This window comes from Streptomyces sp. NPDC012769, assembly GCF_042901205.1.
Taxonomy (GTDB): domain Bacteria; phylum Actinomycetota; class Actinomycetes; order Streptomycetales; family Streptomycetaceae; genus Streptomyces.
On record NZ_JBIBCP010000002.1, the window covers coordinates 573,852 to 790,420 of the forward strand.

The following is a 216,569-nucleotide window of genomic DNA, read 5'->3' on the forward strand; positions in this document are numbered from 1 at the left end:
GCCTGGATCGAGCGGGAGACCACGCCGGTCCCATGACGACGCCCCCCGAGCTGCCGTTCTTCGTGTACGGGACGCTGCGCCCCGGCGCGTACAACCACGACCGTCATTTCCTGGGCCGCACCGCCGCCGAGGAGGACGCCGTGCTGCCCGGGGCGGTCCTCCACGAGGGCCCCGGGTATCCGTACGTCGTCCGCGGCGAGGGCCGCGTCACCGGCGCCCTGCTGACGGCCGCCCCCTGCGCGTACGGCGGACTCCTCGACGTACTCGACCGGATGGAGCTGCCCGCCGGCTACGAGCGGACCGGCCTGGACGTGCTGCGGGTACGGGACGGGGTGACCGTGCGCGCCTGGGTGTACGTGGCGGCGCCGGGCGTGCGGCCCGGGCCGGTCATCGCGAGCGGCGACTGGTTCGACGTCAGCCGCGTTCCAGACGCACCGCGCACACCTTGAACTCCGGCATCCGGGAGACCGGGTCCAGCGCCGGGTTGGTCAGCGTGTTGGCCCGGCCCTCGCCCGGCCAGTGGAAGGGCATGAAGACCGTGTCCGGGCGGATCGCGGCCGTGATCCGGGCGGGCGCCACCGCCTTGCCCCGCCGCGAGACGACGGCGACCGGCTGACCCTCCTCGACCCCGACCCGCTCGGCGAGACGGGGGTGGAGCTCCACGAACGGGCCGGGCGCGGCCGCGTTCAGCTCGTCGACCCGCCGGGTCTGGGCGCCCGACTGGTACTGCGCGACCACGCGGCCCGTCGTGAGGACCACCGGATACTCGGCGTCCGTCTCCTCCGCGGCCGCCCGGTGCACCACGGGCACGAACCGGGCCCGCCCGTCGGCGGTCGCGAAGCGGTCCAGGAAGAGGCGCGGGGTGCCGGTGTGCTCCGGCTCGCCCGGCCCGGTCTCGGGGCAGGGCCAGAACACGCCCTGCTCCTGTTCGATCCGGCGGTAGCTGATCCCCGCGTAGTCCGCGGGGCCGCCGGCCGAGGCGCGCCGCAGCTCCTCGAAGACCTCCTCCGGGTCGGTCGGGAAGCCCTTCTCCCAGTCGAGCAGCGCCGCGAGCCCGTGCAGCACCTCCAGGTCGCTGCGGACCCCCGGCGGCGGGGTCAGCGCCCGGCGGCGCAGCAGCACCCTGCCCTCCAGGTTGGTGGTGGTGCCGGTCTCCTCCGCCCACTGGGTCACCGGCAGCACCACGTCGGCGAGTTCGGCGGTCTCGGAGAGCACGACGTCGGCGACGGCGAGGAAGTCCAGGGAGCGGATCCGCTCCTCGATGTGCGCCGCGCGGGGGGCGGAGACGACCGGGTTGGAGCCCATGAGCAGCAGCGCCTTCACCTCGCCGCCGAGGGCGTCGAGGAGTTCGTACGCGCTGCGCCCCGGCCCCGGCAGCGACTCGGGGGCGACGCCCCACACCCCGGCGACGTGCGCGCGGGCGGCCGGGTCGTCGAGCTTGCGGTAGCCGGGCAGCTGGTCGGCCTTCTGGCCGTGCTCGCGGCCGCCCTGCCCGTTGCCCTGGCCGGTGAGGCAGCCGTAGCCGCTGTGGGGGCGGCCGGCCCGGCCGGTGGCCAGGCACAGGTTGATCCAGGCGCCGACGGTGTCGGTGCCCTTGGACTGCTGCTCGGGGCCGCGCGCGGTGAGCACCATGCCGCCGTCGGCCTCGCAGAACATCCGTACCGCCTCGCGCAGCAGCGGCACGGCGACCCCGGTGATCCGCTCCACGTGCTCGGGCCAGTGGGACATCGCACCGGCGCGGGCGGCCGCCCAGCCGTCGGTGCGCTCGGCGACGAACTCCTCGTCGACCCGGCCCTCGGCGACCACGAGGTGCAGCATGCCGAGGGCGAGCGCCAGGTCCGTGCCGGGGCGGGGGGCGAGGTGGAGATCGGCCTGCTCGGCGGTGCGGGTGCGCCGCGGGTCGACGACGATCAGCTTGCCGCCGTTCTCCTTCAGCTCGGTGAGGTAGCGCAGCGCGGGCGGCATGGTCTCGGCGAGGTTGGAGCCGACGAGGATCACGCAGCCGGTCTTCGGGATGTCCTCCAGCGGGAAGGGCAGACCGCGGTCGAGGCCGAAGGCGCGCTGGTGGGCGGCCGCGGCCGAGGACATGCAGAAGCGGCCGTTGTAGTCGATCTGCGAGGTGCCGAGGACCAGCCGGGCGAACTTGCCCAGCGTGTACGCCTTCTCGTTGGTGAGGCCGCCGCCGCCGAAGACCCCCACGGCATCGGCTCCGTGGTCGGCGCGGGTCCGGCGCAGCCCGTCGGCGACGGCGGCGAGTGCCTCCTCCCAGGTGGCGGGCTTCAGCGCCCCCGTGTCAGGGCAGCGGACCAGGGGCTCGGTGAGCCGGACCCGGGAGGAGAGCACGGCCGGGGCGGTGCGGCCCTTGCCGCACAGCGCGCCCCGGTTGACGGGGAAGTCAGGACGGTCGACCACCTCGACGGGCAGCTCCGGCGCGGGACCGGTGGCGGGACGCAGGTTCATCCCGCACTGGAGGGCGCAGTAGGGGCAGTGCGTGGGAACGGTGGTGACCTCTGACATGACCCGAGGATGCGACGGCCGTGTTACGGGCGGGGTCGCGCCGCATTACGGGCAGGGTGCCATGAGCTCAGGTCAGGGGGCTTCGGAGGGTGAGGGGCCAGGTGGTTGGGGGGCAGCGGCCCGTACGGGCGGGTTCGGGGGCCTGTACGGGGGGTTCGGGGGCCTGTACGGGGGGTTCGGCGGCCTGTACGGGCGGGTTCAGCGGCCCGGGCCGGACGCGGCGAGGGCCTTCGCCACGCCGTCCTCGCGCGCGCCGAGGAACCGAGGGTCGGGCCGCAGGGCCGAGTCCAGGGCGGCCTTTCCGGCGGCGGCGATCTCACGGGTGGTGCCGTAGTACCAGGTGGAGTCGTGCGGTTCGCCGACACCGACGCCGTACGACTCCACCCCGGCCGCCCCGCAGAGGGTGACGGCCCGCTCGATGTGGAAGTCCTGGGTGACCAGGACGGCCCGGTCCACGCCGAAGATCTTCTTGGCGCGGACGCAGGAGTCCCAGGTGTCGAAGCCCGCGTAGTCGCTGACGACCCGGTCTTCCGGCACCCCGCGGTCGGCGAGGTAGCGGCGCATGGCACTGGGCTCGTCGTACGCGGTGCGGCTGTTGTCGCCGGTGACGAGGAGGACCTTCACCTTGCCGGTGCGGTAGAGCTCGGCGGCGGTGTCGAGGCGGTGCGCCAGGTAGGGGGTGGGGCGCCCCTTCCACAGCCCGGCACCGAAGACGACGGCGACGTCCTGGGCGGGCACGTCGGCGGTGGTGCGCAGCCGGTCCTGGGCGCTGACGTGCATCCAGGTGACCGGCGTGAGCGCGAGGACGGTGCCGAGCATGAGGGCCTGGACGGCGCGGCGGCGGGCCCGGACGGTCCGGGGGAGCCGGGGACGCCACCGGGTGAGCCGTGCCGTCATGCGGGAACCTCCGTGGGGTGGTGGAGCGGTGTCACACCGTCCGACGCGCGTCGGACGCGTTCGGTTCGTCGCTCGCCCGTTCTGTTCCGTACAGCACACCGGCCAGACCCATCCCGAGCAGCATGCCGAGCAGTTGGGCGGCGGCGAAGGAGGGAACGGAGCCGGGGGCGATGCCGGTGAAGGAGTCGGTGAAGGCGCGTCCGACGGTGGCGGCCGGGTTGGCGAAGGAGCCGGAGGAGGTGAACCAGATCGCCGCGCCGATGTAGCCGGCGACGGCGACCGGGGCGAGCGAGAGGCGCCCGATCCGGCGCAGGCCCTGGACGACGAGGACGAGCCCGGCGGTGGCGACGGCCTCGCCGAGCAGGAGGTGGGGATCCGCGCGCTGTTCGGTGGCGAGCGCGGCGCCGGGGGCGCGGCCGAACATCGCCTCGGCGAGCAGGGCGCCCGCGACGGCGCCGGCGAGCTGGGCGCCGATGTAGGCGAGGGCGTCGCGGCCGCCGCCCTCGGGCCGCCTCGACCACCACTCGGAGAGGGTGACGACGGGGTTGAAGTGGGCGCCGGAGAGCGGGCCGATCAGGGCGATGAGCAGGCCGAGGCCGATCGCGGAGGCGAGGGCGTTGGCGAGCAGCCGGACGCCGATGTCCTGGCTGAGGGCGTCGGCGCGGATGCCGGATCCGACGATGACGGCGACGAGGGCGGCGGTGCCGGTGAACTCGGCGAGGGCACGTCGGGGGAGCGACGCGGGGGACATTCTCATAATGGAAAAGATATTCCGTGATTCGGAACGAAAAAAGAGGGGAGGGAAGGGGTGGGACATCCGTACGATCCGCTGGTGATCACTGATGCCGCCCTGCTCCGGGACGCCGCCGTCCGCAACAACGCCGACTGGTGCGAGACCATGTGCCGCGCCCACGGCCTGCCCGGCGCCTTCGGACCCCGGGCCTGGACCAATCCGCGCCGCACCCCGCTCTACTACCCGGACGCCGTGACCCTGTCCGAGGACGCCGGGGCGGCGGACGTCCTGGCCGGCATCGACCGCGCCGCCCCCGGCGCCTCCGTCAAGGACAGCCACGCCCGCCTCGACCTCGCCGCCGAGGGCTTCCGGCTGCTCTTCGAGGCCCGGTGGATCGCCCGCCCCGCCGGCCTGCCGACCCCGCCGATCACCGCCGGCTGGCGCCCCGTGCGCACCCCGGAGGCCCTCGCCGCCTGGGCCCTCGCCTGGAGCGGCGGCGACGCCGACGAGGCGGCCCTCTTCCGCCCCGAGCTCCTCGACGACCCCGCCACCACGATCGTCGCGGGCCACGCCCCCGACGGCCGGATCCTCGCCGGCGCCGTCCTCACCGACAGCGCCGGTGTCACCGGCGTTTCCAACCTCTTCACCACCCCCGGCATCCCCCTCTCCCACGCCTGGGCCGGCGCCCTCACCACCGCCGCCCCCGACCGTCCGGTCGTCGGCTACGAGTCGGGCGACGAACTCGACGCGGCCCTGGCGGAGGGCTTCGAGACGGTGGGTCCACTGCGGGTGTGGCTGGACGCGTAGGGGGCAGGGCGCCGGGGCCGTGAGCCCGGAGCCGGGGCGCGGCCCCGGCTCCGGGCGGACGGTGAGGCCGGCGGCAAACGCCCGTGACCCGCGCGAAACGGCCAGGCAACGTGCCCCCGGCAGGATCGGCGCATGACGACGCAGGAGCCGGACCCCATGTGCGACAGCAGCGCCGCCGACCTGCTCGGCAGGATCGGGATCCGCGCCGGTGAACGGCTGCGCGTGCTGCATCCGCCGGCCGTGGCCGGCGCGAAGAAGGACGACAGCACCCTCACGCCGGCCGGGAAGAACACACCGATGAACCACCTGGTCCCCCACGGAGCCCCCGCCCCCACCCTCATAGCCGTCGGTCACGGCAGCCGCGACCCCCGGGCCGCCGCCACCCTGCTCGGCCTCCTCGACCGGGTGCGGGAGCTTCGGCCCGGGCTCGACGTACGGCTCGCGCACATCGAGTTGAACGCGCCGCTGCTCACCGACACCCTCGCGGAGATCGCCGACCTCGCCGCCCGGGACGCCGGCAGCGCCGTCCTCGTACCGCTGCTGTTCGCCCGCGGCTATCACGTCAAGCACGACCTGCCCGCCGCGACCGCCGCCGCCCCCGCCGTACGGGCTCGGATCGCCGAACCCCTCGGCCCGCACCCGCTGCTCGTCGAGGCCCTCGCCGACCGGCTCGCCGAAGCCGGCTGGGCCCCCGAGGACGGCACCTCGGCCGCCACCGGCGTCGTCCTCGCCGCCGCCGGATCCCGCGACCCCGAGTCCGGCGCGGACATCCGCCGGATCGCGGCAGGGCTCCGAGAACGGCTCGGCGGCGTGCCCGTCGTCCCCGCCTACGCCTCCGCCGCCGCCCCCACCGTTCCCGAGGCCGTCCGCGCCCTCGCGGCCCGCGGCCGCCACCGCGTCGCCGTGGCCTCCTGCTTCACCGCCCCCGGCCTCTTCGCCACCCGCGCCGCCGCCCACGCGCCCTGGATCGCCTCCGACCCCCTCGGTGCCCACCCGGCCCTCGCCCGGCTGATCCTCCACCGCTACGACCAGGCCCTGACCCGCACCGCCGCCCCGGCCAGGGAGCTCGCCACCAGCCGGTGAGCCCCGCCACGTCTGTCCGAAACCCCCCGCCCGGCCGCCAACGCCTGACTATCGTCGGCCCGTTGGGCCCCATGGGGCAGTCGGGACAGGAGGTGGTGGTCATGCGCGGTGCCGTCCGCGGCGCGTCGCTCGCCGGAACCGCGGCCGCCGTGGCCGTACTGGCCTCGCTCGCGGCCAACGCCGCCACCTCCGACGACCGCTGGCCCGGCGCGCTCGACCGGATCCGCCAGCAGCCGTGGTGGTGGGTCGCCGGACTCGCCGCCGTCGGCATCCTCGTCGCCGTCGTCCTCGCCTGGCGCCAGGAACGCGGCGCCGCCGTGGCCGGCGACCCGCCCCCGCCCGCCCCCCACGCCGTCCCGGACTGGGTGGTCGACCGCGGCGAACGGGCCCGTACGGTCAAGGCGGTGTGCCGCACCGGGCGCCGGGGCCGCGGCCGCGACGGCCGTACGGTGGCCATCACCACGTCTCTGGAGGGAGCCGGCGGCTTCGGCAAGACCGTCCTCGCCCGCGCCGTCGCGGCGAGTCCCCGCGTCCGCAGGCACTTCCGCGGCCGGATCTACACCGTCACCATCGGCCGGGACGTCCGCGGCCGCGCCGCCGTCGCCGCGAAGGTCGCCGAGGCCACCCGCTTCATCACCAACGACACCACCGCCTTCGACGACCCCGCCCTCGCCGGCGACCACCTCGGCCGGCTCCTCGACCGCCGCCCCCGCAGCCTGCTCCTGCTCGACGACGTCTGGGACGCCGAGCAGCTCGAACCGTTCCTGCGCGGCGGCGACCGGTGCGTACGGCTCGTCACCACCCGCGTTCCCGGCGCCCTGCCGCGTGGCACCGAACGCGTCCGCGTCGACGAGATGTCACCCGACCAGGCCCGCGCCGTCCTCGCCTGGGAACTGCCCAGGCTCCCCGAGACCCTCGTCCGGGACCTCCTGGAGGCCACCGGACGCTGGGCCCTCCTGCTCCGCCTCACCAACCGGCTGATCACCCGCCGGATCGCCACCGGCACCGCCCCGGCCGACGCGGCGGCCGAGGCCCTGCGCGGTCTCGTCGCGAACGGCCCCGCCGCGGTCGACTCCGACCCGGCCACGCTCGACCTGGACGACCCGGTCCGCCGCGCCCAGGCCGTACGCGCCACGGTCGAGGCCGCCCGCACCCTGCTCCCGCCCGGCGGCGACCGGCGCCTCGCGGAGCTCGCCGTCTTCGCCGAGGACGAGTCGATTCCCGTACCCCTGATCGCCCGCCTGTGGGAGGCCACCGGCGGCCTGACCGAGCAAGCGACGCGCTCCCTGTGCGGCGAGCTCGACCGGCTGTCCCTGGTGTCGCTCACGCCCGACAACGGCGGCCGGATCACGATGCACGACGTGCTCCGCGACTATCTGCTCAAGGAGTTGGGCGAGGCGGACGTGAGGGCGCTGCACGGCACCGTCGCCGACGCGGCGGGCGCCACTCCCTGGGAGCCGCCGGAGGACTCGCGCGGCTACCTCCTCGATCACGCGATCGAGCACCTGCTCGCCGCCGGGCGGACCGTCGAGCCCGAGCACGTCGCGAGCGACCTGCGCTGGATCGAGACCCGGCTGCACCAGCGCGGCCCCATGGCGGCCTGGGCGGATCTGTCCGAGGTCCCCACCCCCATGGCGGCCCGGCTCGCCGACGACCTCACCCGCACCGCCCACCTCCTCACCCCCACCGACCCGCCGGAACTCCTGACGAACGTCCTGCACAGCCGCCTGGAGTCGCTGCCGCTCTGGCGCGACCGGGTCCTCCACCGGCTGGTCGCGCCCGAGATCGCGTCCCGCCCCCTGCTGCGCAACCGACGCACCCCACCGGACCTCCCCGAACCGGCCCTGCTGCGCACCTTCCTCGGCCACACCGGCCCGGTCCGGTCCGTGGCCGTGGTGCCCGACGCGGAGACGGGCCGCCCGTTCCTCGTGATCATCGGCGCCGACGGCATGGCCCGCGGGCTCGATCCGGACAGCGGCGGCGAGTTCGCCGTGGACGTCCGGGGCCCCGGACGCTTCCAGGCCCTCGCCGTCGCTCCGGACGGCACCTGGCTCGCGACCGGCGGGTCCGGCCGCAACGTCCACCTGTGGACCCCCGACCGGGCCACCCCCTCGACGCGGATCCTCGGCCCGGTCGGGGAGCGCGGCGCGTCACTGCGCGACCTGTCGATCTCCCCCTCGGGGGCTCGGATGGCCACGCTCGCCACGGACAGCACACTCGAGGTCTGGGACGTCAGGACCGGGGCGTGCCTGTTCGGAGCCCTCCCGCGCGGGGCCGAACGGATCGGCCCCCGTCCGCTGAGGGCCGACAGGTTCACCTGTGTGGCGTTCTCGCCCGGCGGCTCATGGCTGGCAGTCGGCGGCAACCGAGGAATCGAGCTGATGTCCCCCGACCTGGCCACTCGGCTGGAGACGCGCGGGGACGGGGCCCACGATGCCGTCGACGCGCTGGCCGTCGCCCCGGACGGCAGCTGGCTGGTCTCCGGCGAGCGGGGCGGTGACGTGCGGGTGTGGGACGAGGCGACGCTCAAGAGCGTCTGGTCGGCCAGGGCGCACGACGGCGGCGTCACCGCGGTGGCGGTCTCCGCGGACGGACGCTGGGCGGCCAGCGGTGGCCGGAAGGGGACCGTCGCGGTCTGGGACGGGCGGACCGGAGAATGCCGCATCCACTGTGCCGGCCACCGAGGGCCGGTCCACGCCGTCGCGTTCACCCCGGACGGCGATCGGCTGATCAGCACGGGGGCGGACGGAACCATACGGGTCTGGGACGCGACCGGAGCCTCACGTTCGCGGCGCCCGGACGCCGGCGAGGGGATGCGCACGGTCACGGTCGTGGACGGCGGGACGCGGCTGGCCGTCGGGCACGCCGACGGCAGAACGCGCCTGCGCGACCTCCGGACGGCCGACGAGGAGGGGACGCCGCTGCGCGCGGATTTCGAGCGGCAGGGAGTTCCGCCGGCCTTCGCCCCGGACGCCGACTGGTACGCCGCCGCCGGCGCCCCGGCCTTTTCGGTCGAGCTCCGCGACCTGGGATCGGGGGCGATTTCGGCCACGCTCGAGCTCGGCGGCACCGCCAAGGTCGAGGCCATGGCGGTCGCGCCCGCCGCCGACTGGCTCGCCGTCGCCGACTCCACGGGCGCGGTGCAGCTGTGGGACCGTGCCACGAGCACGCGGACCGCCTCCCTGCCGGGCGGCGAAGGCCGCGCGGACACCGTGGCGATCGCACCCGACGGGTCCTGGGTCGCCGTGCTGCGACAGCGCCCCCTGCCCCGGCGCGAGGAGGCGCGGCGCGTGCTGCGGAGCTGGCTCGCCGTGCTGCGGCACGGGCGGCTGCCCACCCGCGAGGCGCGCTCCCTGATACGGGTCTGGCTCGACGCGCTGCGGCGGGAGGAGTGGCCGGCCCGCGAGGAGGACTCCCGGGTGCAGGTGTTCCCGCTCGCGCCCGGGCGAGGCGCCGCGGACCCTCACGGCCCCGTCCACCTCGACGTCCACCGGAGCGAGAAGCTCACCGCCCTCGCCGCCACCCCCGACGGCACCCGCCTCCTCACCGCCTCCTCCACCGGCACCGTGACCCTCTGGGACCCCCGCACCGGCACCCCGCGCTCCTCCTTCACCGACCCCGACGGCCCCGTGAACGGCCTCTCCGTCTCCCCCGACGGGAAGTGGATCGCCACCGCCGGCGCCATGCTCCGCGTCTGGGACGCCGCCACCGGCCGTACCGTCGCCGGCGTCCGCGCCGAGACGCCGCTGAGCTCCTGCGCCTGGCTGCCCGACGGCGGCGAACTCGTCGCCGTCGGTGAACGGGGCCTGTACTCCTACGAGTTCCGGCCCTGATCCCGGATCCCCCACGCGTCCCGGTCCCGTTTGTCCGTCCCGCCCGTTACCTTCGGTGCATGGAAGGCATCACGGAACCCACCAGCACAGGCAACGGCACGAACAACGGCTCAGACAACGCCACCACCAGCTTCAACACCCCCGGCTACGACGCCGCCGCCACCGAACGCTGGGCCGCCGAGCCCGACAAACGGCCCGGCCGCACCGCCTTCCAGCGCGACCGGGCGCGCGTCCTGCACTCCGCCGCGCTGCGCAGGCTCGCCGGCAAGACCCAGGTCGTCACCCCCGGCACCCGCAGCCACGCCTGGGACGCCAGCCCCCGCACCCGGCTCACCCACTCCCTCGAATGCGCCCAGGTCGGCCGCGAGCTCGGCGCGGCCCTCGGCTGCGACCCCGACCTCGTCGAAGCGGCCTGCCTCGCCCACGACATGGGCCACCCGCCGTTCGGGCACAACGGCGAGCAGGCCCTCAACGACGTCGCCAAGGACTGCGGCGGCTTCGAGGGCAACGCCCAGTCGCTGCGCCTGCTGACCCGTATCGAACCCAAGCGGTTCATCGCCGACCCGGCCACCGGCGACCCGCTGAGCGTCGGCCTCAACCTCACCCGCGCCGCCCTCGACGCCGCCACCAAATACCCCTGGCCCCGCGGCGCCCACCCCACCGACCCCGGCTCGAACAAATTCGGCGTCTACGAGGACGACCTGCCCGTCTTCGCCTGGATCCGCGAGGGCGCTCCCGCGCACCGCAAGTGCTTCGAGGCCCAGGTCATGGACTGGTCCGACGACGTGGCCTACTCGGTGCACGACTTCGAGGACGGCCTGCACGCCGGGCACATCGACCCCAACATGCTGCTCGCCGAGCCCGAGCGCGCCGACATCTGGACGGTCGCCCTCGGCCGCTACGTACCGGAGGACACCGACCCGCAGGAGCTCGCCGAGGCCCTCGACCGGCTCCTCGACCAGGAGTGGTGGCCGCACGGCTACGACGGCTCGGCCGTCGCCCAGGCCCGGCTCAAGGACGCCACCAGCCAGCTCATCGGCCGCTTCTGCCTCGCCGCCGAGGGCGCCACCCGCCAGGCGTACGGATCGGGCCGCCTCACGCGCTACGGGGCAGAGCTCGTCGTCCCCCGCGAGACCCGCAACGAGTGCGCGGTCCTCAAGGCCGTCGCCGATCGGTACGTGATGCAGCGGGCCGAGCAGGAGGCGCTCCGCGCCGACCAGCGCATCGTCCTCGCCGAGCTCGCCGAGGCGCTGACCGCCCGCGCCCCCGACAGCCTCGAACCCCAGTTCCGCGCCCTGTTCGACAGCGCCCCCGACGACCGTTCCCGCAAGCGGGTGATCGTCGACCAGATCGCCTCCCTCACCGACGCCTCCGCCCGCACCCTCCACGCCCGCCTGCGCAGCCCGCGGGGGTAGCGGGCGCCCCCGGCCCGTTCGCCCCCTTTCGTGATCGCGGCCGGTGCGGGACCCTCGCATGCACGTCCCGAGGCGGTGCGGCCCGGGCCCGGCCCGGGGGCGTAGCGTAGAGAACCGGTCGCAACGAGGAGGAATCAACGTGGTCGACGCAGATCAGACCTTTGTCATCGTCGGCGGTGGCCTGGCCGGGGCCAAGGCGGCGGAGACGCTGCGTGCCGAGGGGTTCAACGGCCGGGTGATCCTCATCGGCGACGAACGCGACCACCCCTACGAGCGCCCACCCCTCTCCAAGGGCTACCTCCTCGGCAAGGACGGGCGGGAATCCGCCTTCGTCCACGACGCCGCCTGGTACGCGCAGCACGACGTCGAGCTCCACCTCGGCCAGCCCGTCACCGCCGTCGACCGCGAGGCCCGCACCGTGCGCCTCGGCGACGGCACCGTCATCCGCTACGACAAGCTGCTCCTCGCCACCGGCGCCGAGCCGCGCCGCCTCGACATCCCCGGCACCGGACTCGCCGGCGTCCACCACCTGCGCCGGCTCGCCCACTCCGAGCGGCTGCGCGACGAGCTCAAGGCCCTCGGCCGCGACAACGGTCACCTGGTGATCGCCGGCGCCGGCTGGATCGGCCTGGAGGTCGCCGCCGCGGCCCGTACGTACGGCGCCGAGGTCACCGTCGTCGAGTACGCCCCCACCCCGCTCCACCAGGTGCTCGGCCCCGAACTCGGCCAGCTCTTCGCGGACCTGCACACCGAGCACGGCGTCCGCTTCCACTTCGGCGTCCGGCTCACCGAGATCACCGGCCAGGACGGCATCGTCCTCGCCGCCCGCACCGACGACGGCGAGGAGCACCCGGCCCACGCCGTCCTGGTCGCCATCGGCGCCGCCCCGCGCACCGCCCTCGCCGAGAACGCGGGCCTCGCCCTCGTCGACCGTGCCGACGGCGGCGGCATCGCCGTCGACGAGTCGCTGCGCACCTCCGACCCCGACGTCTTCGCCGCGGGCGACGTCGCCGCCGCCCACCACCCCTTCCTGCACCAGCGCATCCGGGTCGAGCACTGGGCCAACGCACTCAACGGCGGGCCCGCCGCCGCCCGCGCCATGCTGGGGCAGGACGTCTCGTACGACCGGATCCCGTACTTCTTCTCCGACCAGTACGACCTCGGCATGGAGTACTCCGGCTGGGCGCCGCCCGGCTCGTACGACCAGGTCGTGCTGCGCGGGGACGCCGGAAAGCGCGAGTTCATCGCCTTCTGGCTGAAGGAGGGCCGGGTCCTCGCCGGCATGAACGTGAATGTGTGGGACGTCACAGAGGCCGTCCAGCGGCTCATCCGCTCCCGCCGGTCCGTGGACCCGGACGCCCTGGCGGACCCGTCGGTGCCGCTGGAAAGCCTCGTCGGGTAGCCGGGGCGGCGCCTTCCGCCCCCGCGCGGCACCGGGAAGCGACCCCCGCCCCCGGCTGCGTCTCCCCGGGGGGCGACCCCCGGACCCCCGTACACTTCATGCGTGGCAGGCAGGATCAACGATGACGACGTGAAGGCGGTACGGGACGCGGTCCCGATCGACGCCGTCGTGTCCGAGTACCTCCAGCTGCGCAACGCGGGCGGCGGCAACCTCAAGGGCCTCTGCCCCTTCCACGACGAGAAGTCGCCCTCCTTCCAGGTCAGCCCCAGCAAGGGCCTGTTCCACTGCTTCGGCTGCCAGGAGGGCGGCGACACCATCGCCTTCGTGATGAAGATCGACCACCTCTCCTTCTCGGAGACGGTCGAGCGCCTCGCCGCCAAGGCGGGCATCACCCTGCGCTACGAGGAGGGCGGCTACAACCCCGGCCACCAGCGCGGCGAGCGCACCCGCCTGGTCGAGGCCCACCAGGTCGCCGCCCAGTACTACGCCGAGCAACTCGGCTCCGCCGAGGCCGAGATCGGCCGGAAGTTCCTCGCCGAGCGCGGCTTCGACCAGGCCGCCGCCGAGCACTTCGGCGTCGGCTACTCCCCGGCCGGCTGGGACCACCTCACCCGCTTCCTGCGCGGCAAGGGCTTCTCCGACCGCGAGCTGATCCTCTCCGGCCTCTCCCAGGACGGCCGCCGCGGCCCCATCGACCGCTTCCGCGGCCGGCTCATGTGGCCGATCAAGGACGTCGGCGGCGATGTCGTCGGCTTCGGCGCCCGCAAGCTCCGCGACGACGACAACGGGCCCAAGTACCTCAACACGCCCGAGACGCCGATCTACAAGAAGTCCCAGGTGCTGTACGGCATCGACCTGGCCAAGAAGGACATCGCCAAGGTCAGCCGGGCCGTCGTCGTCGAGGGCTACACCGACGTCATGGCCTGCCACCTGGCCGGCGTCACCACCGCCATCGCCACCTGCGGCACCGCCTTCGGCGGCGAGCACATCAAGATCCTGCGCCGCCTCCTCATGGACAACGGCTCGGCCCGGGTGATCTTCACCTTCGACGGCGACGCCGCCGGCCAGAAGGCCGCCCTGCGCGCCTTCGAGGACGACCAGAAGTTCGCCGCCGAGACCTACATCGCCATCGCCCCCGACGGCATGGACCCCTGCGAGCTCCGCCTCGCCAAGGGCGACGAGGCCGTCGCCGACCTCGTCCAGCCGCGCACCCCGCTCTTCGAGTTCGCCCTGCGCCAGATCGTCAGCCGCTACGACCTGGAGATCCCCTCCGGCCGGGCCGCCGCCCTCGACGAGGCCGCCCCGATCGTCGCCCGCATCAAGAACGTCGCCTCGCAGCACGAGGTCGCCGTCCAGCTCGCCGGCATGCTCGGCATCCTCGACACCCAGTTCGTGGTCCGCCGGGTCGCCCAGATCGCCCGCTGGCAGCGGCAGGGCGGCACCAACGGCCCGGACCGCGCCGCCGCCCCGCGCCGGCGCGGTTACGAGATCCAGGCGCCCACCGCGCCCGCCGGGCCCGCGCTCAACCTGCGCAGCCCCGCCCACCGCACCGAACGCGAGCTCCTCAAGCTCGCCCTCCAGCGCCCCGAACTGGTCTCCCCGGCCTTCGACGCGTACGGCGTGGACGAGTTCACCGCCCCGCCCTACGCGGCCGTCCGCCAGTGCATCCAGGACGCGGGCGGCGCCACCGGCGCCCCCTCCGACTACCTGGACGCGGTCCGCGAGGCCGCGCCCGACGACACCGTCCGCGCCCTCGTCACCGAACTCGCCGTCGAGGCGATCTTCGCCAAGACCGTCGACGAGGCCTATGCGGGCGACCAGCTCGTCACCGTGCGGCTGCGCGCCGTCGACCGCCGCATCCGCGACGTCCAGGGCACCCTGGCCCGGCTCGGCGCCCACGGCGACCCCGAGCGGCTCGCCGCCGTGCAGAACGAGCTGTGGGTCCTCACCCAGTACGGCCAGTCGCTGCGCAACCACGGCGCCGCGGCGCTCTGATCCGGCTGCGGGCCGAGGCCGCCCCGCCCGAGCCACGCTCGGTCACGTAGCGGACTCAAAAAGTCACCGCACGCCCCTCGTGGCGGCGATGTGTCGTACCCCACACTGGGTCACGGTGCCGTCCCGCTGCCCGCCGTCCCCCCGAACCGGCAGCGATCACCCACCCTGGAGGTCGCCCCCCGTGCAGACCCAGACCGTCACCGTGTCCCAGGAACCGTCCGACGCGGAAGCCTCCCCGGCCGAGCTTGTGGCCGCCGAGGAAGAACCCGAAGTGCCCGAGATCCCGCCCCAGCGCCGCCGCGCGGCCGCCGATCTCGGCGGCAACGGGCCCTCCTCCGACCTGTTCCGCCAGTACCTGCGCGAGATAGGCCGCGTCCCGCTGCTCACCGCCGAGGAGGAGGTCGAGCTCGCGCGGCGCGTCGAGGCCGGACTCTTCGCCGAGGAGAAACTCGCCAACACCCCCGACCTGGACTCCCGCCTCGCCCACGACCTCGACCGGCTCGTGGTCCTCGGCCGGATCGCCAAACGCAGGCTCATCGAGGCGAACCTGAGGCTCGTCGTCTCCGTCGCCAAACGGTACGTGGGCCGCGGCCTCACCATGCTCGACCTGGTCCAGGAGGGCAACCTCGGCCTCATCAGGGCCGTGGAGAAGTTCGACTACGCGCGCGGCTACAAGTTCTCGACGTACGCGACCTGGTGGATCCGCCAGGCCATGTCCCGGGCCCTCGCCGACCAGGCCCGGACCATCCGCGTCCCCGTGCACGTCGTCGAGCTCATCAACCGGGTCGTCCGCGTCCAGCGCCGGATGCTCCAGGAACGCGGCTACGAACCCACCGCCGAAGAGGTCGCCGCCCACCTCGACCTCGCCCCCGAACGGGTCGGCGAGGTGCTGCGGCTCGCCCAGGAACCCGTCTCCCTGCACGCCCCCGTCGGCGAGGAGGAGGACGTCGCCCTCGGCGACCTCATCGAGGACGGCGACGCCGCGTCCCCCGTCGAGTCCGCCGCCTTCCTCCTGCTGCGCGAACACCTGGAGGCCGTGCTCTCCACCCTCGGCGAACGCGAACGCAAGGTCGTCCAGCTGCGCTACGGCCTCGACGACGGCAGACCCCGCACCCTGGAGGAGATCGGACAGCTCTTCGGCGTGACCCGCGAACGCATCCGCCAGATCGAGTCCAAGACCCTCGGCAAACTGCGGGACCACGCCTACGCGGACCAGCTGCGCGGCTATCTGGACTAGAGGTCCGGCTCGGCCTCGGGGCGTCAGTCGACCTCGACCACCGCCTGCGCGAACTGCGCCGCGTACAGCCGGGCGTAGGCCCCGCCGGACGCCAACAGCTCCTCATGCGTGCCCTGTTCGACGATGGAGCCGTTCTCCATCACGAGGATGACGTCGGCGTCGCGGATGGTGGAGAGCCGGTGGGCGATGACGAAGCTCGTGCGGCCGTGGGCGAGGCGGGCCATCGCCTTCTGGATGAGCACCTCGGTGCGGGTGTCGACCGAGCTGGTCGCCTCGTCGAGCACCAGGATCACCGGGTCGGAGAGGAACGCCCGCGCGATGGTGATCAGCTGCTTCTCACCCGTACTCACGCCCGACCCCTCGTCGTCGAGGAGGGTGTCGTAGCCGTCGGGGAGGGTGCGGATGAAGCGGTCGGCGTGGGCGGCCCTGGCGGCCTGTTCGATTTCGGCGCGGGTGACCTCGCGGGTGGCGCCGTAGGCGATGTTGTCGGCGATGGTGCCGCCGAACAGCCAGGTGTCCTGCAGGACCATGCCGATCCCGGAGCGCAGGTCCGCGCGGGACATGTTCGCGATGTCGACCCCGTCGAGGGTGATCCGGCCCCCGGTCACCTCGTAGAACCGCATCAGCAGGTTGACCAGGGTGGTCTTGCCCGCCCCGGTCGGGCCGACGATCGCGACCGTCTGTCCCGGCTCCACCGCCAGCGACAGGTCCTCGATCAACGGCTTGTCCGCCTCGTAACGGAAGGACACCCCCTCCAGCCCGACCCGCCCCTTCAGCTCCCGCGGCTTCTCGCTCACCGGCGCGTCCGGCTCCTGCTCCTCCGCGTCGAGCAGCTCGAAGATCCGCTCGGCGGACGCCACGCCCGACTGCACCAGGTTCGCCATCGACGCGACCTGCGTCAGCGGCATCGAGAACTGCCGCGAGTACTGGATGAACGCCTGCACGTCACCGATCGACAGACTGCCGCTCGCCACCCGCAGACCACCGACCACGGCCACCAGGACGTAGTTGATGTTCGAGACGAAGAACATCACCGGCTGCATCACGCCGCTGTTGAACTGGGCCTTGAACCCGGCCTCGTACAGCGCCTCGTTCTGCTCGTGGAAGTCCTTGGCGGACTCCTCCTGCCGCCCGAACACCTTCACCAGCGCGTGCCCGGTGTACATCTCCTCCACATGGGCGTTGAGCCGGCCCGTGGACTTCCACTGCTGTACGAAGTGCGGCTGCGAGCGCTTGCCGATCCTGGTCGCCACGACCACCGACAGCGGCACCGTCACCAGCGCCACCAGCGCCAGCAGCGGCGAGATCCAGAACATCATCGCGAGCACGCCGACGATGGTGAGCAGCGAGTTGATCAGCTGCCCCATCGACTGCTGGAGGGTCTGCGAGATGTTGTCGATGTCGTTGGTCGCCCGGGACAGCACCTCGCCGCGCTTGGCCTTGTCGAAGTACGACAGGGGGAGCCGCGCCAGCTTCGCCTGGACGTCCTCGCGCATCCGGTAGACCGTCCGGTTGATCACCTTGATCGACATGCGGGTGGAGACCAGCATCAGCAGCCCCGCCAGCACGTAGACCGCGAGCACCAGGCCCAGGACCTCGCCGACCGCCGTGAAGTCGATGCCCCGCCCGGGGGTGAAGTCCACCCCGGACAGCATGTCCGCCATCCCGCCGTCGCCCTCGGCGCGCAGCGCCGCCAGCGCCTGCTCCTTCGTGGTGCCCTCGGGCATCCGCCGCCCGACCACGCCCGCGAAGACCAGGTCGGTCGCCCGGCCGAGGATCTTCGGCCCGATCACCGAGGCCGCCACCGACAGCACGCCGGCGACCAGCATCACCCACAGGGTCTTCCGCTCCGGCGCCAGCTGCCTCAGCAGCCGCTTGCCGGAGCCCTTGAAGTCCATCGACCGCTCGCCCGGGCCGCCCCCGGCCATGGGCATACGTGGTCCGGCCATCAGGCTGCCTCCGCCTCGGTCAGCTGGGAGAGCACGATCTCCCGGTACGTCTCGTTCTCCGCCATCAGCTCGTGGTGCCGTCCGGTCCCCACGACCCGGCCCTCGTCGAGGACCACGATCCGGTCGGCGTCCCGGATGGTCGACACCCGCTGGGCGACGATGACCACCGTCGAGTCGGCCGTCTCCGCGGCGAGCGCGGCCCGCAGAGCCGCGTCCGTCTCGTAGTCGAGGGCGGAGAAGGAGTCGTCGAAGAGATAGATCTCCGGCCGCTGCACCAGCGTCCGGGCGATCGCGAGACGCTGCCGCTGACCGCCGGAGACATTGGTGCCGCCCTGCGCGATCGGGGCGTTCAGACCGCCCTCCAGCTTCGTGACGAAGTCCCTGGCCTGGGCCACCTCCAGGGCGTGCCACAGCTCCTCGTCGGTGGCGTCCGGCTTGCCGTACCGCAGGTTGGTCGCGACCGTCCCCGAGAAGAGATACGGCTTCTGCGGGACGAGCCCGACCGTCCGCGCCATCAGCGCGGGATCGAGCCTCCGTACGTCGACGCCGTCGACCAGGACCTCTCCGTCCGTCACGTCGAACAGCCGGGGCACAAGGCCGAGCAGCGTCGACTTGCCGCTGCCGGTCGAGCCGATGATCGCGGTGGTCTCGCCCGGCCGGGCGACCAGCTCGACGTCCTTGAGGACCGACTCCTCCGCGCCCGGGTACCGGAAGTCCGCGCTCCTGACCTCCAGATGCCCCCGTCGGCCGAGATCGCGCACCGGCTCGGCCGGCGGCACCACGCTGGAGTCGGTCGCCAGGACCTCCTGGACCCGCTCGGCGCACACCTCGGCCCGCGGCACCATCATGAACATGAAGGTGGCCATCATCACGGCCATCACGATCTGCATCAGATAGGCGAGGAAGGCGGTCAGCGCGCCGATCTCCATCCCACCGCTGTCGATGCGGTGCGCGCCGAACCACACGACGGCGATCGACGACACGTTCACGACCGTCATCACGGTCGGGAACATCAGCGCCATCAGCCGGCCGGTGGCCATCGACACGTCCGTCAGCTCGGCGTTGGACCCCTTGAACCGCTCGCGCTCGTAGTCGTCCCGGACGAAGGCACGGATGACCCGGTTGCCGGTGATCTGCTCGCGCAGCACCCGGTTCACCGTGTCGAGGCGCTCCTGCATGGTCCGGAACAGCGGCCGCATCCGCCGCACGATCAGCGAGACGGCGATGCCGAGCACCGGCACCACCGCGATCAGCACCGCCGACAGCGGCACGTCCAGGCCGAGCGCCATGACGATGCCGCCGACACACATGATCGGCGCGGAGACCATCAGGGTGAAGGCCATCAGGACCAGCATCTGGATCTGCTGCACGTCGTTGGTCGTCCGGGTGATCAGCGACGGCGCGCCGAAGTGCCCGACCTCCCGGGCGGAGAACGACTGCACCCGCTCGAAGACGGCCGCCCGGACGTCCCGCCCGAGCGCGGCCGCGGTCCGCGCCCCGTAGAACACCGCCCCGATGTTGCAGGCGACCTGGAGCACGGACACGCCGATCATCAGCGCGCCGAACCGCAGGATGTAGCCGGTGTCCCCGTTCACGACACCGTTGTCGATGATGTCGGCGTTCAGGGTCGGCAGGTAGAGGGTGGCGCTGGTCTGCAGCAGCTGCAGCAGCACCAGCAGGCCGATGGGTTTTCCGTACGGGCGGAGGAAGGTTCGGAGGAGTCTTATGAGCACGGGTTCTACTATCGCCCGCACTCCCGAGACGTTACGACTCGTTTTGTGGCGCGCTGACGAGCCCTGGCGAAGACTTTACGAACCGGGCCCCGGGGCCCTCGGGAGCTGAACGCCCCGGGAGGTGGGGGACGCCCCCGGGAGGTCAGAGGGCGCACCCAGGCGGATCAGGAGCTGAACGCCCCGGGGTGGATCTGCTCCCGGGTGGCGGTGTACTGCTGCCGCACGGCCTGGCCGACGGCCAGCTCCTCTCCCGGCTCGAAGACCTGGGCCGCGGCGCCCTGCCAGGCCGGGGGAGCGGACGGGGAGAGCGTGCCCTGGGACACCCCGAGCGCCCAGGCGGCCTGCCGGGCGGCGCCGAGCGCCGCGTAGTCGGCCGGCTGGGGTACGACGACCTGGGCGCCGAACAGCATCGGTGCCATGGCCTGGACGGCGGGCAGCCCGGCGGCCGCGCCGAGGAGGAAGACCCGGCGCACCTCGACGCCCCGCCCGCGCAGCACGTCCATGGCGTCGGCGAGCGAGCAGAGCATGCCCTCGAAGGACGCCCGGGCGAGGTGCTCCGGCTTCATCGACTCGCGGCGCAGCCCGGCGAGGGTGCCGGCGGTGTGCGGGAGCTGGGGGGTCCGCTCGCCCTCCAGGTAGGGCAGCAGGACGAGCCCGGAGGCGCCGGGCGTGGACTTGAGGGCGAGGTCGGAGAGCTCCTCGAGTCCGTCGAGGCCGAGCATCTCCGCGGTCCCGCGCAGCGCCCGTACGGCATTGGAGGTGTGCACGACCGGCAGGTGCATGCCGGCGGCGTCGGCGAAGGCGGTGATCATGCCGTTCGGGTCGGCCGGGGTCTCGTGGTGGACGGCCATCACGGATCCGGAGGCGCCGAGGGAGACCACCGCGTCACCGGTGCCGAGCCCGAGCCCGAGGGCGGCCGCCATCGTCTCGCCCGTGCCGGCGGAGATCAGCAGCCCTTCCGGGGTGGTGCCGGCGGCCTCGGCGGGGCCGAGGACCTCGGGCAGCACGGCCTGGTGGCCGAGGGCCAGTTCCACCAGATCGGGGCGGTAGGACCCGCTCCGCGCGGACCAGTAGCCGGTGGCGGAGGCGGCGCCGCGGTCGGTGGTGCGGCGTGCGGGCCGGCCGAGGAGCTGCCAGACCAGCCAGTCGTGCGGCTGGAGGACCATGGCGACCCGCTGGGCGTGCTCGGGCTCGCTGCGGGCGAGCCAGCGCAGCTTGGCGACGGGCAGCCCGGACTGCGGCACGGTGCCGACGGCGTCGGCCCAGGCCTGCCGCCCGCCGAACGCCTCGACGAGATCGGCGGCGGCGACCTGGGCCCGCTTGTCGTTGCCGACGAGCGCGGGCCGCACCAGGCCGCCCTGCGCGTCGAGCGGCACGAGCCCGTGCTGCTGCGCGGAGACACCGATCGCCTGCACCCCTTCGAGCAGCCCGCCGGTGGCGGCCTCCCCGAGGGAGAGCAGCCAGGCCTGCGGGTCGACGTCGGTGGCCTTGGGATCCACGGGGTGCGGGGCATGCCCCTGCCGCAGTACGGCACCCGTGTCCGTGTCACAGACGACGATGCGCGTGGAGTCCGAAGAGCTGTCCAGGCCGGCGACTATCCCCATGGCACATGATTCTGCCGTACTTCGGGGGCCGGCGAGGTCAGGCGCGGATGTGACCCCGGTCCCGCGCGGTCAGGTGTTGGTGGGGCCCCAGTTCTCCTCCTCGTAGGAGGCGACCTGCCCGTTGTGATGGCGCCGGGACTTGATCCGCTGCGCCTGGTCACCGACCACGTGCATCGCCTTCCCGGCCGCCTGCCGCCCGGTCTGCGCGGCGGACTCGGCCGCGTTGCGCACGGCGGGATTGTCTGCGACCTGCTTGGCGGACGTCTTCATCCGCTCGTACACCTCACGCCCGGCTCGCGTCCCGATGACGAAACCGAGGCCCAGTCCGGCGACGAAGACCAGCTTGTACCGCACGCTGTGATCCTTCCCTGGAGCCCCTGGGGATACCGATTGGCGGAGCACCCCCCTGCTTGCGCTAATGTATGTGTCGCAGCGAGCGAGCGCCGCCCGGGAAGGCCCGAGGTGGACCGTTCGGTGCAACCGCAGCAATCCCCTGTAGCTCAATTGGCAGAGCAGCCGGCTGTTAACCGGCAGGTTACTGGTTCGAGTCCAGTCGGGGGAGCGCGATCCCCTGTAGCTCAATTGGCAGAGCATTCGGCTGTTAACCGGAGGGTTGCTGGTTCGAGTCCAGCCGGGGGAGCCAAGCGGAAGAGGACCCTTCGGGGTCCTTTTTCGTTTCCCCGGGAACCACGGGCCCCGCCCGGGAGTCTTCTGGATCGAGCATGGCCGACCATCCGGAGCAGGAGATCGTATGAGCGGCTATGCTGCGGCAGACGGCGCGCACACTTGTACGCGCCGTGGTGTTCGGGGCGGTAGCTCAGCCGGTTAGAGCAGCGGACTCATAATCCGTCGGCCGTGGGTTCGAGTCCCACCCGCCCCACCACTGCCCGCGCCCGCAGGAAGGTTTTCCCTCCCCGGGCCGCGGGCTTTCGCGTTCCACGGTGCCCTCCGAGTGACCTCTGTCACGGCAGCGACACGCCGTGAATCACTCGAATGGGCACGGGCCATGAGCCCTGCCCGGCCTCGCGCCAGTAGCTCTCCCGGACCACGGGGAGCGCGGGATGCCGCGCGCCCTCCTAGCGTGAAAGCTCCCCCTGGGCGCGCGGGGAGGACCGGGCGGGTTGACGTGTTCATGGAGTGGCTATGGAGGAGGACGCGGAAACGCCCGCCGGCGAGGGCGGCGCGGGTGAACGCTTCGGGGTCTTCGTCAAACGGAACATCGTGCTGGCCGCCGTCTTCTTCCTGTCCAACCTCATCACGGCGGTCAGCACCCTCGTCACGGCTGTCGCCGTCCTGCGCGAGACACAGACGGACTGGCGGGCTGTGGAGTACCGCAAGCTCAGGGAGCTGCGGGCGGGCTACACATTGGAGAAGTTCCAGAAGGAGCTGGGCCCTCCGGCCTTCCGTACGCCCCTGGCGACCGGTGGCCCGTTCGTGCGGAACGTGTACCGGCCCAGGGAGGAGTACTGGGTCGAGGTGATCTCGAACAAGAGCAACGCCGCCGTGACCTACGCCGTGACGAGCTGCGACCCCGCCTTCCGCCCCGAGTTCCGCTTCGGCGGCGAGCCAGGGCTCAAGGTTGTCCTGAACCGGAACGTCCTGTCGGACGTCCTGTCGGCCGAGGTGCAGCGCGACGAGGCGTTGAAGATCTTCCTCGGCAGCACCGCGAGCGCGCCCAGCCTGGTGTTCCAGGTGTACGGAGGCGCGGCCCCGAGCGGATATCGCCAGGCCGCCTGGGGGCTCAACGACGTCTGCCCCGAATGGCGCTCGACGAGCCCCGGCCACGACCCGCTGAAGTCCTGGCAGAACTGGTTCTGGGGTGCCCGGGAAGCCGAGGATCCCCCGGCCCACACCTACATCGCCGAGCGCTTGGACACGAAAGCGCGGGCCATCGCGGCCGAGTCGATCGTCAACACCTACGCGGAGACGGCGTTCGGCGAGGACATGCTCACCTACTACCCTCGGCAGATCGGCGTGGACCGGCTCGTCGTCCGGTAGGCCGCCCCCCGACGCGCGGCCGCCCTTTCCTCACGGCGTGTCGAGGAGGCCGGCGAAGACCATCCCCGCGAGCACGATGGCCAGCGGCGCGGCGAAGGCGAAGCCCACGCGGCGGGCGGAGTGGCGGACGCGCCAGGGGAGGGCCCAGCTGATGATCAGCAGGGCGAGGGACACGAGGAGCCCCGTCACGAAGACGGGAAAGGCCACGGCGAAGCTCGCGTCGAATCGGTCGGCCTCCGCCTCGTTGCAGGAGTCGCAGGCCATCGGCGACAGCCCGGCGAAGAAGAGCGCCACAAGGCCCAGGGGCACGGTCACGAGAGTGGAGACGAGAGGGGCGATCCACGCCCCGGTGGCGCGCGCGTCGGCATCGTTCATCGGCATGGGCCCAGCCAACCCCGTGGGAGGCGGCGGCACATGAGTGCCCGTACTCAAAAGCCGGTCAGCATACCGAATGTTGATCACTCTCTGTAATGAAATGCTCCGGCCGGTCAGAACCGTGATCGCGGAGGTGGGGTTCTTCGGTGGTCAAAGCCACTCCGTTGGAAGGACCTTCGTATGGTCATCTCGTACGCGTCCCGACTTCTCGCCGCACTCTCCGTGGCCACGGCCGTCGCCATGACCGGCTCCTCGCCGGCTCAGGCGTCCGCGGTCGGTACGACCCCGGTGCGCACCTTCGAGTACAGCGTCGGCGGGGTGACGATGAAGGTGCCGACCGGGTGCATGTTCACGCACGTCGTCCGGGGTGAGGGCAAGAAGATCACCTACCAGAACGCCGGCGTGGACTGTGGCTTCGTCGCGGCGCTGGGCAGCGGGTTCTGCAACTGGCGGATCGACTTCACGTACGCCGACACCAACAACAAGACGTACCGGACGTCGCGGGGCAAGACGCACTCGGAGTGCAAGATCGATCCCATGCGGAACAACTCCCCGCAGACCCTGCCTCGTTATGGCAAGGCGTGTGCGCACCTCTACGTCAACGGGGTGCGTCGGGTCAGTCAGTGCCATCACATCACGAAGTGAGTCGTTCATGATCGACAGCGAACAGGGGCAGGACGAGGCCGCCGTGGGGCGGCGGCGGAGGAACGGGATCGCCGGGTTCGCCGGGGGCTTCGTTGTCTCGATCGCCTTCTTCGCCTTCTTTCCCGGGCTTCCGCATGTCATCGACTGGGGGGCGATCATCGTCTCGCTCGCCGTCGGCGTCGGGGCGCGGTGGGCCGTGCAGAAGTGGCTGAGTGGCTGAGTGGCTGAGTGAGTGGAGCGGACGGGCCCGGCGCCTGTTCGGCGCCGGGCCGTCGGTGGGTCAGTACGTCAGGATGCCCGGGTCCGTCACGCCCGGTGCGCCGGTTTCGACGTGGCCGGCCAGGCGGCGGAGGTAGTCGGGGGAGGACGGGGTCGTGATGGTGACGTCGTACCAGCGGGCGGAGGTGGAGAGGTTGACGGTGTGGGTGACCGTGGCGCCCTTGGGGACGGAGAGGGTCTGGGGGGTGCCGGCGTAGGTGTTGGTGAGGGTCACCGTCGTGGAGCTGCCCGGGTTGGTGAAGGTCAGGGTCAGGTTGCCGGTGGTGGCGTCGTGGCGGGCCTGGACCTCCGGGACCGCCGTCTTGCCGGGGGAGCGGAAGCGGCGGAGGAAGCCGTTGGGGCCGTGGACCGTGAGGTCGGTGAGGCCCTTGGAGTACTTGGTGTTCCAGGTGTCGGAGAGGGACTTGCCCGCGTCGGTCGTGTACGTCCAGGGGGCGTCCGTGCGGTTCGCGGACGTCACGTAGAACTGGGCGCCCGCCGACGGGCCGCCGCTGAAGGTGAGGCGGTAGGTGCCCGCCGTCACGTCCGCCGCGCCGTCGACGTACGGCGCGTACTTCAGCGGCCGGGTGGGCTTGGAGCCCCGTTCCTGGCGGGGCATGGTGCCGACGGCCGGGGCGGTGGCCAGGAAGTCGGGGTGGCGTTCGCGGTCCGGCGGGTAGTAGCCGTCGGTCGGGGGCAGGGCGGCCGCCTGGGTGTCCGTACGCGTGAAGTCGAAGGCCGAGGTCAGGTCACCGCACACGGCCCGGCGCCAGGGGGAGATCTGCGGCTCGCGGACGCCGAAGCGGCGCTCCATGAAGCGGATGATCGACGTGTGGTCGAACGTCTCGGAGCAGGTGTAACCGCCCTTCGACCAGGGCGATACGACGATCATGGGGACGCGCGGCCCGAGGCCGTACGGGCCGGCGACGTAACCCGTCTTGCCGGGGAAGTAGTCCAGCGCGGTGGGGACGGTCGAGAGGCCCTGCGCCGAGGAGGCCGGGACGTACGGCGGGACCACGTGGTCGAAGAAGCCGTCGTTCTCGTCGTACGTGATGAACAGGGCGGTACGGGCCCACACGTCCGGGTTGGAGGTCAGCGCGTCCAGCGCCTGCGCGATGTACCAGGCGCCGTAGTTCGAGGGCCAGTTGGAGTGCTCCGAGAAGGCCTCGGGCGCGGCGATGTAGGAGACCTGGGGGAGGGTGCCCGCCTGGACGTCGGCGCGGAGCTTGTCGAAGAAGCCCTCGCCCGCCTTGGCGTTCGTGCCCGTGCGGGCCTTGTCGTAGAGCGGGTTGCCGGGCTGGGCGTTTCGGTAGGTGTTGAAGTACAGCAGCGAGTTGTCGCCGTAGTTGCCGCGGTAGGCGTCGTTGATCCAGCCCCAGTGGCCGGCGGCGTCGAGGCCGTCGCCTATGTCCTGGTAGACCTTCCAGGAGATGCCGGCCGCCTCCAGGCGCTCGGGGTAGGTGGTCCAGCCGTACCCCGCCTCGGCGTTGTTGAGGACGGGGCCGCCGCCGGTGCCGTCGTTGCCGGTGTGGCCGGTCCACATGTAGTAGCGGTTGGGGTCGGTCGAGCCGATGAACGAGCAGTGGTACGCGTCGCAGATGGTGAAGGCGTCGGCGAGCGCGTAGTGGAAGGGGATGTCCTCGCGGGTGAGGTAGGCCATGGTGGCCTTGGTCTTGGCGGGCACCCACTGGTCGTACCGGCCCTTGTTGTACGCCTTCTGGCCGCCCGCCCAGTCGTGGTTGAGGCCCTGGAGGAACTCCATGCCGAGCTCGTCGCTGCTCGGCCGGAAGGGCAGGGTGTCGCTCCTGCCGTCGGACTGGTGCCAGACCGTCTTGCCGCTGGGAAGCGTGACCGGGCGCGGGTCGCCGAAGCCGCGTACGCCCTTCATCGCCCCGAAATAGTGGTCGAAGGAACGATTCTCCTGCATCAGGACCACGATGTGCTCGATGTCCTGGATCGTGCCCGTCGAGCCCTGCGCCGGGATGGCGGCGGCGCGGGCGATGCTGTCGGACAGCATCGTGAAGGCGGCGGTGCCGCCTGCCAGTTGAAGGAAGCGGCGGCGATTGAGTTCGGCCATGGGGGAGTGGTCCTCCGGGCGAGAGTACGGACGGTGGGGTGCGGGTGCGGTACGGCAGCCGGGCGACCGGCTGACGGGCGCCCCAAGAAGAGCGCCCCTGAACCACCGCCCGGCGGCCGTCCCATGACTGCCCGTCGTACGGCAGACGAATCCCCCGTGCCCGAACGTGAAAACTCACAAGCGAACGCCCCCGGTGGATGAACTCCACCGGGGGCGTGCACGGATGAACAGAAAACCACTCGACAGCTGTCGAGGGCTGCTCGGCGACTACCCGACGAGTGCTCGGCGACTACTCGACGACGAGCTCGACCTTGATGTTGCCGCGGGTCGCCTTCGAGTACGGGCAGAAGGCGTGGGTCTTCTCCAGGAGCGCGGCGCCCGCCTCGCCCTGCAGGTGGTCGGGGAACTCGGCGCGCATGACGACCGCGAGGCCGAAGCCGCCGTCGGCCGGGTCCTTGCCGATGGAGACCTCGGCGGTGATGGACGCGTCCGAGATGTCGATCTTCTCCTGGCGGGCCACCACGCCCATGGCGCTGGCGAAGCAGGCGGCGTAGCCGGCGGCGAAGAGCTGCTCGGGGTTCGTGCCCTGGCCGTTGCCGCCGAGGGCCGCGGGGTGGGCGAGGGGGAGGTCGATGTGGCCGTCGGAGCTGACGGCGCGGCCCTCGCGGCCGTTGGCGGTGGCGACTGCGGTGTAGATCGCGTCCATGGGTTCTTCCGTTCCTGTCCGTCGTTCGTCCGGGGTGCTGCCTGCGCTGTCCTGTGCTGCCCTTCATTTGTAGCGCGCAATTGAGTTGTGCACAACTTAATGGCGTGTGATGCACCTCTCCCGTACCCTGGAGCCATGGACGGACCCACCGAAGAGGACTTCCTCCGGCTCGACAGCCAGATCTGCTTCTCCCTGCACGCCGCCACGCGCGCCTTCAACGGCGTCTACCGGGGCGCGCTCAAGGAGCTCGGCCTCACCTACCCGCAGTACCTGGTGATGCTGGTCCTCTGGGAGCACGGCGAGCTGCCCGTCAAGGGCATCGGTGAGCGGCTCCGGCTCGACTCCGGAACCCTGTCTCCGCTGCTCAAGCGCCTTGAGGCGGTCGGTTACGTCGAGCGCCGGCGCAGCGCCGAGGACGAGCGGTCCGTCACCGTGCGGGTCACCGGCGAAGGCGCCGCCCTCCGTGAGAAGGCCCTCGGGGTGCCGCGCGGGATCGCCGCCGCGACCGGCCTCGACCTGGAGGAGATCGTCGAGCTGCGCGACCGGTTGAACGCGCTTGCCGCCCGGCTCGACGCCGTCGACCCGGACGACGTCGCCCGGTGCGTCGTCGGGTGACGACCCCCCTGGCGCCGCCCGGTGACGACGCCCTCTGACGCAGCCCGGTGACGGAAAGTGGCCGGAACCCGCCCTCGGGTGATGGGCGCCGCTCTGCCGCCACCGGTGGCCGCGCACCCGCTAGGACGCGACCAGGGCCTCCAGGGCCGGGACCGTCTCCGCCGGGGAGGGCAGGGCCGCGTTCTCCGCCCGCAGGCGGGCGGCGGCCTCGCCCAGGGCCCGGTCGGTCAGGAGGCGGGTGAGGAGCGGGGCGTCGACCTCGTCGGCGGTGGAGCGCAGGGCGGCGCCGGTCGCGGTGAGGGCGTCGGCGTTGATGAAGTGGTCGGCCCCCTGCGGAAGCAGCAGCTGGGGCAGTCCGGCCCCCAGCGCGGTGAGCATCGTGCCGGAGCCGCCGTGGTGGATCAGCGCGTCGGAGGCCGTCAGCAGCTCGGCGAGCGGCACCCAGGGCAGCGGGCGGACATTGTCCGGAAGGGTGCCCAACGGGGTGAGGTCGGCGTCGCCGACGGCGAGCAGGAACTCGGCGTCCACCGCCGCGGCGGCCTCCATCAGGCGGACGATGGCGCCGACGCCGTCCATCTCGGTGAGCACGGTGCCCAGGGTGACGACGACCCGCGGCCGGGCGCCGCGGCGGAGCAGCTCGGCGGTGACGGTGCCGCCGCCGTTGTACGGGAGGTAGCGCATCCGCAGGCTGTCCCGGTCGCCGCCGAGCGAGGCCGGGATGATGTCCAGGGCCGTGGCCTCGGCCGGACCGGCCACGCCGTACGTCTCGTAGGCCTCCGCGAAGTGGCCCGCGAGCCGGCGGACCATGTCGAGGCCCGAGGTGACGCCGAAGTTCTGGATCACCGACGGGATCTTGAGCTTGGCCGCGACCAGCGGGGCGGCGGCCTGGAAGGAGTCGTGGACCAGCAGGTCGGCGCCCCAGCCGTCGGCGGTCTCCAGCAGGTCGTCGACCGTCGGGCGGGAGACCAGCGCGAAGGCGCGGGCCGCCCGGTCGAGGATCTGGTCCGAGGTCAGCTCCGGCGCCACATAGCGTGCCTCCTCGCCGGTGGCCTGCCGGAACACCTCCCGGATGTCGCGTCCGTCCCCGACCTCGACGATCGGGAAACCGGCCTCGCGGAGTCGGTCCAGCGGCCGCGAGCTCGCGAACAGCACCTCGTGGCCGGCGGCGCGCAGCGCCTGGGCGGTCGGGATCATCGGGAAGAGGTGGCCGGCCGCGGCCGGTCCGGTGAAGAGTACGCGCACGGTTTCTCCTTGCCGTCGTCTGCCGGGCGAGGACGAGTCGTGCCGGATCGCCCCGCTCGTCAGGCGAACCCTCGCGAGGCCGCCGCGTGTTCCAGGGGGGATCGATAATCGGACGCGAGGGGTGGACGCGACGAACAGGAGCTCACGCATCGAAAATTGTAAGGAGCCAGACCGTGAAGCACTCCTATACTCGGACCATGCCCGACATCACCCTTCGGCGCGCCACCGCCGACGACTCCAAGCGGCTCACCCGGCTCGTGCGGACGTCCTCCGCCTACGCCGGCGCGTACGCCTCCATGGTCGCCGGGTACCAGGTGGGCGGCTCGTACATCGAGCACCACCCCGTCTACGTCGCCGTCGGCGCCGACGGCCGGGTCCTCGGCTTCTACGCCCTCCTCCTCGACGAGGCCGAGCTCGACCTCGCCTTCGTCGCCGACGAGGCCCAGGGCCTGGGGATCGGCCGGATGCTCGTCGAGCACATGATCGACCAGGGCCGCGCCGCCGGACTGGAGTCCATACGCGTCGTCGCCCACCCGCCCGCCGAGGAGTTCTACCTGCGGACCGGCGCCCGCCGCACCGGCACCGTCCCGCCCACCGGACGGATCCACTGGGAACGCCCCGAGCTGCACTACGACCTGCGCCACGACCCGAGCCACGACTTGCGCCACGACCTCACCGCCGGCACGCCGGCCGACGCCGCGTGAGCGCCCCGGCCCCCGCTCCCGCCGCCACTCCGAGGCGGAAGCTCTTCGCCGACCTCACCCCGCTCCGTAGCTCGGCCGACTACCGGCGCCTCTGGTTCGGCAACACCGTCACCTGGGTCGGCCAGGGCATGACCACCCTCGCCATCTCCCTCCAGGTCTACGACATCACCCGCTCGCCGTTCTCCGTCGGCCTCGTCGGGCTCTTCACCCTCGTCCCGCTCGTCGTCTTCGGCCTCTACGGCGGCGCCATCGCCGACACCGTCGACCGCCGCAAGCTCGGCCTGGTCAGCGCCACCGGCCTCGCCGTGCTCTCCGCCGCCCTCGCCACCGCCGCGCTCGTCGGCTTCCACCGGGTCTGGTTCCTCTACGGGATCGTCTCCCTCCAGGCGGTCTGCGCCGCGCTCAACGCGCCCGCCCGCAGTGCGATGATCCCCCGGCTGCTGCCCGCCGAGCAGTTGCACGCCGCCAACGCGCTCAACTCGATGACCACGACCTTCGGCACCCTCGTCGGGCCCAGCCTCGGCGGCCTCATCGTCGGCCTGGCCGGCTATCAGACCGCGTACCTCATCGACGCCGTCGCCTTCTCGGCCTCCCTCTACGCGATGTGGCGCCTGCCGTCGATGCTGCCCGACCGCACCGGCGGCAAGCGCGCCTCCGTCCTCGACGGACTGCGCTTCCTCACCACCCGCCCCAATCTGCGGATGACGTTCTTCTCCGACTTCTGCGCGATGATCCTCGCCCACCCCCGGGCGCTGTTCCCGGCCGTCGCCGTCCTCTGGTACGGCGGCGACGCCCGCACCGCCGGGCTCCTCGTCGCCGCACCGGCGTTCGGCGCGCTGCTCGGCGGCGTGCTCTCCGGGTGGCAGGGCCGGATCCGCCACCACGGGCAGGCGATCCTCCTCGCCGTCGCCTCCTGGGGCACCGCGATCGCCGTCTTCGGGCTCACCCGCAACCTCTGGCTCGGGCTGCTGCTGCTCGCGGTCGCCGGCTACTCCGACACCGTCTCGATGATCTTCCGCAACACGATGATGCAGGTCGCGGCCCCGGACGAGATGCGCGGCCGGCTCCAGGGCGTCTTCATCGTGGTCGTCGCCGGCGGCCCCAGGCTCGGCGACTTCCTCGCGGGCTCGGTCGCCGACCTCACCTCCCCGACCGTGGCCATCACCGGGGGCGGGCTCGCCTGCGTCCTCGCGATCGGCCTGCTCGCCCTCTACGGCAAGGGCTTCCGGCGGTACGACGCCCGCAACCCCACCGCGTGAACCCGACGGCGGTGGGGCGGGGGACGGACCCGGCCCCGCCCTGCCGCACCCGACCGGCCGACAACGAGGCCCCGCCGGTTCGGTCACGCGGGAGGTCATCCGTGCGGTGGGCGTGAAGCGCCGATGCGCCGCCCATACGGGTCATCCCGGACCCCGGCCACCGCGCGGGCACTTGCCGCTGTCCCGTGCCCGGGTCAGGCTCCGACCTGAGCAACCCCGCTCGTCAGGAGGTTTTCATGCGTAAGCTCATCGCCACGGTCACCCTGGCCGCAGCCGCTGTCCTCGTGGGCTCCGGGACGGCCCTCGCCCACAACGGCGGCGCCGAGTTCCTCGAGGGACCCGACGTGGTCGTCGTCGACCACACGGTCGTCGTCTGCGGCGACTTCAGCCTGTGCCAGGGCGACGCCTGAGCCTTCCCCGTGCAACGGCCGGAAGCCCCCTCACTCCGAGGGGGCTTCCCCCTGTCCGGGCCCGGGACCGGCACCGGACCCTTACCGCTCGCTTCCCTCTCCGACGATGCCGCGGACGACGCCGAGCTCCAGCAGGTCCTCGGGGCGCAGCCGCAGCTGGTCGGCCGTGTCCGGGACCCGGTCCCGCGGGCGCTTGAGGATGGCGGCGGCGAGCTCGGGGGCGATGACCGAGAAGTAGCCGTCCGGTGTGGTCCAGGTGCGGTCCGGCGCGGCCAGGGCGAGCGCGCCGCCGGAGCCGCCCTCTCCGATGAGGAGGGAGGTGACGGGCGTGCGGGCCTCGGCGATCGCCGTGAACGCCTCCGCGATGGCCGGGCCGGCGCCGGCCCGCTCCGCCTCGGCGTCGTTGGCGGCGCCCGGTGTGTCGATCAGGGTGAGCACCGGCACCCCCAGCCGGTCCGCGAGCCGCACCAGCCGGGCCGCGGTCCTGAAGCCCGCGGGCCGGGTCGCCCCGCCGCCTTGCGCCGCGTACGCCACGACCCTGCCGTCGTGGACGCCGAAGCCGCACTCGACGCCCGGGTCGACACCACCGGCCCGGTCGCCGCGGATGGCCGCCCGCACCTCGAAGTAGGCGTCCAGATACGCCGCGGCCCGGGGCCGCCCCGCCGCCCGCGCCCGGCGGACGGCGTCCCAGCCGCTGTCGGCCGGCGCGAGCTCACCGAGGGCGTGCGGCGGGGGAGCGGGCCGGGAAGGAGCGGACTCCGGTTCGGTGGCCGTCGGCGAGGCGGCCGTCACCGGTGAGGCGGCCGTCACCGGTGAGGCGGTCGGCGCCGGGGAGAGCAGCCTCAGCCACAGTGCCAGCGTCTCCCGGAGGCGGTCCGGCGGGACGATCGCGTCCACGTGCCCGTGCGCGTACTGGCTTTCCGCCGTGTACGCGGCGGGGTCGGCGTCCGGCGGGCGGACCCGGGAGCCGGCGAAGGCGACCTGGGCGGCGGGGAGGGCCAGGACGACGTCGGCGCCCGCGCCCACGGTGGCCCAGCCGCCGCCGGTGGTGGGGTCGCGCAGGACGGCGACATGGGCGAGGCCCGCGGCCCGGAGGCGGACGGTCTCGGCGGCGACGCGCTGGAGCTGGGTGAGGGCGATCATGCCCTCCTGCATGCGGCTGCCGCCCGTCGCGACGAGCGAGACCAGCGGGAGGCGGTGCTCGACGGCCGTACGGTACGCGGCGACGAGCCGGTCACCGGCGGCCCGGCCGAGCGAGCCGCCGAGGAAGCCGAACTCGAACGCCACCAGGACACAGGGCCGTCCGCCGATCGTCGCCCTGCCGTGGAGCACGGACTCGTCCTCGCCGGTCCGCTCGGCGGCGCGGGCGCGGGAGTCCGCGTAACCGGACCAGCCGATGGGCCCGTCCCCGGCGTGCGCCGCGCCCGCGCTCGGCGCGGCCCCGGCTGACGCGGCCCCGGTCGGCGCGGCCCCGGCGGGCGCCGCGGTCACGGGAGCCGGGTGCGACAGGCACGCCGCATGCGCCGCCGGTACGAAGTCGTCCGTCACCAGCGCGATCGCCTCGCGGGCGGAGAGACGGTCAGGCATGGAGGGCCTTCTTCAGGATCTTGCCCATGTCGTTGCGGGGCAGCGCCTCCAGGTAGCGGACCTCCCGCGGGCGCTTGTGGGGGGCCAGCAGCGCGGTCACGTGGTCGGCGAGGGTCCCGGGCGCGGGCGGGTCCGCGGGGTCCGCCGGGACCACCCACGCCACGATCCGCTCGCCCAGGTCCGGGTCCGGCTCGCCCGTGACCGCCGCCTCCCGGACGCCGGGATGGTCGAGCAGCGCGTTCTCTATCTCACCCGCGCCTATCTTGTAGCCGCCGCTCTTGATGAGGTCCGTCGCCTTGCGGCCGACGATCCGGACATAGCCGTCGGCCTCGCGCACGGCCATGTCCCCGGTGCGGAACCAGCCGTCGTCGGTGAAGGCCGCCGCCGTCGCGTCGGGGCGGTCGAGGTACGCGGTGAACAGGTTCGGCCCCTTCACCTGGATCTCGCCGACCGTCTCGCCGTCGTACGCCGCCGGGCCGAGCACGGTGCCGTCCTCCTCCACCAGCCGCAGTTCGACGCCCCGCAGCGGCAGCCCCACCGAACCGGGGCGCGGGCCCGAACCGCCGGGCACGGAGGTGTTCATGAGCGTCTCCGTCATCCCGTACCGCTCGATGACCGTCCGCCCCGTCGCCGCCGTGATCCGCTCGTGGTCGTGCACCGGCAGCGCCGCGCTTCCCGAGACCAGCAGCCGCGCACCCGCCAGCGCCCGGACGAGCGCCGGGTCGTGGGGGAGCGCCTCCGCGAGCCGGTGGTACATCGTCGGCACCCCGAACAGCACCGTCCCGCCGCCGGACCCGGTCCCCTCCCCGGACCCGAGCTCCTTCGCCACGCCCTCCACCGAGAAGGACCCCAGGTGCCGCAGCTCGCCGCCGCGCCGCAGCGGGCCGAGGACGCCCAGGACGAGACCGTGCACGTGGAACAGCGGCAGTCCGTGGACGAGGACGTCCTCGTCCGTCCACGACCAGGCGTCCGCGAGGGCGTCCAGGGAGGCGGCGATCGCGCGCCGGGAGAGGACGACGCCCTTGGGCGGGCCGGTGGTGCCGGAGGTGTAGACGACCAGGGCGGCGGCCTCGGGGTCCGCCGGCTCCTGCGCGAGAGGGCCGGACGCCCTGACGTCCACGTCGATCCGGGGCAGCCCGGCGAGCCCGGTCGGCAGTGCGTCCCCGGCGCCCGCGAGCACCGCGCCCGGCGTGCTGTCGCCGACGATGTGCGCCAGCTCGCGCTCGCCGGTCCGCGGGTTGAGCGGTATTGCCGGCACGCCGGCGAGCAGCGCGGCCACCACCGCGACCGCCGTCTCCGCCGTGGGCGTGGCCCACACCGCGACGCGAGCCGCGCCCGCGATCCGTACCGCCAGGGCTCCGGCGGCCCGCGCCAGCTCCCCGTACGTCAGTGTGTCCGCGCCGAAACGCAGGGCCGGCCGGTCCGAGCCGGCCGCCAGGGCCGGGAAGAGGGCGCTCATGGGGGCATTCTGCCCAGCCGTCAGGGGCGGCGCGCTGCGACCTTGGTCACCTCGGGGACGGGATCGCCGCCGCCCTCGGGCCGGACGGTCCGCATCCGCCCGTACGCGTAGACGCAGCCGGCCAGCGCCAGGTCGGACAGCAGCATGAAGCCGATCGAGTACGTGTCCTTGGCGCTGTAGATCGCGCCCATCACCAGCGGCGGCACGAAGCCGCCGAGGCCGCCCATCGCGCCGACGATGCCGGTCACGGAGCCGACCCGCGCCTGCGGGGTGACCTGGGAGACGAGGGCGAAGACGGAGCCGCTCGCGGTGCCGAGGCCGGCGGCCATGATCAGCAGGGCGAGGGTGCCGCCCGGGTTCAGCGGCGGGTCGAAGGCCTGGACGACGGCGAGGAGCGCGACGACGCCGAGCGCGACGGCCGTCACCAGGGCGGGGTGGACCCGGTCCGAGAGCCAGCCGCCGATCGGCCGGAAGACGACGGTCACGAGCGCGAACCCGGCGGCCTTGGTGCCCGCGTCGGTCGGGTCGAGCGCGTACCAGGTCTTCAGATACGTCGGCAGATAGACGCCGAAGGCGACGATGCCGCCGAAGCCGATCGCGTACAGCGCCGACAGCTCCCAGGTGACCCGCAGCCGGCCCGCGCCGCCGAGACGGCTCCCGAGGGAGGCGGACGGGACGGGCCGGTCGGGGCGGTCGGTGATGAGGACGGCACCGAGCACCGCGAAGGCGGCGAGGGCGACCGCGACCACGACGAACGGCAGGTTCTCGCCGTGCTCGGCGATCCGCGGGGTGAAGTAGCCGGAGAGCGCCACGCCGCCCATGCCCATGCCGAACACACCGAGCGCGAAGCCCCGTTTGACCGGCGGGAACCAGGAGTTGACCAGCGGGACGCCGATGGCGAACGTCGTGCCGCCGAGGCCGAGGAGGAAGGCCACCACCAGCATCAGGCCGTAGGAGTCCTTGACGACGGTCAGCAGCAGGACCGGCACGATCGTGAGCGCCGACACGAGCGGGAACATCACCTTGGCGCCGTACCGGTCGGTGAGCGCACCGGCCGGGATCCGGCCGAGCGAGCCGACCAGGACGGGGACCGCGACGAGCAGCGACTGCTGGAAGGAGCTGAGCGAGAGCCGGTCGCCGTACCAGCTGCCGAGCGGGGCGATCAGGGCCCAGGCCCAGAAGGTGAGCGTGAAGCCGATCGTGGCCATGATGAGGTTGCGGTAGGCGGCCGCGGGGATCTTCGCCGGGGCGAGCTGCGCTTCGGTGTCCACCCCTTCAGTCAAGATCCGGTACGGGGGCGAGGCGCGCGGGACTACTCCGTACGGGGCGGCTTTCCCCGGAACCCCGGCGGCAGGACGTTCCTACGGCTCCGGGGGCCAGGTGACCGTCGTCGGCGGGTCCCCGTCGTCCTCGACCCGCAGGCGCAGCCCGGCGTCGTCGGCGGTGACCTCGACCGTGACGGAGCCGACGCCCGGCCGGCGGTGGGCGGCGGCGAGCGCGCCGCGGAGCGCGCCGAGCAGCCGGTCGGCGGAGGGCGCGTCGGCGAGGGTGTCGACGGCGCCGGAGAAGTGCACGGAGGGCTGGAAGCCGAGCAGGGCCGCGGCGCCGCCGGTCTCGCGCAGCACGCGGCCGCGGAAGGAGGTCGGCGCGTCGGCGGGCGGCTGCTGCAGGGCGAAGATGGTGGTGCGGACCTCCTGGATCGTCGAGTCCAGCTCGTCGACCGCCCGCCCGAGCAGGGTGTCCACCTCGTGCACGGCCGCCCGGCGCCGGGTGGACTCCAGCATCATCTCGGTGGCGAACAGCCGTTGGACGACGAGGTCGTGCAGGTCACGCGCGATCCGGTCACGGTCCTCGTAGACGGCCAGCTGCTCGCGGTTGTGCTGGGCGTCGGCGAGGACCAGGGCGAGGGCCGCCTGTGAGGCGAACTGGGAGGCGAGCAGCCGGTCGACCGCCGTGTACGGGCGCCCGCCGCGCCGCCGGGGCAGGGCGAGGGTGCCGATGAGCTTTCCCCCGCTCTGCAGCGGCAGCATCATCGAGGGCCCGAACCGGCTGCGTACGTGGGTGGTCATCCGGGGGTCGGTCGCCGAGTCCTCGACGAAGACGGGCTCGCCGCCGAGGAGTTGGACCAGGACGGGGGAGCCGGGCGCGATCGTCGTGCCGACCAGGTCGCCGGGGTCGCCGGGCGTGGAGGCGGCGACGATCTCCATGCCGCCCTCCTCGGTCGGCTGGAGCACCACGCCGGCCGAGGCGTCGGCGAGCAGCCTGGCCCGTTCGGCGACGGTCGTCAGGGCGTCCTCGGCGGGCTCGCCGGCGAGCAGCGCGGTGGTGACGGCGGCGGCGCCCTCGATCCAGCGTTCGCGCTGCCGGGCGGTCTCGTACAGCCGGGCGTTGCCGATGGCGATGCCGGCCTGGGAGGCGAGGACGCGCAGCAGGGCGAGGTCCTCCTCGGTGAAGGGGCCGGTGCGCTTGTCGGTGAGGTAGAGGTTGCCGAAGACCTCGGTGTGGACGCGGATGGGCACCCCGAGGAAGGAGCGCACCTCCGGGTGGCCCTCGGGCACGCCGGAGGAGCGGGGGTCGGCGGTCAGGTCGTCGAGCCGCAGCGGCCGTGGGTCCCGGACGAGGGCGCCGAGGAGGCCGGTGTGGCCGTCGGGGAGGCGGCCGATGCGCTGCCGCTCCTCGTCGGTCAGGCCGGAGGTGAACAGCTCGGTGAGGCGCAGGCGCTCGGGGTCGACGACCCCGAGCGCCCCGTAGCGGGCGTCGGTCAGCGCGGTGGCGGTCTCCACGAGGTGCTGGAGGGTGGCACGCAGTTCGAGCTCGCTGCCGACGCCGAGGACGGCCTCGAGGAGCATCGGCAGGCGGGGCTCCGAGGCGTCGTCGTCCTGCGGTGCGCCGCCGAGCCGGTCGCCGGGCGTGTCACCGGGGATGACGCCGGGCGCGCCGCCGGGCGTGTCGTCCGCGCCGTCTTCATCCATGATCGACATGGTGCCATTGTCGTACAAAACGGCCGGATCGCAGGTCAGTCCACCTCGGACCGCTCGCCCTCGGACCGCTCGCTCTCCGACCGCCCGCTCACGGACAACGGGCCGAGGGCGAGCGGCTGGACGCGGCCCTCCAGCATCGCGCCGAGTCCGAGCACGGCGCACACGTCGGGCCGCTCGGCGATGTGCACGGGCATTCCGGTCGCCTCGCGCAGCATCTGGTCGAGACCGGGCAGCAGGGCGCTGCCGCCGACCATCATGATGCCCCGGTCGGCGAGGTCCGCCACCAGGTCGGGCGGGCAGTCGCGCAGCACCTTCCCGATGCCGTCGAGGACGGCGGTGAGCGGGGTCTGGATGGCCTCGCGCACGGCGGCGGTGTCGACGGTCACCGAGCGGGCGAGGCCGGTGGCCACGTCACGGCCGTGGATCTCGGTGAAGGTGGGGCCCTGGAGCGTCAGGCCGTTGCCGTGCAGGGCGACCTGCAGCGGGCGGACGGACTGGCTCGGCAGCATCAGTTCGTGCTGGTGACGCAGGTGCTGGATGACCGCGTGGTCGATGGCGTCGCCGCCGACGGGCATGCGCTCGGCGGTGACGATCGCGCCGAGCGAGAGCACCGCGACCTGGGTGGTGGCCGCCCCGCACACCAGGATCATGGTCGCGGTCGGCTGCTCGACCGGGAGTCCGCAGCCGACGGCCGCGGCGATCAGGGTGTCGACCAGTTCGACCCGGCGGGCGCCGAGGCCGACCAGGGTCTCCACGGCGGCGCGCTGGGCGAGCGGGTCGCTGTCGTGCGGGGTGCAGGCGGCGGCCCGCAGCCGGGGCTTGCGGCGCAGCTGGCGGCGGAGCTTGTCGCCGAGGAGGTGACGGAGCATCCGCTGGGCCATCTCGATGTCCACGACGGTGCCGCCGGAGACCGGGCGGACCACGCGGATGTAGTCGGGGGTGCGGCCGGTCATCTTCTCGGCGAGGGCGCCGACGGCGATGAGCGCGCCGGTGCGGGTGTTCACGGCGGCGACGGACGGCTCGTCGACGACGAGTCCGGCGCCCTTGACGAAGACCCGGGTGCGGGCGGCGCCCAGGTCTACGGCGACATGGCAGCGGCGCAGCTGCTCAAGGCTGACGGTCACGGCGGTCCTCCGGAGTGCGGTGCTGGCACGGGCGAGGCGGCGCGCGGGGCGCGGTCCTCTTCGCATCGTGCTGCCGCCCCGCCCGGGGCGCGCGCTGGGCTGAGCCGCCCGGGGGTGCGGAGGTGCTGACGGCCGGTCAGCTCCGGGGCGAGGCGCCGCGCCGCCGCCGGGCCGCCGGACCGCGACGGCGCGCGGGGTGGCGGCGGGCGCCTCCGGGCCGCGAAGGGCTCCCGTCCGGGCCGCCTGCCTTCGGTCCGCGGCTGCTTCGGTCCGCGGCGCTTCGGTCCGCGGCGCTCCGGTCCACCGCACACCATGGCCGGCCGTCAGGTGAGCGGGGGCAGGACGCGCTGGAGCAGGCCCCAGGCGAACTCGGCGGCGCATCGCGTGTCGTCGGGGAGGGTGAAGTCGAGGCGGACGAGGGCGGGCCCGACGCCCTCGTGGGGGCGGGGGTCGCGGCAGCCGCGCCAGACCTCGTCGGCGGTGAGCCGCCAGGGGCGCAGGTCGGCCGCGGTGCGCAGCTCCGGGACGGCGGCGCCGGGGGCACGGGTCAGGGAGCGGGACCAGACCGCGCGCCGGGGGCCGACGAGGACGATGAAGCGCAGGTCGGGCCAGAGCGGCACCGGCCAGACCCCGGCCTCGCTGTCGGGCAGGCCGGGCAGGCCGGCGACCGGCCTGCGGGTCTCCGGTTCGCCGAGTGCCCGGCGACAGCGGTCGAACTCGCCCGGGCCGCGGCCGGCGTGCGCCCACGCCTGCCAGCGCTTGTTCGCCTCGCGCATCTCGGTGTGGGTGGCGCCCAGTTCGCGCAGGGCCTCGTCGACCAGACCGGCCTGGTGGTCGGCCATCCGGCGGAGCAGGACGAGTTGGAACTCGTACGGCCCAAAGGGGGCGGCAGGGGTCATGCGCCCATCCTGCCCGAAGGGGGAGAATCGCGACGGCGCGCCGACGACCTGCGCTTTCCTCACAGGATCCTCACTTTCACGCCTATCAGCCGTGTCCTCGGGCCGCATAGCCTGCGGGCGCCATGGATTACTGCAACCAGTGCCGACGGCATCTCAACGGCGCCCTCGCCTGCGCTGGCTGCGGGACCCCCGCCGAGGAGCTGCGGTACTTCACGCCTCCGGCTCCTCCGAGCCCCCCTGTGCTCGCGGAACCGGCCGAGACCCTGCCGCCCGTCGCGCCGGAGTTCAGCTATGAACTGGACCCGCTCGAGCCGCCCCGGCCGGCCGAGGGGCGCGCCGCGGCGCGCCGCCGCCAGAAGGGCGGCGGAAACGGCAGGAGCGGCAGGAGCGGCCGGGCCGACAGGAGCGCCGGAAGCGGTCGTCGGGCGCGCTCGCGGCGCGGACGCACGGTCCTGCTCGGCACGCTCGGCTTCGCGCTCGCGGCCGGTTCGATGAGCATGGCCAAGCTGGCCCTGGAGCGCTCGGACGGCGGCGGCGCGGCCACCGCCGTGGAGCAGGAGGACGTGGTCGAGGCCACCCTCGACCCGGATCCGCCGGCGCCTTCGGAGAGCGCCGGGCAGCCGGACGGCCCCGGTCCGGTCGAGTCGGACGGGCCGAGCCCGACGAGCAGCGGTCAGCCCGCGCCCGAGCCCTCCCGTGGCAGCGGCTGGAGCGGCGGCTCCGGCGACGGCACGGGCACGGGTACGGGCACCGGTGAGGGGTCGGGTGGCGGTACGGGCTCGGGTTCCGGGGACGGGTCGGGCGCCTCGCCCGGCGCGACCGAGAGCGGGCCCGCGACACCGTCCGGCACGCCCTCGGCCACCCGCACCCCGTCGGGCAGCCCCTCGGCCACGAGGAGCGGCGGCCCCGCCCCGACCACGGGCGCCCCGTCGCCGAGCGCCAGCCCGAGTCCGACGCCGACCTGCACCCGCTTCCTGTGGTGGTGCGTGTAGACGGCCTTCGCCCTGTCGTCAGGCCTTCGGCTCCTCGCCCAGCATCCGTCTCAGCAGGTCGCGCAGCAGCGTGCGCTCGACCTCGGTGAGCTCGCCCAGCGGTTCGCGGGCGAAGTGCAGCGCGTCGCGCAGCCGGCGGGCGGTGTCGCGGCCCTCCTCGGTGGGGGCGGCCACCTTGACGCGGCGGTCGGCGGGGTCCGGGCGGCGCTCCACCAGGCCGCGGGACTCCAGGCGGTCGATGATCCCGGTGACGTTCGACGGCTCGCACTTCAGCTTGTCGGCGATCTTCCGCATCGGCGTGGGCTCCAGGGCGAGCAGCCCGAGGACCCGGGCCTGGGCGCCGGTGAGGGCGTGGGCGGCGGCGGCCTGCTCGTACTCCTCGTGGTAGCGGGCCACGACCGTACCGATGAGTTCCACGACTTCCAGCGTCAGGGGGTCCTTCGGTGAGATGGGCATGCTTCATCCTACCCCGATACTTGACAACCTGAAATATCCAGGCGCATGGTTGTTTCAGTTCATGAAGCATTTCTGTGTGAAGCAGTGAAGCACTTCCAGGAGGCTCCGCCGATGTCCGTTCTCCCCGCGTCCAGCCGTGAATGGCACCTCGTCGCCCGTCCGCACGGCTGGCCCGTGCCCTCGGACTTCGCCCTCCGCGAGGTCCCGGTCGCCGAGCCCGCCGAGGGCCGGATCCTCGTGCGCAACGTGCACTTCTCCGTCGATCCGTACATGCGCGGCCGGATGAACGACGTGAAGTCCTACATCCCGCCCTTCAAGCTGGACCACCCCATGGACGGCGGCGCCGTCGGCGAGGTCGTCGCCTCCAACGCCGAGGGATTCGCCGTCGGCGACCACGTGCTGCACGGCCTCGGCTGGCGGGAGTACGCCGACGTGCCCGCCCAGCACGCCACCAAGGTCGACCCGGAGCTCGCCCCCCTCTCCGCCTACCTCGGCGTGCTCGGCATGACCGGCCTCACGGCCTACGCCGGCCTCTTCGACGTGGCCTCCTTCAAGGAGGGCGACGCCGTCTTCGTCTCCGGCGCCGCCGGTGCCGTGGGCAGCCAGGTCGGCCAGATGGCGCGGCTCAAGGGCGCCTCCCGGGTCATCGGCTCGGCCGGTTCCGACGAGAAGGTCAAGTGGCTCGTCGAGGAGCTCGGCTTCGACGCCGCCTTCAACTACAAGAACGGCCCGGTCAAGGACCAGCTGCGCGAGGCCGCCCCGAACGGCATCGACGTCTACTTCGACAACGTCGGCGGCGACCACCTCGAAGCCGCGATCTCCTCGCTCAACGTGCACGGCCGGGCCACCATCTGCGGCATGATCGCGCAGTACAACGACACCGAGCCGGTCCCCGGCCCGCGCAACATGGCCATGATCATCGGCAAGCGGCTGCGCCTCCAGGGCGTCCTCGTCGGCGACCACTATGGGCTGCAGCAGCAGTTCGTCCAGGAGGTCGGCGGCTGGCTTCGCTCCGGCGAGCTGAAGTACGGCGAGACCTTCGTCGAGGGCATGGAGAACGGCGTGGACGCCTTCCTCGGCATGCTCCGCGGCGACAACACCGGAAAGATGATCGTATCGGCGACCCGTTAGTCTTCCCTCAGCCGTCGCGATCGTGGGCGCGAGTCGCGGCGAACCGAAGAAGGAAGACAACAGCATGTCGATTCAGCAGTCCGACGTCCTGTACACCGCCGTCGCCACCGCCGAGAACGGTCGCGACGGCCGGGTCGCCACCGACGACGGCCGCCTCGAGGTCGTCGTCAACCCGCCCAAGGCCATGGGCGGCTCCGGCGAGGGCACCAACCCGGAGCAGCTCTTCGCCGCCGGGTACAGCGCCTGCTTCCAGGGCGCCCTGGGCGTCGTGGCCCGCAACGAGAACGCCGACATCTCCGGCTCGACGGTCACCGCCGAGGTCGGCATCGGCAAGAACGACGACGGCTTCGGCATCATCGTGAAGATCTCGGCGACCATCCCCAACGTGGACGCCGAGACCGCCAAGGGTCTGATCGAGAAGGCCCACCAGGTCTGCCCGTACTCCAAGGCGACCCGGGGCAACATCACGGTCGAGCTCGCCGTCTGAGTTCGACGTACGGGCGTTCGACCCGCACACTGAAGGAGGGCCGCACCCTGACCGACCAGGGTGCGGCCCTCCTTCGCCGGGTCAGCGGGCCAGCAGCGCCCGTCCCACCAGGGCGAACGAACCCTTCGGGTGGGCACGGAACAGCGGCTCCGTGCCGATCAGCACCACCGGGGCGCCGGACGCCGCCCGGCCGCTCACCACCGCGGCCCGCCCGGCCGCGTCCGCCGGACCGCCGCCGCCCGCCGCGGCGGGCCGCCAGTGCCCCGAGACCAGCGGCGCGCCCGGCGCGTACGACAGCTCCGTGCGCACCCCCGCCCCGAGCCCGGTGAACCACAGCGGCGAATAGACGAAGGTGTGCGCCGGGGCGCCCGCGGCCAGCGGCCCGCCGGCGGCACGCACCGCCACCACCCCGTTCGCGTCCCCGTTGCCCTCCACGGCCGTCACCGGCAGCAGCCCCGCCGCCGCGTTGAACGCGGCACCGGCCGGACCCGAGCCGACCACGCCCACCCCGCTCCGACGCAGCGCCTCGCGCGCCTCCGGGGTCAGCTCCGCCCAGTCCAGACCCTGCGACACGTACAGGACCCTTGCCCCGGACGTCCCGGTCCAGTCGAAGCCCGCGTTCAGGACCTTCGCCGACACCGGCACCACGTCGAAGCCCATCTCGCGCAGCGCGAACAGCTCGCCCGCCGTCGCCGACGCCGCCACCCGGGTGCGCTCCAGCGGCACCGTGCCCCGCTCCTTCGTGGCCCGGAACACCACCCCGTAGCGCTCCGCGAGCTCCCGGGCCACCGCCCGCGCCGCACCCGGCACGACCGCCGCCCCGTCCGCCGTACGGCGCACCGCGACGCCCCGAGCGAGCAGCGCGTTCACCGCCACCAGCTCCTTCGGGTCGTCGAGCCGCAGCAGCAGATCACCGAACGGCGCGACCGAGCCGGTCGGCGCCGCCGCGTGGACCGTGCGCACCACGGCCGGCACCGGGCCGCGCTCCACCTTCCGCACGGTGGCGCCCCACAGCAGCCCGAGGCTCCACCCCGAGATGTCGTACATCGCGGACACGTCCCCGCTGATGTCCCGGCCCTCCGCCAGGATCACGTTCGCCAGGCCCCGCTTCGGCTGGCGCATGTCGACCACGTACGAGCCGTCCTTCGCCCGCCCGACCCGCACGTCGTTGGCGACCAGATGGTCCACCAGCCGTGCCGCCGCGACCGCCGACCTCTGACTCCGGCCCGCCGGGATCACGTACGCGCGCGGGAAGGTGGTCGTGTAGACGTCCTCCGGTCCGATGCCGGGCACCCCGGGCACCGTCTCCTCCGACACCGGCCGCTGCGGCTCGCCGGCCGCGGCCCGCCGGAAGGTCTCGATCTGGTCGGCGAGCACCGCGGCCCGGTGCGTGTCGGCGTAGTCGAGCGCGGCCCGCATCGCCGCGCCCGCGATCGCCGTGTTGATCGCGGCCCGGCGCCGCAGCTCGGCCACCGGCAGCGTGTCGTACGCCCGGTTGTTGACCTGCATCGGGAACTCGATGGTGTGTGCCGCGACCGCGCCCTGGAACGGCATGTACTGCGGGGTGAAGATCGGCGGCCAGTCGTCCCAGCCCTCCTGCTGGTCGCGGAAGGGGATGACCGCCGGCTCGACGCCGTCCTTCGCCGGTGTGTAGCCGAGCCCGTTGACCGCCCGCTCCATGCCGAGCGCGTTGGCGTAGGAGTGCTTCAGGAAGAGGTCGTACTCGTAGTTCTCGCCGTGCGGCGGGGTGGTGGGCTCGATCAGGGTGCCGTTGACGTAGCCGTGCAGATCCAGCATCACGGCCGGCTGTTTGTCGATGGCGATCCGCCGGATGGCGCGGGACTCCGGCTGGGAGGCGGTGATGAAGTCCCGGTTGAGGTCGAAGCCGGCCGCGTTGGCGCGGGTGCCCGCGATCCGGCCGTCCGGATTGGCCGTCACATTGAGGTGGATCCGGGTCCTCGCGAGCAGACCGGCCGTCTTGCGGTCGGTGGCGGTGGCCAGCTCCTCGACGAGCCGCAGCGCCGCGTCCGTGCCCTCCCACTCGTTGCCGTGGATGTTGTTGTTGATGAACACCGGCGTCTTGTACGCGGCCTTGATCCGCGGATCCCGGGCCGCCGCGGCCGGCGCGTTCTCGATGCGCTCGCGCATCCGCTCCTGCGCGCGGGCCTCGGCGGGGGACTCCGGCGCGGTGACCGTCACCAGATACAGCTCGCGTCCGCCGGCCGAGCGCCCGGCGACCTCGACGCTCACCCGGTCGCCCAGTTTCTGCAGGGCGTTGAGGCGCGGCGCGAGCGAGTGGTACGGCGCGAGACCCAGCCTGAGGGACGTGTCGGCCGGGTTCTCGGGCGGCACGGCCAGGTCCGTACGGCGCGGATAGCCGCCGTCCGCGGGGCGCGCGGCGGGCGACTCGACGAGGGAGCCGGGCAGGGCGGCGGCCGCGCCGCGGGGCAGGAGGGCCGCGGCCGGCTCCGATCCGCCCCTCTCCCGTACGGGGTGGGGGCCCGGATCCGGCGGCGGCGCGGCGCTCGCGGGCAGCGCGGTCAGGAGCAGCGCGCCGAGGACCGTACCGGCGGTGGCGATCGGAAGGGAACGGGGTCGTGCCATGCGTGCGAACCTCCGTGGATGATCCGATGATCATTACGGAGGGGTCTACCGTCTCAACTCGGGAACAACAAGAGGGCCTCGCCCGGACCCGCGACTAGGGTGATCGTCATGCGTGATTTCGGGGCGGGATTCGGTTACCTGCTGCAAGGTCAGAAGTGGGTCGGCAGGAACGGACGGTGGTTCGGCTTCGGGCTGCTGCCCGGGCTCGTCACCTTCGTGCTCTACGTCGGGGCGCTCGTCGGACTTTCCTACGGCGCCGACGACCTGACGGCCTGGGCGACACCGTTCGCCGACGACTGGGGTTCGCCCTGGCAGGGCCTGCTGCGGAACACCCTGACCTTCCTGGTCTTCGCGCTCGGCCTGTTCCTCTCCGTGGTCACCTTCACCGCCGTGACCCTGCTGGTCGGCCAGCCCTTCTACGAGTCGCTGTCCGAGGCGGTCGACCGCGGCGAGGGCGGCGAGGTGCCCGAGTCGGGCCTCCCGCTGTGGCGCGAGCTGTGGATCTCCGCCCGGGACAGCGTCCGCGTCCTGGTGCGGGTCGTGTTCTTCGGCATCCTGCTGTTCGCGGCCGGCTTCATTCCGGTCGTCGGCCAGACGGTCGTGCCCGTGCTCGGCTTCTGCGTCTCCGGTTTCTTCCTCACCCAGGAGCTCACCTCGGTCGCCCTCCAGCGGCGCGGCGTCGAGTTCAAGGAGCGCCTCGCGATGCTGCGCGGCCGCCGGATGGCCGCCCTCGGCTTCGGCGTCCCCCTCACCCTCTCCTTCCTGATCCCCTTCGTCGCCGTGCTGCTCATGCCGGGCGCGGTCGCCGGAGCGACCCTGATGGCCCGTGAGCTGAACGGCGAGACGGCGGCGGACGACGACGAGCAGGCCCCTTCCCCGCACGGCCCGGTGACGTTCCGCAAGAACTGACGGCCCGGCGGCAACCTTTCTCCTTCCGGCGGCGACCAGGGGACGCACACTCCCCACGGAAGGAACCACCGCCCATGGCTCGACGAGCTCTCCGGCCCACCCGCCACCGACGGAAGGTCGCCCCGCGTCGCGCGGTGATCGCCGGCCTGGCCGCGTTCGGCCTCACCGGATCGGCCGTCGTCGTCTCCGGCCTGCTCGCCCCGGCGGGCGCGGCCACCGCCGCCTGGCCCGAGGTGAAGGGCTCGGTGCCGGTCGGCAGGACCCTCCCGGTCTCGGGCACGTACGACGGTGGGCTCAAGCGGCACTACGGCACCGGGGCCCTCGGCTCCGGCGGCCAGGACGAGGGCCAGGACCCGCTCTTCGTCCTTCAGGACGGCGCCGTCCTGAAGAACGTGGTGATCGGCTCCCCGGCCGCCGACGGCGTCCACTGCCTGGGCAGCTGCACCCTGCAGAACGTCTGGTGGGAGGACGTCGGCGAGGACGCCGCGACCTTCAAGGGCACCTCGGCCGGCGCCGTCCACACGGTGTACGGCGGCGGCGCCCGCAAGGCCTCCGACAAGGTCTTCCAGTTCAACGGCGCGGGCAAGCTGGTCGTGACGAAGTTCCAGGCCGCCGACTTCGGCAAGCTGATCCGCACCTGCGGCAACTGCGCGAAGCAGTACCGGCGGACGGTCATCGTCAACGACGTGGACATCACCGGGCCCGGCAAGGCGATCGTCGGCGTCAACGCCAACTACGGCGACACCGCGGCCCTGCGCGACGTCCGCGTCCACGGCGACGCCAAGAAGAAGATCAAGCCGTGTGTCCGCTACCAGGGCAACAGCACGGGCAAGGAGCCGACCGAGCTCGGCAGCGGCCCCGACGGCACCACCTGCCGTTACACGGCCTCGGACCTCTCGTACGAGTAGGTCGAGCAGGCCGAGGAGGCGGGGGTACGCCCGCGTCGGGCCCGTGAGGGAAGCGGGCGCACCCGCTTCCTTACGGCCCTTACGGCCCTTGCGGGCGGCTCAGCCGACGTCGGCGAGCACGAAGCCCGGCTTGTCCGGGCCCGCGTCCGCGATCCGCCCGCCGTCCGGGCCCCAGGCCCCGGCCATGCCGCCGCCCACGCCGTCCTCGTTGGGCCCGAGCACGTTGCCCAGGACCACGTACAGACCGAAGTCGCGCGCCCGCACCGGATAGACCCGCTCGAAGGAGTCGTTGTCGGCGGCGAGCACCGAACTCGCCAGGTACACGGCGCAGCCGTCGGCGGCCGCCCGCTCGGCGAGCTCCGGGAAGCGGTTGTCGTAGCAGGTGGCGAGCGCGAAGCGGAGCCCGTCGAGCGCGAACCGCCCGTCGGCGGCGCCCGGTTCGAACACCTCCGCCTCCACCCCGTACAGATGCCGCTTGTCGTAGCGGGTGAGCAGGCCGCCGTCCGGGCCGAGGACGAGGCTGGTGATGCCGGGGCGGCCGGCGGGATTGCGGACCGGCCCGTTGACCACGGCCGCCGCCGAGACCTCCCGGCACGCCTCCCGTACGGGATCGAGCCGGGGGTCGTCCTCGGTGAGGACCAGCTCCGGGGTGGCGCGGACCAGGCTCGGCTCGTAGCCGGTGAGGGACAGCTCCGAGAAGACCACGAGGCGGGCGCCCTCGGCGCCGGCGGCGCGGACCAGAGCGGCGATGCGGCGGACGTTGGCGGCGATGTCCCCGGCGACCGGGGCGAACTGCGTGGCGGCGACGATCATGGCCCGCATCATCGCACCCCCTGCTCCTCCAGTGACCGGGCCGTCTCGCGCAGCAGCCGCAGGAACGAGGTCGCCGCCACCGTCGCGACGGGCGGGGTCGCGGCGCAGATCCGGCGGTACGGGACGTCGTCCGGGTGGATCGTCACCAGGGCCACGTCCGGCCGCACGGACGCCGCCGCCAGCGCCGGTACGAGGGTGACGCCGAGCCCCGCCGCGACCGCGCCCAGCTTGGCGATCCAGTCGTGCGCGACCAGGCCCGTGCGCGGCCGGAACCCGGCGGCGACGGCCGGGCGGAACAGGGTGTCCTCCAGGCGCTCGTTGCCGACGATCCACTCCTCGCCGGCGAGCTCCCCGAGCCGCACGTCCCGCCGCCCCGCCGACGGATGCCCGCGTTCCAGGGCCACCAGCATCGGCTCGTCCAGGAGGTGATGCAGCGTCACCCCGTCCGGTGCGGGCGCCCCGGCGGCCGGGCTGACCACGGCGAGGTCCTCCTCACCGGCCGCGACGAGCCCCAGGTGCTTCACCGAGGGCCCCTCGACGCGGGTCACCGTCACCCCCGGGTGCCGCTCCCGGAACACGGCCTGGGCGCGCGGGACGAGCGCGGCGCCCGCGCTGGCGAAGGCCCCGAGCCGCAGCAGCCCGCCGTCCAGGGTGCGGAGCGCCGCCAGCTCCGCGCGGGCCGCGGCGAGGCGGTCCCGCACCGCCTCCGCGTGCGGCAGCAGCACCCGGCCCGCCTCGCTGAGCCGCACCCCGCGCGGCAGCCGCTCGAACAGCGCCGCGCCCGTCTCGTCCTCCAGAGCCTGGATCTGCCGGGAGACCGCGGACTGGGTGTAGCCGAGGGCACGGGCGGCGGCGGTGAAGGAGCCCGCGCGGGCGACGGCCAGGAACACCTCGTACAAGCTCTGCGAGCCATGCGGAGTGGGCATGGAAGCCATGCTAGACATTCGCTTGTCGCATGGAGAGTCCCCGCCTAGCGTCGCATGCATGCAGAACGAGACCGCTCAGACGAACGCTCAGAAGACCGCTCCGACGACCGCTCGGAAGATCGCCTTCCTCGGGCTCGGCACCATGGGCCTGCCCATGGCCCGCCGTCTCCTCGACGCCGGCCACCCGCTCACCGTCTGGAACCGCACGCCCGGCAAGGCCGACGAACTCGTCGCGGCCGGCGCCGTGCGCGCCGCCACGCCCGCCGAGGCCGTCGCCGACGCCGATGTCGTCCTCACCATGCTCGCCGACCCGGCCGCCGCGCTCGCCGTCGCCGACACCATGATCCCGGCGCTGCGCCCCGGCACCCACTGGATCGACACCTCGACCGTCGGCCCCGACACCGTGCGCGAGCTCACCGGCCGGCTCCCCGGGGGCGTCACCCTGATCGACGCGCCCGTCATGGGCAGCGTCGACCGGGCCGCCACCGGCGACCTGCTGGTCTTCGCGGGCGGCGACACCACGCCCGTCGCCGACGTCCTCGACCGGCTCGGCACCGTCACCCCCTGCGGCGGCCCCGGCACCGGCGCCGCCCTCAAGCTCGTCCTCATCAACGCCGTCATCGGCGGCGTCGCCCTGATCGGCGAGGCCCTCACCCTGGCGGACTCCCTCGGCCTGCCCCGCGACCTGGCGCTGCGCACCCTCGGCGCGGGCCCCCTCGCCGGCGCCGTCGGCCGCGCCACCGCGACCGGCGTCCACTTCCCCGTCGCCCTCGCCGCGAAGGACGTGGCCCTGGCGACCGGTGCCACCACGGCGAAGCTGCCCGTCATGGAAGCCGTCCACGCGGCCCTGACCGCCGACCCGGCCCTGCTCGGCGAGGACCTGGCGGCCGTGGCGCGCTGAGCGGTGGAGGGGGCGGTGGAGAGGGCGGCGCGGGGAGGCGTGGGGAGGCGGCGCCGAACGAGTGGACTCGCCGGGGCGGGGACCGGCGGCTGTGCGGTCCCCGCCGGGACCGGTGTTGATGTGGCGGTCCGAGTCCGAGCCCGTGACTGGAAGAGGCGCCCCCGACCATGCGACGCATCCCCCGCCGCCGGCTGCTCGCCGCGACGCTCCTCGTGGCGTCCGTGCTGGCCCCGATGACGGCGACCCACGCCACACCCGTCCACGCCGCCGCCCCCGTCACGGCCGCCGGCCCGCAGCACGGCGACGACTGCCCTCCCGGCGGCCTCGGCACCGAGCTGACCGCCCGGCTGGACAGGACCGTCGAGGACGTCCGCAGGCAGGCCGGCGTGCCCGGACTCGTCGTCGGCCTGTGGATGCCGGGCAAGGGCTGCTACGTCCGGGCCACCGGCGTCGCCGACAAGACCACCGGCCGGCCGATGTTCGCCGACACCCACGTCCGCATCGGCAGCGAGACCAAGACCTTCACGGTCACCGCGCTGCTCCAGCTCGTCGACGACGGCAAGGTCAGGCTCGACGACCCGATCGACGACTACGTCCGGGGCGTCCCGAACGGCGACAGGATCACCCTGCGCCACCTCGCCGAGATGCGCAGCGGCCTGTTCCCGTACACCGCCGACCCCGACTTCATCCACGACCTGCTGAGCGACCCGAAGCGCGCCTTCAACCCCTGGGAGGTGCTCTCCTACGGCTACCGCCACCCGAACACCTTCGAGCCGGGCGCGACCTTCCAGTACTCCAACTCCAACCTGGTCCTGCTCGGCCTGGTGGTCGAGAAGGTGACCGGACGGCGGCTCGCCGACGTCATCCACGACCGGGTGGTCCGTCCGGCCGGCCTGCGCCACACCTTCCTGCCCAAGGGCGCCGAGTTCCCCGAACCCCACGCGCGCGGCTACACCGACCAGACGCTGAGCGGCGCCGTCGAGGACGCCACGGACTGGAACCCCAGCTGGGCCTGGGCGGCCGGCGGGATGATCTCCACCCTGGAGGACCTGCGCCGCTGGGCGCCGGTCCTCGCCACCGGCAAGCTGCTGAAGCCCGAGACCCAGGCCCAGCGGCTCAGGATGCTGCCGACCGGCTTCCCCGGCACCGACTACGGCCTCGGCATCCTGCGGACCAACGGCTGGATCGGGCACAACGGATCCCTGCCCGGCTACGAGACCGTGACCGTCTACCTGCCCTCGCAGAAGGCCACCCTGGTCCTCATCCTGAACACCGACGCCCTCGTCGACGGCCAGGAGCCGTCGACCCTCGTCGCCCGCGCCGTCACCTCCGTCGTCACGCCGGACAACGTGTACGCCGGCGGGATCACCCCGCGCGACCGGACCCCCGGCCGCTAGGAGCCCGGGGAAGCCGCCGCCACCGCCACGATCGCCCGCACCTGGGCGATGATGTCGAGCCGGTTGCGCACGAACTCGGCGTCGGTGACCGTGCCCGTCGCCGGGTCCGTGTTGCCGGCGCCGAACCGCAGGACCGGGGTGTGCACATGGCCGCCCGGCAGGCCGGTCAGGCCGAGGCGGTCACGCAGCAGGGTGGCGCGGTAGGCGATCTCGTTGGAGAGGTAGTCGCCGCCGCCGCCCGCACGGGCGAGGGAGCCGGGCGTCGGCCCGTCGGGCCGGACCACCGGAGTGCCGGAGCCGGCCGGCACCTCGGTCACCGAGGTGTTGTCGTACACCGGGAAGCGCCCGGTCGGAGCGGCCGTGATCGCCGCGTACGGGAGGGTCGTCGACGTCCACTGCGGCTGCGTCGCCGGGTCGTCCACCGGCACCGTCTCCGTACGGGGGACGTTCGCGTTGTCCGGGAAGCCACCGCGCCAGGCGCCGTTGGTCCGCTCGATGTCGAAGCGGTCGGGCCGGCCCTGGCTCACCGTGGTGAAGAGGTCCACCTCCGGCAGGTGCGGGCGCAGGGTGCGCTCGACCGTGCCGTCGGCGAAGTCCTGCCAGCGGACCGGGAAGACGGCCGTCTCGATCCGGGCCAGGGAGCCGTCGGCGGTGCGCAGCCAGGTGCCGTCGAGGGCGAGGGCGGTGGCCCCGGAGGGGTTGCTGATCCGCGTGTCGCGGTCGAGCGTGAACGGGTCGAAGCCGGTCAGCAGGATCCGCTTGACGCCCTTGCCGGCCGGATGACGGATCGAGTCCTGGCCGCGCGAGGAGCGTTCGAGCCGGTCGAGCAGCCGGGCCCGGCCCTCCTCCGTCATCCCGAACGCGGGCTGCCAGAGCCGGAGTTCGCGGGTCATGGCGAGGCGCGCCCAGTACAGCGGACGGTCGTCGTCCCGGCTCAGGTCACCGCCCGCCGGCCCCCGGCCCTGCGCCCGGTCCACCGCCCGCCGCCAGAGCGCCGAGCCGTGCCGTACGACGGTCCGCTCGGCCTCGGCGAAGGAGCCGGCCTTCGCGAGCGAGCGGGCGAACTCCGGTGCCGCCGCGTCGAATCCGCCGCGCCGCAGGATCTCCCGGGGCGCCGCCCCGTCGAGCCGGGCCTCCTCGACGGTGGCGGGCGGCGCTTCCGCTGCGACGGCCGGGCCCGCGGGCGCCACGGCGGCCACGGCTGCGAAGGTAAGGGCGAGGGCGAGCGGCTTGCGTATCGGGGGCACGGGGGTCCTTCCGTACGGCGGTGACGGGCCGCCGGAAGTATCCCCTCACCCGGGCGACTCCCGCTACGGCGCCCTCACCTGACCGTCCTTCAGCAGCGCCAGGAAGTCCCGGAAGGACGCCGGCATGTCCACCGCGTCCGGGTCGAGCAGCCACTGGAACTGCAGGCCGTCCATCACCGCCGTCAGCAGCGGCGCGGCCCGCTCCGGAGTGAGGCCGCCGGGCAGCTCGTCGCCGAACTCGGCGCGCAGCACCTCCGTCATGTTCGCCCGCACATGGGTGTAGCGCTCGGTGAAGAAGGCGCGGGCCGGGTGGTCCTCCGTGACGCTCTCACCGAGCAGGGCGGAGAAGGTCTGCACGATTCCCGGGCGCATCGCGTTGTACTCGACCAGCGACTCCATGAGGTCGAGACGCCAGCGCTCGCGGTCCCTGCCGCCGCTGGTGTCCCAGCGGTCGCGCTCCTCCAGGACGGCGACCAGCAGCGCCTCCTTGGTCGGGAAGTAGTGCAGCAGGCCCTGCTGGGTCAGTCCGACCCGCTCGGCCACGGCGCCGAGCGAGGCGCCCCGGTAGCCGCGCTCGGCGATCACCTCGAGGGCGGCGCGGACGATCTCCGCCCGCCGCTCCTCGCTCCTGGCCCGTGCCATCGCCCCGTCCCGCCTTCCGAAGGTCCTGTGAGGAGGACCGTACCGCCATCCGTATATAACGAAACGCTAACGTAACCTACCGATCTACAGGTAGGCGAGTCACCATGGGCCGCACCAGCAGACTTCAACGAGGAGGTACGGCCGTGCCGGAGACGAACGCGGACACCGACGCCGACACCGCGCGCCAGGGAGCCGTCGAGGCCGCCCTGGCCACGCTCGACCTGGACACGAAGGCCCGGCTGCTCGCCGGCCAGGACATGTGGTCGCTGCCGGCCCTGCCCGAGATCGGCCTGGCCTCCGTCGTCATGTCCGACGGGCCGATCGGTGTCCGAGGCGTCCGCTGGACCGCCGACGACCCCTCCGTGGCCCTGCCGTCCCCGACCGCCCTCGCCGCCACCTGGGACCCGGCCCTCGCCCGCCGCGCCGGCCGGCTGCTCGCCCAGGAGGCCCGTCGCAAGGGCGTCCACGTCCTCCTCGCCCCCACCGTCAACCTGCACCGCACGCCCCTCGGCGGCCGTCACTTCGAGGCCTACAGCGAGGACCCCCACCTCACCGGCGCCATCGGCACCGGCTATGTCCAGGGCGTCCAGGACGGCGGCGTCGGCACCACCGTCAAGCACTTCGTCGCCAACGACGCCGAGACCGACCGCTTCACCGTCGACAACAGGATCGCCCCGCGCCCGCTGCGCGAGCTCTACCTCGCCCCCTTCGAGGCCATCGTCGCCAACGCCCACCCCTGGGGCATCATGACCGCCTACAACCAGGTCAACGGTGCGACGATGACCGAACACCGGTACCTGGTGAACGAGGTCCTGCGCGGCGAGTGGGGATTCGACGGCTTCAACGTCTCCGACTGGATGGCCGCCCGCTCCACCCACGGCGACATCGAGGGCGGCCTCGACGTCGCCATGCCGGGTCCCCGGACCGTGTACGGCGAGGCCCTCGCCGCCGCCGTCCGGGCCGGCGAGGTCGACGAGAGCGCCGTCGACGCCGCCGTACGCAACGTCCTGCGGCTCGCCGCCCGCGTCGGCGCCCTCGAAGGCGCCCCGCCGGTCGTCGCCGAACCCCCCGCCGGCATCGACGGCGACGCCCTCGCCCGCGAGATCGCCCGCCGCGGCTTCGTCCTCGTCCGCAACGAGGACGACGCACTGCCGCTGGCCGCCGGGACCTCCGTCGCCCTGTCCGGCGCCGCCGCCCGCGACGCCCGCGTCCTCGGCGGCGGCTCCGCCCAGGTCTTCCCCGACCACATCGTCTCCCCGCTCGACGGTCTGACCGCCGCCCTGCCCGACGGCACCCTCACCTTCTCCGTCGGCGCCGACCCCAGCGACGAACTCAGCCCCGCCGACCAGGGCTTCACCCTCCGCGCCGTCTGCCGCGACGCCGACGGTACGGTCCTCGGCGAGGGCACCCTCCCGGGCGGCCAGGTCCAGTGGATCGGCGACGACCTCCCGGCCGGCGTCACCCACGACACCCTCGCCTCCATCGAGGTCACCGGCACCTTCACCCCGCGCGAGAGCGGCGAACACTCCTTCGGCACCCGGGGCCTCGGCGCCTTCACCCTCACCGTCGCCGGGCAGACCCTCTTCGACGGCGTCCAGGCCATGGGGCCCGAGACCGACCCCTTCGAGGCGTTCTTCGGCTCGCCCGTCGAGCGCGGAAAGGTCGCCCTCACGGCCGGCGAGACCGTCGAGGTCTCCCTGCGGCACACCCTCTCCAAGGAGTTCGCGGCCCCGCTGCCGGCCGTCATGTTCTCCTTCGTCCACCTCGGTCCGCGCCGGGACCCCGACGAACTGATCGCCGAAGCCGTCGAGGCCGCCCGCTCCGCCGACACCGCCGTCGTGGTCGTCGCCACCACCGAGCGCGTCGAGTCCGAGGGCTTCGACCGCAAGGACCTCGCCCTGCCCGGCCGCCAGGACGACCTCGTCCGCGCCGTCGCCGCCGCCAACCCGAACACCGTGGTCGTCGTCAACGCCGGTTCCCCCGTGGAGATGCCCTGGCGCGACGAGGTCGCCGCGATCCTGCTCACCTGGTTCCCCGGCCAGGAGGGCGGCGCCGCCCTCGCCGACGTCCTCACCGGCGCCGAGGAGCCCGGCGGACGGCTCCCCACCACCTGGCCGGCCGCCCTCGCCGACGCGCCCGTCACCGAGGTCACCCCCACCGACGGCGAACTCCACTACGACGAGGGCGTGTTCATCGGCTACCGCGCCTGGGACCGGGCCGGAGCCGTCCCCGCGTACCCCTTCGGCCACGGCCTCGGCTACACCACCTGGTCGTACGACTCCCTGGTCGCCACCCCGGAGACCGACGGCCGGGCGTCCGCCACCGTCCGCCTCACCAACACCGGCGAGCGCACCGGCCGCGAGGTCGTCCAGATCTACCTCGCCCCCGCCGAGGACCGGGTCGAGCGCCCGGCCCGCTGGCTGGCCGGCTTCGCGGGCGTCGAGGCCGGACCCGGCGAGACCGTCGAGGTCACGGTCGAACTCCCGCGCCGCGCCTTCGAGATCTGGGACGAGGACACGAACGACTGGACCCTGGTCGGCGGGGCATACGAGGTCCTGGCCGCCCATTCCCTGGCCGACGCCCGCCTGACGGCGCCGCTGGAGATCTGACGGGCCGCCTCCGCCGAGACCGGCCCCGGAGCGGAACCTGACACCGCTCCGGGGCCCCGGCCCCAGCCCGCGTCACCGTCAGGGCAGCTAGCCGCGGGTGATCTGCCGGTACGCGATCTCCGCGAGCCGCGCCTGGCCGTCCCGGCTCGGATGGAACCAGTCCCAGGGGCTCAGCTGCGTACCGTCGAAGGCGAAACCGAAGACCGCCCCGCCGTCGTCACGGCAACGCGTGTCCTTCGCGCACTCCTCCCGGAGGACCCTGTTGTACGCCACCACCCGGTCCCGCACCTTCGTCCGGCGCGCCTCGGCCGCCGGGCCGAGATCCTCGGCGTCCGCCAGCATCGAGGCGCAGACGCCGAGGCGCCACACCCGAAGTCCCGCCGGACTGACCCGGCCGGTCGACCACAGCCGCTGCAGGTCCGGCACGCTCGCCACGTACACCTGCGCCTTCGGCGCCCCCGCCCGCAGCCGGGCCAGCGCCGCCCTGAAGGAGGCGCGGAACTCCTCGACCGGCGTCATCTCCGCCACACCGGCCCGGCAGGCGTCGTTCGCGCCCATCATCACCGTCACCAACTCCGGCCGCCGGGCCGCCGCCGCGGCCATCTGCTCCGGCAGCTGCGCCATCCGCGCCCCGCTGCGCGCCAGGTTCCAGCTCCTCGCGGCCACCCGCTCCGGGCCGAGCAGCCGCAGCGCGAGACTGTTGACCGTGGCGTCCGTGCCCGTCGCCCAGGACACCTCCGGGCAGTCCGCCAGGACCGTACAGGCGTCGAAGGCGCGGGTGATGGAGTCGCCGACGGCGGCGACCGAACCGGGGGAGGCGTTCCACACCGGTGCCGGCGTCGCTGTCGGTGTCGGTGCGGGTTTCGCGGTCCGCCCGGCGGTCTGCCCGGCGGCCTGCTTCGTGGAGGGCGCCGGTGACGGGTCCGCGGCGCAGCCGCCGGCGAGCGTCGCCGCGCACAGCAGCGCCACCGCCGCGGCGGTGGTACGGAAACGTCGTCGCCCACGCATCCCGGGGCCCCTCCTCGGCGTCCTGGCGAGTGAAAGCTTGGTGTCCACCCGCCCCTGACCGACCGTACGTCACCCCGACGCGGGCGCGGCACGGTAGCTTTTCCCCCGTCGAACCAGAGGCGCCTCTGCCGATCGGCTCCGGTAAATTACATCACGTCACATGCTGTCCCCTTTTTGGGGGTTTGCGAAGTCCCTTCTTCGTGATGTTGTTTACTGAGGCCGCTGGGAAAAGGCGAACCTCGTCCCACACTGGAGGTCCCGGTGACGACACGTGGAGTCCTGTACGTACACTCCGCACCGCGCGCGCTCTGCCCGCACGTCGAATGGGCGGTCGCGGGCGTCCTCGGTGCGAGGGTCCAGCTCGACTGGATCCGACAGCCGGCGTCCCCCGGGACCTGGAGAGCGGAGTTCTCCTGGCAGGGCCAGACCGGCACCGCCTCCAGACTCGCCTCCGCCCTGCGCGGCTGGCAGATGCTCCGCTTCGAGGTCACCGCCGAGCCCTGCCCCACCGCGGAGGGCGAGCGCTACAGCGCCACCCCCGAACTCGGCATCTTCCATGCCGTCACCGGCATCCACGGCGACATCCTCGTCCCCGAGGACCGGCTCCGCGCCGCCCTCGCCCGGGCGGCCCAGGGCGAGACGGTCCTGGAGGCCGAGATCGCCCGGCTCCTCGGCAAGCCCTGGGACGACGAGCTGGAGCCCTTCCGCTACGCGGGCGAGGGCGCTCCGGTGCGGTGGCTCCACCAGGTGGTCTAGATTCCCCGCCGGGGCCCACAGGGGGTGGGCCCGGGTGGGGGTGGGTGATGCGTGTACGCACGGCGGCCGGGACGGCCGCCGTTCTGCTGTCCGGGGCCGCGTTCGGCGCGGCGGCGGTGATGCTCGGCGGCTTCGCGGTGCGCGGCCTCGGCGAGATGCGGTACGAGTGCACCGGCAGCCCGCCGGACGGCACCGTGTGGTGGTGGCTCCTCGTCGGTGCGGGCCTGCTGACGGTGGGTCGGCTGGCGTAGGCGCACGGCACGGCCGCGAGGCGGGCCGGGATCGGTGCGGCGAGCGGCCCCGAGGACGCGGTTCCGGTCGCGGGCGAGGCACCGGGGCGGGGTGGCGCCGAACCTCGGGTACGGGTCACGGCGCCGAAGGACCCCAAGCAGGACGGCGCGGGGCAGGGCGGTGCGGGGCAGAGCGACGGTGCCGATCAGGGCGACCGGGCGGTGGCGGGCCGCGGCGGCCACCGCCTCGGCGCCGTCGAGCGGGCCGCCGTCGTCCTCGCGGTGTGCCTCGGCCTGGTCGCCGGGGCCTGGGGCGTGGGCTGGTGGCCGGGCGATGAGGAGGACCGGGCCGCCGGAGGCGCCGGCGACACCGGAGGCAAGGCACCCGCCGCCCGGCCCTCCGTCGCCTGGAAGACGCCGGCGGCCGGTGACGACGAGGGCCCCGGCGCCTGGGGCCTGGGCGACGCCGTGGTCCACGGCCGGCTCGACGGCCTCCACGCCTACGACGCCCGCGACGGCGGACCGCGCTGGAACCTCCCCGCGCCCACCCGCCAGGCCGTCTGCGCGATGAGCCCGCGCGCCGAGGGGAGCGTCGGCCTCATCGCGTACGGACGCCACCACCAGCCCTGCGCCACCCTCGTCGCCGTCCACACCGCCACCGGCAAGGTCCTGTGGCAGCGGCCCGTCGGCGGGGACGGCATCACCGGGAAGGCGGTCGCCGTCGGCGGCACCGTCGCGGTCGCCGTCGAGGACCGCGCCGTCCGCGGCCGCTCCGCCGAGAGCGGCGAACAGCGCTGGCAGCGCGCACTCGGCGAGGACTGCGAGATCCTCGCGGCCGACGCGACCGCGGCCCGCACCCTGCTCGTCGAGCAGTGCGGCACGGGCGCCCGGCTGATCGCCCTCGACACCGCCACCGGCAGGGAACACTGGGTCCGGGTGCTTTCCGTCGAGTCCGACGCCACCGCCCGGGTGGTGTCCGTGGCGCCCGCCGTCGTGGCCCTCCACGAGGCGGACGAACGCGGCACCTCGGCCCTGCTCGGCTTCGACGACTCCGGCACGCTCACGGCGACCGTGCCCCTGACGGGCCCCGACGGCACCGTCGTCGCCTTCGACCGCGACCGCCCCCTCGTCCTCGGCGGCCTGCTGGTCGCCCGTGCGGAGCACAGCTCGTCCGTGGCGAAGACGGTCGTCGCGTACTCCCTGAAGGGTGGCCGGAAGGTGTGGACGCACAAGACCGAGCGGATCCGGATCGCAGCGCTCACCCGTGAGCCCGACGGCACGATCGGCGCCCTCGAAGAGGGCGGGGGCTCGGACATCGTCCTGCTCGACCCCGCCACCGGCGCCGTACGCGGCGAGATCACGCCCCTGGGGGGCGCGGAGCACGTGTCGATCTATCCCGAGCTCCTGCCGGTGAGCGGTGGCCACGTCGTCGTCAACCACATCTCGACGGGAGGCGAGCCGGGCGTCTTCGCGATCCGCTGACCTCTGCCGCAAACCCCGAAGGCCCCCTGCCGAGACGTTCCGGCAGGGGGCCTTCGGGGACGGACGCGACGGCGTCACACGGTGCGGAACGCGAGCACCACGTTGTGGCCGCCGAAGCCGAAGCTGTTGTTGATCGCGGCGATCGTGCCCTGCGGCAGCTCGCGCGGCGCCTCGCGGACGATGTCGGCGTCCACCTCGGGGTCCAGGTCGTCGACGTTGATGGTCGGCGGGGCCAGCCGGTGGTGCAGGGCCAGGACCGTCGCGACGGTCTCGATGCCGCCCGCGCCGCCCAGGAGGTGACCCGTCATCGACTTCGTCGCGGAGACCGCCACGTGGTCCAGGTCGTCGCCCAGGACCTTGCGCAGCGCCTTGATCTCGGCGACGTCGCCCTGCGGGGTCGACGTGGCGTGGGCGTTGAGGTGGACGACCTCGGACGGCTTGAGGTCCGTCGCGTCCAGGAGGTTCTGCAGCGCCGCGGCGATGCCCCGGCCGGTCGGCTCGGGCTGCGCGATGTGGTGGCTGTCGGCCGACAGGCCCTGGCCCAGCACCTCGCAGTAGATCCGCGCGCCGCGCGCCTTCGCGTGCTCCTCGGACTCGATCACGATCACGCCCGCGCCCTCGCCCAGGACGAAGCCGTCACGGGCCTTGTCGTAGGGGCGCGAGGCCTTCTCGGGCTCGTCGTTGCTCTTGGACATCGCCATCATGTTGGCGAAGGCCGCGATCGGCAGCGGGTGGATCGCCGCCTCGGTGCCGCCCGCGACGACCACGTCGGCACGGCCGGTACGGATCATCTCGACGGCGTAGCCGATCGCCTCGGCACCCGACGCGCAGGCGGAGACCGGGGTGTGCACGCCCGCCCGGGCGTTCACCTCCAGACCCACGTTGGCGGAGGGGCTGTTGGGCATCAGCATCGGCACGGTGTGCGGGGAGACCCGGCGGACGCCGGAGTCCTTCAGCACGTCGTACTGGTCGAGCAGGGTGGTGACACCGCCGATGCCGGAGGCGATGACGGAGCCGAGCCGCTCGGGCACGACCTCGCCGCCCTCCTCGGCCGGGGCGGTGAAGCCCGCGTCGGCCCACGCCTCACGGGCCGCGATCAGCGCGAACTGCGCCGAGCGGTCCAGCTTGCGGGCCAGCGGGCGGGGCAGAACCTCGGAGGGGTCCACCGCGGCGCGCGCGGCGATCCGGACGGGCAGCTCCTCGAAGCGCTCGCCCTCCAGGGGCTTGACGCCGGAGCGTCCCGCGATCAGACCCTCCCAGGTCGATGCGGAGTCGCCACCCAGCGGAGTGGTTGCGCCGATACCGGTGACGACCACGGTGCGATTGGTCGAGCTCACAGGAATTCTTTCTCCATGTGTGTGATGGTCGAAAAACGGCGCCACCGCTGGGTGGCTCACCGAGTCAGCAGGGACCGGGTCAGTCCTGGTGCTTCAGGATGTAGTCGGTCGCGTCGCCGACGGTCTTGAGGTTCTTGACGTCCTCGTCGGGGATCTTGACGTCGAAGCGCTCTTCGGCGGCCACGACGACCTCGACCATGGACAGGGAGTCGACGTCCAGGTCGTCGGTGAAGGACTTGTCCAGCTGGACGTCCTCGACCGGAATGCCGGCGATCTCGTTCACGATCTCGGCGAGACCCTCGACGATCTCATCCTGGGTGAAGGCCATGGTGGCGCTCCTTCTTGTGTGTGCTGAGGAAAAAGGGCTTCCGGAAGATCCGGCGTGCCTAGGGGAGAGTAACGACCGTCGCGGCGAAGACGAGACCCGCCCCGAAGCCGATGATGAGCGCCGTGTCGCCGCTCTTCGCCTTGCCGGTCGCCAGGAGCCGCTCCATCGCGAGCGGGATCGAGGCGGCCGAGGTGTTGCCGGTGGTCTCCACGTCACGGGCGACCGTGACGTGCTCCGGCAGCTTCAGTGTCTTCACCATCGAGTCGATGATCCGCATGTTCGCCTGGTGCGGAATGAAGACGTCCAGGTCGTCCGCCGAGATTCCGGCGGCGTCCAGCGCCTGCTGGGCGACCTTCGCCATCTCGAAGACGGCCCAGCGGAACACCGCCTGGCCCTCCTGCGTGATGGCCGGGAACTTGATCTCGCCCTGCTCGTTGAGGGGCAGCTTCGACACGTCGCCGACGTGGAACTCGTTCCACGGCACGGTCTGCTTGATGGTCTCGGACTTGTCGCCCTCCGAACCCCACACCGTGGGGCCGATGTGCGGCTCGTCCGAGGGGCCGACGACCACGGCGCCGGCGCCGTCGCCGAACAGGAAGGCCGTCGCGCGGTCCTCCAGGTCCGTCAGGTCGCTCAGCCGCTCCACGCCGATGACCAGGACGTAGTCGGCCGAACCCTCGACGATCAGGCCCTTGGCGAGGGTCAGACCGTAGCCGAAGCCCGCGCAGCCGGCGGAGATGTCGAACGCGGCGGGCTTGCCGGCGCCGATCTTGTCGGCGATCTCGGTGGCCACGGCCGGGGTCTGCTTGAAGTGCGAGACCGTGGAGACGATGACCGCGCCGATCTGCTCGGGGGCGATCCCGGCGTCGGCGATGGCCTTGCCCGAGGCCTCCACCGACATCGCGGTGACGGTCTCCTCGGGGGACGCCCAGTGACGGGTCGAGATCCCGGAGCGCGAACGGATCCACTCGTCGGACGAGTCGATCTTCTCGAGGATCACCTCGTTGGGCACCACACGCGTCGGGCGGTAGCCGCCGACGCCGAGGATGCGCGCGTACGGGGCACCCTTACTGGGCTTGATCTTCGCCATGCTTCTCGACACTCCTTGTCAGGCCGTGGTCGTCTCAGCGACGAGCGTGCGGGCCGCGTCGAGGTCGTCCGGGGTCTTCAGGGCCACGGTGCGGACACCGGGCAGGGCGCGCTTGGCGAGGCCGGTCAGGGTGCCGCCGGGGCACACCTCGACCAGGCCGGTCACGCCGAGCTCCTTGAAGGTCTCCATGCACAGGTCCCAGCGGACCGGGTTGGCGACCTGGCCGACCAGGCGGGCGATGACCTCCGCGCCGCCGGTGACCACCTGGCCGTCCTTGTTGGACACGTAACGCACGGCCGGGTCCGCCGGGGACAGCTCCTTTGCCGCCGCCTCCAGCGTCGCGACCGCCGGGGCCATGTGGTGCGTGTGGAACGCGCCGGCGACCTTCAGCGGGACGACCCGGCGGACGCCTTCGGGCTTGTCCTCGGCCAGGGCGGCCAGCTGCTCCAGCGTGCCGGCGGCCACGATCTGGCCGGCGCCGTTGACGTTCGCGGGGGTGAGGCCCAGCTTCTCGAGGTGGGGGACGACCACCTCGGGTTCGCCGCCGAGCAGCGCCGACATGCCGGTCGCGGTGATCGCGGCGGCCTCGGCCATCGCCAGACCACGCGTCCGTACGAGACGCAGCGCGGCGGTGTCGTCGAGGACGCCCGCGAACGCGGCCGCGGTGATCTCGCCGACGCTGTGGCCGGCGACGGCGCCGGGGGACAGCTCACCGAGGGCGGTGGCGGACAGCAGACCCGCGGCGACGAGCAGCGGCTGGGCCACGGCGGTGTCGCGGATCTCGTCCGCGTCCGCCTTCGTGCCGTAGTGGGCAAGGTCGAGCCCGATGGCGTCGGACCAGGCCGCGACGCGGTCGGCGGCACCGGGGAGTTCGAGCCAGGGAGTCAGGAAGCCGGGCGTCTGGGCGCCTTGGCCGGGAGCGACGAGTACGAGCACCCTCACACTCTCTCTTGTGGACGGTCCTGGGCGCCCGTGGGGACAAGGACGAAGAACCGTCGGTCGAATTGTTGGTGTTCGACAAAAGTCTAGGACTGCGTCTCCGCCTCGGCCAAGCGCCCGAGGATCAGCGCGATCCGCAGGGTGAAGGCGGAACGCACATCGGAGGGTGACCAGCCGGTGACATCGGTCACACGTCGAAGCCGGTAGCGCACGGTGTTGGGATGCACGAACAGCATGCGTGCCGCGCCCTCCAGGCTGCTCGCCTGCTCCAGGTAGACGCTCAGCGTCTCCAGCAGGGCCGAGCCCGCCTCCTCCAGCGGTCTGTAGATCTCCTCCACCAACTGCTCACGGGCCGAAGGGTCGGAGGCGATCGCGCGCTCCGGAAGGAGATCGTCCGCGAGGACCGGACGCGGGGCGTCCTGCCAGGCCGTACAGGCCTTGAGGCCGGCCGCCGCGGCCTGCGCGGACCGCGTCGCCGCCAGCAGGTCGGGGACCACCGGACCGGCGACGACCGGCCCGGCCGCGTACGGCCCGATCAGGGCCTTGGCGACGGCCAGCGGATTGTCGTTGCCGCCCGCGATGACGACCAGCCGGTCGCCGAGGACACCGGTGAGGACCTGGAGCTTGGCGTGCCGGGCGGCCCGCCGGATCGCCTCCACGGTCAGCTCGCTGTCACCGTCGGGTGCCGTGCCGAGCACCACGCACACGTTCTCCGGCGAGTTCCAGCCGAGGGCGGCGGCCCGGGACACCGCGCCCTCGTCGGCCTCGCCCGACAGCACCGCGTTGACGACGAGCGACTCCAGCCGGGCGTCCCACGCGCCGCGGGCCTCGGCGGCCTGCGCGTACACCTGGGCGGTGGCGAACGCGATCTCCCGGGCGTAGACGAGCAGCGCCTCCCGCAGCACGCTCTCGTCACCCGGCGCCGCGACCTCCTCGATCGCCGACTCCATGACCTCGATCGTCGTGCGGACCATCTCCACGGTCTGGCGCAGCGTGATCGCCCGGGTCAGCTCGCGCGGAGCCGTCCCGAAGACATCGGTGGAGATCGCCTGCGGCGTCTCCGGGTGCCGGAACCACTCGGTGAACGCGGCGATGCCGGCCTGCGCGACCAGACCGATCCACGACCGGTTCTCGGGCGGCATCGCCCGGTACCACGGCAGCGTCTCGTCCATGCGGGCAATGGCATTGGCGGCGAGCCGCCCGGAGGACTGTTCGAGGCGCTTCAGGGTCGCGGAATGGGGGTGAGCGGCGTTCACGGGTTCAGACACGGGGACAAGACTGCCTTATCGGGACGGCCGTGTGCGGGGTCGGGGCGGTTTCGCCCCGGTCGTGACCTACCGTGAAACCCGTGATACGCATCCAGCGCGGCGGGGAGCGATACCCCGGAGGCGACCCGGACGCCGGGATCGACACCCGGCACGCCTTCTCCTTCGGCCGGTTCTACGACCCCGACAACCTCCGCTTCGGCGCGCTGCTCGCCTGCAACGAGGAGCGCCTCGCGCCGGGCGCCGGCTTCGACGAGCACCCGCACAGCCACACCGAGATCGTCACCTGGGTCGTCGAGGGCGAGCTCACCCACCGCGACTCGACGGGCCGTGCCACCCTCGTCCGCCCCGGCGACCTCCAGCACCTGAGCGCCGCGGCCGGCGTCCGCCACGTCGAGCGCAACGACGGCCCCGACCCGCTCGTCTTCGTCCAGATGTGGCTCGCCCCGCTGGACCCGGGCGGCGATCCGTCGTACGACGTGGTGCGCGGCATCGCCGACGCCACCCCGTACGCGCTGCCGGCCTCCGGCGCACTGCTCCACGTCCGCCGCCTGCACCTCGGCGACCGGTCCGCCCTCCCCGACGCGGACCTCCTCTACGTCCACGTGACCCGGGGCACGGTCCGCCTCGCGGGCGAGGAACTGTCGACGGGCGACGCGGCCCGGGTGACGGGGGAGCGGGACCTGGCGGTGCTGGCGACGGGGGACGCGGAGGTCCTGGTGTGGGAGATGCGGGTCAGCCACCCTGCTGCCTGAGGGGTCAGGACCTCGGCAAGAGAGCGAGGGAAAGGGGCCTCAGACCCCCGTCCGGCCGTCCAGCAGCTCCCGCAGGATGTCCAGGTGCCCGTTGTGGCGGGCGGTCTCCTCGATGAGGTGGAGGAGGATCCAGCGCAGGTCCACCTGGAGGCCGTCGCGGACGGGCCGCTTGGCCTTGGTGTCCAGGTCGTGGTCGGCGACCAGGCGGCGGAAGCGCTCGCTCTGCTCCTCGTAGTCGGCGAGGAGCCGGGCCAGCGGGATGTCCACGGCCGTCCGCATCTCGGGGTCGGGATCCTCGTCGGTGGCCTCCGCGAGCGGGCCCTGGAGTTCGCCGTCGAGGAAGACCACGTCCAGCCACCAGTGCTCCACCCACCGCAGATGGCTGATCAGGCCGCAGATCGTCATCAGCGGCGAGCCCGGGAGAGGGGCCTTGCGGGCGTCCTCCGCGGACACGCCCTCGCACTTGGCGAGCGCCGTGCCGCGGGCGTAGTCGAGGAAGGTGGTCAGCTGCGTGCGCTCGTCCCAGGCGGGAGGCGTGTCGTTTCGTCGAGTCATCGCCGCAAGTCTGCCCCCGCCACGACGGGCTGTCGAAGGGTTATCGCAGCGCGCTCTTCGCCTGCCAGTCCGTCCACGACACGTTCCACGCCCCGTAGCCGTTGCCCTCCGCCACCGTGCCCTTGGTGTCGGCGCCCTTGATCTCGAAGGGGTCGCCCGGGCGGACCAGGGCGTAGAAGGACGAGGCGTCGGCGGTGCTCATGCCGATGCAGCCGGAGCTCTTGTTCGCGCGGCCGAAGTACGCGGCGTTCCAGGGGGCGGCGTGGGCGTACATGCCCGACCAGGTCAGGCGCATCGAGTAGTCGACCATCTTGTCGTAGGCGTCGCCGAGCCCGACCGTCTCGGAGTTCATGCGGATCGTGCCCTCCTTCGCCATCAGGACGGCCGTGCCCCGCCAGGAGCGCTTGTCGGCGCCGGGGGTGCCACCGGAGACCGGGATCGTGCGGACGGTGCGGCCGTCGTGCAGGACGGACAGCTTCTTGCGGTCCAGGTCGACCTTCACCACCTGGGCCTGGGCGGAGACCGTGAAGCCGGTGCGGTAGTCGCGGACGAACCAGCCGCCGCTGCCGCCCGAGTCCGTACCGTTCAGCGTCGCGTCGAGGGTGACCTTGGTGCCGGGCTTCCAGTATTCCTTCGGCCGCCAGTCCACCCGGTCCCGGCCCGAGTAGTCCGTCAGCCAGCCCCACGAGCCCTCGGTGGGCTGGGAGGTGGTGACCTTCAACCGGCGTTCCACCTCCGCCTTGTTCCTCACCGGCCGGTCGAACACGATCGACAGCGGCTGCGCGATCCCCACCGTCGTGTTCTTGCCGGGCGCGAGCGTCAGCTTGTTGACCCGGTCCGCCTCGGGGAGGGAGTGGGAGGTCCGGGCGGTGGACTCCTTGCCGCCGCTGCCGCGCGAGGTCACCTCCACCGTGTACGTCGCGCCGGGCGCCGCCGAGCGGTCCGACACCCACGAGGCGCCCCCCGGAGCCGTACGGCCCGCCAGCTCGCCGCCGTCCTCGTCGACGACCTTCACCCGGGCGAGGGTGCCGCCGCTCGCCGTCACCGTGAGCGGCCGGCCGGCCACCGGCGGGGCCACCGCCACCTTCGCGGGCACGTCCGGCGAGGCCGCGGCCCGTGGCGGCGCGTCGTCCGCCGTCGCCGCCGAACAGGCGGTCAGCGACGCCGCGGTGAGGAGGAACAGGGGAATGCGTATGCGCGTCCGCAGCACGGGACAGACCTCCGCGGTGGAGCCGGTCGAGCCGGAGAAGGTGGGATGGATCGGACTGTAGGCCGCCCGCGGCAGCCCGCGCCCGGACCGGCGCCCATGTGACGACCGCTGATGAGAAACGGTCATCGTCCGGTCACATTCCTCGCGCGGAGCGGTCAATACCGGCTGTGAGCCTGCTGTGCGCCCCACCACCGACCGGGGCGGAACAAGGAGGCTCCCGTTGTGTCAGCGATGCTCGTGACGCCCGCGCCCGCGCCCGCACCCACGCCCGCCCCGGCCCCCGCCCTCCGCCTCGGGCCCGTGACGCCCGAGGCGTACCGCGCGTTCCTCGCCGCCCGCTCCACCGGCCCCGACGGGCCGAGCTTCCTCCAACTCCCCGCCTGGGCGCGGGTGAAGGAGGGCTGGACCCACCAACTCCTCGGCTGGGGGCGTGGGGACGGCGAGCTGAGCGGTGTCGCGCTGGTGCTGCTGCGGGCCTTCCCCGGCACCCGCAAGTACTTCGCCTACCTCCCCGAAGGCCCCGTCGCCGACTGGGCCGACCCCGACCTCGACGGCTGGCTCCAGCCCCTCCTCGCGCACCTGCGGGGCGCCGGCGTCTTCGCCGTACGCATCGGGCCCGGGCCCGCGTACCGCCGCTGGAGCGCCGCCACGCTCAAGGCGCACACGGGCCCCGGCCGACGCCTCTCCGACGTCCTCGCCAGCGAGGTCGACCCGCTGGGCTCCGCCGTCGCCGAACGGCTGCGGGCCCGCGGCTGGCGCAAGTGCGGCGGAGACTCCGACGACGGCGCCGACGCCCAGCCCCGCCACGTCTACCAGGTGCCCCTCACCGGCCGTACGACCGACGAGCTGTGGTCCGGCCTCAACCAGGAGTGGCGGCGCAACATACGCAAGGCCCGCAAGTCCGGCGTCGAGGTCGTGGTGGGCTCCGCCGCCGACCTGCCCGAGTTCCACCGGCTGCTCGGCGTCACCGAGCGGCGCGACGGCTTCCGGCTCGGCCGCTCCCTCGCGTACTACGAGCGCCAGTACGCCGTCCTCAACGCCGAACACCCCGGCCGGATGAAGCTCTACCTCGCCCGCCACGAGGGCGAGATCCTCGCCGCCCACACCATGATCACCGTCGGCCGTCGGGTCTGGTACCAGACCGGCGCCTCCGCCGACCACCGCCGCGAGGTCCGCCCCTCCAACGCCCTGCAGTGGCGCATGATGCTCGACGCGCACGCCCTCGGAGCCGACGTCTACGACCTGCGCGGGGTACCCTCCACCCTCGACCCGGACGACCGCGCCCACGGGCTGCTGCGCTGGAAGCTCGGCACCGGCGGACAGGTCGTCGAAACCCTGGGGGAGTGGGAGACACCGTTGCCCGGCACGACCAACCACACGCTGTACCGCGCCTTCCAGGCGTATCTGGCCCGCCGATGACGACGCCGGGCGCGGCGACGACCGGGGCGACGGCCGGGGCGACGACGGGGGCCGATACGGGGGCGAAGGCGGCCACCGCCGAGGGCGCGACCGCGGAGGCCGCGCCCCGCGCCTCCGTGCTGCGCAGCGGCGCGCTCATGGCCGCCGGCTCGCTCGTCTCGCGCGCCACCGGCTTCGCGCGCTCCGCCGTCGTCGCCGCGGCGATCGGGACCGGCCTCGTCGCCGACGGCTACGCGCTCGGCAACTCCATCCCCACCATCGTCTACATGCTCCTGCTCGGCGGCGCGCTCAACGCCGTCTTCGTGCCCGAGCTCGTCAAGGCCGCCAAGGAGCACGAGGACGGCGGCGTCGCCTACACCGACCGGCTGCTCACCCTCTGCGTGCTCGCCCTCACCGCCTTGACGGCCCTCGCCGTGCTCGCCGCGCCCGCGATCGTCGACGCCTACGCCGACTACACCGGCGCCCAGCGCGAGATGACGGTCGCCTTCGCCCGCTCCTGCCTGCCGCAGATCTTCTTCCTCGGCCTGTTCACCCTGCTCGGGCAGGTGCTCAACGCCCGCGGCCGCTTCGGCGCCATGATGTGGACTCCGGTCCTCAACAACCTCGTCGTCATCGCCGTCTTCGCGCTGTTCCTCGCCTTCTCCGACGGCGGCGCCCTCACTCCCGGCGAGACCGCGCTCCTCGGCTGGGGCACCACCGCCGGCATCACCCTCCAGGCCCTCGCCCTCCTGCCCTCGCTGAAGGCGGCCGGCTTCCGCTGGCGCCCGCGCCTCGACTGGCGCGGCAGCGGGCTCACCGCGCCGCTGAAGGCGGCCGGCTGGCTGGTCCTCCTCGTCCTCACCAACCAGGCCGCCTACTGGGTCACGACGAAGATCGCCACCGCGGCCGGCCAGCGCGCCGAGGGCGCCGGCCTCAGCGCGTACAACAACGCCTACCTGCTCTGGGCCGTCCCCCACGGCATCGTCACCGTCGCCCTCGTCACCGCCCTGATGCCCCGGATGAGCGGCGCCGCGGCGGAGGACGACCTCACGGCCGTCCGGAAGGACGTCGCCTACGCCCAGCGCACCAGCGCCGCCGCGATCGTCCCCGCCGCCTGCGCCCTGTTCGCGCTCGCCGTCCCGCTGATGACCACCGTCTTCCAGTACGGCCGGACCGACGCCGACGCGGTCCGCTCCATGGCCTGGATCCTCATGGCCCTCGCGCCCGGCCTCGTCGCCCTCTCCGGCCAGTACGTGTGCACCCGCGCCTTCTACGCCCTGCGCGACACCCGCACCCCCTTCCTCCTCAACCTGGTCATCGCCGGCCTCAACGCCCTGCTCGCCGTCAGCGCGTACGCCCTCCTGCCCGCCCGCTGGGCCGTGGCCGGCATGGCCGCGGGCTACTCGCTCGCCCTGTGGACGGGCTGGGCGCTGACCGCCTACGTGCTCGGCCGCCGGCTGCGTGCGGGCGCCGCGCCCCAGGGGCCGGGGGCCGGGGCGGCCCTCCTCCGGCTCCTCGTGGCCGCCGTCCCCGCGACCGGCCTCGGCCTGCTCACCGCCGACCTGACCCTCCCCGCGGGACCGGTGCCCTCGGGCCTCGCCGGCGCGCTCGCGATCGTCACCGTCTTCGCCCTCCTCGCCGGCCCCCTGCGCCTCACCGAGGTGCGGAACCTGCTCACGGGCGCCGCGGGCCGTCTCGTACGGCGGCGGGGATGACGGCCGGTACGCCGCCCACGGACCCGGCCCGCCCGGCCCCGACGATCCCGGTCCGCCCGTCCTCGACGAACCCGGCCCGCCCCCACGCTCTCGACCTTGGGATACTCCACAGATGCCACGCGTGCTGCTGATCGAAGACGACCCCGCCGTCCGCGAAGGCGTCGAGCTCGGACTCCGGCGCCGGGGACACGAGGTGCGGACCGCCGCGACCGGAGAGGCGGGGCTCGCCGCGCTCGGCGAATTCCGGCCCGACCTGGTGCTGCTCGACCTGATGCTGCCGGGCATGAACGGCGTCCAGGTCTGCCGCCGGGTCCGCGAGACCAGCCAGCTGCCCATCATCATGCTCACCGCCCGCGGCGACGACTTCGACGTCGTCATCGGCCTGGAGGCCGGCGCCGACGACTACATCGTCAAACCCGCCCGCACCGAGGTCATCGAGGCCCGCATCCGCGCCGTGCTCCGCCGCATCGAGGAGCCCGGCGGCGGCCGCCCCGCCGTCGAGTTCCACGGCGAACTGGCCGTCGACCGGGCCGGACTCACCGTCGCCAAGAACGGCGAGCGGATCGCCCTCGCCCCCTCCGAGCTCAAGCTGCTGCTCCACCTCACCGCCGCCCCCGAACAGGTCTTCAGCCGCCAACAGCTCCTCGAACACGTCTGGGAGCACAGCTTCCACGGCGACGCCCGCCTCGTCGACGCCTGCGTCCGCCGCCTCCGCAACAAGATCGAGGACACCCCCGGCGACCCCCGGTACATCCAGACCCTGCGCGGCTTCGGCTACCGCTTCGGTCCGCTGTGAGAGCCCACGTCCCCGGCGACGACCGGCCCCCCGGACGGCTCCGCCGCCCCCGCCCCTTCGGCCTGCGCACCCGACTCGTCCTCGCCTTCCTCCTCGTCGCCGCCGTCGGCTGCGGCACCACCGCCGCCCTCACCTACCGCGCCGCCCGCAACGCGATCCTGGAACAGACCCAGGACACCGCCGTCACCGCCTTCCGCCAGCAGGTCGAGACCCTCAACGTCCAGCTGCCCGTCGACCACGACGGGCTGCAGAACGAGCTGCGGCGCATCGCCCGGCAGGGCAAGCCGCGGCCCTGGCGGGTCTACGCCGAGTACGGCGACGTCCGCGTCTCCTCCACCGACCGGCCCGGGTCGACCGTCCTCACCCCCGAACTGCGCCGCCGGGCCACCGCGCCCGGCGCCACCCACGGCAGCTTCCAGCGGGTGGTCAAGAACGGCACCCCGTACCTCACCGTCGCCGTCCCCACCGTCTTCGGCAACTTCCGCGGCCTCCCCGAGGACCACCCCACCGGTCTCGTCCTCTACGCGGTCATGGACCTCGGCGAGGAAGAGGCCAACATCGAGGCCATGGTCGTCGCCGCCCGCGACGGCGCCCTGCCCGCCCTGCTCGTCGCCCTCGTCCCGGCCCTCCTCGCCGCCCGGGGGGTGCTGCGCCCGGTCCGCGAGCTGCGGCACGCCGCCCACAGCATGGGACGGGGCCGCCTGGACACCCGTATCCACGCCAAGGGCAGCGACGAACTCGCCGACCTCGCCCGCACCTTCAACGAGTCCGCCGCCGCGCTGGAACGATCCGTCGCCGAACTGCGCCGGGCCGAGGCACGCGCCCGCCGCTTCGCCTCCGACGTCTCCCACGAACTGCGCACCCCGCTCGCCGGCATGCTCGCCGTGACCGAGGTCCTCGACGAGGACGCCGGCGCGCTCGACTCCGACACCGCCCGCGCGGTGCGGCTGATCAGCTCCGAGACCGGCAAACTGGCCGTCCTCGTCGAGGACCTGATGGAGATCTCCCGCTTCGACGCGCGCGCCGCCGAGCTCCACACGGACGAGGTGGACGCGGCGGAGACGGTCCGCAGGACCCTGCAGAGCCGGCACTGGACCGGCCACGGGCCGGCCTCCGCCCAGGTCGAAACCGACCTCACCGACGGCATCCGCGCCCGGCTCGACCCGCGCCGCTTCGACGTCGTCGTCGCGAACCTCGTCGGCAACGCGCTGCGGCACGGCGGCCCGCCGGTGACCGTCCGGCTGTACGAGGAGGGGGGCCGGCTCGTCACGGAGGTCGCCGACCGGGGCCCGGGCATCCCGGAGGACGTGCTGCCGCACGTCTTCGACCGCTTCTACAAGGGCGACCCGGCCCGCGCCCGCTCGGCGGGCAGCGGCCTCGGCCTCGCCATCACCCTGGAGAACGTCCGGCTGCACGGCGGCACCGTCGTCGCCGCCAACCGCCCCGACGGCGGCGCCGTCTTCACCGTGCGGATCCCGCTGTGATCGGGGGCGGCGGCGGGGGCGGAGCTCGGGGATGGGGCCTGGGGCTGGCCGCGCTGCTGTGCCTGCCGTCGCTCGCGGCCTGCGGCATACAGAAGAGCGACGTCGTGGAGGCCGGAGGCCCCGCGCCGGTCACCGTGCACCCGACCGGCGGCGTCCGGATGCTGCTGTTCTTCACCGACCGGGACGGACGGCTCATGCCCGTCGCCCGGGACATCGGCCTCGGCGGCGGAATCGGCCCCGGCACGGAAACCGAGGACGGCCGGATCGAGCCGACGACTCCCGTCGACGTCAACTACCGTGTCGCCTCCGACAAGCTGCTCAGCGTCCTCCTCGAAGGCCCCGACGACAAGGAGCGCGCCGCGGGGCTCACCACCCGGCTCGCCCCGCACGGCGCCTACGAGGTCCATGTGACGCCCTCCAAGAGCGCCGGCGCGCCGGTCGTCCTGGTCCGGGTCGCGACCCGGGTGAAGGACCTCGACCCCGTCGCCGTACGCCAGCTGGTGTGCACCGCCGCGTACGCCGAACACCCCACGGGCGCGGTGCCGGTCGCCATCCACGGGCTCGACGGGGAGCTGGCCGCGACCAGCTGTCGGATGGACTAGGGCACGCGTAAGGACGTGCGGTCTTGTGGCCGCGTCAGGCGCGCAGGTCCGCCAGCACCGCGTCCGTGAACGGCGGCCACGCCTCGATCGCCCACGGCCCGAAGGGCCGGTCGGTCAGCGCCACGCACGCGGCACGCGCGTCCGGGTCGATCCACAGGAAGGTGCCGGACTGGCCGAAGTGCCCGAAGGTGCGCGGCGAGGACAGGGACCCCGTCCAGTGCGGCGACTTCGCGTCGCGGATCTCGAAACCGAGACCCCAGTCGTTGGGCCTCTGGTGCCCGTAGCCGGGCAGGATGCCGGTCAGGCCCGGGTACGTGACGGTCATCGCGTCCAGGACCGTGCGCGCGTCGAGGAGCCGCGGCGCCTGGACCTCGGCGGCGAAGCGCACCAGGTCGTCGACGGTCGAGACGCCGTCCTTCGCGGGCGAGCCCTCCAGGGTGGTGTCCGCCATGCCGAGCGGCTCCAGGACGGCCTGGTGCAGATAGTCGGCGAAGGGGATGTCGGTGGCCTTGGCGACATGGTCGCCGAGCGCCTCGAAGCCGGTGTTGGAGTAGATCCGGCGGGTGCCGGGCGCGGCCATCACCCGGTTCTCGTCGAAGGCGAGCCCCGAGGTGTGGGCGAGCAGGTGGCGCACGGTCGCACCCTCGGGACCGGCCGGCTCGTCGAGGTCGATCGCCCCCTCCTCGTAGGCGACGAGGACCGCGTACGCCGCGAGCGGCTTGGTGACGGAGGCGAGCGGGAACCGCCGCCCGGTGGGGCCGTGGCTTCCGGCCAGGGTGCCGTCCGCGCGGACCACGGCGGCGGCCGCGGTGGGGACGGGCCAGTTCTCGATCGACGCCAGGCTGGGCAAGCTGCTCTGCATGCTGCCGAGCCTACTTGCTTGGAGTGCACTCCAACGTTTTAGCGTGGTGGCCATGAGCGTGATCGAGAGCACGAGCGCGGCGAGCGTGTCCCAGGAGCGGTTCACGATCAGCGAGGTCGCGGCCCTGACCGGACTGTCGGCGCACACCCTGCGCTGGTACGAGCGGATCGGGCTGATGCCGCACGTGGACCGCTCGCACACCGGCCAGCGCCGCTTCACCCGGCGCGACCTGGACTGGCTCGGCTTCGTCGGCAAGCTGCGGCTCACCGGCATGTCCGTGGCGGACATGGTCCGCTACGCGGAGCTGGTGCGGGCCGGCGACCACACCCACGACGAGCGGCGGGAGCTCCTGGAGACCACCCGGCGCGACGTCCTCGCCCGGATCACCGAGCTCCAGGACACCCTCGCCGTGCTCGACCTCAAGATCGGCTACTACGGCAACCAGACGCCCACCTGCGGAGAGACCCCCTCATGAGCACCACCACCAGCGGCAGGATCGACACCGTACGCCTCGGCGGCCCGGACGGGCCGGAGACCGGCGTCCAGGGCTTCGGCGCGATGGGCATCAGCGAGTTCTACGGCGACACCGACGAGGCCGCCGCCCGCGACACCCTCGAAGCGGCCCTGGAGGCCGGAGTCACCCTCATCGACACGGCCGACGTCTACGGGCAGGGCGCCAACGAGGAGTTCCTGGCCCCGTTCGTCGCCGCGCACCGCGACGAGATCGTCCTCGCCACCAAGTTCGGCATCGAGCGGCGCGACGACGACCCCCGATACCGGGGCGTCAACAACGACCGGGCCTACATCCGGCGCGCGGTCGAGGCCAGCCTGCGCCGGCTCGGCGTGGAGACCATCGACCTCTACTACATGCACCGCAGGGACCCGGCCGTGCCGTTCGCCGAGTCGGTGGGCGCCATGGCGGAGCTGGTCGAGGAGGGCAAGGTCCGGCAGCTGGGTCTGAGCGAGGTGACGGGACCGGAGCTGCGCGAGGCGCACGCGGTGCACCCGATCGCGGCCCTGCAGTCGGAGTGGTCGCTGTTCTCCCGGGACGTGGAGCGCAGCGCGGTCGGCGCGGCGGCCGAGCTCGGCGTGACCTTCGTGCCGTACTCGCCGCTGGGCCGGGGCTTCCTCACCGGAGCGTTCGCCGACGCCGCGAAGGAACTTGCGGACCACGACTTCCGCCGCCACCAGCCGCGCTTCACCGGCGAGAACGCGGAGCGGAACGCGGCCCTGCTCGCCCCGCTCCGTACCGTCGCGGCGGAGCACGGGGCGACCCCCGCGCAGATCGCCCTGGCCTGGGTCCAGCAGCGCGCGGCCGTGCACGGCCTGACGGTCGTCCCCATCCCCGGCACCCGCCGGCGGTCCCGCCTGGAGGAGAACGCGGCGGCCACCCGGATCACGCTGACGGACGCGCAGCTCGCCGCCCTGGAGCCGATCGCCGCCCGGGTGACGGGCGACCGCTACCCGGACATGACGTTCACGTCGGCGGCGCGGGAGGTGTAGCCGCCGGGGCGTCCACGGGGCCCCCGCTGCGGCCCCGGCCCCCTTCCGCCCGTGGTGCCTCAGGCCAGCCCCAGGGCGAAGACCGCGAAGCCCGCCGCCAGAAGGCCCGCGGCCGCCCGGCGGGTCGTGCCGGTCCGGGTCCACGGGGACTCGAAGCCCCGCGCGTACCGGCCGATGAGGAGGAGGAGTCCGGCGAAGAGCGGCATCCAGGCCACCCGGGCCAGGATCCAGCCGACGGAGTCGGGCGCGCCGATCAGGCCGGGGACCTCCCCGGCGTACGAGGCGGGGATGGCGGCGGCCAGCATGGCCGTCTGGTGCCAGCACAGGACGGTCATCGCGGACAGGTTGATCACCACCACCGGGGCCCACAGGGCGGGCCGCTTCAGAAGGCGGCCGAACCGCTCGCGCAGCAGGATCGCCGCGCCGCTCTGCGCGGCGGCGAGGGCGAGGACGAGCAGCGACGGCGGGTGCGAGTTGGTGCGGGCCTCGCCCGGGACGCCGACCATCGAGGCGGGGTAGCCGAACCACAGCAGCAGAGCGGCGAAGAGCGCGGCGCCGCCGAGAAGGAGCCCCCAGGCGTGGCGGCGGGTGACCCGGCCCTCGCCCCAGGAGACACCGAGCTGGTAGGCGAACAGCCAGCCGGGCAGGATGTTGAGGACGCTCAGCCAGGACGGGACGGCCTCGGCGTACGGCCCGTAGCGCAGCAGGTCGACGACGGCGACCGAGCCGAGCAGCGGGGCCGCCGCCCACACGCCCAGCCGGCGGGCGGCGCGGACGCAGTAGGGGGTGAGGGCGGTCACGACGGTGTAGACGCCGACGAACCACAGTGGCTGGATCACCAGCGTCGATGCCGTCCGCAGCGTGGCGGTGGGCACCCCGAAGCCGTGGTGCAGCAGGGGCAGCAGCGCCGCCCACACGGCGGTGACCCCGAGCACGGGCCGCCCGAGCCGGGCCAGCCGGCCCTTGAGCCACGCGCCGGTGGAGCCCTCGTGGCGGCGGAAGGAGAGGACGGAGGCGTAGCCGCCGACCAGGAAGAAGATCCCCAGCATCTGGAGGATCCAGCTGACCGGGGCGAGGCCGCCGAAGGCGGACAGCGGGCTGGCGTTGTGGATCGCGCCGTCGGAGGAGAGCGTGAAACCGCCGAGCAGCCAGTGGCCGGTGGGCACGGCGAGCAGGGCGAGGGCGCGCAGTCCGTCGATCGCGCGGTCGCGGTGGGCGGGCGTGTGACGTTCGATCCGCTCGACGGTCCGCTTGATCGTGTGGTGCACGGACTTCATCGGACGTCTCCGTTCGCGATCGCGGCGAAGGTGCGGAGCGAGGTGGTGCCGGGCGCGAAGTAGCCGTCGTGGCCCTGGGCGTCGGCGGCGGGCACGGGGCGGGCGCCGAACTCGGGGGCGGTGGGGTCGTTGCCGTGGCCCAGTCCGGCGAACTCCACGTTCGGGATCCGGTCGATCCAGTCGGTGGGATCCTTCGCGGCCCAGACCCGGGCGGTGGTGTTCAGGGCGGTCACGTCGTCCGCGCGCATGCCGGGGGAGGCGACGGCGACCAGGTCCTTCGCCTTGAGCCGGTGCGCGGCGAGCCCGCAGACGACCGATCCGTAGCTGTGGCAGAACAGGGACGGCTCGGCGGTGCCGACGGCGGCGAGCCCCTCCGTGAACCGGACGAGCCGCTGGGCGCCGGCCTCGGCGAGGTCCCCGGAGGCGGCGTCGAGGCCGACGCCCACGGGCGTGGTGTAGCCGGCCCAGGCGACCACGGCGGTCCGGCCGCCGGTCGCCGCGCGCAGGGCGGTGGCCTTGCGGGTGAGGGAGGCCAGGTTCCCGGCGTCGACGTCGGAGCCGGGCACGATCACCGCCACGTGCTCCGCCCGGGCCAGGTCCCCGTACGCGAGCACGGCCTGGCCGCGGCCCCGGGGGTCGTAGGCGAGGACCTGCTGTCCGGGGAACCGGTCCCCGGCGGTGCGGGCGTTGGCGGCGTAGCGCAGGGCGAGCGGGGCACCGTCGAGGTTGCCGACGACGCCCGGGTGGGCGGCCGTCAGCGCCCGCTGCCGCAGCGGGGTCAGTGCGCCGAGGTATGCCGTGACCTGACCCGGTGCCATGCGCTGGGTGTCGGGGAGTCCGTCGGCCAGCCAGGCCGCCGTTCCCACCGGAGCACCGGTGACGGGCCGCTGGCTGTTCCCGGACGCCCAGCCGGCCGTTCCCGCCACCATGGTGGCGGTCAGCGCGGCGGCGACCAGGGTCCTCGTGAACCGGCGCATGTGCGTCTCCCCTTCCGTTCCTGTCGTGAGCGAGAGGAAGGTAGGAAGAGGAGGGGTGCAGGGGCGTCACACCGGGGCGCCAACCGCTAACCCCTACCGGGGTAGGGGTCGGACGAGCAGGGGGCCCCAGGGCAGGGGTGGGGAAATCCCCCGGGGGCTACCTCCCCTGACCGGGCGTCACCAGGCCCGACTCGTACGCGAAGACGACCGCCTGCGCCCGGTCCCGCAGGTCCAGCTTGGCGAGCACGCGGCCGATGTGGGTCTTCACCGTCTGCTCGGCGAGGACCAGGTGGTCGGCGATCTCCTGGTTCGACAGGCCCTTGGCGATCAGCTCCAGGACCTCCGTCTCGCGCGGGGTGAGGCCGTTGAGGCGCAGGGCCGCGCGGTCGGCGCGCGGGGCGGGCCGGGAGGCGGCGAAGTCGGCGATGAGGCGGCGGGTCACCGACGGCGCGAGCAGCGCGTCGCCGGCCGCGACGACCCGTACGGCGGCGATCAGGTCCGCCGGCGGCGCGTCCTTCAGGAGGAAACCGGAGGCCCCGGCGCGCAGCGCCTCGTACACGTAGTCGTCCACGTCGAAGGTGGTCAGCATCAGCACCTTGGGGCGGTGGACCACACCGGGCGGAGGGTTCAGGATCTCCCGCGCCGCCGACAGTCCGTCCAGCTCCGGCATCCGCACGTCCATGAGGACCACGTCGGGGTGCGTGGAGCGGGCCACCTCCACGCCCTGCCGGCCGTCCGGTGCCTCGCCCACCACGTCGATGTCGGGCTGCGCGGCGAGGAGGGCGGCGAAGCCCGCCCGCACCATGGCCTGGTCGTCGACGATGATCACGCGGATGGTCACAGGGCGCCCTTCGGGGGTGTCAGCGGCAGTCGGGCGGCGACCCGGAAGCCCCCGTCCGGCAGCGGCCCGGTGTCGAGCGAGCCGCCCGTCAACCGTACGCGCTCGCGCATGCCGACGAGCCCGTGGCCGGTGCCCGTGCCGCCCTCCAGCGGGGAGGTGCGCTCCTCGGCGGGGCCGTTGACGACGAGGACGTTCAACCAGCCGTCCGCGTCGGTCCGTACGGACACCCGGGTGGCCGCGCCCGGTGCGTGCCGCACGACGTTGGCCAGCGCCTCCTGCACGATCCGGTACCCCGACAGGTCCACGGCCGGCGGCAGTTCGCCCAGGTCCGCCGCCATCGACAGCTCCGCCGGCACCCCGGCCCGTACCGTCGCCTCGACCAGCTGCTGCACCCGGTCGAGGCCCGGCTGCGGCGCCCGCTCGCCCTCCGTGCCCTCGCTGCGCAGCACCGCGAGCAGCCGCCGCATCTCGGCGAGCGACTCCCGCGCCCCGGCGGCGATCGAGGCGAACTCGTCGCGGGCGGCGTCGGTGAGTTCCGGGATGCGGTACGGGGCGGAGTCGGCCTGCACGGTGATCACCGACATGTGGTGGGCGACCACGTCGTGCAGCTCCCGGGCGATCCGGGTGCGCTCCTCCAGGAGGGTGCGGCGGGACCGTTCGGCCTCGCTGATGGTCTCCTGCTCGACCAGCCGCCGCTCGGCCTCGCCGCGTCCGCGCAGGGTCGCGGTGAGCAGCAGCACGATCCCGCTGAGCACGAAGAGGAGGACGACGATGCCGGTGCCCGGCCGCTGCGGCGACACGAGCTCGAAGACGGCTCCGGCGGCCCCGGTCATCAGCCACACGCCGAGGAGGGCACGCCGGGACTCGCGCAGGCCGAGCGCCAGCATCAGGAAGAGGTAGCCGACGACGATCATGGGCGTCCACGGCCAGGGCAGGTCGTCGGGGAGGTCGGCGGCGAGCAGCACGAAGCCGCCGACGACGTCCGCGGCGAAGATCACCCACCAGGCCTGGAGCGGCCGGCTCACCGCGAGCAGCAACGGCGCGGTCTGCGCGGTGCCGAGCGCACCGGCGAGAGCGCCGTTCACCTGGTACTCCTGCGCCAGCACGGTGATGGTGACCGGCAGCAGCGTCGCGACGAGCACGAAGGCGACCCCGTACGGCAGCCACCGCAGCCACGGCGACGCCGCCCGCGCCAACAGCGCCTCACCGCGCCCCGCCGGCGTCGCGAGCGCCACCCCGAGGCCGCGGACCAGCTCTGACATGTGCGGCCGACGCCGCTGTTCATCCTTCATGACGGCCCCAGACTAGGCAGCGCCCGGCCGCCGCACGTCATACCGGGGAGCGGTCCACCGGGTCATACCCGGGTACGAAGGGGCGCGGGGTCGGGGGTGGGGGTCGGGCGGCGGGGCGGGTTCCGGGGACAGCGGCCCTACAGCTCCGCCAGCAGTTCCGCCTTCTTCGCCGAGAACTCCTCGTCGGTCACCAGGCCCGCCCGGTGCAGTTCGCCGAGGTGGCGAATCCTTTCGGCAACGCCGGCGGGGTCGTGCGGGCGGGCCGCCGCGCCCGGGAGGGCGGGGACGCGGGCGGTGGAGCCGCGGATCGCGGACAGGACCGCCGCGGCGAAGGGCAGGGACTCGTGGACCGGGCCGTAACCGAGGCCGAAGACGACGGAGGCGGGGTCGTGGTCCGGCTGTACGGGCCGCTCGTCCTGCCCTTCGCGCGGCACGAGCCGCAGATAACCGTCCAGGACCTCGGGCGAGCGCCACTCGACACCGCTCAGCTCGCCCACCCGGAAGGTCTGGTCGCCCGCCTTCCACTTCTCCGAGGACGCCCCCGACCAGGACCAGCGGAAGGTCACCTCCGCCTTCCCGTCGAAGCTCGCCTTCCCGTCGTACGCCTTGAAGGACCGCGGTCCTTCCGGCGCCGCCACCAGGAAGCCGTCCGCGGGCCACTCGGCGTCGTACGGACTGAGGACGGAGCGCAGCTCGTCGCGGTAGTACTCGGCGAGCGTCTCCCGGTCGGCGGGCAGCGCCAGACGGTACGGATCGCACTCGTCCTTCAGCTGTCCCGCCGCCGCCTCCATCAGGGGATCGGCGCCCGCCCTCGGCACGGCGTGCAGCACGACGGTGCCCCGCTTGCCCGGGGCGAGCGTCACGGCTTCCAGCGCCTCGTACGGCACGCGCCGCTCGCGCAGTGCCTGGAAGAGCTTCGGAATGCGGTTGGTGCGGTTCCCCCGATCGAAGCGGATGACGACGGCGTCGCTCTCGAACTCCCAGGTGGCATGAATTCCGGCCAGCACATCACCCATACGCCTCATCGTATGCGGCGTATGCCCCGACGTCGCCCCTCCGCAACCATCGTAAATTCGCCGTGATCTACGCGCGTCAGGACACCCTCGCGCCGGAGATTCCCCGGAGACAAGCGCTGTCATCGCCGGAGGCACTGCCTCCGGCGCCCTCCGCGGGCCCGTCCGCCGCGGCGTCCCGGTCCCCCGACCCGGCCACGGCGCAGGTCACCCGGCCGTACGCGCCGACCCCTACGGCCGCGAGGTTCTCCAGGCTGCCCGTGCCCGGTTCGAAGTAACCCGTGTGCCCCTTGGCCCCGGCCGCCGAGAGCAGCCTTGCCCCGAACTCGGGCGCCACCGGGTCGGCCCCGTGCCCGACCCCGCCGAGCTCCATGTGGGGCACGTCCGCGATCCAGTCGTCGGCGTCCCGCATGGCCCAGACCCGGGCCGGGGTGCCGAGCTCGGCGGCGTGCTCGACGCGCATGCCGGGGCTGCCGGCGACGACCACGTCGGTGACCCGCGCGGGCAGCCGGGGCGCGGCCACCCCGCACAGCACGGAGCCGTAACTGTGGCAGAAGAGGGTGACCCGCGCGTCGCCGGGCAGCGCGGCGGTGAGGTCGAGCAGTCGGACGGCGCCGCTCTCGGCGAGCCGCCCGATGGCGGCCTCGATACCGACGCCGACGGGGGCGGTGTAGTCGGCCCAGGCGATGACGGCCGTACGGGTGCCGGGGGCGGCACGCCGTTCGGCGGCGTAGAGGGAGTCGGCCATGCCGACGGGCGCGGAGTAGCGGCGCGCGGTGCGCTGGAAGGTGAGGAGGTTGGTGTCGACGCCGGGCACGATCACCGAGACCCGCCGGGCCCGTTCCAGGTCGCCCAGGACCTCCGCGACCCGTCCCGTACCCGTGGGGTCGAAGGCGAGGATCTGGCGTTCCGGGCGCATGAGGGAGGCGAAGCGGTGGGCCAGGCGCCGTGCCTGGAGGCGGCCGTCGGCGCTGAGCCGGGGGTCGTCGACACGGTCACGCTCGGTGGCGAGGGCGCGCGACAGGGACAGCCGGTTGGCGCGGTAGCGCAGGTGCACGGGCGCGCCGTTGAGGTTGCCGACCACGAGGGGGTGGGCGTCGGCGAGCCGGGCGGCCTGGGCGGGCCCGATGGCGGCGAAGAACGCGGCGACCGTACGGGCCGGGGCCGCCGGATCGGGCAGTGCGCGATGCCCGATCCGGTCGTGCGCCCAGGCGGTGAGGGCCTGGTCCCGGGTCTGCCCCGGCGTGCGGTGGCTGCGGAGCGTCGTCCACCCGGTGGTCGCGAGGAGCACGAACACGACGGCGAGTGCGAGGAGCATGCGCCAGACGGAGAGGGTGGGGGAGGTGTCGAAGGAAGGCATTGGCCGACACCCTAGGGGGCGCCGGGACCCGCCCGCGCGCACGGGTGACGTGGATCACCCAGGGCGGCGGCTCGCGGTGACGGGGCGTACGCGCGGTCGTACGCGTAGCTCGTAGCTCGTAGCTCGTAGCTCGTAGCTCGGAGCTCGGAGCTCGGGCCGGGACGCGGTACGGGGTCGGTGCGGCGCCCGTCCCGCCTCGGCGGCGACCCGGTCAGTCGCGCCAGCGGGGCGCGAGCGCCGGTCCGAGGTGGTCCAGATAGCGCTCGGTGAGGGCGCGGATCGCCTCCAGGGTCGGGTCGTCGCTCCGGCCCCACAGCTGCCCGGTCACCCGCATGACGCCGCTGAACGCGGCGACCGCGATCCGGGGGCGCGGGTCCTCGTCGACGTCGAGCCCCTCGCGTTCGGCGATCAGACGGGAGATGGTCTCCTCCATCTCCGTGGAGCGGCGCAGGTGCACGGCGAGGAGGGCGGGCGTCGACTCGATGAGCTGGAAGGTGCGGAGGTACAACTCGACCGGGACGACCTCGGCGATCGCCTCGCCGATGGTGTCCCAGGCACTGAGGACGGCGTTGCGCAGGGCGTCGAACGGGCCCTCCTCGGCGGGCCGTTCGGCGAGCGCGCCGATGAACCGCTCCTCCACCATCTGCTGGACGGCGAAGGCCACGTCCTCCTTGGTGGCGAAGTAGCGGAAGAAGGTGCGCTGGGAGACGTCGACGGCGTCGGCGATCTCGTCGACGGTGGTCCGCTCGTACCCCTGCGTGGTGAAGAGCTCCAGGGCGACCCGGATCAGCGCGTCACGGGTGCGCTGCTTCTTGCGCTCGCGCAGACCGGGGACAACGGTCACGTCGGCGGTCCTCATTCCGGTCCTCTTTTGGTCACTTCGTCCGGCTCAGCGTACCTGTGAGCTACGTGACAGTTACCGGCGCGTGAATCGCTTTGTCAATTGTCAGTCGCTGACACTAGCCTCGTATGCATGACTAGTCAGACCACCGTGGAAAAGGCCCCGCAGGGTCAGGGGGGTGACCGGGCGCCGCTCGCGGCCCCGGCGAAGGGACTGCGCGGCCACCCGTGGCTGACGCTCTTCGGCGTCGGTAATACGCCTTAGCTACGTAAGTCGGCTGAGGTGCGACGAAGCCCCGAGCCGGATTCTGCCCGGCGCGGGGCTGTCGTGTTGCGTCAGAGCTGACCCTCGTAGAGGCGCAGCATGATGTCCTGAAGCTGGGCCAGCGCAACGGCCAGGTTCCCGGGCGGGGCGGCGTGCAGTGCGGCATGCTCCGTGCAGGCGTACACGTCTTCACTGCCGGCCAGCGCAACGATCATCGTCGGGATGCCTTCGGCTGACTTGGTGGAGCCGCAGGTTTTGCATCTGGTGTCGCGCATGTTGCTCCAGTCGGTCCGCTGCGGGCGGGCCGCGAGCCTCTGACCTGCGCCTGATGGCGCGTCTCGGGGTGGTTCCCTAGCCAGTTCAAGATCAAACGTTTTACCTCGTCAGGTAAAGACAATTGATCTTGGGCGGCGGACGTTGGGGGGATGCCCACTGCACAGCCCGCCTGGGTGCTCGTCCGTCGCCAGGCGATCGGGCTACGCATCCGCAGCGCACGAGAGCACGCAAACCTGTCCCAGGAGGCGCTAGGCCAGCGCGTCGGGGTCGACAACAAGACCATCCACCGCATCGAGCACGGCACGTCAGACCCAAGCCTCGGTCTGCTCATCCAGATCGCCGACGCGCTCAACGTGCCCTTCTCCAAGCTCGTGGAGTAGCCCCGACCGGAGGCGACGGCCGGGGCTACGTCGGAGCCTTCAGGTCACCAGCAGATCCGCTGCCCCTCAGGCCCGACTGTGACGATGAACGAGGCCAGAGCAGGCTGGCCGGCGCGCGTCCAGCGCAGCAGGTCGTCCTCGATCCGGTCCCACAGAGCGTCGCCGCCTCCCTGCCGGACGGCCCACGTGTCGCCGTCAGGGCGTACCGCGGCCCACGCGCCGCTCTCGACGTCGAGGAACACGTGCTCGTCGCCGAGCATCAGCCGCTGTGCTCGAGGAGCTGCGGCCTGGGTGATCAACCGGGCCGTCCAGTAGTCGATCACGCCTGGGTGAACAAGGACCTCGCGTTCGGTGCCGTCCATCTCGGGCAGCATCCCGATCGGTGGAGGCAGGTGCGGGCGGGCGAGCATGAACGACACCTGGTCGCCGAGGAACCGACCGATCGCCGTGCCGTCCTCGTTGACGGTGAGTCGGACCATTTCCGAGGCGTGGAGCCAGCCGACGATGGTGGCCACGATGTGCCCGCGGGGGCGGACCTGTTCGAGCCAGTCCGGGGGGATCTCGCGGACGCCGACGGTCGCGACGAGCCGGTCGTACGGGGCGTTCTCCTTGAAGCCGTGCAGGCCGTCCCCGTGCGCGAGGTCGGGGTGCATGCCGCATGCGGCGAGCGCCTGGCGGGCGCGGGTCGCTACGTCCTGGTCGTATTCGATGGCGGTCACCAGGTCGTCGCCGAGCCGGTGGCAGGCGAGGGCCGTGGATGCGCCGGTGCCCGCACCGACCAGGAGTAGGCGGTCGCCATCCCGGATCCGCGCTGTCTCCATGATCTGGACGACGAGGCCGGGCAGGGTGCTGCTGCTCGTCGGCTCCCGGTAGATACGGCCCTCGATGTCGCCTGGGACGACGGTGCCGGCGATCTGCGTCACGAGGGACTCGTTCGTGTAGCAGGCGGACAGCCATGCGGGATCGTCCGGCATGACGGGCTCCCAGGCGGTGGGCCTGCCCTTGGCGTCTACCCGGCGGAAGAACCCGCCGCGCAGGAACTCGTGGCGGGGCACCTGGAGAACGGCTCGTCGCCATTCGGGTGACCGGAGGATGCCAGCTTCGGTGAGCTCGTCCGCGAGCCGGGCCCGCAGCTCCTTGTCATCGGTCATCGCTTCCGCTCCAGAAGGTCGGCCATGGCCGCGACCATGGGCAGGCCGGTGTGGGGCTCCATCCACGCCCACTGGCCGCTGGGGTTGCACTCCAGGAACCACCATGTCCCGTCGGCGCCGATGGCGAAGTCGAAGGCGCCGAAGACCAAGCCGAAGTGGTTCATGTACCGGCGCAGTCCGTCGGCGACGCCAGCTGGCGGCGCGACGACGGAGTAGGTGAGCCGCTCGTAGTCGGTGCGCCAGTCGAGCAGGCCGGAGTCGATCCGGATGTAGAACGCCCGGTGTCCGATGACCGTCACCCGGACGTCGGCGACCTTGTCGACGCGCCGCTGGAAGAGGTGGGCGGTGCCCCTGATGCGGTCGTCGACCTGATCGGGGGTCACCTCGTCGACCTTGACCGAGCACGGGACGTCGTCTATCCGGTAGACCGGGTTCGACAGCGGCTTGTAGATCGTCGGGCCGTGCGTCTTGATGAAGTCGCGGACGGCGTCCGGCTCGGAAGTGATCAGGGTCGGCGGGACCCTCAGGCCGGCCGCGACGGCGGTGGTGAGGCCGGCGGGCTTGAACTCGGCGTCGCCGATGCGGTGCGGGTGGTTGACGTACAGGCAGCTGGGCAGCGCGGCGAGGACGCCGCCCAGGCCGTACCGGGCCTGCGTGAGCGCGAACCGGGCGTCCTGCTCGTCGAGGTGGGTGAATGCGAACCCGGACGGTCGGCGGTAGTACAACGACCGCACGGCGGACAGGTCCGCGGAACGGGTCGGCGTCGTGACCGTGCCCGCGATGCCTCGCGGCGACGTGATGGTGGCCGCGACCGACAAGGTGGCGGGGAAGTCCCCGGAGTCGAGCCGCACGACCGGGACGTTCCGGTCGTGCAGTTCGCTGATCACCAGGTCGGCCGTGGGGTCGTCGACCATGGTGACGACCAGCACCGGACCAGTATTCGTCACTGGTCGCCGTCGCTGCCCGAGTCGGTGTCAGTGCTCGTCGCGGTGCCGTCGGGCGAGGTTCCGGTGGACGGCTGTGTGCCGGTGCTCGTGCCGTGCGCCGGCATCTCCATGACGGCCCCGGACGCGTCCCTGTAGATCGCGGTCTGCGTGACCGGGTCGATCGATGCGGACGCGTACGACGGTGCCATCGAGGGGTACGGCGCCATGCGGTCGACGCCCCAGGGGGTGGGCGTCGCGGTGCCCGTCGGCAGGGGGGTGCTCGTGGGGAACCTGTCGTTGTGCTGGAACACGGTGCCTCCGGTAGGTGAGTGTGTGGATGGCTCGATCGCCGCGAGCGCGCCGACCTTGTGAAAACCCGCCTGCCGGCAGGCTGTAGGCCGGACTGCTACGGCGGCCGTGTCGGTGGGGAGCGTGCGTAAGGGGCCCCGGCCGACGGCCTGTCGTGGACGGGACCGGTGCGGCGGCCGGGGCGGTTGTGCCCTGCCCGTGACGGTCGGCGCTTTCGCCACGGGCAGGGGATCAGGGGGCGCGGCGTCCGGCGGCCCGTCGGGGGTTCTGGCGCAGGCCGCCGACGTGGGGCTCGGCGAGCTCGGGCGCGAGCGGTCGGTGGCGGACGCACTCGGGGTCGCCGAGCTTGTGCCAGTACATGAGGGCATGAGTGCCGCGCTCGCCGTCGTCCGGAATCATGACCGCGTCCCGGGTGATCGGCTTCTCGCAGTACCCGCAGTACCGAAGACTCATCCCACCCTCCGTGGCGCTGCAACGCGGGTCGTCGTGATGCCGCTCCAGAGCCGACCGCTGTCTCTTGCAGCAGCCAGGACCGTGGGGGAATCGGTCCCCTCGTCGAGACGTGCGTCCAAGGCCACGGAGAGACGGATGTACCCACTGGCAGCGGCCAGGGTGTACCAGGCTCCGTCCACCTGCCCCTGGAGCACCAGGTGCTCGTGCCCGTAGTCGAGGAACACACGGCCCTCGGCGAGGTAAGCGCGGCGCACGAAGTGGCGGGACGACTGCCACGACGGGGTGAGGCCGAGGCCGGCGGCGATGCCGAGCATGTCCCGGGAAACGGTGGGATGGTCTTCCCTCCACTCCAGGGGGTCATGGGCAAGGAACAGGTGGCAGGAGCGACCAGACGCCGACACAGCGATGCCGGGTACGACTCGGATGCGGCCGAGGCGGTCGGCGCCAGGCGGCGGCGCGTACGTGGGCATGTCGGTCTGGATCACGAGGCACCGGCCTTCGCGTGCCGCAGCAGATGCCGGCCGCGCTCGACGAACTCCGCCACCGCCCCGGGGTCGCACAGGGATCCGGGACCCTTCATGGGCACCGTCCAGTAGACGAGTGCGCCGTGCGGGCTGTTCCGGCTCGGGTCGGGCACGCCCACGTACGTGCCGCTGCCAAGGCATTCCGCGTACGGAGCGTCCAACTTGTCAGCCCACTCTCGCCGCAGGGGCACGCTGGGGGGCACGAGCGCGTAGTACCGGGCGCTGCCCTGGTCGACGAACACGGGGCCGCCGAAGAGCATCACCTCGAGGAAGTCGCTCACCTTGGTGACCTCCGCCGAACCGACCGCAGCGTGCACGAGCTCGGCTTCCATCCGGACGGCGGAGAACAGCACCCCGCACTTCAGTAGCGCAATGCCGGTGCGCTGCCACTCCTTGCGGGCGTCGCCCACGCTGGCAGTCGAGAGCAGCAACCATGCCCGCGCCGCCGCCTCGCGCTCCTGCCGGGAGACAACCCGCAGGGCCGCGTCCGCCGTCGGGTCCTGCCTCCTGTACGCGCGAGGCGGTCGCGCGAGGGTTTCCTCATGCATGTGGGGCCTCTCGATTTCGGTAGGCCCCAGGTCCGTGGAGGGAGATCCCTGTTTCCGTACTCGGTCGGGGCCGCGTGGTCACACCTTCACGCTGGCGCGCTGCTCGCCGCCATGGCGGCCGCGCCATGAAAATGACGCTGCGTCATCTCGTGGCTGTGAACTCCACACGGAGTTCACAGCGGACATGTGAAAACGACTCAGCAGGCGGGAGACTCCCCAGTACCTTGGCGTGCAGGAGGTGCCGATGCCGCGCAGCGACGGGAAGCGAGCGGTGGCTCGGTCGATCGTGGCCGAGGCGAACGCTGCGAGTTGGACGGCCTGGCAGACAGCGGCCGCCATCGCAGAACGGACAGAGTGCAGCCTGCTCCAGGCGCACCGACTGGCCCGCGACTGGACCCTCGCGGAAGCGCGCCAGCAGCTGGCAGCGGCAGGTGCCCGTGTCACTGTGCAGCAGCTCTCCGGCTGGGAGAACGGGAAGGGCCGCCCGGCCGACGACAACCTCGACCGACTGTGCCGCATCTACGCCACCCGGCCTGACCGGCTCGGGTACGGGCACGACTACACCCCAGCCGGAGAGGCTGCGGTGGCGCCAGCGAGTGCACCGTTCCGGCCCGACCGTAGTTCAGCGTCCTCGTCGCCAGGCGCCAGCCAGCCGACATCCCTGGCGGCACTGCGGGCCAGTGCCACCGCGCTGCTCACGGGCGGCGTGCCGGAGACTACCCTCGACCAGCTGGATCGACGTGCGACCGAGCATGGGCTCGAGTACCAGATCCTCCCGCCTGCGGAGTTGCTTGCCGGCTCGGTTGCCGACTTCCAGACGGTGAAGGGACTGCTCGTGGGGCGCCAGTCTGCTGACGTCCGCGCCCGCCTGTGTCGGATCGCCGCGCAGCTCGCGGGCACGACCGGCATAGCGCTTGTCGCGCTCGGCGATCACCGCGAGGCGCGTGCCTGGTACCACCTCGGTCAGCTGCTCGCTGAGGAGACCGGCGACCGGGCACTGCGCGCGTGGCTGCTCGCGCGCGAGGCGGTGATCCCCTTCTACTTCGGGGCGCCGGCAGCGGCGCTCGCGCTGGCTGAACGGGCCCGGCTCGTCGCGGGCTCGGCGGTGTGCGCGACGGCCGCTTGGGCCCCCGCCCTGGAGGCCAGGGCCCTTGCGCGTATGGGCCGCTCGCGGGAAGCGCAGGATGCGCTCAAGCTCGCGCAGACGGCGTTCGCGCGGCTCAGCGCGGCCGACACCTCGGACACGGCGTACGGCTACACCGAACGGCAGCTCGTGTGGCACAGCGGCAGCATGTGGACCACGCTCGGCGACACCCGCCGAGCCCAAGCGGCGCTCCAACAGGCCCGAGAGATGTACGCACCCAGCGAGCATCTTGACCGGGCACTCATCGCGATGGACGAGGCGCAGAGCCTCGTGGCGGTCGGCGAGGTCTCGGTCGCATGCCGGGCGACCGAAAGCCTGCTCCTCGGGCTGCCACGGGAGCACCTCACCGGCATTGTGGTCTCGCGGGCGCGGGAAGTGCTCGCAGCAATCCCAGGCCGGGCGTCCGACACTCCGCCGGCGCGGGACCTGCGCGAGCTCGTGAACTCGGTGCCGGCGCTTACCGCGGGCGGCGCGCCAGCAGTTGAAGCAGGCCCGTGACAGCCACACCCGCCACGATCTGCCGTGCGTCGATGAGGCCCTGGACGTCGTCAAGCGGATGCCACTCGATTCGGTCGGCCTCGTGGGTGTCGACTGGTTCGGCGATCTTCCGTGCACCGCGGGCGAGGTACACGTGGTGCTTCGCGTCGCACATGCCGCCGATCGGCTCGTTGTAGGCGAGCGGTGACAGGTTCTCCGGCTTGATCTCATAGCCGGTTTCCTCGAGCACTTCCCGTACGGCGGCGGCCTCTGGCGTCTCGCCGTCCTCGACGATGCCGCTCGGGATCTCCCACGACCATGAGCCGGTGGCGAACCGGTGGCGCCACATCAGCAGCACGCGGTCAGACTGGTCGAGCAACACGACGGCCGCGACCGGGGCCAGCTTGATCAGGTGGTGCTCGTAGCGGTCGCGCCCTGGCGGCTCGACGTCGACGAGGTCGAGACTTACCCAGGGGCTGGTGTAGACGGAGCGCGCCCCGTGCACTGTCCATTCGCTCATGGTGATCACCCTTGCACAGCCCATGATCGTGGAGAAGGGGTGCGGACCTGAGGCCAACTGGAACGACAAAGGCGCCCCCTCCGCGACGGCGGAGGGGGCGCGGTGCTCGGTGTTACGGGGCGACGACGTAGTGGACGACCTGCTCGGAGCAGGGGCCGCCGGCGTAGACGCCGATGGCATCGATCTCTGCCTGGTCTGCGGTCAGGCCCCAGCGGAGCTTCGTGGCGACCCACTCGCCGAGGTAGCGGCAGGTGGCGCTCGGGGCGGGCGGCATCCACTCGGATGGGTCTTGGTCGGCCTTGGAGCGGTTCGTGCGTGCGGTGACCGCGACCAGCGACGTGGCGGCGTCCTGGTCGTTGGCGTACGCCTCCCGGCGCTTCGCGTCCCATGCCGAGGCGCCGGAGTCCCAGGCTTCGGCGAGCGGGACCATGTGGTCGATGTCGAGCGCGGCGGGGTCGGTGACTTCCTGCTCGTCGTAGTACGACAGCCACTCGCCGCCAGACAGCTTGCAGCCGACCACGACGGTCGGCGCTTCGGTCGCCTCGGTCAGGAGGACCTCATTGCGGGTGTGGCAGCCGTCTCCCCGGTCCAACCCGGCGTTCCAGTGCTTGAACTTCGTGCGCTCGTAGCCTGTGCGGGACTCGTCGGCGACGGGAATCTCGTTGACGGCGTAGGTGAGGGGGAAGGTGTGGGCATCGCCGGGGCTGGCCGCAGCTGCCTGCGCGGCGGCTGGGACAGCGAGCGAGGCCAGAGCAAGGGTGAGCGCGGTGAAGCCGTGAGCTAGGTGCTTGATCATGGCCGCAGGACTACCGGCTGGCTGGCCTCGGGCCGGACGAGACGGGCGGCGAGTCAGTCTCCAGGGGGAACGGCGTCACCCGGAGAAACGATCAACCGCCCCTGGAGCTAGAATCGAACATGTGTCCGCACTGCCGCCTGATCTCCCACGCCTTCGGACCCTGAGGGTCTGGCTGAGCTACGTCCTCTCCGAGGTCGACATGAAGATCGCGCGCTTGGAGAGGGAGCAGAGGGCCGCAGCACCGATCCGGGCCCGGCGTGAGCCTCCTGAGTGGGTGCTCTCCTACCGCCGGCAAGGCGGCCGGCCCGTGCCCGATTCCGTGCACCGAGGTGATTGCCGCATGACCAGCAGCCACACCCAACCTCTCACTCGCGAGCAGGCTCTGCGTGCGCTGAGCGACGGCCGGATCCGGGCGTGCGAAATCTGCCGGGCGGATACGGAGCTGGGCCTCCTTGAGTGATCGGGATGGCGGCCGGATGTTGTCGGTGGCAGGTCGTACGATCCGGTCGTGGCAATCGAACTGTCTGCCGAGCTGATTCAGCTTGAGCAAGAAGCGTGGGCGGAGATTCAGGCTGGCAGCCTGACGACGGAGACCGCAGAGGCGGTACAGGCAGCGATCACGACGCACGCCAAGAACATCAAGATGAACCGGTACGAGGTGGAGATGGAACTGAAGCGTCGCGTCCGTAGCCGGCAGCCGATCGGCAGCTGACCGACGGCGGTACACGCCGAAGCCGCCCCCTCCCGCCACGAGCGAGAGGGGGCGGTGTTCTACCTGCTGAGCCCGTGAGGTGCCGCGTAGCCGCTCGCCTTCAGCGCCCAGGAGTACTCCTCTGAGGCCGTTTTCAAGGCATTCCAGGCGGCCGTGAAGGTGAGTAGGTCACCTTCCTGCGCCGCCTTGTCAAGCCTCTCGTGAAGGCGTACGTACTGCCGCACGAGCTGTGCTGGGACCTCGGGCATGGTGGTGCTCCTTCCCTCCGCCGTCCGGCGGGGCGGCGGCACAAAGTACATCCACACCACGAATTCCGCGCGCCCGGCGGAAGCTCCCCGCCCGCCAGAGCGTCTACGCCGACTTCCGGCGGCCCGACGTGGTCTTCGCCGCCGTCTTCTTGGCGGGGGCCTTCTTCGCTGCGGCAGGCTTCTTCGCCGCGGCCTTCTTCTTCGGCTTCGGCATCTCGTGCACCGTGCCGGGCGCACCGCCCTCGCCGCGCGACTCCCGCGCCTTCGCCACACTGGCCTCCAGCGCCGCCATCAGGTCGACGACCGGCGCGGTCGGCGCCTCTTCGCCCGCCACGGCCTTCGGTTCGCGGTGCTCCGCCTTCGCCTCGATCACCTCATGCAGGGCCTCGGTGTAGTGGTCCTTCAGCGCGTCCCCGAGGTCGGCCAGGTGCTCCAGGCTCATCGTCTCCAGCAGCGCGAGCGCGCCCTCGATCTCCTGATCAGTGATCTCGGTGTCGGGCGGGGCGATCGAGGCGGGAGAGCGGATCTCGTCGCCCCAGTGCAGGCCCTGGATCACCAGCGCCTCGCCGAGCGGCCGCATCAGCCCGAGGCGCTCGCGGCCGCGGAGCGCGTACTTCGCGACGGCCACCTTCTCCGTGCGGTCCAAGGCCTTGCGGAGGAGGGTGTAGGGCTTGGCCGCGACCGGGCCGCTGGGCCGGGCGTAGTAGTCGCCGGCGCCGTAGGAGACGGGGTCGATGGAGTCGGCGTCGACGAAGGCGACGATCTCGATGGCCTTGGCGGTCGGCAGCGGCATGGTCGCCAGGTCCTCGTCCGTGATCGGGATCAAGGTCTCCTTGTCGACCTCGTAGGCCTTGCCGATCTGGTCCTCGGTGAGGACTTCGCCGTCGATGTCGCACCGCTTCTGGTAGCGGATCCGGCCGCCGTCCTCCAGGTGGATCTGCCGGAAGTGGACGTCGTGCGACTCGGTCGCCGGCTCCAGGCTGATCGGCACGGTGACGAGACCGAAGCTGATCGCGCCGGTCCACATCGGACGGGGCATCGCTACTCCTCTAGGACGCCCCCCTGGGGTCTGGCCTCAGGCTATGCGGACTCGCGTCGTGATCGCACCCCTCGGTGGACCTGAGGGTGAAGCGCGCCTTCAGCGCCGAGAGCAACGGCCAGGCCCACAGTGGTCCCGCATGGCGGAAGTCGCCCCTTCGCCCGGGGGTGGAGGGGGAGCCGGGGGGGGGCGAGCTGATTCCCGAGCGGGGGCGCCGGATGGACTTGACAGACTCTGTCACGCACCGTGTCTAATCGAATACGGAGCGCTACCATTCGACCCTTACTGGCGCCCGCCGTGTGTGATCGCAGGCACAGCGGGCGCGCCTTCGAGAAGGGACATGTTGATGGCTGATGGTGTGACGCTGTACAGCGAACCGGACTTCAAGGGCGAGAGCTGCTTCGTACCGTGGGACGAGAAGACGTACTCGCTCGCGGCGACGGGCCTGGACAAGATCGCCTCCGTGAAGGTCAACCAGGCCCAGCGACTCTTCGGCCACATCCACGTGCGTCTGTACCTGGACAAGCCGGAGCGCCTTTACGACCTCGCTGACGGCAGTCACGCCGACTTCCCGGATGGCACTGCGGACACCGGGAAGCATGCCTCGGCCGGGTGGCTGCAGGTGGTGAACTACCGCTCCGGGCTTGCGTTCGCCGGCAGGCCCAACGATCCCAAGCTCTCGCCGACGGCCGTACGGGAGATTCACGAGACGCTCCCGGCCTGACCCCGCCTCGACCGGATGAGGAGTCCCGGCCGGCCTCTGCGGGTCGGCCGGGACTCCCGTCTGCCGGTCACGCAGCGCGCCCACAGCGTGCCGGTGACGCTCGGCCGTCACCCGGGCGGGTGACCGGGCCCTCGCGGGCGCATGGGTGGTGTGCGCACGGAGATGATCCAATCCGCGCCGGGGCGACCGCCTCGGGCTTACGGAAGGTTGTGGAGATGGTCCATCAGGGCATTGTGAAATGGTTCAACGCGGAGAAGGGCTTCGGCTTCATCGCCCCCGATGATGGAGGGCCGGACGCGTTCGTCCCGGCTTCAGCCCTCCCGGGAGGAAGCGGCAGCCTGGAGGACAATCAGCGGGTCGAGTACGAACTCGCCGAAGGCACCAAGGGTCCCCAGGTGGAGAAGGTGACCGTCATCCGCTGACGCCCCCCGGCGCATGAGGGCCCCAGCACAGGCGTGCAAGGGAGGGCTCGCTGGTGGGCTGTGCCTATGCCTCAGCCGCTGGGCTCCGGCGGTCGACGAGCTGCTCGGTCCTCACCAGACGAGGCAGGGTAGGCCCCGAGGAACGACGAAGCTGCCCCCTCCGCCGTGGCGGAGGGGGCGCGGTGGTTCAGCGGGCTGCGAGCTCGTACAGGGCGATCCCGAGGCCGGCCAGGCCGCACACGGCGGCGATCGATGGGAGCGGCCAGCGACCGCGCTCCAGGGCGTCGAGGCGGGTCTCGTGGTCGGCGAGCTGCTTGTCGGTCTGGTCACCACGCTGGACGAGGAGAGCGAGCGAGCCGTCGACCCGAGCGAAGCCGGCCTCCATCGTGCCGCGGAGCCGCTCCAGTTCGACGGCCACCGCGACGGGCTCGGCGGGCGAGGGTGTGGTCATGAGGCCGGGCCTCCCTTGTCGACGAGGCCGAGGCCGACGCGGTCGAGCAGCTGCTCGACCCCGGGCAGGGCCATGACGCGGGCGAGGCCGCCCGCGACGGCCAGGGCGCCGACAACCCACGGCAGGGACGCGGGGATGCCGGAGGCGTCGACGATCGCGGGCAGCACGACGGCGATGCCGACGGCGCCCTGGAGGATGGTGCGGACGGTGCGCTTGGTGGCGGTGCTCATGTGGGGGTGCTCCTTCACTTGATCTTGGGGACCTTGAGAGCGGTCCAGGAGGTCTTGCCGGGCCAGCCGTCGGCGTCGTCGCCCCGGTATCCGAGCTTGCGCTGCCAGGCGGCGTAGGACTGGCGGTCGGCCTCCGACCAGCGCGGGCCGGGCCCGACCTTGTACCGGCCGCAGCCCTCGGCGACGAGGCGCCGGCCCATGGCGGTCACGATCGGCGAGTCCGGGTTGGCCTTGAAGAACGACGTGCCGGGGAACGGCTCGTACTGCGGCCTGGGCGTGGGCTTGGCGGCCGGGGGCTTGGGCTTGCCCGGGGCGGTGGCGAGGCGCTTCTCGACCCGGCCGCGCATGCCCGGCATGCTGACGCCGCGCGGGTCGGTCTTCCAGTCGGACCACTCGGCGTGGCCGATCACGGAGCGGGCGCCCCATCCGTGGGCCCGGCACAGCGCGGCCGAGACGCGCTCGATCGCGAGCAGCTGCTCGGCCGGCCACGGGTCGGTGCCGTTGCCGAGGTTGATGCACTCGAAGCCGTAGAACCGGCTGTTGCCGTCGACGGCGCCGTCGCTGCCCTGGTGCTTGCGGGGGGCGGGAGGCCGGTCGCGGTAGGTCTCGGTGATGACGGCCTGGAGGACGGACGGGTCGCCGCCGCCTGCGTGGTTGGCGCGGCCGTTGCCGACGAGGTGGACGGTGCCGTCCTTGGCGATGACGCCGTGGCACAGCGGGCCGGGCAGGCCCTCGTAGCCGTTGTAGCAGAGCTCGACCGAGGACCTGGTGCCGGAGCTCACGGTGTGGTGGATCATCACGCCGACCACCGGCCCCCAGGCGCCGGCCTGGTTGCGGTGGTGGGTGCGCCAGCCGTCGTGCTCGACGACGGTCACGCCTTCGGCGCGGAGCGCGGCGAGCAGCCGGTCCGCGGTCAGGGGAGTGGCCATCAGGCGGTGTCCTTCCTCGTCGGGAGCGCGGCCCGGACGGCGGCGTCCTTGGACTCCAGGAGCTTGCGGAGCGCGACGGTGAGTTCCGGGCCGTCGAGATTGGGCAAGTCGGCCAGACCGTGGGCGAGCTCCGCGTAGAGCTGGCTCATCTCGCGAAGTGGCGTGCGCAGGTGGTCGTAGGCGAAGTACCGCAGCACGTTGGCGACGGCAGGGTGGCGCTCGGGCACGGGGCCTCCAGAGATCACGAAAGCCCCGGCCGGATCGGCGCGGGGCGGGTAGTGGTGGGCGGGTCAGGCGACGCGGCGCAGGCGGATCCAGGAGTCGGCGTGTACGTAGGTGGGCACGGCGTTGGTGGCGACCTGGGCCCACCGCAACGCGAAGGTGCCGGACGCGCCGGCCGTGATGAGCGTGCCGACGGGGATGATCGCCATGCGGGTGATCCCGTTGGCGGGCTGGCCGCGGACGGAGGAGAGATTGCCTGCGGTGACGTCCTGGGTCGTCAAGTTCGCGGGCCCCGATGTGCCGCCGCTCGTCCACTGGAGGGTGGCGCCTGCAGGCCCGGACCAGCCGAAGTTGGCGCCGGTCGTCGCGCTCGCGCCGGCGTTCTGGCTGTAGATCACGTAGCCGGTGAGTTCGTACCGCGCGTTCGCCGCTACGGACAGGGCGAGTTCGGAGTCAGCTGCCATGGTCGCGTTGGTCCGCTGCTCGTCGGCCAGCTTGGTGACTTCCAGCGGCATGAGCGACGAGAGCAGTTCGGGCGTGAGAATCTGCCCGGCATACAGGGACGGGTAGGGCACGGGAAGCTCCTCAGAGAGCGAGGGGAACAGGCTGGGCCAGCGAGACCTTCGTCCCGGCCGGGTGAGACTTCACGACGCCGTTGACCGAGCGGACGACGGTCGCGGTCTGCGTGGTCGTGGTGCCGGTGATCGCGGTGACAGTCACCTCCTCGCCGCCGACGACCACGTTGAACGGGAACTGGCTGCCGAAGGCGGCGGAGTCAATCCAGCGCTGCAGCCCAGGCGCGGTGACGAGGGTCAGGGTCGTAGCCGTCGTCGTCGCCCCAGCGCCGCCGAGCGTGCAGCCGCTGCTGTCCAGGCGCCCGCGCTCGGGGTCGCTGGTGACCGCCACGGTCCACGGCCCGGCCGGGACACAGGTCAGAGTCACGTACCACGTACGGACGCCCGGTGTCTCGGTGATGCCCTGCACCAGGAGGTCGATCGGGCCGGGCGGCAGCCACGGGGGCAGGCCCGTGATCTGGACGCGGTCGCCCAACTCCAACGCCAGGAAGTCCCGAATCAGGTGAGGCCGCTTATGCAGCGCCAGCCGGATCGTCGGGTAGCGGGCCTCGTCCCACGTGCCCAGGTGCAGAAGCCACCACGCGATCGGCTCGATCTGGTCGTCTGAGGCGAGGGACAGGTCGACCGAGTCGTCGTACACGCCGACACCGTCGGGCGGGGCCTGCACGGACATCGGCCCTGTCTCCAGCACCGCTCGGGCTGAGGAGCCGCGGATGCGGTTGACGGTGCGGTCGTTGCGGGTGCCCTGATCGTCCTCCACAGGGTCGAGGTCGGGTTCGACATCTCCGTACGCCAAGATCAGCTTCGGGGTCTGGTTGTAGAGGGTGGCCCGTTCGCGGTACACGAGCGAGGCGTCCTCCCGGGCCTCCGCAAGCAGGCCGCCGTCGCTGTCGGCGCACTCCCGCAGCAGGTCCAGCAGCGTGGCCGGCGGTTGTGGCCCCATGGCCTGACTGAGCAACTCCCGGTCCTGGTAGACCGCCACACGCACGGTCCCAGACTCCTCGGTGCTGAGCCGGACGAGGCGGTCGGAAGCGGCCTCTCCCACGAAGCCGTGGTCCGCGAAGGCGTACGCGGGACCGATGACGAACGCCTGGGACCAAACGGTGATGTGGCCGACGCGGATGTCCGGCAGTCCGGCGCCGAACCGGGTGTCAACCTGAGTGACCTGGCCGACGCTGCCCGCGTACACGTTACTGATTCCCGTGGTGCCGCCGTTCACCTGTGTCCACGCGACCTGCCAGCTGACGTTGCTGCCGCTCTGCTGGGCGTTGAACTCCAGGCGCCACCATCCGTCGAAGAACTCGGCGTCGCTGCCGATACCCACATCGACGATGAGATCGCCGGCAGCGTCGTACCCGAACACGTGGCTCCCGGTGGCGCCCATGGTCAGTCGCCACCGGCGGACCGTGCCCGTGGTCTGCCACGAGAGCATCTCCTGCTCGGCAGCCGGTGGGGTGCCGTCCACGTGGTACGGCATGCACAGCGACCATGCGGTCGATGCTGGCGTGGGCGGGGGGACGGCTCCGCGCATGGTGCCGCCGGGCGCGATCGCCGGGAGGGGGGCCGAGCCGCCGAGGGTGTCGTCCTGGCCGAAGTCCCACCCGGACACGCGCAGGGGGCGGTTGTTGGCGAGCGGCGAGTAGGCGTGGGTGGCACCTGCGGCGTCCTCGCATGGCCAGTACGCGAGCAGCGACGCCCGGCTGGGCAGGCGGCGGCGCAGTGTGCTGCCGAGTGCCTTGCGGCCCTGGCTGAGTCGCCGCAGCGTACCGGACGCGTCGAGAGTGACCCAGACGTCCTGTCCGGACGGCGCCCAGCGGGGCGGCCATGAGGACACCTCGCCGACGAATCGATGCTGCCTGTCTCTGATGCTGGCCCCATTGGCGATGCTCCAGGTCTTGCCCGTCCCGTCGGCGAAGCTGGTGGTGCCCGGCGCCTGGTCACTGAAGGACGGGTTCGCGACGATGAGGCCGTCGATGCCGGACCGGATCTCGACGCCGTAGATGCGGCGCTCGTGGTTCGTGTAGCCGAGCGCCGCGATGTCTCCGACCTCAAGCGCCGACCCGGAGTTGAAGAGGGCGGTGGGCGCGCTGGTGGTGACCGTCTGGCCGATGAGATGCCAGGGGCCGGCGAGGGTGTCGGCGAGGTAGTACGAGACGGTGTATCCACCGAGACCGTTGGAGACGTCGAGGGTGGCGCGGACGGCCTGGCGCTGTGCGAGGGGCCGGATCTTCGGTGAGCGGTGCTCCAGGCTGTTCGTGCCGTCGGGCGACCAGGTGAGCATGAGCTGGCCTTCGCCGGTGACCATCAGCCGCCACGACCGGCCGCCGGCGGAGGCGTACTTTCCGACGAGCTCGTATCCGATACCGGCGCCCGCCCACAGGACCGGCGCGACGTCGACGCGGATGTCGAGGTCGCTGGTGATCCCGAGGGAGGCGTGATGCGGCGTCGTGGCCCGGCCGGCGACGCCCTCGGGTACGTGCAGGTACGGCTCGGCCCCGGGGACGGACACCCGGATTGGCGTGTTGCGGCCGATCTTCCCGTAGTACGGGGAGCGCGGGTTGCGCGGGCTGTACTTGCCGTCCTTGTTGTTGAGGGTCAGCGAGCAGCGCGCCGGGTCGGTCACCGACGCGCCGTCCGGGCGCCCGCGGGTGATGGTGATCGGGGCGCGGGTGTAGGTGTCGGACGTGATGTCCGTCCACACGCCTCCGATCGCCATCTCCACGCGCGCCCCGAGGGGCGTGTCCGGGAACGCCATGAAACCTCCTACTTGCGTTGTCCGAGGACGAGTTGGACGTCGCCGCCTCGGTGTGAGATCGACTGGCGCAGTACGTCGACGAGGAGGTCGCCGAAGCGGGTGCCGTCCGAGCGGAGCTCGATGACGGTCGGCGCGGTTCGGCGTGCTCCGTAGGCCCCGTTCATGGCACTGCCTGAGACGTTGGCGGTCGTCGTGGGGCGGGCCGGGGTGACGAGGTTGGCCATGGTGCGGTCGACGGCGGGTGCACCGGCCTCGATGCCCTGGACGATGCCGGCGGGGATCCAGCGGCCGACCTCGCGTGCCATGACCTTGCTCGGGCTGGCGATGCCGAGGGCCTTGGCGATCGGGCCCGGGATCAAGTTGCGGGCCCAGCCCATGAGGGTGGAGCGCAGCCATCCGCCCATGGCCTGGATGCCTCGCCACAGGCCGTTGACGATGTCCCGGCCCTTGTCGTAGAGCAGGGAGTTGAGGGAGCCGATGGCGCGGACGAGACGGCCGGGCAGGCCCTTGACCCATGTCAGGAGCTGTGAGGCCTTGGTGGCGACGCCCGTCTTGATCCGGTCCCAGTGCGAGAGGAAGTAGGAGACGATCTTCCAGCCCAGGATGTAGTTGAGGATGAAGGACCCGATCGATTTGATCTTGGTCCAGAGCCAGTCCCAGACCTTCCCCGAGTACTCCTTGATCTTGTCCCAGTTGGCGATGATCAGGACCGTCAGGCCGATGATGGCCGCGATCACCCAGCCGATCGGACCCATGGCGATGAGCCACTGTGCGGCCATGACCGCGGCCCAGATCACGGCGCGGGCCGCCATGAGCACGAACTGGCCGACGGCGACGGCGGCCGTCCGGAGGAGCTGCGCGGCGAAGGTGACCATGCCGCGCAGCGCGGCGCCCATCCACGCCGCAGCGGTCCGGGCGGCCGCCACCGTGGCCGCTGCCGCGAGCCGGGCGTACGCCACCAGGCCGACGGCCAGCATGCGCGTCCAACCCGCGATCGCGGCCCACGCCGACGAGGCCATGAGCGCGTTCGCCGCCGCCGCGACCCGGGCGCCGGCGGCGTACGCGATCGAGGCGACCTTCGCCGCCACGAGCACCGTGGCGATCGCCGTGAGGACTGGAGTCGGAGTGTTGCTGATGACGGTGGCCAGTGCGTTGGCGACCTGGGTGAGCGCGCCCATCAGCGGGGCTGCGGCTACCAGGAGCGCGCCGAGCGCCTTGGCCAGGTTCATCACCAGGCCGCCACCCTGACGCGCCATCTCCAGGAAGCGGCCGAATCCCTCGCTGTCCTTCAGGCCGGTGCCCCACTTCGCGAAGGCGCCGGTCATGGCCACCATGCCGCCGGTCACGGTGGTAGACGTCGGCAGGAAGGCCTGCATCAGCCCGGCGAAGCCCTTGGCGAGGTTGCCAATCGAGGTGATGAAGTTCTTCAGCGCCCCGCCGGACGCGGCGGCCATGTCGGCCGTCCACTGCTTGAACCGGGCGCCCTTCACGCCCTTCTCGACCTTGCCGAGCATCTCGCCCAGCGCGCTCGCGGCGGCCTTCACGAACGGCGTCAAGGTCGGGAGCAGCGACCGCAGGAGGTTCAGGCCGCGCGTGTACAGAGGCATCGTCGTACCTGACATCGACGCCGACCACTCCTCGGTGGCCGCCTTCAGCTGCGCCTGCGCCAGCGCCGCATCCCGCGTGGCCTTCGGCATGCCGGCCGTCTGCCGCTGAAACGCCAGCTCGGCGTCCTTGGTCTTGAGCCGGGCCGCCTGATAGGCCTTCTCGGCCTTCGTTGCGAGGTCGGAGCCCTGGGACTTCAGCTTCGCGGCGAGCTGCGCCTTACGGGCCTCGTCCTCCTGCGCCGCCGCGAGCTTGTCCGCGGCCTCGGCCGCCTCCTGCATCAGTGCAACCTGCGGCTTCACCGCCACCTTGAACGCTACGACGGCCAGGCCGGCCGCCGTGGCACCTGCGGCGAGACCGCCCAGGGCTGCGGCGAGAGCGGCGACGGACGGCAGCCCGGCTCCCACGCTCGCGGCGGCCGGACCGATCTTCTTCAGCACCGTGACCGCGACGCCGGAGTAGTGCCGGATGCCGTCCGCCAACCCGCGGCCGGCGGCCTCGCCTTCGGAGATGAACCGGCCTCGGAGGTCGCGGAGTTGACCCTCGGTGTCGACCGTGAGACCGCGCATGCGCAGGCGTGCGGAGGCGAGGCCCGCGCGCCATCCGGAGTCGTCTGCGCGGAGCACGCCGACGAGTTCACCGACGGTGAGTGCCATCTACCGCACCCCCTTCGTCGGGTTCTTGGGTTCGGGCGGCGCGAAGTGCCGCGAGACGCGGGTCTCGGAGGAGAGCAGGCCGAGGATCCGGACCCGGAGCCAGCGCCACGAGCGGGCCCGCAGCAGCTCCCGGTCGCCGACGTCGATGCCGTAGGTCTCGTGGAGGTCCGCCTCGATCAGCGCCCACTGCTCCAGGAGCGCCGCCCACGTCAGGTCTGGGCGGCCTTGCGGGACCGGCCGGTAGCCCGCGGGGTGCTCGTACCACTCCGCGAGGCCCGTGACGGGGTCGATTTCGCCGCACGGGATGAGGCCCGGCGCTCCGCTCGGTTCGCCGGGCCGGCCTGAGAAGGGTCGCCGCCGGAGTTCCAGAAGCTCTCGGCGGCGTCGAGACCCTGGCTGATCCAGATGACGGCCGTGAGGGCGACATGCCGGAAACGAGGCCAGTCGAGGTGGGCGCGCAGCTCCCCGAAGGTGTCGCCGAGGGCGGCCTCGTACAGGTTCAGCTCGGCGAGGTCGTCGAGCGCGGCAGTGTCCGGCTCGGCGTCCGGGGCGGCGGCCATCTTCAGGCCGGCCTCCATCAGCTTCTCGACCTTCAGGCCGTCCTCGGCGGACGGGCCCGGGATGTGGAAGGTGCGGACCTTGCCGTCTCGGCACTTCACGGGCAGGTCGAGGGAGTCGCCGAGGAACTCCTCCAGAACCTTGAACCCGCCGGCCATCAGGGGGCCACCGGGTTCGCGATGAGGTTGAGGACGCCGGTTCCGGTGAGGGTGGCCTGCACCTGGTCGAGGGCCGTGTACTCGCCGCCCTGCGGCTCCCAGGTCACCAGTGCCTTGCCCTGGTAGGCCTCGGGCAGCCCCTGGCGGTCGTAGAACCGGACGCCGACCTCGCTGGCGGAGCCGTACGAGAAGCTGGCGATGCGCAGCTTCTCGTGGACCGGGCTGTAGGTGGTCGAGTCCGGGCTCTTCTTCCGGTTGAACGTGGCCTCCACGGACCACTCCTGCGCAGTCTTCGTGTTCTCGGCCCAACCGTCGGTGTCGTACGAGCTGGAGTTCTCGATGTTCGGGGGGAACTGGGGCTGGAACTCGGTGATCCCGGGGCACAGCTGCCAGTCCGGGGAGGCGTCGGTGCCCATGTTGATGTCCATGCGCCACCTGCGGGCGAGCGCGGTCTCAGTCGGCGTCGACATGACGCTGTCCTCCTCAGTCGATCAAGTGGGAGCCGGGCCGCTGGGCCCGGAGGTAGTAGTTCGCGGTCATCTCCTGCCGGCCGTGCGGGTCCTGGCCGAGAAGGGCCTGCGACTGGCGCCACACCAGCTGGACCTGGGTGCCGCCGAGTGCGAAGCCCTGCCGGTTGTGGAGCACGTCGAAGACGGCGTCGGCGATGTCGGTGGCATCGAGCGGGTCGGGGCCGGTGCGGATCCAGATCTGGATGCCGGTGGTGACGTCGGTCAGGTCGGAGTCCTCGACGGGGTACGGACTGAGCCACAGGATTCGGTCCGGCGCCTCGGGCCGGGTGCCGTAGCCGATCGCGGTGATGTCTTCGTCGGGCTCGTAGATGCCGCCGGGCCGGTAGACGCCGAGGCTGGCGGCGGCCAGCAGGACGGCGAGGCCGTCCAAGAGATCCCGGGTGTAGGCCACCGAGTCACCTCCTGGAGGTCAACGAAAGCGGTGACAGGGGGCTGACCCGAGCCGTACGGTGCAGAGATGCCAGAAGGAAGATCGGCGATCCCCGCCGCGATGAAGCGCGCCGTGCTCGAAGAGGCCGGCTACGCGTGTGCCGTGCCGACATGCCGGGCGACGACGACCGAGCTCGCACACATCGAGCCGTACGCGAAGGTGCAGGAGCACACCTTCGACAATCTGATCGCGCTGTGCCCGAACTGCCACACGCGGTTCGATCAGAAGAAGGAGATCCCGAAGGCGTCCATCCTCCGGTACAAGGACAACCTTGCGGTCCTCAACGGCCGCTACAGCGACCTTGAACGGCGCCTACTGGAGGAGGCCGTCAAGCTTCCACCGGACGCGGCGTTTCCGATCCACCGCAGCATCACACTGCTCCTGCGCAACCTCGTGGCTGACGGCGTCATCGGGCGGGTCCCCGGCGAGCGCTTCGGGCAGATCTCGTTCGGCGGTCAGCAGGTGGAGTTGTACTTCGCCTTCACGCCTAAAGGGCGGGAATTCGTCAGGCGCTGGCAGGAAGCCGACCCTCTGCTCGACTAGCCGCGCAGCCAGTCCCGCAGCGAGACGGCCATGAGCCGGAGCATCACGTCACGCGAGTCGTTCATCGCCGACTCCAGGTACTTCGCCTGGCGCCCAGGTAGATGGCGCCAGGTCAGCTCTTCGTGCTGCCGGACGGCGTATGGGGTGTCGTAGGTGATCACGCCGTCGAGTCCGTTGACGTCGACGCGGCCCGACCGCTCCAGGGTTCCCTCCTCCAGCGGCACGCGGGAGTTCGAGACGCCCAGCGTGTACTCCAGCGCCCGCTCCAGGCCACGGGACGCCGCACGTCGGCCGCGGCTGGTCCACAGCCGGTCGCCCTGCCAGGACATGCGTGCATGCTGCGGACTCATACGAGCTGTACCTCCAGATGGTCAGGAGTGGGCAAGCCGCCGCCGTCGTGCCGCAGGCTGGCGATGACGGCCGTACGGCGGCCCGACGGCAACCGAACGCGGCTCTTGGCCGGGCAGACCGTCTCCAGCCGGGCGTAGAAGGTCGCGGATGAGATGACCTCGTCGCCCTCGGGGGAGCGGACGAGGCGGGTTTTCTCCTCGACGAAGGCCCGCACTCCGACCGGGGGCCCGTACTGGGGGCCGGACGGGCCGACCCCCAAGTACGGCTCCACTGTGACCTCGTGCCGCAGCCAGATCCCTGGCAGCTTCACGAGGCCACCGCCCCGAGCACGAAGATGTCCGGGGTGAGGTCCGGCGCGATGAGGCTGTCCCAGACTTTGTCTGCCACCTGTCGGCCGGGAGCGTCCGCTCCGGACACGGCGGTCACGGATCGGCTCAGCTCGGCCGAGCCGAGTTTCACCGAGCCCCACCCGGCGCCGGCCGCGCCGGTGGTGTCGCCGATCTCGTCGCCCCACTCCGCCTGCGCGCACACTGCCTCGGCGAACGCCTGCGCCACCACTGCGTTCGAGGGCATGCCCGTGACGCTGTCGACGTCGTACGAGCAGAAGCGGAACACGTGCCGGTCGAGCATCCGGGAGGCCCCGGCAAGCAGCGTCTCGATACCCTCCGGGGCCGGTTGTCCGGTGTATGCGGTGTACTGGGCGGCGGTCGCGTAGACGCGGGCCATGGCGACCACCTCTCTACGCGGACGCGCCGATCAGGACGATGTCGTACGTGACCGTTGTGCCCCCGCCACTGTTCGCGACCTTGAGGATGTCGCCGGTCCCGGCGGTGACGGCGTAGCCGGTGGCGTCGGCCGGGCCGGTGTTCAGGCCGAGCGAGGCGCCCGGCCGGAGGGTGAGCGTGCCGGTGGCGCCGAGGAGCGCCGCCCACGCGTTGGACGTGGCATTGCCGAGGATCACGTTGTTGGTGTTCGCGGCGTCGGCCCGGATGATCAGGCCCTTGATGCGGGCGAAGGTGATGGCCTGCCCGAAGGCGTCGAGGAGGACCCCGGCGAGGTCCAGGTCCTCGGTGGCCGAAGCCGCGAGCTGACGTCGGTCGGAGAACACCTTGTCGGCCTTGCCCGCGCCGGTGCCGGTCGCCCAGCTCGTCGCCGAGCGGACCGACAGCGGCGCGGACGCCGTCGTCAGGTCCAGTGAGCTGGTGAGGGTGGCGTCTGCCGCGATGGACAGGGACGAGGTCAGGGGCATGGATCAGCCCTCCTCGGCCAGGGCGAGGACGGTCTTGCGGGCCTTGCTCGCACGCTCGGAGGCGATGACGCGCGCGAACTCAGCCTCCGCGTCGACCTCGGGGTCCTCGTCCAGGGTGTTGAGGTAGTCGATCACCTCGGCGGCGTCGTGCGCCGCCGGGTCGAACGGCTCATCGTCGCCCGCCGTGTCCCGTCCGGCGGACGAGTTGGCGTCGGGAGCGGCGTCCAGGACGTATCCGCGGCGGCGGAAGTACTCGATCGCCGCCCGGCCCTCCTTGGTGTCGTCGGAGACGACCGCGGCGCCGTCGGTGAAGGCGACGCCGCAGAACTCCCCGCTGAAGCCCGGGTCGGGCGCAGTGACGTGGTACCGGTTCATGAGGTGCCCTCCTACTGGACCTTGATGTTCCGCAGGACGCCACACGCCTTGGTGTTGCGGAGCACCATGGCGACCGGACCCATCTCGATCTCGCCCGACTTGACGGCGCCCGAGGTGGTGAAGTCCGGCATCCACGTTTCGACCAGCGGCTTCCCGGCGACGCTCGCGCCGTGCAGCGCGTCCAGGCCGAAGGACGCGGCGTACAGGTCGGTGAGGCCGGTGATGTTGCCGCCGGCGCCGCCGCCGTCCGCGTCGCGGGTCTCGATCGGGATGATCGGCGCGGTGCCGAGGGCGTTGTCGCCGAGGTCGATGAGCCGCCACGGGCCGTAGGACTCGATCTCGCGGCCGAGGTCGTCCTTGGTCTGGGTGTAGATGCCGGCCCAGCGGCCGAGCGCCCGCATGCGGGTGATGGACTTGGTGTTGCCGAGGATCGCCTTCACACCCGGGGGCAGCGCGCCAGGCTCGCCCTGGTCGCCGCCGCCGGTGTGCGAGGGGATGATCCGGCTGAGGAAGTCGTCGACGAGGTCGAGCTGGGCCATGGCCTCGGCCTGGGTGTCGATGGTGCCGCGGGTCCAGTCGAGGTAGCCGGTGGAGACGCCCTCGGAGGCCGGAAGGTACTCGGTGCTCGTACCGGTCAGTGCCTTGTCCAGGCCATCGAAGCCGTTGACGTCGACTGCCACGTCGCCGTTGATGAGCTCGTCCTGGAACTTCGTCCGGGTGGCCGTGAGCAGCTGCTGCATCTGGAACGTGATCTCGTTGGTCTGCGCGGCGCCGAGGCGGGCGAGAACGCGGTCGATGTCGAACCGGCCGCCGAGCGGCTTGAGCTCGACGGACGAGCGGGCCCGGGTGGCCTGCCCGGCCGTGTACTCGCTGTTGAGGGCGCGGAACGCAGCCTGCCGGGCGGCCGTGAGCCGGGTGTACCCGTAGGTGAGGGTGCCGCCGCCGGTGCCCGGGTTGACCGTGTCGTCGAAGACGATCTGGTCGAGCAGCCAGCTGTACCGGCGGAGGTTGTCGATGACGGCGTAGTCGACGTCGGTCTGCGTGTTCACCTGCGCCTGGGCAAGGGTGATGGGCATGAGGTGCTCCTCAGGTGGGGTCAGGTCTGGTAGTGGTGCGAGACGGCGCCGGACAGAGAGCCCGAGCGCTTCGCGCGGCTCTCGCCGGTGCCGCCGGACAGGTCGCCGCCGGAGCGGCTGGCCTGCTGGGCCGCGAAGCCGGGGTTGTCCTTGACGGCGGTCTTGATGGCCTCGTCGAGGGCGGACGTGAAGTCCTTGTCCGTCGGGTCGAGCCCGCTGATCGCCCGCAGGAACGAGCGGGAGTCGAGCAGGGCAGCCGCCTTCGCGCCGGCCTTGTCCGCGCGGGTCCAGACGGCGAGTTCGATGTCCTTGGCGCGGAGCTGGGCGGCGTGCTCGGTGAGCGCGGCGTCCTTCTGCTCGATGGCCTTGGCGAGCGCGGCGGGGTCCGGCGGGGTGTCCTCCTTGACGAGCCCGAGGGCCTTGCCGAGCTTCTCGGTGAGCTGCTTCACGGCGTCGTCGGCGGCCTGCTGCTTGGCGGTGGTGCGGTCCTTCGCGGCTTCCTTACGGGCGTCCGCGAGGTCCTTCTTCAGCCGCTCGATCTCTGCGGCCGGGTCGCCGGCGCTGCCCTTGCCGGACTGCTGTCCGGCCCCCTGTCCGGTGCCGGATCCGGTGCTGTCCGTCTGCCCGGACTGGGATCCGCCCTGCTCAGTGGACTGCTGTCCGGTCGCGTCCGCCTCGGATCCGGATTCGGATCCGCCTGTGTTCCCGCCGTCCGCGTACAGGTACGGGGACCACGGGGTGGTGGCGTAGGGGTGTGCCCAGCCGCTGCCGTCGAGACGGTGGTGACGGGCGAGGGTGCGCTTCGGCATGGTCGTGCCCTCCTGGGGCGCGTCGGGGGCCGGCGCCTGGCCGACCTGAGGAAGGGGGTGGTTCGTGGCCCGCACCAGGCGGGCCGAGTGCTCCCTCCGCACCAGGCGGAGAGAAGAGCGGGGGGATCAATGTCGGTGGCCGGGGTTACCGTCGAGCCATGACCGACACCAGCAGCGAGCAGAAGCTCGCCAACGACGCCAAGGCCGCACTTCTCACCGCCGTGAAGGAGGCGGCGAACAAGGGGCTCGGGGAGCGCGCTCTCCAGCTCGCGCAGGCGTACGCCACGATTGCCGTCGTGGACATCGCTCCGGACGACTCCGGTTCGATCCGGACGATCGGCGGCCAGTTGGGCGGCCGCCGGTAGCTCAGTGCGCCTGCCCGATCTGTTCTCGGGCGGACTTGCGGCGGAGGTCCGGGTGCGCGGCCACATGTACGCGCGCCTGGGCCTGCCACCGCCGCACGAACACCCCCGCGCGCTTCCGGTCCGCGTCGGTCGTCGCCGCGGCCTGACGACGCTTCCACGCCCGGATGTGCCGCTCGATCGCCCGCTGCCGCTGCGTGTCCGCGTACGTCGTCCCCGGCGTTGCATGGTGCGGCGGCCGGGTCGTCACCCCGGGAAAGAAGGCGCTCAGGCTGTGTCGGCAGTTCGGATGGAACAACCCCGACGCGCGCGCCTCGGTGAGGCTGCCGGCCACGTGCACGGCCACCGTCTCCGGCGGCCGGAGCGCCGCGCGCAGCCCGGTCGGCTGGACCGCCTTCTCCGCCCGCACCGTCCGCGGCCCCGACTCCGGTCCCAAGGAGAGGACTTCGCCCTCCCACGGCGCGCACAGCGGGCACTCCAGCGGTGCGTCCGACACAATCACCAGCCCCACGCCGATTTCGGTCAGCGCGTCGATGTGCCCCTCGACCGCGGCCCGTGCGGTGACGGAGCGGACAGCCATCTCTGCGTACGCGGCCAGCTCCCACGACCGGCCCGCAGAGTCCACGAAGCCGGTGACCCCCCGCTGCGCGAAGGTGTCGAGCGCCCGCTGGGTCGCCTGCCGGCGGGTGAGACCGCCGAGCAGCGCGGACGTGGAGGCGCGGGCGACGGTCGACCGGTACACGTCGAGGACGACGCGGGTGATCCGCACGTACAGCGGCCGGGTGTCTTGCGCGTACGACGCCGCGAGCCGGTCCACGGCCGGCGCCCCGGGGAGCACCGCGCGGGCCTGGAGCTCGCGGCCGATGTCGAGCGCGCCCAGCTCAGCGACTGCGGCCTGTCGACCGCGGCCGTACGCCTCGGCGAGCGCGCGGCCTACGGCCCCGGTCGCGTCCTGCTGGAGCGTGGTGGTGACTTCCTCGACGGCGGCCCGGAGGTCCCCGATGCTGCGGAGCTTGATCTCCGCCCACAGTGGGCTGTCGATACCCTGCATCAAGGCGTCGCGGAGCTTCTCCAGGAGCGCGAACTCAGCGTCCGCGTACAGCTTGGCGACTGCGGCCGCGAGGTCTTCCGCCATGGCGGGGGAGACGGGCATCAGGCCTCCTCCCCACCGCCCTGGTTGAAGCCGGGCGCGCCAATGCCTTCGGATCCGGTCAGTGCGGGGTCGGCGGTGTCCCTGCCCGTCTCGCCCAGGATCCGCCGGACCTCCTTGGCCTGCTCCTCGGCCGGCATGCCCGGGTTCACCAGACGGACAAGGGTCTCCGTGGACGCGGCCTGCGCGCGGGCGAGGAGCTCCGCTGTCTCGGCCAGGTACTTCACGTCGTCCTGGACGGAGTCCGCGAACCGCACCTCGGGTCGCTCGACTTCGACCGACGGCAGGCCGGGGAACATCGTCGAGTTCTCCAGGATGAGGATGGTCTCGGCGAGTTCGGCGATGCCGACGGCCTCCAGCTCGCTCTTGCGGGCGCGGGTGGACATGCTCCGAGCGCTGCGGGCCTTGACCTCGGTGGCGGTCACGGCGGCGCCGTCGCCGTCGTCGCCGAAGGTGCCGCCGGAGTAGCCGGCGTTCCGGATGACCTTGCCCACCCAGTCCTCGATCGTGGCCCGGTGCTCCTCGAACCGAATCTTGAACTGGTTGAGGGTGATCTGGTGATCGCTCGTAGGTGGGATGTTCATCTCGGCAAAGACCTCGCGGTCCTCCCAGGCAACGCCTTGGCCGGGCCCGACGGACTGGAGGTAGCCGGACGGCACGAGGATGCGCGACTTGGCGAGCCGGATGTCGCGCATCCAGCTCGTGTACGCCTCATCGACACCGGACAGGAAGGTCTCCGCGCCTTGGAAGTCGGAGGTGCCGAGGCCGGCCGCGCCGGGCACGTCGTGCCAGTCTGGTGCTGTCACGGTGTTCGGGATGTAGACGCAGGCGAGGCGCTTCCCGATCGGCAGCTCGATGACCGGCTTCAGGGAGCGGGTCTCCGGGAAGGCGCCGAGGTCGACGGGGCTGCCGAGGTTGTCCTCGGTGCCCTCGTACACCCCGTGCAGGATGACACCGGGCTCGTGGCGCTCGAGGTGGCGGATGACCTTGGAGCCGTCGACCCCGATGACCTTCCAGAAGGTGACCCCGCGCAGCCGGTCGCCGAAGAACTCTGGTGCGGCGTCATCGCCGCGGACCATCGTGGTCCAGGGGCGATCGCTGATGTCGGTGTCCCACATGATCCGCAGATAGGCGCCGCCGAGCGCGGCGGTGGCTTCGGCCTGGGCGATCAGAGTCCGGCGCAGCCCGCCCACCATGAGCTCCTCCAGCCGCTGCCGGGTGGTCGTCGACGAGGTGATCAGGGTGGGCGGCTCGGAGAACAGCAGATCGGCCGATGTCCGGGCGATGTCGCGGGCGAGCGGCATGTGCAGGTTCGCGCGCCGATCGCCGAGCGGTGTCGGCTCGCCCCAGAACCAGCGGGACACCGCGCCGACGACGCCACCGCGGTACTGCGACGGCCGGTTCTCAGGCCGGCCGTACGGACGGCCGAGACTGCGCCGGTTGCGGTAGTGGGCGGTGAGCCGCTCGGGGTTGGCGGAGTACCAGGCGGCCCAGTCAGCCATGTCTGAGGAGATCACAGGGTTGACGGGAGGCCAGGCGGCGCCCTTGTCAGGCAGCGGCATCGTTCACCTCCTGGTCGTCCTGGGGCGGGTGGTCGAGCGCGTCTGCGACCGCGCGGTGAAACGCGGCCAACTCGGTCCGCAGTTCGTGAGAGTGGACGGTGTGGCCCGCCGCACCCAGGGTGATGGTGCCGAGCTGGAGCTCTGGGCCAGCACCGACCCGGACGTGCACGGGGAGGGAAATCTCCGCCGTCATGCGGCCACCTCCAGCTTCGAGCGGATGAGGGAGCGCCACTCGTGCGCCGTGGAGTGCAGGGCGTACCTGAGGGCGTCCACGCTGTGGTCGTCGACCTTCAGCGGGGCGTCCTCGCCGGCCGCCGCGGCCTTCTCGTCCCAGGCGTATGCCGGAAGTTCTCCGAGCAGGCCCTTGCATGAGCGGTGGACCGACAGCACGTTCTGCCCGAGGGCGACCGATACCGAGCGGATGCCGTCCTTCACGGTGTTGTCGGCCTTCGCCACGCCGGGGACGCCGTCGGCCCACAGCTGCGTCATGAAGCTCGCGGCGCTCGGATCGACGAACACCCACTGCGGCTGCACGCCCTTGGTGCCGCGGTGCTCGTACGAGGCGAGCCAGCCGCGCAGGCCCTCGCTGTACTCCGCGTCGGTCAACTGGCGGCGCGCGGTGCGGGAGTCGTGCCGGTACTCGCTTGCGACGTACAGCCGGTTGTCAGCGCCGACCCCGACAAGCAGCGCGGCGAAGGGGTTGATCGTGCCGTAGTCCAGGCCGACGCACATCCAGCGGCTGATGTCGGGGAGCAGGTCGACGACGTGCTTCTTCTCGTCGAACATGTCGTAGACGACGCCCTCGGCCAGGCACCATTCGCCGAGGATGTACCGCCGGTAGAACAGGCCGGTGTACTCGATCTTCAGGGCCTCGACGTATGGAGCGGGCAGGAACGGGTTGTCGTCCAGGCTGAAGCTGAAGCGGTGCAGGTCGATCGCGGCTGGGTCCTGGGACTCGGCGATCGTGCCGTCCCGGCGCAGGTGCAGCCGGGCGCGGTCGAGGTACTTCTTCTTCAGCCAGTGGTTCGGGCCTTCGGGGTTTGTCGTTCCGTACCACTGCGCGTTCGGTACGGACAGGCGGGTGCCGAGCATCGCGAAGAAGCTCTCGGGGAAGGTGGTCACCTCGTCGAGGTAGGCGCCGGCGAGGGTGAGGCCCTTGATCTTCTCGGCGGCCCTCTCGTCGTTGGCGCCCGCCACGTAGATCGTTCGGCCGAAGAGGACCAGCTCGCCGACGCCGGACTTGTACACGCAGCGGTGGCTGCCGACCATCTCGATGATCGGGTCGATGATGTTGCGCTTCAGGGTCCGCTCGGTCTTCCCGGCCATGAGCAGCGGTCCGGCCGGCCCGGTACGGACGTACCTCAGCCACACCAGGATCGAGCTGATCGTCTTCGACGACCGGACTGCGCCCTCCCAGAGATTGCCGCGCGCGGTCGCGAGCATGGTGGAGCGGAGCTGCTTCCCGGCGAGGGCTGAGTACACGGCGTACCCCCTTCCGGTCGGCTACTCCGCCGGGGCCCCGCCTCCGCCCATCATGTCTCGGAGCCAGGCGTCGACGGCCGCGAGGCCCTGCTGGTCGGTCTCCGGCGGGACCAGGCGCAGCGACTGCGCGGCGGCGGCCGTCGCCGCGGCCATGAGCGCGCGCTTGTCGGCCGGCGGCGGCTCGGGTACGCGGTGCTCCTCGTAGACGTTGTCCTTGCCGCCGAAGCTGTAGACGAAGGTCGGCTGCCACAACTGCTCGGTCAGGCGCAGCGCGTCGTCGGCGAGGGCATCGGCCAGGATCGCCCGTTTCTCGGCGAGGTCGGCCTTCCGGGCTGCGGTCGCGGCCTCGGTGGCTGCGCGGTCGAAGACGAGGTTCATGGCCGCGGCCTCGACGCTGATGGTGCGCGTACCGCGACCGAGCTCGCGGGCGATGGCGTTGCGGCCGAGGCCCTGGGCGTGGAGCTCGCGGATCCGGGTGCGTTCCTCGTCGGTGACGGGGCGCGTGTGCTGGTTGTTGGCTCCCACGGTTCACCTCCGCGCGGGCAGGGTGGACGGATACGATCCGGTCCACGAGAAAGGGGTGGGGATGGGCAAGTTCAACGTGCGCCCGGACATCGATGAGGCGGCGGAGAAGGCCGGCCCGGCGATCGGGTCCAAGCGGGAGATCGAGCAGCTGCCGAGCGTGCTGTGGGAGGGCGAGACTGTCGACATGCTCGCCACGGGTACCTACGACGGCGGGGCTGGCCTGGTGGCGCTGACGAACATGCGGCTGATCTTCTACAAGAACGGGATCATGTCGCAGACGTTGGAGGACTTCCCGCTCGGCAACATCTCGTCCGTGCAGTGGACCGGCAGGATGCTCATGGGCACGCTGACGGTGTACGCGTCGGGCAATCGCGCGGACATCCGGCATGTGCCGAAGCAGCATGGTGAGGCTGTGTCGAGTCGTCTGCGCATGGTTCTCGCGACGGCGAAGGCCCCGGCTCCTGCTGCTGCGGTGCCGGCTCCGGCGGGGGCGCAGGATGTGGCATCGCGGCTGGCGACGCTGGACCAGCTGAAGGCTGTGGGCGCGATCACCAACGAGGAGTACCAGGACCGCCGGGCGGCGATCCTGGCGAGTATCTGACATCCGTCACGACGAAGGCCCCGACATACGAGTGGTCGGGGCCTTCCGCGTCTTCAAGTTCCGGGCACGCCGAAGACGCCCCCATGATGCGACATCACTGCCCAGAACGCAACTACACCCGTAGTTCAGCCGGTGATCGCCGGGCGATGTCGGAGGCGGGGCCTACCGTGGCGGCGTGAACATAGGTGACATCGACTGGGGAGACGCCCCGACCTGGGTAGCCGGCGCCTTCGCCGCCGCCGCGGCGTACTACACGCGCGGCATGTTGCGTAGCCAGCGTGAGCAGATCGCTGAGCAGCGGGACTTCATCGCCGAACAGTCCGCGAACCTGTCTCTCGAACGGCAGGCCTTGTTGGCGCAGGCCGAAGAGCGGCTGTACGCCCAAGCCCGGTGCATCGAGGTGAGAAGGGAGCGCAACTCCTTGCGAGTGTTCAACCACAGCGATGCACCGATTCACGGGGTGTCGGTCGCATTCGGAGAGGACGGTAGGCGAGCGGTGCGCGCCTACCGAGTGACCAGCTCTGAGACGGGCACTCGTGAGCTGCTCACTGGCGACTATCCGACCCCCGTCGAAGTGATCGGCGTGGGCAGCCACTTCTCCTTCCTCGATCCCTTTGAGGGCTGGGACGACGTGGCGGTGCTCTACTTCACTGACGCAGATGGGGCGCAGTGGCAGCTGACTCAGCATGGTCGATTGGAGCTCGATCAGAGCGATGAAGGCACCGACGAGCGGCCCAGCTAGCGGCACGTTTGCGATTTGGGCGACCGTCGAAAGTGGCCGGGGCGCAGCTCTCCGGGGCGCGGGGCCGGTGGGCGGCTGCGGGGGGCCGCCCTGCGCCGCAAGCGGCTCCGGGTGAGTCCCGGGCGCCTTCGGCGCGTTCACCGGGACTCAGTCCGCGCGGGGCGCGGACCGCTCCTGGCCTGCGCCTCCGGCGCGCACCGGCCAGGAGTTCAGGCCCCTGCGCCTTCGGCGCGCTCCGGGGCCTTCAGCCCGCCGTTCCGACCCACCGGCCCCGCGCCCCGGTAGAGGGAACTCAATCCTCCTGGAGGGAACTTGAGGGCTTAAGTGTTGCAAAACAGTGGAGGTAGGTGGCATAATAGAGGACGTGAGGGCGAGAACGGGGCCGCAAACCCCAAACCCTCACCAACCAGAAAACTCAACAGAGAGTGAGGACTACATGTCCGACGACCACGAGCGCAAGATCGAGGAACTCACCCACAACCTCGTCCGGGCGTACGAGCTCATCCGGCGGGTCTGCCGCAGGCTGCCCCTCCCGATCCTGCTCCCGGGCGGCCCCGTGTACGAGGCCGACACCACGATGCCCGCCGTCGCTCGCGCGGCAGTGATCATCCAGGATCTGCCGATGGACGAGGGGATCCGCAGCGACCTGTTCGCCGCCTGCCTCTCCTGGCTGTCCGCCTCCAAGGTCGTGATGTGGCTCATCAGCCACGAGGATGACCCCACCGCCGCTGCGGAGGCGATGATCCTGATGATCGCCGCGAACGACGCGGCCATCGAAGCGGGTGCCGCGCTCTTGGAGGGCGGCGGCCTCGACGAGTAGTACTGATGCCCCCCGGTAGCCAGCCGGGGGGCATCCCCGTTTTCGGGCGCGGGAAATGGACGGCCCGTTGGGCCGGGGGCCGCCCCCTGAGTGGCCTTCGGCCACGGGCGGCCTGGAACAAGGAAGCGGCCCCTGAAGTGCCCTACGGGCACGGGCCGCAAGAACCCGCCCTGACGGGCGGCGCGCTGTCGCGCAGGGCCCCTTCAAGGCGCTTCGCGCCGGGCCCTCCCCTGCGGGGCCAAGGAGCGCGCTCCGCGCGCAGTGCGCTGCCGAGCATCACTCTCCGGCGTTCGTCGTCCTGCGGTACGCCCGACGCTCGGCCACGGCCTCCAGGACCGTTGCCCCGCGCCAGACATTCGCGCGCCCACGCTGGCCGTCTGGGGCCGGCCACCGCCCCTTCGACACCTCCGCGCGGATCGTGCCCCCGCTGATGCCGGTGGCGGCCTCGATCTCGGCAGCGGTGTACTCGCGTTGTGGATCGAGCTCGACGGCTGGGCGTGTTAGGTGCGCGGCCACAAAGCGGTCGACGGCGGCCGAGTCATAGACGTGGGCCTGCCCGCGCTTCCCGATCGGGGTGGGCCACTCAGGATGGCGGGCCCACTGGTTCGCAACGGTCGTCTCTGCCCGGTCGTGGCGGGCCGCGATTTCTCGCAGGGTCTCGCCCTCAGGTGGGGTGGCTACCATGGTGGTGTCGGTCTCTCTGTTGAGGCTGGTTGGCGACCGGTGGGGTTTTGCGACGGGCGTTCGCGCCTGTGGGCTTCGGCCCGGCCCTGCCGGTCGTTTTGCTGTCCGGGGGAGAGTGAGGGGTGCCCCCCGGCTGGGTGCCGGGGGGCGTGGTGGCTACTTGGTGTCGGCCTGCTCCTCTCCGTCGAGGTAGGCGATCAGTGCGTCGCCCGCGTGCTGGATGAGGAGCTCGATCTCCATTCGGGAGACCGGATCGGCGCTGAGGTTCAGGTATCGGCTGATCAGCTTGTTGGCCGAGAGCCACTGGAGGGAGGCCCCCCAGATCATGGCCTTCTCGAACTCGCTGATCGGCTGGTCCTCGATGATCTCCACCAGTCGGGACACGGCCTGGATGGTCGTTGCCCCGTCGAACTCGACCTCCTGCTTCGGCAGGACGACCGGGATCGGGAATGCGGTGCAGATCAGCCGGAGCGTCTCGTAGACCTCGATGAGGGCTCCGATCAGCGCGCGGCTGTTGCGCTCGATCTCGTCGGACATGTAGTCCTCACTCTCTGTTGAGTTTTTCTGGTTCGAGGTGGTTTGGGGTTTGCGGCCCCTGTCGCCCCCTCGTGTCTCTATTATGGACCATAACTCCACTGTTTTGCAACGCTTGGTGGCGAAAGAAAGGCCCCAACCCGCAAAGAGGCAGGAGCCATTCCTCAGCTGGCTACGCTCGACGCCAGTCGTACAGCCGGTCCCGGTCGTCCACGCGCGCGGTCAGCCGCATCCCCGGCAGCTCCTCCCACGGCGCGTCCACGGCCGCCGCGATCTCGACGGCCGGGTATCGCTCCGGCGCGGTGGCGTCCGGGGCGTCGGCCACGATCTCTGCCTCGTCGCCGACCAGCAGCAGGACCTTCACGTTCACACGTTCGCTCATCTTGATCTGTTCCTCTCGGTTGTGGCCGCCGGGTGGCGGCCTTCGGGCGGGGTGTGCAGGGTGCGCAGCAGGACGGCGGGATTCATCCTCGCGGACCGGAGGGGGCGCGCCACGCGGCCCTCAGGGACGCGGCGGCGAGCAGCCACATGAGCCACGGCGCGGCCCGCAGCGGTGAGGGCCAGCAGCCGGACAGCGGGGCCGAGCGCGGGCCGCGCCAGCCTCGGCGCTCGTCGGGGTCCTGGCTGCCCATCAGGCACCGACCTTCAGCGCGCGCAGGTACCGGTCGACGGTTTCAGGAGACGCGGCGCGGCCCATGGCGCGGCTCACGTACCGCGTCGCGGCGGCCTTCTCGCGGATTCCACTGTCCCACGCGGTCTTGACGGCGTCCTTCACGGTCATCCCGCTGGGGTTGAGAGGCAGGATGTCGGCGTCCTCGCTGTCCGTGTCGTCGCCCAGCTGGTCCGGCCCCGCGGCCACGGTGGTCCGGAGCGCGGCCTCCTCGGCAGCGGCCCGGCTGTTTGCCCGCGTGAGCTGGCGCCGGACAGCAGCGAGGGCGAGCCGGCCCCCGGCCTCGTTGCGCTTGACGGTGACCCACTGCTGGGTGCGGGTGTCGAGCGGGGCCGCCTGGTGGTCGAGGGCGAGCGTCCACAGCCACTTCGCGCCGCCGGACAGGACGGCACCGATGACGCCGACCTTCAGCGAGTCCGCGACGTAGCCATGCACGCAGACGGCGGCCATGTCGGAGGCGAGGAAAGCGTGGCCGGCGCGCCGGGGGCGGCGGACGCGGAGGGGGTCATACCGGGCGAGCCACTCGAACGCCATGCAGACGATCCAACCGAGGACGAAGCCGCTCGCGGCAGCGTAGGCGATGACGGGTTCGTCGATGGCCCGCGTCAGGAGCGCGCCGATGGACGCCGTGGACCAGACGATGACGACACCGAGCCCGAGGACGATCACCCCGAGGGCGCTGGTGAGGACGATGTGGTCCCAGTCCCGGGGCGGGAGGGGGACCCGGCGGGTGTGCTCCTCGTCAATGAGGAGGGTCTCGCCGTCGACGGTGTGCGGGACCCGACGGGTCTCGACGATCGTGCGGGTGCGCATCAGGTTTCCTGCTGGTGGTCGTGGGCGTTGACGAGGCTGCGCAGGGCGTGATCCAGGTCGACGGCGGCGAAGTACATGGCGACGCGGCTGTGGATGTTCGCGTTCTGGTGCCGGTCAAGGGCCTTGCGGGCGATCTGAAGGGCGACGTCGAGCGGAAGCGCGCCGTGGGGGAGGTCGGCCGCCGGGTTGTGGAGCGGGACGGCGGCAGCGGCCGGGCGGGGCGTCTCGGACTGCCGGGTGAAGACGCGGGGCAGGCGGATTCGCATCAGGCGTCACCCCGGCCGGCGGCTCGGAACAGGCTCTGCGCGTAATCCGCGCGCGTGACGGGACCGTCGACGTGCGGCATGCGCAGCAGCAGCGCGTGCTCGAGGTCGGCGGCCGCGGCCTCGTCCTTCGGGAAGGTCTCGGTGGCCGCGGTGAGAGCGATCGCCTCGCGGCCGGCGGGGCTCATGAAGGCGTGCGGCCGAAGGTCGTTGAGGCGGTTGGCGATCCAGCGGAGTGCTTCGCGGATGGGCTGGTCGGTACGGGCACGGCGGAGGGCGTCGTCCTCCTGGGTGAGGTGGATGCGGTCAGCCACGGGGGGCCTCCGTGGTGAGCCAGGCGGCGGCGGTGCCGTGCCAGCCGACGGGCTGTCCGACGGTCCAGGTCTGGCCGTCGGTCATCACGAGCTGGCGGCGGTCGCGGGTCATGCGGGCGGTGTAGGAGTCCGCGGGGATGACGCGGAAGACGAGGCCGTTCGGGTGGGTGACGGTGGGCTGGGTGTGCTGGGTAGGCTCCATGGCGGGCCTGCTCCTTCGTCGCTGTTGCGGGTGGGTCCGGCCCCGGCCATGTGGAGCTGCGAACTCCGGCCGGGGCCTTCGTTGTTGCCGGTTCGACCGTAGCGAGAAGTGTGGACAATGTCCACACCTCGCGAGAGGATGTGCCCATGTCCGTGACCCCGGAGAGTGAGGAGCCGCGGGAGACCATGACCATTCCGAAGCTCGCCGAGCGGGTGGGGCGCAGCCGCACGCTGATCCACCGGCTCGCGACCAACCCGGCCGAGGGCTGGCCGGCGCCCACGTTCCGCCCGGGGAGCAGCCGGCCCGAGTACCCCGTGGCGTGGTTCGACGAGTACTGGGCGGCCCGTCAGGCCGGGATGACGCAGGGGCGCAGGACCGACTTGGACAAGCCGAAGGAGTGAGCAGGTGGATCTGGTGGAGTTCCTGACGGCCCGCCTCGACGAGGACGAGCGTGTGGCCCGCGATGCGCGACCCGCACAGGAGGATCCCTCCTCGGGAACGTGGATTGCCTACACGCACGATCCGGGCCCGGCGGACCCGCAGGAGGGGCCTGTCGCGCTTGTAGGCGCCGTACCGGATGACCCATCAAGCACCGGTGGCATGGACTGGGCGGTCTGCGAGACAGGGCAGGGGGCGCGGGCAGGGGCCATTTCGGCTCACATCGCTCGCCACGATCCGGCTCGCGTCCTCGCCGAGGTCGACGCCAAGTGTCGGACCTTGGCCCGGCACGCGCTCAGTCCCGCCGAGGGCGACCCCGAGCGCCCCTGGGACAACGTGGATGACTGCCAGTACGACGGCGACCCGTGGCCATGCGACGACTTGCGGGATCTCGCCCTGCCGTACGCGGACCATCCCGACTACGAGGAGGCGTGGCGCCCGTAGCCGGACAGCCGTGAGCCCCCGCTCAGCCGACGTGCATGAGCGGGGGCTCTGCCATGTCTACACCCGGACGGCCCAGTCCGGATGCATCCGGGCCTGTCCGGAACGAGCGTGGACGCTATGAGCGACGAGGAGCAGCCAGTCGTGGTCGTGATGCCGCCGGCCCCAGCGGACGGTGGCCGGACGGTCCGGATCGACGGCACCTCTGTCGGGCACGCCTTCCGATTCGAGGACCTCATCGAGTTCCTGCGGCGGGCCGGCTGGCTGGAGGAGGCCGGCTGGCCGCCCATCGAGTGGCGGGGCGGCGGCCCCGAGGACTGGCCAGGCGAGTCGTCGGGGCCGACGAGGCGGTAGATCCCCGGGGCCTCACTCCGTGTCCCCGTGCGGCGCCCGCCGTTGACCGAGCATGACGACCTTCGAGCCGGTCACCGGCGATTACGCCGACGAAGAGCGGCTGCCGCTGCTCAACCTGTCCGAGGCCCGACAAGCCGTAGTGCTCCTGCTGCACCTTGCTGACGACACCGTCGAGGGTCAGGAGGCCGAGCGCCTTGCGCGCGACCTGGGAGCCCGGTTGCCGGCGCCGGAGTAGTGGCGGTCTTGAGGGTCCGGACGTGTCCGGGTGCGGTCCGGACGGTCCGGATCCAAAGTGGACGGTATGGACGAGCTGCCGAAGGTCCTCGTGCGTCGAGTTGAGGGTGACAGCGGCCGTACGGACCGGATCGACGGCTCGATTGGCGGTCCCGCGTTCGGCCCCGAGGATGTGATCTCCGGCGCCGGGCAGGGTGGCGGGGACCTGAGGTGTGGAAGGTCGGCCCTGTCGATGAAAGCTGAGGCGATGGGCCATGCAGTACCCGGATGACACCCTCCGCGACGAATTGCACCGCGGGCAGTACGAGAGCGAAGAGGACTGCGCACAAGGGCTCAACCTCGTCTGGAGCCAGTTGCAGAAACGAGCCCATGTCGACGAGGGCGAAGACCCCACCGAGGTGCTGCTCGCCGTTCAAGGTTGGGCCTCCCTCGCTTCGTATGTGGTGGCCCAGACCTATGCGCCGCAGTCACCAATGCGGTACGCAGGCTGGGCCCGGAACATTCCCTACCTCCTGCAACGCATTGCAGCGCTCCTCAGGCTCCCGCTGCTGACAGCCGCCCGCGCACTGGGCGCTTCAGCAGCCAGCGTGAGCGGCTCCTTCCCGTGGGGCATCAGCGTGACGTTGGAGTGGTCTGTGTAGAAGCTGCACCCTCGGCAACGGGCGACCGGCTGCGCGCTGGCTGCGCCGCGGACCTCGATCGTCCTGCCGCACTGGAACATGTGTGTACTCGTGACCTGGCAGCGGGGGCGGCTGCGCCAGCTCCCTTCGGAGGGCGAGGAGGAGGGGGGCCGGGCGGCGCGGCAGTCGCTCGGCGAGCACGCCGCACGGCTGCCAGCGGAGTAGACCCGCATGGCTGAGTCCGGATGCGTCTGGACATGGTGGGGGGCAGGGTGGACGCATGGATGCTGAGCCACCAGAGGAGACGCGGGGGAGCAGGCTGCGGGGCCATATTGGCTGGTGGTTGGGTGCGGTGTCGGCCGGGGTCGGCATCCTGGCGTTCTTCTTGACCCGCTGCGAGAGCGACGCTCCTAGTTTCAGCGATTGGAAAGTTAAGGTAAACGCGATTTGTGAGCAACAAGCCCCCCAAATCACTAACAAGATTTTTGAGGCGACCGCTGCTACCAAGGTATTCAACGACAATCCCAATCCGGGGCAGCCCGAGCTCGATGCAATCGCGGCAAAGCAAAGAATTGTTGCCGCCGCGTTTTCGCATCTCGTCGGCAGCTGGAGAGCGCTGGAACAGCCTGACGGGCGCAAGGGTGACATCGAGAAGATGTACAGCGCTGGGCAGGACGTGACTAGCACCACCTACAGCATGGCGGAAGCTATCGAGGCCAACGAGCACGACTTTTCCCATTACCAGGCTCAAGCGGACGCGGGTAAACAACTCGCAACCGAGGTGCGAGCTCTAGATCTGGATCAATGTGAAGAAATGCTCGGCGCCCCGGAAGACTGGGAGTTGGACGCTCCCTAGGCTGCGATGACGCCCGCCTCGGTCCACATCGCCCAGCAGCCCAGGCAGCGGGCGACGGGCTGCGTGCCAGCACCGCCATACACCTCGATCGTCCCGCCGCACGCGCAGGGGTGGGTGCTCGCCAGCACTCGCCGGGCGTCCGCAAGGTCGAGCGCGGCCTCGACCCGGCCGAGCGCGCCGGCCGCGACCCGGGCGACCTGCTGCTGTTCGACGTCGGACAGCGGACGGAACGGTCCGGACGATCCGGCTGCGCGCCCGGACAGCCACAAAGCGGCCCGGACCGCAGTCCGGCCACCACCGGTCTCGCGCCACCGCCGCAGGTCGGCCGCGTCCTGCCGAGCCTGCTCGATCCACCGGGCTCGGTCCGCCCATGCGAGCCGCTCCGCCCGCGTCCGGGCGACCGCCGCGCGCGCGGGGGCCGGCGGCTGCATCGGCGCGCGCTGCACGGCGCGGGCGATCTGGTCGGCGGTGTCCACCAGCGCGGCCTCGACGGCGCGCATGGTGTCGTGCACGGTCAGGCTGATCGGCACGGGCCGGGCGCCGAGCTGGTCGGGGGAGCGCTCCAGGGCGCGGAGCGCGGCCGCGCGGTGGCGGCGGGCCTCCTGCTCTTCGGCGTCGAGCTGCTCCATGGCCTGGAGGTAGCCGCGAAGCTCGACCGGCGGCCACGAGTGCTGAGTGGGGGCGGCGAGCGCGTCCTCGAGGTCGGGCCAGAGGCGGGCGATGGTCTGGAGCTGCTGGACGGTGGTGAGGGTGGTGTTCATGGTGCGCTCCGTGGGGTTCGTGCGGCGGTACGGTGGTCGCACCGTGTGGGGCGCGCCCGCAGGTGTCTTGGCGGACTGGGCGCGCTCCATCGCTGTGTGTGGGTCAGTCGTCGGCGATGAGCAGGGTGGCGAGGCCGCACCAGGTGAGGACAGCGGCGATGACGCCGACGAGGAGCGCGGCGCCGCCGTCGGTCGTGAGGCCGTAGGTGACGCCTCCGGAGAGGCCGCCGAGGATGAGGCCGAGGGCGAAGATCACGGCTGGAGCTCCTGGAGGTCGAGGGCGGCGTGGAGTTGGCGGTCGGCAGCGGCGAGTCCGAGTCGGTAGCCGAGTGCCTCGGGGGCGCCGTTGCCCGGGTGGCGGCCGACTTCGAGGCGGATGGCGTGAAGGGCCTTGCGGACGCGTTCGATGGCGGCCTCGGCCTGGTCCCGGTCGTGTTCGATCTCGACGATGGCGGCCTCCGCGGCGACGAGCTGCTCGCTGCGCTGTTGGAGGGCGCGCTCGACGCCGACGAGGGAGGAGCGCAGCGCGTCGGACGCGGCCAGCTCGGCTCGGGTGTAGTCGACGAGGAGCGCGGTCTCGGCCGGGGTGAGGCGGTGGAGGCGGTCGAGGAGGTCGAGGAGGAGGGTGCGGCGGGCGGTGCGGTCGCGGGCGCGTGTGTGGCGGCCGGCGCCGGTGCGGGCGGTGGTGGTCACTTCTTGTTCCTGGTCCAGGTGCCGAGGAGGAGGCCGGCGGTGATGACGCTGAGGGTGACGAACGCGGCCGTGCCGGTCATCGCCAGTCCTTCCAGGCGCGGTAGAGGGCGTAGCAGGCGCTGAGGATGGCGAGGGCGAGCCAGGCGGCGCCGAGCCAGAGGATGAGGGTGAGGGCGGCGGTCACGACTCGGCCCCGGCGGTCTGACGGGCGGCGAGGAGGTCGAGGAAGCTGACGGCGTCGTCGTCGTACCCGGCGCCCTCCATACGGCGCGCGGCCTCGTGGAGAACGGCGGAGATGAGTGCGTCGACGCGCTTCTCGAACTCTTGGTCGTGCTCGCCGGGTTCGTAGCCGACGAGGGCGGCCAGCCGGGCGCGGGCCGAGGTTGTGGGCTGGGTGGCGTCCTGCACCCCGACAGCGGGGGTTGTCAGGTCGGCAGGGGCCACCTTGCAGCAGCTGCCGTTGGGCGGGCACGGGCACTCGCGCGCGTAGCTCTCGGGGTGGCAGACGGCGGCCGGCTGCTGTGCGGCGGCCTGGCGGGCGGCGTTCCCGACCCCGGCGGCGAGCATGAATTGCACCAGCAGCGGGCCGAGCGTCTCGCCGAGGTGCCCCTCCTTCGCGAGCCAGCAGTCGGTGTAGCGCCGCATCTTGTAGTCGCCGCCCTTCCAGCCTTGGAAGGTCTCGCCGAGAGCGTTACGTGCGTCGTCGAGCATGTCGGCGACGAGGACGTCGGTGGCGGGCTCGAACGCCAGGTCCTCGTAGAAGCCGCGGTAGGAGTGCGGGTTGGTGAAGCCGTGCGGCAGGACGAGGGTCGGGTCGGCGGCTTCGAGGGCGGTGATGAGCTCTTCGAGGGTCATGGTGTGGGCTCCTGGGGGTCGTAGGCTGGATGGCGGGCCGCCCCGCGCAGCATGCGGGGCGGGCTGCTGCATGCTCAGGTGGAGCGGTGCTCGTCGAGCTGACCGTCCGCGGGCGGCTGCTCGATCGTGGTGATCGCGGTCCGCCGTACGACGCGGGCGCGCCAGCCGGTGTTCTCCTCGGCATTCGCGCACCACTCCAGGGCGGCGGCCCGCGGGCACCCGGGGGAGAACGTCACCCAGTCCCCGGGGCGGCGCTCGACCTCGACGTCCCACTCGACCGTCGGCGGCCGGGCCTCGTCGAGGGCTCCGGGCGGGAGGACCTCGCGGCCGATGTACACGGCGACCGCGGCCGTGAGGGCGCCGACGAGGTCGGGCAGAAGGCCGGCGTCGCCGAGCCGGACCGGGGTGTCCCGGAGCGCGCCGGCGATGACGGAGGCGAGCGGCGCGAGTTCGGCGAGGTCCGGATCCGTCCGGACGCGGTCCGGGCCGGTCACGACCCGTCGCCCTGACCATGCCGGACGGCCGGATCCGCGCTCCGGACCGCCGTCCGGGCCCGGTACGCCTCCGCCTGCTCGTCGCACGCCCGGTCCGACGCGGCGCGGCACTCGGGCCGGTCGATGTGGAACCGCGGCGCCGCGCACTTCGGGGTCCCCGGCTGCTTCAGCGGCCCGACCCACGTGTTCTGGATCTCGTTGGTCTCGATCTGCTCGCCGCAATGCGCGCACACCATCGGGTGCGGCCGGCTGTCGATGTCCTGCGCCCACGCGGCGCAGACTGCGGCGGTGCGTACGAGCAGGGTGCGGAGCTCCGCCGGGTCGGTCTCGGCCGCCACGGCCGCAGTCATCATTTCCAGCGCGTGGCGCCACGTGACGGTGCCCTCCTGGAGCGCCGCCTGGGCCTCCTGGAAGAGACCGTCGGCGAGGAGGTCGCGGTCAAGGCCGCCGGTGCCGTCGGGGTGCTGCTGCTCGCCGTACTCGGCGATCTGTCCCCGGCGCTCGTCGTCGATGTTGCGGGCGAACCGGGCGAGCCCCGGGGTGGTGAGGAACGTCGGTTGCATCGGGATTCTCCTGCGTGCGAGAGGGGCGGGAACCGGGTGTGCGGCGGTCAGGCGGCGTCGGTGTCGTGTTGGAGGCAGGTGGTGTAGCCGCGGTCGAGTCGGTAGCCGTGGAGGGGTTCGTGGCAGACGGTGCAGTGGGGGGTTTCTGGGGTGTCTGTTCCGGGCGTTCCCTCCCCGTCCCCCTCCCTAGAGGGGGGTGACGGGGGAACGGGGGGCGTTCCTGGCGTTCCCTCGGTGTTACCGGGGAACGTTTGACCTGTGGCTTTACCGTCCCTTGACCCGTTCCGGGGAACGTTCCCCGGGAACGTCTCTTGGAGGGGCTCGGGGGAACGTCTCGGGGGAACGTCTGCGGCGCGCTTCTGGCGGGCCTTGACGATGCGGGAGACCTTGTCGGATCCGGCCTTGATCTGAAGGTCGGCGAGCGCGGCCTTGACGACCCTGTTGCCCGCGTCCAGGGGGACGCCGGCGCGGTCGAGGCGGGCGATGATCTCCTCGTCGGAGCCGGGGACGAGGACGGCTTCGGGGGTGTCCCACTCCATGACGATGTGACGGGTGCCGCCGTGGGCCCAGTTGTCGCCGTCGCGTCGGGCCTGGCGGACGAGGTTGAAGACGTCGGGGCCGATGCCGGTGCGGGTGTGGGTGCGCTTGAGGGTGAGGGCGCCGCCGCCGTGGGCGGACAGCTCCCACACGTGGTCGACGTCCTGGGTCTTGGCGGAGGAGCCGCGGGCGCCGCGCTCGGAGTCCTTGCCGCGGTGGTCGAGGCGGACGGAGCTGATGCGGTCGCGCTTGAGCGGCAGGAGGGTGTGGCGGTAGAGCGAGAGCCAGGTGTCGGCGTCGTTCTCGGGGCCGGAGATGAAGCGACTGACGGTGTCGATGACGACAAGCTCGGCGGCGGTGGCCTTGACGAGGGCGATGAGGTCGGCGCCGCCGCCCGGGGTGTCGAGGGGGCGGACGGGCGGGAAGGAGGCGTACCGCAGCTCGCCCATGTTGCGGGGCCCGGCGCCGAAGGAGAGGAATCGTTCCTGGACTTGCTCCTGGCCGTTCTCGGCGTCGAGGTAGAGGATCCGGACGGGCGGCTGGGGCTTGTCACCGAGGAAGGACTGGCCGGTGGCCATCCGCCACATCCAGTCCTGCGTGAAAAGGGACTTACCGGCCTTGCCATCGCCGACGATGGTGATCTGCTGGCCGGGGGCCATGAGCCGGCCGGGCAGAAGCTGGATGCTGCCGAAGTCGGTCGCGAAGAAGGTGCCCCAGTCGAGCAGCGTCGAGACGAGGTGTGCCGGGCCGTGGCCGGTGGCGGCGCGGAGTTGCTCAGCCTGCTGGAACTCGGCTACGAGCGCTTCAAGTTCGTCGCCGGTGGCGCCGCGGCCGATGGCGGTCTTGAGCTCGTTGGCGTGCTCGTCGAACCGGCGCTCGCGGGCCTTGTCGGCCACCTGCTGGGCGAAGTGGGGGGTGCTGGCCGGGGGGAGGATCTCGGCGCCGAGGCGGTAGATGAGGTTGCCGCCGTCCACGACGTGCAGGAGCCCAGCGCGCTCGATCTCGGCGCGGACGAGCGCGGGGTGAGGCGGGGTGCCGGCGGCGACGAGACCGGCGACGGTGTCCCAGATCAGCAGGTGGGCTGGCCGGTAGAAGTCTTCCCGGTCGAGGAGTTCGGCGGCGAGCCGGTAGGCCTCGGCGTCGTGCATCACGGCGCACAGGACCATGGCCTCAGCCTCGGCGTCGTGGGGGGCGCGCATGTTGAGGCCGTCGTGGTCCGCCTGCTGGTGCGGGAAGTGGCGGACGTTCTCCACGGGCTCTCCTAGAACAAGGTGGTCGGCTCGGCGGGTGGGCAGCGGTGCTCGGTGACGTGCGGGTGGGGGCAGCCGGGCGGGTGCCAGCGGGAGATCCAGCGCAGCCGGGGCGCGGTGTGCGCGCGGCTCGCGAGGCACCAGATCAGCCGGTTCGGTTCCCGGACGGTGGCCTGCTGGCCGGGGGTGAGCGGCCTGAGGTCAGCGGTGATCCGGAGGGCGGCCCGGTCCCCGACCCACTGCGTGAGGACGGGGGCCGCGCACGACGGGCACCGGGAGTCGGCGGCGCCCGTCGCGCGCGGCCGGCTCATCACGCCGCCGGGGTGCCGTTCATGATCGGCTGCTCGATCTCGGTGCCGATGGCGGTGACGACGTCCGCGAACGCAGTGCGCAGGATGTCGCCGGGGCGCTCCAGCTTGTAGCCGAGGGCGAGGCCGCCGTCCCGGCCGAGGCGGTACCGGAAGCGGGCGGTGAGCCGGTAGCCCTCGCTGCCCTCAAACGGCACCAGGCCGATCGTGAACTGCTCGGGGACGGTCAGCTGCCCCTTCTGCCCGGCCTTGGCCTGGACGGTCTCGACGAACGTGAACTGCCGCTGACCGGATGACAGTCGGGTGGAGTTCTGCCACTCGACCTTCGTGGCGCCCTGGATGGACTGGGCGATCTCCAACATGTCGGCGGCGGACGGCTCCAGGAGCTCGGCGAGGTGGTCCTCGAGGAACTCGGCGAACTGCTCCTGCTGCATCAGCCGGCCGTCATGCTCGATCCACTGGGCCCACGACTCGGTCTTGCGGAGGTGGAGCGCGACGCGGTGGCCGGACCAGCGGGCCGAGGTGGCGGTGTGGGCGTCGAGGACAGCAGTGACGGTGAGCCGGTCGGCATCGGCGTAGACCTCGGTGTCCGGGTCGGCGTGCTTGGCGAAGTACGCGGCGAAGCTGGTGGCGTCGCGGACGGTGGTGATGCCCTGCTTCCGGGCCGGGACGCCGGTGTGCTCGGGCGTGGTGAGGTCGACGGGGCGGAAGCCGTCGGCGGTGCGGACGACGTGGTACTTGCCGACCTCCAGGGCGACCGGGGCGGCGGCCTGCTGGGCGATGGTGATGATCTGCTGCACGTCGTTGGGCGTGGTGGTCATGATCAGGCCTCCTTGAAGGTCGTGGTGGTCGGGGCGGAGCGGAAGTCCATGGCGAGCTGGCGCGGGTCCTCGCGGACCGGCTGGCCGTCGTCGTCGAGGAAGTACAGGCTCTTGACCGGGGTGGGCTTGGGGGCCTTGACGGTGGACTCGACGCCGATCGGCATCGGCGCGCTGTCGACGCCGTTGGCCGGCGGGTCGACGACGATGGTGATCGTCATCTGGCCCTTCTTGCCGTGGGCGCGGACGGCGTCGAGCAGCTGGTGGAACTCCCTGCTGAGCTCCTCGTCGGTGCGGCCGTTGAGGTGGCTGGCGAGGAACGCGGCGACGGGCGCGGACAGCTGCTGCTCGTCGGTGCCGTGCTCGGGCTGGATGGCGGTCATGCGGCGTGTGCTCCCTGCTGGTTGTGGTGGTGCTTGCTGCGGATGGTCTGGACGAACGCGGTGACGGCGGCGGCGCCGACGACGGGGCCTTCGATGCGGCGGCAGATCAGGCACTCGTACTTCGCGCGGGGCGGCCGGACCCAGGTGCCGTTCTGGAGCTGCTGGCCGCAGTCGACGAAGAGGGCTCCGGTGATCTGCTGGCCGGTCATGCAGCTGCTGTCAGGTGACTTCGGCGCCAGCGCATGGCCCCGTCCGAGAGGTGCTCGGGCGCGAGACAGAACGGCTGACCGCAGGTCGCCTTCACGTGCCCCTGAGGCTCACGTCCGTAGCCGACCTCGAACGCGATCTGCCCGGGGGTGAGGACGCGGCCCGCGACGGTGTACGCGCTCTTCTTGCCGCGCCACCACACGTGCCCGTTGTCACCCTGGATCGTGCGGCGGAGGTAGGCGTCGACGAGCGGGCCGAGGGCGTCCTTCGTCCACGTGGTGCGGATCTCCTTGGCGATCTCCTCGTCGGTGAACTGGCGCTCGGCAGAGCGGCGGTTGATGATGCGCCGCTGGTCGACGTCGAGGCCGCCGAAGATGCCGTCCGTGGGGCGCTGCTGGAGCGCCCAGGTGGCGCACTGCATGGCGACGGGGCACTCACGGCAGATCGCCTTGGCTTCGGCGGCCTGGGCGCGGTCTTTGCCAGTGGTGGCGCCCGTGGGGAACCAGTGGTCGGTCCCGAAGTAGCCGGGGCGGCGGCAGTCGGCCTGCTCTCGCCAGTCGGGGGCGTGGTCGGTGCTGATGGCACGGGTCTCGCTCATGCGGCGCTCCCGAAGATCGAGGTGAGCTGGGTAGTGAGGGCTTCGCGCAGGAGCCGGTCCTCGACGTGGCCGGGGTGGACACACCGCGGGATGCCGCAGCCAGGGCGCACGTTGCCGACTGGCCGACGGCCGTACTTCTGCTGGAAGGCAAACCTTGCGGCAGACATCGAGCCGCCCTCGACGGTCCTGATGTGGTAGTCCGAGGTGGGCCACAACAGATGGCCGTCCTCGGTGGGAATGGCGCGGCGCCGGAAGGTGTCGTCGATGCTCTCGGCCTTCGCGCCGGGAGGGTGCGGCAGGATGCCGAGCGCGTCACGGACAGTGCGGACCTGGTCGAAGCAGACGGGATACCTGCGCGTCACGGCGGACACCGAGTGCCCGGCAGTCAGCATGTCCGCGATGAGCTGGTCGCGGCCGGGCCGGTCCTGCATGTGCGCCGGTGCTACGCACCCGGCCCGGCCGCACATGGGCAGCGCCTTTCCGACCGCCGGCCGACCGTGGCCGATCTCGAACGCGGCCTGGCTGGCGGTCCAGGTCCGGTTCTGCCAGCGGAAGATCCTGGAGCCGTCAGCTTGGACGTGACTCGTCCACTTCATGTGGCCGCCGCCGGACTTCTTGGCGTGACGGAGGAAGGCAGCTTCCAGTGACTCGGCGGGCTTCTTGCCGGGCCTGGCCTTGGGCAGGCCCAGGGCGGCGCGGGCGGCGGCGGCCGTCTTGGCGTCCACGTGGAGCCGGGCGGCGATCTCGCGGTCGGAGTGCCCGGCGTGGAGCAGGTCGGCGATGTCGGCGCGGATGTTCACCGGGCCGCCTCCATCTCCGGCCAGCGGACTCCGCCGAGGGCGGCACGGTGGCCGTCGGGGACGGAAGCGAGGGCTTGACCGAGCCAGTCGAGGCCCATGGCGCGCAGGATCAGTGCGTCGGCCTCGTCGTCGGTCGGGAGGATCGCGCCGTACCGCTGCTGCGCCGCTTCGAGCACGGCGGTCTTACGGGCCCCTCCGCGGCCGGTGGCGTACTTGGCCCGGGAAGTCGGAGGGATGACAGCGACGGGAATCTCACGACCGATGAAGGAGGACACGATGCGCCACCAGAGGCCAGCGCGGTCCCAGGTGGATCCGCCGGGCTGCTGGTAGCTGACGGGGCCTTCGACACAGACGAGGTCGACGGCGCCGACCTCGTCCAGCACGCGGCTGGTGATGTGCTTCAGGCGTGCGTCCCGCTCGACGAGAGAGTCGGCACGGCGGCCAGCGGTGGGGACGCGGGTCGTGCCGCCGATGGTGGAGATGCCGGTCCCGGTGAGGCTGATGTCGACGCCGGCGACGCGGTAGAGGCGGCGGATGGCCCCGGCCGCGGCTGGGAGGCGGGTCATCCCGGCCGCGGGGGTCTGTGTGAGCGTCACAGTGCGACCTCGGCCTTCTCGCGGGCCTGGCGGCACAGCTCCTCGTTCGACGCCTGGACCGCGAGGAGCTGCTGCTCCAAGTCGGCGTACGCGCGCTTGAGCCGGGCGTGCTCGGCCGCCACGACGGCGCTGCCACCCTTCCTCGCGAGGAGCTTGCGCAGGTGCGCGTTCTCCTCGGCGTAGCCCGCGGCGATCGTCCGGGAGATCGCCAGGCTGTTGCGGGCGTCGTCGCGCTGTTCGAGGACGAGCTCGTAGCGGGCCTGGAGGCTGTTGTAGGTGCGGCGAAGGACGGGCATGTCAGGCTCCGTTCTGCTGGCGGGGGATGACCGGCCACTGGGGCGGGCAGTACGCGGCCGGGTCGGACTTGCGCAGGTACTCCTGGAGGGAGGCGGCCTGCTCGGCGGCCCAGCCGACCTGTGCGGTGTGCAGCTCGTCGAGCGGCATGGCGGCGATGTCCGGGCGGGTCTGGCCGATGCGCCAGGCGACGCGGCATGCGGCGATCGCGTCGGCGTCGGAGGTGTGGGCGGCGCCGAGCTCGACCTGGTAGTGCTCGCAAAGGGCGGTGAGGGTGCGCTTTCCTCGCCGGTGGCGGTCCACCTGCTTGTCGAGGACGAGCGGGTCGACGACGGGCCCGGCCTGGAGCGGCTGGAGTCCGTATCGGGCGGCCTCGCGGTCGAGCATCGTGAGGTCGAAGCGCGCGTTCATCGCCACGATCGGGATGCCAGCGGCGATGACCTGGCCGAGCGCGGCGAGGATGTCAGCGACGACCTCCGCCGCGGGCTTGCCCTCGGCGCGGGCCTTCTCGGTGGTGATGCCGTGGACCTGCGCGGCGCCCTCCGGGATCTCGACGCCCGGGTCGGCGAGCCACCCGGCCGGGACGGTGGGCTGGCCGCCACCGCACTGGACGACCGTGGCGGTGACGATTCGGTCCGTTTCGACGTCGACGCCGGTGGTCTCCAGGTCGAAGCCGCACATGCGGCCCAGGTGCCAGTTCATCGGCGGGCCCCCGCTCCGGGCGCCGCGACGGCCGGCCACGCGGCAGACTCGGCGTCGTCCTCGACGACCTCAACCTCGTAGGCGCCGTCCTCGTCCGGCCCCTCGTCCTCGGCCTGCTGCTGCTCGTCCTTCAGTTCGTCCGCCCGCTCCTTCAGCGCGGCGACGAGCTCGTCGGTGAGGTGACCGGCGGCGTGCGCCGTGCGGTACACGTCCTGGACGTCGTCCACGGTGAGCGCGGCCTGCGCGTCGGCGAGGTAGTCCGGCCGCGGCGCCTCGATCGCGGCCACCGCCCGGGCCCCCGTCGGATCCAGCGCCGCCGCCGCCGTCAGCGGCCCGGCCAGGGCCTGCCGCGGGGTCACCCCGCGCAGCTCCACCACGACCACGGGGAACTTCTTCGTCTTGCCCTCGCGGACCACCTGCCGCGGCTCGATCCGCAGGTTCACCGGCACGAAGCCCTGCCCGTTCGTCCCGGCGAGGACCATGTCGACCATGCCGCCCCACTCCGACGCGGCGTAGAACGAGTGCGTCTCGGCCCGCCACATGCCCATCCCGGACAGGTCCGGCAGCATTACGTTCAGCCGGGAGGTGGCCGAGCAGACGCGGCCCTTGGGCTGGGTGTGCCAGTCGTCGCCGAACTGCGCTGCGCACAGGCAGGGCTGGCGGGTCAGGAGCTCGGTCTGGCCGTCGCAGCGACGCTGGCAGCCGCCTGCGGACCACATCTCGTTGTACTGGTTCAGCGGGTCGCCGGGCGTGATCAGCGCCTCGATGGACGCGGCCTTCGTGATGACCCGCCACTGCTCGATGGTCGAGTTGAGCGGCTTCCACGACTCCGGGGTGCCGCCCCACAGTTCGGCGGCGGTGCGGACGTGCTCCTCGGAGTGGGAGGTGATGACCCAGGTGGCGGAGCGGACGGGCCGGTTGCCCTGGGTGTAGCCGGTGCGCAGCCGGCCGTGTTCGGCGGCGCGGCGCTGGATGTTGAGGAGGCGCGATCCCATGTCAGGCCGCCTTTCGGATCTGTGGCACGGCCGGGGCCGTGAGCGCGGGGTACGTGGAGGGGGCGGCGTGCAGCCAGCGGGTGCCTTCGAGGAGGCCACGGAACGCGCGGTGCGCGGCCCGGTCGGCCGGCATCGGCACGAGAGCGTGGCTGCGGGCGCGGAGGTTGAGGACACCGGTCCGCTCGATGGGAGGCATCGGGGCGTCGGTGTCGTCGGGGAGGAGGACCGTCTCGCAGAAGCGGAGTGCGGCCAGCTGGAGCGTGTTCTCCGGGTACACCGACTTCGCGGGGCGGGTGGCGGACGACTTGTAGTCGATGAGCCACAGCTCCAGGCGCCCGCCCGGGCCGGTCGGCAGCCAGATCAGCAGATCGGCGGTGCCGGCGTATCCGAGGCGGCGGTGCAGGCAGGTGATCTCGGTGGCTTCGACGTGCTTGTTGAGGTCGACACCCCACGACGCCAGCCACAGCTTCAGCTGGTGCAGGTACGGCGCCACCTCGGGGTCGTCCGCGACGGGTGCGCCGAGGACGTGGGCTTCGGCGGCGGCGTGGACGCGGTCGCCGAGGTTGGCGGCGCGGTCCTTGGCGTCGCGGTGCACGGCCTTGATCTCCCTGGCGACCTCGGTGTGGTCGGTGACCAGCCGCAGGGTGATCGACGGCAGGTGGGTGAGGACGTGCTCGACGGTCAGCTTCACGGCCCACGGGACCAGGGCCTTCTTCGCGACGGCGGTGTCGAGGACGTTGGTGACGGACACGAGGTCGGGGCCCCCGGCGGGGTCGCTGTAGTAGCGGCCCCGCTCGGTGTCCCGCGCGTGGCGGGGCTGGGTCACAGTGCGCTCCTGATGGCGGTGATGGTGAGGGCGATCAGCGCCCACAGGACGGCGGAGAGCAGCAGGCCGTAGACGCAGCCACGGGCGAGACCGGGGCTCATCGGGCACCCCCGGTGCAGGTGCAGTCCTCGAAGAGGAGGCGGCAGATCGGGCAGCGGCTGGTCACGCGGCCTCACCGCCCCGGCGGGGGCCCGGCACCTGCCGCAGACGCGCGGCCCGCAGCAGCTGGTCGGCGAGCTCCAGCGCCCGCGTGCCGTACAGCGGAACTCGCGATGACGCGCGCTCCGTCAGCTCCTGCTCCAGCTGTTCGCGGTCGAACTTCGCGTGCACCGGAGCGGTCTTCTCGTCGGCGACCTCGTGCAGCAGGTCCCACAGGTCCGTGGACTGGCCGTCGAGGAGGGCGTCGAGGACGTCGCCGACGACGAGGCGGGTGAGCGCCTCCAGGTCGAGGACGACCCCGGCGGGGATGGTGCGGACGTAGAGGGGGATGGGCCCGGTGACGGGCTGGTCGTTGCTCACAGGGCGCTCCCGGCGGTCGTCTTACGGGCGTTGCGGCGCGCGATCATGCGGGCCTTGATCTGGGCCTGCGTCGGCTGCTCCCACGAGTGCCAGCCGACGGGCGGCTTCCACTGCCGGGAGTGCGAGCGCTCCTCGATGCCGCACCAGCGGCAGGCGGACGGCGTCACGACCGCACCTCCGGCAGGTCGCGGCCGAGCGCGTAGTCGTGGTGCAGCGGCGAGTCGTGCGGGTCCTCCGCCTGGCGCTGCAGCGGCTCCGGCGCGGCGGTGGTCAGCGCCTGCAGCACGTGCATCTGCGTGTCGAGGTGGAGGTCCCAACGGGGCTCCAGCGCCGCAGTGACTGCGGCCCGCTCGGCCTCAAGCTCAGCCACCCGGACCCGCAACGCCGCGAGCTCCTGCCCGACCTCGGCGCGCACCTCGTCCCGGTACGCGTCGAGCTCGGCGACCGCCCGGTCCTGCGGGACCTGCGCGCCCGTGAGCCGGGCCAGCATCCACGTCCGCGCGCTCATGCGGCACGCTCCGGGGCCGTCGCCAGCTGCTCCAGCAGAGCCACGGCCTCGTCCACCGTCCGACCGGGCTCGTCGCCCCAGGCGTCGACGTGCCGCTCCAGGGACAGCAGGTTCGGGTCGTACGGGCCGCCGTCGATGCTCAGCGCCACGAACCCGATGGCGGTGTCGGCGAGCTGAGACGTGCGGTGCGGGTCGCCGGTGGCGGCGCACCGGATCGCAGCGACCATGCTCATCGGGCGGGAGGCGTGCGGCGTCTTCAGCGTCCGGTCGAAGGGGTCCGGCAGGTAGTCGTGCTGCCAGAACCCGTTCATCTGGAGGAGCCGGGCGGCGGCGAGGAGGACGTTGGGTACGGTCGTCGGCTGCGGCGGGGGCAGCAGGACGAGGAGGGGGCGGCGGTCGCCGGTGGGGACGTTGGTGGGGTCGGTGATCACGCCGCGACCTCCACAACGGCGACGTTGACCAGTGCCCAGAAGCGCACGGCCACGCCGTCGCACTGGACATGCGCCTCGGTGCAGACGAGGTTCGGGTCGTCGGCGTAGTTCGGGGTCAGCACCGGCTCGACGCCGTACTTCTCAGCGGCCGCGAGCACGTGCTCCGGCATCTGGTGGAAGTACACGTCCACCTCGGAGGTGATGCCCAGGCACTGACGAACGCTGACAGAGGTCGGCGGCTCGTCCAGCGAGGCGGTGACCATCTCGGCTACCGCGAACGCCCGCATCAGGGCGTCGTGGGAGCGGATAGAGTGCGTGTTCACGGGTTCCTCGATTCCATGGGTCGGGGTTTCCGGAGGGGCTGCACACGGACCGGGCTGGGTCCGGAGCGGCCCCGCTCTTCTTTCAGGCCGCTCGGGCGGCGGGCGCCGGCGCGGCTACGGAGATCTCGCCGGCGGGCCGGGTGAAGATCCGACGCAGCGCGTCGATCACCTCCGGGCTCGGGGGCGGGGCGGCAGCGACTTCGGCACGGATGTGCTCGATGACGGCGTCGCCGAGGAGCTGGCGGTACTGCTCGCGGATCTCGTGAGCGCGGCTCATGCGGCGTCGGCCTCCTCACCGCTCGGGACCAGCTGCACAGCGGCGGCCCGCTCGACGGGGATCCACAGCACGAGCACATCGACACCGATGGCCGCGGCAATCGCGTAGGCCGTCTCGCCGGCCACCGATTCCTGATCTCCGGCGAGCAAGTTGCCGATGGTGGTGTGGGGGATCCCGATGGCGGCGGCCAGCTCACGGATGCTGAGCTGGGCACCAGTGCCGGTGCGCTGCATCAGCAGGCGCAACAGCTGAGGACTGACCAGCCGGTGCATCGGCAGCGGAGGGCGCACATTCACCTCATCACGTTGACTCTCAGGTGGGTCAGGCTGCCCCATCTGTGGGGCAAGATGAGCATGGCACACCCTGGACGATCTGTCCATCACGTGGGGCAGAGTGTCCCAGTCATGGGTCAGGGGGAAGTAAGGCTTGATTTACCTACGCGTACTGGCGGGAGTGCCCCATTCCGTGGACACTCTGTCCAGCAAGCAAAACGACCGGCGGGGCAGACCTCGGCATATGCCACAGGTGTCCCGCCGAACTCATGGACACCCGAAGAAGCACCACCACACGTGGGAGTGGCAGGATGATCGACATGGCTGAACAGGAGCAGTCGCTCAGGACCCTGTCCGAAGTCCTACGCGAGCGCCACCAGGAACTCGGGATCAGCTACCGAGCCCTGGAGGAGCGGTGCGTGTTCCCTCCGGATGTCGCTCTGAAGAGGAGCACGCTGGAGCGGCTCGAGAAGGACGCCCCCAATCTCACCCCGCCGAAGCTCCCTGAACTTCAGGCGCTTGCCGCCGGCTATGACCTGCCGCTGCCCTTGCTTCAGGACGCCGCGGGCTATCAGTTCCACGGCGTCACAACGCAGTGGAGCGCCTCGGGTAAGGCCCGCGCCTTCGTCGCCCGGTTCGACCAGCTCGATCCAGCCGACCAGGATCGCGTTCTGGCCATGTTGGAGGCCTTCGCCTCGGCCAAGCCGAAGACTCAGAAGTAGCTGACCGTCAGCCCTCCGGCTGCTGCTTTCCGTACCAAACCGCGAGCTGGAAGGTCGTCGATAGGCCCAGCTCCGCACGCATCGCTGCGATGTCCTTGGCCACCGTCCGCTCGCTGACGCTCAGCCGCGTCGCGATCTGCCCCTGCTCGAAGCCGGCTGCCAGCAGCCGCAGTACCTCCTGCTGCCGCTTCGCCAGGCGGCCCGTGGACTTCTTGACCTCCTCGTCCTCCCAGGCCTCCGCCCGCACCCAGTCATGCAGGTACGAGTCCCGCATGTAGGTGACTGCGGCCAGGTCCCGGACGTGCCACCCCGACATGTCGGTCTCGTCGCCGCTCGCGACGTTGCGGATGAAGGCCTCGCGCGAGTCGATGATGATGATCTGCGAGAACGGGCCGTGGAGGACGCGGATCTCGGCCCCGTGGGCGAGCATCTCGTGGGTGTAGTCCTTCACGGCCGGGTTCACTCGCGTGCTCGCGTGATACAGGATCCGCATTTGCACGCCGCGCAGCAGTAGCTCGATGTCCCGTTCCATGACGCTGTCGATGATCGCGCGTTTCCGGAAGCCGGGCTGTGCCGTCAGAACCTCGGTGGTGGCCCTGTTCGTTGCCTCGGCGATCCGCGCGGACACGAGCTCCGGCGTAGGCAGGTATTCCGCGCTGGGGCCGCTCCAGAAGCGTGCCTCGCTGTGACGGGCGGCGAGGCGGTCGAGCGCGGCGATGCTGGCCATGCGCTGGGCTGTGCGGTGGAGGGCGGTCTGCTCCGCGGCCATGAGGCGCCTGATCGCGAGCTGGGCATCGAGCGCGACGTATCGCCCGGGCCTGACAGGGTTCGGCGCGACCAGCCCGAGCGCCTGGAGCTCCTGCAGGCCGGGGGCGTCGTCTGGCACCAAGCGCTCTTCGATGATGAGTTCGTAAGTCTCGTCCGCGCCGGACGGAAGGTCGAGCTCGGAGCCGTGCATGCGCTGCCTCCCCTGTGGTCCCTTGCGCCACATGATTGCAGATACCCGCAACTGCAGAAATCGGAAGTGGCATATGACTTGAACATTGCACTAAGGATCGGCGAGCGTACAGTCAGTAAGCCGCGTTCGTACAATCAATCGATTATGGCTAGCCTCACTTGAAGGAAGTGACCATGCGACCCAAGACGCTCGCCGCCCTCGCAGCCGCCGCCCTCACAGTCGCCGGCCTCGCCGGAACCGCTGCTGCCACCAGCCCCGAGCCGACGACCATCGTCGCTGACACCGGGTGGGGCCGCCCTGCCCCCGAGCCCACCCCGAGCGAGCCCACGGCCACCCCTGTCGCCAACAACGACACCGGCTGGGGCTAACCAGCACCAGATCGCCGCCGAGCCCCACACCCGCGCGGCCCCAGCACCACCCGCACCACCACTACCAAAACGACAGAGCGACACAGGGGGGCCGAGTGGACGGCGTCATGGCCGCGCGGCAGGCGAGCGTACGGATTGAGCTTGAGAAGCTGCCTGGGGGACTCACAGTGCTGCCCGTAGAACGAGAAGGCGAGCTCATCTGGCTCGTCGACCCGGACCACATGACCGAGCAACTCTGCGCCGACATCAACGAGGCCCTCGGGCACATCGTCGACAACGGCCTGTGGCAGCAGCGCTGGGACGACGGCTCCCAGCCGGGCATCCCCTGAGATCCCCAAGGGGGGCAGCAAGAAGCGCAGCACGCGCAGCGTGCTGCGCTTCCTCACGTCCTCAGCCCAGCTTGGCCGCGCGCCGGCTCCTCGCTTCCTCCAGCTCCTTCACCGCAGCCTCCTGCTGCGCCTGCGCATGCTCCTTCGCGGTGATCGGCCGCTTGATGAACCCCGGCTGCCCGACGAACGAAAGCTTGATCCGCCCGGGCTCCAGCGACCGCACCCCCTTCCGCGACGCCTTGTAGAGCCGCACCGTGACCACCTTGCGCAGCACGTCCCGCTTCTGATCCAGCGACAGCCCCGGCCGGCCGTTCTCCTCGTCGCCGAACCAGACCACCCAGGGGTCAGTCGCCAGAATGAGCTCCTGCAACGTCTTCGGGACCCCCGCCGTCATCTCGGAGACCTTCTCCTCCGCCGCCTTGATCTTCGGGCCAAGAGACCGTTCCAGAACGGACAAGGCTTGAGCCGACAGCCGAAACGCTCCGAGCTCCTCGTCGAACTCAGTTGCCAGCGCCTGCGCTTCCTCCAGCTGCTCCGTCAGTGCCTTCAGCTGGGCCCGGACCTTCTCCAGCTTCTTGTCCCGCTCGTCGTCCTGGGGAAAGAACGCCTCGCGCGCGACCGGAGAGGCCAGCCACTCCAGGACCGCCGTCTCGACGAACGCGTCCAGCCAGTCCTCGCGCAGCGCCGTGTCGTACGCTTCCATGCAGTTCAGGTACTGCACGCCGCTGTTGCGCTTTCCCGCGGTCAGCAGCGCGTGGTCACCACACTCGCCGCACAGCGCGATCCGCGAGAGCAGATGGGCCGCACGCGACTCCCGCTGGGTCCGCCGGGCCGGGTCCTCCAGCTTCTCCTTGACCCGGTGGAACATGGCCACCTCCTCCTCGCTCTCCAGGAGCGCCGGCCACGCAGCGTCCCCAATGATCTCGCCCCGATGGACCTTCTTCCCGATGTAGGCCGGGTTCAGGAGCATGGCGCGGACGTGGTCGGGGGTCCACGGGATGCCGTTGGGGCGCTCAGCTTGCTTCCCGAGTCCGCGGAGCCACTTCGCGATGCGGTAGGTGGAGATGCCGGAATCGGCGTCGATCCAGCACTGCTTGGCGACGTCGACCTTGTCGTCCTCGAGGAACTGGCCGAGCAGCTCCCCCGTGGACGAGTCGTAGAGGCGCCTGTACGCGAAGATGAGCGGCCCCCAAGGCTTGCCGTCCTGCGCATGCGCAGCAGCCGTCCTGGAATTGGTGATGTGGATGCTGTCCGCTTCCCCTTCGGCCGCGAGGGCGTCCTGGGCGGTGATCCGGCGGTCTTCCGGCTTGGACAGGTCGTAGACGTTGCCGCCGTAGCTGAGAAGGGTGTCGGCCTCCATGCACGCGTTCCGCAGGGTGACGTACTCGGCGATGTCGCGGTAGAGGCGGTTCGGCAGGAAGGCCATGATGAGGTCGAGCTTGCCTGCCCTGATCGTGTCGACCATGGCAATGAAGTCGTCGCGCTTCCTGGTGGTCGCGCGGCGAGGGTTGGTCGGACTGCGGTTGCCGTACCGGCTGGCGGATACGCCCGGGTCCCCGAATTCGGCGACGACTTCGATACCGAACCTGTCGCACAACGCATGGTCGTGCTCGAACTGTTCGGCAACCGAGGACGCCTTCCCTGTCCGGTCGTCGCTCTGGCGGCCGTACAGACCGGCGCGCAGCGGCCAGCGCTTGGCGTAGACCAGGTGGGCGTATTCCAGTGCTACAGGCATACCGGCACTGTAGAGATGACCTACCCACCTAAGGAAGATTTGGGGTGGCCGTCGGCGTGATGATGGTCGCGCTCGACGGCACGATCGTCGCCATCGCCAATCCCGCCATCAAGGAAGACCTTCAGGCCTCGCTGGCCGAGGTCCAGTGGATCACCAACGGCTACCTCCTGGCCCTCGCCGTCGCCCTGATCACCGCCGGCAAGCTCGGCGACCGCTTCGGGCACCGCCAGACCTTCCTCATAGGCATCGCGGGCTTCGCCCTCGCCTCCGGCGCGATCGGCATGTCGAGCTCGATCGGGCTCGTGATCGCCTTCCGCGTCCTGCAGGGCCTCTTCGGCGCCCTGCTCATGCCGGCCGCGCTCGGCCTGCTGCGGGCCACCTTCCCCGCCGAGAAGCTGAACATGGCCATCGGCATCTGGGGCATGGTCATCGGCGCCTCCACCGCCGGCGGCCCGATCCTCGGCGGCTTCCTCGTCGAGAACGTCAGCTGGCAGTCCGTCTTCTTCATCAACGTCCCCGTCGGCGTCCTGGCCCTCGTCCTCGGCCTGGTGATCCTCAAGGACCACCGCGCGGAGAACGCCCCGCGTTCCTTCGACGTCTTCGGGATCGTGCTGCTCTCCGCCGCCATGGGCTCCCTCATCTGGGGCATCATCAAGGCCGGCGAGTCCTGGGGCTGGGGCAGCGCCAACACCTGGGGCTGCCTGATCGGCGCCGTCGTGCTCTTCGCGGTCTTCGCCGCCTGGGAGACCAAGGTCAAGGAGCCGCTCATCCCGCTGGCGATGTTCCGCTCCGTGCCGCTCTCGGCCGGCGTGGTGCTGATGGTCCTGATGGCCTTCGCCTTCATGGGCGGCCTGTTCTTCGTGACCTTCTACCTCCAGGGAGTGAAGGGGCTCGGCCCGATCGACGCCGGACTGCGCCTGCTGCCGCTGACCGCGATGATGATCGTCTCCTCGCCGCTGGCCGGCGCGCTGATCACCAAGTTCGGACCGCGGGTCCCGCTGGTCGGCGGCATGGTCTGCACGGCCGCCGCGATGTTCGGCATGATCACCCTCGGCTCCGGCACCGGCACGCTCACCATGTCCCTGTGGTTCGCCCTGCTCGGCCTGGGCCTCGCCCCGGTCATGGTCGGCGCCACGGAGGTCATCGTCGGCAACGCGCCGCTGGAGCTGTCCGGTGTGGCCGGCGGTCTCCAGCAGGCCGCCATGCAGGTCGGCGGCGCGCTCGGCACGGCGGTGCTCGGTGCGGTCATGTCCTCGAAGGTGTCCGACGCCTTCGCCGAGAACTGGAAGGACGCCGGCATCCCCGGGCCCGCCGACCCGCGCCTGGAGCAGGCGGCCGAATTCGGCATGGTGCCGCCGGAGCTGGCCAAGGCGCCGGGCATGACGCCGGACATGGTCTCGGTCATCGGCAAGGTCATCCACGACACCTTCCTGCAGGGCATGGGCCTCGCCTTCACCGTCGCCGGCGTGGTGGCCGTCGTCGCCGCGCTCGTCGCCACGCTCACCAAGCGGGGCGCCAACGCGGAGGCGGGCGCCGGCGCCGCCCACATCTGACGTCCTCGGGGTTCCCTTAGGGGGCCGTCACCCGTTCGAAGGAACGGGGGCGGCCCCTCTTCCGTCCCCGGGGTGCGGTGCTCCATCCTCGTGACTACGGAGAGTTACGAAACGGGGGTTCACCTGCATGTACACGAAGACCTTCCTCGCCGCGGCGGTCGCCCTGACCGCCCTCCTCGCGGCCCCGGCGGCGGCCGCACCGGCAGCCGCGCCCGCGACTGTCACCGGCACCGCCGCCCGCACCACCGCCACGGCCCTCGGGGCGTGCGGTCCTGGCCAGCTGTGCCTGTGGCCCAAGGCGGACTTCAAGGGCCGGGCACTGACCCATGAGCTGGCCTCGGTGGACATCGAGAGCTGCACGGCCTTACCTGCGGGCGCGAGCGCCCAGGCGCTCGCCAACCGCACCGGGCGGCCGGTCACCACCTACCAGTCCGCCGAGTGCGCGGAGACCGGCGAGTTCGAGACCTACCCGGGGCGCGGGACCTGGGTGCCACAGACGCCCTACAAGGTCAGGGCGTTCAAGATCTGGGAACGATAGGGGAGGGAATCTGGGGGGCGGCCTGAGCCGGCGGGGCCGAGAGGCGCGCGACCTCGGCCCGCAGCTCCCGCACCTCCAGGGTCAGCGCCTCCAGCAGCTGCGTCTGCCGGCGCTCGACCGCGTCGTCCCGCTCGAAGCGGGAGATGAACCAGGCCGCGATGTTCGCGGTCACCACACCGAGCAGGGCGATCCCGGACAGCATCAGACCGACCGCGAGCACCCGGCCGAGGCCCGTGGTCGGGGCGTGGTCGCCGTAGCCGACGGTCGTCATCGTGGTGAAGGACCACCAGACGGCGTCACCGAGCGTCTTGATGTTGCCGTCGGGGGCGTCCCGCTCCACATGGAGCACGGCCAGCGAGCCGAACATCATCAGCCCGACCACCGCGCCCGCCACATAGGTGGTGAGCGTGATCTGCGGAGCCATCCGGGCCCGCCGACCCACCAGGAGGAGTGTGGAGACCACCCTGAGCAGCCGCAGCGGCTGCACCAGCGGCAGCAGCACCGCGAGCAGGTCGAGCGGGTGCTTGCGCACGAAGGCCCAGCGGGCCGGCGCGAGCACGAGCCGGATCACGTAGTCCAGGGCGAACGCGGCCCACACCGCCCACTCCACCCAGCCGCACAGCCGGTGCACCCAGGGGTCGGCGTCCGGTGCCACGATCGGCACGGCGTAGGCGATGCCGAACGCCACCGCCAGCACCAGCAGCGGCATCCGGGTCCGCTCTTCCCAGTGTTCCTTCATGCCCGGCATCGTAAGGAACGCCGAAGGGCGGCGGGACCACGGTCCCACCGCCCCTCAGCAGGTGCTATGTGCTACCGGCTGCCGGCTACCGCGCCGGTTCGTCACGGCGTCACGGCGTCACGCGTCGCCGCCCGCCGGGCCCGGGTCGGCCGCGGCGACGTCGAGCAGCTGGTAGCGGTCGACGGCCTGCTTGAGGACCGAGCGGTCGACCTTGCCGTCGCGGGCCAGCTCCGTGAGCACCGCCAGCACGATGGACTGGGCGTCGATGTGGAAGTAGCGGCGGGCGGCGCCCCGGGTGTCCGCGAAGCCGAAGCCGTCGGCGCCGAGGGAGGTGTAGCTGCCCGGCACCCAGCGCGAGATCTGGTCCGGCACCGAGCGCATCCAGTCCGAGACGGCCACGAACGGGCCCTGGGCGTTCTGGAGCTTCCGCGTCACGTACGGGACGCGCTGCTCCTCGTCCGGGTGGAGCAGGTTGTGCTCCTCGACGGCCACGGCCTCGCGGCGCAGCTCGTTCCAGGACGTGGCGGACCAGACGTCGGCGCGGACGTTCCACTCCTCGGCGAGGATCCGCTGCGCCTCCACCGCCCACGGCACGGCGACACCGGAGGCCATGATCTGGGCCGGGATCGCGCCGGCCTCGCCGGCCCGGTAGCGGTAGATGCCCTTGAGGATGCCGTCGGCGTCCACGTCGGCGGGCTCGGCCGGGTGCTGGATCGGCTCGTTGTAGACCGTCAGGTAGTAGAAGACGTCCTCGGCATCGGGTCCGTACATGCGCCGCAGACCGTCCTGGACGATGTGCGCGATCTCGAAGCCGAAGGCGGGGTCGTAGGCGACACAGGCCGGGTTGGTCGAGGCGAGCAGGTGCGAGTGGCCGTCCGCGTGTTGGAGACCCTCGCCGGTCAGCGTGGTGCGGCCGGCGGTGGCGCCGAGCACGAAGCCGCGGGCGAGCTGGTCCGCCATCTGCCAGAACTGGTCGCCGGTGCGCTGGAAGCCGAACATCGAGTAGAAGACGTAGACCGGGATGAGCGGTTCGCCGTGCGTGGCGTACGCCGAGCCGGCGGCGATCAGCGAGGCGGTGCAGCCCGCCTCGGAGATGCCGTCGTGCAGCATCTGACCGGTCGGGGACTCCTTGTAGGCGAGGAGCAGCTCGCGGTCCACGGCCTCGTACTGCTGGCCGAGCGGGTTGTAGATCTTGGCGCTCGGGAAGAACGAGTCCATGCCGAAGGTGCGGTACTCGTCCGGCGCGATCAGCACGAAGCGCTTGCCGATCTCCTTGTCCCGCATCAGGTCCTTCAGCAGCCGGACGAAGGCCATCGTGGTGGCGATCGACTGCTGGCCGGAGCCCTTCTTCACCGCCGCGTAGGTCTTGTCCTCGGGCAGCACCAGCGGCTTGGCGCGGACCACGCGGGTGGGCACGTACCCGCCGAGCGCCTTGCGGCGGTCGTGCATGTACTGGATCTCCTCGGAGTTCCGGCCCGGGTGGTAGTACGGCGGCAGGCCGCCCTCCAGCTGCTTGTCCGTGATCGGGATGTGCAGCCGGTCGCGGAAGCGCTTGAGGTCGTCGACCGTCAGCTTCTTCATCTGGTGGGTGGCGTTGCGGCCCTCGAAGTTGGGGCCCAGCGTCCAGCCCTTGACGGTCTTGGCGAGGATCACCGTCGGCTGGCCCTTGTGGGCCTTGGCCGCCGAGAACGCCGCGAAGATCTTCCGGTGGTCGTGACCGCCGCGGCCCAGGTGCAGGATCTGGTCGTCGGTCATGTTCTCGACCATGGCCCGCAGCCGCTGGTCGTCGCCGAAGAAGTGGTCGCGGATGTAGGCGCCGGTCTCCGTCGCGTACGTCTGGAACTGGCCGTCCGGCGTGGTGTTCATCCGGTTGACGAGCACGCCGTCGCGGTCCTGGGCGAGCAGCGGGTCCCAGGAGCGGTCCCAGACCAGCTTGATGACGTTCCAGCCGGCGCCGCGGAAGACGGACTCCAGCTCCTGGATGACCTTGCCGTTGCCGCGCACCGGGCCGTCGAGCCGCTGGAGGTTGCAGTTGACGACGAAGGTGAGGTTGTCGAGGCCCTCCCGGGCCGCGATGGTCAGCTGACCGAGCGACTCCGGCTCGTCCATCTCGCCGTCGCCGAGGAAGGCCCACACATGCGACTTGGAGGTGTCGGCGATGCCGCGCGCCTCCATGTAGCGGTTCATCCGGGCCTGGTAGATCGCGCCGAGCGGGCCGAGGCCCATCGACACGGTGGGGAACTCCCAGAAGTCCGGCATCAGGCGCGGATGCGGGTAGGAGGACAGGCCGTCGGGGAACTTCGACTTCTCCTGGCGGAAGGCGTCGAGCTGCGTCTCGTTCAGCCGGTCCAGCAGGAAGGCGCGGGCGTAGATGCCGGGGGAGGCGTGGCCCTGGAAGAAGATCTGGTCGCCGCCGTCGCCCTCGTCCTTGCCGCGGAAGAAGTGGTTGAAGCCGACGTCGTACAGCGAGGCGGAGGAGGCGAAGGTCGCGATGTGACCGCCGACCCCGATGCCGGGGCGCTGGGCGCGCGAGACCATCACGGCGGCGTTCCAGCGGGTGGCGTTGAGGACCTTGCGCTCGATCTCCTCGTTGCCGGGGAAGAAGGGCTCGTCCTTGGTGGCGATGGTGTTGACGTAGTCCGTGCTGCGCATCTCGGGGACGGCGACCCGCTTCTCACGGGCTCGCTCGATCAGCCGCAGCATGAGGTAGCGGGCCCGCTCCCGGCCTCGCTCGTCGACGGCGGCGTCCAGGGAGTCGAGCCATTCCTGGGTCTCTTCGGGATCAAAATCCGGGACCTGGCTGGGAAGACCGCCAATGATGATCGGGTTGCGATCGGATGCGGAAGCCACGCTGTTCCTTCGCTGGTCGTGGAGCCCCCGGGGAAGGGGAGCCCCGCTGAGGCCGGGATGTTCATCGTGTACCCCGGCGGTGGCAAACGTCATCTTTACCGAGAGGTAACCCTCCCGGGGTGCCCTGTTCGGTCAAATCGCAACCTTACGCCCATCCCGCGCATGCGTTTCGTCAGCATGTTCGGCAGACTGAAGCCGCAGAGCCCCACAATGCGGGGCGAAGAGTGCGTGACTCGTCACGGAGCGCGACGGGCCCTCGCCGGAGGTTGCGGCGAGACGGCCCCAAACGTCACCGTTTCGGCGGTCTCATCGGCCGGGTACTTGCGCGATCAGCCCCGGCACGTGTGGACTACGGCCAGCGCCGCGCGCCCGCGCGCGGTCGAAGCATTTTCCGATACATGATCAGGAGGCAAGCCGTGAGCGCGACCGCGGACCACGCGGAGGAGCGGACCAACCCGGCAGCGAGGCTGGGGTTCGAGCCCGGACAGGTGGTCCAGGAGATCGGCTACGACGACGACGTCGACTTCGATCTCCGCGAAGGCATCGAGTCCACCATCGGCCAGGAACTCGTGGACGAGGACTACGACGACGTCGCCGACGTCGTGCTGCTGTGGTTCCGTGACGAGGACGGTGACCTCACCGACGCCCTGGTGGACGCCATCGGTCTCCTGGAGGAGGGCGGCTCCATCTGGCTGCTCTCGCCGAAGACGGGCCGCGACGGCTACATCGAGCCGAGCGACATCAACGATGCCGCGCAGACCGCTGGTCTCTCCCAGACCAAGAGCATCAGCGTCGCCAAGGACTGGGTCGGCACCCGACTCGGCACCCCGAAGCGCTGATCCTTCCCCACATACGCTGCACGGAGCCCCCGCCGGTCACACCGGCGGGGGCTCTGCGCATCCCCGGCCGCCCCTTAGGGTGGGTTTCACCGATTCGGCCCAAGCAGCCGGGCCGCCGGGCGAAGGGACGCGTACGCGATGGCGATCGAGATCGGGGCCGAGGCTCCGGACTTCGAGCTGAAGGACAACCACGGCCGCACCGTGCGGCTCTCCGACTTCTTCGCGGATCCCGCGACCAGCAAGAACGTCGTGCTGTTCTTCTACCCCTTCGCCTTCACCGGCGTGTGCACCGGTGAGCTGCGCGAGCTGCGCGACAACCTGGACCGCTTCGTCAACGACGACACCCAGCTGCTCGCCGTCTCCAACGACTCCATCCACACCCTGCGCGTCTTCGGCGAGCAGGAGGGCCTGGAGTTCCCGCTGCTGTCCGACTTCTGGAAGCACGGCGAGGCCTCCCGCGCCTACGGCGTCTTCGACGAGGACAAGGGGTGCGCCGTGCGCGGCACCTTCGTCATCGACAGGACGGGCACGGTCCGCTGGTCGGTGGTCAACGCCCTCCCGGACGCCCGTGACCTGGACGCCTGCCTCGACGCCCTCGCCGCCCTCTGAGCGCACCGCCGACCGGCCCTTGGGGGAGTCCGGCTCCAACACTCGGGCGAAACGTCTGTTTCCACGGGGAACCCGTCACTAGGATCCAGACGTTGATCCGATGCCAACGCACGACTGGGGGCGCTGCCCCTGGAAACCAATGGAGGGACTCGTGGGAGTCAGCCTCAGCAAGGGCGGCAACGTCTCGCTGACCAAGGAGGCCCCTGGCCTGACCGCCGTCACCGTCGGTCTGGGCTGGGACGTCCGCACCACCACCGGTACGGACTTCGACCTCGACGCCAGCGCCATCCTGGTGAACGCGGAGGGCAAGGTCCGCAACGACCAGGACTTCGTCTTCTTCAACAACCTCAAGAGCGCGGACGGCTCCGTCGAGCACACCGGTGACAACCTCACCGGTGAGGGCGAGGGCGACGACGAGCAGGTCAAGGTCAACCTGGCCGGCGTCCCCGCCGACGTCGCCAAGATCGTCTTCCCTGTCTCGATCTACGACGCCGACAACCGGCAGCAGTCCTTCGGCCAGGTCCGCAACGCGTTCATCCGCGTCGTGAACCAGGCCGGCGGTGCCGAGATCGCGCGCTACGACCTGTCCGAGGACGCCTCGACCGAGACGGCCATGGTCTTCGGCGAGCTCTACCGCAACGGGGCGGAGTGGAAGTTCCGCGCCGTCGGCCAGGGCTACGCCTCGGGCCTGCGCGGCATCGCGCAGGACTTCGGCGTCAACGTCTGAGCCGACGCACCGCATCCGTCCGGCGCCGCACCTCCCGTGCGGCGCCGGACGTGCCTCGGGCGCGCCCGCGCGCCCCGCGCACCGCAGAGGGCCGCGCCCGCACAGGGCCAAGCCGCACAGGGCCCGCGCCGTCCGGGGCCCGCACTCGCAGCAACCACCGGGGAGGAACCACGTCATGGGCGTCACGCTCGCCAAGGGAGGCAATGTCTCCCTCTCCAAGGCCGCACCCAACCTCGCCCAGGTGCTCGTGGGCCTCGGCTGGGACGCGCGGTCCACCACCGGAGCCCCCTTCGACCTCGACGCCAGCGCCCTGCTGTGCCAGTCGGGGCGCGTGCTCGGCGACGAGTACTTCGTCTTCTACAACAACCTCACGAGCCCCGAGGGCTCCGTCGAGCACACCGGTGACAACCTCACCGGCGAGGGCGACGGCGACGACGAGTCGCTCATCGTGGACCTCACCAAGGTCCCGGCCCACTGCGACAAGATCATCTTTCCGGTCTCGATCCACGAGGCCGACAACCGCGGCCAGACCTTCGGCCAGGTCAGCAATGCCTTCATCCGCGTGGTCAACCAGGCGGACGGCCAGGAGCTCGCCCGCTACGACCTCTCCGAGGACGCCTCCGGCGAAACGGCGATGATCTTCGGCGAGCTGTACCGCTACAACGGCGAATGGAAGTTCCGGGCGGTGGGGCAGGGGTACGCGTCCGGGCTCCGGGGCATCGCTCTAGACTTCGGGGTCAACGTTTCGTAAAGCCGCGTTCTTACACGATGGGGTAGACAGTGGTTCTGAAAACCTTCGGGTGGTCGTTCGCCATCACGGCGCTCGGCCTCGCTTTCGCCGCTTGGCAGTGGGGGTGGGAGGCGTTCGGGGTCGTTCTGATCCTGTCGATCCTCGAGATCTCGCTGTCCTTCGACAACGCGGTCGTCAACGCCGGAATCCTGAAGAAGATGAATGCCTTCTGGCAGAAGATCTTCCTCACGATCGGCATTCTGGTCGCGGTCTTCGGTATGCGGCTGGTCTTCCCCGTCGCGATCGTCGCCATCAGCGCCAAGGTCGGCCCGATCGAGGCCGTCCAGCTCGCGATGGACAAGCCGGAGCAGTACGAGGCGCTGGTCACCGACGCCCACCCGGCGATCGCCGCCTTCGGTGGCATGTTCCTGCTCATGATCTTCCTCGACTTCATCTTCGAGGAGCGCGACATCAAGTGGCTCGGCTGGCTCGAGCGCCCGCTGGCGAAGCTCGGCAAGGTCGACATGCTGTCGGTCTGCGTCGCCCTCGTCGCCCTGCTGGTCTCCGCGATGACCTTCGCCACCCACGCGCACACCAGCGTCGGTCACGTGGACAAGTCCGCGACCGTGCTGCTCTCCGGCGTCGCCGGCCTCATCACGTACCTCATCGTCGGCGGTCTCTCCGGCTTCTTCGAGAACAAGCTCGAGGAAGAGGAGGAGCGCGAGCACGAGGAGGAGGAGAAGGCCAAGGCCCAGGGCAAGCAGGTCTCCGCGGTCGGCCTGGCCGGCAAGGCGGCGTTCTTCCTCTTCCTGTACCTGGAAGTCCTCGACGCCTCCTTCTCCTTCGACGGTGTCATCGGCGCCTTCGCCATCACCAACCACATCTTCTGGATGGCGCTCGGCCTCGGCATCGGCGCGATGTACGTCCGTTCGCTCACGGTCTACCTGGTCCGCCAGGGCACCCTCGACGACTACGTCTACCTGGAGCACGGCGCCCACTACGCCATCGGCGCGCTCGCGGTCATCCTGCTCATCACCATCCAGCACGAGATCAGCGAGCTCATCACCGGCACGATCGGCGTCATCCTCATCGCGGCGTCCTTCCTGTCCTCCGTCCGCCGCAACCGGGCCCTCGCGGCGGCCGAGGGAAAAGCTGACCCCTCGGACAAGACAGAGGTGAAGTCGGGGGTGTGACACCCCCGTCCATGAGGAACGCTTCTCTGCGGGGCGGCCGGTGCACCCGGCCGCCCCGCGGCGCGTGAGGCGCCGGGCGGGGGTACGGACGACGTGGGAACGAGCGTGGGGGGTGCGGAGCCATGGGCTTCCTGGACAATCTCTTTCCGGCCAGGGGAGAGCCGTTCGACTCGGGTGGGTCCGCGTCGAACTCGATCGACCTGACCAGACGCCGTCCCAGCGTCTCCCTCACCAAGCAGGGCGCCGCCACCGGCAACCTCCGGGTCAACCTCTCCTGGCGGATGCGGAGCTCCGACATCGAGCGCCGCCCCCGCCAGTCGAGCAGCCTGCTGCGCCACCCCCTGAAGCTCTTCAAGCCCGAGGAGGTCCAGGCCCACACCCAGGGCGTCGTCAACGTCGACCTCGACCTCGGCTGCCTCTACGAGCTGGCCGACGGCAGCAAGGGCGTGGTGCAGCCGCTCGGCGGCTTCTTCGGCGAGCTGAACGAGCCGCCGTACGTGAAGCTCAGCGGCGACGACCGGTTCGGGGCGCCGTCCGGCGAGACGATCTTCGTCAACCTCGACCACCGGGACGCGATCAAACGCCTGCTGTTCTTCGTCTACATCTACGACCAGACCCCGGCCTTCGACCGCACCCACGCGACGGTCACGCTCTACCCCAGCAACGGCCCGCGGATCGAGATCGAGCTGGACGAGGACGCGCCGCAGGCCCGCTCCTGCGCCGTGTTCACCGTCGAGAACGTCAAGAACGAGCTCGTCGTCCGCCGCGAGGTGAGGTTCGTGTACGGCTTCCAGGCCGAGCTGGACCGGCTGTACGGATGGGGCCTGCAGTGGGGCCGCGGCTACAAGTCGAAGACCTGAGCACGGCCGGCCGGCAGCCGTTCGGCCGGAGCGGCCGGAAGTCGTTCGGTCGGCAGCCGGCCGGTCGGCAGCTGTCCGGCCGGCAGCGGGCGGCCACCTCGGTGTCGCCGGGGCCGGAGACGTCAGCGCCCGACGAACTGCGGCCCCATCGGCGGCATGCGGAACTCCGCGGCCGCGTGCGGATAGCCGTACGCGGGAACGGGGCCCGGTGCCGGTGCACCGGCCGGCTGCGGATAGCCGTACGCCGGTGCCGGGGGAGCGGTGGGCTGCGGGGGTACGGGCCCCGGAGGCGGCGGCACCGCGGCCCCGGCCGGGGTGTGGACCATCGTCGCGTCCGGGTCGTGCCCCGGGGCCGGGGCGGGTGCCGAGGAGGCGTCGGGGGCGACTGTGTCGCCCTCCGGCTCCGTGTCGCCGCCGCCCTCCGCCGCGTCGTCCACCGAGACCCCGAAGTCCGTGGCGAGTCCGACCAGGCCGGTCGGATAGCCCTGGCCCACCGCGCGGAACTTCCAGCCCTCGCCGCGCCGGTACAGCTCGCCGCAGATGATCGCCGTCTCCTCGCCGGTCTCCGCCGACACGTCGAAGACCGCGAGCGGCTCCCCGTCCGCCGTCCCGGCGGCTCCCGGCGCCGCGTCGAACAGCATGATCCGCAGGTCGGAGACGCGACGGAAGGTGTCACCGTCGGAGGAGGCGGCGATCACCACCTGGTCGACCGAGGCGTCGAGCGCGCCCAGATCGGCCTCCACGGTGTCCGTGAGCCCCTCGGGCCCACGCTTCTTCGCCAGCCGGCGCACCAGTCCCGAGGGATGGCGCGGCTGGTTGTAGAAGACGAAGTCCTCGTCGGACCGCACGCGTCCGTCCGGGCCGAGCAGCAGGGCCGAGGCGTCCACGTCGGGCACCCCGGGTCCCGGAGTCCAGCGGAGCACGGCCCGTACGGCCGCGGTGTCGAGAGGGACGTTGGAGCCCTTCAGCATCGCGTGCGTCATGCCCGTCATCTTCCCTGCCCGCCCACCTTCCGGACAACGTGGGGGGCCGGATGCGGACGAGTTACCTGAACTTCACGTACGCGGGGAACTACGGACACCCTCACCTACGTACTATTACCGGCCACATGTCGTCAGGGCCTTGAGGGGCCAGTCGGGGGAGAACATGCGTCATTTCGGGCACATCCCGGCCGCCACGCGGAGCGGGCTGTTCCACCAGGAGCCCGCCGAGTTCTCGGCCGGCTCCCCGGCGCGCACGCTCGCCGTGGCCCTCGGTGCCACGCTCTACAGCCCGGCCACCAGGCCGCGGCTCGCCGACGACGTGCGCAAACAGGCCGCGCGGGGCGTGGCCTCGATGGTGCTGTGCCTGGAGGACTCCATCAGTGACGCCGACGTCGAGGCGGGCGAGGACAACCTGGTCGGCCAGTTCGCCGCCCTCGCGGCGGCGGCCGGCGACACGGCGGGCGGTCGCGAGGGCGCGGGCGGCGCGGGGAGCGGTCGCGAGGGCGCGGGCGGCGCGGATGCCGGCGGCGGTAGCGGTGGGGTGGAGGACCTGCCCCTGCTCTTCATCCGGGTCCGCGAGCCGCGCCAGATCACCGAGCTCGTCTCCCGGCTCGGCGAAACGGTTCGGCTGCTGTCCGGATTCGTACTCCCCAAGTTCACCGAGACCCGCGGCCGGCCCTTCCTCGAAGCGCTCACCGCCGCCGAGCAGGCCTCGGGCCACCGGCTCTTCGCCATGCCCGTCCTGGAGTCCCCCGAGCTGCTCCACCTGGAGACCCGGGCCGAGACCCTGGCCGGCATCGCCGCCCTCACCGGCAAGTACCGCGAGCGGATCCTCGCCCTCCGCCTCGGCGTCACCGACTTCTGCTCCAACTACGGGCTGCGCCGCTCGCCCGACATGACCGCCTACGACGTCCAGATCGTCGCCCACGTCATCGGCGACGTCGTCAACGTCCTCGGCCGCTCCGACGGCACGGGATTCACCATCACCGGCCCCGTCTGGGAGTACTTCCGCCCCGGCGAGCGCATGTTCAAGCCACAGCTGCGCCGCAGCCCCTTCCTGGAGGGCCGCGCAGAGGACCTGCGCACCGCGCTCATCGAGCACGACCTCGACGGACTGCTGCGCGAGATCGAACTCGACCGCGCCAACGGCCTCCTCGGCAAGACCTGCATCCACCCCACCCATGTGCTGCCGGTGCACGCGCTGTCCGTCGTCAGTCACGAGGAGTTCAGCGACGCCCAGGACATCCTGCGGCCGGAACGCGGCGGTGGCGGCGTGCTCCGATCCGCCTATACGAACAAGATGAACGAGGTGAAGCCGCACCGCGCGTGGGCCGAACGGACCCTGCGGCGCGCCGAGGTCTTCGGCGTCGCCCGCGAGGACATCGGCTTCGTGGAGCTGCTCACCGCCGGACTCGCCGGCTGACGGCCGGCCGACGGCTGACGAAGGGACAACGACGACGTGGTGTGGACCGGAACCTGGGTCGCGGAGCGACTGGGCGTCGAACTGATCGGCGACGAGGAGCTACCGGGCCTGCTGGGCCTCGCACTGCGCCGTAACCCCAAGCGCGCCCATCTGCTGGTCTCCAACGTGCTCGGCAAGCACGTGCCGCAGCGCCCCTCGGTGGTGCGGGACGCGGGCTACGACCTGGGCGTACGGGTCCGGGCGCTGCTCGGCGACGAGGAGGCGGCGCGGGCCGTCGTCCTCGGCTACGCGGAGACCGCGACCGGCCTCGGCCACAGCGTCGCCGACGGCCTGGCCCTCGCCCCGTACCTCCACTCCACCCGGCGGCCGGTCCCCGGCGTCGCCCAGGCCGGCGGCTTCGAGGAGTCCCACTCGCACGCCACCTCCCACCTGCTGCTCCCCGAGGACCCGAAGCTGCTCGCGGGCGACGGGCCGCTGGTGCTGGTGGACGACGAGTTCTCCACCGGCAACACGGTCCTCAACACCATTCGTGACCTGCACGAACGCCACCCGCGCGAGCGCTATGTGGTGGTCGCCCTCGTCGACATGCGCGGCCCCGCCGACCGCGACCGCCTCACCGCCTTCGCCGCCGAGCTCGGCGCCCGCGTCGACCTGATCACCCTCGCGGCGGGCACGGTGGGCCTCCCGGACGGCGTCCTGGAGAAGGGCCAGGAGCTGGTGGCCGCGCAGGAGGCGGCGGCGGCCGCGCACGAGGTGGCGGCTGGGCCCGAGGCTGCGGCGGGCGGGCACGAGGTGGCGGCGGGCGCGCACGAGGCCGGGACTGGGCTGGAGGCTGTGGCGGGGCGCGAGGCGGTGGGCGGGACCGGGAGCGCCGCTGCCGGAGCGCCCGAGCCGTCCGCGGCCGTGCCCGCACCGAGGACCGCCCACCAGGCCCCGCACCCGGCCCCGCACCCGGCGCCGGAGCCCGCCCCGCACCCCGCCCCGGTCCGGGTCGACCTCGCCTGGCCGGCCGGTGTCCCCGACGGCGGGCGCCACGGCTTCACCCCGGAACACCGGACCCGCCTGGAGGCGGCCCTCCCGGCGATGGCGGCCCGCCTCGGCGAGGCCCTCCGCCCCCGGACGGCGGTCGGAGACCGGGGCGACGGCGGCGTGCCCCGGCCCCGCGTGCTCGTCCTCGGCTTCGAGGAGCTCATGTACGCGCCGCTGCGGCTCGCCGAGGAGCTGGAGCGGGGAGGGGCGGACGTCCGCTACTCCACCACCACCCGCTCGCCCGTCCTCGCCGTCGACGACCCCGGCTACGCCATAAGGACCCGGCTCGTCTTCCCCGCGCACGACGCGCCCGCCGACGGGCCCGGCGAGCGGTACGCGTACAACGTCGCCGGCGGCGGCTTCGACGCGGTGGTCGCCGTCGTCGACTCCGTGGCCGACACCCCCGAACTCCATGCCCCGGGCGGGCTCCTCGCCCGTCTCGCCGCGCACATACCGCACGTGGTGCTGGCCGTCGTCCCCTCGTACGTACCACCGGGGACCCCCGCATCGCCTCCATCTGACGAAGCTCCCGAAAGGAGCTCCATGCTGCCCGAGCCCCTCCGCGGCCCCGCCTTCTCCTCGTACGCGCCCGAGGAGGTCGGCTGGCTGCTCCAGGACCTCTCGGACGTCGAACTCGAGGCCCCGACCGAGGAGCGCGAGGAGGCCATACAGAGCGGCGGCGCGCACTACGCCGAGTCGCTGCCCGTCGAGTACCAGCCCAGCGAGCGCTACCAGGAGCTGTTCCACAGCGCCCTGGAGGCCTCCGCCGCCCGGATCGCCCGCGCGGTCGGCACCGTCACCGAGACGGTGCTGGCGGAGCGGAGCGCCCGACGGCCCGACGGCCGCCCCGTCCTGGTGTCCCTGGCCCGAGCCGGTACGCCCGTCGGCGTGCTGATGCGGCGCTGGGCGCGGCACCGGCACGGCCTGGAACTCCCCCACTACGCCGTCTCCATCGTGCGCGGCCGCGGCATCGATGCCAACGCGCTGCGCTGGCTCGCGCGCCATCACGACCCGGCCGACGTGGTCTTCGTCGACGGCTGGACCGGCAAGGGCGCCATCACCCGCGAACTCGCCCAGGCGATCAGGGAGTTCGAGGAGAGCGGGCAGGCCGGGGAGTCAGGGGCGGCCGGAGCGCCGGGGGCCCGCGAGGGCTTCGACCCGGAGGTCGTGGTCCTGGCCGATCCCGGCTCCTGCGTGCGCACCTACGGCACCCGCGAGGACTTCCTCATCCCCTCCGCCTGCCTCAACTCCACCGTCTCCGGCCTGATCTCGCGCACCGTCCTGCGCTCCGACCTGGTCGGCCCGCACGACTTCCACGGCGCCAAGTTCTACCGGGAACTGGCCGGCTCCGATGTCTCCGGCGTGTTCCTCGACGCCGTCGCCGCCCGCTTCGACGAGGTCGCCGACACCGTCGACGCCGACGTCAAGGAGCTTCTCGCCGCCGACCGGACGCCCACCTGGGAGGGCTGGGCGGCCGTCGAGCGGATCAGCGAGGAGTACGGCATCCACGACGTGAACCTGGTCAAGCCGGGCGTCGGCGAGACCACCCGGGTCCTGCTGCGCCGCGTCCCCTGGAAGATCCTGGCCCAGCGGGGCGCCGGCGCCGACCTGGCCCACGTACGGCTGCTCGCCGAGCAGCGCGGCGTACCGGTCGAGGAGGTCGACGGACTGCCGTACACCTGCGTCGGATTGATCCACCCCCAGTACACAAGGGGTGCGACAGGCGCCGACGGCAAGGCGGTGGTGTCCCGATGAGTTCCACGCACACATCCGCCACCGCCACCGACACCGCCCCCGTCCTCGTCGCCAGCGACCTCGACCGCACCCTGATCTACTCGACCGCCGCCCTCGCCCTCGGCATGCCCGACGCCGAGGCGCCCCGGCTGCTCTGCGTCGAGGTCCACGAGTCCAAGCCGCTCTCCTACATGACCGAGGAGGCCGCGGAGCAGCTGCGGGCGCTGACGGAGGAGACCGTCTTCGTCCCGACGACCACGCGCACCCGCAAGCAGTACCAGCGCATCAGCCTCCCGGGCGGCAGTGGCAGTGGCGACGAGGTGGACGTACGCGGTGCCGCGTCCGTGCCCACGCCCACGTACGCGATCTGTGCCAACGGCGGCCACCTGCTGGTCGACGGCGTCACCGACCACGACTGGCACGCCGACGTGCTCCGCCGGATCGCCGACGCGTGCGCCCCGCTCTCCGAGATCCGCGCCTACTTCACCGCCACCACCGACCTCTCCTGGGTGCGCAAGCACCGGGTGGCCGAGGACCTGTTCGCCTACCTCGTCGTCGAGCGGGAACGGATGCCGGCGGACTGGCTCGCGCGGTTCACCGAGTGGGCGGGCGAGCGCGGCTGGACGGTCTCGCTCCAGGGCCGCAAGGTGTACGCGGTGCCGAAGCCGCTCACCAAGAGCGCCGCCGTCCGCGAGGTCGCCCGCCGCACCGGCGCCCGCCTCACCCTGGCCGCCGGCGACTCGCTGCTCGACGCCGATCTGCTGCTCGTCGCGGACCGGGCCTGGCGTCCCGGCCACGGCGAGCTCGCCGACGCCGACTGGACCGCCCCCCACGTGGAGGCGCTGGCCGAGCGGGGCGTGGCGGCGGGCGAGGAGATCCTGCGCCGCTTCCGGGCGACGGCGAGGGGCGAGGAGATCCCCTGGTTCAGCGAGACCGCTCTGCCGGCGCCTGGCCTGTCCGGCCTGCCCGGCCTGTCCGGTGCGCCCGGTCTGTCCGGTGCACGCGGTCTGTCCGAGCCCGCCGTGCCGTCGCCCGCTCTGTCTCCGCCCGCTCTGCCGGATCGGCCTGATCTGCCCGGGCGGCCCGCGCCCGGCGTGCTCCCGGACCCGGCCTGAGCGCCCGTACGACCCGCAGCGCGACGAAGCACACCGCCGCGGCCGACGCCGTGACGAGCACCGCCTTCGAGTAGACCGAGACGTAGTCGGTGACCTGCTCCCAGTTCTCGCCGAGCACGTACCCGGCGAGGACGAAGGCGGTGTTCCACAGCGCGCTGCCGAGGGCCGTGAGGGCCAGGAAGACCGGCAGCGGCATGCGTTCGCCCCCGGCCGGCACCGAGATCAGGCTGCGGAAGATCGGCACCATCCGGCCGAACAGCACGGCCTTGGTGCCGTGCCGGGCGAACCACGCCTCCGTCCGCTCGATGTCCGCCACCTTCACCAGCGGCAGCCGGGCGGCGATGGCGAGCACCCGCTCACGGCCGAGCAGCGCTCCCACGCCGTAGAGCGCGAGCGCGCCGACCACCGAACCGGCGGTGGTCCACAGCAGCGCGGCGAGCAGGCCCATCCGGCCGGCGGATGCGGCGAAACCGGCGAGCGGCAGGATCACCTCGCTGGGGAGGGGCGGGAAGAGGTTCTCGAGGGCGACGGCGAGGCCCGCACCGGGTGCGCCGAGGGTTTCCATGAGGCTGTTGATCCAGGTCTCCATGTCCTCGACGCTAGGAAGCCGGGCGGCGGGGCGGACTGCTGCGGGCCGTAGGGGCCGGTGCGGTTTTCCGCAGGGTGCGGGGGAGCGGGGCGCGCTAGCGTGGACGATCATGAGTGAGCGCGGGGTGGACGGGCGGCGGACGACCAGGCGGGAGCAGCCGGCGGCCAAGGCCGAGGCGCAGGCGCAGGACCAGGCGCAAGCCTTGGACCAGGTCCCGGCCCAGGTCCAGGCCAAGGCGGCTGCTGCGTCTGCGTCTGCCGCTGCGTCTACGGCTGCGAGCGGGGCCGGCGGGCAGCGCACGGTGACCGCGCCCGCCACCACCGTCGCGACCGGGCTGCGCACGGCGGCCGGCCTCGCGCTCGGCGCCGCCGCCGCGCTGCTCGAAGCGGTGGCCGCGCTCGCCGCCCTCCCCGTGCTCCCGTTCACGGCGTGGCCGCGCGGCCGGCGGGCGGTGGCGGCGGTGGCCGGACGGCTCGTCGGGATGGAGCGGTGGCGGCTGGAGCGGTTCCTCGGCGTCCGCGTCCCGCCGTACGGACAGCCGCGGACGGTCCCGTACCTCGTCGCACGCTGGCCGATCGCCCTGCTCGGCGGGGTCGTCCTCGGCTGCGCGGTGATCGGCCTGGCGTATCTCGTCTTCGCGCTCGTCGGCTGGCTCTTCGTCGACCTGCGGGAGCCGGTCATGGTCGTCCTCGGCGGTCTCGGCGGGCTGCTCCTCCTGTTCCTCGCCACGCAGGGGATCGGCCAAGTGGCCCGCAGGGAAGGGGAATTGGCGCTTCGGATGCTCGGTCCCCGGCAGGCCGACGCGCTGGAGGCCCGGATCGCCGAACTCGCCGCGAGCCGGGCCGAGATCATGGACGTCGTCCACGAGGAACGCCGCCGCATCGAGCGCGACCTCCACGACGGCGTGCAGCAGCGGCTCGTCGCCCTCGGCATGCTCATCGGCCGCGCGCGCCGCAGCCAGGACCCCGACCGCGCCGCCGAACTGCTGCTCCAGGCCCACGAGGAGAGCCGGCGGGCCCTCGCCGAACTCCGCGAGGTCGCCTGGCGCGTGCACCCCGCGATCCTGGACCAGGCGGGCCTGCGCACGGCCCTGGAGGCGGTCGCCGAACGCGGCCCGCTGCCGGTGCGGCTCGGCTACGCCGTCGCCCGGGACCTGCCGAAGGCGGTGGAGACGGCGGCGTACTTCGTCGTCTCGGAGGCCGTGACGAACGTGGTCAAGCACGCCGGTGCGAGCGGAGTGGACGTGGAAGTGCTCTGGAGGGAGGGAGAGTTGGACGTGCGGGTACGGGACGACGGGCGCGGCGGCGCGGACCCCGGGGGCAGCGGCCTGGCCGGCCTCGCGAGCCGGGTCGCCGCGCTGGACGGGCGGTTCGCGGTGGACAGCCCGTCGGGCGGGCCGACGGAGATCCGGGCGGTGCTGCCGTGCGCGTGATGCTGGCCGAGGACTCGACCCTGCTGCGCGAAGGGCTCGTACGGCTGCTCGCCGAGGAGGGCCACGAGGTGCGGGCCGCTGTCGGCACCGCCGTCGAGCTGCTCGCGGCCGTCGACGCGGACCCGCCGGACGTGGTCGTCGCCGACGTCCGCATGCCGCCCACCCACACCGACGAGGGGCTGCGGGCCGCGCTGGAGATCCGCTCCCGGCTGCCGGAGGTGGGGGTGCTGGTGCTGTCGCAGTACGTGGAGAAGCGGTACGCGACCGAGCTGCTGACCGGCGGCACGGAGAGCGGGCCGGGCGGGGCCGGTGTCGGCTATCTGCTGAAGGACCGGGTGGCGCAGGTGGACGAGTTCCTGGACGCCCTGGAACGGGTGGGTGCGGGGCGTACGGCCTTCGATCCGGAGGTCGTACGCCGGCTCCTCGTCCGCTCCTCCCACACCGACCCACTGGCCCGGCTGACGCCGAGGGAGACCGAGGTGCTCGCGGCGATGGCGCAGGGCCACACGAACGCGTCGGTGGCGGCCCGGCTCCATGTGTCGCGGAGCGCGGTGGAGAAACACATCAACGCGATCTTCGACAAACTGGAGCTGACCGGCCGGAGCGACGGCTACAGCAGGCGCGTGCTCGCGGTGCTGCGCTACCTGGACAGCTAGGGAGCGGAGGTGCCTGGTGAGGCCCTGCCCCCCGGCCGGGGCTCAGCCGCAGCAGCCCCCGCCGCAGCAGCCTCCGCCACCGGAGGGGCCGCTCTGCGCGGCAGCCGTGCCGCCCACGGCGACGGCGGAGAGCAGCTTGACGGTGTCGTCGTGCCCGGCGGGGCAGGCGGCGGGGGCGGAGGACTCGGCCATCGGACGGCTGAGCTCGAAGGTGTCGCCGCAGGTGCGGCAGCGGTACTCGTAACGGGGCATGGCCCCAGGTTACGGCTTCGCCCGCTCCTCCCGGATGCGTTCGACGACTTCGTGGGCGGCGGCGCGGATCGCCGCCAGCTCGGTGAGGAAGGCCCAGTAGTCGGGGTGGCGGCCGGTGTCGAGGGAGGCGACCGCGCGGTCGAGCCGGGCCACGGCCGCGTCGAGCGGCTGGGCGTGCCGGGGGTCGGGGGTGTTCCGCCCGGCCATGGCGAGCCGCTGGGCGTCCCGCAGGGCGAAACGCGCCCGGTCGATCTCCGCCTGCGGGTCCTTGGCGACGGCATTGAGGCGTCGCAGCCGCTCGCCGGCCGCGGAGACGGCCTCGTCGGCCGTGTTCAGCAGGGCGCGGGCGGTGGCCAGGAGCGCGGTGGCGTCGGGCCAGCGCTGCTCCTCGCGGGCCTTCGCCGCCTCGGCGAGCCGGTCCTCGGCCTGCCGGGCGGCGGTGACGGCCTGCTCCGGCACGTGCTGGAGATCCTGCCAGCACGCGGCCGAGAAGCGGCGGCGCAGCTCGGACAGGATCGGTTCGACCCCCTCGGCCCGGGTGGTGAGCGCCTGGGCGCGGGTACGGAGCGACACGAGCCGCTTGTCGATCTCCGCGGCCCGCTCCGGCACGCGCTCGGCCTCAGCCCGTACCGCCTCGGCCTCACGCAGCACCGTGTCCGCGCGCTGCAGCGTCGCGGTGACGCCGTGCCGCCCCGCGCCTTCGTTGAGCCGGGTCAGCTCGGGCCCGAGGCGGGCGAGCCGGAGCGCGAGGTCCTCGGCACGGAAGCCCTGCTCCCTGACCGTGTCGAGAGCGGTGCTCGCACTTCGGAGCGCCTGTCGCGCCCGCTCGACGGCGGGTGCCAGCTGTGCCAGCTGGGTCTCCGCCCGGTCGAGCAGCGGCGCGAGCCCCTGCTCGAACCGGTCCAGCTCCCCCTTGACCCGTACGAGCTCGTCCCTGGCCCGCTCCAGCTCCGTCCGGGCCCGCCCGGCGGTCGCCGCGTCCAGCTCGTCCCGGTCCAGGTCGTGCGCGTCGACGGCGGTGATGTAGCCGTGACTGACCTCGTCGATCCGCCGCCCGAGCGCCGCGAACCCCTCCACCGCCCGGCGGGCGTCCGCCGAGTCGTCCACGGCGGTGATCGTCTCCACGGAGATCCTGAGCCCCCGCTGGGCGGTGTCCAGCTCGTAGAACGCGGCCGCGGCGGCATCCTTCGCCGCCTGCGCCTCGGCCCGCCGGCTCTCGTCCCGCCCCCCGAACCACCGCCGGGTCCTCTCGGTCGCCACGTTCCCTCTCCCCGTGCTGTGTCCGCCGCCCTGCCGGGTCCGGTTCATTCTCCCACCTGGTGAGGACGACGACACGGCCCGATCAGTTCACCCGCCCTATCGGTTTGCGGCACCCACCCACCGGCCATGTACGCTGTTGCCTCATTCCAGGGTGCGTAGCTCAGGGGTAGAGCGCTGCTCTTACAAAGCAGATGTCGGCGGTTCGAAACCGTCCGCGCCCACCGGCACGAAGGCCTCCAGTCGATCATGACTGGGGGCCTTTGGCATCCACTTCTGACATCAACGGGTGCGGTCGAACACGCCCGGGGACGGCTTCTGGGCAGCCGATCCATGTGACACAGGACGAGGCCGGTCCGGGTAGGCCGCAGCCGCAGGATGCGCGGGGCGCGCGGTTCGGGTTCGGGCCGACACCTGGGAGCTCCCCGCCGGCGTCCTCGAACTTCACCGAGGGCCCCGAAGAGGGCGTAGCCCGGAAGGCATCGAAGGAGACCGCTATCAGGGTCGAGGCCGAGCGCATGACCGTGGTCTACGCGACGACAAGGGCCCCGCACGTCCGCAGCCACGACGGCCGGCCCTACTGCGTAGGTCGGCATGACAACCCTCATAGCTCTCGACTTCGAGCTCCTGGCGGAGCAGAGGTCCCACGACAATCTCTGCCTGAGGCTCGGGCCGTACCGCCACATCTGAGACTCGTACTACCTCGACATCGACGACACCGCCACAGCGTCACCGGATCTCAGCGGGAGCCCACCTGGAGCAGTGGAGGAACCAAGTCGATGGGGGGACAGGAGGCATGGCATCAAAGTCCGCGATCTCGGCAGCAGTTGCGAGGTAGTCGGCGGGCGTGATGTTCCAGCCTGCAACGGAAGAGACGCGGAGGAGACCTTCACGGCCCCGAGTCCTTTGGTGGCACTGGGCCGACCGCCAGGACGAGCCCCTGGAACTCTGCCCCTTCCCTGGCTTGGTCCGCTGATTTCCACAGCCTTGGGTATCGTCCAACCGGTCGATCAGTCGGTAGCGGGGGTGGCATGCACAACGAGCGGCTCGACGAGCAACTGTCTGATGAGGAAATGGCGCTGTTCGTCCAGTACCTGCATCGGTTTGCGAACCACGATGTAGACGTTTTCCTGAACCTGGAAGCCGGGGACCCCGAGCACCCCGTCTACGTGATGTTCGGCAGGGACTATCCGCCGGTTGGGGACGCTGCGGACTATCGACGGCCCTTCGCGGACCGGCGACAGGTGACAGCCAAATCTGACATCAACGACGGTGGATGACAGCAGTCCTGTACGGCCCTTCGTGGTGTCCGCGAGCTGGAGCGCACCCTCAGCAGCCGTGATCCGCACGAGCTTGCAAAGCAGATGTCGGCGGTCCGAAACCGTCCGCGCCCACCGGCACGAAGGCCTCCAGTCGATCATGACTGGGGGCCTTCGGCGTGTTCATGGACGGCCGCGCCACCGCCCGAGCGGTCCTGGACGAGGCGCGCTGAGGTGCGATAGGGGGTGGGGGATGGCAGGCGAGAGCGATTGGCGAAACAATCCGCATTGGTACCTCATGATGCTGGTGCCGCTGCTGGTCATCCTGATCATTGAGGACGACACCATCACCCGAAGCCTTCTGGTTTTGGGGCTCTTCTCGGGTGCTGTGGTGTACGGGCGCGCGTGGGTGAAGCAGAGCAGCCGCAGGGCCACCGCTGATCGGCTGAGCCGATGAGCGTGGACCCCGGCGAGTCCCCGGGGGTTGTCCATGCAGCGGCATCAAAGGCTTCTGTGACTGCCGGAACCGGCTCGGCGCCGATCGAGAGTACCCACGTCACCGTCTCCGCAGAGGGCACGGGGCTCCGCTTCACATGGGATGCCGATGCCCGGATCGAGGTGCGGAACCTTGGAGGCGAGGTCGTCATCGAGGCGAACGCCGCCGGTCTCAGGACGCTTGCCGGGCATCTTCTGGTGCTGGCCGGCGAAGGAGTTCCGGATGGGGCCCATCTGCACCTCGATGACGGCAACGGTCTGGAAGACGGATCCGTCGGTCTGGTCCTGGAGCGCAGCGAAGAGGAGTGACCGCCCTTGCGTGACGGCGGATGACGGCGGCTCGGAAGCGTCCGAGCCTGCCGGTACGAAGACCGGCAGGCCGTCGTCGGGGTGCCGCGGGCGACCTCGTTCCTTACGCCTTGGGGAGGGTCCACTCCACGGGGTCGTCGGAGAGGGCCTCGGGGGCGTACATGACGCGTTCGGGGCGGGTGTTGCTCATGACGGGGAACGGGATCTTGCCCTTGACGCAGCGGCCGGCCTTGACGGGGAGGTCCATGGGGAACTCGGGCTTGGGCAGGTCGCCGCCAGTGCTGCCGGTGACCTTGACGACCGTGCCGTCGGCGTAGGCCAGGGACCAGGGGAACTGGCTGACGGAGAACGTATTGCCCTCGATGTTGCAGACCTTCGCCTCGACGGTGGCCCAGACGTCGCCGCCCTGCGTGTCGCGATCCGGGGGCTGCGGGCCCTTCGCGGGCTGGGTGTACGCGAGGACGGTGGCGGTGAACCGAACGCCGTTCTCCGTGTCGTCGACCTCGGCGGACTCGCCGAGCGAGTAGGTGGACGGCGTCGGGGCGGCGGCGGGAGTCGTGACGGCGGAGCTGGTGATCGGCTCCGGTGCGGTGCTGGTCTTGGTGACGGTCGGCTTGCCGTCGTCGCCGCTGCCGCACGCGCTGAGGGTGAGGAGCAGGGTGGCCGTGATGACGGTGGTGGTGCGGGTGCGCATGGTCCCCCCAGGACGTCGCGTGATGAGGAAGATCATCATGAGCCGAAAACAGGTGTGGCGGGGGAGGGTTGGCCAAGCCGTGACGGTGCCCTGTGAAGCGATCCCGGTCCGCCGGCCCGGCCCTCGCCCCCGCTGAGGGGCGTCAGCAGCTTTCGCCGAACTTGACGGCGGTCAGGGTGACCGGCCGGCCGTCGAGGCTTGTTCCGGGGGCCGGGTCCTGGGTGCATACCTGCCAGTTGGACTCGATGAGCACCTTGCGGCCCTGCGGGGAGGCGTCGGTGACGGTCAGGCTCGTGGAGGTGTCCAGGGACTGGCGGGCGATCTTGACGGACTTGCCCGTGAAGTCGGGCATCGTCGAGGCGGTCGTCGGGTCGGCGCTGCCCTGGTCGACGGCCGGGCAGTCCTCTTCGAGCTTGACGGTGGCGAAGTCGACCTTCGTGTCGGTCGGGTGCCGGCCGGCGGCCGGGGTCTGGCCGCAGACCTTCCAGTTACGGTCGAGGGCCTGCAGGCGGCCCCGGCCGAGCGCGTCGTGGGAGCTCAGACGGTAGAAGCCGGCGGCCTGCGCCTGGTCCTGCGCGGACTGCAGGCCCTTGCCGGTCATGTCGGGCAGCGTCGCCGACTTCCCGTCCGCGTCGGTCGGCGCGTCGGTCGGTGCCTCGGCGGTCCGGGTGGCGCGGGGCTTGTCGCCGGATGTCCTGTCACCGTCCTCGCAGGCGGTGGCGGTCAGGGCGAGAACGGCGGCGGCGGCGAGGCCGGCGGGCAGGTTCTTCATGCGCATGCCGCCAGACTGACGGACGGGGCGCCGGCCGTGGAGGAAGTGACCGTGTCGTGACACGACGAAGGCCGGCCCTGCTTGACGTGTTCAGAGCGGGGGCGGTGTACTCCGGCGCATGGAAGACATGGGGGACGCGCCCGAAGGACAGGCGTGGAGCGGGGTCATGACGCCGCAGCGGTACGTGGACGAGCGGCTGGCGCAGTACCAGGAGTGGTACGACAGCAAAGCGACCAAGATGAAGGCGATGCATCTGCGGATGCGGACCGTGTCGGTGGTCGGGGGCGCGCTCGTGCCCGTGCTCGTGAATCTGGACGTGGGGTTCGCGCGGATCACCGCGACCGTGCTCAGTCTGGTCGTGGTCGCCTCGGTGTCGCTGGAGAGCGTCTACCGCTACCGCGAGCAGTGGAAGAACTATCGGTCGACCGAGCAGTTGCTCGGGCACGAGCGGGTCTACTTCGCCGCCCGGGTCGGGCCGTACCACGGGATGTCCGACCGGAACGCGTTCACCACCCTGGTCGCCCGCGTGGAGAAGGCGATCGCCAGCGAGAACTCGGCGACGCTCAACGTCATGACCCTCGGCGGCCAGGTCAGCGCCGAGCTCCAGCAGTACGGGCTGCCCGCGCAGCGGCAGGGCGAGGCGGCGGGCGCGTGACGGGCCTGCGCCTGACCGTGCTCGGTTCCGCCACCCCGTACCCCGCCGCCGGCAACCCCTGCTCCGGGTACCTCCTGGAGGGCGGCGGCGTCCGCGTGTGGGTCGACGCGGGCAGCGGGACGCTCGGGGAGCTGCGGCGGTACGTGGGGCTCGGGGAGCTGGACGCCGTGTGGATCTCGCATCTGCACGCCGACCACTGCGCCGATCTCCTCACCGCCTACTACGGCCTGCTCCACGCCGATGTCCACCGGGCCGCGCCGCTGCCGCTGTTCGGGCCGCCCGGCATCGCCGACCGGCTGGCCGGCTTCCTCACCAACGGCCCGGACCGCAGTCCGGTCGAACGGGCCTTCGCCGTCACCGAGTCGTACGACGGTCAGCGCATCCGTCTCGGAGGTCTCACGCTGCTCGTCCGCGCCGTCGAGCACGGTGGGCCGCCCGCCTTCGGGCTGCGGGTGGAGGACGCCGAGGGAGCCGTGCTCGCGTACTCCGGCGACAGCGAGCCCTGCCCCGCCCTCACCGAACTCGCCCGCGACAGCGACCTGTTCCTCTGCGAGGCGGACGGGGAGGGGCCCGGGCACCTCGCGCCCGAGGAAGCCGGGCGGACCGCCGCCGAGGCGCGGGCCGGGCGGCTGCTCGTGACCCATGTGGGGCCGGCGATCCCGCCGGAGGAGGCGGTGCGGCGGGCGGCCGGCGAGTTCGGCGGTCCGGTCGAACACGCCGGGCCCGGACGGACGTTCACCGTCACGCGTCGAAGTCGTACTCCAGGACGTACGAGGCCGAGTCCAGCGTCATCTCGTTGAGTTCGACCGCGATGCCCGCCTCCGTCAGGGCCGTTCGGCTGACGAGGATGACCGGGGTGCCGAAACCGAGGGCCAGTCGGGCGGACTCCTCCGCCGTCGGCATCCGGCAGCGGATCTCCTCGCGGAAACGGGCCGGGCGGTGGCCCAGTTCGGCGAGCCGGGCATAGGTGCCGCCGGGGCCGGTGTCCGGCTCGGTGATGGCGGTGCCCCGGGTGAGGTCCGCCGGCAGGTACGAGACCGAGAGCAGCACCGGCTTGTCGTCGAGCACGAAGCGCCGGCTGCGGACGCAGACCGGGTCGTCGGGCGAGCCGAGCCCCAGCACCCGGGCCACCCGCGCCCCGGCGGGGGCGGCGGGGCTCACCTCGATCTGGTCCACGACGAGGGCCCGCTCCTCGATGTCGGCCGACCAGACCGATCGGCCGTTGCCCCACTGGTCGTGGGCGAGCCGGGGGATGCCCCGGCGGCGCAGCGGACGGAAGGTGCGGACGAAGACGCCGGCGCCCTTGCGGGCCTCGGCGAGGCCCTCGTTGCGCAGGACGGACAGGGCTTGGCGGGCGGTCATCCGCGCCACGTCGTAGGTGGCCATCAGATCGTTCTCACCGGGGAGCCGGTCGCCCGGCGCGAAGGTGCCCGACTGGATCGCGGTTCTCAACTCGTCGGCGATGCGCTGGTACTTGGGCCGACGGCCGCTTTCCTGGTCAGTCATGGGTGGACCACTCCCTTCCGTCTGCGGGACACCCTACGGCGCGCCTCCGGGGGCCGGTGCACACGTGTGCGCCGGGCCGCGCGGCCGATCCGTCCTTCGGGGGACATCTCTAGAGATGCGTTGACAGTGGGGGATCGCGGGGCTTCTCTGGGGGTGTCCGTCTGATCTCCACAGCGTGATCTCCACAGCCGATGGCCCAGCAGCCGGAACGGAGGGAAACGTGCAGCCCGTGCCCGAGGTGGGAGACCTCGTCCGTGACACGGCCACCGGACAGGTCGGCTTCTACGTCGACAGCGTCGCCGGCCGTTTCCTGATCCGGCCCGTCCACGGTGGGCGGGCGTGGGAGGCCGAGCCCGCCGACGTGCAGCTCGCCACGCCCATACGGGAGCTGCGCGCCCGCGCCGCCGAGATCAACGCCCGCAGCCGGCGGAGCCTGGGCACCTGACCCGCTCGCCCGCGGCGGCTGCGGGGCGCTGCGCCTCCGGGGGCGCCGGGGGCCCGCGGCTCCGTGTCGTCGCGGCGCCGGGTCCGCTGCTCCCGGACGCATTGTCGGTGGGGCGCGTCACACTGGAGGCATGTGCCGCAGCATCAAGACCCTCCGACCGCCCGCCCTGCCCCACGAGGCCACCGAGGACGACGTCCGCGCCGCCGCGCTGCAGTTCGTCCGCAAGGTCTCCGGCTTCCGCGCGCCCGCCGCGCACAACCGGGAGGTGTTCGACCGGGCCGTGGACGAGATCGCCGAGGCCACCGCACGCCTCCTCGACGACCTGGAGATCCGCGGCGCGCACTCAGCGCATACGGCCCGCCCGGAACCCCAGCCGGCGCCCTAGCCGGTCCTGCCGCGCCGGAGCTCCGCTCCGGGTCAGGCCGCCGGAGCGGGAGCCACGGCCGGACGCCGTATGACCCACGCTGCCAGCGTGCCCGCCAGGAAGAGCGCCAGGACCGGTACGCAGGCGCCGAGCCAGGTCGCGCCCAGCCAGCGGCCGCTGAGCCAGCCGAGGCCCACGCCATAGGTCGCCCACACCGCGGCCGCCAGGGCCGACCAGGGGAGGAAGTCGCCCAGCCGGCGCCCGGTCGCGCCCGCGCCGAGGGAGACCACCGAGCGGCCGGCGGGGGCGAAGCGGGCCAGGACGACGAGCAGCCCGCCGCCGCGGGCCAGGGTCTCGCCGAGACGTTCCTGCGCCGTGGCCAGGCGGCGCGAACGGGTGACGGCGCGGCCGATGCGGGTCCCGCCGCGCCGGGCGATGCGGTACGCGGCGAGGTCGCCGAGCACGGAGGCGGTGGCCGCGCAGAAGAGGAGGGGGAGCAGGTCGGGGGCGTACGGAACGTCCGCGACGGTCCCGGCCGTCGTCGCCGTGGCGGCGGAGGCGGCCGTGGCGGCGGTGACCACGAGGATGCCGCTCGGCAGCACCGGCAGGAAGACGTCGAGCAGGATCGACGTCGTCACCGCCGCGTAGATCCACGGGCCCGCGGTCAGCGACTGCAGTGACCACCCCGTGCCGTCGAGCACGTTCACAGCGCCAGAGCCTACGCGTCGACCGCCGCCCCGCCTCCGCCCGGGGGCCGGGAACCGGCCTGAGGGACCTGGGGGGGGGCGGGTTGGGGCCGGGGCGGGCCGTCTCGCCGCGCCGGTCGATGGCTGGGACCTCGGCCCCGGGCCCGGTACCTGAGCCGGCCCCGAGTTGGCCGGGAGCCGGCCCTGAGGCGGCCGGGGTGGGGAGGCGGCCCAGATACGAGCCGGACGTGCGCGGGGCCCCGGCGCGGGCCAGACCTTGCCCGCGCCAGCGGCTCGCCGGACGCGCACCAGGCCCCGAGCAGGGCCCTCGTTCGGCCGAAGCCCGGCCGTGGCCCGGATGCGAGCCGGGCCAGCGGCTGGCCGGGTCGGACTCGCGCGGGGCCCTGGCCCGCGTGACCTGCGGGACGCGCCCCGACGTGCGCCAGGTCCGCACCCCGCCCCGAGCAGGGCCCTCGTCCGGCCGAAGCCGAAGCCGAAGCCGGAGGCGGAGGCGGGCTCGGGCCTGGCCGGGTCGGAGCCGCGTGGGCCCCGGCTGGGCCATGCCTGGAGCGCGCAAGCAGCCCGCCGGACGCGCCCGGCCCGCACCCGGCCCCGAGTTGCTGGGGGAGTGGGCCCCGCGTCCAGCCGGGCCGGACCCGTGTGTCCCGGTCTGGGCGCGGCCCGCGGCTGCAGCCCGCCGAACGCACTCAGGCCCCGCCCAGACGCGCCCGGGCGCGGCCGGGCGCGGACTCGGTCCGCAGCCCCCGGGACGGGGCTCTACGCCGCGGCCGCAGCCGCGGTCTTCTTCTCCTCCGGGCGCTCAGCGTCGCCGCTCGTGCCGCGGGTGCGGAACAGGCGGTCGAGGCCGAGGGCGCCCGAGCCGGTGAAGACGAGGAGCAGGAAGGCCCAGCAGAAGAGGGCCGCGGCCTCGCCGGAGTTCTGGAGGGGGAAGAGGGCCTGGGGCTGGTGGACGTCGAAGTAGGCGTACGCCATGGAGCCGGACGCTATGAAGGCCGCGCCGCGCGTGCCCAGGCCCAGCAGGACGAGGCCGCCCGCGACGAGCTGGATGACGGCCGCGTACCAGCCGGGCCAGGCGCCGGTCGGCAGGGTGCCGCCGCTGCCGCCGGCGCCGCCGAGGACACCGAAGAGGGAGGCGGCGCCGTGGCAGGCGAAGAGCAGGCCGATGACGATCCGGAAGAGGCCGAGCGCGTAGGGCTGGGCCTGATTCAGGCGACTCGCGAGCGAATTCATGGGGGGAAGGACTCCTTCGGTCTGGCCCGGGCGAGCGCCCGGGCCGTGGGGACGGCACACCGATGAGGCCCCTAGGTTAGGCACCCCTCACTATTACTTGCAAGTTCAACAACCAGCTCTTCGTGATCCGCGTTCCCCGCCGGGGCTCAGCAGCCGTTGAGGACCGACTGCAGCGCGCTCTTCTCCGCCGAGTCGACGCTGAGGTTCCAGTGGTACTTGACGTGCACCCACATCCGCGCGTACGTGCAGCGGTACGAGGTGCGCGGCGGCAGCCACTCCGCAGGGTCCTGGTCGCCCTTCGACTGGTTGACGTTGTCGGTGACCGCGATGAGCTGCGGGCGGGTCAGGTCGTTGGCGAAGGACTGCCGCTGGCTGGTCGTCCAGGAGTTGGCGCCCGAGCGCCAGGCCTCGGCGAGCGGGATGACGTGGTCGATGTCGATGTCGGAGGCGAGGGTCCAGGTGGCCCCGTCGTACTCGGAGAACCAGCTCCCGCTCACCGCCGCGCAGTTGGAGTCCGTGACGACGTTGACGCCGTCCCGCTTGAGGACCACCTCGCGGGTGTTGCAGGCGCCGGACTGGGTGATCCAGTGCGGGAAGAGGTCCCGGCTGTAGCCGGTGGAGGAACCTTCCGCCTTCACGGTGAGCGAGCTCAGGTACGTACGGGCCGTGGCGGCGCTGACCGGGGTCGGCGGGGCGGCCTGGGCGGCCGGGGCGGTGGCGAGCAGGCCGGTGGCGGTGACGGCGGCGGAGGCGGCGAGGACGGCTATTCGACGCGCGTAGACGCGGACGGCGGACATGCGAACTCCCTGGATGTGGGGGGACCTTGCCGGGCGGCTCGGTCATCGTGGCGGCGCCGGGTTTCCGTGGGGGGTGCGCCAGGTAACAGAGTGGCGACATGCTCACGTCACATCAAGGGTGCGGGGGGTGCTGCGAGGGGGAGGGAGGGTGAGGGTGATGGGGAGACAGGTCCCCGTCCGCACGCGGGAGTCGGGACGGGGCACCCCCTAGGGTTGAGCCGTGCTTCTGGACGTGAACGTCACCTTCGGGGCGGTTCTGGCCGTTCTGCTCGCGGTGGCCGCCGGTGTCGTCGCCCTCGCCCGGCTCGGCCGCGCCCGCGACACCCTGGTCGCCGGAGCGCGGGCGGCCGTCCAGCTCGTCGCCGTCTCCCTCGTGATCGGCTGGGTCGTCCGCTCGCTGCCGCTGCTGCTCTGCTTCCTGCTGCTGATGTACGCGGTGGCGGTACGGACCGCGGGCCGGCGGGTCGTCCCGGCGCCCGGTCGCGCCTGGTGGTGGGCCGCGGTCCCGATCGCCGCGGGTGTCGCCCCGGTCGTCGTGGCGCTCCTGCTCACCGGTCTCGTCCCGCCGAAGGGCATCACCCTCATCCCCGTCACCGGCATCCTCATCGGCGGCGCGCTCACCGCCACCGTCCTCGGCGGGCGGCGCGCGCTCGACGAACTGGCCGGCCGCAAGGGCGAGGTGGAGGCGGGGCTCGCCATCGGGCTCCTGGAGCGGGACGCCCGGCTGGAGGTGGCGCGCGAGGCGGCGTCGGACGCCCTGCTGCCGGGCATGGACCAGACCCGGACGGTCGGGCTCGTCACCCTTCCGGGCGCGTTCGTGGGCATGCTCCTCGGCGGCGCCTCACCGCTGCGCGCGGGCGCGGTGCAGCTCTTCGTGCTCGTCGCGCTGCTGCTGGTCCAGGCGGTGGCGGTCGCCGTCACCCTGGAGCTGGTCGCCCGAGGCCGGATCGTCCGCCCGGGCGGGGGCGGCGGGCCGCCCGGGCCGGAAACGGAAGCCGCGTCCGCCGTGGGAGGGGGGCGGCGGGCGTGGGTGCCGTCCTGGATCTCGCGGGCGCGAGGCTCCCGTGCGGCCGCTCGCCCTGCGAGCCCTCCCCGTCCCCCGAGCCCTCCGCGTCCTACGAGGCGAAAGTCAGGGTGATCGTCCCGTCGGCGCCCGGCTCGACCCGTACGCCGGTCAGATCCCCTACGTGGACGTCGGGGGCGAAGGCGCCGGCCCGCGGGCCCACGCCGACCACCCGCATGCCGGCCGCGCGGCCTGCCTGGATGCCCGCCTCGGAGTCCTCGAAGACGACGCAGTCCTCCGGGGCGAAGCCCAGAGCGGCCGCGCCCTTCAGGAAGCCCTCCGGGTCCGGCTTGCTCGCGCCCACGCCCTCGGCGGTCACCCGGGTCTCCGGCATCGCCAGACCCGCCGCGCCCATCCTGGCCTGGGCCAGCGCCTCGTCGGCGGAGGTCACCAGGGCGTGCGGCAGCGCCGCCAGCGCGGCCATGAACGCCGGCGCGCCCTGCACCGGCACGACCCCGTCGAGGTCGGCGGTCTCCTCGGCGAGCATGACCCGGTTGTCCGCCAGGTTCCGCTCCATCGGGCGGTCCGGGAGCAGGACGGCCATCGTGGCGTAACCCTGACGGCCGTGCACCACCTTCAGCACCTCGGCGGGATCGAGGCCCTCCCGCTCCGCCCAGCGCCGCCAGCAGCGCTCCACGACGGCGTCGGAGTTGACGAGGGTGCCGTCCATGTCGAGCAGGAGAGCACCTGCGGTGAGCGACCGTGCGGTGAGCGACGCCGGGGTGGTGGCAGTCATCAGGGATCTCCAGGAGGGGTGGGCGGAGACGAGTACAGAGCGGTCCCGCTCGCCGGTCAGGGAGTGCGAGCGGGGCCACTTTGTTCCTCCACGATACAAAACGAGGCCCGTACCGCCAAGCCCGTCCGCATCGCGGGACCACAGACGGTCAGCGACCCGTCGTCTCCGCCTCCAGTGCGCGACGCGTGTGCGGGCCGTAGACGCCCCGCGGGTCCTCCTCGATGTACTGGTACGACTGGTAGTTGGCGACCGCCTGCTCGACCTTCCTGGAGTACGAGCCGTTCACCGGCCCGCTGTAGAGCCACAGCTCCCGCAGTCGCCGCTGGAGCTCCTCCACCTCGGGGCCCGAGGAGCCGAGGCTCAGGGTCGGCTCCTCCGGCGTCCGGGTCGGGGTCGCCGCGCTCGGGCTCGGCGGTGCGGCGGTGCGCGTGGTCGTGGTCGCGGGGGCGGCGGCGGACGCCGACGTAGGGGCGGCAGCGGAGGAGGGTGAGGCGGACGCGGAGGCGGAGGTCCGCTCGGGGGTCGCGGTCGTCGAGGCGGACGCCGAAGGGGAGCGGGTGGTCGTCGGCGCCTCGGAGACTGCCACGTTCTCGGACGCACTGGTGGTGACCTCGGGGACGGCCGCCCGGTCGTCGGTCGCGCTGTCGTCGCCGCCGATCAGCGCGGTGGCGAGGACGGCGGTGCCGACGACCGCCGCCGCGACCACGCCCGCGATCAGGACCGCCCGACCCCGACCTCGGCCCCGACCGCGCTCGGCGTCGCCCTCAGGGGCGTACGCCAGCGTGAGCGCGGGCTCGTACCCGCCGCCATCCCCGTCCCCCGACCCACCGCCATCCCCGGACCCGGACCCGGACCCGGACCCGGACCCGCCCGCGTACGGCGACGGCAGCACCGCCGTCTCCGGTATCGGGGCCGATGTCGGGGCCGGTATCGAGGCCGGCACCGCCGTCTGCACCTGCGTCGGTGCCTCCGCGCCCACCACCCCCGCCGGAGGCACCGGAGGCACCGGAGGCACCGGCGGCGCCAGAGGGAGGACCCCCGGCAGCACCTCCGTCGCGTCGTCCGGCGTGCCCAGCGTCACGTACGGCCGGATGCGCAGGGGGTCGAAGTCCTCCGCCGCCGCGAGCTCGGCGGCCGCCGCGGCGGCGCGCTCGCAGGCGCAGCCAGGTCTGTGTACACCGCATTCAGGACAGACGTGTCCGGACATCGCTGGGTCCCTCCCCGGGTCAACTCCGAGCGATTATGCAGTCCGGCCGCCGTCGTGAGGTGAACAGATGTGCCCCGCGCATGCCCCCCTCGCCCCCCTCCGCAGGCCATAACGGGACAAACCATCCAGGATGGAGGTCGGAGTCCAGCGGCCCGGACCGGAGGAGACGCCCATGGCCCAGGAAGTACGCGCGCCGCGCGCCGGCGGCGGCCCCGTGCCGGGAGCGGGACAGAGCCACCGCACCGTCGTCGTCGCGATCGGCGCGCTGCTGCTCGGCATGCTCCTGGCCGCACTCGACCAGACCATCGTGTCCACCGCCCTGCCGACCATCGTCAGCGAGCTCGGCGGCATGGAGCACCTGTCCTGGGTCGTCACCGCCTACATGCTGGCCTCCACCGCGGCCACGCCCCTCTGGGGCAAGCTCGGCGACCAGTACGGCCGCAAGAAGCTCTTCCAGAGCGCCATCGTCCTCTTCCTCATCGGCTCGGCGCTCTGCGGCATCGCCCAGAACATGCCGCAGCTCATCGCCTTCCGCGCCGTCCAGGGCCTCGGCGGCGGCGGGCTCATGGTGCTGTCGATGGCGATCGTCGGCGACCTCGTCTCGCCCCGTGAACGCGGCCGCTACCAGGGGCTCTTCGGAGCGGTCTTCGGCGCCACCAGCGTCCTCGGGCCCCTCCTCGGCGGCCTGTTCACCGAGCACCTCTCCTGGCGCTGGGTCTTCTACATCAACCTGCCGATCGGCGTCGTCGCCCTCTTCGTCATCGCCGCCGTCCTGCACATCCCGGTCCGCGACACCCGTCACCGCATCGACTACCTCGGCACCTTCCTGATCGCCTCCGTCGCCACCTGTCTGGTCCTGGTCGCCTCGCTCGGCGGCACCACCTGGGCCTGGGACTCGGCGCAGATCATCGGCCTCGCCGTCCTCGGAGCCGTACTCCTCGTCTGGTTCGTGTACGTCGAACGGCGGGCCGCCGAGCCCGTCCTGCCGCTCAAGCTGTTCCGGATCAGGACCTTCACCCTGGTCTCGGTCATCAGCTTCGTCGTCGGATTCGCCATGTTCGGCGCGATGACCTACCTGCCGACCTTCCTCCAGGTCGTGCAGGGCGTCAGCCCCACCATGTCCGGCGTGCACATGCTGCCCATGGTCCTCGGCATGCTGATCACCTCGACCGCCTCCGGGCAGATCGTCTCCCGCACCGGCCGCTGGAAGGTCTTCCCGCTCGCCGGCACGGCCATCACCGCACTCGGCCTGGTCCTGCTCAACGAGCTCACGGAGACCACCTCGACCTGGGCGATGAGCGTGTTCTTCTTCGTCTTCGGCGCCGGACTCGGCCTGGTCATGCAGGTGCTCGTCCTCGTCGTACAGAACGCCGTCTCCTACGAGGACCTCGGCGTCGCCACCTCCGGCGCCACCTTCTTCCGCTCCATCGGGGCTTCGTTCGGCGTCGCGATCTTCGGCACCGTCTTCACCAACCGGCTCACCCACAAGCTCGACGACGCCCTCGCCGGACAGCCGCTCCCGCCCGGCGTCGACGCCGGCACGGTGGCCGCCGACCCGCGCGCCATCGCCGCGCTCCCGCCGCCGCTCCGGCCGCCCGTGGTGCACGCCTACGCCACGTCCATCACCGACGTCTTCCTGTACGCCGCGCCCGTCGTCCTGGTCGCCTTCGCCATCGCCTGGTTCCTGAAGGAGGACCGGCTGCGCGGCTCCGTCACCGCGCCCGACACCAGCCAGACCCTCGCCTCCAACCCCGTCGAGCGCTCCTCCTACGACGAGTGCGCCCGCGCCCTGTCCGTGCTCGGCTCCCGCGAGGGACGCAAGGCGATCTACGAGAAGATCACCGCCCGCGCCGGGCTCGATCTGCTGCCCGCCGCGAGCTGGCTGCTGCTGCGGGTGCGCCGCCACGGCACCGTCGAGCCCGGACTGCTCGCCGACACCACCCCCGTACCGCTGCGAGTGATCACCGAGGCCGCGCGGCAGCTGGAGGAACGCCGGCTGGTGGCGCGCGAGGGAATCCAGCTGATCCTCACCGAGGAGGGGGCGCGGACGGCTGTACGGCTCGCCAAGGCGCGCGAGGACTCGCTGGCCGAGCTCCTCGGCGACTGGTGGGGGCCGGACCGGCCCACCGACCTCGTCCGCCTGGTGGAGGAGCTGACCGCCGAGCTCGGCGGCTCGGACGCGGAGCGGCCCCGCGCGCCCGGACCGCCCCGCGACCACCACGCGTAGCGCCGGTCCCGGCACGGACGAGCCGGGCTCAGAGCTCCTTGCCGTACCAGATCTCCATGTAGGGACCGGTGCAGTACGCGGGTATCTCCGCGTACCCGCTCCGCGTGTACAGGGCCCGCGCCTCGACGAGGTCCAGGCGGGTGTTGAGGACCGTCCGGCGCGCGCCGAGCGCGCGGGCCGCGTCCTCCAGGCCGCTCAGGAGGAGGCCCGCGCCACCGGTGCCGCGAAAGGCCGGGCGGATGAACACCCGGGTCAGCTCGGCCCGTTCGGCGTCGAGCAGGACCACGCCGCCGCAGGCGGCCGGCTTCCCCTCGTGACGGCCCACGAGGAACGCGCCGGTGGGCGGGGCGAGCTGGTCGAGCCCCTCGTCGATCATCTCCTCGTCGTACTCGTCCTCGGTCAGGACGCGTCCGTAGTAGCGGCCGGCGACATCACCGAAGTAGTCGCGGCGCAGGGCGGTGGCGTCCGGGGTGTCGACGCGCTCGGGGGAGAAGATCCAGGTCATGCGCGCCATTGTGCGGCGCTCACGACCTGCCGCGCAGCCGAGTTCTTCTCGGCCCGGTTCTTCTCGACCCAGTTCTTCTCGGCCCGGTTCTTCGCGGCTTGATCCCGGCCTCCGGGGGGTCAGTTCTTGGGGGACGCCTGCTGCACCACCTCGAAGGACCACAGCGTCGACCCGGTCGCCGCCGGCTTCGGCCGGTCCGCGCCGCCCTCGTGGGCGGTCTTCATGGAACCGTTCATCCAGTTCTGGAAGTCCTCCTCGCTGCGCCAGCGGGTGTACACCAGGTACTGGTCGGTGCCCTCGAGCGGGCGCAGCAGCTCGAACCACTCGAAGCCGTCCGAGCCCTCGACGGCGCCGGCGCGGGAGGCGAAGCGCTGCTCCAGGACCTCGCGCTGCTCGGCCGGGACGGTCAGTACGTTGATCTTCACGATGCTCATGGAAGGCAGGATATGACCGCGGGCGAACACATCCGGGCACTGGCCGGGCGGTGGCTTCCGCTGCTCGGCGACGACGACTTCGTCTGCTCGCCGGCCGGGCTGTGGCTGGCGCTGGCCGCCGTCGCCTCCGGCGCGGGCGGCGAGACCGCCGAGGAGCTGCGCGAGGCGCTCGGGGTCGCGGGACCGGAGGCGGCCGGGGCGGTGACCGCGACGGCCGCGATGAGCCGGTCCGGCGGGCTCGCGCTCGCCACGGGTGCGTGGAGCCGGGTGCCGCTGCGCCCGGAGTTCCAGGGCCGGCTGCCCGACGTCGGCTTCGGGACGCTCGGCGGCCGGGCGCAGGGGGAGATCGACGCCTGGGTGCGCAAGGCCACCGGCGACCGCATCGAGCGGCTGCCGCTCACCCTGAACGGCGGCGAGGACCTGGTCCTCGCGGGCGCCCTCGCCCTGAAGGCCGCCTGGCAGAAACGGTTCCCGGCGCAGCTGACCCGGGACGAGCCCTTCACCGACGGCTACGGCGACACCACCGCCGTGCCGACCATGCACCAGCTGATCCCGGCACGCTGGGCCTGGCGGACCGGCGGGGCCACGGTGGTCGAGCTGCCCTGCGAAGGGGGCGCGGTCCGGGTGCGGTTCGTGCTCGGCGAGGAGGGCGGGGGCCCGGCCGAGGTGCTGCCCCTCGCCTGGGCCGGGCCCGCCGCCCGTACGCCGCTGCGGGCCGAGGCCGTCGACCTCGCGCTGCCCCGCTTCAGCCTCCGTACCCGGACCGACGTGTACGAGCGGCTGCCCGCGCTCGGCATGGGCCTGGCCGTCCGGCCGGACGCCGACTTCTCCGGCATGTCGCCGGTCCCGCTGTACGTCTCCGCGGCCGTCCAGGAGGCCCTGGTCGAGATCGCGGAGGAGGGTGTGGAGGCGGCCGCGGTCACCGCCGTCGCGATGACCCGCGGAGCCGCCCCGCCCCGCCATCCCCGGATCGAACGGATCGCCTTCGACCGGCCGTTCGGCTTCGTGGTGCTTGACGGTACGGGCGGGCTGCCGCTCTTCGCCGGGTGGCGCACCCGTACGGATCAGCCCGCGGATCAGCCCACGGATTGACTCGTGGATCAGCTCACGACACGGGCGAGCAGCAGTCCGTCGTAGCCCTTGGTGCCGACCGTCTGGACGGCGGTGGCGTCCAGACGGGGCTCACGGGCGACCAGTTCGAACATCTCGCGAGTGCCGGTGATCGCCGCGTCGTCCGGGTCCGCGGTGGCGACCCGGCCGTTGCGCACGACGTTGTCGACGACGATGAGGGTGCCGGGCCGGGACAGCTTCAGCGCCCAGGAGACGTAGTGCGGGTTGTTGACCTTGTCGGCGTCGATGAAGACGAAGTCGAACGGGCCCGCCTCCTCCTGCTCCAGGAGCGGGAGGGTGTCCAGGGCCGCGCCGGTGCGCACCTCGACGATCTTCTCGAGTCCGGCGCGGGCGATGTTGGCGCGGGCCACGTCGGCGTGCTCGGGGGAGTACTCCAGGGTGATCAGCCGCCCGTCGGCGGGCAGCGCCCGGGCCAGCCAGATGGTGCTGTAGCCGCCGAGGGTGCCGATCTCCAGGACGTTCCTCGCGCCCTGGGCGGCGACGAGCAGGTGGAGCAGCTTGCCCTGGTTGGGGGCGACGGCGATCTCGGGCAGTCCGGCGGCCGTGGAGTCGGCGAGCGCGGCGGTCAGTGCCTCGTCGGCGGGGGCGAGCAGGTCGGTGAGGTAGCGGTCGACGGTGGTCCAGCGTTCCTGATCGTTGCTCTGGCTCATGCTCATGCGGCCGAACGTACACCGGCCTCCGCCCGCCGCGCCCGCCTGTTCCCGGCCGCGTACCGCGCCCGGGCGGCGGCGAATCCGCCGGCCGTGCCGAGCAGCAGAACGCCGCCGACGGTGAGCAGCCAGACCGGGATGCCGCCGGCGACCGTCCACAGCCGGTCCTTCCAGATCACCTCGCGGTACGGGGTGTCGGCGGCCGCGCGGACGAGTTCGTGGTCGCCGTCGATCCGGGCGGGCTCGGGGAAGGACTGGTCGACGGCGGTGAGGTAGACCCGGCCGGGGCCGGCGAACCGGGCGACGGCGCCCTCGGGTTCGTCGACGGCGCCGGCGAACACCACCTCGGGCCGGTCGCCGCCGATGCTGCCCCTGGGCTCCATGCGGTGGTCGGCGAGCACGTACAGCCCGAGGGACTGCGGGGTGGCGGCCAGCCGGGAGAGCCGCATCGGATAGACGGGGGTGTCGTTGCGGAAGGTGATGGCGAGCGGGTCGAGGGCGCCGTACAGCGGCTCGCCGGCCTTCTCGGGGGCGAGGCGGACGGCGACGTACTCCCACTTCCGCTCGACGTACGGGCGCAGTTCGGCGGCGAGCCGGTCGGAGAGCTCGAAGCCGTTGCGGTGCAGCCAGTCGCTCAGCGCGGTCGGGTCGGTGGCGGTCAGCCGGGCCACGTCGAAGGGGCCGAGCCGCTCGCGGCCGACGACGCCGACGCCGGGGTCGCCCGCCTTGCCGGGCGCGGCGCCCGCGCCGTCCACGTCCCCGACGGAGAAGGGCCAGTCGCGGCCGCGCGGCCAGAGGTAGTGGCGGACCTTGCGCTCGGGTGCGGTGAGCCGTTCGAGTTCCTCGAAGAGCTTCGGGTCGCCGAGGGTCACGTCGGCCCGGTGCGGCACGGGCATGATCCAGGCGGCCCGCTCGGCGTCGCCGTGCACGGTGAAGCGCATGACGATCCGCTCGGTGCCGGTCCGCGCGTCCCAGCGCACGGCCGAGGTCTCCCGGTCGACGCCGATCCGGGCCATCCTGTCGGTGACCATGGCGCCGCAGCCGCACGCGTACGCCGGCGCGACGAGCGAGCCGAGCTGGAGCGCGAGCAGTGCGACGACCAGAGCCAGGATCCGGTGCGTTCGGCGTGCTGTGCGTGTTCGTGGTGTCCCCCGCATGCTGGCTGTGACGCGCGAACGGATCATCTGGTTCCGATCCCGGGGCCCGGCCGGCATGCCCGGCCTAGTCCACCCTGACCTGGAGCTCCTTGATGCCGTTGAGCCAGGCCGCCCGCAGCCGGCGGGGGTCGCCCGCGAGGGTCAGGTCGGGCAGTTCGTCGGCGAGCGCCTCGAAGATCAGCTCGATCTCCTTGATGGCGAGGGACTTGCCGAGACAGAAGTGCGGTCCGCCGCCGCCGAAGCCGAGGTGCGGGTTCGGGTCGCGGGTGATGTCGAAGGCCTCGGGGTTCTCGAAGACCTCGGGGTCGTTGTTGGCGGAGGAGTAGAACAGGCCGATCCGGTCGCCCTTGCGGATCTTCTGGCCGCCGAGCTCGGTGTCCTGGGTGGCGGTCCGCTGGAAGGAGACCACCGGGGTCGCCCAGCGCACGATCTCCTCGGCGGCGGTCGCGGGCCGCTCGCGCTTGTAGAGCTCCCACTGCTCGGGGTGGGTGAGGAAGGCGTGCATGCCGTGGCTGATGGCGTTGCGGGTGGTCTCGTTGCCGGCGACGGCGAGCAGCAGCACGAAGAAGCCGAACTCGTCGGAGGAGAGGTTGCCCTGGCCCTCGGCGGCGACGAGGGCGCTCACGATGTCCTGGGCGGGGCACTCCTTGCGGGCGGCGGCGAGGTTCATCGCGTAGCCGATGAGCTCCATCGCGGCCTCGGCGCCGATCTCCTCCGTGATGGCGTACTCGGGGTCGTCGTACGCGACCATCTTGTTCGACCAGTCGAAGATCCTGGCCCGGTCCTCCTGCGGTACGCCGATGAGTTCGGCGATGGCCTGCAGCGGCAGCTCGACGGCGACCTTGGTGACGAAGTCGAAGGCGCCGTCCGGTCCGGCGGCGGCCCGCGCCTCCTCGACGATCGCGCGGGCCCGGGTGCGCAGGGCGTGCTCCAGGCTGCGGATGGCGCGCGGGGTGAAGCCGCGCTGGACGATCTGGCGGACCCGGGTGTGCTCGGGCGGGTCCATGTTGAGCATGATCAGCTTCTGGACCTCGATCTGGTCCCGGGTGATGTGCTCGTTGAAGCGGATGACGGCGGTGTTCTCGTTCGACGAGAACAGCTCGGGATGGGTGGAGACGTACTTGACGTCGGCGTGGCGGGTCACGGCCCAGTAGCCCTCGTCGGCGAACCCGGTGACGCCGGGGGGCTGGGCGCACCACCAGACGGGAGCGGTCTGCCGCAGTCGCGCGAACTCCGGGTGGGGGACGCGGCTCTGGAGCAGATCGGGGTCGGTGGCGTCGAACCCTTCGGAGAGGTGGGGACAGGACATCGGCAACACACTCCCATATCTGATGGCCCATCAGAATCCTGGCTCGGAAAGGTAGTAACGAGTTCTACAGGTGGCAAGGCGCACGGCGGGAACTGTTGCGTCCCGGACCCTTGCGTACCGGCGGTAGCAGTCATAAGACTGCACGGAGAACTAGAACGCGTACTAGTTCCACGTGACGTCGACCGGCGCGGGTGCCGGGACACCCCGCCGGGCGAGGAGAGGACGAGCTCATGGCCGCGGAACCCGTCATCGTCGAAGCCGTACGCACCCCCATCGGCAGGCGCGGAGGCGCGCTCGCCAACCTCCACCCCGCCTACCTCCTCGGCGAGACCTACCGCGAACTCCTCGGACGCACCGGCATCCACGCCGACTGCGTCGAGCAGATCGTCGGCGGCACCGTCACCCACGCCGGCGAACAGTCCATGAACCCCGCCCGCACCGCCTGGCTCACCATGGGCCTGCCCTACGAGACGGCCGCCACCACCGTCGACGCCCAGTGCGGCTCCTCGCAGCAGGCCAGCCACATGGTCGCCAACATGGTCGCCGCCGGCGTCATCGACATCGGCATCTCCTGCGGCGTCGAGGCGATGAGCCGGGTGCCGCTCGGCTCCGGCTCCAAGCACGGGCCCGGCAAGCCCTGGCCCGACGAGTGGAACGTCGACCTGCCCAACCAGTTCGAGGCCGCCGAGCGCATCGCCCGCCGCCGCGGCCTCACCCGCGAACGCGTCGACGCGCTCGGCCTGCTCTCCCAGGAGCGGGCCGCCGTCGCCTGGTCCGAGGAACGCTTCAAGCGCGAGACCTTCGCCGTCCAGGTCCCCACCACGGAGGAGGAACAGGCCGCCGGGCAGGGCATGTGGCGGCTCGTCGACCGCGACGAGGGCCTGCGCGACACCAGCATGGAGGCGCTGGCCCGGCTGAAGCCGGTCATGCCGACCGCCGTCCACACCGCCGGAAACTCCTCCCAGATCTCCGACGGCGCCGCCGCCCTCATGTGGGCCTCCAAGCGCATGGCCCGCGCCCTCAAACTGCGCCCCCGCGCCCGGATCGTCGCCCAGGCCCTCGTCGGCGCCGACCCGCACTACCACCTCGACGGACCCATCGACGCGACCCGGGCCGTCCTGGGCAAGGCGGGGATGTCCCTCAGGGACATCGACCTCGTCGAGATCAACGAGGCCTTCGCGTCGGTGGTGCTGAGCTGGGCACAGGAATTCGAGCGGGACCTCGACGGCCTGGAGAAGGTCAACGTCAACGGCGGCGCGATCGCCCTCGGCCACCCGGTGGGCGCGACCGGGGCGCGGCTCATCGCCACGGCCCTGCACGAGCTGGAGCGCACGGACAAGGAGTTCGCCCTGATCACCATGTGCGCGGGCGGCGCGCTGGCGACGGGCACGATCATCCAGCGGCTGTAGGCGCACAGGGCCCGGAAAACGCCGCGGGCCCCGCGCCTCCCGGGGGGAGGGGCGGGGCCGTGCGGTATGCGTCGCGCGCTCGGCGCCGGCGGCGTGGCTGCCTGGCCGCGTGGTGAGGCTTAGTACCAGCCGTGGGTCTGCCAGAAGTTCCAGGCGGCGTTCGGGGAGCCGTAGCGGTCGTTCATGTAGTCGAGACCCCACTTGATCTGGGTGGCGGGGTTCGTCTTCCAGTCGGAGCCGGCCGAGGCCATCTTCGAGGCCGGGAGGGCCTGGACCAGGCCGTAGGCGCCGCTGGAGGAGTTGGTGGCGGTGTGGTTCCAGCCGGACTCGTGCTCGACGATCTTGCTGAAGGACGCGTACTGCGACGGCGGCACGATCTTTCGGGCGATCTCCTGCGGGGTGGCGGCCGAGGCCGTACCCGTGTTGCCGAGCACCGCACCCGAGGCGCCGATGAGGACGGCGGCGGAGACGGCGAAGGTCTTCTTGCGGGAGACGGCGCGAGTGGCGATCGAGCGGAACAAAACGTCATACCTAACGTCGGGGACATGGGGTGCGCCGGGCGTTTCCGGCATGCCGGAACCAGGGCCCGGAAGACCCGGGAACTGGGGGGAACCGGCCTGCCGTGGTGCTGCGGTGAGCACCGGCTGCCTGGCGACGTCCACCAGAGAAGCAGGCCCACCGGGGGCGCTGCAACGACCCCCTGTACGAGGAGGAATCGGACTCGGGGGCCGGACGGCCCGCCCGGGCTGTGTGCGGTTTCCGCAGGTCAAGTCCACCTATGGGGTGATTTGGGCGGGTCGTGCCGTCTACTATTCCGGCCCGTACGTGACCTGGGTCCTATGAGGGGCCTCACCCCGCAGGGCCTCTCCGGGGGCCTCGAATGTGACCTGGGCCTCGAAGTTCGCCCGCCGTGTGGCCCGCCGCAGCGCCCGCAGCAGCGGTCCGCCGACGGTCAGGGTGAGGACGACGGTGAGGACGGCGCGGCCGAGGTCCCAGCCGAGGGAGGTGGCGAGCACGTACGCGAGGAAGCGGACCAGGTTCTCGTGCGCCGGCTCCCCCGCCTGGAACGAGATCCCCTGACCGATCCCGCCGACCGTCACCCAGCCGTACAGATTGGTGACCGTGCCGTACGCGAACGCCGCCACGAACCCGTACGCGGACAGCATCAGCAGCTCCCGCCGGCCCCCGGGCGCGGAGGGGCCGGGCAGCAGCCCCGCGCCCATCGAGAACCAGCCCATCGCCAGCATCTGGGTCGGCATCCACGGCCCGACCCCGCCCGTGAGCAGCGCCGACGCGAACATCGTCACCGCGCCGAGCACGAAGCCGAAGCCCGGGCCCAGGACCCGGCCGCTCAGCACCATCAGGAAGAACATCGGCTCCAGGCCGGCCGTCCCCGCCCCCAGCGGCCGCAGCGCCGCCCCCACGGCGGCGAGCACCCCCAGCATCGCCACCGCCTTCGCGTCCATCCCGCAGTCGGCGATCGTCGCGACGACGACCGCGATGAGCAGCGGCAGGAGGAGGGCGAAGAACCAGGGCGCGTCGGCGGCGTGGTCGGTGACGGCGGAACGGGCGTCGGCGAAGAGCGGCCAGCCGATGGCGATCAGGCCGACGACCGACACCAGGACGAGGGCGGCGACCGAGCGCGGGCCCAGCCGGATCGGCCGCGCGCCGCGCGGACTCGCGTGTGTGCTCATGGACGCAGGGCCTCCTCGACCTGCTCCACCGTGAGCCAGGGCTCCGGCGCGAGGATCTTGGCGACCTGCGGCGAGAAGGCGGGCGAGGACACCACGACCTCGGCCGTCGGACCGTCCGCGACGACCTCACCGCCCGCGACGATCACCACACGGTGCGCGAGTTCCGCTGCCAGCTCCACGTCGTGCGTGGCCAGCACGATCGCGTGCCCCTCGGCGGCGAGCGCCCGCAGCCGCGCGACCAGCCGGGCCTTCGCCGCGTAGTCCAGGCCCCGGGTCGGCTCGTCCAGGAGCAGCAGGGGCGGCCGCGCGGTCAGCACCACGGCGAGCGCGAGCGCGAGCCGCTGCCCCTCGGACAGGTCCCGGGGGTGCGCCTCGTCCGCCACCCCCGGCAGCAGCTCCGACACCAGCGCCCGGCAGCTCCCGGGCGCCGCGCCCGCGTCCGCGTCGGCGGCGGCGCACTCCGCCGCCACCGTGTCCGCGTACAGCAGATCGCGCGGCTCCTGCGGCACGAGCCCCACCTGCCGGATCAGGGCGCGCGGGTCCGTCGCGTGGGGGGTGAGCCCCGCGACCCGCACACTGCCGGACGTGGGCGTGATCATCCCGACGAGCGTCCCCAGCAGCGTCGACTTCCCGGCCCCGTTGCGCCCCATCAGCGCCACGGTCTCCCCGGCCTCCACCACCAGCTCCACCCGCCGCAACGCCTCCACCCGCCCCCGCCGCACGCCCAGGGCGCGAACCTCGACGAGGGGGTGCCCGGCAGACGCGGTCGCGGAAGCGGACGCGGCCCGGCCACGCCACCACATCAGCCCCGCCGGCGTTTGAGGCGCCGGGGTCCGGGGGCGGAGCCCCCGGTTACGGGAAGGGGCGGGGTGGGGGAGGAGGCCCGCCGCAGGCGGCCCGCCCACCGGGGCCTCCGCGCGGGCACCCGCCCCGCGCCCCGCAAGCCGCTCCTTCAGCGGGCCCGCCGCCCGCCGGGCGTCACGGACGGACAGGGGGAGCGGGTCCCAGCCCGCAAGGCGGCCCAGGGAGACCACCGGCGGCCGGACCGGGGAGACGGCCATGATCTCGGAGGGCGGCCCCATGACCGCCTCCGGCAGCAGGAGGACCCGGTCCGCGTACTGCACCACCCGCTCCAGGCGGTGCTCCGCCATCAGGACCGTCGTGCCCAGGTCGTGGACCAGGCGCTGGAGCACGGCCAGGACGTCCTCCGCCGCCGAGGGGTCGAGCGCCGAGGTCGGCTCGTCGAGGACGAGGACCTTGGGGTGCGGGGTGAGCACCGAGCCGATCGCGACCCGCTGCTGCTGCCCGCCGGAGAGCGTGGCGATCGGACGGTCCCGCAGCTCCGCCAGCCCGAGCAGGTCCAGCGTCTCCTCGACGCGCCGCCGCATCACGCCCGGCGCGAGCCCGAGGGACTCCATGCCGTACGCGAGCTCGTCCTCGACGGTGTCCGTGACGAAGTGGGCGAGCGGGTCCTGCCCCACCGTGCCCACCAGGTCCGCCAGCTCACGCGGCGGATGCGTGCGCGTGTCGCGCCCGTCCACGGTCACCCGCCCCCGCAGCGTGCCGCCGGTGAAGTGCGGCACCAGCCCGGACACCGCTCCCAGGAGCGTCGACTTGCCGACCCCCGACGGCCCGACGAGCAGCACCAGCTCACCCTCGGGCACGGTCAGGTCCACGCCCTTCAGCGTGGGCGACGCCTCGCCGTCGTACGTCACCGAGACGTTCTCGAAGCGGATCACCGGGTCGACTCCTTCGGCACGGGGGCCACGAACGCGGGCAGCAGCCCGATCAGCACGGACGCCGCCGGCCACAACGGCAGTCCGGGCGCCTCCAGCGGTACGACCCCGGGCCGCAGCGCCCCCGGCGCCACCGTCGCCGCCCAGATCATCGCGACCGCGACGGCGATGCCCGACCCGGCGACCAGCCAGGCCCGGACGCCCCACCGGTCGGGCCGGTAGCGGGTGCGCACCGCCCGCCGCCCGCCCAGCCGCAGCCCGGCGACGGCCGCGAGCAGCCCGGCCGCCAGCAGCGGAAGCCCGTATCCGGCGCCCTGCGCGGCGAGCAGCCCGTACGAACCGGCGCACACCCCGAGCAGCCCGCCGAGGGTCAGCACGTTGGTGGTGCGCCGCACCGAGGGCGGCACCTGGGCCGTACGGCCGTAGCCGCGCGCGTCCATGGAGGCGGCCACCGCCACCGACCGCTCCAGCGCGCCCTCCAGGACCGGCAGGCCGATCTGGAGCAGGGCCCGCACCCCGCCGGTGGGCCGGCCGCGCAGCCGGCGGGCGGTCCGCAGCCGGACGACGTCGGCGACGAGGTTCGGGGCGAAGGTCATCGCGACGACCACGGCGACGCCCGCCTCGTACAGGGCGCCCGGCAGCGACTTGAGCAGCCGCGCCGGACTGGCGAGCGCGTTGGCGGCGCCCACGCAGATCAGCAGGGTCGCCAGCTTCAGCCCGTCGTAGAGCGCGAACACCACCTGCTCGGCGGTGACCCGGCCGCCGATCCGCACGCCCTGCGCCCACGCGGGAAGCGGCACCTCGGGCAGCGTGAACAGCTCGTACGATCCGGGGATCGGCGAGCCCAGCACCACCGAGAACACCACCCGCAGGGCGACGACGAACAGACCGAGCTTCACGAACGCGCCGTACGAGCGGGCCCAGGGCGCGTCGGTGCGGCGCGCGGCGACGACATAGCCGGCGACGCCGACGAGCAGGCCGAGCAGCAGCGGGTTGGTGGTGCGGGAGGCGGCCACGGCGAGGCCGAGCGCCCAGAGCCACCAGGCTCCGGGGTGCAGGGCGTTGGACCGGCTCGCTTCGGGCGCGCGCAGCCGTGCGAGCGGGGTCGGCGGGGTCATCCGCGGCGGCGGCGGGCCTGCCAGACGCCGGCGGCGCCGAGGAGGAGCACGGCGGCGCCGCCCGCGACGAGCCCGACGGACGGTCCGCCGTCGGAGCCGGACGAGGCCGATGACGAGGTGGTGGGGGTGGCCGGGGCGGTCGGGGCGGCGGAGTTCGTCGGCCCGGGCTCCGGCCCGGTGTCCGACACCTGCTCGCCGCAGCCCTTGGCCGGATACCCGGCGATCCCGCACAGCAGCGCGTTCGTGTCGTACCGCAGCGGCTTGGCGACCGCCGCCAGCACCTCCGCGGCGGTGGCGTCCTCGCGCACCTGCGGGCAGCCGGTCCTCAGCGCCGGGCGCGGCGGCGTCTCACCGGCCGGGGCGTCCTCGGGGCGGCCGAAGTCGATGACGACCGCGACCCGCTTGCTGCCGCCCTTCTCCGCCACGCCGGAGCAGACGCGCGCGAAGTCGGGGGCGGCGGAGGGCCGGGTGGCGTCGGCGGAGTCCCGGCTGACCGCGAAGCGGAAGCCGATGGTGTCGCCGTCCGCGGGCCGGGCGGTCGCCGGGCCCTGCGTGGCGTAGCCCCACTTCCCGCCCTGGTCCTCCCAGAAGGACCAGTAGCGGTAGCCGGCCGCCTCGGCCGGCGGGGCCATGACGCCGAGCGCCAAGGCCGCACCGCCGAGGCCCGCGCCGAGCCTGGACCCGAACCCCGAGAGGGTCCTCGACCTCACTTCTTGCGACCGCTCAGGAGGAAGCCGATGCCGACGCCGACGACCATGCCGATGCCGATGATCCACCACACGTCGAAGCCGGACTCGTCCTCCTCCGCGCCCGCGGAGGCCTGGGAGTTGTCGGGCGCCTTGGGGGCGGGGCCGGTGGCGTTCAGCTGCTCCAGCAGGTCGACGGTGCCGAAGCTGCGCGGGTCGGTGTCCATGGCGTGCGCGGCGAAGACCAGCTGGGCGTAGGCGGCCGGTCCGCCGGTCTTCGCCCAGGCGGCGGAGTTCTTCTCCAGCCAGGTCAGGGCGCCGGTGGCCTCCTTCTTCGCCCCGGCGGCGGCGAGCGCGACGACGGCGTCGGCGGTGTTGCCGTAGTCGGGCTGCGCGGCGGTCTCGGTGGCGCCAGGCATCGGCGGGGTGGTGAGGTGGCCGGACGAGGCGAGCAGGCCGGCGAGGTGGGAGGCGCCGTTGAGGGCGGCGCGCTGAGCCGTCGGCTTGGGCAGGTCGGTGCAGGTCGGGGACTGCTGGGGCTGCGCGCCGCGGGCGGTGATGCCCTTGCCGAGGCCGGCGAGGGTGGCGGCCGCGGTGGCGTCGGCGTTCGCGAGGAGCTTGCCCGTCTTGTCGGGCTGGTAGGCGAAGGCACCACCGCCGCCGGAACGGCCGTCGGCACGGGAGGCCCCCGCGGCCGCGCCGTCCTTCACCGCGGGATCCGCGCAGGGCATGGCGAAGGTGAGCAGGGCGTCGTACGGGGTCTTGCCGCCGGCCGACTTCAGGTCACCGGACCGGACGCCGGCGGCCGCGAAGGCGCTCATGACGATCGAGGTGGAGTTGGCGTCGCTCGGGCCGCCGGGGCTGTAGCTCCAGCCGCCGTCCTTGTTCTGCACGCTCTTCAGCCAGTCGGCGCCGGCCTTGGCGGCCTTCTCGGTCTTCGCCGGGTCGGCGGACTGGCGCTTCACGGCGGTCAGCGCCTGCACGGCGACGGCGGTGGCGTTGCTGTCGAGCATCGTCCGGGCGTCGCAGGGCTTGGCCGGCTCGGGGCGGTACGAGGCGAAGGCGCCGTTCGCGCACTGCTGGCCGAGCAGCCAGTCCACGGCCTGGTCGGCGGGCTGGATGCCGGAGGTGCGCTGGGCGAGGAAGGCGAGCGACTGGCGCCAGACGCCGTCGTAGGTGGGGTCCGACGTGCCGTAGAGACCGGCCGGGACCTTGGCGGGGGACGGGGTCGGCGAGGGCGCGGCGGCGGCCGTTCCGGCGGCGGTGGTGCTGAGCACGGCACCGGCCGCGAGTGCGGCGGCGGCGCGGCGAACGCTGATCATGGGTCCCTCTCCTGCGGGCACCGGACACCGGCGCCCCGACGGGCCCAGCCTCCGGCGCCGTATTCCTCGACGGTGCCGGCGCTCACGTCCCGTACCGGGCATTCCGACTCACCGTCCGGACGGGCGGCTCACGGTTGCGGGTCAGTGCCGGAATTCCACCGGCTTCCCCCTGTACGGGCATGACGACGAGCGCCCACTCTACCGGCCGGGTCCGCGCCGCCCCCGGAGCCGTACGTCACACCGTCACCTTCGCCCGCCCGTACGTCACACCGTCACCCTCGCCCGCCCGTACGTCACACCGCCACGTACGCCACCGGGTCCGTGCCCGGCACCGGTTCCGCCCGGCCCCGCTTCACCAGGTGGCGGACGTGGGCCTCGGCCTCGCTGACGGCGATGTTGCGGGAGCCGTGCGGGATGCGGTCCCAGGGGCGGTTCCACTCCATCCGTTCGGCGAGCTGCCAGGGGGTGAGCGGGGCGGCGAGCAGGGCGAGGAGGCCGGTGAGGCGCTCCTCGTGGTGGGCGAGGAGCGCGCGGACCCGACCGACGGCGTCGGGGAAGGCGTGCTGGTGGGCGGGGAGCACCTCGGCGACGCCGAGGCGGCCGACGCGTTCGAGGGAGTCGAGGTAGTCGCCGAGGGGGTCGGTGACGGTGGCGTCGTCGGGGTCCTCGTACAGCCCGATGTGCGGGCTGATGCCGGGCAGCAGGTGGTCGCCGGAGAACAGCCGGCCGTGGCCGGGGAGGCCGGCCGGGTGGGTCTCCTCCAGGTGGAGACAGACGTGGCCGGGGGTGTGACCGGGCGTCCACACGGCCCGCAGCCTGCGGCCGGCCAGGTCGAGGAGCTCGCCGGGGACGATCTCCCGGTCGGGCAGGGCGGAGCGCAGTCCGGGCAGGGTCCGCATCCGGCCGCCGGCGGCGCGGGCGGCGAGCAGCGGGGCGGTGTGCTCCTCGGGGGCGCCGACGGCGGCGAGCTTGCGGGCTAGGTAGTCGAGCCAGCTGCCGGGTGCGGAGTCGCGGGTGCGGCGGACGACGGCGATGTCGGCGGCGTGCATGGCGATCCAGGCGCCGGACTCCTCCCGCACCCGGCCGGACAGGCCGTGGTGGTCGGGGTGGTGGTGGGTGACGACGATCCCGTGGACGTCCGCGACGCCGATCCCGAGGGCCGTGAGCCCGGCGGTGAGCTCGGCCCAGGAGTCGGGGTCGTCCCAGCCGGTGTCGACGAGCACGGGCCCGCGGTCGGTGTCGAGGACGTGGACGAGGGTGTGCCCGAGGGGGTTGTCCGGGATGGGGACCCGCAGCGACCAGACGCCTCCGCCGTGCTCGGTCACCGTGTCGGTCACCTGACTCATGAGCGCCCTCGTCTCCCCGGTCCGGTACGGCCATTGCCCACTATAACTAGAACTGACAGGGCGTCAGGGTGGCCTGGGGTGCTTAGACTTCACCCCCGGCCGACCTGCGTTGCGGCCGCCGTGGTTGGTCGTTGTCGGCCGTCGCCGGGCCCTCTCGCACGGCCCAGAGGCGGCCCGAGGTAGGGATGCTGGGTTCCACTCGCGTGGCCCGCAGACGGCCAGTCCGTTGCCATCTTCGGGTGCCAGTAGCTCCGGCGTGAGCGCTATTACCGGCCGTGAATCGACGCTCAGTCCTGACGGGTGAGGGATTCTCCCTCCATCACAGCGGCGGCTGGCGGGAGGCGGTCGGCATCTGCGCGGCCCACGATCGGCTTAATGGCGGAGTCTTCAGTCGGGGCGATGATGCAATCGATCTCAAATGGCGGTCGCATAGTTAATCGGTGATTGATGGCAGGCCCCAGTAGAGAATGGGAAAGTCGCGACGTGGATGTGGACGAATATGCTTTGCAGGTAGATGAGCAGGCCGACTCTCTCGTTGACCTCAAGCAAAAGTGGGTCTACTTCCTCATTACTGCGGCGACGGCTATCGTCGCTTTCTCGACCAAATTTGCCCTGAGCTACGCTAAGGACTTCAATCCAGAGGCGCTAACTCCGGGGGGCGTCGTAAGGTGGCTCGTCGGTTCCGCCTTCTTCGCCTTGCTGGCCGTCGGGTTTGCCCTCTTGAGTATCCACCTCGGGCATAAGTCATTCGAGCAGCACATTCGGTTCCGTTATAAGAAGACGACCCCTGATCCCTGTGAACTCTCCAGGTGGGACGATCTGACGAAGCGGCAGCACAGCATTCTGAACGCTTCATGCATCTGTCTGTTCATCTCTACGGTACTTTCTCTCGTCTACTTCGGCCTTATTCTCTGGTGACTTACGTGAAGGAGTGCAATGCATCACTTCCTCTCTGCTAGCCCGTCCATCAAATTCGGCGAGGGTAAGTTTGAGATTGGCCTGACTAATAGCGTCACTGGTGAGGTGGTAACCGTCTTCGGGTCCGAGCGTGCGCTGTTCGACCGCGACAAGGAAGACCTGTCCTATGACGATGTCGAAGCCCTCGGGCGTTATCTTGCCGAATGCTTGAGTTATTGGGAGGGGAAAGGTGGCTCTGGCAATTCTCGCTGACTGATCCGCCCACCTTTCTCGCGTTCCGCTCCGGCCCCCGGCTGCCGTCGACTCAAATGTTTGACGGGCTCCGTGAGTGCTGGGGCCGTGGAGAAGGCGCCCATTCATCGATGGGCGACGCTGCTGCGGTCCAGGGCGCCGCCGTGCGCCCCGCGCCGACGGGCGTCTGCTTCAGTCGGGTGACTGGCGGCACCGTGAGCTACTGCGCCTACTGAGGCGTCTGGGAACTGAACGCCCCGCCCTTTCGAAGGTTGACGTAGACAGCCGTGGCGTCGTCATGCACCTTGCTGCGCGGCCATCGGCTGGACGCGAGGTCGCTCAGCTCCGCCTCTCGTACACGTCTGACCCAGGCTCTCTGGGCCTTGATCCGCAAGCATCGTCAGGCACTCTGTCAGTCAGCCAAAGCGAACAGAGTCGCCAATCGCGCCGCACCATCGGTAAGCAGGGCGGCCCCCCTGACTTCCTCTCGTGGGTGGGTGCCGTGCAGCGCCGCGCCCGCGGCGAACGGGTGTGCCGCAGCCACCCAGTAGCCCCCCGGACGATTACGCAGAGCCCGCTCTGCCTGGACGAGACGTTCGTGGAGTGAGCGGCGCTCTTCAGAGTAGGGGGGTGCAGCGCGCATCGCCGCCCGCTCATCCTGGGCCACTGACGCGAGACGGTCGTCCGAGATCACTTCCAGCGCTCCCTCGCGGTCAAGGACGAGTGTGCAGTCCCCCAACACCAGCCAGTCCACGGAGTCCTCGCGCACACGGAGCGCTGCCAGTGTCGCCGAGGGAGACAGCGGGTCGTCGACTGGCGGCCCCCACCAGCGGTAAAGCCGCTGGTGGGGGCCGGTTTCGTCCTGAGTATGGCCAAGTATAACTAGAACTGGTATCAGTTCTGATGCACAGTCAGACAGAGGGCAGTGGGACACACAGTCGGATAGTGCGGGCTTTCGGGAGGCAGGCGGCCATGACCGAGCTTGTGGAGCACGGAGAACTGTTCATCGGCGGCGCGTTGGCCGATCCGCTCGGCAGCGAGGTCATCGAGGTGATCTCCCCGCACACCGAGGAGGTCATCGGCCGCGTGCCGCACGCCTCGAAGGCCGACGTCGACCGGGCCGTCGCCGCCGCCCGGCGGGCCTTCGACGAGGGGCCGTGGCCGCGGATGACGCTGGAGGAGCGGATCGAGGTCGTCGGGCGGATCAAGGACGCGATCGCCGTGCGGCACGAGGAGATCGCCCGCTCCATCAGCTCCCAGAACGGCTCCCCGTACTCCTGGTCCGTCCTCGCCCAGGCGCTCGGCGCGATGATGGTGTGGGACTCGGCGATCACCGTGGCCCGCGACTACGCCTACGAGGAGCGGCGCGCCGGAGTCCTCGGCCCGCTGCTCGTGCGCCGGGAGCCGGTCGGGGTCGTCGCGGCCGTCATCCCGTGGAACGTCCCGCAGTTCACCGCCGCCGCCAAACTCGGGCCCGCGCTGCTCGCCGGCTGCACCGTCGTCCTCAAGCCCTCCCCGGAGGCGCCCCTCGACTCGTACATCCTCGGCGAGATCGCGGCCGAGGCCGGGCTGCCGGAGGGCGTCCTGTCGATCCTGCCCGCCGACCGGGAGGTCAGCGAGTACCTGGTGGGCCACCCGGGCGTCGACAAGGTCTCCTTCACCGGGTCGGTCGCGGCCGGCAAGCGGGTGATGGAGGTCGCCTCCCGCAACCTCACCCGCGTCACCCTGGAGCTCGGCGGCAAGTCCGCCGCCGTGATCCTGCCCGACGCCGACCTGGCGGCGGCCGTCGCCGGGATCGTCCCGGCCGCCTGGATGAACAACGGGCAGGCGTGCGTGGCCCAGACCCGCATCCTCGCCCCGCGCTCCCGCTACGACGAGATCGCCGAGGCCTTCGCCGCTGCGGCCGGCGCGCTGGTGGTCGGCGACCCGCTCGACCCCGCCACCCAGGTCGGCCCGCTCGTCGCCCGCCGTCAGCAGCAGCGCTCCCTCGACTACATCGGCATCGGCCAGGCCGAGGGCGCCAAGGTCCTGACCGGCGGCGGCCGTCCGGCCGGCCTGGAACGCGGCTGGTACGTCGAGCCGACCCTCTTCGGCGACGTCGACAACTCGATGCGGGTCGCCCGCGAGGAGATCTTCGGCCCGGTCATCTGCCTCCTGCCGTACGGGGACGAGGACGAGGCCCTGCGGATCGCCGACGACTCCGACTACGGCCTCAGCGGCAGCGTCTGGACCGCCGACGTCGAGCACGGCGTCGACTTCGCCCGCAAGGTCCGCACCGGCACCTTCAACGTCAACACCTTCAGCCTCGACATGCTCGGCCCCTTCGGCGGCTACAAGAACTCCGGCCTGGGCCGCGAGTTCGGCCCCGAGGGTCTGGCCGCCTACCTGGAGCACAAGATGATCCACCTCCCGGCCGGCTACGAGGGGCCGGGTGGCGCGTGATGGGCGACCGCTGGCACGTGGAGGTGGACCGGAGCGTCTGCATCGGCTCCGGCATGTGCGTCAACCACGCCCCGGACGGCTTCCGCCTCGACGCGGCCCGCCAGTCCCACCCCCGCGAGCCGGAGGCGGACGCCGACGAACGCGTCCTCGCGGCGGCGGAGGGCTGCCCGGTGGAGGCGATCTCGCTCACGCTGGTGGACGGCGGGGAGCCGGTGTTTCCGCCGGAGGAGTAGGGCTCCGTGCGACACTCCTGCGGCGACGGCCGGACAGGGGTGGGGAGCGAACATGCGCAGGACGCCGAGGGCGCGGGGCGCCGTGACCGCCGTGCTCGCCGCGGTCACGGCGGTCGTCCTGACGGCCGGTGGCTGCGGCGCGACCGGCACCGGCACGGGCAGCGGCCCCGGCATCCCCGACGACCCCGGTACCGGGCCGTTCACGAAGGTGCGGGTGCGGGCGGACCTCGACGCGTCGGCCGTGGACGCCGGAGCTCCGCCCAACGACCCGCGCTGGGTCGCGATGGAGAAGAGCGCCGAGGCGGCCGGGTCCCCGGCGGCCTGCGCGGTGCAGTACCGGAGCTTCGGCACGCCGGGCGAGCGGCTCGACGTCCGGCGGTACGAGGCGGTGCTGGGCGAACTCGGCGAGCGCGGCTGGCGGCGGTCCGGCGAGCGGCAGCAACGCACGGCCCCCGACGGGACGGTCGGCGAGGCCTCGCAGACGTTCACGAAGCGCGGCTGGAGCCTGGTGGCCCAGTACTGGGGCGTTCCGGAGACCGGGCACATCGGCCTGGTGGCCACCGAGGACGCCTGCGTCAGGCGGTCGGGCCCCGGTCAGGCACTCGGCGCTCCGCGCACGATCGGCGAGAGGTTCCCGTATGCAAAACTACTCCCTTGATCACGGGGGCAAGAGGCCCTTGTGCGCGCGGAATTGGGAGTGTTGTGCGCAAGGCGAACTGGGTGGCCGCGGCCGCCGGTGTGGTGCTGTTGGTCGCGGGCTGTGGGAGCGGCGGCGGTTCGGACAAGGGTGGTTCGTCGTCCACGGGCGGTGGTTCGGCGGCGGCCGGTACGACCGGCGGCGGCTCGGAGGCCGGTGGCGGCGAGGACCTGACGGCCGAGGCCGTGAGCAAGGAGATCGAGACCGCGGCGACCGGCGCGGGCTTCGTCCAGGACGCCTCCGGCGAGCAGATCCCGCCCGGCCTGGAGAAGTGCATGGTCTCCTGGACCGCCGACGCCGACAAGGCCGCCGACCCGAAGAAGTCCTACGCGGACACGGTCGCGACCCTCGGCAAGGGCGGCTGGAAGACCGGCCAGTCCCTCTCCCAGAACGGCTCGACGATCAAGACCTTCACCAAGGGCACCTGGCAGCTGAAGGCCAGCGACCACAGCGTGGGCCCGGTCAAGATGGTGATGTTCATCGCCAGCGACACCACGCCCACCTGCGAGGCGGCGTTCAAGGCCGACCTGGAGAAGAGCAAGCAGTCCTGAGCTCAGCCGCGCCCGGCCCCCGCGCCGGGCGCGGTGCCGTTCCCCGCCGCCCCCGCCGCGCCGGGCGCGGTCAGGTCGATCAGCCGGCAGACCGTCTCGATGTCGATCTTCACCTGTGCGATCGAGGCCCGCCCCGACAGCCAGGTGATCAGCGCCGAGTGCCAGGTGTGCTCGATGACCCGCACCGCCGACAACTGCTCCGGCGTCGGGTGCTCCGCCCCCATCGCGTCCAGGATGATCGCGGTGGTCAGCCGTGACACCGTGTCCACCTCGGGGCTCACGCTGCGGTCCGCGAAGGTCAGCGCCCGCACCATCGCGTCCGCGAGCTGCGGCTCCCGCTGGAGCGCCCGGAACGCGCGCATCAGCGTCTCGGCCACCCGCTGCGCCGGGTCCTCGCCCGCCGGCGGACGCTTCCGCAGCGTCGTGTGCAGGTGCTGCAACTGGTCCTGCATCGTGGCGACCAGCAGATGGATCTTGGACGGGAAATAGCGGTAGAGCGTCCCGAGCGCCACCCCGGCCGCCTCGGCGACCTCCCGCATCTGCACGGCGTCGAAACCGCCCCGCCCCGCGAGTTGCGCGCTGGCGTGCAGGATGCGCCGGCGGCGCGCCTCCTGGCGCTCTGTCAGGGGCGGCGAGGCGGGTCTGTCTTCCGCGGTCATGGGTCCCGTTCCGTGGGGTCGGCTCGCGACAGTATGGCGGGGTGACCGTCGTGGCGCGAATCACCTGATCCGGCTCTTACGGCGGCGCTACCTGCCGGTAGATTCAGTGCTCCTCGAAGGTTCGAGAACGCCCAGGTCTGAAACTTGTTCTACATTAGCGCGAGCGGTTACGCTCCCGCGAAACGCACGCTCGAAGGGGGCAGCGAGTGACCGCTGAGGCCGTGGAAGCAGGCCCCCGAACGGGCATGACCGACGGCGGTGACCGTCCGTTGCGGATCGCTCTCCTCACGTACAAGGGGAACCCGTTCTGCGGGGGCCAGGGCGTCTACGTCCGCCATCTCTCCCGCGAGCTCGCCCGCCTCGGCCACAGCGTCGAGGTCATCGGCTCCCAGCCGTACCCGACCCTCGACGAGGGCGTGCCGCTCACCGAGATCGCCAGCCTCGACCTCTACCGCCAGCCCGACCCCTTCCGCACCCCGGGCCGCGACGAGTACCGGGACTGGATCGACGCCCTCGAGGTCGCCACCATGTGGACCGGCGGCTTCCCCGAGCCGCTCACCTTCTCCCTGCGGGCCCGCCGCATGCTCGCCGCCCGCCGCGGCGACTTCGACGTCGTCCACGACAACCAGACCCTCGGCTACGGACTCCTCGGCGGCCCCCGCGCCCTCGGCGCCCCGCTCGTCACCACGATCCACCACCCCATCACCGTCGACCGGCAGCTCGAACTCGACGCCGCCGCCGACTGGAAGCGCCGCGCCTCCGTACGCCGCTGGTACGCCTTCACCCGCATGCAGAAGCGGGTCGCCCGCCGGCTGACCGACGTCCTCACCGTCTCCGGCACCTCGCGCCAGGAGATCGTCGAGCACCTCGGCGTCCGCGCGGACCGCGTCAAGGTCGTCCACATCGGCGCCGACACCGACCTGTGGTCCCCGGGCCCGTCCGTCGCCGAGGTCCCCGGCCGGATCGTCACCACCTCCAGCGCCGACGTCCCCCTCAAGGGCCTGATCCACCTCATCGAGGCCCTCGCCAAGCTCCGCACCGAGAACCCCGACGCGCACCTCGTCGTCGTCGGCAAGCGCGCCGAGGACGGGCCGGTCGCCCAGGCCATCGAGCGGTACGGGCTCGCCGGCTCCGTCGAGTTCGTCAAGGGCGTCACCGACGTCGAGCTCGTCGACCTCTACCGCTCTGCCCAGGTCGCCTGCGTCCCCTCCCTCTACGAGGGCTTCTCGCTGCCCGCCGCCGAAGGCATGGCCACCGGCACCCCGCTGGTCGCCACCACCGGCGGCGCCATCCCCGAGGTCGCCGGACCCGACGGCGAGACCTGCCTGGCCGTCCCCCCGGGCGACGCGGGCGCCCTCGCCGCCGCGCTCGGCCGGGTCCTCGGCGACGCGGAACTGCGCTCCCGGCTCGGCGCCGCGGGCCGGGAGCGGGTGCTCGCCCGCTTCACCTGGGCCAGGGCGGCCCAGGGCACGGCCGAGCTGTACCGCGAGGCCCTCGCCCGCCACGGCCGCGTCGCGGCCCCCCGCTCCTGACACCGCGGCCACCCCCCTCCGCGCAGCCACTGAAAGGCAGACCCCCGTGCTGACCGTCGACTTCACCCGCTTCCCGCTCGCCCCTGGCGACCGCGTGCTCGACCTGGGCTGCGGAGGGGGCCGGCACGCCTTCGAGTGCTACCGGCGCGGCGCCCAGGTCGTCGCCCTCGACCAGAACGCCGAGGAGATCCGCGAGGTCGCCAAGTGGTTCGCCGCCATGAAGGAGGCGGGCGAGGCCCCGGCCGGCGCCACCGCCACCGCCATGGAGGGCGACGCGCTCAACCTGCCCTTCCCCGACGAGTCCTTCGACGTCGTCATCATCTCCGAGGTCATGGAGCACATCCCCGACGACAAGGGCGTGCTCGCCGAGATGGTCCGGGTCCTGAAGCCCGGCGGCCGGATCGCCGTCACCGTCCCGCGCTACGGCCCGGAGAAGGTCTGCTGGGCGCTCTCCGACGAGTACCACGAGGTCGAGGGCGGCCACATCCGCATCTACAAGGCCGACGAGCTGCTCGCCAAGATGCGCCAGGCCGGCCTCCGCCCGTACGGCACCCACCACGCCCACGCCCTGCACGCGCCCTACTGGTGGCTCAAGTGCGCCTTCGGCGTGGACAACGACAAGGCGCTGCCGGTCCGCGCGTACCACAAGCTGCTGGTCTGGGACATCATGAAGAAGCCCGCCCTGACCCGGGTCGCCGAGCAGCTGCTCAACCCGGTCGTCGGCAAGAGCTTCGTGGCGTACGCGACCAAGCCCCACCTCCCGAAGGCCGACGCGTGACCTCTCCCGAGCGGATCGCGGAACACCTCGTCCTGCCCGGGGTCCTGACCGCCGAGCAGGCCGCCGAGACCGTGGCCGGCATCCTCGCCGTCCAGCGCGAGGACGGCGCCATACCCTGGTTCCGCGGCCACCACCTGGACCCCTGGGACCACATCGAGGCCGCCATGGCCCTCGACACCGCCGGCGAGCACGAAGCCGCCCGGCGCGCCTACGAGTGGCTGGCCCGGCACCAGAACACCGACGGCTCCTGGTACGCCGCCTACCACGACGGCGACCCCGAGGACGTCACCGACCACGGGCGCGAGTCCAACTTCGTCGCGTACGTCGCCGTCGGCGTCTGGCACCACTACCTGTCCACCGGCGACGACGTCTTCCTCGACCGGATGTGGCCCGTCGTCTACGCCGCCGTCGAGTTCGTCCTGGCCCTCCAGCAGCCCGGCGGCCAGATCGGCTGGAAGCGCGAGCCCGACCGCACGCCCGTCACCGACGCGCTGCTCACCGGCAGTTCCTCCATCCACCAGGCGCTGCGCTGCGCCCTCGCCATCGCCGAGGAGCGCGAGGAGCCGCAGCCCGACTGGGAGCTGGCCGCCGGCGCCCTGCGCCACGCGATACGCCGCCACCCCGAGCGCTTCCTCGACAAGTCCCGCTACTCGATGGACTGGTACTACCCGGTCCTCGGCGGCGCGGTCAGCGGCCCCGAGGCCAACGCCCGGATCGACGCCCGGTGGGACGACTTCGTCGTGCCGGGGCTCGGCGTGCGCTGCGTGCTGCCCAACCCCTGGGTCACCGGCGGCGAGAGCTGCGAACTCGCCCTCACCCTGTGGGCGATGGGCGAGTCGGACCGTGCCCTGGAGATCCTCACCTCCATCGGGCACCTGCGGGCCGCGAACGGCAACTACTGGACCGGTTACGTCTTCGAGGGCGAGCGGGCCGTCTGGCCCGAGGAGCAGACCACCTGGACCGCCGGTTCGCTGCTGCTCGCGGTGGCGGCGCTCGGCGGCGAGGAGGCGACGGTCGCCGTCTTCGGCGGCGAGCGGCTGCCGCGCGGCCTGGAACCCGACTGCTGCGACTGACCGTACGGGGCCGTCCTACCCCCACAGGAGGACGGCCCCGCACGGGCGGTGACGGTCCGCCGGTCGGTGACGGCGGCCCGAAGGGATCAGTGGCGGCGCAGCAGCCGCCCCGCCACCAGGTGGCCGACGACCAGGTACACCACGGCGGCGAGGCCGTAGCCCGCGACGACCCGTGCCCATGCCTCGTCGAAGGTGAACAGGTCGTGCGACCAGCCCGCCAGCCAGCTGGCCACGCTGCGGACGAACTCCACCAGGCCGTTGGCCCGGTTCGCGTCCAGCAGGTACATCAGGATCCACAGGCCGATGATCGCGGCCATGACGTCGGCGAGGACGACGATCACCCTCGCCGCTTGCGTGGTGTTACTCCGTCCGGAAGTCATACCCCTCGGGTTGCCGCGCATCGCCCGTCGAAACCCGTTCGGGGGCGACCGGGTGGCGCGGTCCGGGGGCGGGGGAGAGGCTGACGCCACAGTCCCCGGGGGCCCAGGGAGGTCTCACCGTGCCCACCTTCGTACGAGCGCGCCGCGCCGTCGTCGCCCTCTTCCTGTCCGGCGCGCTCCTGGCCACGACCGCGGCCTGCGGCGGCGACAGCGACCAGAGCATGACCACGGACACCCGGGCCACCCCGGCGGCGACGGCCTCGGCGACCTTCGAGCAGCAGAGGCTGGCCAAGACCCGGTTCGTCGCCAACGCGGGCCTGGCGGCGGGCGCCACGTACCAGTGGATCGTCAAGCCGTACCGCGCCGGCAAGTTCAAGAAGGGCGCCGACGGCCGCACCCTCGCCCTGGTGAAGGCGGGCCTCGCGGGCGCCTTCACGTACAACCGTCTCAAGGCGGCCGTGAACAACGCCAAGGGCGACGCCCTGCTCTCCAAGGCGGTCGCGCCGCTGAGCGCCGGGATCGAGTCCCTGAAGGACCTCGGCACCAAGTTGCGCAAGGGCGAGGCCACCGACGGCGACATCGGCGCCTTCGAGAACATCATCACCGGCGTGAAGGACGCGGGGAGGAGCGCGGGCGCCGAGGTCGTCGACAAGGTCCCGAGCGCCTCCCAGCTCAGCGGCGGCTGAGCGGCGGCCACGCCGGCCTCCGCCGTAGGGGAGACAAGACGGGGACTCAGGCGGCCCGCCGTCTACGATCCATGGCGTGACGGACGGAATATGGGGGACGCTCACCGGAATGTTCCGGGGGCGCCGCGACGGGGGCGAACTCGTCCGCGACGAGGCCGGACTCGCCCGCGTGGACGCGGAGATCACCGCGTTCGGCGAGGCGCTCGCCGCGCACGGCTTCAACCCCGGCGCCCACCCCGACGACCCGGTGCTCCTCGCCGACTGGCAAGAGGCCCTGGACTTCTACGAACAGGCCAAGCGCGAGTTCGTGGGCGACCGGAACCCGAGGGACGCCGCCGACGTGTTGAGGACCCTGGACACCGGCCGTCACGCGCTGGCCCGCGTGGACGCCGTACTGGCCGGCCGGCCGCGACCGGCCCGCACGCCACCGTGCTTCTTCGACCCCCGGCACGGGCCGTCCACCGACGAGGTCGTGTGGGCGCCGCCGGAGGGTGCGCCCCGGACCGTCGCCGTGTGCGCGGCCGACGCCGTGCGCCTCGCCGAGGGCCTGCCGCCGATCGCCACCGGGCCCGCCACGCGCCCCGCCGCACGCCCACGTGTCGCCCGCCCTGCCGCCTCGGTCCCGCCCGCCGCCACGCCCTCCGGCCCTTACGCGACCTGGCCGGAGCACACCGGCGCCCGCAGCCGCTGGGAGAGCCGCGGGACCAAGGGCGTGCAGCTGCACCGCCCCGACCCCCGTCAGCCGGTGCTGCTCGTGGTGCACCTGGAGCGGGCGGCGGACTCGTGGGTCGAGGTGGAGGAGCCGGTGCGGGAACGCGGCCGGCCGTGGCAGATCCTCACCCACGCCTCGACCCTGACCCGGGCGGTCGTACCGGTGCCGGCGGACGGCGCCCCGACGGTGCGCGTCCACTTCGTCACGAGGAAGGGCTGGCGGGCGTGGCTGCACCCGCTGGAGGACGTCCCGCTCCTGGAGGGGCCGCTGAGCGGCGAGGGTTCGTACGTGGTGCGGCACCCCGGAGGCCGCTCACCCCTGCGGATCACCCAGGACGAGGGCTCGGCCTTCGCGCTGAGCGTTCTGGGCCGGGACCTCAGGACCGCGGAGACGCTGTGCCGGGGCGAGGGGGCGTTCACGGCGACCGTCACCGCGCCGAAGAAGGAGTGCCTGCTGTACGTGGAGTCGCGCGGCTCCTGGCGCGTCGAGCCGTCCTGGGGCTGAGGCGAGCCTCCTTGGGAGCGGCCCGCGCCCTGCTCAGCCGACGAGCTCCGCGAGGACGCGCAGCGTCGCGGGGTCCGGGGCGGTGACCAGGAGGTCGGTGACCGGGCCCTTGCGCCATTGCGCGAGGCGTTCGGCGATCCGTTCCCGCGGGCCGACGAGGGAGATCTCGTCGGCGAAGGCGTCCGGGACGGCGAGCACCGCCTCCTCACGGCGTCCCGCCGCGAACAGCTCCTGGATGTGCCGGGCCTCCGTCTCGTATCCCATGCGGGCCATCAGGTCGGCGTGGAAGTTGCGGGCCGCGTGCCCCATGCCGCCGATGTAGAAGCCGAGCATGGCCTTGACGGGCAGCAGCCCCTCGGTGACGTCGGCGCAGACCTGGGCGCGGACCATCGGGGCGACCAGGAAGCCGTCCGGCAGCCGGTCGGGCAGGGCGTACACCTCGGCCCAGCGGTTGGGCGACCAGTAGAGCGGCAGCCAGCCGTCGGCGATGCGCAGGGTCTGCGCGATGTTCTTGGGCCCCTCGGCGCCCAGCAGGACGGGCAGTTCGGCCCGGAGGGGGTGGGTGATCGGCTTGAGCGGCTTGCCGAGCCCGGTGCCGTCGGGACCGTCGTACGGGAGCGGGTGGTAGCGCCCGTCCAGCCTGACGGGCCCCTCGCGGCGCAGCACCTGCCGCACCACGTCCACGTACTCGCGGGTCGCGGTGAGCGGCGAGCGCGGGAAGGGCCGCCCGTACCAGCCCTCGACGACCTGCGGCCCGGACAGCCCGAGTCCGAGCGTCATCCGGCCGCCGGAGAGGTGGTCGAGGGTGAGGGCGTGCATGGCGGTGGCGGTCGGCGTGCGGGCGGCCATCTGGGCGACGGCCGTGCCGAGCCGGACGCGAGAGGTGTGGGCGGCGATCCAGGTGAGCGCGGTGAAGGCGTCGGAGCCCCAGGCCTCCGCGGTCCACACGGAGTCGTAGCCGAGCCGCTCGGCCTCGCGGGCGAGGTCGAGGTGGGCGGGGGAGGGGCCGCGGCCCCAGTAGCCGAGGGCGAGTCCGAGTCGCATGCCGTCCACCAGCCTTCCGACGCGTTCTGACACTTCGTCAGGTCCGACCGCTCGGCGGGCACTGTACGGCAACGGCCCCCCGCCCGGAAGGGATCCGGGCGAGGGGCCGTGAGCCGACTGCGGAGGTGCTAGCCGCGCTGGATGCCGGTGGTGTCCTGGAGGACACCACGGCGGCCGTCCTGCGTCTGCGCGACCAGGGCCTGGCCGCGCTGCTCGACCGCCAGGTACCAGGTTCCGGGGGCCAGTTCGGCGATCGGCGCCGAGGAGCCGTCCTCGCCGTACAGCGGGCGGGCCACCGGGACCGCGAACCAGAACGGCTGGAAGTCCGAGGCCGGCGCCTGGGCGGCCTGGGGCTGCGGCTGGGCGTCGTGCGGGGCGTGCGGCTGCGGCTGCTGCGCGGCCTGCGGCTGCGCGCCGTAGGGCTGGCCGCCGAGCGACGGGTCGGGCTGCGCGCCGTACGGCTGCGGCTGCTGCTGGGCGCCCGGGTAGCCGTAGCCACCGGGGACGCCCGGCTGACCCGGCTGGCCGGGCTGCATGCCGTAGGGCTGCGGGGTCTGCGGCCGCGGGGCGCCCAGGAGCGGGCCCTGCAGGGCCGGGATCAGCGGGCCGGCGATCGCGGCGGCGGCCAGGATCAGAGCGGCGATGAGGCCGAGGATCAGGCCCGCGCCGGCGTTGCCGGACTCGAAGACCCACATCAGCAGGGTCCAGGCCGAGGCGACGGTGAACGCCGTGCCCACCTGGCCGAGTTCCAGGCCGGCCACCTTCCGCTGCTGCGGCAGCGCGCGCGAGATGACCACGAGGGCGGCTCCGGCGATGCCCAGGAAGAAGGAGCCCCAGCCGAGCGGCGACATCTCCCAGGAGAACGGGGCTTCGTACGAGTCACAGAGGTTGCCCGGGGCGTCACAGCCGGCGATGCCGAGGAACGAGGCGATGAACAGCACCACCGCTGCACCGATCAGCACGCCATCGCCTCGGGTGAGGGAGCGGATATTCACGTAAGGAGTCCTTCGTCGGGTCGTCTCGTCGGGGTGGCGCGAAGCACGGGGGCGGCCCCATCGTACGGAGCGAATCTATCGTTCGCCCGAACGCTCCTCGGTCCTACCCCTCCAGGTAGGCCCCGATGCCGTCCGCGATCCCCTGTGCCGCCTTCTGGCGCCACGCGGGGTCGGTCAGGAGCGCGGCGTCCTTCGGATCACGCATATTGCCGCATTCGAGGAAGACCTTGGGCACGGTTGAGAGATTGAGTCCACCGAGATCGTCGCGGACGTCCAACCCCGTACCGCCACCGAGGTAGTTGGCGGGCCGTGAACCGGTCGCGCGGGCGAACGCGTCGGCCAGTTTCCCGCCGAGGGTACGGGACGGCTCCACGATCTTCGCGGTGTCGGCGCCGCCGCCGCGCACCCGTGCGGGCAGGATCACATGGAAGCCCCGGTTCCCGACCGCCGAGCCGTCCGCGTGGACGGAGACGACGGCATCGGCCCCGGCGGTGTTGCCGATCCGGGCGCGTTCGTCGATGCAGGGCCCGTAGGGGCGGTCGGCGTCGTGGACGAGGACCACCTTCGCGCCCCGCTTCTCGAGGAGATCGCGAAGACGGTGCGAGACGTCGAGGGTGAAGGCGGCCTCGGTGTATCCGGCGTTCGTGGAGGTCCCGGTGGTGTCGCACTCCTTGCGGTTCGTACCGATGTCGACCTTTTTGTTGATTTCCTTCGTATGGCGGAAATTGCCCGGGTTGTGACCGGGGTCGACGACGACCGTCCGCCCGGCGAGCGGGAGCGAGGGCCGTGCGGCGCTCGCGGTCGTGGCGGCCGTGGCCGTGGGCTTCGCGTCGGCGGTACGGGACGACTGCGGGGCCTTTGCCGCGCAGGCGGTCAGTGCCAGCGGCAGGGTGAACGGCAGGGCGAGGGCGAGGAGCTTCCGGTGGTCGTACGGCACCCCGCGACTGTAGGGGGTCCGGGCGCGGAATGCCCGCAGCGGGCCGCGTGTGTGAGGAGTCCGTGAAGGGTAAGTGGGGAGAACCATCGCAACGACCACAGAGGGGGACCTGTGGCGGGGGAAGAACCGAACGACGCGCGCCCGCAGCCGGCGCCGTGGGAATGGACCGGGCGGACCGCGGGGCGGGAGGGGCCCGGGCAGGGGCCGGGGGAGGGGCCCCGAGGGGCCGTGCCGCCCCCGCCTCCGGCCCCACCCGCACATCCGCCCGTGTACGACGCGGGGTGGTCGACCGAGCCCCAGCCGGGGCCCGGGCCGCAGCCCGCGTACGCACCGGCACCCGAGCCCGCGCTCCCGCCCCAGCCCTGGCCCAACGCCGTGGCCGCCGGGCTCCTGAACCTCTCCGGGCTCGGCCTCGGCCACGTGCTGCTCAAGCAGTGGATCGGCGCCGTCGTGTGCTGGGCGGCCACCGCCGCCCTGCTCCTGACCGCCCTGCCCGCCGAGCCCGAGGGCGTCCCGACCGGTGTCCTCGCCGCCTACGGCGCCTTCCTGCTCCTCGCGTGCGCGGACGCCGCCCGGCGCGGCCGGCGCGTCCCGCTGCCCTCCTGGGCCTCCGCCCGCCGCGCCCTCGTCGTCCCGGTCGCGCTGCTCCTGCTCGCCGTGCCCGTGGGCGGCGCGTTCGCGTACGGCGCGGCCCGCGACGAGGCCAGGGAGCAGCGGCTCCTGGACCTCCTCGCCTCCGCCGACAAGCTCGTCAAGGACTCCCAGGGGCAGAGCTTCACCAGCGTCGAGTCGACCTACCGCACCGCCCTCACCGCCTACCAGCAGCTCGGCACCGAGCACGCCGGCTCCCGGGCCGGCAAGCTCGTCCCGGACCGCCTCCAGGCCTACTACAAGGCGGTCTCCGCGCCGTACGACAAGAAGGACCACTGCCAGGCCGTCCCCGCCCTCACGCACCTGCGCGCCCTGCCCGAGACCGTCGACCGGGCGCTCCTCGGCAACCTCGTCGGCAAGGCCGACGAGCCGCTGGCCGAGTCCTGGTTCGAGTGCGGTACGCGAACGGCCGGCGAGGCGGGCCAGGAAGCCACGGCGGGCGAGCACCTCAACGCCCTGTTCGACACCTTCCCGCAGTCGCCCTACGCCCAGAAGGTCGAGCCGGCGCTCCGCGAGTCCCTGCGCACCCGCGACAAGTCCATGGGGATCGCGCCCTGCGACACCGCCACCGAGCTGCGCCGCTTCGACACCACCGTCGACCTGCTGCCCCGCGCGACCTTCGCGGCGCTCGGCAAGGACACCGACCGGGCCATCCAGCGCGGCGACTTCGCGTGCGGCCTCGACCACTTCAAGAAGAAGGAGTTCGACCAGGCGGCCTCGGCGATGAACGACTACGTCAAGGCCTACCCCTCCAGCCCGCAGACCGCCCAGGCCCGGAACGTCGCCATCGCCGCCGAGATCGCCGAGGAGGAACCCGCCGCCGGAGCCAGGGTCCCCTCCGGTGCCGGTCCGGACGGCTCAGGCCAGGTCATGGTCGTCAGCAACGACGGCCCCGGCGAGGTCGAACTCCTCTACACGGGCCCGGTGACCGGCCGGATCACCCTCCCCGCCTGCGCGAACTGCAAGACCTATCCGGCCATCCTGCCGGTGGGCGGCAAGAACAAGCCGTGCTCCGGCTCGTCGTCCGCCTACCCGAAGCGCACCCTGATGCTGCCCCCGGGCACGTACCACTTCCTCCAGAAGCGGGACGGCACGGGCACGTCGACGGACGTCCGGAAGGCCAGCAAGGACAAGATCGAGTCGGGCTACAGCTACACGAACTGCCTGTACGTGACCTCGCTGCTGTCCTCCTGAACGGCGGGCCGGAAAGGGAGTTGACAGGTCCGCGGCGGTGGCGCCAGAGTCCCGGCAGGTGGACACGAATGATCTTTCACCCGCCGAGCTGAGGGTGTGGCACGCCTTCCCCAAGGGCGCCGCCGTCGACTTCCGCACGGCCGAGGACGAGGACGCCGCGGACGGCGCCGGCTGGGGCCCGGAGCGGACCGTCCGCGCCGAGGTGCTGCGAGCCCTGCTCCTGGGCGGCCCGCTGGAGGACGGGGAGATAGCCGCGCTCCGGCTGAGCGGCGCCCGCATCACCGGCGCGCTCGACCTGTCGTACGGAGTCATCGACCACGCTTTACGCCTGAGCGACTGCCACTTCGAGCAGGCACCTGTGCTGTACGCAGCCCGGCTCCGCACGCTCAAACTCGACGGTTCCGTCCTGCCGGGCCTGGCCGCCGCCACCGTCCAGGTCGAGGGCATGGTGTACCTGAGCGGCTGCCGCTTCCACGGCCTCGTCCGGCTCGGCGGCGCACGGATCGACGGCGCGCTGTTCATGGACGGCTGCCGGATCACCCCGGATCCGGAGTACACCGAGAAGTGGCCCGCGCTCCGCCTGGGCCACGCCACCATCGGCGACAACCTCTGGGCACCCGACATGCGGGTCGACGGCGAAGTGCGGCTCAGCGGCGCCTCGGTCGCCGGATCGATCACCCTCGACCGCGCCCGGCTCACCCGCCCCGGCCACGTCGCCCTCGACGCCCAGACCGTCACCGTCGGCGCCGACTTCCACATGCGGTCCGCGCACGTCCAGGGCTGGATCGGACTGCGCGGCGCCCGCGTCCCCGGCCGGCTCGACCTGTCGTACGCCGAGCTGTCCAGCCCCGGCGACATGGCGCTGCGCGCCTCCAGCGCCGTCGTCGGCGAACTCTGGCTCCGCAAGAGCCCGCCCATGGAGGGCACCCTCAACCTGCGCCGGGCCCAGATCGACGTCCTGTTCCTCGAACCGGACGTGCTGCCCGACGAGGTGCTGCTCAACGGCCTCGTCTACGCCACCCTCACCCCGCACGAGCCGGCCGAGCGCCGCCTGCCCATGCTGGACCGGGACGGCGAGGGCTATCTCACCCACGGCTACGAGCAGCTGACCGCCGCCTACCTCCGCACCGGTGACGACGAGGCCGCCCGCGCCGTCCAGCTCGCCAAACTCCGCCGCCACCGCCGCACCCTGCCCTGGCCCGGCCGCGTCTGGGGCCACCTCCAGGAGGTCACGGTCGGCTACGGCTTCCGCCCGCTGCTCGCCTGCGTCTGGCTGCTGTCCCTGCTCGCCGTCGGCTCGGTCGTCTACGGACTGCACCACCCGCGCCCGCTGAAGGCGGACGAGGCCCCGGAGTTCGACCCGGTGTTCTTCACCCTCGACCTGCTGCTGCCGGTGATCTCCTTCGGCCAGGAGGGGGCCTTCGCCCCCGAGGGCTGGTACCAGACCCTGTCCTACGCCCTCGTCGTCGCCGGCTGGATCCTCGCCACCACGGTCTTCGCCGGCGTGACCCGCACCATCAGCCGCGGCGCAGGACCCGGAGGGAGTCCGTGACCGAGATCTCCTCGAAGTCGCCCGACTCCAGCGCCCGCAGATAGACGCGGTACGGGGCCTGCCCGCCGTCCTCCGGGTTCGGGAAGACGTCGTGGATGACCAGCAGGCCCCCGGGGGCGACCTTGGGGGCCCAGCCCTCGTAGTCGGCGGTCGCGTGCTCGTCGGTGTGCCCGCCGTCGACGAACACGAAGCCCAGCGCACCCGACCAGACCCGCGCCACCTGCGGGGAGCGGCCGACGACCGCGATGGCGTGGTCCTCCAGGCCGGCCTTCCGCAGCGTCCGGCGGAAGGTCGGCAGCGTGTCCATGACGCCGACCTCCGGGTCGACGACGGTCGGGTCGTGGTACTCCCACCCCGGCTGCTGCTCCTCGCTGCCCCGGTGGTGGTCCACGGTCACCGCGACCGTCCCCGCCTGCCGCGCCACGTCCGCCAGCAGGATCGTCGAGCGCCCGCAGTACGTGCCGACCTCCAGGAGCGGCAGCCCCAGCTTCGCCGCCTCGGCGGCCGCCTCGTACAGCGCGAGCCCTTCCTTGACCGGCATGAAGCCCTTCGCCGCCTCGAAGGCGGCGAGGATCTCGGGACCGGGCTCGGGGGTGATCGCGGGGGCGGACTCGGAGGCGGGGGCGGACATGTCGGGCTCCTACTGGCGGGTACGCGGTCGTGGGCGCCCATCGTGCCCTATGCGTCGCACTCGAACCACACCGTCTTCCCGTCGGCCGTCTCCTCGCACCCCCACCGGTCCGTCACGGCCTCCACTAGCGCCAGTCCCCTCCCGCCCTCGGCGAGCGGCTCCGGCACCTTCGCGGCGAGCGCCCCCGGCACCCCGTCCGCCACCTCCACCCGCAGCCCGTGCGGCTCGCGCAGGATCAGCACGGTGCACCGCCGGCCCGGGACATGCCGGACGACGTTCGCGACGAGCTCGGTGAGCGCGAGCGCGGAGGCGTCGTACGCATGGTCGAGCGCCCAACGGGAGAGGAACATGCGGAGGATGCGACGCATGTGACCGGCGGAGTGCTCACCCACGGTGAAGCCCATCCGGTAGATCGTGCCAAGTTCTGCCGGGTAGAGGTCAGTTGCCTGATTCATGCCTCCAGATTGGAGCGCTCCCGTTACGCTCGGCTACTGCACGGAACCAACGCGTGAAAGTGTGACTTTGGGGGTGGCCCTCTCGGTGGTCAACATCCGCAGCCTCGACCCCAGTGCCTCGCCGCTGGACTACTACGGTTACGAATTACGCCGGTTGAGGGAGGAGGCGGGGCTCAAGCAGGACCAGTTGGGCTCGATCCTCTTCTGTACGGGCTCGCTTGTCGGCCAGATCGAGACGGCGAAGAAGGTCCCCACGAGACCGTTCTCGGAGCGGCTGGACGCGGCGCTGATGACGGACGGGCACTTCTCGCGGCTGGTGGGGCTGGTGCTGAAGAGCCAGCTGCCGACGTGGTTCCAGCCGTACGCGGAGATGGAGGCGAAGGCGACCTACATCTCGACGTACCAGTCGCAACTCGTCTACGGCCTGCTCCAGACGAAGGAGTACGCCTACGCGCTGCTGAGCTTCGACAAGCCGGACACGGCTGACGAGATGGTGGCAGCTCGGATGGAGCGCCAGCGCATCCTGGAGCGCGAGCACCCACCCGTGCTGTGCGTGGTCCTGGACGAGGCGGTGCTGTACCGGGAGATCGGCGGTCCCGACGTGATGCGAGAGCAACTCGCACACCTGTTGACCTTCCGCGATCACCCGTGGATCCACGTCCAGGTGCTGCCATTCTCGGCAGGCCAACATGCCGGGTTGTTGGGATCGTTCAATCTTCTGCGCTTCGAAGACGACCCGGACATCCTCTACACGGAGAGCTACGACTCGGGGCACATGACCGCCAATTCGCAAGTGATCAGGGAACGGGCCGTCGGCTACGCTCGGCTGCAGGCCGCGGCTCTCTCCCGGGAGGACTCGGCGGCGCTGATCGCACGCGTGATGGAGGAGCGGTATGGACACCAACCAGGGCCTGAGGTGGCGTAAGTCCTCCTACAGCGGCCCTAACGGCGGCGACTGCGTCGAGTGCGCACCGGTCGGCACCGCCGCTTGGCGTAAGTCCTCGTACAGCAGCGACACCGGCGGGCAGTGCGTCGAGGTCGCCGACCTCGCCGCTCACGTCGCCGTACGCGACTCCAAGAACCCCACCGGCCCCCACTTCCTCGCCTCCCCGGCGGCCTTCACGGCGTTCGTGACGGCCGCTGCCGAAGGGCAGTTGCGCTGACGTGAGCGGCGGCGGGGGATGGTGGGTCCTGGTGGAGTGCACCGAATGGGCCGGAGACCGGTGGAAGCTGGCCCGTACGGTTCCGGTGGACGGCGGCAGGGAAGCGGCCGTCGAGCAGGCGGCCGAGCTCGCTCGCCGGTGTGACCTGCGGGGCAACGACGCACGGGAGCCCCAGGCGTACGGCCGGCGGGTGTTCCGGACGTCGGAGACGAGCTGGCTCGTGGAGGTCAGCCACTCGGCCTGGAACGACGTCTACAAGCGAGTCCACACGGACACACAGCACGTCCGCATCTCCGTCGCTGAACTGGAGCACGAGGACGAGACCCCGCCCGGCGAGGCGCCCGCCAAGAAGGGCGTCCTCCGGTCATGGCGCTCCTAGGGATGCTGGTCCTCGCCGTGGTGCTGTCGGCGTGGGCGGGGATCGCGGTCGCCGAGTGGGTGCGGCGGCGCAGGGGTGACGGGCCGCGCCCGACGCGTACGGCGCCGTCGCCCGCCAAGTGGGCCGCGTGGGTCGCGGGGTTCGCCCTGCTCGCGGGCGGGGTGGTCCACGCGCACGCGCTGCTGCGGTACATGCCGTTCCTCTTCGCCGAGGACACGTGCTGGTTCACGGTGGGGCGGAAGGTCTATCCGGACTCCTCGGACGCGCTGCCCGTCAGTCTGGTGTGCGACGGCATGGAGGCGGTTCCGTCATGGATCAATCCGACCCTGCTCGGCCTCGCGGTCACGACGGTCGTGGCGACGGCGGTGGCCGTGGTCCTCGCGCGGCGGGCGTGGCTCGCGCGGCGGGCGGCCGGGTGAGCGGGCCGACGCCGTTCGATCCGGAGGTCGGCGCGGTGGTCGACGCCGTGGACGGCAAGTGGCGGGAGCCGATCACGCCGGAGAACCTGGCCGCCCGGCGGGAGCGGGACGCGGCGAGCCGGCCGAGGCCGACCGTCGAGGAGCTGAGCGCGGGCGGCGCGTACGCGGTGGAGGAACTGCGGGTGCCGGGGCCGCCCGGCGGGCCGGACGTGACGCTGGTGAGCGCGCGGCCGGCCGGGCTCGACGGGCCGTTGCCGCTGCTCTATTACATGCACGGCGGCGCGATGACGATGGGCAACGCCCGCTCCGTCCTGCCGACCGTGCTGCGGGAGTGGGCCCGGCCGCTGGGGTTCGCGGTGCTGTCCGTGGAGTACCGGCTGGCGCCCGAGGCGCGCTACCCGGAGCCGTTGGAGGACTGTTACGCGGGCCTTGCCTGGGCGGCCGGGCACGCGGCCGAACTGGGCGTGGACCCCGGCCGTATCGTCATCGGCGGCAAGAGCGCGGGCGGCGGGCTCGCCGCGGCCCTGGCGCTGCTCGCACGGGACCGCGGGGGACCGGGCGTGCTGGGGCAGTTGCTGCTGTCGCCGATGCTGGACGACGGGTGCGACACCTTCTCCGCCCGGCAGATGTCGGGCGTCGACGTGTCGGACCTCGTCTCGTACGAGACGGCGTGGCAGGCGTACCACGGCGAGCTGCGCCGTTCGCCGGACCTGCCGCCGTACGCGGCCCCGGCCCGCGCCACGGATCTGGCCGGGCTGCCTCCGGCGTACGTGGAGGTCGGGTCGGCGGAGATGTTCCGCGACGAGGGCGTGGCGTACGCGAACGGCATCTGGCGGGCGGGCGGCCAGGCCGAACTGCACGTGTGGGCCGGTGCCTGCCACGGCTTCGACGGCCTCGCCCGCCACGCCGCCGTCACCCAGGACGCCCGCGACGCCCGGACCCGCTGGCTCCGCCGCCTCCTCACGCAGGCGCGCGGCGGCTAGCGGTCCGGTGGTGGTGCACACTCTCCGCCGTGGAGATCATGGAGGGTGAGCTGCGGCGTCTTCGGTCCGGACCGACGGCCGAGGACGACCGGCAGCAGCCGTTTCTCGTACGGGTCCGGTTCACCGCCAAGGACCCCGACCGGGTCGTCGCCGACGCCCGTACGGTGCTGACGCGGGTGGTCGAGCGGACGGGCGACTGGCCCCCGTTCGAGCGGTGGCCGCGGCTGCTGCCGGAGTGCTTCGTCCAGCGGTGCGCGCCCGAGCCCGGGGAGCCCGAGCCCGAGCCGCCGGTCGTCGGCGCGGGGCCGTGGATGCTGTCGGACTGGCTGCACTGCTTCGACCCGACGGAGGAAGGGGCCGGTGAGGATCGCAGCTGGTGGTGGTGGGACGCGGGAACCGATGAGTCGGGAGACGGCGGCTGGGTTCAGGTGGCCACCGACGGCTGGCCGTTCGGCAGTGGTTCGCTGTCCTGGATGATCAAGGCCTGCGGCGGCACGGATCTCGCCTACGGCCCCTGAGCGCGGGCGTGAACGGCGCGCGGGGGAGGTGAGGGGGCGCGCGGGGGCCTGGGGCGGTGGCGGGCACTCGCCGCGAGCGGCGCGAACCCGGCGGGGCGTGGTGACGGAACGCTATCGTCCGGTGACTATGAGGACGAACACCTTGGGGTGGGCGGTCGCCTCGGCGGCCGTCGTACTGCTGGCGGTCCCGACCCCGGCCCCCGCGCGGGCGGCCCCCGCCGCCGCCAGGCCGCACCAGTGCGAGGGAGGCCAGTCCGACTCGCGAGGCCGCTCCTCCGTGGACGGCACCGAGCTCGCCTGGGACGACGCCTCACGCTTCGACGACGCGCGCAGGCACGCCGTCAAGGTCTGGACGGCGGGCACGCTCAAGCAGGTGACGATCAAGGCCGACGGGGCGACGAGCTACGCCGATCTGGAGTGGCGGGACGCCGACAACTCCACCGGCCAGTGGAAGAACGTCTACGGGCGGTGGGACCCGAACACCGGAACCGACCACCTCTGGCTGAACAGGGCCTACCTGGACCCCGGGAAGTCGCTGGGCAGGGACGAGCACCGCAGACGGGTCGCCGCCCACGAGCTGGGCCACGCGCTCGGCTTCTGCCACAAGGACTACGGGACCGGGACGTACCCCTCGGTGATGTGGGCGGAGTACGGCCACATCGAGGGCAAGCGGATCAACGGGCCGACCTCCGACGACGTCAAGGCGTATCACGCACTGTGGGGATGAACATGAGCAGCAAGTCGCTCGCCCTGGCCGTGGGGGCCGTGACCGCCGGAGCGCTGGCCGTGGGCGGCTGGCTCGGCTACCAGCACAGGGAGCGGCAGGTCGCCTCGGGGGAGGTCCTGCGCGGCTACGACGCGCACGCGCCCGCGAGCACCGCCCCGCACACCGAGAACATCTTCACCGGGCGCGTGACCGCCTTCGAGGGCCAACGCGACATCGAGGGCTGGACGCAGGACGTCTACCGGGTCGAGGTCGCCTCCGTCCTGCGGGGCAACCTGCGCGGGACGGTCCGCGTCACCTACGGCCTCGACGAGGGCACTGCCGAGCGACTGGCGGACGGCACCACCTACCTCTTCGCCACCCACGCCTGGGCGGACCCCGCGAAGGACGGCCACGCACAGCTCTACCAGGGCCCGATGAAGCCCGTCGACACGGCGCAACTGACCGCCTGGAAGGAGGCGGCCACGCTCCCCGTGGCACCGGACCGGTGACGTGGCCGGGGATGCGGCGATCTTCCCTTCACCGGCCTGCCGCCTCACATTTCGCGGCCCCGCGGTGTCGTAACGGTTGTCGGCCCGTACGGGCGACGACAGGACGGAGAGGGGACTTCGATGAACGATTTCCAGGCCACCGCGGACCGCGTCGAGATCGAGGCACTGCGCGGCGAGTTCACCGACGCGGTGATGATGCGCGACCGGCCCCGCCTGGCGTCGCTGTTCACGCCGGACGGCGTCCTGCGCATGCCCGACATCCCCGTCGAACAGATCGGCCGCGAGGAGATCCTCGCCGGGGGCGAGCGACTGCAGAGCCAGTGGGACTTCTTCGTGCAGAACACGCACCCGGGCACGATCCTCCTCGACGGCGACACCGCGACCGGCCGCGCCTACGTCCAGGAACTCGCGCGCACCCTCGACGGGCGCGAGGGCCTGAACTACGCCGTCTACCACGACCGTTACCAGCGCACCGACGAGGGCTGGAAGTTCGCCGAGCGGGTGTACGAGGTCAGGTACCTCGACACCTCGCCGCTGGCGGGCACGGCGCCCCGCACGGCGCGGGACTCCGGGACCGACCAGGTAGACGCCGCGGCCGCCCCGGCCCCGGCCGCGTCCTTCACCGAACCGGCATCGGCCGGACGCCTGAAGCGGGTGGCCGCCGCGCTGCGCGCCAACGGCTTCGCCGCCGAGATCCTCGACGACGCCGCGGCGGCGCGCGCCCGCGTCGAGGAACTCATACCCGAGGGCGCCACCGTGCTCACCGGAGCCAGCGAGACCCTCCGGCTGTCCGGCATCGACGAGGACATCAACGCCGGTGGCCGCTACGAGGCCATCAGGCCGCGCATCCTGGGCATCGACCGCGCCACCGGCGCCGACGAGATCCGCCGGCTGGTCGCCTGCCCCGACGTCGTCGTCAACAGCGTCGCCGCGGTCACCGAGACCGGCTCGCTCGTCCTCGCCTCGGGCAGCGGCAGCCAGCTCCCCGCCAACGCGGGCGGCGCCGCCCACGCGGTCTGGGTCGTCGGCGCGCAGAAGGTGGTGCCCGACCTGAGCACGGCGCTGCGCCGCGTCGAGGAACACGCCCTCCCGCTGGAGACCGTCCGCGCCCAGGCCGTCTACGGGATGCCCAGCGCCGTCAACCGCCTGCTCATCCTCAACGCGGAACCCCGCCCCGGGCGCGGCACCGTGCTACTCCTGCGCGAGGCCATCGGCTACTGACCTCACGGCCCCGTAACCCCTACCGGGGCCCCGGCACCGGCCCCGGCACCCCCGGCGTCCGTGCCCGCACCGCCCGCCAGCACCGCCCGCAGGCGCTCCACACCCGCCTGCCACGGGCCCGCCTCGCCGCCCTCGGACCACAGCTCCAGGAGCTCGGAATCCTTGCCGAGCACCCGGTCGAGGGCGGCTATGGCCGCCGGGCGCAGGGACGGCGGCAGGGCGGGGAGGGGCTCGTCCGGGCCGTACGCGGTCGTGACCGGCTCCCCGCCCGGGCACTGCGCGGCCACCAGCGCCGCCGCGGCGACCGCCTCCGCCCCCAGGTCGGCGTCGAGGTAGTCGGCGCCGGTCTCCGTCACCGCGCGGAACGCGGCAAGGAGCACCTCAGCCCGCCGCTCCGCCGGGGCCTCGTCGACCGTGTACGAGAAGTCGGCGGCCGTGTCGTTGTCGAAGGGGCCGATGTCCCAGGTGCCCATGGCGTGCTCGCTCTCTCTGCTCCGTACCGTCCGCTGCTCACGGTCTCCGCTCCGCATCGTGACAGGCCCCACTGACAACGCCGGTGGCGAACCCGGCGTGCGGGCGGCGGTGGGGTCAGGCCTTGGTGGGCCAGTGCGGGTCGTCCCAGCGGGCTGGGCCGGTCAGGCCCATGAGGCGTATGACGTGGAGGAGTTCCTCGTGGCCGTCCCGGGTGCGAAGCCGCGCGGGGGCGTGACGGACCAGCCAGGCGGCGAGCTCGGTGCGGAGGGCTACCGCGTCGCGGTCCCACGGTTCCCAGGGCAGTTCGTCCCGCAGCAGGTCGAACTGCCAGTGCGCGAGGGCCGACGCCAGGTGCCGGTCGGCCGCGTCCTCGTCCAGCGACTCCCAGACGGCGAGCCACGGGCCGAGCGTGCCGGAGGCTTCGCAGCACAGGACGAGGAGCTCGTGCACGGGCACGCCGGGGTCGGGGGTGACGAGGCTCCACGCCCACCAGGCGTCGAGGAACTCTCCCACCGCCGCGGCCTGCTCCACCGGCCACCGCCGCCACCCACCGCGGGCCAGCGAGCGCCCCGCCTCGTCCAGGCCGCGCACGGACTCACCGCCGTCGACCAGCGCCCTGGCCCACTGGGGCAGCACGCGGCGCAGCACCGCGCCGTGGTCGCCCCAGTCGGGCGCACTCCACGTGCGCCGCAGGAGCCCCGGGCTGAGCACGACGTCCGGCACCTTCAGCCGCGCGAGCTCCTGCGCGCTGCCCCAGTGGCACGCGCACTGCGTCTCGTCCTCGCGTGCGGTCATCCCGCGAAAGGTGACGCCCACACCCTCCAGAGCACGGTCGAGCCGGACCCGCGCGGCGGCGGATGCGGGTGTGGGCGCGGGCGCGGGTGTGGGCGCGGCACCTTCGTCGAGGTTCGTCATGGCGGATACGGCCTTCAGGGGACTCCAGCCGGCTCCCGCCGACCGAAGGCCCCTACTTTACCGGCGCCCGGGGACGCCGTCCCCGGGCGCCGGCCACGGCCGTCGGGTGGCTCTTCCGCCGCGCGGATTCCCTCCGCATCTGACCTTCCGTCAGATTGAAACGTGTTCTAGTCTGCCGTGTCATGGGCATCGCCATCACGCACGAACAGCGGGAGCTCGCCCGGTCCGTCCGTCGCTGGCTCACCCGCGCCGTACCGCCCGAAGACGTGCGCAAGCACCTCGACGCCCCCGGGCTCGCCGCCGCGCGGCCCGGCTATTGGGAAGGGGTTGTCGCGCAAGGGCTCACCGGCGTCCATCTGCCCGAGGCGTGCGGCGGTGGGGGCGGGGACCTCGTCGATCTCGCCGTCGTCCTGGAGGAGGCCGCGCGGGCCCTGCTGCCCGGGCCGTACCTGCCGACCGTGCTCGCCGCCGAGCTGCTGCACCGGGCAGGGCGAGATGAGGACGCCGCCGCGCTCGCGGCCGGGGAGCGGATCGGCGCCGTGGCGCTCGGCGCGGGCGCGCTGACCGCCGTCCGCGCCGACGGCGGGTACGTGCTCGACGGCACCGCCCCGCCCGTCCTCGGCGCCGCCGCCGACCTCCTCGTCCTCGCGGCCGCCACCGCCGACGGGACCGTCTGGCTCGCCGTCGACCCCGACACCCTCGGCGTACGCTCGCACGAGAGCGCCGACCCGACCCGCCCGACCGCCGAGGTCACCGCCCACGGCGTCCACGTCCCCGCGAGCCGCACCCTCGCCTCCGTCGACACGGCCCTCGTCCGCGACCTCGCCGCCGTCCTCTTCGCCGCCGACGCCTGCGGCACCGCGGCCCGCGCCCTCGACACCGCCGCCGAACACGCCCGCACCCGCGTACAGTTCGGCCGGCCCATCGGACAGTTCCAGGGCGTCAAGCACCTCTGCGCCGACATGCTGGTCCGCCTCGAACAAGCCCGCGCGCTCACCTGGGACGCCGCCCGCGCAGCGCGCGGCACGGAGCCCGCCGTACGGTCCCTGACCGCCGCCCTCGCCGCCGCGACCGCGCTCGACGCCGCGTACACCGTCGCGAAGGACTGCATCCAGATCCTCGGCGGCATCGGCTTCACCTGGGAGCACGACGCCCACCTCCACCTGCGCCGCGCCCTCGTCGCCCGCCAGCTCCTCGGCCCCGGCGACACCCACCGCCTCGCCGCCGTCCGCCTTGCTTCCGGCGGCACCCGACGCGAACTGCGCCTCGAACTCCCGGCGGAGGCCGAGCCGTTCCGTACCGCCGCCCGCACCGCCCTCGCCCCCGCCGCCGGACTCGATCCGCGCGCCGCCCGCCGCGCCCTCGCCGGCACCGGCTACGCTGCCCCGCACCTCCCGGAGCCGTACGGTCTCGGCGCCGGCCCCGTACGACAGCTCGCCGTACAAAGGGAGATGGAGGCGGCCGGCATCACCCTCAGCCCCCTGTCCGTCGCCACTTGGGTCATCCCCTCCCTGATCGCGTACGGGACGCCGGAACAGCAGCAGCGCCACCTCGGCCCCACCCTGCGCGGCGAACAGCAGTGGTGCCAGCTCTTCTCCGAGCCCGAGGCCGGTTCCGACCTCGCCTCCCTGCGCACCCGCGCCGAGCGGACGGAGGACGGCACCGGCTGG

Annotated in this window: 241 protein-coding genes, 4 tRNA genes, 2 pseudogenes and 1 riboswitch (2 of these 248 cut by a window edge); of the genes and pseudogenes, 106 read left to right on the forward strand and 141 right to left on the reverse strand. The window is 72.4% G+C overall.

Going from position 1 to position 216,569, the window contains the following annotated elements:
- Positions 1-36, forward strand: the final stretch of a protein-coding gene (gene cutA, locus ACFY7C_RS11405) for a divalent-cation tolerance protein CutA (protein WP_389647367.1). 285 nt of this gene lie to the left of the window's left edge; the window shows 36 of its 321 coding nt (coding positions 286-321); the start codon falls outside the window, past its left edge; the stop codon is at positions 34-36.
- Entirely contained in the window at positions 33-449 is a 417-nt protein-coding gene (locus ACFY7C_RS11410) for a gamma-glutamylcyclotransferase family protein (protein ID WP_389647370.1), read from the forward strand. The genes cutA and ACFY7C_RS11410 overlap by 4 nt, the downstream gene beginning before the upstream one ends.
- Here the strand turns inward: ACFY7C_RS11410 and ACFY7C_RS11415 are convergent.
- From ACFY7C_RS11415 to ACFY7C_RS11425, 3 genes are all read right to left on the reverse strand, one after another.
- A complete protein-coding gene (locus ACFY7C_RS11415) occupies positions 415-2,517 on the reverse strand; it encodes a molybdopterin oxidoreductase family protein (protein WP_389647373.1) in 2,103 nt (700 codons plus the stop codon). The genes ACFY7C_RS11410 and ACFY7C_RS11415 overlap by 35 nt on opposite strands.
- A 198-nt stretch (positions 2,518-2,715) precedes the next feature.
- Positions 2,716-3,414, reverse strand: coding sequence for a vancomycin high temperature exclusion protein (locus ACFY7C_RS11420; protein WP_389647377.1), 699 nt, complete (start codon positions 3,412-3,414; stop codon positions 2,716-2,718).
- A 31-nt stretch (positions 3,415-3,445) separates the two neighbouring features.
- Positions 3,446-4,171 carry an aquaporin gene (locus ACFY7C_RS11425; RefSeq protein ID WP_389647380.1) on the reverse strand — a complete coding sequence of 242 codons (726 nt, stop codon included), beginning with the start codon at positions 4,169-4,171 and terminating at the stop codon, positions 3,446-3,448.
- 75 nt (positions 4,172-4,246) lie between these two features.
- Here ACFY7C_RS11425 and ACFY7C_RS11430 point away from each other — a divergent pair, with 75 nt between their 5' ends.
- From ACFY7C_RS11430 to ACFY7C_RS11460, 7 genes are all read left to right on the forward strand, one after another.
- Complete coding sequence (locus ACFY7C_RS11430) at positions 4,247-4,954, forward strand: hypothetical protein (protein ID WP_389647383.1); 708 nt, start codon at positions 4,247-4,249, stop codon at positions 4,952-4,954.
- Between the two features lie 132 nt (positions 4,955-5,086).
- Complete coding sequence (locus ACFY7C_RS11435; protein ID WP_389647386.1) at positions 5,087-6,037, forward strand: sirohydrochlorin chelatase; 951 nt, start codon at positions 5,087-5,089, stop codon at positions 6,035-6,037.
- Between the two features lie 101 nt (positions 6,038-6,138).
- Positions 6,139-9,870, forward strand: a complete 3,732-nt coding sequence (locus tag ACFY7C_RS11440; protein ID WP_389647389.1) for an NB-ARC domain-containing protein — start codon at positions 6,139-6,141, stop codon at positions 9,868-9,870.
- A 59-nt stretch (positions 9,871-9,929) separates the two neighbouring features.
- Positions 9,930-11,285 (forward strand): deoxyguanosinetriphosphate triphosphohydrolase, encoded by a 1,356-nt coding sequence (locus ACFY7C_RS11445; protein ID WP_389647392.1) that lies wholly within the window; start codon positions 9,930-9,932, stop codon positions 11,283-11,285.
- Positions 11,286-11,424: 139 nt separating this feature from the next.
- Positions 11,425-12,687 (forward strand): NAD(P)/FAD-dependent oxidoreductase, encoded by a 1,263-nt coding sequence (locus tag ACFY7C_RS11450; RefSeq protein WP_389647395.1) that lies wholly within the window; start codon positions 11,425-11,427, stop codon positions 12,685-12,687.
- 102 nt (positions 12,688-12,789) lie between these two features.
- Positions 12,790-14,682, forward strand: coding sequence for a DNA primase (dnaG, locus tag ACFY7C_RS11455; RefSeq protein ID WP_389647398.1), 1,893 nt, complete (start codon positions 12,790-12,792; stop codon positions 14,680-14,682).
- An 88-nt stretch (positions 14,683-14,770) separates the two neighbouring features.
- Positions 14,771-15,919: an RNA polymerase sigma factor gene (locus ACFY7C_RS11460; protein ID WP_389647400.1), complete on the forward strand. Its 1,149-nt coding sequence runs from the start codon at positions 14,771-14,773 to the stop codon at positions 15,917-15,919.
- Between the two features lie 23 nt (positions 15,920-15,942).
- Here the strand turns inward: ACFY7C_RS11460 and ACFY7C_RS11465 are convergent, their stop codons facing one another.
- From ACFY7C_RS11465 to ACFY7C_RS11480, 4 genes are all read right to left on the reverse strand, one after another.
- Positions 15,943-17,868, reverse strand: a complete 1,926-nt coding sequence (locus ACFY7C_RS11465) for an ABC transporter ATP-binding protein (RefSeq protein WP_389647403.1) — start codon at positions 17,866-17,868, stop codon at positions 15,943-15,945.
- On the reverse strand, positions 17,868-19,601 hold the full coding sequence (locus tag ACFY7C_RS11470) for an ABC transporter ATP-binding protein (protein ID WP_389647406.1): 1,734 nt from the start codon (positions 19,599-19,601) through the stop codon (positions 17,868-17,870). The genes ACFY7C_RS11465 and ACFY7C_RS11470 overlap by 1 nt, the downstream gene beginning before the upstream one ends.
- Before the next feature lie 164 nt (positions 19,602-19,765).
- The gene (locus ACFY7C_RS11475) at positions 19,766-21,205 is read right to left on the reverse strand and encodes an FGGY family carbohydrate kinase (protein WP_389647409.1); all 1,440 of its coding nucleotides are present in this window, start codon (positions 21,203-21,205) and stop codon (positions 19,766-19,768) included.
- Between the two features lie 69 nt (positions 21,206-21,274).
- Positions 21,275-21,559, reverse strand: a complete 285-nt coding sequence (locus ACFY7C_RS11480; RefSeq protein WP_389647412.1) for a YtxH domain-containing protein — start codon at positions 21,557-21,559, stop codon at positions 21,275-21,277.
- 135 nt (positions 21,560-21,694) lie between these two features.
- On the opposite strand from ACFY7C_RS11480, the gene ACFY7C_RS11485 reads away from it, so the two are divergent.
- From ACFY7C_RS11485 to ACFY7C_RS11500, 4 genes are all read left to right on the forward strand, one after another.
- Positions 21,695-21,767, forward strand: a tRNA-Asn gene (locus tag ACFY7C_RS11485).
- 5 nt (positions 21,768-21,772) lie between these two features.
- Positions 21,773-21,848 (forward strand) — tRNA-Asn (locus ACFY7C_RS11490).
- Between the two features lie 163 nt (positions 21,849-22,011).
- A tRNA-Ile gene (locus tag ACFY7C_RS11495) sits at positions 22,012-22,088 on the forward strand.
- A gap of 260 nt (positions 22,089-22,348) precedes the next feature.
- Positions 22,349-23,203, forward strand: a complete 855-nt coding sequence (locus tag ACFY7C_RS11500; RefSeq protein ID WP_389647415.1) for an ETEC_3214 domain-containing protein — start codon at positions 22,349-22,351, stop codon at positions 23,201-23,203.
- Between the two features lie 30 nt (positions 23,204-23,233).
- On the opposite strand, the gene ACFY7C_RS11505 is transcribed toward ACFY7C_RS11500, so the two are convergent.
- The gene (locus ACFY7C_RS11505; protein WP_389647418.1) at positions 23,234-23,584 is read right to left on the reverse strand and encodes a hypothetical protein; all 351 of its coding nucleotides are present in this window, start codon (positions 23,582-23,584) and stop codon (positions 23,234-23,236) included.
- 174 nt (positions 23,585-23,758) lie between these two features.
- On the opposite strand from ACFY7C_RS11505, the gene ACFY7C_RS11510 reads away from it, so the two are divergent.
- Positions 23,759-24,223, forward strand: a complete 465-nt coding sequence (locus ACFY7C_RS11510; protein ID WP_389647421.1) for a hypothetical protein — start codon at positions 23,759-23,761, stop codon at positions 24,221-24,223.
- Positions 24,224-24,230: 7 nt separating this feature from the next.
- Positions 24,231-24,443, forward strand: coding sequence for a hypothetical protein (locus tag ACFY7C_RS11515; protein ID WP_389647423.1), 213 nt, complete (start codon positions 24,231-24,233; stop codon positions 24,441-24,443).
- A 60-nt stretch (positions 24,444-24,503) separates the two neighbouring features.
- Here ACFY7C_RS11515 and ACFY7C_RS11520 read toward each other — a convergent pair whose 3' ends face one another.
- On the reverse strand, positions 24,504-26,558 hold the full coding sequence (locus ACFY7C_RS11520) for a phosphocholine-specific phospholipase C (protein WP_389647426.1): 2,055 nt from the start codon (positions 26,556-26,558) through the stop codon (positions 24,504-24,506).
- A gap of 289 nt (positions 26,559-26,847) precedes the next feature.
- The gene (locus ACFY7C_RS11525) at positions 26,848-27,264 is read right to left on the reverse strand and encodes an organic hydroperoxide resistance protein (protein ID WP_356693403.1); all 417 of its coding nucleotides are present in this window, start codon (positions 27,262-27,264) and stop codon (positions 26,848-26,850) included.
- Positions 27,265-27,399: 135 nt separating this feature from the next.
- Between ACFY7C_RS11525 and ACFY7C_RS11530 the strand changes: the two genes are divergently transcribed.
- Positions 27,400-27,879, forward strand: a complete 480-nt coding sequence (locus ACFY7C_RS11530) for a MarR family winged helix-turn-helix transcriptional regulator (RefSeq protein WP_389647429.1) — start codon at positions 27,400-27,402, stop codon at positions 27,877-27,879.
- 120 nt (positions 27,880-27,999) lie between these two features.
- On the opposite strand, the gene ACFY7C_RS11535 is transcribed toward ACFY7C_RS11530, so the two are convergent.
- Positions 28,000-29,121, reverse strand: coding sequence for a nucleotide disphospho-sugar-binding domain-containing protein (locus ACFY7C_RS11535; protein WP_389647432.1), 1,122 nt, complete (start codon positions 29,119-29,121; stop codon positions 28,000-28,002).
- 197 nt (positions 29,122-29,318) lie between these two features.
- On the opposite strand from ACFY7C_RS11535, the gene ACFY7C_RS11540 reads away from it, so the two are divergent.
- The 3 genes from ACFY7C_RS11540 (at position 29,319) to ACFY7C_RS11550 (ending at position 31,494) form a co-directional block, all read left to right on the forward strand.
- The gene (locus ACFY7C_RS11540) at positions 29,319-29,825 is read left to right on the forward strand and encodes a GNAT family N-acetyltransferase (RefSeq protein WP_389647435.1); all 507 of its coding nucleotides are present in this window, start codon (positions 29,319-29,321) and stop codon (positions 29,823-29,825) included.
- Complete coding sequence (locus tag ACFY7C_RS11545; RefSeq protein WP_389647438.1) at positions 29,822-31,084, forward strand: MFS transporter; 1,263 nt, start codon at positions 29,822-29,824, stop codon at positions 31,082-31,084. Before ACFY7C_RS11540 ends, ACFY7C_RS11545 begins: the two co-directional genes overlap by 4 nt.
- Before the next feature lie 236 nt (positions 31,085-31,320).
- A complete protein-coding gene (locus ACFY7C_RS11550; protein WP_389647441.1) occupies positions 31,321-31,494 on the forward strand; it encodes a hypothetical protein in 174 nt (57 codons plus the stop codon).
- Between the two features lie 81 nt (positions 31,495-31,575).
- On the opposite strand, the gene ACFY7C_RS11555 is transcribed toward ACFY7C_RS11550, so the two are convergent.
- From ACFY7C_RS11555 to ACFY7C_RS11580, 6 genes are all read right to left on the reverse strand, one after another.
- Positions 31,576-33,081, reverse strand: coding sequence for a carboxyl transferase domain-containing protein (locus ACFY7C_RS11555; protein ID WP_389647444.1), 1,506 nt, complete (start codon positions 33,079-33,081; stop codon positions 31,576-31,578).
- Positions 33,074-34,540, reverse strand: a complete 1,467-nt coding sequence (locus ACFY7C_RS11560; protein ID WP_389647447.1) for an acyl-CoA synthetase — start codon at positions 34,538-34,540, stop codon at positions 33,074-33,076. The genes ACFY7C_RS11555 and ACFY7C_RS11560 overlap by 8 nt, the downstream gene beginning before the upstream one ends.
- 20 nt (positions 34,541-34,560) lie before the next feature.
- Positions 34,561-35,748, reverse strand: a complete 1,188-nt coding sequence (locus ACFY7C_RS11565) for an MFS transporter (protein ID WP_389649453.1) — start codon at positions 35,746-35,748, stop codon at positions 34,561-34,563.
- A gap of 153 nt (positions 35,749-35,901) precedes the next feature.
- Positions 35,902-37,389 carry a GAF domain-containing protein gene (locus ACFY7C_RS11570; RefSeq protein ID WP_389649456.1) on the reverse strand — a complete coding sequence of 496 codons (1,488 nt, stop codon included), beginning with the start codon at positions 37,387-37,389 and terminating at the stop codon, positions 35,902-35,904.
- 167 nt (positions 37,390-37,556) lie between these two features.
- Entirely contained in the window at positions 37,557-38,645 is a 1,089-nt protein-coding gene (locus ACFY7C_RS11575) for a rod shape-determining protein (RefSeq protein ID WP_389647451.1), read from the reverse strand.
- Between the two features lie 323 nt (positions 38,646-38,968).
- Positions 38,969-39,544: a hypothetical protein gene (locus tag ACFY7C_RS11580; protein WP_389647455.1), complete on the reverse strand. Its 576-nt coding sequence runs from the start codon at positions 39,542-39,544 to the stop codon at positions 38,969-38,971.
- Between the two features lie 122 nt (positions 39,545-39,666).
- Here ACFY7C_RS11580 and ACFY7C_RS11585 point away from each other — a divergent pair, with 122 nt between their 5' ends.
- Complete coding sequence (locus ACFY7C_RS11585) at positions 39,667-40,536, forward strand: hypothetical protein (protein WP_389647458.1); 870 nt, start codon at positions 39,667-39,669, stop codon at positions 40,534-40,536.
- Positions 40,537-40,554: 18 nt separating this feature from the next.
- On the opposite strand, the gene ACFY7C_RS11590 is transcribed toward ACFY7C_RS11585, so the two are convergent.
- Entirely contained in the window at positions 40,555-40,992 is a 438-nt protein-coding gene (locus ACFY7C_RS11590) for a MarR family winged helix-turn-helix transcriptional regulator (protein ID WP_389647461.1), read from the reverse strand.
- Between the two features lie 111 nt (positions 40,993-41,103).
- On the opposite strand from ACFY7C_RS11590, the gene ACFY7C_RS11595 reads away from it, so the two are divergent.
- Together ACFY7C_RS11595 and ACFY7C_RS11600 are read left to right on the forward strand one after the other, a co-directional pair.
- A complete protein-coding gene (locus ACFY7C_RS11595) occupies positions 41,104-42,123 on the forward strand; it encodes an NADP-dependent oxidoreductase (protein WP_389647465.1) in 1,020 nt (339 codons plus the stop codon).
- A 64-nt stretch (positions 42,124-42,187) separates the two neighbouring features.
- Positions 42,188-42,610, forward strand: a complete 423-nt coding sequence (locus tag ACFY7C_RS11600; RefSeq protein ID WP_389647467.1) for an organic hydroperoxide resistance protein — start codon at positions 42,188-42,190, stop codon at positions 42,608-42,610.
- A gap of 81 nt (positions 42,611-42,691) precedes the next feature.
- On the opposite strand, the gene ACFY7C_RS11605 is transcribed toward ACFY7C_RS11600, so the two are convergent.
- Positions 42,692-45,214, reverse strand: coding sequence for a M14 family zinc carboxypeptidase (locus tag ACFY7C_RS11605; protein ID WP_389647470.1), 2,523 nt, complete (start codon positions 45,212-45,214; stop codon positions 42,692-42,694).
- 108 nt (positions 45,215-45,322) lie between these two features.
- Here ACFY7C_RS11605 and ACFY7C_RS11610 point away from each other — a divergent pair, with 108 nt between their 5' ends.
- Together ACFY7C_RS11610 and ACFY7C_RS11615 are read left to right on the forward strand one after the other, a co-directional pair.
- Complete coding sequence (locus ACFY7C_RS11610; protein WP_389647473.1) at positions 45,323-46,123, forward strand: EI24 domain-containing protein; 801 nt, start codon at positions 45,323-45,325, stop codon at positions 46,121-46,123.
- Between the two features lie 74 nt (positions 46,124-46,197).
- On the forward strand, positions 46,198-47,031 hold the full coding sequence (locus ACFY7C_RS11615) for a pectate lyase (protein ID WP_389647476.1): 834 nt from the start codon (positions 46,198-46,200) through the stop codon (positions 47,029-47,031).
- 99 nt (positions 47,032-47,130) lie between these two features.
- On the opposite strand, the gene ACFY7C_RS11620 is transcribed toward ACFY7C_RS11615, so the two are convergent.
- On the reverse strand, positions 47,131-47,844 hold the full coding sequence (locus ACFY7C_RS11620) for a carbon-nitrogen hydrolase family protein (RefSeq protein WP_389647479.1): 714 nt from the start codon (positions 47,842-47,844) through the stop codon (positions 47,131-47,133).
- Between the two features lie 8 nt (positions 47,845-47,852).
- The gene (locus ACFY7C_RS11625; RefSeq protein ID WP_389647482.1) at positions 47,853-48,779 is read right to left on the reverse strand and encodes a LysR family transcriptional regulator; all 927 of its coding nucleotides are present in this window, start codon (positions 48,777-48,779) and stop codon (positions 47,853-47,855) included.
- 49 nt (positions 48,780-48,828) lie between these two features.
- On the opposite strand from ACFY7C_RS11625, the gene ACFY7C_RS11630 reads away from it, so the two are divergent.
- Together ACFY7C_RS11630 and ACFY7C_RS11635 are read left to right on the forward strand one after the other, a co-directional pair.
- Positions 48,829-49,671: an NAD(P)-dependent oxidoreductase gene (locus ACFY7C_RS11630; RefSeq protein ID WP_389647486.1), complete on the forward strand. Its 843-nt coding sequence runs from the start codon at positions 48,829-48,831 to the stop codon at positions 49,669-49,671.
- A 167-nt stretch (positions 49,672-49,838) separates the two neighbouring features.
- Positions 49,839-51,068 carry a serine hydrolase domain-containing protein gene (locus ACFY7C_RS11635; protein ID WP_389647489.1) on the forward strand — a complete coding sequence of 410 codons (1,230 nt, stop codon included), beginning with the start codon at positions 49,839-49,841 and terminating at the stop codon, positions 51,066-51,068.
- Here ACFY7C_RS11635 and ACFY7C_RS11640 read toward each other — a convergent pair.
- Both ACFY7C_RS11640 and ACFY7C_RS11645 read right to left on the reverse strand, forming a co-directional pair.
- Entirely contained in the window at positions 51,065-52,267 is a 1,203-nt protein-coding gene (locus ACFY7C_RS11640) for a pyroglutamyl peptidase (RefSeq protein WP_389649459.1), read from the reverse strand. The two genes, ACFY7C_RS11635 and ACFY7C_RS11640, sit on opposite strands and share 4 nt — an antisense overlap.
- A gap of 111 nt (positions 52,268-52,378) precedes the next feature.
- Entirely contained in the window at positions 52,379-52,957 is a 579-nt protein-coding gene (locus ACFY7C_RS11645; RefSeq protein WP_389647492.1) for a TetR/AcrR family transcriptional regulator, read from the reverse strand.
- Positions 52,958-53,061: 104 nt separating this feature from the next.
- Between ACFY7C_RS11645 and ACFY7C_RS11650 the strand changes: the two genes are divergently transcribed.
- Positions 53,062-55,566, forward strand: coding sequence for a glycoside hydrolase family 3 protein (locus ACFY7C_RS11650; protein ID WP_389647495.1), 2,505 nt, complete (start codon positions 53,062-53,064; stop codon positions 55,564-55,566).
- Between the two features lie 87 nt (positions 55,567-55,653).
- Here ACFY7C_RS11650 and ACFY7C_RS11655 read toward each other — a convergent pair whose 3' ends face one another.
- Positions 55,654-56,574: an SGNH/GDSL hydrolase family protein gene (locus tag ACFY7C_RS11655; protein ID WP_389647498.1), complete on the reverse strand. Its 921-nt coding sequence runs from the start codon at positions 56,572-56,574 to the stop codon at positions 55,654-55,656.
- Positions 56,575-56,835: 261 nt separating this feature from the next.
- Here ACFY7C_RS11655 and ACFY7C_RS11660 point away from each other — a divergent pair, with 261 nt between their 5' ends.
- The 3 genes from ACFY7C_RS11660 to ACFY7C_RS11670 all read left to right on the forward strand — a co-directional run bounded on the left by ACFY7C_RS11660 (position 56,836) and on the right by ACFY7C_RS11670 (position 59,042).
- The gene (locus ACFY7C_RS11660; RefSeq protein WP_389647501.1) at positions 56,836-57,330 is read left to right on the forward strand and encodes a DUF3145 domain-containing protein; all 495 of its coding nucleotides are present in this window, start codon (positions 56,836-56,838) and stop codon (positions 57,328-57,330) included.
- A 47-nt stretch (positions 57,331-57,377) separates the two neighbouring features.
- Positions 57,378-57,581 carry a hypothetical protein gene (locus ACFY7C_RS11665; RefSeq protein ID WP_389647504.1) on the forward strand — a complete coding sequence of 68 codons (204 nt, stop codon included), beginning with the start codon at positions 57,378-57,380 and terminating at the stop codon, positions 57,579-57,581.
- A gap of 201 nt (positions 57,582-57,782) precedes the next feature.
- Positions 57,783-59,042: a PQQ-binding-like beta-propeller repeat protein gene (locus ACFY7C_RS11670; RefSeq protein ID WP_389647507.1), complete on the forward strand. Its 1,260-nt coding sequence runs from the start codon at positions 57,783-57,785 to the stop codon at positions 59,040-59,042.
- Positions 59,043-59,116: 74 nt separating this feature from the next.
- On the opposite strand, the gene fabF is transcribed toward ACFY7C_RS11670, so the two are convergent.
- The 5 genes from fabF to fasR all read right to left on the reverse strand — a co-directional run bounded on the left by fabF (position 59,117) and on the right by fasR (position 64,004).
- Positions 59,117-60,379, reverse strand: coding sequence for a beta-ketoacyl-ACP synthase II (gene fabF, locus ACFY7C_RS11675; RefSeq protein ID WP_389647510.1), 1,263 nt, complete (start codon positions 60,377-60,379; stop codon positions 59,117-59,119).
- Between the two features lie 79 nt (positions 60,380-60,458).
- Entirely contained in the window at positions 60,459-60,707 is a 249-nt protein-coding gene (locus ACFY7C_RS11680; RefSeq protein WP_389647513.1) for an acyl carrier protein, read from the reverse strand.
- 58 nt (positions 60,708-60,765) lie between these two features.
- On the reverse strand, positions 60,766-61,797 hold the full coding sequence (locus tag ACFY7C_RS11685; protein ID WP_389647516.1) for a ketoacyl-ACP synthase III: 1,032 nt from the start codon (positions 61,795-61,797) through the stop codon (positions 60,766-60,768).
- Between the two features lie 18 nt (positions 61,798-61,815).
- Positions 61,816-62,733, reverse strand: coding sequence for an ACP S-malonyltransferase (locus ACFY7C_RS11690; protein WP_389647519.1), 918 nt, complete (start codon positions 62,731-62,733; stop codon positions 61,816-61,818).
- A gap of 89 nt (positions 62,734-62,822) precedes the next feature.
- Positions 62,823-64,004: a fatty acid biosynthesis transcriptional regulator FasR gene (gene fasR, locus ACFY7C_RS11695; protein WP_389647522.1), complete on the reverse strand. Its 1,182-nt coding sequence runs from the start codon at positions 64,002-64,004 to the stop codon at positions 62,823-62,825.
- An 80-nt stretch (positions 64,005-64,084) separates the two neighbouring features.
- On the opposite strand from fasR, the gene ACFY7C_RS11700 reads away from it, so the two are divergent.
- Positions 64,085-64,756, forward strand: a complete 672-nt coding sequence (locus ACFY7C_RS11700) for a pirin family protein (protein WP_389647525.1) — start codon at positions 64,085-64,087, stop codon at positions 64,754-64,756.
- 39 nt (positions 64,757-64,795) lie between these two features.
- On the opposite strand, the gene ACFY7C_RS11705 is transcribed toward ACFY7C_RS11700, so the two are convergent.
- Together ACFY7C_RS11705 and ACFY7C_RS11710 are read right to left on the reverse strand one after the other, a co-directional pair.
- The gene (locus tag ACFY7C_RS11705; protein WP_389647528.1) at positions 64,796-65,311 is read right to left on the reverse strand and encodes a DinB family protein; all 516 of its coding nucleotides are present in this window, start codon (positions 65,309-65,311) and stop codon (positions 64,796-64,798) included.
- A gap of 40 nt (positions 65,312-65,351) precedes the next feature.
- Complete coding sequence (locus ACFY7C_RS11710) at positions 65,352-66,521, reverse strand: Ig-like domain-containing protein (RefSeq protein WP_389647531.1); 1,170 nt, start codon at positions 66,519-66,521, stop codon at positions 65,352-65,354.
- 222 nt (positions 66,522-66,743) lie between these two features.
- Between ACFY7C_RS11710 and ACFY7C_RS11715 the strand changes: the two genes are divergently transcribed.
- From ACFY7C_RS11715 to ACFY7C_RS11735, 5 genes are all read left to right on the forward strand, one after another.
- Entirely contained in the window at positions 66,744-67,940 is a 1,197-nt protein-coding gene (locus ACFY7C_RS11715) for a lipid II:glycine glycyltransferase FemX (RefSeq protein WP_389647534.1), read from the forward strand.
- A complete protein-coding gene (gene murJ, locus ACFY7C_RS11720; RefSeq protein WP_389647537.1) occupies positions 67,937-69,634 on the forward strand; it encodes a murein biosynthesis integral membrane protein MurJ in 1,698 nt (565 codons plus the stop codon). The genes ACFY7C_RS11715 and murJ overlap by 4 nt, the downstream gene beginning before the upstream one ends.
- A 112-nt stretch (positions 69,635-69,746) precedes the next feature.
- Positions 69,747-70,430, forward strand: a complete 684-nt coding sequence (locus tag ACFY7C_RS11725; RefSeq protein WP_389647540.1) for a response regulator — start codon at positions 69,747-69,749, stop codon at positions 70,428-70,430.
- Complete coding sequence (locus ACFY7C_RS11730; protein ID WP_389647543.1) at positions 70,427-71,914, forward strand: ATP-binding protein; 1,488 nt, start codon at positions 70,427-70,429, stop codon at positions 71,912-71,914. Before ACFY7C_RS11725 ends, ACFY7C_RS11730 begins: the two co-directional genes overlap by 4 nt.
- Positions 71,911-72,516, forward strand: a complete 606-nt coding sequence (locus ACFY7C_RS11735; protein WP_389647546.1) for a hypothetical protein — start codon at positions 71,911-71,913, stop codon at positions 72,514-72,516. The genes ACFY7C_RS11730 and ACFY7C_RS11735 overlap by 4 nt, the downstream gene beginning before the upstream one ends.
- A 34-nt stretch (positions 72,517-72,550) precedes the next feature.
- Here ACFY7C_RS11735 and ACFY7C_RS11740 read toward each other — a convergent pair whose 3' ends face one another.
- Complete coding sequence (locus ACFY7C_RS11740; protein WP_389647550.1) at positions 72,551-73,378, reverse strand: serine hydrolase domain-containing protein; 828 nt, start codon at positions 73,376-73,378, stop codon at positions 72,551-72,553.
- Between the two features lie 52 nt (positions 73,379-73,430).
- On the opposite strand from ACFY7C_RS11740, the gene ACFY7C_RS11745 reads away from it, so the two are divergent.
- Positions 73,431-73,853 carry a MerR family transcriptional regulator gene (locus ACFY7C_RS11745; RefSeq protein ID WP_389647553.1) on the forward strand — a complete coding sequence of 141 codons (423 nt, stop codon included), beginning with the start codon at positions 73,431-73,433 and terminating at the stop codon, positions 73,851-73,853.
- Positions 73,850-74,881 (forward strand): aldo/keto reductase, encoded by a 1,032-nt coding sequence (locus tag ACFY7C_RS11750; protein ID WP_389647556.1) that lies wholly within the window; start codon positions 73,850-73,852, stop codon positions 74,879-74,881. The genes ACFY7C_RS11745 and ACFY7C_RS11750 overlap by 4 nt, the downstream gene beginning before the upstream one ends.
- 59 nt (positions 74,882-74,940) lie before the next feature.
- On the opposite strand, the gene ACFY7C_RS11755 is transcribed toward ACFY7C_RS11750, so the two are convergent.
- From ACFY7C_RS11755 to ACFY7C_RS11790, 8 genes are all read right to left on the reverse strand, one after another.
- Positions 74,941-76,158: an acyltransferase gene (locus ACFY7C_RS11755; RefSeq protein ID WP_389647559.1), complete on the reverse strand. Its 1,218-nt coding sequence runs from the start codon at positions 76,156-76,158 to the stop codon at positions 74,941-74,943.
- Complete coding sequence (locus ACFY7C_RS11760) at positions 76,155-77,135, reverse strand: alpha/beta hydrolase (RefSeq protein WP_389647562.1); 981 nt, start codon at positions 77,133-77,135, stop codon at positions 76,155-76,157. The genes ACFY7C_RS11755 and ACFY7C_RS11760 overlap by 4 nt, the downstream gene beginning before the upstream one ends.
- Before the next feature lie 157 nt (positions 77,136-77,292).
- A complete protein-coding gene (locus ACFY7C_RS11765; protein ID WP_389647565.1) occupies positions 77,293-77,976 on the reverse strand; it encodes a response regulator in 684 nt (227 codons plus the stop codon).
- On the reverse strand, positions 77,973-79,238 hold the full coding sequence (locus ACFY7C_RS11770) for a sensor histidine kinase (RefSeq protein ID WP_389647568.1): 1,266 nt from the start codon (positions 79,236-79,238) through the stop codon (positions 77,973-77,975). Before ACFY7C_RS11770 ends, ACFY7C_RS11765 begins: the two co-directional genes overlap by 4 nt.
- Positions 79,239-79,405: 167 nt before the next feature.
- A complete protein-coding gene (locus tag ACFY7C_RS11775) occupies positions 79,406-80,284 on the reverse strand; it encodes a DUF4429 domain-containing protein (RefSeq protein WP_389647571.1) in 879 nt (292 codons plus the stop codon).
- Positions 80,285-80,360: 76 nt separating this feature from the next.
- Complete coding sequence (locus ACFY7C_RS11780) at positions 80,361-81,641, reverse strand: alpha/beta hydrolase (RefSeq protein ID WP_389647574.1); 1,281 nt, start codon at positions 81,639-81,641, stop codon at positions 80,361-80,363.
- Between the two features lie 211 nt (positions 81,642-81,852).
- Positions 81,853-82,500, reverse strand: a complete 648-nt coding sequence (locus tag ACFY7C_RS11785; RefSeq protein WP_389647577.1) for a TetR family transcriptional regulator — start codon at positions 82,498-82,500, stop codon at positions 81,853-81,855.
- A gap of 317 nt (positions 82,501-82,817) precedes the next feature.
- Positions 82,818-83,021: a hypothetical protein gene (locus ACFY7C_RS11790; RefSeq protein ID WP_389647581.1), complete on the reverse strand. Its 204-nt coding sequence runs from the start codon at positions 83,019-83,021 to the stop codon at positions 82,818-82,820.
- A 150-nt stretch (positions 83,022-83,171) separates the two neighbouring features.
- On the opposite strand from ACFY7C_RS11790, the gene ACFY7C_RS11795 reads away from it, so the two are divergent.
- Positions 83,172-83,402 carry a helix-turn-helix domain-containing protein gene (locus tag ACFY7C_RS11795; RefSeq protein WP_389647584.1) on the forward strand — a complete coding sequence of 77 codons (231 nt, stop codon included), beginning with the start codon at positions 83,172-83,174 and terminating at the stop codon, positions 83,400-83,402.
- A 44-nt stretch (positions 83,403-83,446) separates the two neighbouring features.
- On the opposite strand, the gene tgmC is transcribed toward ACFY7C_RS11795, so the two are convergent.
- From tgmC to ACFY7C_RS11825, 6 genes are all read right to left on the reverse strand, one after another.
- Positions 83,447-84,553 carry an ATP-grasp peptide maturase system methyltransferase gene (tgmC, locus tag ACFY7C_RS11800; protein ID WP_389647588.1) on the reverse strand — a complete coding sequence of 369 codons (1,107 nt, stop codon included), beginning with the start codon at positions 84,551-84,553 and terminating at the stop codon, positions 83,447-83,449.
- Entirely contained in the window at positions 84,550-85,500 is a 951-nt protein-coding gene (tgmB, locus tag ACFY7C_RS11805; protein ID WP_389647591.1) for an ATP-grasp ribosomal peptide maturase, read from the reverse strand. The genes tgmC and tgmB overlap by 4 nt, the downstream gene beginning before the upstream one ends.
- Positions 85,497-85,790, reverse strand: a complete 294-nt coding sequence (tgmA, locus tag ACFY7C_RS11810; RefSeq protein WP_389647594.1) for a putative ATP-grasp-modified RiPP — start codon at positions 85,788-85,790, stop codon at positions 85,497-85,499. Before tgmA ends, tgmB begins: the two co-directional genes overlap by 4 nt.
- A gap of 229 nt (positions 85,791-86,019) precedes the next feature.
- Positions 86,020-86,241, reverse strand: a complete 222-nt coding sequence (locus ACFY7C_RS11815) for a hypothetical protein (protein WP_389647597.1) — start codon at positions 86,239-86,241, stop codon at positions 86,020-86,022.
- The gene (locus ACFY7C_RS11820; protein ID WP_389647600.1) at positions 86,238-86,726 is read right to left on the reverse strand and encodes a hypothetical protein; all 489 of its coding nucleotides are present in this window, start codon (positions 86,724-86,726) and stop codon (positions 86,238-86,240) included. The genes ACFY7C_RS11815 and ACFY7C_RS11820 overlap by 4 nt, the downstream gene beginning before the upstream one ends.
- Positions 86,723-87,313, reverse strand: coding sequence for a hypothetical protein (locus tag ACFY7C_RS11825; protein WP_389647603.1), 591 nt, complete (start codon positions 87,311-87,313; stop codon positions 86,723-86,725). Before ACFY7C_RS11825 ends, ACFY7C_RS11820 begins: the two co-directional genes overlap by 4 nt.
- A gap of 244 nt (positions 87,314-87,557) precedes the next feature.
- Here ACFY7C_RS11825 and ACFY7C_RS11830 point away from each other — a divergent pair, with 244 nt between their 5' ends.
- Positions 87,558-88,955 carry a helix-turn-helix domain-containing protein gene (locus ACFY7C_RS11830; RefSeq protein WP_389647606.1) on the forward strand — a complete coding sequence of 466 codons (1,398 nt, stop codon included), beginning with the start codon at positions 87,558-87,560 and terminating at the stop codon, positions 88,953-88,955.
- Here ACFY7C_RS11830 and ACFY7C_RS11835 read toward each other — a convergent pair.
- Both ACFY7C_RS11835 and ACFY7C_RS11840 read right to left on the reverse strand, forming a co-directional pair.
- Positions 88,915-89,454, reverse strand: a complete 540-nt coding sequence (locus ACFY7C_RS11835; RefSeq protein ID WP_389647609.1) for an NUDIX hydrolase — start codon at positions 89,452-89,454, stop codon at positions 88,915-88,917. The genes ACFY7C_RS11830 and ACFY7C_RS11835 overlap by 41 nt on opposite strands.
- A 112-nt stretch (positions 89,455-89,566) precedes the next feature.
- Positions 89,567-90,250 carry an HNH endonuclease family protein gene (locus ACFY7C_RS11840; RefSeq protein ID WP_389647612.1) on the reverse strand — a complete coding sequence of 228 codons (684 nt, stop codon included), beginning with the start codon at positions 90,248-90,250 and terminating at the stop codon, positions 89,567-89,569.
- A 199-nt stretch (positions 90,251-90,449) separates the two neighbouring features.
- Between ACFY7C_RS11840 and ACFY7C_RS11845 the strand changes: the two genes are divergently transcribed.
- The gene (locus ACFY7C_RS11845) at positions 90,450-90,710 is read left to right on the forward strand and encodes a DUF6233 domain-containing protein (RefSeq protein WP_389649461.1); all 261 of its coding nucleotides are present in this window, start codon (positions 90,450-90,452) and stop codon (positions 90,708-90,710) included.
- Positions 90,711-90,758: 48 nt separating this feature from the next.
- A complete protein-coding gene (locus ACFY7C_RS11850) occupies positions 90,759-90,962 on the forward strand; it encodes a hypothetical protein (RefSeq protein WP_389647615.1) in 204 nt (67 codons plus the stop codon).
- Between the two features lie 351 nt (positions 90,963-91,313).
- Here ACFY7C_RS11850 and ACFY7C_RS11855 read toward each other — a convergent pair whose 3' ends face one another.
- On the reverse strand, positions 91,314-92,249 hold the full coding sequence (locus tag ACFY7C_RS11855) for a Ku protein (RefSeq protein ID WP_389647618.1): 936 nt from the start codon (positions 92,247-92,249) through the stop codon (positions 91,314-91,316).
- 346 nt (positions 92,250-92,595) lie between these two features.
- Here ACFY7C_RS11855 and ACFY7C_RS11860 point away from each other — a divergent pair, with 346 nt between their 5' ends.
- Positions 92,596-92,973 carry a hypothetical protein gene (locus ACFY7C_RS11860; RefSeq protein WP_389647621.1) on the forward strand — a complete coding sequence of 126 codons (378 nt, stop codon included), beginning with the start codon at positions 92,596-92,598 and terminating at the stop codon, positions 92,971-92,973.
- Between the two features lie 215 nt (positions 92,974-93,188).
- Entirely contained in the window at positions 93,189-93,395 is a 207-nt protein-coding gene (locus ACFY7C_RS11865; RefSeq protein WP_389647624.1) for a cold-shock protein, read from the forward strand.
- A gap of 187 nt (positions 93,396-93,582) precedes the next feature.
- Here ACFY7C_RS11865 and ACFY7C_RS11870 read toward each other — a convergent pair whose 3' ends face one another.
- The 10 genes from ACFY7C_RS11870 to ACFY7C_RS11915 form a co-directional block, all read right to left on the reverse strand.
- A complete protein-coding gene (locus ACFY7C_RS11870; RefSeq protein WP_389647627.1) occupies positions 93,583-93,846 on the reverse strand; it encodes a hypothetical protein in 264 nt (87 codons plus the stop codon).
- Positions 93,843-94,076 carry a hypothetical protein gene (locus tag ACFY7C_RS11875; RefSeq protein WP_389647629.1) on the reverse strand — a complete coding sequence of 78 codons (234 nt, stop codon included), beginning with the start codon at positions 94,074-94,076 and terminating at the stop codon, positions 93,843-93,845. The genes ACFY7C_RS11870 and ACFY7C_RS11875 overlap by 4 nt, the downstream gene beginning before the upstream one ends.
- Before the next feature lie 14 nt (positions 94,077-94,090).
- Positions 94,091-95,005, reverse strand: coding sequence for a peptidoglycan-binding protein (locus ACFY7C_RS11880; protein WP_389647632.1), 915 nt, complete (start codon positions 95,003-95,005; stop codon positions 94,091-94,093).
- Entirely contained in the window at positions 95,005-95,232 is a 228-nt protein-coding gene (locus ACFY7C_RS11885) for a hypothetical protein (RefSeq protein WP_389647635.1), read from the reverse strand. The genes ACFY7C_RS11880 and ACFY7C_RS11885 overlap by 1 nt, the downstream gene beginning before the upstream one ends.
- A gap of 63 nt (positions 95,233-95,295) precedes the next feature.
- Positions 95,296-95,802 carry a hypothetical protein gene (locus ACFY7C_RS11890; protein WP_389647638.1) on the reverse strand — a complete coding sequence of 169 codons (507 nt, stop codon included), beginning with the start codon at positions 95,800-95,802 and terminating at the stop codon, positions 95,296-95,298.
- A gap of 10 nt (positions 95,803-95,812) precedes the next feature.
- A complete protein-coding gene (locus ACFY7C_RS11895; RefSeq protein ID WP_389647641.1) occupies positions 95,813-98,557 on the reverse strand; it encodes a hypothetical protein in 2,745 nt (914 codons plus the stop codon).
- A gap of 8 nt (positions 98,558-98,565) precedes the next feature.
- Positions 98,566-100,818, reverse strand: coding sequence for a hypothetical protein (locus tag ACFY7C_RS11900; RefSeq protein ID WP_389647644.1), 2,253 nt, complete (start codon positions 100,816-100,818; stop codon positions 98,566-98,568).
- 209 nt (positions 100,819-101,027) lie between these two features.
- Entirely contained in the window at positions 101,028-101,534 is a 507-nt protein-coding gene (locus tag ACFY7C_RS11905) for a hypothetical protein (protein ID WP_389647647.1), read from the reverse strand.
- The gene (locus ACFY7C_RS11910) at positions 101,534-102,004 is read right to left on the reverse strand and encodes a phage tail tube protein (RefSeq protein WP_389647650.1); all 471 of its coding nucleotides are present in this window, start codon (positions 102,002-102,004) and stop codon (positions 101,534-101,536) included. Before ACFY7C_RS11910 ends, ACFY7C_RS11905 begins: the two co-directional genes overlap by 1 nt.
- Positions 102,005-102,017: 13 nt before the next feature.
- Positions 102,018-102,455 carry a minor capsid protein gene (locus ACFY7C_RS11915; RefSeq protein WP_389647653.1) on the reverse strand — a complete coding sequence of 146 codons (438 nt, stop codon included), beginning with the start codon at positions 102,453-102,455 and terminating at the stop codon, positions 102,018-102,020.
- 66 nt (positions 102,456-102,521) lie between these two features.
- Between ACFY7C_RS11915 and ACFY7C_RS11920 the strand changes: the two genes are divergently transcribed.
- Positions 102,522-103,037 carry an HNH endonuclease gene (locus ACFY7C_RS11920; RefSeq protein WP_389647656.1) on the forward strand — a complete coding sequence of 172 codons (516 nt, stop codon included), beginning with the start codon at positions 102,522-102,524 and terminating at the stop codon, positions 103,035-103,037.
- On the opposite strand, the gene ACFY7C_RS11925 is transcribed toward ACFY7C_RS11920, so the two are convergent.
- The 7 genes from ACFY7C_RS11925 to ACFY7C_RS11955 are packed head-to-tail and all read right to left on the reverse strand — an operon-like array spanning position 103,034 to position 106,897.
- Complete coding sequence (locus ACFY7C_RS11925) at positions 103,034-103,366, reverse strand: hypothetical protein (protein ID WP_389647658.1); 333 nt, start codon at positions 103,364-103,366, stop codon at positions 103,034-103,036. The two genes, ACFY7C_RS11920 and ACFY7C_RS11925, sit on opposite strands and share 4 nt — an antisense overlap.
- A 17-nt stretch (positions 103,367-103,383) precedes the next feature.
- A complete protein-coding gene (locus ACFY7C_RS11930) occupies positions 103,384-103,698 on the reverse strand; it encodes a hypothetical protein (RefSeq protein ID WP_389647661.1) in 315 nt (104 codons plus the stop codon).
- Positions 103,695-104,114, reverse strand: a complete 420-nt coding sequence (locus ACFY7C_RS11935; RefSeq protein WP_389647664.1) for a hypothetical protein — start codon at positions 104,112-104,114, stop codon at positions 103,695-103,697. The genes ACFY7C_RS11930 and ACFY7C_RS11935 overlap by 4 nt, the downstream gene beginning before the upstream one ends.
- Positions 104,115-104,127: 13 nt before the next feature.
- Positions 104,128-104,637 carry a hypothetical protein gene (locus ACFY7C_RS11940; RefSeq protein WP_389647667.1) on the reverse strand — a complete coding sequence of 170 codons (510 nt, stop codon included), beginning with the start codon at positions 104,635-104,637 and terminating at the stop codon, positions 104,128-104,130.
- A gap of 3 nt (positions 104,638-104,640) precedes the next feature.
- On the reverse strand, positions 104,641-105,012 hold the full coding sequence (locus tag ACFY7C_RS11945) for a hypothetical protein (RefSeq protein ID WP_389647670.1): 372 nt from the start codon (positions 105,010-105,012) through the stop codon (positions 104,641-104,643).
- Positions 105,013-105,023: 11 nt separating this feature from the next.
- Positions 105,024-106,088 carry a major capsid protein gene (locus tag ACFY7C_RS11950; RefSeq protein ID WP_389647673.1) on the reverse strand — a complete coding sequence of 355 codons (1,065 nt, stop codon included), beginning with the start codon at positions 106,086-106,088 and terminating at the stop codon, positions 105,024-105,026.
- Positions 106,089-106,108: 20 nt separating this feature from the next.
- Positions 106,109-106,897, reverse strand: coding sequence for a hypothetical protein (locus ACFY7C_RS11955; protein WP_389647676.1), 789 nt, complete (start codon positions 106,895-106,897; stop codon positions 106,109-106,111).
- A gap of 158 nt (positions 106,898-107,055) precedes the next feature.
- Here ACFY7C_RS11955 and ACFY7C_RS11960 point away from each other — a divergent pair, with 158 nt between their 5' ends.
- Positions 107,056-107,262 (forward strand): hypothetical protein, encoded by a 207-nt coding sequence (locus ACFY7C_RS11960; protein WP_389647680.1) that lies wholly within the window; start codon positions 107,056-107,058, stop codon positions 107,260-107,262.
- Between the two features lies 1 nt (position 107,263).
- Here the strand turns inward: ACFY7C_RS11960 and ACFY7C_RS11965 are convergent, their stop codons facing one another.
- From ACFY7C_RS11965 to ACFY7C_RS11985, 5 genes are read right to left on the reverse strand one after another with little or no spacing between them, the layout of a single operon-like run.
- Positions 107,264-108,412: a phage minor capsid protein gene (locus ACFY7C_RS11965; RefSeq protein ID WP_389647683.1), complete on the reverse strand. Its 1,149-nt coding sequence runs from the start codon at positions 108,410-108,412 to the stop codon at positions 107,264-107,266.
- Complete coding sequence (locus tag ACFY7C_RS11970) at positions 108,412-109,911, reverse strand: capsid protein (protein ID WP_389647686.1); 1,500 nt, start codon at positions 109,909-109,911, stop codon at positions 108,412-108,414. Before ACFY7C_RS11970 ends, ACFY7C_RS11965 begins: the two co-directional genes overlap by 1 nt.
- 46 nt (positions 109,912-109,957) lie before the next feature.
- Positions 109,958-110,164 carry a hypothetical protein gene (locus tag ACFY7C_RS11975; RefSeq protein ID WP_389647689.1) on the reverse strand — a complete coding sequence of 69 codons (207 nt, stop codon included), beginning with the start codon at positions 110,162-110,164 and terminating at the stop codon, positions 109,958-109,960.
- The gene (locus ACFY7C_RS11980; protein ID WP_389647692.1) at positions 110,161-111,453 is read right to left on the reverse strand and encodes a PBSX family phage terminase large subunit; all 1,293 of its coding nucleotides are present in this window, start codon (positions 111,451-111,453) and stop codon (positions 110,161-110,163) included. The genes ACFY7C_RS11975 and ACFY7C_RS11980 overlap by 4 nt, the downstream gene beginning before the upstream one ends.
- 21 nt (positions 111,454-111,474) lie before the next feature.
- Entirely contained in the window at positions 111,475-111,978 is a 504-nt protein-coding gene (locus ACFY7C_RS11985) for a helix-turn-helix domain-containing protein (protein ID WP_389647695.1), read from the reverse strand.
- Positions 111,979-112,039: 61 nt separating this feature from the next.
- Here ACFY7C_RS11985 and ACFY7C_RS11990 point away from each other — a divergent pair, with 61 nt between their 5' ends.
- From ACFY7C_RS11990 to ACFY7C_RS12000, 3 genes are all read left to right on the forward strand, one after another.
- A complete protein-coding gene (locus ACFY7C_RS11990) occupies positions 112,040-112,579 on the forward strand; it encodes a PH domain-containing protein (RefSeq protein ID WP_389647698.1) in 540 nt (179 codons plus the stop codon).
- A gap of 175 nt (positions 112,580-112,754) precedes the next feature.
- Complete coding sequence (locus ACFY7C_RS11995) at positions 112,755-113,321, forward strand: hypothetical protein (protein WP_389647701.1); 567 nt, start codon at positions 112,755-112,757, stop codon at positions 113,319-113,321.
- 436 nt (positions 113,322-113,757) lie between these two features.
- Positions 113,758-114,141 carry a hypothetical protein gene (locus tag ACFY7C_RS12000; protein ID WP_389647704.1) on the forward strand — a complete coding sequence of 128 codons (384 nt, stop codon included), beginning with the start codon at positions 113,758-113,760 and terminating at the stop codon, positions 114,139-114,141.
- A gap of 276 nt (positions 114,142-114,417) precedes the next feature.
- Here ACFY7C_RS12000 and ACFY7C_RS12005 read toward each other — a convergent pair whose 3' ends face one another.
- From ACFY7C_RS12005 to ACFY7C_RS12040, 8 genes are all read right to left on the reverse strand, one after another.
- Complete coding sequence (locus tag ACFY7C_RS12005) at positions 114,418-114,825, reverse strand: helix-turn-helix transcriptional regulator (protein ID WP_389647707.1); 408 nt, start codon at positions 114,823-114,825, stop codon at positions 114,418-114,420.
- A gap of 156 nt (positions 114,826-114,981) precedes the next feature.
- Positions 114,982-115,362, reverse strand: a complete 381-nt coding sequence (locus ACFY7C_RS12010; RefSeq protein WP_389647710.1) for a hypothetical protein — start codon at positions 115,360-115,362, stop codon at positions 114,982-114,984.
- Between the two features lie 169 nt (positions 115,363-115,531).
- Complete coding sequence (locus ACFY7C_RS12015) at positions 115,532-115,741, reverse strand: hypothetical protein (protein WP_389647713.1); 210 nt, start codon at positions 115,739-115,741, stop codon at positions 115,532-115,534.
- An 82-nt stretch (positions 115,742-115,823) separates the two neighbouring features.
- Entirely contained in the window at positions 115,824-115,991 is a 168-nt protein-coding gene (locus tag ACFY7C_RS12020; protein WP_389647716.1) for a hypothetical protein, read from the reverse strand.
- Positions 115,991-116,842: a protein transporter Sec31 gene (locus ACFY7C_RS12025; protein WP_389647720.1), complete on the reverse strand. Its 852-nt coding sequence runs from the start codon at positions 116,840-116,842 to the stop codon at positions 115,991-115,993. The genes ACFY7C_RS12020 and ACFY7C_RS12025 overlap by 1 nt, the downstream gene beginning before the upstream one ends.
- The gene (locus ACFY7C_RS12030; RefSeq protein WP_389647723.1) at positions 116,842-117,108 is read right to left on the reverse strand and encodes a hypothetical protein; all 267 of its coding nucleotides are present in this window, start codon (positions 117,106-117,108) and stop codon (positions 116,842-116,844) included. Before ACFY7C_RS12030 ends, ACFY7C_RS12025 begins: the two co-directional genes overlap by 1 nt.
- Positions 117,108-117,419 carry a hypothetical protein gene (locus ACFY7C_RS12035; RefSeq protein WP_389647726.1) on the reverse strand — a complete coding sequence of 104 codons (312 nt, stop codon included), beginning with the start codon at positions 117,417-117,419 and terminating at the stop codon, positions 117,108-117,110. The genes ACFY7C_RS12030 and ACFY7C_RS12035 overlap by 1 nt, the downstream gene beginning before the upstream one ends.
- Positions 117,412-117,621 (reverse strand): hypothetical protein, encoded by a 210-nt coding sequence (locus tag ACFY7C_RS12040; protein ID WP_389647729.1) that lies wholly within the window; start codon positions 117,619-117,621, stop codon positions 117,412-117,414. The genes ACFY7C_RS12035 and ACFY7C_RS12040 overlap by 8 nt, the downstream gene beginning before the upstream one ends.
- Positions 117,622-117,767: 146 nt before the next feature.
- Between ACFY7C_RS12040 and ACFY7C_RS12045 the strand changes: the two genes are divergently transcribed.
- The 7 genes from ACFY7C_RS12045 to ACFY7C_RS12075 all read left to right on the forward strand — a co-directional run bounded on the left by ACFY7C_RS12045 (position 117,768) and on the right by ACFY7C_RS12075 (position 120,564).
- On the forward strand, positions 117,768-118,022 hold the full coding sequence (locus ACFY7C_RS12045) for a hypothetical protein (RefSeq protein ID WP_389647732.1): 255 nt from the start codon (positions 117,768-117,770) through the stop codon (positions 118,020-118,022).
- A 4-nt stretch (positions 118,023-118,026) separates the two neighbouring features.
- Complete coding sequence (locus ACFY7C_RS12050; protein ID WP_389647734.1) at positions 118,027-118,503, forward strand: DUF6221 family protein; 477 nt, start codon at positions 118,027-118,029, stop codon at positions 118,501-118,503.
- A gap of 117 nt (positions 118,504-118,620) precedes the next feature.
- Positions 118,621-118,854, forward strand: coding sequence for a hypothetical protein (locus tag ACFY7C_RS12055; RefSeq protein ID WP_389647736.1), 234 nt, complete (start codon positions 118,621-118,623; stop codon positions 118,852-118,854).
- 52 nt (positions 118,855-118,906) lie between these two features.
- Complete coding sequence (locus tag ACFY7C_RS12060; protein ID WP_389647738.1) at positions 118,907-119,089, forward strand: hypothetical protein; 183 nt, start codon at positions 118,907-118,909, stop codon at positions 119,087-119,089.
- A gap of 66 nt (positions 119,090-119,155) precedes the next feature.
- Entirely contained in the window at positions 119,156-119,359 is a 204-nt protein-coding gene (locus ACFY7C_RS12065; protein ID WP_389647741.1) for a hypothetical protein, read from the forward strand.
- A complete protein-coding gene (locus tag ACFY7C_RS12070) occupies positions 119,343-119,729 on the forward strand; it encodes a hypothetical protein (RefSeq protein WP_389647744.1) in 387 nt (128 codons plus the stop codon). The genes ACFY7C_RS12065 and ACFY7C_RS12070 overlap by 17 nt, the downstream gene beginning before the upstream one ends.
- 259 nt (positions 119,730-119,988) lie before the next feature.
- On the forward strand, positions 119,989-120,564 hold the full coding sequence (locus ACFY7C_RS12075) for a hypothetical protein (RefSeq protein WP_389647747.1): 576 nt from the start codon (positions 119,989-119,991) through the stop codon (positions 120,562-120,564).
- Here ACFY7C_RS12075 and ACFY7C_RS12080 read toward each other — a convergent pair.
- The 25 genes from ACFY7C_RS12080 to ACFY7C_RS12200 form a co-directional block, all read right to left on the reverse strand.
- Complete coding sequence (locus ACFY7C_RS12080) at positions 120,561-121,325, reverse strand: hypothetical protein (RefSeq protein WP_389647750.1); 765 nt, start codon at positions 121,323-121,325, stop codon at positions 120,561-120,563. The genes ACFY7C_RS12075 and ACFY7C_RS12080 overlap by 4 nt on opposite strands.
- A 103-nt stretch (positions 121,326-121,428) precedes the next feature.
- Positions 121,429-121,581: a hypothetical protein gene (locus ACFY7C_RS12085; protein WP_389647752.1), complete on the reverse strand. Its 153-nt coding sequence runs from the start codon at positions 121,579-121,581 to the stop codon at positions 121,429-121,431.
- Positions 121,578-122,018: a hypothetical protein gene (locus ACFY7C_RS12090; protein WP_389647755.1), complete on the reverse strand. Its 441-nt coding sequence runs from the start codon at positions 122,016-122,018 to the stop codon at positions 121,578-121,580. Before ACFY7C_RS12090 ends, ACFY7C_RS12085 begins: the two co-directional genes overlap by 4 nt.
- A gap of 180 nt (positions 122,019-122,198) precedes the next feature.
- Entirely contained in the window at positions 122,199-122,873 is a 675-nt protein-coding gene (locus tag ACFY7C_RS12095; RefSeq protein WP_389647757.1) for a hypothetical protein, read from the reverse strand.
- Positions 122,874-122,947: 74 nt separating this feature from the next.
- A complete protein-coding gene (locus ACFY7C_RS12100; protein ID WP_389647760.1) occupies positions 122,948-123,367 on the reverse strand; it encodes a hypothetical protein in 420 nt (139 codons plus the stop codon).
- On the reverse strand, positions 123,364-123,930 hold the full coding sequence (locus ACFY7C_RS12105) for a hypothetical protein (RefSeq protein ID WP_389647763.1): 567 nt from the start codon (positions 123,928-123,930) through the stop codon (positions 123,364-123,366). Before ACFY7C_RS12105 ends, ACFY7C_RS12100 begins: the two co-directional genes overlap by 4 nt.
- Positions 123,931-123,977: 47 nt before the next feature.
- Entirely contained in the window at positions 123,978-125,720 is a 1,743-nt protein-coding gene (locus ACFY7C_RS12110) for an AAA family ATPase (protein WP_389647766.1), read from the reverse strand.
- A gap of 8 nt (positions 125,721-125,728) precedes the next feature.
- The gene (locus ACFY7C_RS12115) at positions 125,729-126,028 is read right to left on the reverse strand and encodes a hypothetical protein (RefSeq protein ID WP_389647769.1); all 300 of its coding nucleotides are present in this window, start codon (positions 126,026-126,028) and stop codon (positions 125,729-125,731) included.
- Positions 126,028-126,846, reverse strand: coding sequence for a DUF2303 family protein (locus ACFY7C_RS12120; protein ID WP_389647774.1), 819 nt, complete (start codon positions 126,844-126,846; stop codon positions 126,028-126,030). Before ACFY7C_RS12120 ends, ACFY7C_RS12115 begins: the two co-directional genes overlap by 1 nt.
- Before the next feature lie 2 nt (positions 126,847-126,848).
- Entirely contained in the window at positions 126,849-127,226 is a 378-nt protein-coding gene (locus ACFY7C_RS12125) for a hypothetical protein (protein WP_389647776.1), read from the reverse strand.
- Positions 127,223-127,435: a hypothetical protein gene (locus ACFY7C_RS12130; protein ID WP_389647778.1), complete on the reverse strand. Its 213-nt coding sequence runs from the start codon at positions 127,433-127,435 to the stop codon at positions 127,223-127,225. Before ACFY7C_RS12130 ends, ACFY7C_RS12125 begins: the two co-directional genes overlap by 4 nt.
- On the reverse strand, positions 127,432-128,031 hold the full coding sequence (locus tag ACFY7C_RS12135) for a WhiB family transcriptional regulator (RefSeq protein ID WP_389647781.1): 600 nt from the start codon (positions 128,029-128,031) through the stop codon (positions 127,432-127,434). The genes ACFY7C_RS12130 and ACFY7C_RS12135 overlap by 4 nt, the downstream gene beginning before the upstream one ends.
- On the reverse strand, positions 128,028-128,831 hold the full coding sequence (locus ACFY7C_RS12140) for a hypothetical protein (RefSeq protein ID WP_389647783.1): 804 nt from the start codon (positions 128,829-128,831) through the stop codon (positions 128,028-128,030). Before ACFY7C_RS12140 ends, ACFY7C_RS12135 begins: the two co-directional genes overlap by 4 nt.
- Positions 128,828-129,427, reverse strand: a complete 600-nt coding sequence (locus ACFY7C_RS12145) for a hypothetical protein (RefSeq protein ID WP_389647785.1) — start codon at positions 129,425-129,427, stop codon at positions 128,828-128,830. Before ACFY7C_RS12145 ends, ACFY7C_RS12140 begins: the two co-directional genes overlap by 4 nt.
- Entirely contained in the window at positions 129,424-129,723 is a 300-nt protein-coding gene (locus tag ACFY7C_RS12150) for a hypothetical protein (RefSeq protein ID WP_389647787.1), read from the reverse strand. Before ACFY7C_RS12150 ends, ACFY7C_RS12145 begins: the two co-directional genes overlap by 4 nt.
- Position 129,724: 1 nt before the next feature.
- The gene (locus tag ACFY7C_RS12155; RefSeq protein ID WP_389647789.1) at positions 129,725-130,423 is read right to left on the reverse strand and encodes a 3'-5' exonuclease; all 699 of its coding nucleotides are present in this window, start codon (positions 130,421-130,423) and stop codon (positions 129,725-129,727) included.
- Complete coding sequence (locus tag ACFY7C_RS12160; protein WP_389647791.1) at positions 130,420-131,418, reverse strand: hypothetical protein; 999 nt, start codon at positions 131,416-131,418, stop codon at positions 130,420-130,422. The genes ACFY7C_RS12155 and ACFY7C_RS12160 overlap by 4 nt, the downstream gene beginning before the upstream one ends.
- Position 131,419: 1 nt before the next feature.
- On the reverse strand, positions 131,420-132,244 hold the full coding sequence (locus tag ACFY7C_RS12165) for a hypothetical protein (protein ID WP_389647793.1): 825 nt from the start codon (positions 132,242-132,244) through the stop codon (positions 131,420-131,422).
- 162 nt (positions 132,245-132,406) lie between these two features.
- Complete coding sequence (locus ACFY7C_RS12170) at positions 132,407-132,763, reverse strand: hypothetical protein (protein WP_389647796.1); 357 nt, start codon at positions 132,761-132,763, stop codon at positions 132,407-132,409.
- The gene (locus tag ACFY7C_RS12175; protein WP_389647798.1) at positions 132,760-132,930 is read right to left on the reverse strand and encodes a hypothetical protein; all 171 of its coding nucleotides are present in this window, start codon (positions 132,928-132,930) and stop codon (positions 132,760-132,762) included. The genes ACFY7C_RS12170 and ACFY7C_RS12175 overlap by 4 nt, the downstream gene beginning before the upstream one ends.
- Positions 132,927-133,271 carry a hypothetical protein gene (locus tag ACFY7C_RS12180; protein ID WP_389647801.1) on the reverse strand — a complete coding sequence of 115 codons (345 nt, stop codon included), beginning with the start codon at positions 133,269-133,271 and terminating at the stop codon, positions 132,927-132,929. Before ACFY7C_RS12180 ends, ACFY7C_RS12175 begins: the two co-directional genes overlap by 4 nt.
- Positions 133,268-133,702 (reverse strand): hypothetical protein, encoded by a 435-nt coding sequence (locus ACFY7C_RS12185; RefSeq protein ID WP_389647803.1) that lies wholly within the window; start codon positions 133,700-133,702, stop codon positions 133,268-133,270. Before ACFY7C_RS12185 ends, ACFY7C_RS12180 begins: the two co-directional genes overlap by 4 nt.
- Entirely contained in the window at positions 133,699-134,025 is a 327-nt protein-coding gene (locus ACFY7C_RS12190) for a hypothetical protein (protein ID WP_389647805.1), read from the reverse strand. Before ACFY7C_RS12190 ends, ACFY7C_RS12185 begins: the two co-directional genes overlap by 4 nt.
- Positions 134,026-134,107: 82 nt before the next feature.
- The gene (locus ACFY7C_RS12195) at positions 134,108-134,302 is read right to left on the reverse strand and encodes a hypothetical protein (protein WP_389647808.1); all 195 of its coding nucleotides are present in this window, start codon (positions 134,300-134,302) and stop codon (positions 134,108-134,110) included.
- Positions 134,299-134,598, reverse strand: a complete 300-nt coding sequence (locus ACFY7C_RS12200) for a helix-turn-helix domain-containing protein (RefSeq protein WP_389647810.1) — start codon at positions 134,596-134,598, stop codon at positions 134,299-134,301. Before ACFY7C_RS12200 ends, ACFY7C_RS12195 begins: the two co-directional genes overlap by 4 nt.
- A 296-nt stretch (positions 134,599-134,894) precedes the next feature.
- Between ACFY7C_RS12200 and ACFY7C_RS12205 the strand changes: the two genes are divergently transcribed.
- A complete protein-coding gene (locus tag ACFY7C_RS12205; protein WP_389647813.1) occupies positions 134,895-135,296 on the forward strand; it encodes a hypothetical protein in 402 nt (133 codons plus the stop codon).
- Between the two features lie 7 nt (positions 135,297-135,303).
- Here the strand turns inward: ACFY7C_RS12205 and ACFY7C_RS12210 are convergent, their stop codons facing one another.
- The gene (locus ACFY7C_RS12210; protein WP_389647816.1) at positions 135,304-136,254 is read right to left on the reverse strand and encodes a LuxR C-terminal-related transcriptional regulator; all 951 of its coding nucleotides are present in this window, start codon (positions 136,252-136,254) and stop codon (positions 135,304-135,306) included.
- A 173-nt stretch (positions 136,255-136,427) separates the two neighbouring features.
- Here ACFY7C_RS12210 and ACFY7C_RS12215 point away from each other — a divergent pair, with 173 nt between their 5' ends.
- Entirely contained in the window at positions 136,428-136,622 is a 195-nt protein-coding gene (locus ACFY7C_RS12215; RefSeq protein WP_389647819.1) for a hypothetical protein, read from the forward strand.
- Between the two features lie 390 nt (positions 136,623-137,012).
- Here the strand turns inward: ACFY7C_RS12215 and ACFY7C_RS12220 are convergent, their stop codons facing one another.
- Positions 137,013-138,686 carry a recombinase family protein gene (locus ACFY7C_RS12220; RefSeq protein ID WP_389647821.1) on the reverse strand — a complete coding sequence of 558 codons (1,674 nt, stop codon included), beginning with the start codon at positions 138,684-138,686 and terminating at the stop codon, positions 137,013-137,015.
- Positions 138,687-138,730: 44 nt separating this feature from the next.
- On the opposite strand from ACFY7C_RS12220, the gene ACFY7C_RS12225 reads away from it, so the two are divergent.
- A complete protein-coding gene (locus ACFY7C_RS12225) occupies positions 138,731-140,239 on the forward strand; it encodes an MFS transporter (RefSeq protein ID WP_389647824.1) in 1,509 nt (502 codons plus the stop codon).
- A 127-nt stretch (positions 140,240-140,366) separates the two neighbouring features.
- Positions 140,367-140,777: a peptidase inhibitor family I36 protein gene (locus tag ACFY7C_RS12230; protein WP_389647827.1), complete on the forward strand. Its 411-nt coding sequence runs from the start codon at positions 140,367-140,369 to the stop codon at positions 140,775-140,777.
- On the opposite strand, the gene ACFY7C_RS12235 is transcribed toward ACFY7C_RS12230, so the two are convergent.
- Entirely contained in the window at positions 140,758-141,516 is a 759-nt protein-coding gene (locus ACFY7C_RS12235) for a potassium channel family protein (protein ID WP_389647830.1), read from the reverse strand. The genes ACFY7C_RS12230 and ACFY7C_RS12235 overlap by 20 nt on opposite strands.
- Positions 141,517-141,633: 117 nt before the next feature.
- A complete protein-coding gene (gene aceE, locus ACFY7C_RS12240; protein WP_389647832.1) occupies positions 141,634-144,366 on the reverse strand; it encodes a pyruvate dehydrogenase (acetyl-transferring), homodimeric type in 2,733 nt (910 codons plus the stop codon).
- Between the two features lie 416 nt (positions 144,367-144,782).
- Here aceE and ACFY7C_RS12245 point away from each other — a divergent pair, with 416 nt between their 5' ends.
- From ACFY7C_RS12245 to ACFY7C_RS12270, 6 genes are all read left to right on the forward strand, one after another.
- Positions 144,783-145,205, forward strand: coding sequence for a DUF3052 domain-containing protein (locus ACFY7C_RS12245; RefSeq protein WP_389647834.1), 423 nt, complete (start codon positions 144,783-144,785; stop codon positions 145,203-145,205).
- 138 nt (positions 145,206-145,343) lie between these two features.
- Positions 145,344-145,814 carry a peroxiredoxin gene (locus tag ACFY7C_RS12250; protein ID WP_389647837.1) on the forward strand — a complete coding sequence of 157 codons (471 nt, stop codon included), beginning with the start codon at positions 145,344-145,346 and terminating at the stop codon, positions 145,812-145,814.
- Between the two features lie 151 nt (positions 145,815-145,965).
- On the forward strand, positions 145,966-146,541 hold the full coding sequence (locus ACFY7C_RS12255) for a TerD family protein (RefSeq protein ID WP_132917322.1): 576 nt from the start codon (positions 145,966-145,968) through the stop codon (positions 146,539-146,541).
- Between the two features lie 175 nt (positions 146,542-146,716).
- Positions 146,717-147,292: a TerD family protein gene (locus tag ACFY7C_RS12260; RefSeq protein WP_389647840.1), complete on the forward strand. Its 576-nt coding sequence runs from the start codon at positions 146,717-146,719 to the stop codon at positions 147,290-147,292.
- Positions 147,293-147,321: 29 nt separating this feature from the next.
- On the forward strand, positions 147,322-148,464 hold the full coding sequence (locus ACFY7C_RS12265; protein WP_389647843.1) for a DUF475 domain-containing protein: 1,143 nt from the start codon (positions 147,322-147,324) through the stop codon (positions 148,462-148,464).
- A gap of 122 nt (positions 148,465-148,586) precedes the next feature.
- A complete protein-coding gene (locus ACFY7C_RS12270; protein ID WP_389647845.1) occupies positions 148,587-149,324 on the forward strand; it encodes a Tellurium resistance in 738 nt (245 codons plus the stop codon).
- A gap of 122 nt (positions 149,325-149,446) precedes the next feature.
- Here the strand turns inward: ACFY7C_RS12270 and ACFY7C_RS12275 are convergent, their stop codons facing one another.
- Positions 149,447-150,316, reverse strand: a complete 870-nt coding sequence (locus ACFY7C_RS12275) for a TerD family protein (RefSeq protein WP_389647848.1) — start codon at positions 150,314-150,316, stop codon at positions 149,447-149,449.
- 154 nt (positions 150,317-150,470) lie between these two features.
- On the opposite strand from ACFY7C_RS12275, the gene ACFY7C_RS12280 reads away from it, so the two are divergent.
- The 3 genes and pseudogenes from ACFY7C_RS12280 to ACFY7C_RS12290 all read left to right on the forward strand — a co-directional run.
- The gene (locus tag ACFY7C_RS12280) at positions 150,471-151,730 is read left to right on the forward strand and encodes an HpcH/HpaI aldolase/citrate lyase family protein (protein ID WP_389647850.1); all 1,260 of its coding nucleotides are present in this window, start codon (positions 150,471-150,473) and stop codon (positions 151,728-151,730) included.
- Positions 151,731-151,766: 36 nt separating this feature from the next.
- Complete coding sequence (locus tag ACFY7C_RS12285; RefSeq protein WP_389647852.1) at positions 151,767-154,514, forward strand: phosphoribosyltransferase; 2,748 nt, start codon at positions 151,767-151,769, stop codon at positions 154,512-154,514.
- Positions 154,511-155,398 (forward strand): annotated as a pseudogene (locus ACFY7C_RS12290) (HAD family hydrolase); the annotation flags it as partial. The gene ACFY7C_RS12285 and the pseudogene ACFY7C_RS12290, both read left to right, overlap by 4 nt.
- Positions 155,399-155,417: 19 nt before the next feature.
- Here the strand turns inward: ACFY7C_RS12290 and ACFY7C_RS12295 are convergent.
- On the reverse strand, positions 155,418-156,197 hold the full coding sequence (locus ACFY7C_RS12295) for a DedA family protein (protein ID WP_389647855.1): 780 nt from the start codon (positions 156,195-156,197) through the stop codon (positions 155,418-155,420).
- A gap of 109 nt (positions 156,198-156,306) precedes the next feature.
- On the opposite strand from ACFY7C_RS12295, the gene ACFY7C_RS12300 reads away from it, so the two are divergent.
- Both ACFY7C_RS12300 and ACFY7C_RS12305 read left to right on the forward strand, forming a co-directional pair.
- A complete protein-coding gene (locus ACFY7C_RS12300) occupies positions 156,307-157,629 on the forward strand; it encodes a sensor histidine kinase (protein ID WP_389647858.1) in 1,323 nt (440 codons plus the stop codon).
- Positions 157,620-158,285, forward strand: a complete 666-nt coding sequence (locus ACFY7C_RS12305; protein ID WP_389647861.1) for a LuxR C-terminal-related transcriptional regulator — start codon at positions 157,620-157,622, stop codon at positions 158,283-158,285. Before ACFY7C_RS12300 ends, ACFY7C_RS12305 begins: the two co-directional genes overlap by 10 nt.
- 42 nt (positions 158,286-158,327) lie before the next feature.
- Here the strand turns inward: ACFY7C_RS12305 and ACFY7C_RS12310 are convergent, their stop codons facing one another.
- Together ACFY7C_RS12310 and ACFY7C_RS12315 are read right to left on the reverse strand one after the other, a co-directional pair.
- Positions 158,328-158,537 carry a zinc ribbon domain-containing protein gene (locus ACFY7C_RS12310; RefSeq protein WP_389647864.1) on the reverse strand — a complete coding sequence of 70 codons (210 nt, stop codon included), beginning with the start codon at positions 158,535-158,537 and terminating at the stop codon, positions 158,328-158,330.
- A 9-nt stretch (positions 158,538-158,546) separates the two neighbouring features.
- Positions 158,547-159,797, reverse strand: coding sequence for a hypothetical protein (locus ACFY7C_RS12315; RefSeq protein ID WP_389647867.1), 1,251 nt, complete (start codon positions 159,795-159,797; stop codon positions 158,547-158,549).
- 149 nt (positions 159,798-159,946) lie between these two features.
- Between ACFY7C_RS12315 and ACFY7C_RS12320 the strand changes: the two genes are divergently transcribed.
- The 4 genes from ACFY7C_RS12320 to ACFY7C_RS12335 all read left to right on the forward strand — a co-directional run bounded on the left by ACFY7C_RS12320 (position 159,947) and on the right by ACFY7C_RS12335 (position 161,857).
- Positions 159,947-160,018 (forward strand) — tRNA-Val (locus ACFY7C_RS12320).
- Positions 160,019-160,825: 807 nt separating this feature from the next.
- The gene (locus ACFY7C_RS12325) at positions 160,826-161,074 is read left to right on the forward strand and encodes a hypothetical protein (RefSeq protein WP_389647869.1); all 249 of its coding nucleotides are present in this window, start codon (positions 160,826-160,828) and stop codon (positions 161,072-161,074) included.
- A 232-nt stretch (positions 161,075-161,306) separates the two neighbouring features.
- On the forward strand, positions 161,307-161,510 hold the full coding sequence (locus tag ACFY7C_RS12330; RefSeq protein ID WP_389647871.1) for a hypothetical protein: 204 nt from the start codon (positions 161,307-161,309) through the stop codon (positions 161,508-161,510).
- Entirely contained in the window at positions 161,507-161,857 is a 351-nt protein-coding gene (locus ACFY7C_RS12335; protein WP_389647873.1) for a hypothetical protein, read from the forward strand. The genes ACFY7C_RS12330 and ACFY7C_RS12335 overlap by 4 nt, the downstream gene beginning before the upstream one ends.
- Before the next feature lie 103 nt (positions 161,858-161,960).
- Here the strand turns inward: ACFY7C_RS12335 and ACFY7C_RS12340 are convergent, their stop codons facing one another.
- Both ACFY7C_RS12340 and ACFY7C_RS12345 read right to left on the reverse strand, forming a co-directional pair.
- Positions 161,961-162,551, reverse strand: coding sequence for a DUF4352 domain-containing protein (locus ACFY7C_RS12340; protein WP_389647875.1), 591 nt, complete (start codon positions 162,549-162,551; stop codon positions 161,961-161,963).
- 142 nt (positions 162,552-162,693) lie between these two features.
- Positions 162,694-163,329 carry a PASTA domain-containing protein gene (locus ACFY7C_RS12345; protein ID WP_389647878.1) on the reverse strand — a complete coding sequence of 212 codons (636 nt, stop codon included), beginning with the start codon at positions 163,327-163,329 and terminating at the stop codon, positions 162,694-162,696.
- 112 nt (positions 163,330-163,441) lie between these two features.
- Between ACFY7C_RS12345 and ACFY7C_RS12350 the strand changes: the two genes are divergently transcribed.
- A complete protein-coding gene (locus ACFY7C_RS12350) occupies positions 163,442-163,978 on the forward strand; it encodes a DUF4231 domain-containing protein (RefSeq protein ID WP_389647881.1) in 537 nt (178 codons plus the stop codon).
- Positions 163,975-164,778, forward strand: coding sequence for an MBL fold metallo-hydrolase (locus tag ACFY7C_RS12355; protein WP_389647883.1), 804 nt, complete (start codon positions 163,975-163,977; stop codon positions 164,776-164,778). The genes ACFY7C_RS12350 and ACFY7C_RS12355 overlap by 4 nt, the downstream gene beginning before the upstream one ends.
- Here ACFY7C_RS12355 and ACFY7C_RS12360 read toward each other — a convergent pair.
- The gene (locus tag ACFY7C_RS12360; protein WP_389647885.1) at positions 164,720-165,484 is read right to left on the reverse strand and encodes a GntR family transcriptional regulator; all 765 of its coding nucleotides are present in this window, start codon (positions 165,482-165,484) and stop codon (positions 164,720-164,722) included. The two genes, ACFY7C_RS12355 and ACFY7C_RS12360, sit on opposite strands and share 59 nt — an antisense overlap.
- 220 nt (positions 165,485-165,704) lie before the next feature.
- On the opposite strand from ACFY7C_RS12360, the gene ACFY7C_RS12365 reads away from it, so the two are divergent.
- Positions 165,705-165,929, forward strand: a complete 225-nt coding sequence (locus tag ACFY7C_RS12365; protein WP_389647889.1) for a hypothetical protein — start codon at positions 165,705-165,707, stop codon at positions 165,927-165,929.
- A gap of 130 nt (positions 165,930-166,059) precedes the next feature.
- Complete coding sequence (locus tag ACFY7C_RS12370; RefSeq protein WP_389647891.1) at positions 166,060-166,314, forward strand: DUF2277 domain-containing protein; 255 nt, start codon at positions 166,060-166,062, stop codon at positions 166,312-166,314.
- A 32-nt stretch (positions 166,315-166,346) separates the two neighbouring features.
- On the opposite strand, the gene ACFY7C_RS12375 is transcribed toward ACFY7C_RS12370, so the two are convergent.
- From ACFY7C_RS12375 to ACFY7C_RS12385, 3 genes are all read right to left on the reverse strand, one after another.
- A complete protein-coding gene (locus ACFY7C_RS12375) occupies positions 166,347-167,000 on the reverse strand; it encodes a DedA family protein (RefSeq protein ID WP_389647894.1) in 654 nt (217 codons plus the stop codon).
- A gap of 756 nt (positions 167,001-167,756) precedes the next feature.
- On the reverse strand, positions 167,757-168,230 hold the full coding sequence (locus tag ACFY7C_RS12380; RefSeq protein ID WP_389647897.1) for a DoxX family protein: 474 nt from the start codon (positions 168,228-168,230) through the stop codon (positions 167,757-167,759).
- Between the two features lie 146 nt (positions 168,231-168,376).
- Positions 168,377-169,027, reverse strand: coding sequence for an HNH endonuclease family protein (locus tag ACFY7C_RS12385; protein ID WP_389647900.1), 651 nt, complete (start codon positions 169,025-169,027; stop codon positions 168,377-168,379).
- A 220-nt stretch (positions 169,028-169,247) separates the two neighbouring features.
- On the opposite strand from ACFY7C_RS12385, the pseudogene ACFY7C_RS12390 reads away from it, so the two are divergent.
- Positions 169,248-169,988 (forward strand): annotated as a pseudogene (locus ACFY7C_RS12390) (ABC transporter permease); the annotation flags it as partial.
- A gap of 154 nt (positions 169,989-170,142) precedes the next feature.
- On the opposite strand, the gene ACFY7C_RS12395 reads toward ACFY7C_RS12390, so the two are convergent.
- Positions 170,143-170,826, reverse strand: coding sequence for an HAD-IA family hydrolase (locus ACFY7C_RS12395; protein WP_389647903.1), 684 nt, complete (start codon positions 170,824-170,826; stop codon positions 170,143-170,145).
- A 148-nt stretch (positions 170,827-170,974) separates the two neighbouring features.
- Positions 170,975-172,033: a peptidoglycan-binding protein gene (locus tag ACFY7C_RS12400; protein ID WP_389647906.1), complete on the reverse strand. Its 1,059-nt coding sequence runs from the start codon at positions 172,031-172,033 to the stop codon at positions 170,975-170,977.
- A gap of 172 nt (positions 172,034-172,205) precedes the next feature.
- On the opposite strand from ACFY7C_RS12400, the gene ACFY7C_RS12405 reads away from it, so the two are divergent.
- A complete protein-coding gene (locus ACFY7C_RS12405) occupies positions 172,206-174,260 on the forward strand; it encodes a DHA2 family efflux MFS transporter permease subunit (RefSeq protein WP_389647908.1) in 2,055 nt (684 codons plus the stop codon).
- A gap of 28 nt (positions 174,261-174,288) precedes the next feature.
- Here ACFY7C_RS12405 and ACFY7C_RS12410 read toward each other — a convergent pair whose 3' ends face one another.
- Both ACFY7C_RS12410 and ACFY7C_RS12415 read right to left on the reverse strand, forming a co-directional pair.
- Positions 174,289-174,774 (reverse strand): GNAT family N-acetyltransferase, encoded by a 486-nt coding sequence (locus tag ACFY7C_RS12410; protein WP_389647911.1) that lies wholly within the window; start codon positions 174,772-174,774, stop codon positions 174,289-174,291.
- 110 nt (positions 174,775-174,884) lie between these two features.
- Positions 174,885-175,199: an antibiotic biosynthesis monooxygenase family protein gene (locus tag ACFY7C_RS12415; protein WP_389647914.1), complete on the reverse strand. Its 315-nt coding sequence runs from the start codon at positions 175,197-175,199 to the stop codon at positions 174,885-174,887.
- 12 nt (positions 175,200-175,211) lie between these two features.
- Between ACFY7C_RS12415 and ACFY7C_RS12420 the strand changes: the two genes are divergently transcribed.
- Positions 175,212-176,291, forward strand: coding sequence for a serpin family protein (locus ACFY7C_RS12420; RefSeq protein WP_389647917.1), 1,080 nt, complete (start codon positions 175,212-175,214; stop codon positions 176,289-176,291).
- 8 nt (positions 176,292-176,299) lie between these two features.
- Here ACFY7C_RS12420 and ACFY7C_RS12425 read toward each other — a convergent pair whose 3' ends face one another.
- The 3 genes from ACFY7C_RS12425 to ACFY7C_RS12435 form a co-directional block, all read right to left on the reverse strand.
- On the reverse strand, positions 176,300-176,980 hold the full coding sequence (locus tag ACFY7C_RS12425; protein WP_389649464.1) for an O-methyltransferase: 681 nt from the start codon (positions 176,978-176,980) through the stop codon (positions 176,300-176,302).
- 2 nt (positions 176,981-176,982) lie between these two features.
- Positions 176,983-178,137, reverse strand: coding sequence for a DUF2330 domain-containing protein (locus tag ACFY7C_RS12430; protein ID WP_389649467.1), 1,155 nt, complete (start codon positions 178,135-178,137; stop codon positions 176,983-176,985).
- Between the two features lie 64 nt (positions 178,138-178,201).
- Entirely contained in the window at positions 178,202-179,446 is a 1,245-nt protein-coding gene (locus ACFY7C_RS12435) for a cytochrome P450 (RefSeq protein ID WP_389647920.1), read from the reverse strand.
- Between the two features lie 230 nt (positions 179,447-179,676).
- Between ACFY7C_RS12435 and ACFY7C_RS12440 the strand changes: the two genes are divergently transcribed.
- Complete coding sequence (locus tag ACFY7C_RS12440; protein ID WP_389647923.1) at positions 179,677-180,855, forward strand: steroid 3-ketoacyl-CoA thiolase; 1,179 nt, start codon at positions 179,677-179,679, stop codon at positions 180,853-180,855.
- Between the two features lie 119 nt (positions 180,856-180,974).
- Here ACFY7C_RS12440 and ACFY7C_RS12445 read toward each other — a convergent pair whose 3' ends face one another.
- From ACFY7C_RS12445 to ACFY7C_RS12475, 7 genes are all read right to left on the reverse strand, one after another.
- Positions 180,975-181,376, reverse strand: a complete 402-nt coding sequence (locus ACFY7C_RS12445; RefSeq protein WP_356693230.1) for a transglycosylase SLT domain-containing protein — start codon at positions 181,374-181,376, stop codon at positions 180,975-180,977.
- 288 nt (positions 181,377-181,664) lie between these two features.
- The gene (locus ACFY7C_RS12450; protein ID WP_389647927.1) at positions 181,665-182,549 is read right to left on the reverse strand and encodes an ECF transporter S component; all 885 of its coding nucleotides are present in this window, start codon (positions 182,547-182,549) and stop codon (positions 181,665-181,667) included.
- Positions 182,546-184,288: an ABC transporter ATP-binding protein gene (locus ACFY7C_RS12455; RefSeq protein WP_389647931.1), complete on the reverse strand. Its 1,743-nt coding sequence runs from the start codon at positions 184,286-184,288 to the stop codon at positions 182,546-182,548. Before ACFY7C_RS12455 ends, ACFY7C_RS12450 begins: the two co-directional genes overlap by 4 nt.
- Complete coding sequence (locus ACFY7C_RS12460) at positions 184,285-185,403, reverse strand: energy-coupling factor transporter transmembrane component T (protein ID WP_389647933.1); 1,119 nt, start codon at positions 185,401-185,403, stop codon at positions 184,285-184,287. The genes ACFY7C_RS12455 and ACFY7C_RS12460 overlap by 4 nt, the downstream gene beginning before the upstream one ends.
- The gene (locus tag ACFY7C_RS12465) at positions 185,400-186,035 is read right to left on the reverse strand and encodes an SCO2322 family protein (protein ID WP_389649470.1); all 636 of its coding nucleotides are present in this window, start codon (positions 186,033-186,035) and stop codon (positions 185,400-185,402) included. Before ACFY7C_RS12465 ends, ACFY7C_RS12460 begins: the two co-directional genes overlap by 4 nt.
- A gap of 74 nt (positions 186,036-186,109) precedes the next feature.
- Complete coding sequence (locus tag ACFY7C_RS12470) at positions 186,110-187,411, reverse strand: prenyltransferase/squalene oxidase repeat-containing protein (protein ID WP_389647936.1); 1,302 nt, start codon at positions 187,409-187,411, stop codon at positions 186,110-186,112.
- Between the two features lie 96 nt (positions 187,412-187,507).
- A riboswitch (cobalamin riboswitch) is annotated at positions 187,508-187,582 on the reverse strand.
- A gap of 122 nt (positions 187,583-187,704) precedes the next feature.
- Positions 187,705-188,757, reverse strand: coding sequence for an MBL fold metallo-hydrolase (locus tag ACFY7C_RS12475; RefSeq protein WP_389647940.1), 1,053 nt, complete (start codon positions 188,755-188,757; stop codon positions 187,705-187,707).
- A gap of 483 nt (positions 188,758-189,240) precedes the next feature.
- Between ACFY7C_RS12475 and ACFY7C_RS12480 the strand changes: the two genes are divergently transcribed.
- The 6 genes from ACFY7C_RS12480 (at position 189,241) to ACFY7C_RS12505 (ending at position 193,829) form a co-directional block, all read left to right on the forward strand.
- Positions 189,241-189,675: a hypothetical protein gene (locus tag ACFY7C_RS12480; protein ID WP_389647943.1), complete on the forward strand. Its 435-nt coding sequence runs from the start codon at positions 189,241-189,243 to the stop codon at positions 189,673-189,675.
- 18 nt (positions 189,676-189,693) lie between these two features.
- Positions 189,694-189,927 carry a hypothetical protein gene (locus tag ACFY7C_RS12485; RefSeq protein WP_389647946.1) on the forward strand — a complete coding sequence of 78 codons (234 nt, stop codon included), beginning with the start codon at positions 189,694-189,696 and terminating at the stop codon, positions 189,925-189,927.
- A 951-nt stretch (positions 189,928-190,878) separates the two neighbouring features.
- Positions 190,879-192,348 (forward strand): aldehyde dehydrogenase, encoded by a 1,470-nt coding sequence (locus tag ACFY7C_RS12490; RefSeq protein WP_389647948.1) that lies wholly within the window; start codon positions 190,879-190,881, stop codon positions 192,346-192,348.
- Positions 192,348-192,581: a ferredoxin gene (locus tag ACFY7C_RS12495; RefSeq protein ID WP_389647951.1), complete on the forward strand. Its 234-nt coding sequence runs from the start codon at positions 192,348-192,350 to the stop codon at positions 192,579-192,581. The genes ACFY7C_RS12490 and ACFY7C_RS12495 overlap by 1 nt, the downstream gene beginning before the upstream one ends.
- Before the next feature lie 52 nt (positions 192,582-192,633).
- The gene (locus tag ACFY7C_RS12500) at positions 192,634-193,239 is read left to right on the forward strand and encodes a hypothetical protein (protein WP_389647954.1); all 606 of its coding nucleotides are present in this window, start codon (positions 192,634-192,636) and stop codon (positions 193,237-193,239) included.
- A 44-nt stretch (positions 193,240-193,283) separates the two neighbouring features.
- Positions 193,284-193,829 carry a hypothetical protein gene (locus tag ACFY7C_RS12505; protein ID WP_389647956.1) on the forward strand — a complete coding sequence of 182 codons (546 nt, stop codon included), beginning with the start codon at positions 193,284-193,286 and terminating at the stop codon, positions 193,827-193,829.
- Positions 193,830-193,831: 2 nt separating this feature from the next.
- On the opposite strand, the gene ACFY7C_RS12510 is transcribed toward ACFY7C_RS12505, so the two are convergent.
- On the reverse strand, positions 193,832-194,488 hold the full coding sequence (locus tag ACFY7C_RS12510; protein ID WP_389647959.1) for a TetR family transcriptional regulator: 657 nt from the start codon (positions 194,486-194,488) through the stop codon (positions 193,832-193,834).
- 206 nt (positions 194,489-194,694) lie between these two features.
- Between ACFY7C_RS12510 and ACFY7C_RS12515 the strand changes: the two genes are divergently transcribed.
- Genes ACFY7C_RS12515 through ACFY7C_RS12525 form a run of 3 tightly spaced genes read left to right on the forward strand, consistent with a single transcriptional unit; the run spans position 194,695 to position 197,871 of the window.
- A complete protein-coding gene (locus ACFY7C_RS12515) occupies positions 194,695-196,020 on the forward strand; it encodes a glycosyltransferase family 4 protein (protein ID WP_389647961.1) in 1,326 nt (441 codons plus the stop codon).
- Between the two features lie 46 nt (positions 196,021-196,066).
- Positions 196,067-196,798, forward strand: coding sequence for a class I SAM-dependent methyltransferase (locus ACFY7C_RS12520; RefSeq protein ID WP_389647964.1), 732 nt, complete (start codon positions 196,067-196,069; stop codon positions 196,796-196,798).
- Positions 196,795-197,871 carry a prenyltransferase gene (locus ACFY7C_RS12525; RefSeq protein ID WP_389647967.1) on the forward strand — a complete coding sequence of 359 codons (1,077 nt, stop codon included), beginning with the start codon at positions 196,795-196,797 and terminating at the stop codon, positions 197,869-197,871. The genes ACFY7C_RS12520 and ACFY7C_RS12525 overlap by 4 nt, the downstream gene beginning before the upstream one ends.
- Before the next feature lie 86 nt (positions 197,872-197,957).
- On the opposite strand, the gene ACFY7C_RS12530 is transcribed toward ACFY7C_RS12525, so the two are convergent.
- Positions 197,958-198,251, reverse strand: a complete 294-nt coding sequence (locus ACFY7C_RS12530) for a hypothetical protein (RefSeq protein ID WP_389647970.1) — start codon at positions 198,249-198,251, stop codon at positions 197,958-197,960.
- Between the two features lie 119 nt (positions 198,252-198,370).
- On the opposite strand from ACFY7C_RS12530, the gene ACFY7C_RS12535 reads away from it, so the two are divergent.
- On the forward strand, positions 198,371-198,937 hold the full coding sequence (locus tag ACFY7C_RS12535) for a hypothetical protein (protein WP_389647972.1): 567 nt from the start codon (positions 198,371-198,373) through the stop codon (positions 198,935-198,937).
- A 76-nt stretch (positions 198,938-199,013) separates the two neighbouring features.
- Positions 199,014-200,153 carry a hypothetical protein gene (locus ACFY7C_RS12540; protein ID WP_389647975.1) on the forward strand — a complete coding sequence of 380 codons (1,140 nt, stop codon included), beginning with the start codon at positions 199,014-199,016 and terminating at the stop codon, positions 200,151-200,153.
- A 33-nt stretch (positions 200,154-200,186) separates the two neighbouring features.
- Here the strand turns inward: ACFY7C_RS12540 and ACFY7C_RS12545 are convergent, their stop codons facing one another.
- The 3 genes from ACFY7C_RS12545 to ACFY7C_RS12555 all read right to left on the reverse strand — a co-directional run bounded on the left by ACFY7C_RS12545 (position 200,187) and on the right by ACFY7C_RS12555 (position 203,093).
- The gene (locus ACFY7C_RS12545) at positions 200,187-201,197 is read right to left on the reverse strand and encodes an LLM class F420-dependent oxidoreductase (protein WP_389647978.1); all 1,011 of its coding nucleotides are present in this window, start codon (positions 201,195-201,197) and stop codon (positions 200,187-200,189) included.
- Between the two features lie 128 nt (positions 201,198-201,325).
- A complete protein-coding gene (locus ACFY7C_RS12550; protein ID WP_389647981.1) occupies positions 201,326-202,192 on the reverse strand; it encodes a DUF5336 domain-containing protein in 867 nt (288 codons plus the stop codon).
- Positions 202,193-202,295: 103 nt separating this feature from the next.
- Positions 202,296-203,093 (reverse strand): N-acetylmuramoyl-L-alanine amidase, encoded by a 798-nt coding sequence (locus ACFY7C_RS12555; RefSeq protein ID WP_389649473.1) that lies wholly within the window; start codon positions 203,091-203,093, stop codon positions 202,296-202,298.
- 303 nt (positions 203,094-203,396) lie between these two features.
- Between ACFY7C_RS12555 and ACFY7C_RS12560 the strand changes: the two genes are divergently transcribed.
- Both ACFY7C_RS12560 and ACFY7C_RS12565 read left to right on the forward strand, forming a co-directional pair.
- A complete protein-coding gene (locus ACFY7C_RS12560) occupies positions 203,397-204,974 on the forward strand; it encodes a hypothetical protein (protein WP_389647984.1) in 1,578 nt (525 codons plus the stop codon).
- Between the two features lie 58 nt (positions 204,975-205,032).
- Positions 205,033-206,526: a membrane-associated oxidoreductase gene (locus ACFY7C_RS12565; RefSeq protein WP_389647987.1), complete on the forward strand. Its 1,494-nt coding sequence runs from the start codon at positions 205,033-205,035 to the stop codon at positions 206,524-206,526.
- Here ACFY7C_RS12565 and ACFY7C_RS12570 read toward each other — a convergent pair.
- Both ACFY7C_RS12570 and ACFY7C_RS12575 read right to left on the reverse strand, forming a co-directional pair.
- Positions 206,492-207,157, reverse strand: coding sequence for a class I SAM-dependent methyltransferase (locus tag ACFY7C_RS12570; RefSeq protein ID WP_389647990.1), 666 nt, complete (start codon positions 207,155-207,157; stop codon positions 206,492-206,494). The genes ACFY7C_RS12565 and ACFY7C_RS12570 overlap by 35 nt on opposite strands.
- Positions 207,158-207,204: 47 nt before the next feature.
- The gene (locus ACFY7C_RS12575; protein WP_389647993.1) at positions 207,205-207,612 is read right to left on the reverse strand and encodes an ATP-binding protein; all 408 of its coding nucleotides are present in this window, start codon (positions 207,610-207,612) and stop codon (positions 207,205-207,207) included.
- 85 nt (positions 207,613-207,697) lie between these two features.
- On the opposite strand from ACFY7C_RS12575, the gene ACFY7C_RS12580 reads away from it, so the two are divergent.
- From ACFY7C_RS12580 to ACFY7C_RS12620, 9 genes are all read left to right on the forward strand, one after another.
- Complete coding sequence (locus ACFY7C_RS12580) at positions 207,698-208,537, forward strand: helix-turn-helix domain-containing protein (protein WP_389649476.1); 840 nt, start codon at positions 207,698-207,700, stop codon at positions 208,535-208,537.
- The gene (locus ACFY7C_RS12585; protein ID WP_389647996.1) at positions 208,506-208,775 is read left to right on the forward strand and encodes a DUF397 domain-containing protein; all 270 of its coding nucleotides are present in this window, start codon (positions 208,506-208,508) and stop codon (positions 208,773-208,775) included. Before ACFY7C_RS12580 ends, ACFY7C_RS12585 begins: the two co-directional genes overlap by 32 nt.
- Positions 208,776-208,806: 31 nt before the next feature.
- On the forward strand, positions 208,807-209,154 hold the full coding sequence (locus ACFY7C_RS12590) for a hypothetical protein (RefSeq protein ID WP_389647999.1): 348 nt from the start codon (positions 208,807-208,809) through the stop codon (positions 209,152-209,154).
- Positions 209,142-209,573, forward strand: a complete 432-nt coding sequence (locus ACFY7C_RS12595; protein ID WP_389648002.1) for a hypothetical protein — start codon at positions 209,142-209,144, stop codon at positions 209,571-209,573. Before ACFY7C_RS12590 ends, ACFY7C_RS12595 begins: the two co-directional genes overlap by 13 nt.
- Positions 209,570-210,556, forward strand: coding sequence for an alpha/beta hydrolase (locus ACFY7C_RS12600; protein ID WP_389648006.1), 987 nt, complete (start codon positions 209,570-209,572; stop codon positions 210,554-210,556). Before ACFY7C_RS12595 ends, ACFY7C_RS12600 begins: the two co-directional genes overlap by 4 nt.
- A 38-nt stretch (positions 210,557-210,594) precedes the next feature.
- Complete coding sequence (locus ACFY7C_RS12605; protein ID WP_389649479.1) at positions 210,595-211,074, forward strand: hypothetical protein; 480 nt, start codon at positions 210,595-210,597, stop codon at positions 211,072-211,074.
- Between the two features lie 127 nt (positions 211,075-211,201).
- Positions 211,202-211,801, forward strand: a complete 600-nt coding sequence (locus ACFY7C_RS12610; RefSeq protein WP_389648009.1) for a matrixin family metalloprotease — start codon at positions 211,202-211,204, stop codon at positions 211,799-211,801.
- Positions 211,802-211,803: 2 nt separating this feature from the next.
- Complete coding sequence (locus ACFY7C_RS12615; protein ID WP_389648012.1) at positions 211,804-212,289, forward strand: hypothetical protein; 486 nt, start codon at positions 211,804-211,806, stop codon at positions 212,287-212,289.
- 120 nt (positions 212,290-212,409) lie between these two features.
- Positions 212,410-213,510 carry an LUD domain-containing protein gene (locus ACFY7C_RS12620; protein WP_389648015.1) on the forward strand — a complete coding sequence of 367 codons (1,101 nt, stop codon included), beginning with the start codon at positions 212,410-212,412 and terminating at the stop codon, positions 213,508-213,510.
- 2 nt (positions 213,511-213,512) lie between these two features.
- Here the strand turns inward: ACFY7C_RS12620 and ACFY7C_RS12625 are convergent, their stop codons facing one another.
- On the reverse strand, positions 213,513-213,983 hold the full coding sequence (locus tag ACFY7C_RS12625; RefSeq protein WP_389648018.1) for a DUF4259 domain-containing protein: 471 nt from the start codon (positions 213,981-213,983) through the stop codon (positions 213,513-213,515).
- Between the two features lie 115 nt (positions 213,984-214,098).
- Positions 214,099-214,779 (reverse strand): hypothetical protein, encoded by a 681-nt coding sequence (locus tag ACFY7C_RS12630; RefSeq protein WP_389648021.1) that lies wholly within the window; start codon positions 214,777-214,779, stop codon positions 214,099-214,101.
- A gap of 302 nt (positions 214,780-215,081) precedes the next feature.
- Between ACFY7C_RS12630 and ACFY7C_RS12635 the strand changes: the two genes are divergently transcribed.
- Positions 215,082-216,569 carry the 5' portion of an acyl-CoA dehydrogenase gene (locus ACFY7C_RS12635; RefSeq protein WP_389648024.1) on the forward strand. It continues 684 nt past the right edge of the window, so only the first 1,488 of its 2,172 coding nucleotides appear in the window; the start codon lies at positions 215,082-215,084; the stop codon falls past the right edge of the window.

Coding starts and splice junctions, on each gene's coding strand:
- ACFY7C_RS12510 (WP_389647959.1), bottom strand. CDS start 194,488: ATGACCGCGGAAGACAGACCCGCCTCGCCGCCCCTGACAGAGCGCCAG.
- ACFY7C_RS12310 (WP_389647864.1), bottom strand. CDS start 158,537: ATGCCCCGTTACGAGTACCGCTGCCGCACCTGCGGCGACACCTTCGAG.
- ACFY7C_RS12115 (WP_389647769.1), bottom strand. CDS start 126,028: ATGAGCCGGCCGCGCGCGACGGGCGCCGCCGACTCCCGGTGCCCGTCG.
- ACFY7C_RS12195 (WP_389647808.1), bottom strand. CDS start 134,302: ATGAGCCGCGCTCACGAGATCCGCGAGCAGTACCGCCAGCTCCTCGGC.
- ACFY7C_RS11625 (WP_389647482.1), bottom strand. CDS start 48,779: ATGGCTTCCATGCCCACTCCGCATGGCTCGCAGAGCTTGTACGAGGTG.
- ACFY7C_RS12070 (WP_389647744.1), top strand. CDS start 119,343: ATGCAGTACCCGGATGACACCCTCCGCGACGAATTGCACCGCGGGCAG.
- ACFY7C_RS11905 (WP_389647647.1), bottom strand. CDS start 101,534: ATGGCCGGCGGGTTCAAGGTTCTGGAGGAGTTCCTCGGCGACTCCCTC.
- ACFY7C_RS11595 (WP_389647465.1), top strand. CDS start 41,104: ATGTCCGTTCTCCCCGCGTCCAGCCGTGAATGGCACCTCGTCGCCCGT.
- ACFY7C_RS12300 (WP_389647858.1), top strand. CDS start 156,307: ATGAGTGAGCGCGGGGTGGACGGGCGGCGGACGACCAGGCGGGAGCAG.
- ACFY7C_RS12595 (WP_389648002.1), top strand. CDS start 209,142: ATGGCGCTCCTAGGGATGCTGGTCCTCGCCGTGGTGCTGTCGGCGTGG.
- ACFY7C_RS12120 (WP_389647774.1), bottom strand. CDS start 126,846: ATGACCACCACGCCCAACGACGTGCAGCAGATCATCACCATCGCCCAG.
- ACFY7C_RS12545 (WP_389647978.1), bottom strand. CDS start 201,197: ATGCGACTCGGACTCGCCCTCGGCTACTGGGGCCGCGGCCCCTCCCCC.
- ACFY7C_RS12150 (WP_389647787.1), bottom strand. CDS start 129,723: ATGCCCGTCCTTCGCCGCACCTACAACAGCCTCCAGGCCCGCTACGAG.
- ACFY7C_RS11920 (WP_389647656.1), top strand. CDS start 102,522: ATGCCAGAAGGAAGATCGGCGATCCCCGCCGCGATGAAGCGCGCCGTG.
- ACFY7C_RS12105 (WP_389647763.1), bottom strand. CDS start 123,930: ATGCAACCGACGTTCCTCACCACCCCGGGGCTCGCCCGGTTCGCCCGC.
- ACFY7C_RS12235 (WP_389647830.1), bottom strand. CDS start 141,516: ATGAAGGAACACTGGGAAGAGCGGACCCGGATGCCGCTGCTGGTGCTG.
- ACFY7C_RS12060 (WP_389647738.1), top strand. CDS start 118,907: ATGACGACCTTCGAGCCGGTCACCGGCGATTACGCCGACGAAGAGCGG.
- ACFY7C_RS11530 (WP_389647429.1), top strand. CDS start 27,400: ATGGACGGACCCACCGAAGAGGACTTCCTCCGGCTCGACAGCCAGATC.
- ACFY7C_RS12430 (WP_389649467.1), bottom strand. CDS start 178,137: ATGCGGGGGACACCACGAACACGCACAGCACGCCGAACGCACCGGATC.
- ACFY7C_RS12360 (WP_389647885.1), bottom strand. CDS start 165,484: ATGACTGACCAGGAAAGCGGCCGTCGGCCCAAGTACCAGCGCATCGCC.
- ACFY7C_RS11725 (WP_389647540.1), top strand. CDS start 69,747: ATGCCACGCGTGCTGCTGATCGAAGACGACCCCGCCGTCCGCGAAGGC.
- ACFY7C_RS12000 (WP_389647704.1), top strand. CDS start 113,758: ATGTCCGACGACCACGAGCGCAAGATCGAGGAACTCACCCACAACCTC.
- ACFY7C_RS11795 (WP_389647584.1), top strand. CDS start 83,172: ATGCCCACTGCACAGCCCGCCTGGGTGCTCGTCCGTCGCCAGGCGATC.
- ACFY7C_RS12040 (WP_389647729.1), bottom strand. CDS start 117,621: ATGGAGCCTACCCAGCACACCCAGCCCACCGTCACCCACCCGAACGGC.
- murJ (WP_389647537.1), top strand. CDS start 67,937: ATGACGACGCCGGGCGCGGCGACGACCGGGGCGACGGCCGGGGCGACG.
- ACFY7C_RS12250 (WP_389647837.1), top strand. CDS start 145,344: ATGGCGATCGAGATCGGGGCCGAGGCTCCGGACTTCGAGCTGAAGGAC.
- ACFY7C_RS12075 (WP_389647747.1), top strand. CDS start 119,989: ATGGATGCTGAGCCACCAGAGGAGACGCGGGGGAGCAGGCTGCGGGGC.
- ACFY7C_RS12385 (WP_389647900.1), bottom strand. CDS start 169,027: ATGTCCGCCGTCCGCGTCTACGCGCGTCGAATAGCCGTCCTCGCCGCC.
- ACFY7C_RS11970 (WP_389647686.1), bottom strand. CDS start 109,911: ATGGCTGACTGGGCCGCCTGGTACTCCGCCAACCCCGAGCGGCTCACC.
- ACFY7C_RS11680 (WP_389647513.1), bottom strand. CDS start 60,707: ATGGCCTTCACCCAGGATGAGATCGTCGAGGGTCTCGCCGAGATCGTG.
- ACFY7C_RS12405 (WP_389647908.1), top strand. CDS start 172,206: ATGGCCCAGGAAGTACGCGCGCCGCGCGCCGGCGGCGGCCCCGTGCCG.
- ACFY7C_RS11790 (WP_389647581.1), bottom strand. CDS start 83,021: ATGCGCGACACCAGATGCAAAACCTGCGGCTCCACCAAGTCAGCCGAA.
- ACFY7C_RS12370 (WP_389647891.1), top strand. CDS start 166,060: ATGTGCCGCAGCATCAAGACCCTCCGACCGCCCGCCCTGCCCCACGAG.
- ACFY7C_RS12020 (WP_389647716.1), bottom strand. CDS start 115,991: ATGGGCAGCCAGGACCCCGACGAGCGCCGAGGCTGGCGCGGCCCGCGC.
- ACFY7C_RS11460 (WP_389647400.1), top strand. CDS start 14,771: ATGTGTCGTACCCCACACTGGGTCACGGTGCCGTCCCGCTGCCCGCCG.
- ACFY7C_RS11570 (WP_389649456.1), bottom strand. CDS start 37,389: ATGCTCCTCGAGGCCGTCCTCGGCGTCGGCAGCGAGCTCGAACTGCGT.
- ACFY7C_RS11525 (WP_356693403.1), bottom strand. CDS start 27,264: ATGGACGCGATCTACACCGCAGTCGCCACCGCCAACGGCCGCGAGGGC.
- ACFY7C_RS12630 (WP_389648021.1), bottom strand. CDS start 214,779: ATGACCGCACGCGAGGACGAGACGCAGTGCGCGTGCCACTGGGGCAGC.
- ACFY7C_RS11940 (WP_389647667.1), bottom strand. CDS start 104,637: ATGCCCCTGACCTCGTCCCTGTCCATCGCGGCAGACGCCACCCTCACC.
- ACFY7C_RS12215 (WP_389647819.1), top strand. CDS start 136,428: ATGCGACCCAAGACGCTCGCCGCCCTCGCAGCCGCCGCCCTCACAGTC.
- ACFY7C_RS11540 (WP_389647435.1), top strand. CDS start 29,319: ATGCCCGACATCACCCTTCGGCGCGCCACCGCCGACGACTCCAAGCGG.
- ACFY7C_RS12485 (WP_389647946.1), top strand. CDS start 189,694: ATGCATCACTTCCTCTCTGCTAGCCCGTCCATCAAATTCGGCGAGGGT.
- ACFY7C_RS12080 (WP_389647750.1), bottom strand. CDS start 121,325: ATGAACACCACCCTCACCACCGTCCAGCAGCTCCAGACCATCGCCCGC.
- ACFY7C_RS11825 (WP_389647603.1), bottom strand. CDS start 87,313: ATGCATGAGGAAACCCTCGCGCGACCGCCTCGCGCGTACAGGAGGCAG.
- ACFY7C_RS12350 (WP_389647881.1), top strand. CDS start 163,442: ATGGAAGACATGGGGGACGCGCCCGAAGGACAGGCGTGGAGCGGGGTC.
- ACFY7C_RS12450 (WP_389647927.1), bottom strand. CDS start 182,549: ATGAGCACACACGCGAGTCCGCGCGGCGCGCGGCCGATCCGGCTGGGC.
- ACFY7C_RS11500 (WP_389647415.1), top strand. CDS start 22,349: ATGGAGGAGGACGCGGAAACGCCCGCCGGCGAGGGCGGCGCGGGTGAA.
- ACFY7C_RS12155 (WP_389647789.1), bottom strand. CDS start 130,423: ATGAACTGGCACCTGGGCCGCATGTGCGGCTTCGACCTGGAGACCACC.
- ACFY7C_RS12345 (WP_389647878.1), bottom strand. CDS start 163,329: ATGCGCATGAAGAACCTGCCCGCCGGCCTCGCCGCCGCCGCCGTTCTC.
- ACFY7C_RS12270 (WP_389647845.1), top strand. CDS start 148,587: ATGGGCTTCCTGGACAATCTCTTTCCGGCCAGGGGAGAGCCGTTCGAC.
- ACFY7C_RS12625 (WP_389648018.1), bottom strand. CDS start 213,983: ATGGGCACCTGGGACATCGGCCCCTTCGACAACGACACGGCCGCCGAC.
- ACFY7C_RS12010 (WP_389647710.1), bottom strand. CDS start 115,362: ATGTCCGACGAGATCGAGCGCAACAGCCGCGCGCTGATCGGAGCCCTC.
- ACFY7C_RS11975 (WP_389647689.1), bottom strand. CDS start 110,164: ATGACGGCGGAGATTTCCCTCCCCGTGCACGTCCGGGTCGGTGCTGGC.
- ACFY7C_RS11605 (WP_389647470.1), bottom strand. CDS start 45,214: ATGGCACGACCCCGTTCCCTTCCGATCGCCACCGCCGGTACGGTCCTC.
- ACFY7C_RS11435 (WP_389647386.1), top strand. CDS start 5,087: ATGACGACGCAGGAGCCGGACCCCATGTGCGACAGCAGCGCCGCCGAC.
- ACFY7C_RS11515 (WP_389647423.1), top strand. CDS start 24,231: ATGATCGACAGCGAACAGGGGCAGGACGAGGCCGCCGTGGGGCGGCGG.
- ACFY7C_RS11685 (WP_389647516.1), bottom strand. CDS start 61,797: ATGGCGAAGATCAAGCCCAGTAAGGGTGCCCCGTACGCGCGCATCCTC.
- ACFY7C_RS11585 (WP_389647458.1), top strand. CDS start 39,667: ATGGATTACTGCAACCAGTGCCGACGGCATCTCAACGGCGCCCTCGCC.
- ACFY7C_RS12615 (WP_389648012.1), top strand. CDS start 211,804: ATGAGCAGCAAGTCGCTCGCCCTGGCCGTGGGGGCCGTGACCGCCGGA.
- ACFY7C_RS12005 (WP_389647707.1), bottom strand. CDS start 114,825: ATGGTAGCCACCCCACCTGAGGGCGAGACCCTGCGAGAAATCGCGGCC.
- ACFY7C_RS12160 (WP_389647791.1), bottom strand. CDS start 131,418: ATGGGATCGCGCCTCCTCAACATCCAGCGCCGCGCCGCCGAACACGGC.
- ACFY7C_RS12135 (WP_389647781.1), bottom strand. CDS start 128,031: ATGAGCGAGACCCGTGCCATCAGCACCGACCACGCCCCCGACTGGCGA.
- ACFY7C_RS11855 (WP_389647618.1), bottom strand. CDS start 92,249: ATGCCCCGTCCGATGTGGACCGGCGCGATCAGCTTCGGTCTCGTCACC.
- ACFY7C_RS11750 (WP_389647556.1), top strand. CDS start 73,850: ATGAGCACCACCACCAGCGGCAGGATCGACACCGTACGCCTCGGCGGC.
- ACFY7C_RS11925 (WP_389647658.1), bottom strand. CDS start 103,366: ATGTCCTGGCAGGGCGACCGGCTGTGGACCAGCCGCGGCCGACGTGCG.
- ACFY7C_RS11780 (WP_389647574.1), bottom strand. CDS start 81,641: ATGCCTTCCTTCGACACCTCCCCCACCCTCTCCGTCTGGCGCATGCTC.
- ACFY7C_RS12015 (WP_389647713.1), bottom strand. CDS start 115,741: ATGAGCGAACGTGTGAACGTGAAGGTCCTGCTGCTGGTCGGCGACGAG.
- ACFY7C_RS11420 (WP_389647377.1), bottom strand. CDS start 3,414: ATGACGGCACGGCTCACCCGGTGGCGTCCCCGGCTCCCCCGGACCGTC.
- ACFY7C_RS12425 (WP_389649464.1), bottom strand. CDS start 176,980: ATGAGCCAGAGCAACGATCAGGAACGCTGGACCACCGTCGACCGCTAC.
- ACFY7C_RS12055 (WP_389647736.1), top strand. CDS start 118,621: ATGAGCGACGAGGAGCAGCCAGTCGTGGTCGTGATGCCGCCGGCCCCA.
- ACFY7C_RS12045 (WP_389647732.1), top strand. CDS start 117,768: ATGTCCGTGACCCCGGAGAGTGAGGAGCCGCGGGAGACCATGACCATT.
- ACFY7C_RS11880 (WP_389647632.1), bottom strand. CDS start 95,005: ATGGCCACTCCCCTGACCGCGGACCGGCTGCTCGCCGCGCTCCGCGCC.
- ACFY7C_RS12605 (WP_389649479.1), top strand. CDS start 210,595: ATGGAGGGTGAGCTGCGGCGTCTTCGGTCCGGACCGACGGCCGAGGAC.
- ACFY7C_RS12420 (WP_389647917.1), top strand. CDS start 175,212: ATGACCGCGGGCGAACACATCCGGGCACTGGCCGGGCGGTGGCTTCCG.
- ACFY7C_RS12410 (WP_389647911.1), bottom strand. CDS start 174,774: ATGGCGCGCATGACCTGGATCTTCTCCCCCGAGCGCGTCGACACCCCG.
- ACFY7C_RS11835 (WP_389647609.1), bottom strand. CDS start 89,454: ATGAGCGAATGGACAGTGCACGGGGCGCGCTCCGTCTACACCAGCCCC.
- ACFY7C_RS11950 (WP_389647673.1), bottom strand. CDS start 106,088: ATGCCCATCACCCTTGCCCAGGCGCAGGTGAACACGCAGACCGACGTC.
- ACFY7C_RS12205 (WP_389647813.1), top strand. CDS start 134,895: ATGGCTGAACAGGAGCAGTCGCTCAGGACCCTGTCCGAAGTCCTACGC.
- ACFY7C_RS11590 (WP_389647461.1), bottom strand. CDS start 40,992: ATGCCCATCTCACCGAAGGACCCCCTGACGCTGGAAGTCGTGGAACTC.
- ACFY7C_RS11565 (WP_389649453.1), bottom strand. CDS start 35,748: ATGGCCACGATCGGCTTCACGCTCACCTTCTGGGCCTGGGCCCTGATC.
- ACFY7C_RS11870 (WP_389647627.1), bottom strand. CDS start 93,846: ATGACCACACCCTCGCCCGCCGAGCCCGTCGCGGTGGCCGTCGAACTG.
- ACFY7C_RS12465 (WP_389649470.1), bottom strand. CDS start 186,035: ATGGCCCCGCCGGCCGAGGCGGCCGGCTACCGCTACTGGTCCTTCTGG.
- ACFY7C_RS11960 (WP_389647680.1), top strand. CDS start 107,056: ATGACCGACACCAGCAGCGAGCAGAAGCTCGCCAACGACGCCAAGGCC.
- ACFY7C_RS11745 (WP_389647553.1), top strand. CDS start 73,431: ATGAGCGTGATCGAGAGCACGAGCGCGGCGAGCGTGTCCCAGGAGCGG.
- ACFY7C_RS11775 (WP_389647571.1), bottom strand. CDS start 80,284: ATGGGTGATGTGCTGGCCGGAATTCATGCCACCTGGGAGTTCGAGAGC.
- ACFY7C_RS11770 (WP_389647568.1), bottom strand. CDS start 79,238: ATGTCAGAGCTGGTCCGCGGCCTCGGGGTGGCGCTCGCGACGCCGGCG.
- ACFY7C_RS12380 (WP_389647897.1), bottom strand. CDS start 168,230: ATGAATTCGCTCGCGAGTCGCCTGAATCAGGCCCAGCCCTACGCGCTC.
- ACFY7C_RS11875 (WP_389647629.1), bottom strand. CDS start 94,076: ATGAGCACCGCCACCAAGCGCACCGTCCGCACCATCCTCCAGGGCGCC.
- ACFY7C_RS12280 (WP_389647850.1), top strand. CDS start 150,471: ATGCGTCATTTCGGGCACATCCCGGCCGCCACGCGGAGCGGGCTGTTC.
- tgmC (WP_389647588.1), bottom strand. CDS start 84,553: ATGACCGATGACAAGGAGCTGCGGGCCCGGCTCGCGGACGAGCTCACC.
- ACFY7C_RS11830 (WP_389647606.1), top strand. CDS start 87,558: ATGCCGCGCAGCGACGGGAAGCGAGCGGTGGCTCGGTCGATCGTGGCC.
- ACFY7C_RS11760 (WP_389647562.1), bottom strand. CDS start 77,135: ATGCGCCGGTTCACGAGGACCCTGGTCGCCGCCGCGCTGACCGCCACC.
- ACFY7C_RS11990 (WP_389647698.1), top strand. CDS start 112,040: ATGGGCAAGTTCAACGTGCGCCCGGACATCGATGAGGCGGCGGAGAAG.
- ACFY7C_RS12025 (WP_389647720.1), bottom strand. CDS start 116,842: ATGCGCACCCGCACGATCGTCGAGACCCGTCGGGTCCCGCACACCGTC.
- ACFY7C_RS12415 (WP_389647914.1), bottom strand. CDS start 175,199: ATGAGCATCGTGAAGATCAACGTACTGACCGTCCCGGCCGAGCAGCGC.
- ACFY7C_RS12295 (WP_389647855.1), bottom strand. CDS start 156,197: ATGGAGACCTGGATCAACAGCCTCATGGAAACCCTCGGCGCACCCGGT.
- ACFY7C_RS11610 (WP_389647473.1), top strand. CDS start 45,323: ATGCGTGATTTCGGGGCGGGATTCGGTTACCTGCTGCAAGGTCAGAAG.
- ACFY7C_RS12610 (WP_389648009.1), top strand. CDS start 211,202: ATGAGGACGAACACCTTGGGGTGGGCGGTCGCCTCGGCGGCCGTCGTA.
- ACFY7C_RS11615 (WP_389647476.1), top strand. CDS start 46,198: ATGGCTCGACGAGCTCTCCGGCCCACCCGCCACCGACGGAAGGTCGCC.
- ACFY7C_RS12230 (WP_389647827.1), top strand. CDS start 140,367: ATGTACACGAAGACCTTCCTCGCCGCGGCGGTCGCCCTGACCGCCCTC.
- ACFY7C_RS11650 (WP_389647495.1), top strand. CDS start 53,062: ATGGGCCGCACCAGCAGACTTCAACGAGGAGGTACGGCCGTGCCGGAG.
- ACFY7C_RS12340 (WP_389647875.1), bottom strand. CDS start 162,551: ATGCGCACCCGCACCACCACCGTCATCACGGCCACCCTGCTCCTCACC.
- ACFY7C_RS11965 (WP_389647683.1), bottom strand. CDS start 108,412: ATGCCCGTCTCCCCCGCCATGGCGGAAGACCTCGCGGCCGCAGTCGCC.
- ACFY7C_RS12325 (WP_389647869.1), top strand. CDS start 160,826: ATGCACAACGAGCGGCTCGACGAGCAACTGTCTGATGAGGAAATGGCG.
- ACFY7C_RS12400 (WP_389647906.1), bottom strand. CDS start 172,033: ATGTCCGGACACGTCTGTCCTGAATGCGGTGTACACAGACCTGGCTGC.
- ACFY7C_RS11815 (WP_389647597.1), bottom strand. CDS start 86,241: ATGAGTCTTCGGTACTGCGGGTACTGCGAGAAGCCGATCACCCGGGAC.
- ACFY7C_RS12395 (WP_389647903.1), bottom strand. CDS start 170,826: ATGACTGCCACCACCCCGGCGTCGCTCACCGCACGGTCGCTCACCGCA.
- ACFY7C_RS12495 (WP_389647951.1), top strand. CDS start 192,348: ATGGGCGACCGCTGGCACGTGGAGGTGGACCGGAGCGTCTGCATCGGC.
- ACFY7C_RS11740 (WP_389647550.1), bottom strand. CDS start 73,378: ATGCAGAGCAGCTTGCCCAGCCTGGCGTCGATCGAGAACTGGCCCGTC.
- ACFY7C_RS11635 (WP_389647489.1), top strand. CDS start 49,839: ATGCGACGCATCCCCCGCCGCCGGCTGCTCGCCGCGACGCTCCTCGTG.
- ACFY7C_RS11425 (WP_389647380.1), bottom strand. CDS start 4,171: ATGAGAATGTCCCCCGCGTCGCTCCCCCGACGTGCCCTCGCCGAGTTC.
- ACFY7C_RS12575 (WP_389647993.1), bottom strand. CDS start 207,612: ATGAATCAGGCAACTGACCTCTACCCGGCAGAACTTGGCACGATCTAC.
- ACFY7C_RS12470 (WP_389647936.1), bottom strand. CDS start 187,411: ATGATCAGCGTTCGCCGCGCCGCCGCCGCACTCGCGGCCGGTGCCGTG.
- ACFY7C_RS11445 (WP_389647392.1), top strand. CDS start 9,930: ATGGAAGGCATCACGGAACCCACCAGCACAGGCAACGGCACGAACAAC.
- ACFY7C_RS12585 (WP_389647996.1), top strand. CDS start 208,506: ATGGACACCAACCAGGGCCTGAGGTGGCGTAAGTCCTCCTACAGCGGC.
- ACFY7C_RS11895 (WP_389647641.1), bottom strand. CDS start 98,557: ATGGCGTTCCCGGACACGCCCCTCGGGGCGCGCGTGGAGATGGCGATC.
- ACFY7C_RS12620 (WP_389648015.1), top strand. CDS start 212,410: ATGAACGATTTCCAGGCCACCGCGGACCGCGTCGAGATCGAGGCACTG.
- ACFY7C_RS11955 (WP_389647676.1), bottom strand. CDS start 106,897: ATGCCGAAGCGCACCCTCGCCCGTCACCACCGTCTCGACGGCAGCGGC.
- ACFY7C_RS11510 (WP_389647421.1), top strand. CDS start 23,759: ATGGTCATCTCGTACGCGTCCCGACTTCTCGCCGCACTCTCCGTGGCC.
- ACFY7C_RS11655 (WP_389647498.1), bottom strand. CDS start 56,574: ATGCGTGGGCGACGACGTTTCCGTACCACCGCCGCGGCGGTGGCGCTG.
- ACFY7C_RS11910 (WP_389647650.1), bottom strand. CDS start 102,004: ATGTCGACGCCGACTGAGACCGCGCTCGCCCGCAGGTGGCGCATGGAC.
- ACFY7C_RS11945 (WP_389647670.1), bottom strand. CDS start 105,012: ATGAACCGGTACCACGTCACTGCGCCCGACCCGGGCTTCAGCGGGGAG.
- ACFY7C_RS12440 (WP_389647923.1), top strand. CDS start 179,677: ATGGCCGCGGAACCCGTCATCGTCGAAGCCGTACGCACCCCCATCGGC.
- ACFY7C_RS11465 (WP_389647403.1), bottom strand. CDS start 17,868: ATGGCCGGACCACGTATGCCCATGGCCGGGGGCGGCCCGGGCGAGCGG.
- ACFY7C_RS12260 (WP_389647840.1), top strand. CDS start 146,717: ATGGGCGTCACGCTCGCCAAGGGAGGCAATGTCTCCCTCTCCAAGGCC.
- ACFY7C_RS11620 (WP_389647479.1), bottom strand. CDS start 47,844: ATGATCGTCGCCGCCACGCAGTTCGCCCCGGTCGCCGGGGACATCGCC.
- ACFY7C_RS12490 (WP_389647948.1), top strand. CDS start 190,879: ATGACCGAGCTTGTGGAGCACGGAGAACTGTTCATCGGCGGCGCGTTG.
- ACFY7C_RS11860 (WP_389647621.1), top strand. CDS start 92,596: ATGGCTGATGGTGTGACGCTGTACAGCGAACCGGACTTCAAGGGCGAG.
- ACFY7C_RS11440 (WP_389647389.1), top strand. CDS start 6,139: ATGCGCGGTGCCGTCCGCGGCGCGTCGCTCGCCGGAACCGCGGCCGCC.
- ACFY7C_RS11845 (WP_389649461.1), top strand. CDS start 90,450: ATGAAGATCGCGCGCTTGGAGAGGGAGCAGAGGGCCGCAGCACCGATC.
- ACFY7C_RS12335 (WP_389647873.1), top strand. CDS start 161,507: ATGAGCGTGGACCCCGGCGAGTCCCCGGGGGTTGTCCATGCAGCGGCA.
- ACFY7C_RS11785 (WP_389647577.1), bottom strand. CDS start 82,500: ATGAGGACCGCCGACGTGACCGTTGTCCCCGGTCTGCGCGAGCGCAAG.
- ACFY7C_RS11580 (WP_389647455.1), bottom strand. CDS start 39,544: ATGACCCCTGCCGCCCCCTTTGGGCCGTACGAGTTCCAACTCGTCCTG.
- ACFY7C_RS12530 (WP_389647970.1), bottom strand. CDS start 198,251: ATGACTTCCGGACGGAGTAACACCACGCAAGCGGCGAGGGTGATCGTC.
- ACFY7C_RS12475 (WP_389647940.1), bottom strand. CDS start 188,757: ATGAGTCAGGTGACCGACACGGTGACCGAGCACGGCGGAGGCGTCTGG.
- ACFY7C_RS11755 (WP_389647559.1), bottom strand. CDS start 76,158: ATGAAGTCCGTGCACCACACGATCAAGCGGACCGTCGAGCGGATCGAA.
- ACFY7C_RS11865 (WP_389647624.1), top strand. CDS start 93,189: ATGGTCCATCAGGGCATTGTGAAATGGTTCAACGCGGAGAAGGGCTTC.
- ACFY7C_RS11505 (WP_389647418.1), bottom strand. CDS start 23,584: ATGCCGATGAACGATGCCGACGCGCGCGCCACCGGGGCGTGGATCGCC.
- ACFY7C_RS11600 (WP_389647467.1), top strand. CDS start 42,188: ATGTCGATTCAGCAGTCCGACGTCCTGTACACCGCCGTCGCCACCGCC.
- ACFY7C_RS12220 (WP_389647821.1), bottom strand. CDS start 138,686: ATGCCTGTAGCACTGGAATACGCCCACCTGGTCTACGCCAAGCGCTGG.
- ACFY7C_RS11555 (WP_389647444.1), bottom strand. CDS start 33,081: ATGCCTGACCGTCTCTCCGCCCGCGAGGCGATCGCGCTGGTGACGGAC.
- ACFY7C_RS12275 (WP_389647848.1), bottom strand. CDS start 150,316: ATGACGGGCATGACGCACGCGATGCTGAAGGGCTCCAACGTCCCTCTC.
- ACFY7C_RS11645 (WP_389647492.1), bottom strand. CDS start 52,957: ATGGCACGGGCCAGGAGCGAGGAGCGGCGGGCGGAGATCGTCCGCGCC.
- ACFY7C_RS12095 (WP_389647757.1), bottom strand. CDS start 122,873: ATGACCCTCGAAGAGCTCATCACCGCCCTCGAAGCCGCCGACCCGACC.
- ACFY7C_RS11475 (WP_389647409.1), bottom strand. CDS start 21,205: ATGGGGATAGTCGCCGGCCTGGACAGCTCTTCGGACTCCACGCGCATC.
- ACFY7C_RS11705 (WP_389647528.1), bottom strand. CDS start 65,311: ATGACTCGACGAAACGACACGCCTCCCGCCTGGGACGAGCGCACGCAG.
- ACFY7C_RS11900 (WP_389647644.1), bottom strand. CDS start 100,818: ATGGCACTCACCGTCGGTGAACTCGTCGGCGTGCTCCGCGCAGACGAC.
- ACFY7C_RS11840 (WP_389647612.1), bottom strand. CDS start 90,250: ATGATCAAGCACCTAGCTCACGGCTTCACCGCGCTCACCCTTGCTCTG.
- ACFY7C_RS11415 (WP_389647373.1), bottom strand. CDS start 2,517: ATGTCAGAGGTCACCACCGTTCCCACGCACTGCCCCTACTGCGCCCTC.
- ACFY7C_RS11410 (WP_389647370.1), top strand. CDS start 33: ATGACGACGCCCCCCGAGCTGCCGTTCTTCGTGTACGGGACGCTGCGC.
- ACFY7C_RS12330 (WP_389647871.1), top strand. CDS start 161,307: ATGGCAGGCGAGAGCGATTGGCGAAACAATCCGCATTGGTACCTCATG.
- ACFY7C_RS12125 (WP_389647776.1), bottom strand. CDS start 127,226: ATGACCGCCATCCAGCCCGAGCACGGCACCGACGAGCAGCAGCTGTCC.
- ACFY7C_RS11935 (WP_389647664.1), bottom strand. CDS start 104,114: ATGGCCCGCGTCTACGCGACCGCCGCCCAGTACACCGCATACACCGGA.
- ACFY7C_RS12435 (WP_389647920.1), bottom strand. CDS start 179,446: ATGTCCTGTCCCCACCTCTCCGAAGGGTTCGACGCCACCGACCCCGAT.
- ACFY7C_RS12210 (WP_389647816.1), bottom strand. CDS start 136,254: ATGCACGGCTCCGAGCTCGACCTTCCGTCCGGCGCGGACGAGACTTAC.
- ACFY7C_RS11630 (WP_389647486.1), top strand. CDS start 48,829: ATGCAGAACGAGACCGCTCAGACGAACGCTCAGAAGACCGCTCCGACG.
- ACFY7C_RS11665 (WP_389647504.1), top strand. CDS start 57,378: ATGCGTGTACGCACGGCGGCCGGGACGGCCGCCGTTCTGCTGTCCGGG.
- ACFY7C_RS12180 (WP_389647801.1), bottom strand. CDS start 133,271: ATGAGCGCGCGGACGTGGATGCTGGCCCGGCTCACGGGCGCGCAGGTC.
- ACFY7C_RS12460 (WP_389647933.1), bottom strand. CDS start 185,403: ATGACCCCGCCGACCCCGCTCGCACGGCTGCGCGCGCCCGAAGCGAGC.
- ACFY7C_RS12065 (WP_389647741.1), top strand. CDS start 119,156: ATGGACGAGCTGCCGAAGGTCCTCGTGCGTCGAGTTGAGGGTGACAGC.
- ACFY7C_RS11550 (WP_389647441.1), top strand. CDS start 31,321: ATGCGTAAGCTCATCGCCACGGTCACCCTGGCCGCAGCCGCTGTCCTC.
- ACFY7C_RS12500 (WP_389647954.1), top strand. CDS start 192,634: ATGCGCAGGACGCCGAGGGCGCGGGGCGCCGTGACCGCCGTGCTCGCC.
- ACFY7C_RS12130 (WP_389647778.1), bottom strand. CDS start 127,435: ATGACCGGCCAGCAGATCACCGGAGCCCTCTTCGTCGACTGCGGCCAG.
- ACFY7C_RS11520 (WP_389647426.1), bottom strand. CDS start 26,558: ATGGCCGAACTCAATCGCCGCCGCTTCCTTCAACTGGCAGGCGGCACC.
- ACFY7C_RS12030 (WP_389647723.1), bottom strand. CDS start 117,108: ATGCGAATCCGCCTGCCCCGCGTCTTCACCCGGCAGTCCGAGACGCCC.
- ACFY7C_RS12570 (WP_389647990.1), bottom strand. CDS start 207,157: ATGTCCGCCCCCGCCTCCGAGTCCGCCCCCGCGATCACCCCCGAGCCC.
- ACFY7C_RS11560 (WP_389647447.1), bottom strand. CDS start 34,540: ATGAGCGCCCTCTTCCCGGCCCTGGCGGCCGGCTCGGACCGGCCGGCC.